Genomic DNA, 229393 nt, shown 5'->3' on the forward strand with positions numbered 1-229393 from the left:
GCGCGCCTTCGCCGAGCACGTGGCCGCCCACCCGGCGCTGGCCGGCCCGGACGAGGCCGGCGGGGATCCCCGGCCGTACGGCCAGTGGCGCGCCGACGTCGACGATATGGCGATGCTGTTGCTGTACCGGGCCCGCCGGACCGGTGCGGTCCGGGCGGATCTCGAAACCGATGATCTGCTCGCCTTCGAGGAGGGCATCGCGCTCGCGGTGCCCTCCGCGGGCCGGCGGGAACGGCTGTTCGCGCTGCTGCGGGACGCGGTCGTGGCCGCACCACGCGAAATCCCGCACGTGCGCACCATCGCCCGGAGCGCAGCGCCGGACTACCGTTGACGGTGATGACCGACGCACCGGATCCAGATGTGGCCGTCCGCCGTATGGCGGCGGAATCGCTGGCCGGGGACGACCCCACCGGCTGGTTCGAGCGGCTCTACGCGGCGGCCGACGCCGGCGCCGCCGTCGTGCCATGGCATCGCGGCTCGTCGCATCCGCTGCTCGTGGAGTGGCTCGCCGACCGCGACATTCCCGCACCCGGCGCGACGGCGCTCGTGGTCGGCAGCGAGCCGGGTTTCGACGCCGAGCTGCTCGCCAGACGCGGGTGGGACACCACCGCCTTCGACGTCTCCCCTAGCGCCGTCACCGCGGCGCAGCGCCGCTTCCCCGGTACCGCCGTGCACTACGTCGCCGCTGACCTGCTCGATCCGCCGGCCGCGTGGCGTCAGGCATTCGACCTCGTCGTGGAGATCATGACGGTCCAGTCGCTGCCGGTACCGTTGCATCCCCCGGCCACCGAAGCCGTCGCCGGGTTCGTCGCGCCCGGCGGCACGTTACTCATCATCGCCACCGCCCGCACCGAAACCACCGAAACCACCAGAGCCACTCAGCCCGCCGACGGGCCGCCGTGGCCGCTCACCCGCGCGGAGGTGGAGGCGTTCGGCGCCGGCGGGCTCGCCGCCGTCGCCGTCGAGGAGCACGCGGGGGTGCCGCCGTACCTGCGCTGGCGAGCGGAGTTCCGGCGGTGACGCGACGATGACGACGACGGCCGCGCAGCCCAGGGAGAACCGGACCGCCGGCGATCTCGGACTGTTCGGGCCCGACAGCGTCAGCTGGCGGGTCCACCGCGAACCGGTGCTCTGGTTGGCCGGCGTCCGGGCGCTCTACCTGCAGGCCCTGCATCCGCGCGCCGTCGCCGGCGTCGTTCAGAATTCCGACATCCGCCGCGACTGCTGGGCCCGGCTCATGCGCACCGCCGAGTACGTCGGCACCGTCGTCTACGGCACCACTGAGCAGGCCGAGCGGGCCGGCCGCCGGGTCCGCGGCATCCATGCCCGGCTGCGCGGCCACGATCCCGTCACGGGCGCTGAGTTCAGGGTGGACGATCCCGACCTGCTGCGGTGGGTGCACGTCGCCGAGGTGGAGTCGTTCGCGTCGACCGCCCGGCGGGCCCGGCTGGGTCTCAACGACGACGACGTCGACCGGTACTACGCCGAGCAGGTGCGGGCCGCGGAACTGGTCGGGCTGGACCCGGCGACGGTGCCGGCCAGCGCCGCCGACGTCGACGCGTTCTTCCGCGACGTGCGGCCACGGCTTGCCCTCACCGACGAGGCCCGCGATGTCGCCCGGTTCCTGACCCTGCCGCCCATGCCGAACCGTCTGGTCGTCCCGATCGGCCGGCCGGCCTGGCTGGGCGTCGCGACGACGGCGTTCGCCCTGCTCCCCCGCTGGGCCCGGCGGATGTACCGGCTCCCCGGGTTGCCCACCACCGACCTGGCGGCATCGCTGGCGGTGGCCGGGTTGCGCGGCATCGTGAGCGCGCTGCCGGTGCGCGACGGCCCGATCTACCGCGACGCTGTGCGCCGCGCCGAGCAGCACCAGGCGTGACGGGTCAGCCGGCGCCCCGGTACACCAGATAGAACGAGTCGAGCGGGTCGTCCGGCACCTCGAGCACGTCCACACCGCTGGAGCCCGCGTCGGCGAGCATGCGGCGCGCGGTCTGCTCGCCCAGGCGGTGCCGAGCCCGGCGCCGTCGTGAGCCAGCGACACCGTCATGCAGTGCAGCGTGCTGACCGCGTACAACAACGGCGCGAGCGGATAGCTGCCCCCATCCCCGCTCGTCAGCCTAGCCCCGGGTGCCGGGCCACCGGAAGACCGCGAGCGGGCGCGCACGAGGCCGACCAGCGGGGGATCAGGCGCGTTCGAGGATCGCCATCGCCGCGGCCCGGCCGGGGATGCCGCTGACTCCCCCGCCACGGCGCGCGCCGGCCCCGCAGATCACGACGCGCTCGTGCGCGGTCTCGACACCCCACCGTCCGACCTCGTCCGCGGTCTCGGCGAACGGCCAGGCCAGGTCGTGGTGGAAGATGTGACCGCCCGGCAGGCCGACGCTGCTCTCGAGGTCGACCGGGGTCCGCGTCTCGAGGCACACGCCGCCGTCGGCGTCCCTGGCCAGGCAGTCCTCGATCGGCTCGGCGAGGACCGAGTTCAAGGACGCGAGGGTGGCCTTGACGGCGGCATCGCGGGCGTCGTCGTTGTGCCCACGGAACAGCCGGGCCGGCATGTGCAACCCGAAGAGTGTGATCGTGTGCGCGCCGGTCTCGCGCAGGTCGGGACCAAGGATGGACGGGTCGGTCAGCGAATGGCAGTAGATCTCGCACGGCGGCAGCTCCGGCAGCGTGCCGGCCGCTGCCTGCGCGTGCGCCGTCTGGAGCTGGCTCAGCGACTCGTTGACGTGGAAGGTCCCGCTGAACGCCGCGGCCGGGTCGACGTCGGTGCGCAGCCGCGGCAGTCGCGTCAGCAGCATGTTGATCTTGAGCTGGGCGCCTTCCGGCTCCGCCGCTTGCGGGCCCGACGGCGACGCCGCCGCGGCGTCCAGCAGCCGGTCGAGCGTCGCCGGCGCACACCCGGCCAGCACATGCCCCGCGCCCACCCGCCGCTCGCGTCCGCCGTCGTCGACGAACGTCACCTCGCCGGCCGGATCGACGGCGGTGACCTCCGCGTTCGTGACCAGTGTCGCGCCGGCGCCCAGGGCGGCGTCACGCAATGCCCCGCTGACCGCGCCCATGCCGCCCACCGGGACGTCCCAGTCACCGGTGCCGTTGCCGATGACGTGGTAGAGCAAGCACCGGTTCTGCCGCAGCGATGCGTCGTCGACGTCGGCGAACGTCCCGATCAGGGCGTCAGTGAGCACCACACCCCGCACGACGTCGTCGGCGAACCACGACCGCACCGCCCGGCCGGCGGGCTCCTCGATCAACTCGCGCCACGCCTGGTCGTCGTCGACGACGGCGCGCATCCGCTCCCGCGACACAAGCGGCGCCGTGAGCGTCGGGAACAGTCGCCGGGCCAGTCGGGCCGTACGGGCGTAAAACCGCTGCCACGCGTCGTGGTCACCCGTGCTGCCGGTGACGCTCGCGAAGGACGAGCGCGTACGGGCGTCGTCACCGGTGTCGACCAGCAGGCCGTCCGCACCGACCGGCGTGTACGACGAGTACCGACGCCGCCGCAGCTCGATCGGGAGCCGCAGCTCCTCGACGATCTGCCGCGGCAGCAGCGACACCAGGTACGAGTACCGCGACAACCGCGCGTCGACTCCGGGGAACGGACGCGCCGACACCGCCGCTCCCCCGACCTGGCCGAGGCGTTCCAGAACCAGCACCGTCCGCCCGGCCCTGCCCAGATAGGCCGCGGCGGTCAGGCCGTTGTGCCCACCACCCACCACGACGGCGTCGTACCGGGCGGCGAGGTCCCCATCGGTGATCAGCATCCCGCCATCGTCACCCGATCCGGCCGCCCCACGCCAGTCGCAGGTCCGAGGAATGCATGGCAACGTGACAACGCGGCGACCACTGTGATCCGTCCAGGTAGTGAGAGCAACCCGCCAGGAGCGAGCAGCGTGAGCGAGAGTCACAGGAGGGCCGACGAGTTCACCGTCTATGTCAGCGCCCGCCGCGCGTACCTGCGGCGGATCGCCTACCTGGTGTGCGGCGACTGGCACACTGCCGAAGACCTCGTCCAGTCGGCACTGATCAAGCTGTATACCGCCTGGCCGCGGATCCACACCGCCGGCGCCGAGGACGCTTACGTCCGGCGCATCATCGTGCGCGGCCATCTTGACGAGCGCCGTCGGCCGTGGCGGAGGGAACAGCCTGGACTCCAGGGCATCGACGAGCCGGAGCAGGGCGGACCCTCCCCTGAAGACACCGATGAGGGCCGCCCTGCGCTACGCCCTGTCCCCCGCGGATGCGACCACGGAGAGGTGATCAAGATGGCCCACGACACTCAACTGCGAGAACTCTTCGACCGGATGGAGTTCGCCGGCGAACCACCGATGACGTCGACCGTCGCTGACGACCTACGGCGAGGTCAGCGCCACCTGCGCCGCCGTCGGGCCGCGGGGCTGCTCGGCGGTGTGGCAACCACCGCGCTTGTCGCCGGCGGTGTGGTGTTCGCCCTGCCCAGCGATCCCGGCAGCGAAATCACTGCAGCCGGAGATGCAGGCACCTCCGCACCTGCGGAGCCGGAGGTGGCCCAGACCTTCGGAGTCTTCCCCAGCACTGAGACGTTGCTCCTCGACACCGCGGCCGAGCATCTGGATCCCTCGCGGGATCACCTTCCGGACGAGCTCGGTCCCGCCCTTTTCGGCGATCACGGTGTCGAATTCGCCGTGATCGGCAGCCAGCTCCCCTGGTCGGAGATCGGCCAGGCAGGAGCAGGCGTCGTCAAGGTCGCGGTGACCACACCCGGCTATGTCGACGCTACGGACCACGCCCTCCCGTCGAGGACATGGGGACCGAGCTGGAAGACGGACTGAATTTCGTGACAGATTCGGGCCTGCAGGTCGACCCGGCCGACGCTGCGAAGGCGGCGACGATGCCCTCCGTTGACGAGGCAACGTGTCCGGTCGCGCTGTCGGCCGAGTCCTTCGAGCCGCTTCCACTGACGTTCGCGCCTCCGGCGTGTGCGTACAGAGACGCCGCGCGGACGTGGGACGGCTCTTAGTCTTCCCACACTCCGCCGTAGGAGCCCACGGCCCAAGCCGGATCACCCATCTGGGTGCCGCCGCCGATCTGGACGATCTGGTTGCCGTCGCGCTCGATCGGCCGGACCAACCAGCTGTGGTTCTGTGCGTTCCAGGTCAACACGTACTCCGTGTCCCGGCGCAGCATCGTCATCCTCCGTGAGTGTTCGTCGCGACGCCCCTGCAACGGACGCCGACATCCCGATCAGCTCGCCCAAAGCCTGTGTCGACGATCATCCACCCATGGTGGTCGGACCGCAACGCGAACGACGCCCCGATGGTGGCGTTTCGCCTGGTCGCGGCCGCTGAGGTGGCTGTTGGGGACAAATTTGGTCCGTTCGGTCAGTGGGCGGCCCTGGCCGAACGGACGAGTCTCGTCACGGAGTTGGACCGAACCGGTCAATCCGTGCGGCGGTCTCGCCCGTATACGGATGGGTGGTCCGACCGGGTTGCCCGTCGCTCGGCTTGAAGGAGACATCATGCGCAGGTGGCTGACCCGCTCGGCGATCCCCGTGGTGATCGCTTCGTCCGCGCTCGTCCTCGGGGCCGTTCCGGCCACGTCGAGCCATGCTCCGGTGACCACCCTGCACACCGTGCTCACCGGCGCTCAGGAGGCGCCCGGGCCGGGTGACCCGAATGGCCGAGGAGCCTTCGCCGCCGTCGTCAAGGGCGACACCCTCTGTTACGCACTCGTCGCCACCCGGATCGACGAGGCGACCGCGGCGCACATCCACGCCGCCCCGGTCGGCGAGCCGGGCGGAATCGTCGTCGGCCTCGAAACTCCGGACCGCACGAGCCATGGCTGCATCACGGCCGTGCCTGACGATCAGAACACCACCGAGACGCTGACGTTCAGCGAGCTCGCGGCCATCGTCGCGAACCCGAGCGACTACTACGTCAACGTGCACAACGCCCCGTTCCCGGGCGGCGCGATCCGCGGTCAGCTCCGCTGACCACTCCCCCGTCGACGGTGACCGTGCCGCGCCGACCGGCGTGGTCGCCGTCGACGCATTAGATGCTCTTGCGGTTATATATCTGTGTGGCTATTCTTTGTCGCATGGCCGAACCGTTCAGCGTGCTCGCGGAGCCGGCCCGGCGGCGCATCCTGGATCTGCTGCTGGAGCGCCCCCGGCTGGTCGGCGAGCTGACCGAGGCTCTGGGCCTCTCCCAGCCCGGCACCTCCAAGCACCTGCGGGTGCTGCGCGAGGCCGGGCTGGTCACCGTGCGCCGCGATGGACAGCGGCGGTGGTACGAGCTGCGCGCCGAACCGCTGGTCGAGCTCGACGAGTGGCTCACCCCGTACCGGTGGATGTGGGCCGACCGTTTCGACGCCCTCGAGCGGCACCTCGACACGATGGACGACGACGCGTGACCGCGCGCCGCAGCGACGGCGCAGACCTGGAAGCCGAGTACCTGGAGCATCGATGACCGAGACCTTGCGCACCGACGGCGACCGCAGCGTGCTGCGTATCGAGCGCCGCTTCCGCCATCCGAGGAGCCGGGTCTGGCGGGCCATCACCGACCCGGAGCAACTGAAGCAGTGGTTCCCGGCCGCGGTACACCTGGACCTCCAGGTGGGCAGCGAGGTCGGCTTCGACTGGGGCGACGGGAAGGGAGCCAGCCCCGACGGCCATGTCACCGAGGTCGACGACGGCCGCGTCCTGGCGTTCACCTGGTCCGGCGAGCTGCTCCGCTTCGACCTGCGCGATGACGGCGACGGCTGCCTGATGATCTTCGAGCACACCTTCTCCGATCGTTACGGCGCGGGCAGCTTCTGCTCCGGGTGGGTCATGTGTCTCGCCGCGCTCGAGCAGCTCGCCGACGGCGTCCCAGTGGCCCACGGTGAACCCTCGGCGGAACTGCATGATCACTACGTCGTTCAGTTCGGCCTGGACGCCGGCGTCGCCGATATCGGTGAGCGGGGGTGGCTGGTGCGGTTCGAGCGTCAGCTGACCCGCCCGGCCGAGGCCGTATGGCCCATGGTTGAAGCAGCGCGCGACGACGCCGGACAGGTGGTCGAGTCCGAATCGCCGTACCTGCTCGAGTACGCCACCGCCGGCGACGGCCGGGTGCGCTGGGAACTGCGGGAAGGCACCGGTCACGGCGCGCGGCTGGTGCTCACCGAGACCGGCCCGGCCTCTCGTGTGAGCGACGCGGACGCCGCACTGGCCGGCTGGCGGGACCGGCTCAACGGGCTCGCCGAAGATCTTCGTGCGCTCCCCCGGCACTGAGTTCGAGCCTCACGCTGGGACCGCCGTCGGCGCGGGGTCGTCGCCGGCGGCGGTGTCCGGCTGGTCGAACTGGGTGCGGTAGAGCTCCTGATAGCGGCCCCCGGCGGCCAGCAGCTCGGCGTGGGTGCCGCGCTCGACCACCCGGCCGTCCTCGATGACGAGGATGAGGTCCGCGGCGCGGATGGTGGACAGCCGGTGCGCGATGACCACCGCCGTGCGCCCCTCCAGCGCCTCGGCCAGCGCCTCCTGCACCGCGGCCTCCGAGGTGGAGTCCAAATGCGCGGTGGCCTCGTCGAGGATGACGACGCGCGGCCTGGCCAGGAGCAGCCGGGCGATGGTGAGCCGCTGACGCTCGCCCCCGGACAGCCGGTAGCCGCGCTCCCCCACCACGGTGTCCAGTCCGTCGGGCAGCTCGCCGATCAGGTCCGCCAGGCGAGCCCGGCGTAGCGCGTCCCAAAGCTCGTCGTCAGTGGCGCCGGGCCGCGCCAGCAGGAGGTTGGCGCGGATGGACTCGTGGAACAGATGACCGTCCTGTGTGACCATGCCCAGCGTGTGTTTCACCGAGGCCATGGAGAGGTCACGCACGTCGACCCCGGACAGCCGGACGGTGCCCGCGTCGACGTCGTACAGCCGGGGCAGGAGCTGGGCGATCGTCGACTTGCCCGCGCCGGACGAGCCGACCAGAGCCACCATCTGACCGGGAGCGACGGCGAACGACACGCCGTGCAGCACTTCCTCGCCGCCGCGGACGTCGAGCATCGCGACCTCCTCCAGCGACGCCAGCGAGACCTTGTCGGCCGCCGGATAGCTGAAGTGGACGTCGTCGAACTCCACCGACACCGGGCCGTCGGGCACCGGCCGGGCGTCCGGCTTCTCCCGGATCAGCGGTTCGAGGTCGAGCACCTCGAACACGCGGGCGAAACTGACCAGCGCACTCATGACCTCGACGCGGGCGCTGGCCAGTGCGGTGAGTGGCGCGTAGAGGCGCGTCAGCAGCAGTGCCATGGAGACGACGGCACCGGCGTCGAGCTCGCCGCGCAGCGCGTAGAAGCCACCCAACCCGTACACCAGGGCCAGCGCCAGCGCACCGACCAGGGTGAGCGCGGTGACGAACACCCACTGCACCATGGCGGTGCGCAGGCCGATGTCGCGAACCCGGCGGGCCCGGACACTGAACTCGGCGGACTCCCGCGCCGGCTGGCTGAACAGCTTGACCAGGGTGGCACCCGGTGCGGAGAACCGCTCGGTCATCTGAGTGCTCATGACGGCGTTGTGGTTGGCCGCCTCCCGCTCGAGCCGAGCCAGCCGCCGTCCCATGTGGCGCGCCGGCAGCACGAACACCGGCAGCAAAGCCAGGGCCAGCAGGGTGATCTGCCACGAGATGTTCAGCATGACAGCCAGCGCCAGGACCAGCATCACGACGTTGCTGACCACTCCGGACAGCAGGTCGCTGAACGCACGCTGCGCCCCGATGACGTCGTTGTTGAGCCGGCTGACCAGGGCGCCGGTACGGGTACGGGTGAAGAACGCCACCGGCATCTTCTGGACATGGTCGAAGACCGATTGGCGCAGGTCGAGGATGAGCCCTTCGCCGATGCTGGCCGACAACCATCGCTGCACCAGCCCCACGCCGGCCTCAGCCAGCGCGATGACCCCGATGACCACGGCCAGGCCGATGACGGTGGACTGGGCCTCGCCTTGGATGATGCCGTCGACGACCTGCCCGGCGAGCACCGGAGTGGCCACCGCGAGGACCGCCGTGACGATGCTGAGGGACACGAACAGCACGAGGAAGGTGCGGTGCGGCTGCGCGAAAGCCAGGACTCGCCGCAGCGTGGCCCGGGAGAACGGCCGTTTGTCCTCCTGCGCGTGCATCGCGTTGTACAGCGCGTTCCACGCGGTGACTTCCATGCTCATCGGTGCTGATCCTCCTAGGTGGCGACGACGTTCGGTGTGACCTGGCCGGCCGCGGTGTCGTCGCTGTTCGGCTCGACATCCTCCCCCGCCCGCACCCGCCGCAGCAGTACCGCGGCGAGCACTGCCCCGGCCAGTGCGATGATGGCGCTGACCGCGGCAGTGGCCTGAAGCCCGTCGGTGAAGGCCGCGCGAGCCAGCTGGATCAGCGTGGCGCCGGCGCCGGCCGGCAGCTCGCCCGCCACGGCCACCGCACCGGCGAGCGTGTCGCGGGCGACGCCGGCGGCCTCGGGTGCGAGCTGGGTGGGCAGGTCGGTGTCCATGGCAGCACGGTAGACGGCGGTACCGACACTCCCGAGGATCGCGAGCCCGAGGGCACCACCGAACTCGTTGCTGGTCTCCGACACCGCCGAGGCCGCGCCGGCGCGCTCCGGCGGGGCCGCGCTGATGACGAGGTCGGTGCCCAGCGCGGCGGCCGGGGTGAAGCCCACGGCCATGATGCAGGTCCCGGTGATCAGCAGGTCGAACCCGCCCGACCCGCCGACCTGGGTGATGACGGCGATCCCGGCGGCGCTCACTGCCATGCCGGCAGCGATGAGGTAGCCCGGACGGATCCGCGTCACCAGGACCGGGACCAGCACCATCCCGACCATCATCGCTCCCGTCATCGGCAGCACCCACAGTCCGGCCCGGAACGGCGACAACCCGTGCACCAGCTGCAGGTACTGCATGACGAACAGGTTGAGGCCCATCATCGCGAACGTGGCCGCCGTCATGATGCCGAGGGTCGCGCCGAACGCCCGGTTCCGGAACAGCTCCATGTCGATCAACGGGTCGTCCAACGATCGCTGCCGCCGTACGAACAGCACCGCGAACACGGCACCGATCACCACCGAGGCGATCAGCAGCCAGCCGAAGCCGTCCGAGGCCAGCTTCTTGATGCCGTAGATGACCGGGAGCACCGCTGCGAGCAGCAGCAGCGCGCTGGCCAGGTCGAGGCGGCCCGAACGCGGGTCGCGGTACTCCGGCAGCAGGAGCGGGCCCACGACGAGCAGGAGCAGCATGACCGGCACTCCGACGAGGAACACCGAACCCCACCAGAAGACTTCCAGCAGGGCGCCCCCGACCAGCGGCCCGACCGAGCCGCCGACCATGAAGCTCATCATCCAGAGCGAGATCGCGGTGGTTCGCTGTCGGTCGTCGTGGAACATGTTGCGGATCAGCGAGAGCGTCGACGGCATCAGCGTCGCGCCGGCGATGCCCATCAGCGCTCGAGCCGCGATGAGCATCTCGGCACTGGTGGCATACGCGGCGAGCACCGACGCCACACCGAAGGCGGCCGCGCCCGCCAGCAGTAGCCGGCGCCGGCCGATGCGGTCGCCGAGCGAGCCCATGGTGATCAGGAAGCCGGCGATCAGGAAGCCGTAGATGTCGGTGATCCACAACAGCTGCGAGCTGGTCGGCGCCAGCTCGGCGCTGAGGTGGGGCACGGCCAGGTGCAGTACCGTCAGGTCCATCATCACGAGCATCGCCGGCAGGCTCAGCACGGCGAGCGCGATCCACTCCTTCGCACCCGCCCGCGGCGGATGGTCGGTGGTTGTCTCCGTTGGCGTCATGAGCCCAGCTTCATACCTCAACCATTGTTGAGGTCAAGTCCGTCGGGCAGACCGCCGCAGGCATGTTCCCACTTCACCGGGCAAGCATTCGTGGTGAAGCGGGAACACCCATGGCGAACGTGATCATTTCCGGGCGGGTGGACGGTAGGCGTGTGCCGTCCGGGCGGCTACTTCAGGACGCCCGCGGTCAGGCCGGCCTGGACCTGCTTCTGGAACAGGATGTAGACGATGAGCACCGGCAGCAGGGCGATCACCAGGCCCGCGAACAGCGCGGTGTAGTCGGCCCGGAACCCGGTGTTCGCCGCCAGGGTTCCCAGGCCCTGCGCCAGCACGCGTTTGTCACCGTCCTGCATGATCACCAGCGGGAGGACGTACTGGTTCCAGTGGCCGAGGAAGTTGAACAACCCGAGGCTGATCATGCCGGGCCGGGCCATCGGCAGCATGACCCGGAAGAACAGTGTGAAGTGGGAGCAGCCGTCCACGATGCCGGCCTCGGCCACGGAGCTCGGCAGCGTCCGGAAGAACGCCGTCAGGAAGAACACCGTGAATGGCAGTGAGAACGCCACGTACACCAGCGCCAGGCTGAAGTAGCTGTTGAGTCCGAGGAACTGCCCGATGACGGGCAGCGAGCCGAGGTTGCGCACCACGAAGAACATCGGCACCAGCGCCAGGAACACCGGCAGCACCAGGCCGCCGAGGAACAGGTAGTAGATGAACCGGTTCCCCGGGAAGTCGTACCTGGCCAGTACGTACGCGCCCATGGCACCGAACAGCATGGTCATGGTCAGCGACATGGACACGACGATGACGCTGTTGAGGAAGTACTGGCCGATGTTCGCCGCGTTCCAGGCGCGAGCGAAGTTGTCCCATTCCAGGCCGCCGGGCAGGCCCATCGGATCGGTGCGGAACTCGCCGTTGGTCTTGAACGACGACACGATCGCCCACAGCAGCGGCAGCGTCGTGATCATGCCCCACAGCAGGAGGAAGCCGCCGTTGAGGAAGGAGACGGCCCGCTCGCCCGCGCCGACACCCGGCTGGTGCCGGTTCTCGTCGACGTGTACGTCCGACGACGGCCCCGCCGGTTCGATCTGTGTCGTCGTCATCACGCCAGCTCCACCCTTTCGCGCTTCAGACCGCGCATGAACAGCATCGCGACCGCCATCGTCAGCACCAGCATCAGGACACCGATCGCGGCGGCGTAGCCGAAGTCGTTGCTGGCGAACGCCTCTCGGTACATCATCACGCCGAGCACGTCACCGGCGCCTTCCACGCCGCCGTTGATGCCGAGCATGATGTGCACGGTGGCGAAGGCGTCCATCGCCTGGATGGCCATGTACACCCAGCCCACCTGGACGGTGTCCCACACCAGGGGCACGGTGACCTTCCGGAACGTGGTGAACCGGTTCGCGCCGTCCAGCAGCGCCGCCTCGTAGATGTCCTTGGGGATCGACTGCATCGCCGCGGAGAAGAGCACCACGTAGAAGCCGACGAACGACCACGTCATCACGACGACGACGATCCAGATGAGCATGCTCTGCTCGGCCAGCCACAACCGTTGCAGTGAGTCCAGTCCGACCGCGCCGAGCATCCGGTTGAGGATGCCGCCGGCGTTCTCCGGCGCGAACACGTAACTGAAGACGATGCCGATGATGGGCGCCGACACCACCAGTGGGAAGAAGTAGACCACCTGGTAGATCGACGACCCGCGCACGCCGGTGACCGCCGCCCCTCGGCGGCGACCACCGACGTTGAGCATCGAGGCGAAGAACAACCCCAGCATGAGGGTGAGGATGGGCACGACGAGCACCAGGATCGCGTTGTTGCGCAACGCGGTTCGTAGTTGGTCGTCGTGCCACATCTCCACGTAGTTGTCGAACCCGATGAACGTCTGGCTGGCCGACAGTCCGCTCCAGTCGGTCATCGAGATGTAGAGGGCCTGGATGTACGGCGACAGCATGTAGATCGCGTAGATCCCGACCGGTGGCAGCAGGAAGGCCAGGATGAAGGGATACTTGCCGTGCCGCATGTGCGCCGGTCCTCAGCTCTCGCGGGTCTGCTTGTCGATGGAGTCGTCCTCGCGGACCTCGGTGGCAACGCCCTCGCAGCGCTCCACCCACTCATCGACGGTGATCTCGGCCCGCAGGAGCGCTCCGGTCGCCTGGTCGATGCCCGGGTTCTCCATCTCGCCGTACCAGCTCGGGTAGAACCAGTTGATGACGTTGTCGCCGGCGGCCTGCAGGGCCGCCTGCGCGGAGGCCAGCCCGGGAGCCTCGATGGTGACTCCCTCGGCCGCGCCGGCCACGGAGGTGAGGCTGGTGACCATCTCGCTGAAGCCCCGGGCACCCTCGAGCGAGAGCATTGCCCGCATGTACTCCATGGCCGCGCGCGGGTTGGCCGCGTCGGCTGGGACGATGTAGGGCTCGCCGGCAGTGGCGCGGATGGTCTCCAGCGGCATGACGGAGTCCGGCGACAGCAGCGGGTCGGGCATCACCGCGAGCTCGAAGGTCGGGTTCTCGGCGATCGCGTCGGCTTCCTCGTTCTCGATCCACGAGCCGGACGGGCAGAACACGGCCGCGCCGCGGGCCCACTGGCCCTGGGCGTCGCGGAACTCCATGCCCTCCACGCCGGGGAGGAAGTAGTTGTTCTCCCGCAGCGACAGGATGGCGGCGGCGGACTCCCTGACGGCCTCGTGGCCCCAGGCGCCCGGCTCGAGGTTGTCGATGGCGACGAGGACCTCGGGACCCGCCAGCTTGGCGGCCATGGACAGCAGCGGCCAGTTCATGTACCGCGGCGCCGTCACACCCTGGTAGACCCACGGGGCGATGCCGGTGGCGGCGATGTCGGCGCAGACGTCCATCATCTCCTGCCAGGTGGTCGGCACCGGCCAGCCGTTCTCGTCCATGAGCGTCTTGTTGTACCAAAGCCCGAAGACGGTGAAGGCGTAGTTGAGGACGTAGGGAGTGCCGTTGCGGGTGCCGGCCTCGATGGCGCCCGGCAGCAGCGTGTCGCGCACCGTGACGTTCGGGTCGTCCCAGCTGGGCGCGTCGAACAGCTCGCTGAGGTCGTAGAGCAGACCGTCGGAGATGAGCTGGCCGGGGTCCATCTGGCCGTCGCCGGAGTTGTTGATGAAGTCCGGCGGGTCACCGGCGACGAAGCGGGCCTGCAGCTCGCCGGCGATGTCGACGGCGGCGTGGTGGTCGATCTGGATGTTCGGCCACCGCTCGCTGAAGATCGGCTGGTGGATCTCGGTGGCGTACTCGTCGCCGAAGCCGCCGTCGAAGATGTAGATCTCCAACGGCTGGTCCTCGGGGACGCCGAGCGGATTGTCCTCACTGACGTCGGCCGACGGGGCTTCCTCGGCCTCGTCATCGTCGTCGTCCCCGCCGCCGGTCGCGCACGAGGCGAGGAAGGCGCCGCCGGGACCGAGCGCCACGCCGGTGAGGGCAACCCGCTGCAGGAAGGTCCGGCGGTTGCTGCCCGCCGGGATGGAGCGTTCGATGCTGCTGGACATGCGGAACCCCTTCGTACTGAGTGTGCCGTCAGGTGCTGGCGGCTGGAAGTCGGGTCGTGCGACCGAGTAGCCCCTCAGCCCCCTCGCCGGATCCGGCCCGCGTACCGATGCAGCAGGCCGTCGTTGTGGGCGTCTCCCCCGGGCACGTTCGCCGAGAGATAGACAGGCGGGGTCTCGCCGGCGTCGATGAGCCGGCGCACCACCTCTGCCGTGAGCAGTTGCGCGAGCAGTGCCGCCGTGATGGACGAGACGGCGCACACCGAGCCGCCGCCGGGCAGCGGCAGGACGGCGTCGCCGAACGGCCCGCCGTTGTCGAGGACCACGTCGGCCAGGTCGGTGAGCTTCTGGCCCGAGGGGTGCCGGGACTCCACCTGAGCGCTGTGCTCCAGCGACGTGATGGCGACGACGGGGTGGCCGTTCTTCTTCGCCACCTGCGCCATGCCGACGATGCTGCCGTTGATGCCGGAGTTCGACGCGATGACGAACACGTCGGACGGCTCGATCGGCGTGTTGTCATAGAGCCGCTGCGCCAGCGATGGGTCGCGCTCCGTCGTCGGGTCGATGAGCGACTCCGGGTCCTCACCGCCGTAGGTGACCAGGTCGAACAGCGCAATCCGGTTGGTCGGGATCAGCCCGCCGGCCCGGCCGGCGATCTCCATGGCGGTGGCCTGGGAGTGCCCGGTCCCGAAGGCCTGCACGACGCCGCCGGCCAGGACTGCCTGGGCGACGATGTCGGCGGCCCGCTGGACGCCGTCGGCTTGGGTGCTGGCCACCCGATCCACGATCTCGGTGATGTGAGCGAGGTACGAGGCCGCACTGACATCGGTCACCGCTGCTCCTTCTTCGATGGGCGGCCGTCCGGGTTGGGTGCCCGGTGCGAGCTGACGGCCTGGGCGGTCAGGTTGAGCGCGATTCCGGTGGTTTCGTACCGGCGCTGCGCCACGGCGACGTAGATGAGGTCGAGGACGATGAGCTGCGGGTGCCGCGCCGCCAGCGCGTCGGGACGGAACGTCGTCTCGTGGATGGCGGTGGTGAGCACGATGTCGGCGACCTCGGCCAGTGCGGAGTTGGGGAAGCTGGTGAGCGCGACAGTGGTGGCGCCCCGGCTACCGGCGGCCGACAGCATCTCGACCGTCTCGTAGGTGGCGCCGGAGTGCGAGACCGCGATGGCGACATCGTTCGGGCCGAGGAGCGCGGCGCTGGTGAGTCCGACGTGCACGTCGCTCCACGACCAGGTGGGGACGCCGATACGGTGCAGGCACAGCTGCATCTCCCCCGCCACCAGGGCGCTTCCGCCGATTCCGTACACCTCGACCCGGCCGGCCCCGGCGATGGCGTCGGCCGCCTTCTCGACCTCGGTGAGGTCGAGCTGGGCGGCGGTCTCCTGGATGGCGCGAAGGTCCGCCGTCGTGATGAGGTCCAGCATCTCCTGCAGGGAGTCCGTCGGCAGGATCTCGCGGCCGATGTCGACCTCCCAGCCGGCGACGGCGGACGATCGGCCGGTCTCCTCCGCCATCGCCAGCCGCAGGTCGGCGTAGCCGGGCAGGTCGAGGGCGCGGCAGAACCGGGTGACGGTGGCAGCGGAGGTTCCGCTGCGCTCGGCCGTCTCGAGGATGGTCGCACGCGCGACGACGGCGGGCGCGGACAGCACCTGCTCACCCACCCGCTGCAGCGCGGCGGGCAGCTCGGGCAGCAGCGCGCGGATGCGCATCAGCACCGAATCACCGGGTGGCCCGGCATCGGCCACCGGGTCACTCGATAGTGTCCCTTCCGCCACGCGACCTCCTGGCTCATCGTGGTAGTGAATTTTCGTCTGGCAACCCTCGGCGTGCGGTGGTGAGAATTCTTTCTACCCTCAGCCGGATGTCAAGGGTTTGCCGGGAGTTTGTCCAAGCGTGATGTTTCCGCAGCCAGCACGAGACCGAACGCCAATCCGGTCATCCCGGACACAGCGCCGGTCAGAGAGAGGACGGGCATGACCAACACCGAGGGACGCCTCGCCCTGGGCCTCGATATCGGGGGGACGTCCACGCGCGCCCTCGTCATCGACGAGTCCGGGCGCCGACTGGGCGCGGGACGGTCGGCGGGCGCCAATCTGACGTCGCACGCGCTGGACCGCGCGCTCGACGCGGTGTCCGCGGCGCTGGACGAGGCGCTGGCGGACGTCGACCCGGCGGCCGTGGGCAACGCCGTCGTCGGAGCCGCCGGCGACCGTAACCTCGCCGTCCCCGCGGTGGCCGAGGCGTTCGCGGAACGGTGGCGGCGCGCCGGCCTGAGCTGCCCGTACACCGTGGTCGCGGACGCACTGGTGGCGTTCGTGGCCGGAACGCCGGCACCGTCCGGGACACTCGTGCTCTCCGGCACCGGTGCGCTGGCGGCCCAGGCGGAGCACCGCCGTCTGGTGCGCCTGCACGACGCGCACGGCTGGCTACTCGGCGACCTGGGGTCCGGGTTCTGGCTCGGCCGGGAGGCGGTGCGCTCGACGCTGCGCACCCTGGACCGGCACCGCGCGCCCGGTCCGCTCGGCGCCGCCGTCATCCGGGAACTGCTCGGCGACAACAAGGTCACGGCGGTCGGACGGGGCGCCGTCGGCGATCTCATCCTGGCCGTGCACGCGCAGCCGCCGGTCGCGCTGTCCGCGCTGGCCCCGCTGGTGACCGGGCACGCCGGTACCGACCCGGAAGCGGACCGGATCCTGCGCGACGCCGCGCATCTCCTGCTCGCCGGCGCCGAGGACGTCCGCGAGCCCGGCGACACCACACCGATCGTGCTGACCGGGTCGCTACTGACGGCTGACACGCCGCTGGCCGCGCTCGTCCGTGACGGCCTGGCCGAGCGCTGGCCGGGAGCTCCGGTGAGCGCGGCGACCGACGGCGCGGCCGGAGCTGCCTGGCTGGCCGCTGTGACGGAGCAGGACGAAGCGTCGGCCACCGACCTGCACGCCGCCCTGTTCGCCGCCCCTTCCCCGTGATCATCAAGACTTGGCCCGGCCATGACCGGGCCAAGTCTTGATGATCTCTCTGTCATGGGGAAGGGAAGAGCCGGTCCAGCAGCGCGAGCCGCCGCCGCACGCCGCGCTCGAACGGCGCCAGCCGACCCGACGCCGCCGCCGTCGCCCGCCGCCGTTCCCACCAGGACAGCTCGCGCAGCACCACCAGCGCCAGCTGATCGGCCACCGACCGCCGCCCGGCCCGCTCCCCCACGTCGTCCAGGCCGGCCTCGGCCGAGATCTGCCGCACGACGGCGTCCTGGTCCGGCGACATGACGGCCACCTTCGCCAGGTCGCCGGCCAGTGGGAGCCGGGCCGCGTGCTCCCAGTCCACGAGCGTCGGCGTGCCGGCGTCGCCGACGATGACGTTCGAGAACCCGAGGTCGCCGTGACACCAGCCGACCGGCACCGTCGCACCGTCGGCCAGGAGCCGCGCCGCCTGGGCGAGCAGCCGCTCCGCCCGCTCGGCCGAGATGTCCCCGGACGCCGCGGCTAGGCCGCGCAGCCGGTCGATCGTGCGCGGTGCGTCTCGAACGGCTCGTCAGTGACGCCGAGCTCACGGGCGGCCCGCAGCAGCCGCGACACGAGGACGTGCGCGAGCTCCTGCTTCTGCGCGGCTCGATGAGCGTGGCCGCCGAACACCACCGCCTCGGCGAGGTAGGCGACACCGGAGCGGACCTGCGCCCGGACGATCGCCGGCGCCGGCAGATGCGCGCACCTCGCGACCGCGCGGCGCGCGGCGAGCTCCTGCTCGATCCGGGCCAGATCGGTGGCACTGCCGACGGCGAACTTCACCGTCAGCGCCGGCTCGCGGTCCAGGTAGAACGCTCGGCCGCGCAGGTGTCCGCGGGTACTCAGCTTCGCCAGCCGGACCAGCGTCGCGGCCGTCTCGACGCTCACCTGCCTGCCCGGGGCCAGCGGTTGCCCGTTCAGCTGCCGCTCGTCCACCGGCAGCCGGGCGGCCAGCGCGCCGGTGCCGTCGTCGTCGGCGGTGGCCTCCCAGCCGCGGACGGTGAGGGTGCGCCGCCGTGCCGCCGGTAGCTGCCCGACGTCCCGCTCGATCGTGGCCAGTGCCGCCAGCGCGACGTCCATCGTCGCACGCCGGCGCACGAGCGTCCGTACCCCTCGCATGGGCCGTCCCCCTGTCATGAGGAGAACAGCCTGGCGGTAACGGCGGACAGAACCCAGGGGCCGTCGGTGAGAATTCCCTCATGATCGCCGAGGATTTTTGTCGACGACGCCGAGCCGGGTGCTACCGGCTCACCAGGCAAGCATCCCCGGCGAAGCGGTAGCAGCCATACCGAACGTGATCATTTTGGGCTCTTCTGACGCATCCGCGGGCGTCACGTCCGGGGAGCCGACTGCCTGCCTCGTCGCACACTCGGCGAGCTTCACATCGTCGTTTCCGGTGGTGGCTCACAGACCAGGTTGCCGCGCCTACTGTGCAGCGTTTCGGGTCACGTCACTCGCCACGGGGCCGGACTCTGGCGTTTTCACCGTCCGGTACGGCGTCCGAGGCGAGTGACGTGACCTGAAGGCCCACTACGTGACCCGGCGACGACACATGTGGGCGGGGTGACCGACTGGCCGCGGACGTCCCGCAGGCGCCGTCCCATGCCCTGGGAAGGAGTCGCTCGAGCTGAACCGCGCAGCGCACCCTGGCACGCGATATCGGCGCCTTGGCACGCGAACCCACCACTCGAGAGTCCAGTTTGTCCCGGCTCGGAAGCGATATCGCATACCAAGGCGCGAGCCGCACGATCGGTCCGCCGCGGCCCGTATCCGTGCCTCGGCGGCACGCGCGCCTCCAAGGGGCAACCCTCCAGCCGGGCAACCCTCGCACGCGGCCAGGCGGCCAACGGCAGGCGAACTCCCGCCGCACCGGGCAAGCATCCATGGTGCGGCGGGAACACCCATGCCGAACGTGATCATTTCGGGTAGGAGGGTCAGTCGAGGCCGGGAGTCGGGAACCGGCCGGTCAGTTCGGTGACCTCGCCGCGGACCCGGTTGATGGCCGCCTCGAGCGCGTCCTCGTCACCGGCGGCGGCCGTGACGACCTCGTCGAGCCAGCGGCCGACCTCACGCATCTCGGTCTCCCCCATGCCCCGGCTGGTGAGCGCGGGCGTGCCGATGCGCAGGCCGGACGGGTCGAACGGCTTGCGGGGGTCGAACGGCACGGTGTTGTAGTTGGCCTCCAGGCCGGCGCGGTCCAGCGCCTTGGCGGCCGGCTTGCCGGCCACCCCCTTCGATGTCAGGTCGATGAGGATCAGGTGGTTGTCGGTGCCGCCGGAGACCAGGTCGAAGCCACGGGCCAGCAGCTCGTCGGCGAGCGTGACGGCGTTGGCCACCACCTGGTGGGCGTAGTCCTTGAACGCCGGCTGGGCGGCCTCGCCCAGCGCCACCGCGATGCCGGCGGTGGTGTGGTTGTGCGGGCCCCCCTGCAGGCCCGGGAACACCGCCTTGTCGATCGGCTTGGCGTACTCCTCGGTGGTGAGGATCATCGCGCCGCGCGGGCCGCGCAGCGTCTTGTGAGTGGTGGTGGTGATGATGTCGGCGTGCCCGGCGGGGCTGGGGTGCGATCCACCGGCGACCAGGCCCGCGATGTGCGCGATGTCGGCCACCAGAACCGCGCCGACCTCCTGCGCGATCGCGGCGAAACCGGGGAAGTCGATGGTGCGCGGAATGGCCGTCCCACCGCAGAAGATCAGCTTGGGCCGCTCGGCCAGCGCAAGCTCGCGCACCTGGTCCAGGTCGATGCGGCCGGTGTCGCGGCGCACCTCGTACTGGACCGGCCGGAACCAGGTGCCGGTGGCCGACACCTTCCAGCCGTGCGTCAGGTGGCCGCCCATCGGCAGCGACATGCCCATGACGGTGTCGCCAGGGCTGACCGTGGCCAGGTAGGCGGCCAGGTTGGCCGGCGAGCCGGAGTACGGCTGGACGTTCGCGTGCTCGACACCGAACAGCGCCTTCGCCCGCTCCACCGCCAGCGTCTCGATCTGGTCGATGACCTGCTGGCCCTCGTAGTAGCGCCGGCCCGGGTAGCCCTCGGAGTACTTGTTGGTGAGAACGGTGCCGGAGGCCTCGAGCACCGCGGCGGACACGTAGTTCTCGGACGGGATCAGCTTGAGCGTCTCACGCTGGCGCCGCTCCTCGGCGTCGACGAGGCCGGCGAGCTCGGGGTCGGCGGCGTGCAGCGCGGCGCGGGGGTTGGTGGTGGTCATGGCGAGAGCCACATCCTCTCGATGTGTCCGTCTGTGCCCGGGCACCCAGGCGCGCGGTGCCTCGGCCGTCCGCTCCCCGGTGGTCGGTTCCACCCCTGGCCCCGATCATGCGGGCCGGTTGCGCCAGTCGCGACGGGCATCACTCTAACGGGTCGGCCGGTGGCTCCGGCGCCCCGGCGGAGGCTCAATCGCCCGTCCAGTGCGCGACCAGCATCTCCGTCTCGACCCGCCAGCCCAGACGTTCGTAGAGCCGGCGGCCGTCGGCCGACGCCACCAGCAGGCCGGTGCGCGCGCCCCTCCCCGCCGCGGCCGCGACCAGCGCTCCCATGACGACGCTGCCGAGGCCCTGCCGCCGGTGCCGCGGGAGCGTGAAGATGCGGTCGGCGACGGCGTCGCCCTCGTCGTCCCCGCTCAGAGCCAGGTGTCCCTTGGCCGCCAGCCCGTCGGCGGCGCCGTCTGCGGTGACCACCTCGGCGACCAGAACCGGCGATCGGCCGCTGAGCAGGACCTCGTACCCGGCCGGCGGAGCGGGCGCCGGGTGGTCGGCGAGCGCACGCGACATCAGCCACTCAGGGGCGTGCACGCTGAACCCGGCGGCCGTGGCGGCCGCCGCGGCGCGTTCCCGGTCGGTCGTCGGGGCGGTGAGCCACCGTGCCGGGCCGGCGACCCGGGCAGCCAGCTCGGCGTACAGCTCCGGCGACGAGGACAGCGCGATCGTCTCGACCACCCGGTCCGGAAGCCCGATCCGGACGGTGACGGTGTCGCCGTCGGGCACCGAGCGGTAGTCCCGGGCCGTCACCCAACCGGCCTGCCAGCGCAGCATCAACTCGCGCAGCTGCCCATCCTGCGTCACCGCACACCTCCCGGCGCCCGTAGCCTGACCTGGTGCCCAGCCTGCACCCGTATTTCGACCATCCCGGCCCTCTCGCGCTCGCCCACCGCGGATTCTCGCTCGACGGCCTGGAGAACAGCATGGCCGCCTTCGCCGCGGCGGTCGAGCTCGGGTACTCCTATGTCGAGACCGACGTGCACGCGACCGCCGACGGTGTCGCCGTCGCCTTGCACGACGACACCCTGGACCGGGTCACCGACCACACCGGCGCGGTGGCGACTCTGCCATGGTCGCGGGTACGGCAGGCGCTGATCGGCGGAGTCGAGCCGGTGCCGGCTCTGGAGGACCTGCTGGGCGCCTGGCCGACGCTGCGGGTGAACATCGACGTCAAGTCCGCCGGCGCGGTCGGGCCGCTGGCCCGGGCCATCGACCGCACCGCCGCGCACCACCGCGTCTGTGTCGCGTCGTTCTCCGACGCCCGCCGCCGGGCGGTGCTGCGCCGGGTCGCGGCGCCGGTGGCCACGTCCGCGGGCATCCAGCTGGTGGCGGCGTTCCGGACCGCCGCCACCACGCCCGGCCTGGGCGGCTTAGCGCGCACGCTGTTGCGCGGTGTCGACTGCCTGCAGGTTCCAGCCGCGTTCCGCGGCGTCCAGGTGGTGACGGCCGCGACGGTACGGGCGGCGCACTCGGCCGGCCGGCAGGTGCACGTGTGGACCGTGAACGAGCCGGCGCAGATGCGCCGGCTGCTCGACCTGGGCGTCGACGGCATCATCACCGACCGCGCCGACCTGCTGCGGACGGTGCTGGAGTCGCGCGGTCAGTGGCACTCCGCCGCATCACCCTGACCGGCGACGGCACCGGCCCCGCGACCGGCCACCGTCAGGACGTGAACCAGGCGCTGCGGCGAATGGCCCGCATGGCCCCACGCCGGGTCGACGGCTCGAGCCGGTGGATGTAGACGATGCCGTCCAGGTGGTCGACCTCGTGTTGCAGGCAGCGGGCAAGTTCACCCTCACCCTCCACCCGTACCGTCTCGCCGTCGGCGTTCTGCCCCTCCACCGCCGCGTAGCCGGCCCGGTGCGTCGGGTACCAGAGGCCGGGGACCGACAGGCAGCCCTCCTCGCCGTCCTGGTCGCCCTCGGTCGCCACCAACACCGGATTGAACACGACGCCCCGCTGGCCCTCCAGGCCGTACGAGAACGCCCGCAGCGGTACGCCGATCTGAGGCGCCGCCACCCCCGCGCGGCCGGGCAGGTCGAGCGTGTCCAGCAGGTCCTCCGCCAAGGCATGGCTGACCTCGCCGAACTCCTCGACACGATCCGCTACCGTGCGCAGCACCGGGTCCCCGTACAACCGGATCTCGCGTACAGCCACCGTCGTCCTCTCGTCGTCTCGCGTTCATCGCCGCGCCCCCTCGGCGGCAGCCGACAGTCTCCCACCTCGTGTCGTCTGGTCACGTGCGCCCCTCACCCGGTAGCGTCCGCCCGTGACCGCCGTCCTCGCCCCGCCCGGGCCGCTGACCGACCCCGTCGCACGGGGCCGGGAACACCGTGCGTGGTATTTCTACGACTGGGCGAACTCCGCCTTCGTCACCACCACCGCGACGGTGTTGTTCGGGCCGTACCTGACGGTGGTCGCCGAGACCGCCGCCTGCGGTGAGGCCGGCACCACCGACGATCCCTGCCGCGGCGTGCTGTCAGTGCTGGGCATCCCCGTGGCGGCCGGGTCGCTGGCCGCCTACACGGTCACGTTCGCGACCATCCTGTCCGCGATCCTGCTGCCCATCGTGGGCGCCATCGCCGACCGCACGTCCCGCAAGCGGCACATGATGGCCGGCTTCGCCTGGACCGGGGCCGCGGCCGCGTCGTCGATGGTGTTCGTCGCCGGGTCGAACTGGGGGCTCGGGGCGTTCCTGCTCGTGGTGGCCGCCGTCTGCCTGGGCTGTTCCATGGTGGTGTACGACGCCATCCTGGTGCAGATCGCGCACGAGGAGGACCGCGATCGGGTCTCCAGCCGCGGCTGGGCGCTGGGTTACCTCGGCGGCGGCCTGCTACTGGCGCTGAACCTGGCGCTGGTGACCCTGGAACCGTTCGGCCTCAGCCGCTCGGACACCGTCCGGATCAGCCTGCTGTCGGCCGGGTTGTGGTGGGCCTTCTGGACCATCGTGCCCTTCCGCGGTCTGCGCGACCGGCCACCGACAGGCGTGGAGCGGGTCGGCGGCAGTCCGGTCCGGCAGGCCGTCGGCCAGCTGCGCGAGACCCTGCGCCACGCCCGGGGCTACCCGCAGACGCTGCTGTTCCTGATCGCGTACATGCTGTACAACGACGGCGTCCAGACGGTCATCTCCGCGTCGTCCATCTACGGCAACCGCGAACTCGGACTCGGCGAGGACGTCCTCATCGTCGCCATCCTGATCGTGCAGTTCGTCGCGTTCGGCGGGGCGCTGGTGCTGGGACGGCTGGCCCAGCGGTTCGGCGCCAAGAACGTCGTCATGGTGAGCCTCGTGATGTGGACCCTCGTGGTCGCGGCCGGCTTCTCGCTGCCGGAGAACGAGTGGCTGCCGTTCCTGCTGCTCGCCGTCGGTATCGGCTTCGTGATGGGTGGCAGCCAGGCGCTGTCGCGGTCGCTGTTCAGCCTGCTCATCCCCCGCGGCAAGGAGGCGGAGTACTTCAGCCTGTACCAGGCGGCCGAGCGCGGCACGAGCTGGTTCGGAACACTCGCGTTCGGTCTGGCGTTCCAGCTGACGGGGTCGTACCGATGGTCGATCCTGGTACTGCTGGTGTTCTTCGTGGCCGGCCTGGCGGTGCTGTCGCGGGTGAACATCCGGGCCGGGATCGTCGCGGCCGGGAACGAGGTGCCGCCGTCGGTGCTCGGGCGCCGGTGAGCAACATCACGTCGCCCAGATTGCATTATCACAAGGAACGCGGAACATTACTCTCCGGCCGTTCGTTGTCATCATGTCGTTGTGTTGCGGCACGAACCCGGCACGACGGCGAGGTAAGCCGACGTCTCGTCCCAGGGGCCACCGCCCCGGAAGGGTTTCACACATGTCCGAGCGTTCTACCCTGCGCGGCTCGCGCCTAGGCGCCACGAGCTACGAGGACGAGCGCGGCGTCGAGTTCGCCGAGCGCCAGACGGTCGCTTACAGCTGCACTTCCGGTCACCGCTTCGACGTGACGTTCTCCACCGAAGCCGAGATCCCGGCGCTGTGGGACTGCCCCCGCTGCGGCGCAGAGTCGCTGCGTGTCGCCACCGACCGGCCCGACGAGGCGCCGGTCAAGCCCGCCCGTACCCACTGGGACATGCTGCTCGAGCGCCGGTCCCTCGAGGACCTCGAGGCGCTGCTCGACGAGCGGCTGGAACTGCTGCGGTCCGGCCTCATCCCGGGTGCCGCGCACCTGGCGGAGCGGTCCCGCGGCCGCAAGAAGACCGCCTGACGCGCAACCCGTCCGCGGAACAACTCGACCGCACCCGGTCCGTCCTGGACCGGGTGCGGTCGTACGTTTGCCCGCCGCCGCCCCAAATGATCACGTCCCGTTGGGGTGCTCCCGCTGCACCACCCATGCTTGCCTGGTGCAGCGGGAGGACGCCTGGTCGACCGGTGCCTCGACCAGAGATGCCCGGAAGCCGGCGGGGCGCCCGGCGGCGGGTGAACTGTCAGCGGGACTCGCGAGGATCCCGACCGGTATCGGGCTCGACGACCTCGCCCTCGATGACGACGCCGTGCTGGACGCCGTCGGAGCGACCCGTCCCCGGCTGGCCCGGCTGGCCGTAGCCGTACGTCCCGGAACCACCGAACGCGGCTGGGCCGCCGCCCGGCCGCCGGCCGGGGAACGTGCGGAAGGCCGCCGCGGACAGCCGCCGGCCCATGCTGTGCCGGATCGGCGGGATGAGCAACACCAGGCCCACCAGGTCGGTGACGAAGCCGGGCACCACCAGCAGCACGCCGGACAGGACCCGGACGCCGGCATCGGCCATGCGGGTCGACTGCTCGGCCGCGGCCTCGTCGCCGTCGAAACGGCCCTCGGCGGCCGCGGCCCGCAGCGAGGTCCAGGCACGGAGGCCTTCGATCCGCAGCAGCGCGAAGCCCAGCACGCTGGTGCCCAGCAGGAGCAGCAGCGCCCAGCCCAGGCCGATCCAGCCGGCCACCATGACCAGCGCGACGATCTCGACGATGCCGAAGGCGAAGGGCAGGAAGCGTCTCATCGCCGGGCCCCGTTTACGAGCTCACGCAGTTGCCGGGCGCGGTGTGCGGCACCCCACTGGGTGATCCGCACGAACGCTTCGCGCACGATCGTGCCGTCCATCTTCGATTCTCCCTGTTCCCGTTCGACGAACGTGATGGGAACCTCGATGACCCGTAGTCCGCGATGCACCGCCCGCCAGGCGAGATCGACCTGGAAGCAGTACCCCTGCGACGCGACGGTGTCGAGGTCGAGCTGGCGCAGCGCGTCGGCGCGGAACGCCCGGTATCCGCCGGTCGCGTCGCGCAGCTGTGTGCCCAGCGCCAGCCGGGTGTAGGTGTTGCCGGCCCGCGACAGCGCCTCGCGGCGGCGCGGCCAGTTGACCACCCGGCCTCCGGGCACGTACCGCGAGCCCAGCACCAGGTCGGCATGTTCGACGGCGTGCAGCAGCCGGGGCAGCTCCTCCGGCTGGTGGGATCCGTCGGCGTCCATCTCGACCAGGACGTCGTAACCGCGCCCCAGACCCCAGCCGAAGCCGGCGACGTACGCCGCTCCGAGACCCTGCTTGCCGGCGCGGTGAAGCACGTGGACGTGCTCGTCGAGCTCGGCGATCTCGTCGGCGATGGCGCCGGTGCCGTCCGGGGAGGCGTCGTCGACCACCAGTACGTGGGCGTCGGGGACGGCGCCGCGGGTGCGCTCGATCGCCTTGCCGATCGTGAGTGCCTCGTTGTAGGTCGGGATGACTACCAGCACCGAGGTCACGAGACGCTCGCCTCCACCGCGGGCTGGGGTTCGTCCGAGCGGTCGCCGTCGTCGCGCCGCCGTGCCCGCCGGGCGCCGATGACGACGAACGCCACGACGCCCAGGCCCATGGCCGTCAGCGCCCACTCCGGCCAGGCGCCGACCGTGGTGGCGAGCGTGGTGCCGTTGGACAGCGGGACCTCGGTCACGAGGACGTCCTGCGTGAACAGCTCGGCCCGGTCGAGCACCTCACCGTCCGGTGCCACGACGGCGCTGACGCCGGCCAGCGCCGAGACGAGGACCGTGCGGCCGTGTTCGAACGCCCGGACCTGCGACTGGGCCAGCTGTTGCTCGGTCATCTCGGTGCGGCCGAAGGTGGCGTTGTTGGTCTGAACGGACAGGAACTGGCCGCCTTCGCGGACGGCGTCGCGCACCACCCCGTCGAAGGCGACCTCGAAGCAGATGACGTTGCCGATGACGGCGTCGCCGACCTGGAAGGTGCCGACGGAGTCGCCCGGCAGGTGGTCGCGGGGCTGCTGGTTGACCGCGTCGGTGATGCGCTCGGCGATGCCGCGGAACGGGATGTACTCGCCGAACGGCATCGGGTGGCGCTTGACGTAGGTGTCGCCAGGGCCGGTCTCGGGGTCCCAGAGGATCGAGGTGTTGCGGACGTTGCGCTCGTCCTCGGTGGGGACGATGGCGCTGATGAGGACGGGCACGCCGACGGCGCGCACGGCGCCGTCGATGGCCCGGTAGGTGGCGGCGTCGTGGTACGGGCTGATGTCGGAGGAGTTCTCCGGCCACAGCACGACGTCGGGACGCTCGACCCGGCCGGCTTCGATGTCGGCGGCCAGCCGCTCGGTCGCCTCGACGTGGTTGCTGGTGATCTGCCGCTTCTCAGCGTTGTAGTCCAGGCCCTCCGCGGGCACGTTGCCCTGCACGATCGCGACGGTCATGGTGTCGCCGTCGGCGGGCGTGGGCTGGATGAGCAGGGGCGCCACCACGATGCCCACCGCCACGGCACCGGCCGCGACCCGCAGCCACACCCGGCGCTCGACGACGACCCACGCCAGCAGGCCACCGGCCAGCGCGACCGCGAACGACAGCCCGGGCGAGCCGGCCAGCGAGGCCAGCCCCAGCATGGGCCCTTCGGCCTGTGAGAACGCCAGCTTGCCCCAGGTGAACCCGCCGTACGGGATGCGGCCGCGGATGGCTTCGTCGGCCACCCAGACCGCAGCGGTCCACACCGGCCAGCCGGGCACCCGCTGCACCAGGTTCACGCCCATCGCCAGCGGGATGAAGAACAGCGCCTCGAACAGCGCCAGGAGGAGCCACGGCACCGGACCGACCTCGAGACCGGTCCAGTCCAGCAGCGGCAGGAAGAACGCGGCACCGAACAGGTAGCCCATCAGCGCCGAGCGCTTCATCGACTGCCCACGCACCAGCAGTGCGAACGCCGCCGCCACCAGGATGGCGACGAACCAGACGTCGTACGGCGGGAACGCGGCGATCAGCGAAGCGCCCAGCAGCGCGGATCCCGCGTAACGCCAAAGGTGACTCACGTGTGGTGCTCCGTCCGCCGTCCCGCTCGCTTCGTGACCGCCCGCTGGTGGTGCGATCCCACCTGACCCAGTGTGGTGCCGATCGCGTGACGGTACAACGTGCGTCCCAGGGACAGAGTGCCCCGGGGTGGTGCGAAGCCCAGCATTGTGACAAAGGACGCAGCCCGGCCCCACCCTTCGGACCGGGCCGCGGGCGCCGCTGGATGCGGCTCGCGGACCGTTGTCTACTGGGCGGGCCGGGCCCGACCTCGTCTCACCCCGTGCCGCAGCGGATGACGCACAGGCGGGTCATGCGAGCGAGGGCCTGGCTCTCGAAGGATGCCCGGTCTCGGATGATGCTCGAGACCGCCCCTCGACCCCTCTCGCAACGCCCGCCCAGGCCGTCGACCCGAGCGGTTTCGTCCGCTGGTGGACTGTCGTGACTTTGCTGCACCGGTCCCCATGGTGTCAAGCTCCTGGTCGACCTGCGCAAACACCATTCAGTCGCAGGTCAGGAGGGTACGGACGGCGAAAAATCGATCAAGAAACGTTGATTCTTCACGGCGTGTCGCACCCTGGACTCGGACAAAACGCGCCCCGCGTGCCGGGGCCGTCACCGCACCACCAGGTAGACGATCAGGGCGATCACGACGACGATCACCAGAACGAGCGGAACGAGCCGCTTGGCGATCGATCCGCCGGCGACGCTCATGAGATCGAGAGCTTCCCCGTCGGGCGTCGTCGGGTCGGCCGGACGCGTCTCCGGCCGTCCGAACGCAGCCGCCGCCGGGGCGGCCGCGGCCGGGGCCGCCGCGGCCGGGGCCGCTGCGGCCGGCGTGGCCGCCTCCGCACTCGGCGGCCCGGGTGAGGCCGGATCGGGGTGTGGCTCCTCCGGCTCCGGTTCGGGCGACGGTCGCCCGGGTGAGGCCGGATCGGGGTGTGGCTCCTCCGGCTCCGGTTCGGGCGACGGTCGCCCGGGTGAGGCCGGATCGGGGTGTGGCTCCTCCGGCTCCGGTTCGGGCGACGGTCGCCCGGGTGAGGCCGGATCGCGCTGCGGCTCCTCGACCGCCACGCCGGAGGCCAGGGTCGCCGCTCCCGCAGCCGCTGCGGCTGCCGATGTCCCGCCGGCCAGCGAGCCCGTGGCGGCCGCCGCCCCGACCGGCGTGTTCAGCTTCGCCTCCAGGCACTCCACGAACTGAGCCAGCAGCTTCGTGGAGACCTCCGAGATCATGCCGCGTCCGAGCTGCGCGATCCGGCCGCTGATGCGCAGGTCGGTATCGACGCTCACCACCGTTCCGGCGCCGCCTTCACGGAGCTGGGCGACGATCTCCGCGGACGCCGCCCCCGCGCCGCGGGCATCGCGCCCGGTGGCCCGGATGATCGCCCGGTGCTGGTCCTCGTCCCGGTGCACGAAACGCGCGGTGCCGGCGTACTCGGCGACGATCGGGCCGACCTTCACCTTGATCCGGCCCGAGTGCACATCGCCGTCCACGCCGGTGAGCTGTGCGCCGGGCAGGCACGGAGCGATGCCCTCGAGGTCGGTCAAGACCGTCCAGGCCTGGCCGACCGGTGCCCCTACCGTGAACTCGTTGTCGATCTTCATTGATCCTCCCCAGTTCCGGGGGTGTCGTCACGATGCTCCCAGCCTACGGAGAATCCAGCCGGTTGACCGGCGCCCACCAGCACTTCTCCATGATCAGCCAGGGTTTACCCCGTTCTGTCCGGGTCAACCCACGATGATCGCGGAGATCCGCTAGACGGAGAACACCGTCCGGCCACGCACGACGGTACGCAGGCAGCGCGGCAGCGGCGCGCCGGGCGACAGGTCGGGAAGCCCGGGGACACCGGCGCGAGGGTCGGTCGACCACGCTGCGATCCGCTCGTCCGGCGCCTGGACCACCAGTTCTCCGGGCACCTCCCAGATCGCGAACGACGCGCGCATGCCCGGCGCCAGCACCCCGGCGTCCTCGACGCGGGCCGCCCGCCAGCCGCCCCGGGTCGCCGCGGAGAACGCCGCTCGCGCGCTCAACCGCTGCGACGGCACACGGTGCTGGGCCGCGGCGCGGACGGTCTCCCAGCCGGCCAGCGGCGTGACCGGCGAGTCGGATCCGAACGCCAGCAGGACCCCGGCCCGGGCGAGACCGGCGAACGGGTTCAGGGACACGCCTCGCTCCGGCCCGAGCCGCTCGACGTACATGCCGTCCTCACCGCCCCACAGCGCGTCGAAGGCGGGCTGCACGCTGGCGACGACGCCGAGCCGGGACAGCTCGCCGATGATCTGCTCGTCCACCATCTCCACGTGCTCCAGCCGGTGTCGGGACCCGACGACGGCGGCCAGCCCGCACTGCGCGGCCGCGGCCGACAGCGCCTGGACCGCCACCCGCACCGCCTCGTCGCCGATGCAGTGGAACCCCGCTTGGATGCCCGCCCGCGTGCACGCGACCACGTGCTCCGTCGCGGTCTCGACGTCCAGGTAGAGTCGGCCGTGCTCGTCCGGAGCGTCGGCGTAGGGAGAGCTCAGCCGGGCGCTGCGGGAGCCGATCGAGCCATCGAGGTTCAGGTCGCCGGCCGCGCCGGTCGCGCCGAGCGCCTGTGCCTCGGCCGCGCCGAGCGCGCCCCAGTACCCCGTCACGTCCGGCAGCGCCGGATCGGCGCCCAGCGACAGCACGGCCGCGAAGTCGGTCGGGTCGCTGATCTGGGGCGACCCCATCTCGTGCACGGCGCCGACGCCGAGCGACGCGGCGTGCCGCAGCGCCTCGGTCCGCAGCGCCGCGAGCCGGCTGCCGGACACGGCGGCGCGGGCGGCCCGGCGGGCGCGATGGTGGGCGTCGCGGCGCACCAGGCCGTCGTCGTACCCGTCGGCGCCCTCGATGGACGGGTCGGCGGCGAGCAGCGCCGGGGACACCGCGGCGGTGTGGACGTCGCGACGGGCCAGGTAGACCACCGCGCCGCCGGTGGCGCGGTCCAGTTCCGCCGGCGACGGAGCACGGCCCTCCGGCCAGCCGTCCTCCTCCCAGCCGAAGCCGAGGACGGCCTCGCCGGGCCGCTCGCCGGCCCGCCTGGCGACCAGGTCCAGCAGCTTCGTCAGGCTGCCGACGCCGGCCAGATCGAGCCCGTCGCGGGCCAGGCCGGTCTCGGTGAGGTGCACGTGGGCGTCGACGAACGCCGGGGCGACCAGCGCGTCCTCCAGGTCGACGACCTGTGAGGCGGAGTCCGCGTGCATCTCGGCCGCGCCGTCGGCCCCCACCCATGCGACGGTGTCGTCGACGACCAGCATCGCGGTGGCGAACGGGTCGGCGGGGCTGTAGATGCGGCCGTGGCGGTAGAGAGTGGTCGTCACCCGCCGATTCTCCATGACGCCCCTCAGGACGCCGGTGGCCCACCCGCTCGCTCCGCGTTGATCTTGGAGTTTGCGCGGAATCCCGGCGGCTTTTGTCCGATTGATTCCGCGGTTACTCCAAGATCAACCGGGATGGGGGCTCGAGCCGGCGACGGCGCGCGCGTACCGGCCGGCCAGCCGCGCGACGTGGTCCACCAGTTCCGGCGGCGAGAGCACCTCGAAGTCGACCCCGGTGGAGCCCAGCCGCACGGCGAGCGTGTCCAGCGAATCGGCTCCGGTCTCCAGGACGCAGGCCCCGGCGCCGTCGGGCACGACGGTGCCGGCGGCCACGGGGATATGCGCTGCCATCCGCTCCGCCGGCGCGTGCAGCCGCACCCGCGCGTGGTAGCGCCACGACGCCGCGGACACCCGGCTGGACACGTACGCCGCGACATCGTCCGCCGGCGGCTCCCGCGGTGGGAACCGGGCTCCCACCGGCAGGCAGTCGGCGATCCGGTCCACCCGGAAGGTCCGCCAGTCGGCGCGGTCGAGGTCCCAGGCGACGAGGTACCAGCGCCGTCCCCAGCGGACCAGCCGCAGCGGCTCCGCCGTCCGCCGGCTGATGTCCTCGGCGTGTGACCGGTAGCCGAACCGGATCCGCTCCCGGTCGCGGCAGGCCATGGACAGCGTTGCCAGCAGCGCGGCGTCCACCGCCGGCGCCGGCACGTCGTACGGGACGGTGACGGTGGCGCCCTCCAGCGCCTGGACCCGCCGGCGCAGCCGCGAGGGCAGGACCTGTTCCAGCTTCGCCAGCGCCCGCACCGACGTCTCCTCGATGCCCTCGACGGCTCCCGCGGCGGCTCCGCGCAGCCCCAGCGCGACGGCGACCGCCTCGTCGTCGTCGAGAAGCAACGGCGGCAGCTCGGCGCCGGCGCCGAGCCGGTAGCCCCCGGTGACGCCGGGTGCCGCGTCGACCGGATAGCCGAGGGAGCGCAGCTTGTCCACGTCGTTGCGGACGGTCCGGGTGCTGACGGCGAGCCGCTCGGCCAGCTCCGGCCCGGTCCACGACCGGCGGACCTGTAACAAGGACAGCAGGCGCAGCAGCCGCGCCGAGGTTTCCAACATTCCTCGGAGTCTGCCATCCAACGCGGAACGAAGTCTTCCGCGTTGGTCCGTACCGTCCTCGCCATGGACACCACACCGCAGATCACCCCGTTCACCATCGACGTTCCGCAGGCCGACCTCGACGACCTGCAGGCCCGGCTGGAGCGCACCCGGTTCGCCACCGAGGCACCAGGCAACGGTTGGGACCACGGCGTCCCGGTCGGTTTCGTGCGGCGCCTGGTCGAGCGCTGGCGCGACGAGTACGACTGGCGGGCCTGGGAGGCCAGGTTCAACCGCTACCCCCAGTTCACGACCGAGATCGACGGCCAGCAGGTGCACTTCCTGCACGTCCGCTCCCCCGAGCCGGACGCCTTCCCGCTGCTGCTCACGCACGGCTGGCCGGGGTCGATCGCCGAGTTCCTGGACGTCATCGAACCGCTGACCGATCCGCGGGCTCACGGCGGTGACCCGTCGACCGCGTTCCATCTGGTCATCCCGTCGCTTCCGGGGTTCGGGTTCTCCGGCCCCACCGGGTCGGCCGGCTGGGACCGGGCCCGGATCGCCCGCGCCTGGGTGGAGCTCATGCGGCGCCTGGGCTACGAGCGCTACGGCCTGCACGGCAACGACGGCGGCTCGCTGATCTCGCCGGAGGTCGGCCGGCTCGACCCCGGGCGGGTCGCCGGCGTGCACGTCACCCAGGTGTTCTCCTTCCCGTCCGGCGACCCGGCCGAACTGGAGGGGCTCAGCGACGACGAGCAGGCCGGGATGCAGCGGCTGCAGTGGTTCTGGGAGAAGCTCGGCGCCTTCAACCAGCTGCAGGCGAGCCAGCCGCAGACGCTGGCGCACGCCCTGGCCGACTCTCCCGCCGGCCAGCTCGCCTGGAGCGCCCAGCTGTTCGGCGCGGACGCCGTCAGCGACGACTTCATCCTCACCAACGTCAGCATCTACTGGTTGACCAACACCGCCGGGTCGTCGGCGCGGTTCTACTACGACGACGCGCGGGGCGTGCCGCCGTCGGAGCCGACGACGGTGCCGCTCGGCCTGGCCGGGTTCAAGGACGACTTCATCTCCATCCGGCGGTTCGCCGAACGTGACCACGCCAACATCGTGCAGTGGAACACGTACGACAGCGGCGGTCACTACTCCGCCCATCAGGTCCCGGACGTGCTCGTGGCGGATGTGCGTGAGTTCTTCCGCGGGTTGCGGTGACACTCGCCGCCGTCGTTGTCGGTGCTCCGCGAGAGGCTTGACCCATGCCCGACGTCCTCACCCGGCGCGAACTGAACCGTGCGACGCTCGCGCGGCAGCTGCTCCTGGACCGCGCCGACCGGCCGGTGCTCGACACCGTCGAGCACCTGGCCGGGCTCCAGGCGCAGCAGCCCTTCTCGCCGTACTACCAGCTCTGGTCCCGGCTGCGCGGGTTCGCCGCGCAGGACCTCGCCGCACTGCTGCTGGAGCGTGCCGTGGTCCGGATCGCCACCCAGCGAGGCACCATCCACCTGCACTCCGCCGCCGACGCGTTGGGCATCCGGCCGTGGATCCAGCCGCTCTACCTCGCCGACCTGCAGGTCAACACCGAGCACGCCAAGGCGCTGGCGGGCGTGGACCTCGACGCGGTCCGCGCGGCCGCGCGCACGATCCTGGACGAGTCGCCGCGCACCGTGGCCGAACTGGGCCGGCTGCTCGCGGCCCGGTGGCCGGACGTCGGGGCGTCGCATCTGGCGTACGCGGCGCGCAACCTGCTGGCGCTGGTGCAGGTCCCGCCCCGTGGCGTCTGGGGCCGCAGCGGGCAGACGCGGCTGGCGACGGTGGAATCCTGGCTGGGCCGGCCGGTCGAAACCGCGCCGGATCCGGCACGGTTCGTCCTGCGCTACCTCGGTGCCTTCGGGCCCGCGTCGGTGCTCGACGTGCAGACCTGGTCCGGGCTGACCAGGCTGCGTGACGTGGTCGACGAGCTGCGACCGGGGTTGCGGGTCTTCCGCGACGAGTCGGGCCGCGAACTGTTCGACCTGCCCGACGCGCCTCGTCCTCCGGCCGACACACCAGCGCCGGTCCGGTTCCTGCCCGACTACGACAACGTGCTGCGCTCCCATGCCGACCGCACCCGCCTCGTCGACGACGTCACCCGCAAGCGGATGAACCGCCGCAACGGCGTGGTGCCGCACGCCCTGCTCGTCGACGGAGAGGTCGCCGGCTGGTGGCGGCTGTCCGACGATGGGCTCACGGTCACCCCGTTCCGGGCGTTCAGCACCGCCGAGCGCGACGCCGTCGTCGCCGAAGGGCGGGAGCTGCTGGCGTTCGCAGCTCCGGACGCGGATCCCGACGGCGTCCGGGTGGCGGCTCCGGAGTGACCGGCGCGCACGAGCCCGAGCCCGGCGGACCGCCGTCAGCCGGGCAGCCGCTCGTCGCCCTGCCATTCCAGGTCGGCACCACCGGCGACCAGACGCGCCTGTAGCCGGGCGACGTGGTCAGCGCTGCCATGGATGCCGTGCGGCGGAACCCCGGACTCCAGCGCGTACGCCGCCAGGGTGCCGGCCGCCTCACCGATGGACCACTCCGCCGGATGCACCCGGTAGCAGCCGTTGGTGATGTGCGTGCTGCCGATCGTCTTCGCGGCGGCCACCAGGTTCCGGACCCGCACCGGCAGCAGGGCGCCCAGCGGAATCGTGAAGGGCAGCGCGGCGATGTCGAGGTACCCGTCGCCGCCGACCGTCGGATGCAGGTCGATCCGGTAGGCGCCGGTGCCGACCGTGTCGGGGTACCGGACAGCCGGCGAACCGGCCCGCACGGTCACCGAGAGATCCTGCTCCACGGGGGTCGTGACGGCCACGATGCGCCGGCTCTCCCGGATGTACGGCGCCTGGGCCAACCCGTCGTCGGTGCCCATCACGTCCGGGCGCAACCGCAGGCCCGGCCAGCCGGTGCCGCCGTCCGGACGCGGTGCCTCGGTCTGCAGCCAATAGAGGAGGCACCGGCTCATTTCCCGGGCGCCGGCCCGGTGCTCCGCGGCGTCGGGCACACCGAGGACCGGCCCGGCGAGGTAGTCGTTCATCGGCCAGTTCACGATGGTCACGTCGCTCGCGGCGACGTCGTCGCGCACCGTCTCGCGGGCGAGGACCCTGCGGTAGCTCCACAGTTCCGGCGCCCGGACGCCCTCTTCCATGCCCACGGCGGCCGCCGGCGCGTTCGGCGCGAACCGCGCCGTCACTGGTTCACCGGTGCGCGGGCTGGGGTACGTCCAGCCGAACATCGGCCCGGGCCAGCCCTCGGGCCGGAGGTCCCGCCACCGGTCGTAACCCGGCGGGCGGTCGATGACGTGGTCGCCGTCGACGTGGTCGACCGCGAAGCAGTGCGTGACGGCCTGCATGTTCAGCGGGCGCGGCGTCGGCCCGGCGTGCGGTTCGCCGGTCTCGTCCCGCGATTCCGAGCCGGTCCGGTGCTCGACGTCGCCGAGCGCCAGGACGTCGCCGGCCTCGGTCGCGTCGAGCACGTATCTCGGCTCGACGTCCACGGTGCGACCGGTGTGGTCGCGCAGGCTCACCCCGGTGATCACGTCGCCGTCGGTGGCCACCGAGACCGGCACCGCGCGACGCAGCACTCGCAGCCGGCCGGCGGCGATCCAGGGCTGCAGGACGGCCTCGATGGCCAGCGCGGCAACCCGTGGTTCCACGCTCAGCTCGCTGACCCACGCCCGTCCGGGGTTGAGCCTGCGGTCGCCGCTCGCGGACTCCGACAGCGGGTACGTGGCGCGGTAGAGGGAGCGGATGAGCCGGCGCAGGGCCCGGTACGACGCCGTCGAACCGTGGGTCTCGATCCAGGGATGTTCGTCCGGTGGCACGCCCTGGGAGGTGAGCTGGCCGCCCAGCCAGGGGTACTCCTCCGTCAGGACGACGTCGGCGCCGGCCGCGCAGGCGGCCTGGACCGCCGCGACCCCGCCCATCCCCCCGCCGACCACCAGGACGTCCGCACGCCAGCCCTCAGCCATGGTCGCCACGCCGGGCGGTGAGGACGAACTCGTAGCGGTCCGCGCGGTAGTGCGAGACCGCGCGCTCGATCGCCCTGCCACGCCCGTCGTAGCCGACTCGCCGGACCTCCAGCAGGGGCGCGCCCGGGTCCACCTCCAGCAGCGACGCCTGGCTCTCGGCGGCCACGGACGCGGAGATCCACTGCTGCGCCATGGTCACCTCGACGCCGTAGGCGGCCTTCAGCAGCTCGTACAGGCCGGCGGAGATGTCGTGCGTCAACAGACCCGGGAACGGGTCGGCCAGCAGGATGACCTCCTCGAGGCACATCGGCTTGCTGTCGGCCAGCCGAAGCCGGTCCAGCCGGTACGCCAGCGTGCCGTCGGGTACCGCCAGGTCGGTCGCGACGGTGCCGTCCACCGCCAGCGGCTCGGCGTCGAGCAGCTGGCTTCCCGGCTCGAGTCCGCGCGCTCGCATGTCCTCGCTGAACCCGGACAGCGTGGTGTCCTTGGCGATGCGGGTGGGTGACACGAACGTCCCGCTGCCGCGCACGCTGTAGATGAGTCCGGAGTCGGCCAGCGCGCGCAGTACCTGCCGCAGGGTGGAGCGGCTGACGCCGAGCTCCTCGGCGAGGTCCACCTCCCTCGGCAACATCTCGTGCGCCGCCATGGACGCGATCCGGGTGGACAGTTCGGTGTGGACCCTGTTCGCTTTCGTACTCACTTCTCTCCCGCGTCGTCGACGAGACTGGCTGCGGTGAACCGCTGGGTGATGCGCACCGGGTCGGAGATCGCGGTGCCCACGACGACCGACCACGCCCCGGCCGCGAAGGCGGCCCGGACGTGCTCGGGCGTGGTGTAGCGCCCCTCGGCGAGCACCGGGACCTCGAGCACGCCGCTGATCCGGCCGACGGCGGCGAGGTCGGGGTCGTCGGACGTGCGCGGCGCGGTGTACCCGGCCAACGTGGTGCTGACGGCGTCGGCGCCGGCGGCGACGGCGTGCCTGGCCGCGGGGACGCCGTCCACGTCGGCCAGGAAGGCCGCCCCGGCCGCGTGAGTGGCTACGACCAGGTCGGCGACGGTGTCAGCGCCGGGCCGGGGCCGGTCGGTGCCGTCGGCGGCGATGATGTCCGCGCCGGCGTCGGCCAGCCGCCGGGCGTCCTCGGCGGCCGGCGTGATGTACACGTCGCTGCCGGGAACCTGCCGCTTGACCAGCCCGATGACGGGCACGCCGAGGTCGCGCACGGCTCGCACGTGCGCGACGTCCTTCACCCGCAGGGCTGCGGCACCGCCCAGAACTGCCGCCTGCGCCATGGCCCTCATCATGCCCGCATCCGCGAACGGACTGTCGTCGCCGGCCTGGCAGGACACGACGAGTCGGCCCCGGATCTGTTCGAACACGTTCACTGGACCAGCTCTCCTTCGATGTGGGTCCGCGCGACCAACTCCTCCAACCCCGGCAGCTCCAGCTCGCCGGCCGCTATCAGCGCTGCGCCGTCGAGCGGTGCGTTCGGCGGCGCGACCACCACGCGGGCCCCGCTTGCGGCGGCGCCGATCCGTTCCCGGAAACTCGGCTCGAGCAGGGCTGCGGCCGCCGCCAGCCCGCCGGTCAGGGCCACCGTCACGGGCCGGGCCGGGTCGTGGGTGCGTTCCAGCGCCATCAACGCCGACTCCGCCAGGAGCCGGCCGGCCCGGGTCCACACCTGGCGTGCGTCCGGGTCGCCGGCGACCGCGACCGTTGCGGCGGCCTCGGCGAACGCCGCGACCTCGGCCGGGCCCGGTGCGGCCGTACGCCAGCGCCGGGCCAGCTCGTCCGCCGGCCCCCATCGCTCCAGCACGGCGTCGGCCAGCGGGCCGCCAATGCCCCGGTCGAGCTGCTCCACCCCGGCGCGGATCGCGGCCCGGCCGATCCAGTACCCCGAGCCGCGGTCACCCAGGGCGTGTCCCCAGCCGTCCACCCGGGCCACCTGGCCGTCGGCGCCGACCGCGGTGACGACGACGCCCGTGCCGGCGATCACCGCGACGCCCGGCCGGTCGCCGACGGCGCCCAGGTAGCCGGTGACCGCGTCGTCGGCGGCCGCCACGGTGCCGGAGAACCCGAGACCGGCGAGGCCGCGTCCCAGGTCGTGGATCGGTGCCGGGCCGCCGTGCAGTCCCGTCATCCCGACGCCGATCCGGACCGGGCCGTCGCCTGGCCGGGCGACGGCACCGACCGCGGCCGCGACGGTGTCGACCGGTGCGCCGGCCCAGAACCCGCCGACGCCGGCGACGCGGTCCGGCACAGCCGCGCCGGTGCGGGTGCCGGCGGTCCGCCACCGCGACCGGGTGGCGCCCTGTCCCAGATCCACCGCGATCAGCGGGGCAGCGGTGATCATGTGCCGCTCCCGGGTACGGCCGCACGAGCGCCGAGGCTCTCCTCGGCGAAGTGGCACGCGACCGTCCGGCCGGCCACCTGCCGCTGCGGCGGCTCGAGCTCCCCGCAGACCGGCCGGGCCAGCGGGCAGCGAGTGCGGAACCGGCAGCCGCTGGGCGGGTTCGCCGGCGACGGCACCTCGCCGCGCAGCACGATCCGCTCCCCGCGCGGATTCCGCCACGGCATCGGATCGGGCGCCGCCGACAGCAGCGCGGCGGTGTACGGGTGGGCCGGCTGCTCGTACACGGTCCGGGCCGGTCCGGACTCCACGATCCGGCCGAGGTACATGACCGCGATGTCGTCGCTGATGTGGCGGACCACGGCGAGGTCGTGTGCGATGAACACGTACGCGAGGTCGAGCCGTTCGCGCAGGTCGGCGAAGACGTTGAGAATCTGTGCCTGCACCGACACGTCCAGCGCGCTGACCGGCTCGTCGCAGACGATCAGCCGCGGGTTCACGGCGATCGCCCGCGCGATGCCCACCCGCTGCCGCTGGCCGCCGGAGAGCTGGTGCGGGAACCGGCCGGCGACGTCGGGCGGGAGTCCCACCAGCGACAGCAGCTCGTCGACCCGGGCGGCCCAGTCCGGCCGCGGCACGATGCCGGGATGGATGCGCCAGGCCTCGCTCACGAGGTATCCCACCCGCTTGCGCGGGTTCAGCGACGAGTACGGGTCCTGGTAGACCATCTGCAGGTCGAGCGCCAGGCGGCGCCGGCGATCGGGCGTCGCCTGGTCGATGCGCTCGCCGGCGAACGTCACGACGCCGTCGCTGACCGGTCCCAGCCCCACCAGCGACCTGGCCAGTGTCGACTTGCCGCAGCCGGACTCGCCGACGACGCCAAGGGTCCGCCCCGCGTCCAGCCGCAGGTCGACTCCGTCGACGGCGTGGATCCGGGTGGACCGGCTCCAGCCGCGCGCACCCCGTGCTGGGAAGCTCACCCGCAGGCCGCGCACGTCCAACAGCGGCGCGGTGGCTGTCTCAGTCCGCATCGAGCACCGCCTCCGCGTAGTGACAGGCCGCCGCGCGTCCGTCGCCGACCGGCCGGAGCGCGGGCACCTCGACCCGGCACCGCTCGGTGGCGAGCGGGCAGCGCGGATGGAATGCACAGCCGGGCGGTAACGCGCCTGGTGAGGCCGGAGCACCACCGATCGTGCGCAGTTTCTCCCCCGGCGTGACCGCGTCAGGCAGACTCGCCATCAGCCCGACGGTATAGGGGTGCGCGGGCCGCTCGTAGACCTCGCGGAGCGGGCCGCTCTCGACGACGCGGCCGGCGTACATGACCAGCACGCGGCGGGCGAGGTCGGCCACGACGCCGAGATCGTGGCTGATCAGGACCACGGCCATGCCGGTCTCGTCGCGCAGCTGAGCGATCAGCTCCATGATCTGCGCCTGGACGGTGACGTCCAGCGCGGTGGTCGGCTCGTCCGCGATGAGCAGCCGGGGGCCCAGCGCCAGCGCCATCGCGATGACGACCCGCTGGCGCATGCCGCCGGAGAACTCGTGCGGATAGGAGCGGTACCGCCGCCCGGCGTCGGGGATGCCGACCCGCTCCAGGACCTCGACGGCAGCGTCGTGGGCGGCCCGCCTGGACATGCCGGCACGCACCCGGAACAGCTCGGCGACCTGCCGCCCGACGGTCATCACCGGGTTGAGGGCGGACAGCGAGTCCTGGAACACCATCGACATCTCCCGGCCGCACAGCTCGCGCGTGCGTGGTCCGGGCCGGGCCGGCAGCTCGTGGCCGCCGAACCGGACCGTTCCCTGGTCGCGCCGGCTGGCCCGGGCCGGCAGGAGCCCCATGACCGCACGCATGGTGACCGACTTGCCCGAGCCCGATTCGCCGAGGATCGCCAGTGTCTCGCCGGGTGACACCGTGAACGACACGCCGTCGACGGCCCGGTACCAGGCGCCGTCGCCGGTGAAGCTGACGGCGAGGTCGGTGACGCTGAGCAGCGGCTCCGTTCTGGTCTCGCCGGTCTGGTCGATCATGTCCACGACCCGCCTCAGTCCAGGGAGACGCCGACGAAGTCGGGCATGTCGTTCGGTGTCGGCTCGAACCCTTGGACCGCGGAGCTGGCGACGCTGTTCCCGTAGAGGTCCAGCGGGAAGATCCCGACCGCGTCGTTCCAGATGATGGCGCCGGCCTGCGCGTAGAGCTCGGCACGGCGGTCCTGGTCCAGCTCCTCGCGGGCCTCGATGAGCAACGTGTCCAGCTCGGGGTTGGCGTACCCGGTGCGCTCGGCGCTGGACAGGTAGAGCCGGGCCAGCGTGAAGTCGGCGTCACCGGTGAGCGTGCTGCCGGTGGACATCGTGCTGTCCCAGTCCAGTGCGAGCAGTCGTTCGAGCCAGGTGGCCCGCTCCAGCGGGGCCGGCTGGACGGTGATGCCGACCTTGGCCCAGTCGCTGATCAGCGCCTGCGCGAACGCCTCGCCGTTCGCGCAGCATCCGGTGCTCCACATCATCTCGGTGCTGAACCCGTCCGGATAGCCGGCCTCGGCCAACAGCTGCCGGGCGCGGTCCGGGTCGTAGGCGTACGGGGTGTTGTCGGCAGCACCGAAGACGTCGTCGGGCATCGGACCGGTCGCGATCTCGCCGACGCCGTCGAACAGCGCGGCGTGGATGGCCTCCAGGTCGACGGCGTGCCAGAGCGCCTGCCGCACGCGCGGGTCGGTGAGCGGCTCGCGCGAGCTGTTGAACCAGATGTAGTAGTTGGCGTAAGTCGGGAACGTCGTGACGCTGAACTCCTCGTTGCCGTCGAACCGGCCGAGCTGGTCCGACGGCAGGCTCCAGGTGAAGTCGATCTCGTCGTTCTCCAGCGCGGTGATCCGGCTGGAGACCTCCGGGATGTACTGGAAGGAGATCTCCTCGACGGCCGGCGCGTCCCCCCAGTACTCGGGGTTTCGCTCCAGCACCACGGCCTCGCCCGGAGTGAACTGCGTCACCGAGTACGGGCCGGACCCGTACGGCGCACGGTAGAACTCCTGGTCGGTGACCTTCTCGCTCGGCACCACCGGCATGATCGCGAGGTTGCTCAGCAGCGTGCCGAGCGGGGTCGACGTCGTGATCACCAAGGTGGTGTCGTCCGGCGTCTCGACCGAGGCCACCGCCGACCACGTGCCGGCCAGCGGCCCGGCCGCCGCGATCAGCGCGTCGAGCGACGCCTTGACGTCCGCGCTGGTCAGCGGCGTACCGTCGGCGAAGACGACGTCGTCGCGCAGCGTGAACTGCCAGGTCAGGTCGTCCGGGTTCGTCCATTCGGTGGCCAGTGACGGCACCAGGTCGGTGCCCTCGCGAACGACGAGGGTGTCGAAGACATGCTGGGTGACGGTGAGCGTCGGCAGGTCCGCGGAGTTCGCACCCAGCGGGTCCAGCGAGGTGACCGGTGTCGGGTTGGCGACCCGCAACACCGCGGCCGCGTCGCCCCCGCTCTGCTCCTCCTCCAGCGACGAGCAGGCGGCCAGCACGACGGCGGCGGCCGCGAGCCCGGCCAGCCCGGCGATTCGACGGTGCATGGGTAGTCCTTTCGCAGACGGTGCGGTACGGGAGGTCAGCGGGTGGTGCGATACGGGTCGAGCCGGTCGCGCAACGCGTCGCCCAGCGTCCCCGCGCAGACCACGAGGACCACCAGCGCGATGCCGGGCATGGCGGAGATCCACCACGCGGTGTCGAGGAACTCGCGGCCGTTCGCGATGGTCGTCCCCCAGCTCGGCGTTCCGACGGGAACCCCGAGGCCGAGGAAGCTCAGCGACGCCTCGGCCACCACGACGAGGCCGAACTGGACGGTGGCGATGACGAGCACCGGGCTGAGGACCGCGGGCGCCACGCAATGGCGCACGACGTAGCGGGCGGTGGCACCGAGGGTGCGGGTGGCGTTGGCGAAGTCGCGGTCGCGGACGGCCATGGCCTGGGCACGTGCGACCCGGGCGAACACCGGCCAGTTGGTGATGGAGAGGCTGAGGACGACGTTCGGCACACTCGGCCCGAGCACGGCGGCGACGAAGACGGCGAGCAGGATGGACGGGAACGCCAGCTGGATGTCGGCCAGCCGCATGACGACGGTGTCCACGATGCCGCCCCGGTAGCCCGCGACCAGCCCGGCCAGCGAGCCGACGACCCCGGCGAGCAACAGGGTGAGCACGCCGACCACCATCGACACCCGGGCGCCCTGCATGATCTGGCCCAGCAGGTCGCGGCCGACCTGGTCGGTGCCCAGGAGCGCGACGTCACCGTTGGACAGGGTCGCGCCGGGCGGCAGCAACCGGTCCGGGACACTCGTGGCGGTCGGGTCGTAGCCGGTGATCACCGGCCCCACGACGGCGGCCAGCAGATAGATGCCCACGACGACGGCCGGCAGGACGATCCGCAGCCGGCCGCGCCGGCGTACCGGCGCCGCGGTGAGTGGCGTGGTCAGCGTGGTCATCGCACCGTCCCTCCGGCTCGGCGAATCCTCGGGTCGAGCACGCCATAGAGCAGGTCGACGAGGAAGTTGATCGTGACGAAGACGAATGCGACGGTGAGCACGCAGGCCTGGACGACGGCGTAGTCGCGCGCGGCGATCGCGTCGGTCATGAGCCGGCCGATGCCCGGCCAGGCGAAGACGGTCTCCACGATGACGGCGCCGCCCAGCAGTCCGCCGAACTCCAGCGCCACCACCGTGCTGACGGGGATGAGCATGTTGCGCACCGCATGGGCGCGCAGCACCTGGCGCTCGGGCAGGCCTTTCGCCCGGGCGGTGACGATGTAGTCCTCGCTGAGCACCTCGAGCAGGCCTGTCCGCACCAGCCGCACGATCACGCTGACCAGCGGCAGCGCCAGCGTCACCGCGGGCATCACGATCGCCTGGGGCGAGCCGGCCCCGAAGCTGGGCAGCAGGTGCAGGATCCGCGAGAAGATCAGCACCAGCATGATGCCGACCCAGAACGTCGGCAGCGACTGCGTCGTCATCGACACGGTCGAGACGACCCGGTCGACGACGCCGTCCGGGCGGCTGGCCGCCCAAGCACCGAGCGGGAAGCCGATCACCAGGGCGATCAGCAGGGCGCACCCGGCGAGCAGCGCCGTCGCCCCGAAATGGCCGAAGACCAGGGCAGCAGCGGAGTCCGCCAGCCGCACCGACTCGCCGAAGTCCAGCGTCAGCGCCCGCTGCAGGAACACGCCGTACTGGACCAGCAGCGGCTGGTCCAGGCCGAGCCGCTCCCGCAGCTGAGCGACGGCGTCGTCACCCGCGTCGGGCCCGAGCAGTACGGTCGCCGGGTCGCCCGGCACCAGCCGCATCGCGAAGAACACGATGGTGGCCGCTCCGAACAGCACGATCGCGGCCTGACCCGCGCGGCGCAGGATGAACGGCGTCATCGAGGTCAGTCCGCCTGGGCCGCGAGGCGGGCCTCGATGTCCTCGATGACGGCGACGGCCGCGCGACCGTCGGAACCCGGCACCGGCGAGGGACCGCCGGACAGGGCGGCGTCGGCGAACGCGGCCAGCTCGGTGCGCAGGTTGAACGCGCCGTCGCCGCTGGCGCTGGGCCAGAAGTAGGTGTCGCGGAAGACCGCGCCGCCGTCGCGTTCCACATGGAGCAGGTCGGCATGGCCCAGGTTCAGCTCGATGATGCCGCGCTGGCCGACCACCCGCAGCCCGGCGTCGGCGCGCGACGGGCGGCCGTGCGGGAGGGTCCAGTTGTTCTCCATGCTCAGCAGGGCGCCGTTGCCCAGCCGCAGCGTCGCGTGGACGACGTCGTGGTTCGGCGAGAGCACGCGACGCCCGTCGGCGCTTACCACCTCGGCCTCCAGGCCGGTGACGAACCGCACCAGGTCGATGTCGTGGACGCCGAGGAACCAGGCGACCGACGTGCGGTCCCAGATGCCCGCGCCCACCAGTTGCGAGGTGCAGCGCCACACCTTGACGTGCCAGATCTCGCCCAACTCGCCGCCCTGCACGATCTCGCGCGCTCGGATCACCCGCGGGTCGAACCTCAGGATGTGCCCGATCATCAGGGCGTCCGGGTCGGTGAGTTCGCCGATGATCCGGTCACAGCTCGCCGTCGACGTCGACATGGGCTTCTCCAGCAGCACCCGCTTGCCGGCGCGGAGTGCCCGGACGGTCACCTCCTCGTGCAGGTGGTCGGGCATGCAGATGCTTACGGCGTCGACCTCGTCGAGGAACTCGTCCATCGAGCTGGTCGTCTCCACGCCCAGCGCCGAGGCGGCCCAGCCGCGGTTCGCCTCGTCGAGGTCCGCGACCGCTCGCAGGTCCACCTGGGCCAGCCGAGCCATGGTCTGCGCGTGGAGCCGACCTTGCACTCCGACACCCACCAGGCCCACGCGAAGTCGATCCATCGCCGGACGCCTCCTGTCCATACCTGTAGTCGATAGGTACATACTTGAAGACGAAAGATACATACATGCCTACACGGCGGCAACCCGGCGTCGCCCCACGACGACGAACACCACGCGAGGGCGCCGCACACTTTCTTGAATCTGTGGCACGATGGCGCAAGAGTTATGACGGGAAGCGCCTTACGAGGGACGTCTTCCCTTTCGCGCATGGTTCGAGGAGGTTCACCGACGTGGCAGAACAGCTGACCATCCCCGCCGATCAGGTCCACGCCGTCCTCGGCCAGCACCTGCTCACCGACGGTTTCAAGCTCGTCCTCGACACCGACGCGAGCCAGGGCAGCTGGCTGGTCGACGCCCGGGACGGGCGCCGCTACCTGGACATGTACACGTTCTTCGCCTCCGCGCCGCTGGGGTGCAACCCGCCCGGAGTGGTCGACGACCCCGCGTTCATGGACCTGCTCGCCCGCGTCGCGGCCAACAAGCCGGCCAACTCCGACGTCTACTCGGTGCACCTGGCCGAGTTCACCGAGACGTTCGCCCGGGTGCTCGGCGACCCGAAGCTGCCGCACCTGTTCTTCGTCGAGGGCGGCGCGCTGGCGGTCGAGAACGCGCTCAAGGCCGCCTTCGACTGGAAGAGCCGCCACAACGAGGCCAACGGCCGCGACCCCCGTCTCGGCACCAGGGTCATGCACCTGACGAAGGCCTTCCACGGCCGCAGCGGCTACACCATGTCGCTCACCAACACCGAGCCGAACAAGACGGCGCGCTACCCGCAGTTCGACTGGCCGCGCATCGACGTGCCGGCCATCCGGTTCCCGCTGGCCGACCACCTCGACGAGGTCATCGCTGCGGAAGAGCGCGCGCTCGACCAGGCCCGCCGGGCGTTCGAGCAGCACCAGCACGACATCGCCGCGTTCATCTGCGAGCCGATCCAGGGCGAGGGCGGCGACAACCACATGCGCCCGGAGTTCCTGCAGGCGATGCAGCAGCTGGCGCACCAGCACGATGCGCTGTTCATCGTCGACGAGGTGCAGACCGGCACCGGCACCACCGGCACCGCGTGGGCCTACCAGCAGCTCGGCCTCTCCCCCGACATCGTCGCCTTCTCGAAGAAGGTTCAGGTCGGCGGCATCATGGCCGGCGGACGCATCGGCGAGGTCGCCGACAACGTGTTCGCAGTGTCCGGCCGCATCAACTCCACCTGGGGCGGCGGGCTCACCGACATGGTCCGTTCCCGCCGGCTGCTGGAGATCATCGAGAAGGACGGGCTGATCGAGGCCGCGGGTGCCAAGGGCGAGCGGTTCGTCGCCGGGCTGCGCACTGTCGCCGCCGACACCGGCATGGTCGGCAACGTACGCGGGCGCGGCCTCATGGTCGCCGCCGACCTGCCCGACGGCGCCACTCGCGACGCCGTCATCGCCGACCTGCGCGAGACCGAAGGGGTCATCGCGCTGCCGAGCGGCGAGCGGGCGATCCGCTTCCGTCCTGCCCTGTCGGTGACCGATGATGAGATCGACCTGGCCGTCACGGCGTTCGGCCGGGCCGTCGCCCGCCAGAGCGCCGCCTGAACGTCCACCGTCGTCAGCCGCACGAGGAGCAGAACCACCGTGACCCGCATCGTCAGCTCGGTCGTCGACGGCGTCGCCGTCTCCGACGAAGCACAGCCGACCATTCAGTCGCTCAACCCGGCCCACCTCGACGAGGTGGTCGGCGAGGTGCGGCTGGCGCCCGCCCGTGTCTTCGTGTCCGCCGCGGTGGTCGCCAAGAACGCCCAGCAGGCGTGGGCCGACGTCCCGGCTCCGGTGCGTGGCCGAGCCATCGCGCACATCGGCCGCGTGGTCGAGCAGAACGCTGAGAGATTGGCGAAACTCGTCGTCAGAGAGATCGGCAAGCCCTATGCCGAGGCGCTCGGCGAGGTCCGCGAAATCGTCGACACCTGCGACTTCTTCCTCGGTGAGGGCCGGCGGCTCTACGGCCAGACCGTCCCCAGCGAGATGCCGGACAAGCAGCTGTTCACGTTCCGCAACCCGGTCGGCACGGTCGCGGTCATCACGGCCGGCAACTTCCCGGTCGCGGTGCCGTCGTGGTACATCGTGCCGGCGCTGCTGGCCGGCAACACCATCGTGTGGAAGCCGGCCGAGTACTCCGCCGTCGTCTCGCAGGCCTTCCACGAGCTGTTCGTGCACGGCGGTGGCCTGCCCGACGGTGTCTTCAACATCGTGCACGCCGACGGTGCCGCCACCTACGAGGGTCTCGAGCAGTCGCTGCAGCTGGGCTACATCGACAAGGTCGGTTTCACCGGCTCGTCGGAGGTCGGCCGCGAGATCGGCGCGCTCACCGGCCGGCACCTGCAGACCGCCTGCCTCGAGCTGGGCGGCAAGAACCCGCTGGTCATCACGCCGAGCGCCGACCTGGACCTGGCGGTGGAGGGTGCGCTGTTCTCCGGCTTCGGCACCGCGGGCCAGCGCTGCACCTCGCTGGGCACGGTCATCGTCCACGAGTCTCTGCACGACGAGTTCCTGCGCCGGTTCACCGCGGCGGTGGACGCCGCCGCCGTCGGCGACCCTGCACAGGACGTGCTGATGGGGCCGCTGCTGGACGCGAAGTTCGCCGAGCGGTACGAGAAGTTCCTCGGCTGGGTGCAGCCGCAGCACACCGTCACCGGCCCGACCGGCCGCATCACCGCCGGCAACCCTCGCCCTGGTTTCGTCGGTGACCCCGCCGACGGTCTGTACTACCACCCGGTGGTGGTCGACGGCGTGCGGCCCGGCGACGAGCTGTTCGACCAGGAGACGTTCGGCCCGATCGTCGGCGTCACCACGTACTCCACGCTCGACGAGGCGATCGAGCTGGCCAACGCCCCCGGCTACGGGCTGTCGAGTTCCATCTACACCACCGACCCGGCCGACGCGTTCGCGTTCCGGCGTGGCATCGGTGCCGGCATGGTCAGCATCAACAACTCCACGTCGGGCGCCGAGGCACACCTGCCGTTCGGTGGCAACGGCAAGTCCGGCAACGGGTCGCGCCAGTCCGGCATCTGGGTGCTCGACCAATTCACCCGCTGGCAGTCGGTCAACTGGGACTACTCAGGCAAGCTGCAGAAGGCACAGATGGACGTGGCCGACCTGGAGCCCGACACCGGGTTCGAGCTCGGCGACTGAGCACGGCCATGCCCGCACAGCCAGGTTCCGCGGCGGCGCTCGAGCATGCCCTGCTCACGGGCATCGAGGCGCTGCCGGCGGCGGGCTCCGGCGTGGCTTCGGCTGGGCTGCTGCGCGGCATCTTCGACGCCCAGGTGACCAGCCGGCACCTGGACGTCGTCGCGCGGGAGCTGCAGGCGGCGGGGCGCGGCTTCTACACGATCGGGTCGGCCGGACACGAGAGCAACGCCGTCGTCGCGGCGGCGCTGCGCCCGACCGACCCAGCGCTGCTGCACTACCGTTCCGGCGGGTTCTACGTCGCCCGGGCGGCCCAGGTGGACGGCTCCACACCGGTACGCGATGTCCTGCAGAGCCTCATGGGCGCCGCGGACGAGCCGATCGCCGGCGGCCGGCACAAGGTGTTCGGCAATGCCCGGCTCTCGATCATCCCGCAGACCTCCACCATCGCTTCCCACCTGCCGCGGGCGGTCGGTCTGGCGGTGGCGCTGCACCGGGCTCACCGGCTCGGCGTGGACCCTGGCTGGCCGGCCGACGCCGTCGTCGTCTGCTCCTTCGGTGACGCCTCGGCCAACCACTCCACCGCGGCCGGGGCGGTCAACACCGCGTTGAACACCGCCTACCGCGGTCTGCCCGTACCGGTCCTGTTCGTCTGCGAGGACAACGGTCTTGGCATCTCGGTGCCCACCCCGGCCGGCTGGGTGGCATCGGCGTACGGCTCACGGCCCGGCCTGACCTATGTGACGGCCGACGGCTCCGACACCGCCGGGGCACTCAACGCGGCCCAGGAGGCCGTCGGCCTCGTCCGCGAGCGGCGACGGCCGGTCTTCCTGCACCTGTCCACGGTCCGCTACCTCGGGCACGCCGGCAGCGATGCGGAGATCAGCTACCGCACACACACCGACATCGCCGCCGACCACGCCCGCGACCCCATACTCGGCACCGCCCGAGCACTGGTCGCCGCCGACGCCGCCACGCCGGCCGAGCTCGTGGGCCGGTACCACCAACTGCGGGCCGAGGTCGACGCCGTCGCCTCCTCCCTGCAGGGCGCCCGGACGCTCCGCTCGGCCGCCGAGATCGTCGCCCCGCTGGCGCCGCGCACGCCGGATGCCGTTACCCGGGCCGCCGGGCAGCTCTACGACGATGGCCGCGCCGCCGTCCAGGCCACGCTCGCCGAGTCCGTCAACGCCACCCTGGGCGCCGCGCTGGAGCGCGACCGCCGCGTCGTCGTGTTCGGCGAGGACGTCGGGCGCAAGGGCGGTGTGTACGGAGTGACCCGGGGGCTGGCGCGGCGGTTCGGGCCGGCACGGGTGTTCGACACTCTGCTGGACGAGCAGTCGATCCTCGGTCTCGGGCTCGGCGCCGGCCTGGCCGGCCTGCTGCCTGTTCCGGAGGTCCAGTACCTGGCCTACCTGCACAACGCCGAGGACCAGCTGCGGGGCGAGGCGGCGTCGCTGTCGTTCTTCTCCACCGGGCAGTACCGCAACCCGCTGGTGGTGCGCATCGCCGGGCTGGCCTATCAGCGCGGCTTCGGCGGACACTTCCACAACGACAACGGCGTGGCGGTGCTGCGCGACATCCCCGGCCTGGTGGTCGCGTGCCCGTCGCGCGGCGACGACGCCGCGGCGATGCTGCGCACGTGCCTGGCCGCCGCTGCCGTCGACGGGACGGTCTCGGCCTTCCTGGAGCCCATCGCGCTCTACCACACCCGCGACCTGCATACCGACGGCGACGGCGGGTGGCTCGCGGCCGATGCCGGCGAGCATGTGCCCATCGGCCGGGCCCGCGTCCATGGAGAGGGCTCGCGCCTTACCGCCGGGTCCGGGTTTGACAATGACAGTGCCGACATCACCATCGTCACCTTCGGCAACGGCGTGCCGATGAGCCTGCGGGTGGCCCGCCGGCTGGCCGAGCGTGCCATCAGCGCCCGGGTGCTCGACCTGCGCTGGCTGGCCCCGTTGCCGGTCGAGGACATCGTCCGCGAGGCCGCGCTCACCGGCCGGGTGCTGGTGGCCGACGAGACCCGCCATTCCGGCGGGGTCGGCGAAGGTGTGGTGACCGCGCTGGTCGAGGCCGGCTACACCGGCCGTATCGCGCGGGTCGCCAGCCATGACAGCTTCGTCCCACTGGGTACCGCGGCAGGCCAGGTCCTGCTCGGTGAGCACGACATCGAGAAGGCGGCCGTGGAGCTGGCCGAGAAGGAGTGACCATGGCATCGCCTCTGGAGCTGCTGAGTGTCGAGCACCTGCTCAGCGAGGAGGAACGCGACCTTCGCGACGCCGTGCGACAGTTCGTCGACGACCGCGTCCGTCCAGGCGTCGCCGACTGGTACGAGGACGGCCTGGACGAGGCGACCGCGCGCTCGCTGGCTTTCGACGCCGGCAAGCTCGGTCTGCTCGGCATGCACCTGACCGGGTACGGCTGCGCCGGCACCAACGCCGTCTCATACGGCCTGGCCTGCATGGAGCTGGAGGCCGGCGACTCCGGCATCCGCTCGCTCGTGTCGGTGCAGGGGTCGCTGGCGATGTTCGCCATCTGGAAATTCGGCTCGGAGGAGCAGAAGCAGCGCTGGCTCCCCGGTATGGCCGCCGGCGAGCTGATCGGGTGCTTCGGCCTGACCGAGCCCGACTTCGGCTCCAACCCGGCCGGCATGCGCACCCGGGCCCGCCGTGACGGCGACGAGTGGGTGCTCGACGGCACCAAGATGTGGATCACCAACGGCACCATCGCCGACGTCGCCGTCGTGTGGGCACGGACCTCCGACGACGGCGCGGTGCGCGGCTTCCTGGTGCCCGCCGGCACGCCCGGGTTCTCCGCACCGAAGATCGGCAAGAAACTGTCGCTGCGGGCGTCGGTCACCAGCGAGCTGGTCCTCGACGGCGTCCGGCTGCCGGCCGACGCCGTCCTGCCGGAGGTGAGCGGCCTTCGCGGCCCGCTGTCGTGCCTGAACGAGGCGCGGTTCGGCATCGTCTTCGGTGCGCTCGGTGCTGCTCGCGACTGTCTGCACGCGGCGCTGGACTACGCCTCGACCCGTGACGTTTTCGACCGGCCGCTCGCCTCGTTCCAGCTCACCCAGGCCAAGCTCGCCGACATGGCGCTGGAGCTGCAGAAGGGGTTCCTGCTGGCGCTGCACCTCGGTCGTCTCAAGGACGCCGGCACGCTCGAACCGGCGCAGATCAGCATCGGCAAGCTCAACAACGTCCGCGAGGCGCTGGCCATCGCCCGCGAGTGCCGCACCATTCTGGGCGCCAACGGCATCACGCTGGAATACCCCGTGCTCCGGCACGCCAACAATCTCGAATCGGTGCTCACCTACGAAGGCACCAGCGAAGTGCACCAACTCGTCATCGGTCAGGCTCTGACCGGCCGCGCCGCATTCAGCTGACCCCGTTTCGGCTGACGCGCCAATGCACGAGGCACCGTTGCGGGATCGCATTGTTGTGCGACCATTCCCGTCACTCACGGTGACGCTTCACTTCAGGTGACGATTTGCGTCGCACTCCGTAGACGCAGCCTTCTGAACAGTGACTTTGGCGCATTACGTGATGCAGATCACGCCGTTTCGCCATGCGTCGCCGCGTGTAGCGAGTTACCTTCAGCATCGAGTCAACGCCATCGTCATGAATGGCGATCACGGGGAATTGAGCCGGCCCGGGTCCCTGCCCGGTCGCGCTCGGGGGGAAATCGGGGAAAACTGTCATGCGCAGCAGCCTGCGCGGATTCGACGTGCCGGACATCCGGGTCACCGTCGTCATTCCGGCACACAACGAGGAACGTCGCATCGCCGCGGCGCTCGATTCGCTCCGGGCTCAGACCCGCCGGCCCGACCATGTCATCGTCGTCGCCGACAACTGCGTCGACGGCACCGTCGCGGTCGCGCGCACCCGGCGCCGGGTCGAGGTCGTCGAAACCGCCGGCAACACGCACAAGAAGGCCGGCGCACTGAACCAGGTGCTGGCCGAGGTGCTACCCCGGCTGCGGCCGCGTGACCTGGTCCTGGTCATGGACGCCGACTCCACGCTCGCCCCGGCGTTCCTGCAGGTCGCCGTCGACACTCTGCGTGGCGACGACGGTATCGGCGCGGTCGGCGGGATCTTCCTCGGCGAGCCCGGCGCGGGTCTGCTCGGCGAACTCCAGCGCAACGAGTACGCCCGGTACCAGCGCCAGATCGCCCGCCGCGCCGGCGAGGCCATGGTGCTGACCGGGACCGCCACCCTGCACCGGGTGGACGTGCTGCGCCGGCTCCAGCTGCGGCGGGGTCAGGTGTACGACACCGGCGCCCTCACCGAGGACAACGAGATCACCCTGGCGATCAAATCGATGGGGCTGCGCTGCGTGTCGCCGCGGGAATGCATCGTCGTCACCGAGGTCATGCCGACCTGGCCCGACCTGTGGCGGCAGCGGATGCGCTGGCAGCGCGGCGCCCTGGAGAACCTGCGTGCCTACGGTCTGAACCGGGTGACGCGCCCGTACGCGCTGCAGCAGGCGGGAATGACGCTCGGCGTCGTCGCGATGTGGCTCTATCTCGTCTTCACCGTGTACCTGGTCGCGACCGGTCAGTTTGGCCTACAGCCGTTCTGGGCCGCGCTGGGCCTGATCTTCGTCGCCGAACGGGTGGTCACCGTCTGGCACCGCGGGCGCGGTGCGCGGCTGCTCTCGGCGACGTTGGTGATCGAATGGTTCTACGACCTGGTTCTCCAGGCCGTGCTCATCCGATCAGTCATCGACGTGGTCCAGCGCCGTCAGGCGACCTGGCACCACGTCACGACCGACCAACCGCCACTGACGCCGGCTCGGTCCTGAACGAAGCACTCCAACGGGGGGAATCACACACCATGTACAACGGCAACTCGTTCACCGGCGGCGGCGCCGTCGGCGGCGGCGGGGTCAGCGGCGGCCTGGCTGCCACCGGCTCGCCCGTCATGCAACTCATCGCTCTGGTGGTTGGCCTGGCCACGGTCGGCTACCTGCTGCTCGCGGTACGCAACCTGCTGCCGGCCCGGCGCCGCCCGGCCGCCTGACCCTCAGCACACGAGCCCGGGCCGGCCTCAGCCGGTCATCGGACGGTTCTCGTACGCCGTCGACAGCACGATGGTGGTGCGGGTGGAGACGTTCGCCGACGAACGGATGCGAGCCAGTAGGTCCTCCAGGTCCAGCGGCCGCGCCACCCGCACCTTGAGGATGTAGTTCTCCTCACCGGCGACGGAGTAGCATGCCTCGATCTCCGGGATGCCGGACAGCCGGTCCGGTGAGTCGTCCGGCTGGCTGGGATCGATCGGCTTGATGGAGATGAACGCCGTCAGCGGGAACCCGACGGCCTCGTGGTCGACGACGGCGGAGTAGCCGCGGATGACGCCGCGCTCCTCGAGCCGCCGGACCCGCTGGTGAACGGCGGACGTGGACAGGCCGGTGGCCTTGCCCAGGTCGGTGTAGCTCATCCGGCCGTCCTGCATCAGCAGCGCGACGATCTTCCGGTCGATGTCCTCCACGGGTGCACTCTAGCGGCGTGCCTGGTCGGACGCCGTTCCGGCGCGCTGGAGCGATCCTGGCACGATGGCGGGGTGGACATCGACACCGCGCGCACTCTCTTCCGTCCCGACCCCGGCTGGCTCAACACCGCCAGCTACGGCCTGCCACCGACCCCGGCGTGGGACGCCCTGCAGGCCGCGCTCGACGAGTGGCGCCACGGTCGCGTCTCGTGGGAAGGCTGGGGCGAGTCCACGGCTCGCGCGCGGGCCGCGTTCGCCCGGCTCGTCGGCGCCGCGGAATCCGACGTGTCCACCGGCGCACAGGTGTCGCAGCTGGTCGGGCAGATCGCGGCCTCGGTTCCGGCCGACGCCACCGTGCTCGCACCGGCGGAGGAGTTCACCTCCAACCTGTTCCCGTGGCTGGCGCAGCAGCACCGCGGCGTCACCGTCCGCACCGTCCCGGCGCGGGAGCTGGCCGCCGCCGTCGACCGGTCCACGGAGGTCGTCGCGTTCAGCCTGGTGCAGTCGGCCACCGGCGACGTCGCCGACGCGTCCTCGGTGGCGGCCGCCGCCAGAGCGGCCGGCGCCATCACGGTCGTCGACGCCACCCAGGCGTGCGGCTGGCTGCCCGTCGACGCCGCGGCGTTCGACGCCGTCGTGGTGGGTGCGTACAAGTGGCTGCTCAGCCCTCGCGGCACGGCGTTCCTCGCGACGACGCCGGAACTGCGGGAGCGCATCGTCCCGTCGCAGTCCGGCTGGTGGGCCGGCGACGACCCGCACACCTCCTACTACGGACCGCCGCTGCGACTGGCCGAGGACGCCCGCCGGCTCGACCTCTCCCCCGCCTGGTTCAGCTGGGTCGGCACCGCGCCGGCACTGGAACTCCTGGCCGACGTCGGTGTGGCGACGGTCAACGCGTGGGACGTCGGCCTGGCCAACCGGTTCCGCGCCGGGCTCGGCCTGCCGCCGGGCGACTCCGCCATCGTCTCCGTCGACGTCCCCGACGCAGCGGCGCGCCTGGCCGCCGCGGGGATCCGGGCCGCCGTGCGGGACGGCCGGCTGCGCGCGTCGTTCCACCTCTACACCACCACCGACGACGTCGACCGGGCGATCGAAGCGCTGGCCGGGTGAGTCGTCGGCTGTCACACCGGGCCGCCGGGATTCGTCTCCATGGTGCAGACCCTCGATCGCCGGACGTTGTCGGTGCCTCTCGGCAGACTGGGCCCGGGCGATCGAACTCAGGACGGGATGGAGACACACCATGAACCACTTCGACGGATTCCGAGCCACCCTGGCCGGCCAGGCCTTCGCGCCCGGCGACGACGGCTACGAGGACGTCCGGAGGCCGTGGAACCTGCTCATCGACCAGCGGCCGGCGCTGGTGGTGCTGGCCGGCTCGGTCGCCGACGTCCAGGCCACGGTGCGGCTCGCGACGGAACGGGGGCTGCCGCTGGCGGTGCAGTCGTCCGGGCACGGCGCGGTGCACCCGTGTGACGACGGCGTCGTGCTCAACGTGTCGCGGCTCACCGGGGTCGCCGTCGACGCCGACGCCCAGGTCGCGAGCATCGACGCCGGCGCGCGCTGGCGGGCGGTCCTCGAGGCTGCCGCGCCGCACGAGCTGGCGGGGCTGTCCGGCACCGCCCCGACGGTCGGCGCGGTCGGCTACACCCTCGGCGGCGGGCTGGGCCTGCTGCTGCGACGGTACGGATTCGCCGCCGACAGCGTGCTGGCCGCCGACGTCGTCACGGCCGACGGCACGCTGGTCCACGCCAGCGAGACGGAGAACCCCGAGCTGCTGTGGGCGCTCAAGGGCGGCAGCGGCAACTTCGGCGTGGTCACCCGGCTGCAGGTGCGGCTGTACCACGTGCCATTGGTGCAGACCGGCATGGCCGTCTACCCCGGCGACCGGGCCGCGGAGGTCCTGGCCACCTGGGCGGACTGGACCGGCTCGGTCTCCGACGACGTCACCTCCGCCGCCATGGTCATGTCCGTGCCGCCGCTGCCGTCGGTCCCGGAGCCGATGCGCGGCCAGCATGTCGTCATGGTGCGCGCCACCATCGCCGGCGGGGACGGCGCCGAGCTCGACGCGCTGCGCTCCGCGCTCGGCACTCCGCTGATGGACGGGTTCCGCACAGCCACCTACCTGGAGGCGGCGCTGTCGGGCATGGAGCCCACCGATCCGATGCCGTCTACCGGGGACAGCGCCCTGCTCGACGAGCTGTCACCGGCCGCCGTCGACACGCTGCTCGAGCTGACAGCGCCCGGCTCCCCCGTTCCCGGGGTGGAGATCCGGCACCTGGGCGGCGCGGCCGCGAAGGATCCCGAGCAGCCCAGCGCGGTGTCCCACCGCGACGCCCGCTACGTCGCCGCCGCCAACGCCCTCGCACCGACGCCGGAGCAGCTGGCCGTGGTCCGGCAGCGGCTCGCCGACGGGTTCGGCGCGCTGGAGCCGCACACCCGGCCGGGCAGGCTCGTGAACTTCATGCCGGCCCGCAGCACGCCCGAGACCGTCCAGGCCGCGTTCTCCCCGGCGGCCTACCAGCGGCTGCGCGAGGTGAAGCGGACCTACGACCCGAGCAACGTCTTCCGCTTCAACCACAACATCCCGCCCGCACCCTGACCCTCGCCGCCGGCCGGCACCCGGTGATCAACAGGGCGCTCGCCCCCTTCCGGGGGTGCGGCTCCCTGTTGATCACAGGACCAGGAGGTCCCGCGGTCGGTTGTTGAGCCGCTCGGCGCCGGTGTCCGTCACCACGACGATGTCCTCGAGCCGGGCGCCGTACCGCCCAGGCAGGTAGAAGCCGGGCTCGACGGAGAATGCCATCCCCGCCTCGAGCAGCATGGCGTTGCCGCCGACGATGTACGGCTCCTCGTGCGTCTCCAGCCCGATACCGTGCCCGGTGCGGTGGATGAAGTGCTCGCCCAGCCCGGCGGCGTGCAGGACGTCGCGCGCGGCCAGGTCCACCGATCCGGCGCTCACGCCGGGCATGACGTGCCGGACGGCGGCCTCCTGCGCCCGCACCAGCGCGTCATGGGCCGCGACGAATTCGGCCGGTGGTTCCCCGGCGGCGTAGGTGCGGGTGGAGTCGGAGCAGTACCCGGCCGGCGTGGTGCCGCCGATGTCGACGACCACCGGCTCCCCCATCTCGATGACCCGGTCGCTGGTCTCGTGGTGCGGGCTCGCGCTGTTCGGCCCGGCAGCGACGATCACGAAATCGACCCGGGCGTGCCCTTCGGCGACGATCGCCTCCGCGATGTCGCGGCCGACCTCGGCCTCGGTGCGGCCCGGCCGCAGCCACTCGCCCATCCGGGCGTGCACCCGGTCGATGGCCGCGCCCGCCTCACGCAGCGCGTCGATCTCGTCCGGCGCCTTGCGCATCCGCAACGTCGCCAGCACGGCACCCGCCGGCCGCTGCTCAGCATCGGGCATGGCCGCCCGCAGCCTCAGCACCTTCTCCGCCCACATCTGGTCGTCCAGTCCGACCCGGCGTGCGTGCGGGACGAGCCCGGCCACCAGCGCGACCGGGTCGTCCGTCTCAGCCCACGGCAGCAGTCTCACCCGCAGGTCGCCGACGCCGCTCGCCACCGCGGCGGGCGCCTCGAGTTCCGGCACCACGAGCGTCGCCGGACCCACGACCGGGAGCACGAGGCAGGTCAGCCGTTCCAGCGGGATGGCGTCGTACCCGATGAGATACCGCAGCGCGGCACCAGGCGTGATGAGCAGAGCATCGAGGCCGGCCGCGCCGGCGGTCGAACGGGCACGGTCGAGGCGGTGATCGAACGCACGGGTCACGCACCGCACTCTAGCGACTTGCGTTCGGTACGTTGCCGATATATCGTCATCATGTCGTCAACGTATCGAGAGAAAGGACACGATGATGACTGCACAAGCACTGCCCTTCGGGGCATTCGACGACTTCGGCGGCCGCCGCGCCGCCTGGCTGGCGGGTATGGGCGACGAGCACGATCGCGGCGAGCGCCGTGGCCCCGGTCGCGGCAGCGGCCGCGGGCGGGGGCGTGGCCACAGCCGCCGCCCTCCGTTCGACCCTGGTGGTTTCGGGCCCGGTGGATTCGGCCCCGGCGGTTCCGGCGGTCCTGGAGGGCCCCCCGGGTTCGACCCGGAGGCCTTCGGGCTCCGCGGTCCGAAGGGCGGCCGAGGGTCACGTCGTGGACCCCGACGCCGCCGCGGCGACGTCCGCTCCGCCGTCCTGGTGCTGCTCGCCGACGGCCCCAAGCACGGCTACCAGCTGATCCAGGACATCAGCGAGCGCAGCGGCGGCCTCTGGAAGCCCAGCGCCGGCTCCATCTACCCCGTCCTGCAACTGCTGGATGACGAGGGCCTGGTCCGGTTCGAGGAGCAGGACGGCCGCCGGGTCGTGCACCTCACCGACGCCGGCGCCGCCTACGTCACCGACCACCGAGCCGAGCTCGACCAGGTGTGGACCCCGTTCGAAGGTGCGCACACCGCGTCCATCCACGACCTGCGCGAGACATTCGCTCAGCTCGGCATGGCCGGTATGCAGGTACTGCGGGCCGGGACAGCCGAGCAGGTCGCGCGGGCGCAGCAGATCCTGCGCGGCGCCACTCGCGATCTGTACGCGTTGCTCGCCGAGAAGCCGGACGACGCCGACGACGACAACGCCTGACCGCCGGCGCGGTGGGCCCGTCGGCCCGGCCGGTCGGTCAGCCGGCGGCGGCAGCGCTGGTGCTGGCCGCGACCACGATCGCCGTCGTCACGGCCGCGTTGACCTCCTGAACCGCCTTCCGCACCGCGGCGCCGGCCCACTCGCCCTCGGCGATCTGCTTGGCGCGCTGCTTCGTCGTGCGCCGGTCGTCCGTGGGCACCACCGTGGCGACCGCGTCCACCGCCAGGAGCAGCGACACCAGCGCCGCGGTCCGCTGGTCGGGTTCCGCACCGGCCGCGAGTACCACGTGGAGGCGGTCCCGCACACCCGCCTCGTGTTCCGCGTCGTCGGCCGGCCAGCGGGTGGTGGGGAACAGCCCCAGGATCTTCCCCTCCTCCTGGCGCACCAGGCCGCGGTCGGCCAGCCGCTGCAACAGCTGCTGGCGCAGACCCTTGCGCAAGCCACCGAGCAGGTTCTTCGGCTTCTTGCCCTCGTCGTCAGCGAGCTCGGCCTGCGCGTGGTCGAGCACGTCGTCGCCGGCAGGTGCCGGGTCGAGCACGACCAGGCGGCCCTCCTTCACCTGCTCCCCCGGTCCGGCGATGCCGACCTTGCCCATCATGGCCAGTTCCAGGAGCACGGCACCCGCCAGGGCGTTGTCGAGCTTCGTGGCGTCGATCGACGGCTTGCCCGACTCGTCGTCGTAGAACAGCAGCAGGAGGTCCTCTGCGATCAGCATGCCGCCGACTCTAAGCGGTCCGGCCGAGCAACCGCCGCGCCAGCTACTCGTGGAGCGTACGAAAACGGCCGCCGCCCCTATTAGGGTCGGGACTATGCCACGACACGCGCAGAGGCGCGGCCGCAGCGCACCCCGTCGTAGTGCGGCCGCCGTCGCGGTCGGGGCGCTCGGCGAGCTCATGCTGACCGCCGGCGCACTCGTCCTGCTGTTCGTCGTCTACATCCTCTGGGGCACCGGCCTGCAGACCGCTCAGGCGCAGGACGACCTCGAGAACGAGCTGGACCAGCAGTGGAGCCAGCTCGCGCCGGAGCAACCCGCACCTGACCCGTCCGAGTTGGCCGACGGCGACGCCTACGGCATCCTGCGCATCCCGCGGTTCGGCGACGACTGGCAGTTCACGGTCGTCCAGGGTGTCCAGGTCGACGACCTCAAACGTGGGCCCGGTCATTACCCGAACACCGCCAACCCCGGCGAGCTGGGCAACGTCGGCATCGCCGCGCACCGCTCCGGTCACCTCGAACCGTTCGCCGACTTCCCGCAGCTGCGCGTCGGCGACACGATCGAGATCGAGATGGCCGACGGCGTCTACGTCTACGAGCTCGACGACGCTCCGGACGGCGACAGCGACGGCAACCGCATCAACATCAGCGACGTCTGGGTGGTCGACCCGGTGCCCGGCGAACCCCGTGACACCGAACCGACCGAGCGACGCATCACGCTGACCACCTGCTGGCCGAGGTTCGGCTCGTCGCACCGCATGTACGCCACCGGAGTCCTGGTCAGCGGCCCCACCGGCTAGCGCCCGGTGCGGGCGTCAGGCCGCGACCTTGATCAGCGGCACGTCCCGGGTCAGCTCGCGAAAGCCGACGCCGTAGTACATGTTCCGGGCAGCCGGATGCGCCGGCGCGCCAAGACAGGCGACCAGCATCCGGTTCGCGCCGGCCGCCCTGGCCAGCTGCATACCGTGCAGCTGCAACGCGGTGCCCAGCCCTCGTCGCCGGAAGTCCCGGTGGGTTCCGACGGGCTCGAATTCAGCGGTTCGCGTCGCGTCGTCCAACCAGACGCTCGCTGTCGCGGCGAGTGTGCCGTCCGCCGCCTCGATCAGCACATGCAGGTCGGCCCGGTACGGCCAGGTGCGCCGGACCCGTTCGAACGCCGCTTCGGTGAGGCCGGACGGATACCAGGCGTTCCGATGCGCTGTGACGACGTCAGCCACCGAGACGTCCGCGGCCGACACAAACCGGAAACCCCTGGGTAGCACCGGAGCCGGCACGTCGGCCTCACGGACCTTCCCATCGCTGGGCTGGACCCGGTGGGGCAGATGCACCCACCCCCAACCGGCCAGCCGGCCGTCGACGAACCAGAACCGGTGCCGCCAGAACTGGTTGAGCGCGTCGTAGTCCTTGGCCCACACCCAGGCCAGCTCACCGACGGTGGCGTCGCCCTTCAGCAGTTCCGGCCGCAGCGCGGTCACCCGCTGGGCCAGGCCCTGCATCAGCCGGAGTTCGGTCGGACCAAGATCTCCCATGCGAGGACCCTGGCAGCGACGAACCCGTCGTGTCGACGGAATTTCGGCGGACGGCACCCGGCCGGCGTCCTCGTCGTGGACCCGCGCGCCGACCAACGCCCGCAGGGACGCTCTTGCGACTCCGCGCCGGGGCTTCCGTGTCGGTGGTCACGGCTAAGCTGCGGGCATGCCTAGCCCTCGTGGGAAGCTGCTTCTGCTCGACACCGCGTCGCTGTACTTCCGTGCATTCTTCGGTGTCCCCGACTCCATCACGGCGCCCGACGGCACGCCGGTCAACGCGGTGCGTGGCCTGCTGGACTTCATCGCCCGGCTCACCACCGACCGCCAGCCCGCCCGGCTGGTGGCGTGCCTCGATGCGGACTGGCGGCCCGCGTTCCGGGTGGCGCTGCTGCCGTCGTACAAGGCGCACCGCCTGGCCAATGCGGCCAGGAACATCGAGGAGGTGCCGGCGGCGCTCGAGGCGCAGATCCCGGTCATCCTCGAGGTGTTGTCGGCGCTCGGCATCGCCCACATCGGCGTGCCGGGGTTCGAGGCCGACGACGTCATCGGCACCCTTGCCGGGCGCGACCCGGGCCCCGTCGACGTCGTCACCGGCGACCGCGACCTGTTCCAGCTGGTCGACGACTCCCGCGACGTGCGCATCCTCTACACCGCGCGCGGCGTCGGCCGGCACGAGGTGGTCGACGAGTCGGTCGTCGCCGCCAAGTACGGCATTCCGGGCCGGTCCTACGCGGACTTCGCGACCCTGCGCGGCGACCCCAGCGACGGCCTGCCCGGCGTGTCCGGGGTCGGTGACAAGACTGCCGGCACGCTCATCACCCGGTTCGGCAGCATCGAGGGCCTGCTGGCCGCCGTCGACGATCCCGGCGCCGACCTCTCCCCCACGCTCCGTCGCAAGATCAACGACGCTCGCGACTATCTGGCGGTCGCGCCGGACGTCGTGCGGGTCCGCGGCGACGTGCCGATTCCGGACTACGACGACACCCTGCCGGCGACGCCCGCCGAGCCGGAGAAGCTGGTCGAGCTCGGCACCCGGTGGGGCCTGGACTCGTCGCTGAACCGGGTTCTCAACGCCTTCAACCCGGCGCCGGCCGACGCCTGACGCCGTCGGGCATCCTCCTGACGGCGACGACCCATGCTCGGCCCGCAGACGTAGCGGCCGGAGCGGCCCATGCCGGGCGCGGTACGCAGGCGGGTCAGCCGGCCGCGTCGAGGATGGCCGCTTCGACCCGCGGGTCCAGGCCGAGCGGTGGCCGGTCGGGTCGCTGGGGCGCTGATCCGCCGATGGCGCGCAGCCAGGCCCACGTGTCGGCGACTGTCTCCTCGACCGGCCGTGCCCGCAGCCCGGCGGCGGCGGCGCGGGACACGTCGCCGGTGTGCAGGCCGAACTCGGTGTACGGGTGGCCCGGCGGGATCCAGACGGGCAGGTCCATCCAGGGCTCGACACCAGCGGCCAGGATCGGTTCGGGGTCGACCCAGCGCAGCGACGCCACCCCGCCGGTGGCATCGACGACGGCGTCGAGCAGCCCGCTCATCGTCGTGTGACCGGGCCGGCTGACGGCGTTGTAGACACCGCCGATCCCCCGCGCCGCACAGTCGAGGATCCAGATCGCCAGGTCCCGCGCATCGATGTACTGCAGCGGCAGGTCCGCCGGGCCAGGCGCCAGCATTGGCCCACCGCGGGCTGCCCGGGTCAGCCACCACGGCAGCCGGCCGACGTTCTCGTGCGGCCCGAGGACAAGGCCCGCCCGAGCGATCAGCGCGCGGTCGCCGAAAGCCGCCTGTGCAGCCAGCTCGCCACCGGCCTTCATCTGCCCGTAGTCGCCGTCTTCGGCGTCCGGCGACGAGGCCAGCGTGGGCGCGGACTCGTCGGCCCCGTGCGGAACCGGCGGCTGGTAGACCGAACGGCTGGACACGTAGGTGTAGTGGCCGGCGCGGTCGGCCAGGGCCGCGGCGCTGTCGCGGACGGCGCGCGGCATGCCGGTCCACGTGTCGACGACGGCGTCCCAGTCGCGTTGCCGCAGCGGCGCGAGACTGTCCGGGTCGAGCCGGTCGCCCAGGACCATCTCGACACCCTCACGCGCGTTGCCGGTGCGGCCGCGGTTGAACGTCGTCACGTCCCAGCCCCGCTCGACCGCCGCGTCCACCACGGCCCGTCCGGCGAACGCCGACCCGCCCAACACCAGAAGTCGCATCGGGTCAGCCTCGCACGATCCAGCCGCGACGGTCACCGCGCATCTGCTGTTGGCGAAATGCCGGCGCGGGCGGCGCGGCGGGTGTGGCGGGGTCAGCCCAGGTGTTCTCCCGCTTCACCGAGCAAGCATTCCTCGTGGAGCGGGAGCACCCATGCCGGACGTGATCATTTCCGGGTCAGGACAGCGTGGCGTAGGCGACGACGCCGCGGCGCAGCGCACCGGCGGCCAGCCGGGCGGTCTCGCGCAGCGGCGACCCAGCGGCGGCGTCGGCGACCTGGTCCAGCAGGTCGAGCAGCTGCCGGATGGCGCGGACGAAGTCGCCGGCGGCGAGGTCGGCCTCGCGCAGCACCACGTCCAGCCGATGCCCGCTGGCCCAGCGCCAGGCGGCGTAGCTGAAGCCGAGATCGGGCTCGCGCAGGAAGTCCAGCCGGTGGGTCGACTCCAGGTGGTCCAACTCGCCCCACAGCCGCACCATGTCCGCGAGCACGTCGCGGACCCGGCCGGGCGGCAACCGAGGCGGCACGGCGTCGTCAGGCTGGCGGGACTCGTAGGTCAGCGCCGCCACGCAGGCGGCCAGTTCAGCCGGGTCGAGACCGTCCCACTGGCCGGTGCGCAGACACTCCGCGGCCAGCAGGTCCAGCTCGCCGTACAGGCGGGCCAGCCGCCGCCCCGAGGGGGTGACGTCGTCGCCGTCGAGGTAGTCCAGGTCGTCCAGGACCCGGCAGACCCGGTCGAACTGCCGGGCCACCGTGTTGGTGCGCGACTCGACTCGTCGCTGCAGCTGGTCGGCCTCGCGCCGCAGCCGGAACCAGCGCTCGGCCCAGCGGGCATGCTCCTCGCGGTCCGGGCACTGGTGGCACGGGTGAGCCCGCAGCTCACGGCGCAGGCGGGCCAGTTCGGCGTCGTCGGCCGCGCCGGAACGACCGCGTCGGCCGTGCGGACGGCCCCGCCGGCCGCCGTCGTCGGGGGCCTTCGCCCGCAGGGTGGCGGCCAGGTCGCGGCGCGCCGCGGGCACCTTCGGGTTGAACGACCGCGGAATCCGCAGCCTCGTCAGCGGCTCCACCGCCGTCTGGAAATCGACCAGTGAGAGCCGGCGCACCTGCCGGCCCTCCGTGAGCACCGTCGGGCGCGGTCCGTCCGAACCGACCGGCCCGGTACGCGGTGTCCCGGGGTCGAGCACGACGGCCAGTCCGGCGAACTTGCCCGACGGGACCCGGATGACGTCGCCCGGCCGCAGCTTCTCCAGCGCCGCGGCCGCTGCCGCCCGCCGCAGCGCGGTACCCTCGCGGGCCAGCGCGTTCTCGCGGTCCCGGATGGCTTGCCGCAGCGCCGCATACTCGGAGAAGTCGCCCTTGTCGCAGGTCATGGCCTCGCTGTAGCCGTCGAGGGCCTCCTCGCTGCGGCGCAGCTGGCGTGCCAGGCCGACCACGGCGCGGTCGGCCTGGAACTGGGCGAACGACGACTCCAGGATCTCGCGAGCCGAGGCCCGGCCGACCCGGTCGACGAGGTTGACGGCCATGTTGTACGACGGCCGGAACGACGAGCGCAGCGGGAACGTCCGGGTGGATGCCAGCCCAGCCACCGACGTGGGGTCGAAGCCCGGCTGCCAGAGCACCACCGCGTGACCCTCGATGTCGATGCCGCGCCGGCCCGCCCGCCCGGTGAGCTGGGTGTACTCGCCCGGCGTGACCTCGGCGTGGGTCTCGCCGTTCCACTTGACCAAGCGCTCCAGGACGACGGAACGCGCCGGCATGTTGATGCCCAGTGCCAGCGTCTCGGTCGCGAAGACCACCCGGACCAGCCCGCGCACGAACAGTTCCTCGACCACTTCCTTGAACGTGGGCAACATGCCGGCATGGTGGGCCGCGATACCGCGCTCCAGCCCGTCGGACCACTCGTGGTAGCCCAGGACGTGCAGGTCCTCCTCCGGGATGCCGGCGCAGCGTTCCTCGACGACCTCCCGGATCTGCTCGCGCTCGGCCGGCTGGGTCAACCGTACGCCGGCGCTCAGGCACTGCTGCACCGCCGCCTCGCAGCCGGCGCGGCTGAACACGAAGACGATGGCCGGCAGCAGGCTCGCCGCGTCCAGCTTCTCGATGACCTCGACCCGGCCGGGTGTGTAGGTGCCCCGTGGCCGACGCGGCGGGCGGCCCCCACGGCCGGGCCGCCGGTCGCCGGTTCGTGGCGCGCGGAAGTCGTCGCGGCCCACCCGCGCGAGCTGCGGATTCACCACCCGATGGGAGTCTCCGCGCCGCGCAGGGTCCGTGGAGCCGTCCGCCTGCGCGAACAGGTCGTAGAGCCTGGAGCCCACCATGGCGTGCTGCCACAGCGGCACCGGCCGCTTCTCCTCGACGACGACGTCGGTGTCGCCACGGACCGTGGTGAGCCAGTCGCCGAACTCCTCGGCGTTGGAGACGGTGGCGGACAGCGAGATCACACTCACCGACTCAGGCAGGTTGATGATCACTTCTTCCCAGACCGCGCCGCGGAACCGGTCGGCCAGGTAGTGCACCTCGTCCATGACCACATAGCTCAGCCCGGTCAGCGTCGACGAGCCGGCATAGAGCATGTTGCGCAGCACCTCGGTGGTCATGACGACCACCGGAGCCTCGCCGTTGACGGTGTTGTCACCGGTCAGCAGGCCGACCCGGGATTCGCCGTGGCGGGCGACGAGGTCGTGGTACTTCTGGTTCGACAGCGCCTTGATGGGTGTCGTGTAGAAGCACTTGCGGCCCTGTTCGAGTGCCAGGTGCACGGCGAACTCGCCGACCAGCGTCTTGCCCGCCCCCGTCGGCGCGGCCACCAGAACACCCCGGCCGGCCTCGACGCTGCGGCAGGCGCGGACCTGGAAGTCGTCGAACTCGAAACCGTAATCACCCTGGAAGTGCCGCAGATGCGGCGACGGGTCGCGCCGCCGGTCGTGTGCTGCCGCGTACCGCTCCGCCGGCGAACTCATGGTCCTTACGCTATCCCGGCCCGCCACCCGGTGCGACAGACCCGCGCGGGCCCGCGGGGCGCACACCGATCCCTGCCCCGCGTAGCGTGCGGCGATCGGCCGCCAAAAGATCCATTGGGAGGTATTGACAACCCCATCACCCGGGAGCACGTTTGGAGGTGACGCGTGGATCTGCACCGCGTTTGGGGGGTTTCAGAGTTTTCGTGTCCCGCCCGCAGTAGCCGCTGGCGGACACGTCCAGACCGTGCGTCCGCCTCCTCCGCAGGAGCTGTACGACCATGACGCGCAGCCGGGCGGTCGTCGCCGTTCTCGGTCGGCTGTCGGTACTGGCACCGACCATCACTGGCCATGGGGGGCATGGTGCACACCAGGGGCACATCATCGGCCGGCATCGACGAGCGAGCCGGCTGGACGCACGCTGATCACGTGATGGACCAGCTGGAGGAGACGATCCTCCGTGACTACCTCAACGCACAGTGCCGAGTGCTGGCCCGTCGGCACCCGTACAAGGACTTCCTGCTCGTTCGAACGCTCGCCGACCAACACCAGCACGCCGCCTGGGAGGCGAAGCAAGGGCGGCAGCAGCGCGCCCGGGTCATCCTGAGCGCGCTCGAGCGGTTCCATCCGATGTCGACGGAGCTCATCCTGGTCTGCCGCGTCACCTCCGACCCCGCGTGGGCGCTCGCCGACTGGACCGAGGGCCTGCACCGCCGGGCCATCGAACGGCTGCACTCGGCGCTGGCGGCGTGCGCCGTCCTGGCCGGAGGGTACGACCACGACTACCTGACGCCCCGGCGCATCTACCTCGCGTCGCACGTCGCGCGGGTCGAACTGTCACGTGGCGCGCCACAGCGGGCGGCCAGCCTGGCCGACGCACTCACCGCGGTGGCGGCTGGTTCGGCGCGGCGTTGGCCGTTCGAGGACGCCGCGACCCTGCGGGTTCCGCTCCACGGCAACGAGCGGATGATGCTCGACGCCCAACTGGCCAAGCTGCGGTCGATCGCCGCTTCGCGATGAACGACCACGACGGCATCCAGGTCGCGGCGGCGCGCGCCGGTGCGACGGGCCTGTTCGCCGGCTGGCAGGTCGGCGGAGGCGGCGACGGCGGAGCGTGGACGGTGTACCGCCCCTCGGGGCTGTACGACGCCGAGGTCGGCCTCAAGATCCACATCTCGGCTGGCCTCGGGGCGGCGGCCGACCTGCTCGACCGAGTGCTCCCGATCCTGGCCCGGGCCCGTTACCCGTTCAAGCACGCTGCCACCATGCAGCACTTGGCCTGGCTTTCCAGCGGACGCGCAGGGGCCGCTCAGATCGGCAAGTTCCTCACCGTCTATCCACCGAGCTCCCCGGACGCGCGCCGGCTCGCCTGGGCGCTGCACGAAGCCACCACCGGCCTGGGCGGCCCCCGGATCGCCGGCGACGTCCCCGTGACGGCGGGCAGCCTCGTCCACGTCCGCTACGGCGCGTTCACCGAGCACTGGCTGCAGCTCCCGACCGGCCGCATCACCACGGCGCGGCGGGCCGGCGACGGCTGGGAGCCCGACGAGCGTGAGGCACCGGCGCCCGGACCTCGGCCGGCGGGTGGCCGGTACATGCTCGCGCAGCGGCTGCACGCCAGCCCGAAGGGGTCCACCTGGCTGGGATTCCGGATCGACGGCGACGGCGACGATCTGCTGGTGGTGAAACAGGCCCACGCGTTCGTCATGGAGGCCGCCGACGGCGCCGACGCCCGGTCCCGCCTGCGGCACGAGGCGGAGCTGCTGCGGACCCTGGCCGGCACGGGCGTCACCCCGGCTCTGGTCGATGCTTGGGACGAGCCCGACCTGTCGTTCCTCGTATACCGGCTGGTCGAAGGGCCGACCTTCGCCTCACTCCTGACCGCGCTGGCCGAACAGCTGACCCGGCCGCCGATCTCCGTCCTGCGCGGCTGGGCGACTCAACTGTGCGACGCCGTCGGCGCGATCCACGCCGCCGGGATGGTCCTCGGTGACGTCAAGCCGGCGAACCTCATCGTGACCGACCGGGGGTTCCGGGTCGTGGACGTCGAGCTGACCGGCCCGCCGACCTCCGAGCCGGTCCCCGGCATCGGCACGCCCGGCTACACGTCTCCGCAGCAGGGCGATCCGGCGCTGGGCCGCGGATTCTCCGACGACGTCTACGCCGTCGGAGCAACCCTGTTGTCCGCAGCGCTGCTGGTCGACGCGTCGGCGCTACCTGACAGCCGCCGCGCGGCGCTCTACGAGCTCGCGCGCGACCCGGGCAACGCGTACTTCACGACGGTCGCGCGCTGCCTGGACCCGGACCCTGCCGGCCGCCCCGGTTCGGTCGAGGAGATCCGCCACGCGGTGCATCGGACTCGTGCCCGCGGCCGGTCGGCCACGCTGCGCCGCCGGCCGTCGTTGTCGTCGTCCTCGGCACCACGCCGGCTCGAACTCGCCCGCGAAGTCGGCGACATCCTCCTGCGCTCGGCTGTGCGCCGCGGCCGCCATGTCTTCTGGACGTCCCAGCATCCCATCCAGAGCGGCCAGGCCGGCAGAGACCTCTATGCGGGATCCGCGGGCCCGGCGCTCTTCCTCGCCGCCATGGCAGCGGCCACCCGCGACGGCGACTACCTGGAGGCCGCGCTCGGCACCGGCCGCTGGCTGTGGGAGGCGCCGCCCGGCTACGCGCGCCAGGTCCCGATGCCGGGTCTGTACTTCGGTGAGTGCGGGCCGGGTCTGCTCTACCTCGCGCTGGCCGGGCTGACCGGCGACGACGGCTGGGCCCGCCGCGCCCGAGCCGTCGCCGACCGCGTGCACGCGATGCCGGCGCATTCCCCCGACCTGATGACCGGCGCGGCCGGCACCGTCCTGTACCTCCTCGCCATGCACCGGGCACTAGGAGACGAGTCCATGCTGGCGCGGGCGGGCGCGCTCGTCGAGGACCTGGCCCGCACCTGCGACGGTCCCGGCTTCCGCTGGCCGATCCCGCCGGGCCACGACGGGCTCAGCGGCCAGGCGTACCTGGGCATGTCCCACGGCACCGCCGGCATCGGTTACGCGATTGCCGAGTACGCCGCCGCGGCCGACGACGCCGCCGCCCACCGCCTGTGCGCTGACGTCGCGGCCTGGCTCGTCGACCAGGCCGTCCCTTGCCTGCCCGACGGCACCGGCCTGACCTGGTCCGCGTCGGGCGACCCGGGGTCCCCCCGGGCGGTCTACTGGTGCCATGGCGCCCCCGGCATCCTCCGCTTCCTCGTCCGGGCCTTCGAGGTGACCGGCGAGGCCGCGCTCGTCGACGCAGCCGAGCGTGCCGGGCGGACCGTCGTCGCCGGCTCCGTCTGGTGCGGCACCTCGCAGTGTCACGGCCTGGCCGGCAACACCGAGGCTCTGGTCGATCTCTGGCAGGGCACCGGCGACGACCGCTGGCTTCGGCAGGCCTGGGAACTCGGCGACAACCTCGCCGCTTGCCGCCGCGGTGACGGCGACTGGCCCACGGAGTATCGGGACGTGGTCGCCCCCGACCTGATGGTCGGGCGGGCCGGCATCGGTGCCGGGTTCCTCCGCCTCGCCATGCCCCACTCGGCGCACCTGCTCTCGCCGGCCGCGTCCCGGCCGGTGACCGAGCCGTTGGGGATCTCCAACGGCCGCCCACGCGAAGGGAGAACGGACCATGCCCAACATGCGGAAGAGAGGACCGGGTGAGGATGATCTCGAGATCGCCGCCCGCGTCATGGACACGGTGGAACGGCAGATCGGCGCCTACCGCATCTCGCTGGAGAAGGTCCGGATGTTGCGCAAGGAGTTCGCTCTCGACCCGGATCTGCAGAAGCGGGCCCTGGCGAACGGCGAGGCCATGTCGCGCCTGCTGATCGAGCGCGGGGTGCCGGAGAACTTCGCCTACGGCATGGCTGCCGAGGACTTCCAGGACGAGGCCCTTGCCGCCCGCGCCGGCATCTGGACGTGGGACTGTTGCTGCACGTCGTGCTGCCTCACCAGCTGCGAGTGCACGCTCATCACGAGCATCGGAGCCTCGCCGGGCCAGGTGAAGCAGGGTTAGCGCGGCCGTAGCGGCGCGAACACGCGCAGGGCGCGCGGGACGAGGTCGAAGGTCCGCGGCAACGGGCCGAGCCGTTCGCCGTCGACGTAGGCCGTGATGCCGGGCGCGTCGAGCTTGACCCGCCGCGCCCGGCGCACCGACACGAACGGGTAGCCGGTGTAGGTGCCCCGCCGGACCCGGCGGAACGCTCGTACCAGCGTCAACCTGCTGACCGGCGCGACGATGACCACGTCGAACAGGCCGTTGTCGAGTTCGGCCCCCGGAGTCATGCGCAGTCCGCCGCCGTAGGACGGCAGGTTCCCGACGGCGACGAGCATCGCCTCGACGTCGGTGACCTCGCCGTCCAGCTCCAGGTGGTACGGAATGGGCCGGAACACGCCCAGCTCGGCGAAAGTGGCGATGTCGTAGCGGCGCGGCCCGCGCGGCCAGCGCATCCGGTTCACGCGGTCGTTGACCTTCGCGTCGAAGCCGGTGGCCACCACGCCGGCGAACCACTGGCCCTCGGAGCGGCCGAGGTCGACGTCGCGGTGCCGACCGCCGGCGACGACGGCCACGGCGGCCCGCGGGTCGTTCAGCGGTATGCCGAGCCCGCGGGCGAAGTCGTTGCCGGTACCGGCCGGGATGACGCCGAGCGGGGTGGTGGTACCGGCGACCGCCTGCAGGCCCAGGTGGACCATGCCGTCGCCGCCGACCACCACCAGCGCCCGGACACCGTCCTGAACGCTCTCGCGGGCGAGGTCGGCGGCCTCACGCACGTCGCGCCCGGCCAGCTCCCGGACCGTCAGCCCGGCATCAGTCAGCCGGCCGGCCGCCCGCCGGCCCGCCCGCGCGCCGCGCCCCCGACCGGCCGCCGGGTTGACCAGGAGCGCGATCTCCTCGCCCATGGGTCACAGGTCGTCGTCGACGCGTCCCAGCCGGCGCAGTTCGTCGTCCGGAGTGGCTTCGTCGTCGGCCAGCACGGCGCCGGTGGTGCGGTCGCGGCGCCGGTCCATGACCCGGCAGATCAGCACCGCCGCCTCGAACAGCAACCACATCGGTGTGGCCAGCACCAGCAGCGACAGCGGGTCGCCGGTGGGCGTGGCGATGGCGCCGAAGGCGAAGATGCCGACGATGACCCAGCGCCGCGCCGTACTCAGCGTCTCGTGCCGCAGCACGCCGACCGCATTGAGCAGCACCACGAAGATGGGCAGCAGGAAGCCGACGCCGAAGACGAGCACGAGCCGGATGGCGAAGCTCAGATAGCTGCCGAAGTCGACGATCATGCTGACGTTGTCCGGGGCGAAGTTCTGCATGAAGACCATCGCCCGCGGCATCAGCCACATGGCCAGCAGCACGCCGAGACCGAACATCGGCACCGCCGCACCCACCACGGCCAGCGCCCAGCGCTTCTCGTTGCGGTACAGGGCCGGCGTGATGAACGCCCACAGCTGGTAGATCCAGACCGGTGCGCCGAAAACCAAGCCGGTCAGCATGGCGATGCGCAGCGGCACCACCAGCGGGTCCATCATCTCGCGGAAGTTCAGATCGGCGTCCATGCCGGTCTGCGCCCGCGCGTCCTCGAACGGCCCGATGAGGAAGTCGAAGATCCAGTCGCGGAAGATGAACCCGACGATGCCGAAAGCCACCACGGCCAGGGCTGACTTGAGCACCCGCGAACGAAGCTCGCGCAGGTGCTCGGTCAGTGTCATACGGCCTTCGGGGTCCGGTTCGGGCTTCGAGCCCTTGCCCCGCCGGCCAATCACCGTCGCCACGTCGTCGGGTGTGTTACCGGGATCAGGCGTCGCGACGCGTCTGGTCGTTCACCGGCTGAGCCGGCTCCTGCGGCGTGGCCGGCGGCTCCACCGCACGCTGGGGCTGCGGCTGGGCCGGCTGCTGCTGCGGGGTCTCGCCGGTGACGTCGTCGGCCTTGTCGTCGTTGTTGATGAGGCCCTGCGTCTCGGTCTTGAAGATCTTCAGCGAGCGCCCCAGCCCACGGGCCGCTTCCGGCAGCCGCTTGGCGCCGAAGAGCAGGAGCACGATGGCCAAGACGATGACCAGCTGCCAGGTGCCGATGCTACCCATGGTCGACCTCTTCCTGACGGGGGACGTCCCGTCGATGGTACCCGTTAGGCACGATGCGCTCCGCATGCCCGAGATGCCCCTCCGGGCGTGCGTTCGGGTCATACTCCACCCTCGATCCTATGGCGGAGTCAAGGTCACCGTGGAGTTCCTGGAACTCGTCGTTCAACCGGCCGAGCTTGCGGACCAGCACCACGACGGCGCGCACGACCCACGCGATGGCGCCCAGCAGGGCCACCCCGAGGAGCACGAACAGCCATGCGGCGAGGGTCGACATGAATGCCGACCCTACTGCACGTCGTAGGCGCTGAGGGCAGCCCGGGCCTCCGCGGTGACCTCGGCGCCCAGGTCAGCGGGTTCTACGACCCGGCCGGTCTCGCCCAGCCGCAGCGCGAGGCGCCGCACCCACTCGCGGTCACGCGCCCGCAGCCGCAACCGCAGACCGTCGCCGGGGAGCTCCTCGGCGCTCTCGTGCGGGTAGTAGTCGGCCACCCAGCGGCCAGCCGGGGTCAGCTCGATCGTCACCAATTCGTCACTCGGCGACGGCTGGAAGAGCCCGGCGTCGAGGTCGCGCGGACGGGCCTGGCTCGGAACCTCGGCCGCCACGTCGAGCATCTTGACGTCCAGCACCCGGTCCAGCCGGAACAGCCGCACCGACTCCGCGCGGTGGCACCAACCCTCGAGGTAGAGCCGCCCGTCGACCACCACCAGCCGCATCGGGTCGACGTCGCGCTCGGTGGCTTCGTCGCGCGCCGGCACCCAGTACGACAGGTGCAGCCGGTTCTTGCCGTCCAGCGCGGTACGCACCGTAGCGGCGACGTCGGCGACGGCGTCGGCGTCCACCTGGACCTGCACGGACGCAGCACGCTGGGCGGCCTCGCCGGCGGCGTCCTCGAGCTTGGCGATGGCCCGCTCGACGGCCCCGCGCTCGAAGGACCCCGGCACCGCCGCGAGCGTGCGCAGTGCCACGATCAGCGCCACCGCCTCGTCGGCGTGCAGCCGCAACGGGCGGGCGAGGTAGTCGGCGTTGGAGACGCTGATGATCCCTTCGCCCTCGACGGCCTCCATGTCGACCTCGATGTAGTCGCCCATCTGCAGGCCGGGCAGGCCGGAGAACCACAGCACCTGCAGGTCGCGGATGACCTGGCGTTCGCTCACACCGAACAACGCCGCCACCTCCGACACCCGGGCGCTGGGGTGCGAACGCAGGTACGGCAGCATCGACAGCAGGCGCGTCACCTGGGCCTGGGCGCTGTCCGCGCGCCGGGCCGGCGCCCGGCCGGTGGACGCCTTCGCCTTGCGCGTCCCGGTGCGGCGGCGGCCGGCAGCGCCGTCTGCGGCTTTGTTCGTGGTGCTCACGCCGGCACCGCCACGATGGCGCGCAACCGCTCGACGACGGCATCGCGCAGCTCGGTCGGCTCCAGCGCCACGACGTCGGCGCCATGACTGACCAGCTCTTCGGCCAGCGCCTGGTTGCTCGTGTAGGGCACGTTCACCTCGTCCCATCCGGTACTCAGGTCCGACGAGACGAACGTAGCGCGCCGCCGCAGCCCGTGCCCGCTGCCGAACCGGACCCGGATCTTCGCGGTCAGCACCGGCGAGCGCTCGGGCGGAGCCAGCGAGGCGGCCGCCTCGCGGACCGTCTCCGGTGCGGGGACGTCGTAGCTGCCGGCCGGACCGTCCGGGCGGACCTCGTCGACGATGCGCGACATCCGGAACATCCGCGCCGCGCCCCGGTCGGTGTCGAAACCGACCACGTACCACCGGCCATGCCACGACAACACGCTCCACGGCTGCACGTGCCGCAGCAGCGGCTGCGCCGTCGAACTCTTGCGGTGCAGGAAGGCCACCGGCCGGCGGTCACGCACCGCCTCCCAGAGCGGCCAGAACGCCGGCTCCTCTCCCCCGACCCGTGGCTCGACGGCGCCCAGCGACCGGGTGTCGGCCTCGACCCCGACCGCCTGCAACTTCAGCACGGCGGTGCTGGATGCCTCGGACAGATACGTGTGCTGCCAGACCCGGGCGGCCAGGCCGACGACGGCGGCCTCGTCCGGCTCGAGCCGGATCTCGGGCAGCTCGAACTCGTGCCGCTGGATGCGGTAGCCGGGCTCCTCGTCGCCGACCGGATCGAACGAACCGGTCTCGATCGGGATGCCGACCTCGCGCAGTTCCTCCTTGTCACGCTCGAACATCCGCTCGAAGGCCTCGTCGGTCTGGTCGCCGTAGCCGCCGACGACCTCTCGAATACGACTTTTCGGCACATACCCCCGCGCAACGAGCAAACAGATGACCAGGTTCATCAGCCGTTCGCTCTTGGCCGCCTGCGACACGCCCTACCCCCAATCCCGATGCCAGCGCGAGAGTATCCGGTGGCTAGTCTCTGCGCGTGATCCGCTGGCGAAACGGTGTAGTCAAAACAGTAGACGGCTCCTGGCCCGGAGCCATGGAGCTGCGGGTGAATGTCGACGGTGAGGTCGTGCGCGCGCTGGCGTACGTGGACCTGGTGGGCCGGCCGCAGCCGGGCGACATCGTCGTGCTGAACACCACGGCACTCGCGATGGGGCTCGGCACCGGCGGCTACGCGCACGTCGTCGCCATCCCCAACCGGTTGCCGCCCGACCCCCCGCCCGGCCCCGGCCACCTGGTGAAGGCCCGCTACACGCCTCTGCAGGCCACCGTCCTGGGCGTGGACGAACAGGACTCGGACTGGCACGAGCTGCTGCGCGACGCCGACGACCTCGAAGGCATGCCCGTCGTCGCCGCCGACCTGCACTCGGCACTGCCGGCGATCCTCGCCGGGCTGACCACGGAAGCGGAGTACCCGGCGTCGGTGCGGGTGGCCTACGTCATGACCGACGGCGGCGCGCTCCCGGCATGGTTCAGCCGCTCGGCCGCGGCGCTGCGCGAGGCCGGGTGGCTCACCGGCACCGTCACCGTCGGGCAGGCCTTCGGCGGCGACCTGGAGGCCGTCACCCTGCACACGGGCCTGCTGGCCGCCCGGCACGTCCTGGGCGCGGACATCGCCGTCGTGGCGCAGGGGCCCGGCAACCTCGGTACCGGGACCCGGTGGGGCTTCTCCGGCGTCGCCTGCGGCGAGGCCGTCAACGCCGCCGTCGTGCTGGGCGGCCGGCCGGTCGCGTCGCTGCGGGTCAGCTCGGCCGACCCGCGGGCCCGTCACCACGGCGTGTCGCACCACAGCCTGACCGCGTACGGCAAGGTCGCGCTGGCGCCGGCCGACGTCGTGGTGCCCGACCTGCCCGGCGAGTTCGGCGAGAAGGTGCGCGACCAGGCCGCCCGCCTCAGGTCGCGGCACAACGTCATCACGGTTCCGGTGGACGGCCTGGCCGACGCGCTCGCCCAGGTGCCGGTGCGGCTGTCGACCATGGGCCGCGGTCTGGACGAGGACGCCGCGTACTTCCTCGCCGCGGCCGCTGCCGGCCGCCATGCCGGAGGCCTGCTCCGCCACGACGGCTGACGCCGCGGCGGGCGGCCCCGCCCCCGGGCCCGCCCCCGACGCAAATGATCACGTTGACCATGGGTCCTCCCGCCTCACCAGGGATGCTTGCCTGGTGAGGCGGGGGTACCCATGGTCAACGTGATCATTTTCCGGCTCGACACGCGGAGCCGGGCAGTGCGTCAGCGGACCGCCAGGAGGTCGATCACGAAGACCAGCGTCTTGCCGGAGAGGCGGTGACCGCCACCGGCCGGGCCGTAGGCCTGCTCCGGCGGGACCACGAGCTGCCGGCGGCCGCCCACGCGCATGCCCGGGATGCCGTCCTGCCAGCCCTGGATGAGACCGCGCAGCGGGAACTCGATCGGCGCGCCGCGGTTCCACGACGCGTCGAACTCCTCGCCCGACTCGAACTCCACGCCGACGTAGTGCACCAGGACGGTGGCACCCGGGGTCGCCTCGGCCCCGTCGCCGACGGTGAGGTCGCTGATCTGGAGCGTGGTCGGGGCGTCGCCGCCGATGAAGTCGATCTCCGGCCGCTCCATCAGAACGATCCGATGATGTCGATGACCAGCACGAGCGGTGTGCCCTCGCCGCCGTCCGGGCTGGGGTTGTCGGTGGCCGAGATGCGGCTGACGACGCGCGTGCCCACGGTCTGCCCGGTCAGCGCCTCGGCGAGACCCGGGATGCCGGCCAGCTGCTCCGGTGCGAGCACGATGGGCGCCTGACCCTCGTCCCAGGTGCTGATGACGTCCGCACCGTCCGGGTAGGACGCCTGCACCATGTTGACGACGAGGTTCGCGCCCAGCTCCGGGCCGTCACCGGTGACGACGACGGTGGTGTCGGACGCCTCGGGCGGCGTGGCTCCCGCGAAGTCGAGGGTGGGCGCGGCGCCCTCTTCGCCGTCCGTGACGGCCGGCATGCCCTCGGGCAGGTCGGCGACAGCCTCACCGGACGCGCTGGCCGTCGGGTCGATCGAGTCGATGATGTCGACGACGAAGACGAGCGTGTCGTTCTGGAGGTCGTGACCCTCCTGCGCGCCGTAACCCTGGTCCGGCGGAATGGACAGCAACACCCGGGAGCCGATGGGCTGGCCGGTCAGGCCGTCCTTCCAACCCGGGATGACCTGGTTGAGCGAGAAGCCCGCGGCCTGGCCGCGGTCGTAGGAGTTGTCGAACACGTACGGCTCGGCGTCGGCCGGTGCCTCGCTCGGGTCCTCGGTGGCGCTCGGGTCCTCGGTGGCGCTCGGGTCGGTCGCCCCGCCGGCCGAACCCTCGGTCGCCGCCGGGTCCTCAGCCGGGTCGGTGGCGGCGGGGTCCTCCGGAGCCGGCGCCTCGGCGGCGCGCGGCTCCCAGGTCTGCCCCAGGTAGTTCGCCACGACGACGTCGTTCTCGCCGACCTCTTCGCCGTCGCCCTCGGAGAGCACCTGAACCTGCAGGTCCGACGGCGGGTCCTCGTCCGGGATGGTCAGCGTGGGCTTCTCGCCAGCCTCGCCGGCGACCTCGATGCCCAGGTCGGAAGTGGTGACGGGACCGTCGGTGGAGTCGCCACCGCCGTCGCCCTCGTCGGAGCCGCAGGCCGTCAGCGCCACGGCGGACGCCACGATCAGCGCGGCCAGTGCCTTTCTAGTGCGCACGGTGAACAAGTCCTTCATCTCTTCGCGGGCTGGAGGTGTTCGGTTGGAAAGGGCAACCCTAAACGCAGCACCTGAGAACTACCTGAACGGGTCGCGGCACGCAGCTTACGCCTACATGCCCTCGATCAGCCTGGCCACCCGCTCGTCGACGGAGCGGAACGGGTCCTTGCAGAGGACAGTCCGCTGGGCCTGGTCGTTCAGCTTCAGGTGCACCCAGTCGACGGTGAAGTCGCGGCGCCGTTCCTGGGCGCGCTTGATGAACTCACCGCGCAGCTTCGCCCGGGTGGTCTGCGGCGGCACCGACTTCGCTTCGAAGATCTCGACATCGCGGGCGACCCGCTGAACCTGCCCGCGCTTCTCGAGCAGGTAGTAGAGGCCGCGGCCGCGGTGGATGTCGTGGTAGGCGAGGTCGAGCTGCGCCACCCGGGGGTGCGTCAGGGTCATGTTGTGCTTGGCCCGGTACCGCTCGATCAGCCGGTACTTCGTGACCCAGTCGATCTCGCCTTCGACCAGCGCGAGGTCGGCGGAGTCGATGGCCTTGATGGTGCGTTCCCACAGCTCCAGGACCCGGCGGATGGCGGGGGTGGCGATCTCGCGCCGTTCGACGAAATCGCGCGCCTTGGTGAAGTACTCCTCCTGGATCTCCAGCGCGGATGCCTCACGCCCGCCGGCCAGGCGGACCTTGCGCCGGCCGGTGAGGTCGTGGCTGATCTCGCGGATGGCCCGGATCGGGTTCTCCAGGGTCATGTCGCGCAGCCCGACGCCGGACTCGATCATGCGCAGGACGAGGTCGGTGGCGCCCACCTTGAGCAGCGTGGTGCACTCGTTCATGTTGGAGTCGCCGACGATGACGTGCAGCCGCCGGTACCGCTCGGCGTCGGCGTGCGGCTCGTCACGGGTGTTGATGATGGGGCGGCTGCGGGTGGTGGCGCTGGACACGCCCTCCCAGATGTGCTCGGCCCGCTGACTGACGGCGAACACCGCGCCCCGCGGGGTCTGCAGCACCTTGCCGGCCCCGCAGATGATCTGCCGCGTGACCAGGAAGGGAATGAGCACGTCGGCCAGCCGGGAGAACTCACCGTGCCGGCCGACCAGGTAGTTCTCGTGGCAACCGTAAGAATTGCCGGCGGAGTCGGTGTTGTTCTTGAACAGGTAGACGTCGCCGGCGATGCCCTCTTCGGCCAGCCGCTTCTCCGCGTCGACGAGCAGGCCCTCGAGCACCCGCTCACCGGCCTTGTCGTGCGTGACCAGGTCGGTGATGGAGTCGCACTCGGGCGTCGCGTACTCGGGGTGGCTGCCCACGTCGAGGTACAGCCGGGCGCCGTTGGAGAGGAACACGTTGCTGCTGCGGCCCCAGGTGACCACCCGCCGGAACAGGTAGCGCGCCACCTCGTCCGGCGACAGGCGCCGCTGTCCGCGGAACGTGCACGTGACGCCGTACTCGTTCTCGAGCCCGAAGATGCGGCGGTCCATGATGTCGACCTTAGTCGCCCGACTGCTCTGAGCCGGGCTCCGGTCCAGGCTCGGAATCACCTCGGTTCAGCAACGAATCGAGCATCGCTCGCGGGATACGCCGGAACGTGCGCCGCGGCCGGTCCCGGTCGAGGACGGCGACCTCGAGGGACGACGTGGCCAACTGCCGCGGCTCGTCGGTGTCTCGGCCGAGCGCGTCGACGGCCAGGCGCAGCGAACCCTCCAGCGATGCGCCCTCGCTGAAGTGTTCGCTGACGTACCGCCCGACCTGCTCCGCCGCCCCGCCCATGACCGAGAAGCCGCTGTCGGCGGCCACCGAGCCGTCGTAGGTGATGCGGTAGATCTGGTCGTCGCCCAAGGTCAGCCCCACCTCGGCCACCACGAGCTCGACCTCGTACGGCTTCGGGTCCTGCGTGAAGATGGTGCCCAGCGTCTGGGCGTAGACGTTGGCCAGCGCCCGGCCGGACACGTCGACCCGGTCGAACGAATACCCCCGCAGGTCGGCCAGCCGAACCCCGGCCTGGCGGAGATTCTCGAACTCGTTGTACTTGCCGACGGCGGCGAACGCGATGCGGTCGTAGATCTCGCTGATCTTGTGCAGCGACGGCGACGGGCTCTCGGCCGCGAACAGGATTCCGCCCGCGTACTGGATGACGATGACGGACCGGCCGCGAGCGATGCCCTTGCGGGCATAGTCGGCCCGGTCCTTCATGATCTGCTCGGGCGAAACGTAACCGAACTGCATCGACACCGATGGTCCTCTCGACGGACGTGTTACTCAGCGGCTCTGGGTGGTCTGACCGGTCATCGCAACGGGGCGACGGGGCCGTCGGGGCGGGTGTTGCGGGCCTCGACGACCGCTTCGACGATCTCCGCGACCGCGGCCTCGTCACGCTTGCGGAAGCCGTCGCCGTCGACGACCGCCACGATCGGGTAGATGCGCCGCTGGAGGTCCGGACCGCCGGTCGCGGAGTCGTCGTCGGCGGCGTCGTACAGCGCCTGGACGGTGACCGTGATGGCCTCGTCGACGGTGAGGTCGTCGCGGTACAGCTTCTTCAGCGCGCCGCGGGCGAAGATGGAGCCGGAGCCCACGGAGTAGAACTGGTGCTCCTCGTACCGCCCGCCGGTGGCGTCGTAGGAGAAAATGCGGCCCTCGCCGCTGCCGTGGTCGTAGCCGGCGAACAGCGGAACCACGACGAAGCCCTGCATGGCCAGGCCGAGGTTGCCACGGATCATGTGCGACAGCCGGTTCGCCTTGCCCTCTAGGGACAGCACCGTGCCCTCGATCTTCTCGTAGTGCTCCAGCTCCAGCTGGAACAGCCGCACGATCTCGGTCGCGATGCCCGCGCTGCCGGCGATGCCCACCGCCGAGAACTCGTCGGCCTGGAACACCTTCTCGATGTCGCGCTGGGCGATGAGGTTGCCGCTGGTGGCCCGCCGGTCACCGGACATCACCACGCCGCCGGAGAACGTCGTGGCCACGATGGTGGTGCCGTGCGGGGCCAGGCCGCCCGCGTCGGCGCCGGCCGGTATCCGGTTCCCAGGGAGCAACTCGGGTGAGTGCTGCCGGAGGAACTCCGTGAACGACGACGTCCCCGGGGTCAGGAACGCCGCCGGCAGGCTGCCGATGCGGGACACGTCCACTTACTCTCCACCCTTCTGCACGAACGACCGGACGAAGTCCTCGGCGTTCTCCTCCAGCACCTCGTCGATCTCGTCGAGGATGGAGTCGACGTCGTCATCGAGCTTGTCCTGCCGCTCCTTGAGCTCTTCGCTCGTTTCGGCCGTCTCGGTATCCTCGACGTCCTCGTTCTTCCGCGGCTGCTTGTGGCCGCCGGTTGTCTCACGCGCCATCGCCAACCTCCACCTCGGTCGCCTAGTCCCGACCCTATCCAGGAGTGGTGACATCATGCCGCCCCCGGGCCGTCTCCGGTCGAGTGAGATCGCGGGTTACGCCGACAGCGAAGCGCCCGCGGCCGGCGGGCCACCAGGCGAACTCACGCCTCACCAGGCATGCATGGGTGGTGAGGCGTGAGCACCCCAACGCCACGTGATCATTTCCAACCCGGCGGGCGTGGAGCCGGGCGCGGGGCCGCCGTCAGCGCTTGGTCAGCGCGCTCACCAGCTCGACAGCGGTGTCACAGGCGTCGAGCAGGTCACCGACGTGTGCGCGCGTGCCGCGGGAGGGGTCCAGGGTGGGCACCCGCTGCAGCGCCTCGCGGCCGGGCAGGTCGAAGATCACGGAGTCCCAGGACGCCGCCGCAATCGAGTCGGCGTACTTGTCCAGGCAGCGGCCGCGGAAGTACGCGCGGGTGTCCTCGGGCGGCTGGTGCACGGCGTCGTCGATGTCCTGGTCGGTGACGAGCCGGCGCATCCGGCCCTTGGCGACCAGCCGCCGGTACAGCCCCCGCTCGGGCCGGATGTCGGCGTACTGCAGGTCGATCAGGTGCAGCTTCGGGTGCGACCAGTCCATGCCGTCGCGGTCGCGGTAGGACTCCAGCAATGCCAGCTTGGCCACCCAGTCGAGCTGGTCCGACAGCGACATCGGGTCGGTGGCCAGAGCGGTGAGCGTGGCCTCCCAGCGCCCGAGGACGTCGGCGGTGACGGGGTCGACGTCGGCGCCGTAGCGGTCCTCGACGAACTTGCGGGCCTGTTCGGCGTACTCGGTCTGCAGCTGGACGGCGGTGATGCGGCGGCCGTCGGCCAGCTCGACCAGGTGCCGCAGGGACGGGTCGTGGGAGACGTCGTGCAGCGCGCCGACGGGCCGGGACACCGTGAGGTCGCCGGCGAGGAAGCCCTCCTCGATCATGGCGAGCACCAGGGCCGTGGTGCCGAGCTTCAGGTACGTGGAGATCTCGGACAGGTTGGCGTCGCCGATGATGACGTGCAGCCGCCGGTACCGCTCGGGGTCGGCGTGCGGTTCGTCGCGCGTGTTGATGATGGGGCGCTTCAGCGTGGTCTCCAGCCCCACCTCGACCTCGAAGTAGTCGGCGCGCTGCGAGATCTGGAAGCCGTCGGTGCTGCCGTCCTGGCCGATGCCGACCCGGCCGGCGCCGCAGACCACCTGACGCGACACGAAGAACGGGATGAGGTGGCGCACGATGTCGGCGAACGGCGTCGCGCGGTTCATCAGGTAGTTCTCGTGGCAGCCGTACGAGGCGCCCTTGTTGTCGATGTTGTTCTTGTACAGCTGGATGGGCTGCGCACCGGGAAGCCGGCCGGCCCAGCTGGCCGCCACCCCCATGATGGACTCGCCGGCCTTGTCCCACACGACGGCGTCGCGCGGCGAGGTGACCTCGGGAGAGGAGTATTCCGGGTGCGCGTGGTCGACGTAGAGCCGTGCACCGTTGGTGAGGATGAGGTTGGCCAGCCCGATCTCCTCGTCGGTGAGCTGGCTGGCGTCGGCGCCACCCCGGGAGAGTTCGAAGCCCCGGGCGTCGCGCAGCGGGTTTTCCTCCTCGAAGTCCCAGCGGGCCCGCCGGGCGTGCGCACGCTGAGCGGCGTAGCCGTTCACCACCTGCGAGGACGCCAACATGGAGTTGGCCGCGGGGTTGCTCGGCACCGAGATGCCGTACTCGGTCTCGATTCCCATGATGCGCCGGGCACTCATGCATCGAGCCTACGGCAGCGACCGCCCCACACCCACGCGGCGACGTCTATACACTTGCCTGGACGATCTCTCTGCGAGGCAGGGCCATGACCGAGCTCGACGACCGTGTCGCCACGACGATCGCGGCGCTACGCGCCCGTGGTGCGAGCTTCGCCCTGGTCCACGGCAGTCGAGCGCGCGGCGACCACCGGCCCGAGTCCGATCTCGACGTCGCCGCCTGGTGGCCTGCGAACCCCCCTCAGCAGTTCGAGATCCTGTTGCCACCGCGGGTCGATCTTCTCGTCCTCAACCACGCCCCACTGGAGCTGGCCGGACGGGCCGCAATGGAGGGCATCGTCCTCTTCGACGACGACCCGCCGGCGCGCGTGCGCTGGACCGCCACCACGCGCAAGATCTATGCCGATGAACTGCCCCGACTGACCCGGGCGCACCGCGAGTTCGCCGAAAGGGTGCGCCGTGGTCGATGAGACGCGGATCCTGCGCCTGCTGCGTTCCGCCGCCGACGACGTCGCCGCGCTGCGGGCGGTCGCCTACCTGGATCGCTGAGCGGCGCCCAGCGCGCCAAGGGGTGCCGGTTCCGGGTACTCCACGCCCAGCAGGCCCAGCGCCTCGTCGAGGATGGCGGCGATCTCGACGGTGTCGGACAACGGCATCTCCGGACACTCGGTGCGGCCCTCGCGGACGGCCTGGGCCACGGCGCGCAGCATCGGGACGTAACCGCGGCCCTCGGCCTCCAGTTCGATCTCCCGGACCTCCTCGACCCCGCGGCCGGGCGTGTTCACGTGCCGCAGGAGCGACGGGTGGTGGAACCGCGGCGGCACCTCCAGCCGGCCGGTCGTGCCCAGGACCAGCGCCGAGCCGGGTACCGGTGACACGAGGGATGCCTCCAGGTGCGCCCGCGCACCGCCGGTCCAGCGCAGCAGCATGCCCGCCTCGGCGTCGATGCCCTGCTCGTTCAGCGAACCGCTCACCGTGACATCCTGCGGCGCGCCCAGCAGCATCTGCGCGAACGCCACCGGGTAGATGCCGACGTCGAGCAGCACGCCGCCGCCCTGTGCCGGGTCCCACAGCCGATGCGACCGGTCGTGCGGCGCGACGAACCCGAGGTCGGCGGAGACGGACCGGACGTCGCCGATGACGCCGTCGGCGACCAGCTGCCGCAGCTGGACGATGAGCGGATTGAACCGCGTCCACATGGCCTCCATGCAGAACACCCCCCGGTCGCGGGCCAACTCCACCAGGCGGGTGGTCTCGGCCAGGGACGTACTGAACGCCTTCTCACACAGCACGGCCTTGCCTGCTTCGAGGGCGAGTTCGACCACCGGTGGGTGCTGGGCGTGTGGCGTGGCGACGTAGACGACGTCGACGGCCGGGTCTTCGACCAGGGCGCGGACGTCGTCGTAGGCGCGCTCGACACCGTACTGGCGGGCGAACTCCTCGGCCCGGAAGTGCAGCCGGGAGCTGACGGCCGCGAGCCGGCTGTTCTCCAGCAGGCGCAGGTCACCGGTGACGGAGTGGGCGATGGATCCGGTGGCGACGATGCCCCACCCGATGGCGCGTTCGGAAGTCACGGAACCCGAACCTATCCTCCCGTCCCGATCGCTCGGCTACGCGGCCACGTGGACGGCAGGTGCTGGGACGCCCTTGCGTGCCAGCCGGTAGGCGGCTCGGTTGAACATCGCGCGCACGATCAACGGGTGGAGGTGGCGGATCAGCGCATAGTAGGCCCGTCCGCGTCGATCGTGCAGCTGCACGGCACCGCTCAGTACGATCCGTGTCGGCTCGCACCGCACCGCGGTGCGGAAGTCCAGATGACCGGCGTCGGCCCCGAGCAGCACCTCGTCCTCGCCCCGCTCGATGACGGCGAAGGTGTCCGGACTCCCCCGGTCGATTCCGACGAGTCCGACGAGGCGCTCGCGTATCCCCATCAGCGCGCCGCCCCACGGCGGCAGGTCGGTGAAGATCGCCTGCGCCCAGAGGTCCGGGTCGGCCGGAGTCTCGCGGCGGCGCTCGATCACGAACACGTCGGAGTCGTCGACTCGCGGCAGTGCGCCGACGATCAGGCCGGCCTGCGGCTGCTCGACTGCGCGGGCTCTCGGCCGCTCGAACCAGCGCAGCAGTCGTGCGTAAGCGGACAAGGCGGTCGGGCGCGCGGGCGGCGCATCCACGGCGGCCTGCAGGCGGTCCAGCACCTGCTCGAGGACGGCGTCGTGGGACGGCTCGATCAGGGTCTTCCAGGCGAGCCACGCCGCCGGCCCGGCGTCCGCATCGACCTCGTGCCGGACAGCCGAGCGCCCCGGACCGAGCGTTGTCACGGTGAAGGTGTGCGTGCCGGTGATGCCGAGCCCGTCAGGGAACGTGAACTCGACCAGCCGACCGGGCTCGTAGGCGCTGATCGTGCCGTGGGTGCCGCTCGCACCGACCGCGAGCGGCCCATCGAGCCGCATCGGCTCCCACAGCGGGGGGTAGAGCACGTCGTCGGGCTGGCCCATCGTGGCCAACAGCGGCGCGATGTCCTCCGCGCCGGCGTCGACGACTCTCTCGTGGACGTTGCGGATTCTCATGCGATCCCCTTCCATACGCCACCGTATGGCGTAACCATACGGTACCGTATGGCTGTGCCGTCGAGACAACGTCTTTCCGCCGCCGACTGGACGGTCGCGGCGTTCGAGGCGCTGGCCGACGGCGGACTCGCCGCCGTCGCCGTCGAGCCGATCGCGGTCCGTCTCGGCGCGACAAAGGGCAGCTTCTACTGGCATTTCACCGGCCGGGACGCGCTGATCACGGCGGCGCTGGAGCTGTGGGAGCGCGTCGACACCGAAGAGGTCATCGCCGAGATCGACGTCCTGCCCGCGGGCCTGCCCCGCCTGCGCGCCCTGATCGTCGGGGCGGTGGAGAGCCGCAACGACCAGGGTGCGCGCGCGGAGTTGGCGCTGCAGCCGACCGCCCGCCATCCGCTCGTCGCCCCGGTGCTGGCCCGGGTCACCCGCCGACGCCTCGGCTACCTCGCCGAACAGTTCGCCGAGCTGGGGTTCTCACCGGACGAGGCGGCGCGCCGGGCCCAGCTCGCCTACACCAGCTATCTCGGGCTTGCACAGCTCGCGCACGCGACACCCGGTGAGGCAGATCTCTCGCCCGCCTTCCTGGACACGATGCTCGAGGTGCTCGCCAATCCCACCCAGCCGGCGTGACCGGCTGACCGATTGTCGGCGGTCGCGTGGCGTGATCTCGTATGATCGCCCGCGATGAGGACGTCGTTGCGCTGGGCCATCGCCGCGGGGACGGTGGTCGCCGCGGGTGCCGGCGCCGTCGCCGTGACCGGGGGTTTCGGTGCCGCCGCTCCCCCGCCGCGCGAGACGGCCGCCGCGGGCGACCCCGTCGACGCCGGCCCGGCCGAGCTCGCGGCCCATGCGTGGACCGTCCGCGACGACATCGCCACCCGGGCGCTGGAGGGCATCGACGGCGCCGAAGCCTGGCTGGTGCTCGCGGCCGAGGTCACCGCCGCAACCGACCTGACCACGAAGTTCCCGGACGACGCGCTCGCGCTGCCCGACGGCCTGGGGGTGGACGATCCGGAACAGGTTGTCCTCCTGCCCGACCTGCGCCGGGGTCCGGACCTGCAGCCCGGCCTGCCGAGTCAGGTCCTGCTGCTGTGGCCGCTGCCCGGGGACGTCCTCGCCGGCGACGCGCTGGCCGACGACGATCTCCCACTCGACTACGTCCGGCTGCGGCTGGACGACAGCACCATCGACTCCAGCCAGGTGTGGCGGGTCGACGGCGTCGCGGCCACTACCGTCGTGCCCCGCGACGATGCCGTCGGCGACGAACTGGCCGAGGAGGACTGATGGCGCGGCACGCCCGGCGGCGCCGGCCCTCCAGGACCGGCCTGGCCGCTATGACGCTGGTCGCCGTGGCGGCGGGCGCCCTGGCTTCCGAGGCCGAGTCCCGCTGGCCGGTGAACGCGCCGTTCGTCCGCACCGGCGCGGTCGGCACGGTGCTCGACATCGAGCCGGTCCGGGTGACGGTGCACGGCGTCCGCTCCGCGACCGTGCTGTCCGACGGCCTCGACGAGCTGGAGTCCGCGGGCACGTGGATCGCCGTCGACGTGTCCGCCGCCGCCCTCACCGAACCGGCCACCATCGCGGAGATGGCGTTGCGCGACACGGCCGGCCGGGAGTTCCGGCAGACCGACCGCTCGTCCAACCCGATGGTGGGCAGCGCGTTCGATCCGCTGATCACCGAGCGCGGCGAGGTGGTCTTCGAAGTGCCCGACGACGTCGCCGGTGAGGTCGTCCCGGTGATCAGCCCGGACGCGCCGCGCCGCGCCGTACCGCGGGCGGCGGCCGAGGTGCCGCTGACCGTCGAAGCGCCTAGTCCGGAGCCCCTGGTCCCACGTGGTCGCGAGCTGGCGACGGAGGACGCATGAGCGGCGGCTGGTGGCGGCGCAACCGGCTGGCGTTGCCGGCCATGGTGCTGGCCCTCGGCGCGCTGACCTGGCCGGCGTCGGAATCCGCGCGCGAGCAGTGGTGGCCCAACGGCGAACACGTCGCCCACTCCCCCGGCGCCGACGGCTGGACCACCGTCGACGGCGTCGGGTTGCGGCTGGCGAGCTTCGGCCCGGCCGAGGCACCCGATCCCGACGACCCGATCCCGGCCGGGCACACCGTCTGGCGGGCCGAGGTCGAGGGCACGCCCGCGGACGAGTCGCTGTCCTGCGACGTGACGCTGCAGGACACCGAGGGTCTCCGATACGGCAGCCGCGGCCACTACCTGCCGTCGTTCGACGACGAGACCTTCGGCCTCGCCTGCGGCGGCGACGAGCCGGGCGGCGTCGTCTACTTCATGCTGCCGGACGACAGTGAGCCGCACGCGGTACGGGTGCGGTCGCTCAGCACCCTGCCGGACTACTGGCTGCTGCCCGCCGGCTGACCGGCGGAGCGGATCTCGGCGGGAGCGCCGCCCGCGGCCGGTTCCGCCGCCACCGTCGAGGTCACCGGGAGCCGCCCCACCAGCGCGTCGGCCGCCGCGGCCAGTAGGGCCGCCGAGAGTATCTGGACGACGATGGTCGTCACCATGTCCAGCGGCCGGGCCACGGCGAGCCAGTCGATGATGGGCGCGGGACCGACGACCAGCCGCGCGGCGCCCCAGATGACGTACCCGACCTGCCCCACCGCGACATAGGCCAGGCAGAACAGCAGCGCCGAGTTCCACCCGGACCGCCAGATCATGGCCACGCCACCGATGAGCGGTCCGAACCGCCGCTCGGAGTCGAGGCTCGCCCGCCAGGCGCGTTCCACCGTGCGCTCGCCCACCCGCGCCGACACCCGTCCGACCAGCCGTGATGCCCGGGACGCGCCGTCACCGGACACGGACACGGCCGCCGCCGGCTGGGTGCCGTACACAACCGCGCCGAAGGCCAGCCACGAGATCGGCACCACGATGCCCACGAACAAGCCCGCCGCCAGCACCTCTCCGGCCGGGCCGGCGATCTCCGACAGAGTGGCCAGTGCCTGAAACCGCTCGGTCAGCCCCTCCCGCCAGGTGTTGATCCGTTCGGTCACCACGCGCGTGCCGAGCCACTCCCGGCCGATGGACGTGGCCAGCGCGATCACGAAGACACTCAGCACGATCCACACCACGTCGCAGTAACCGCCGAGCGCCTGCAGCATGCCCCGGCGCAGCGACGTGTGCTCACGGCGGCGGGCCAGCCGGCCGGCCAGCCAGCGCACCGCCAGCGCGCCGAGCGCGGTGCCGAGGACGACGGCGGACGCCGCCTGCGGGATGCGGGAACCCACCTCGAGACCGCTGCCCATCAGGGCGACGGTGTCGTGGGCGGACTCGTTGTAGTACTGCCGTTGGTCCTGTTCGAGCGTGCCGTAGTGCTCGTAGACGACGAGGAACGGCACGATCATGCTGCCGAGCACGGCGAACACCGTGCGCACGCGCCGCCCGGCCGGCACCGTGGACGGCCGCATGACCAGCAGCATCGCGACGGTCACGAGCATCGCGCTCAGCGGCACGAGGGCCAGGACCAGCAGCCCGAGTACCGCCGAGTGCCGGCCGGCCCAGACCGCCGCGTCGAGGGTGAACTCACGCACCACCAGACCGGCCGCGGCCAGGGCGACCAGGGCGGGCCAGCAACGGCGAAGGCGCCGCCATGCGTCGAGCAGGACGGCGCCTCTCACCGCGGACGGGCCCCTTACAGGTACTGGCCGGTGTTGGCCACGGTGTCGATGGACCGGCCGGCCTCGCTGCCCTGCTTGCCGGAGATGAGCGTGCGGATGTAGACGATCCGCTCGCCCTTCTTGCCGGAGATGCGCGCCCAGTCGTCGGGGTTGGTGGTGTTGGGCAGGTCCTCGTTCTCCTTGAACTCGTCGAAGCACGCGGTGAGCAGGTGCTGCACCCGCAGGCCCTTCGAGCCGGTGTCGAGGAGGTCCTTGATCGCCATCTTCTTCGCCCGGTCGACGATGTTCTGGATCATCGCGCCGGAGTTGAAGTCGCGGAAGTACAGGACCTCTTTGTCACCGTTGGCGTAGGTGACCTCGAGGAACCGGTTCTCCTCGGTCTCGGAGTACATCTTCTCGACCGCCCGCTGGATCATGGCCGCCGTCGTCGCCGCCGAGTCGCCGCCGTGCTCGGCGAGGTCGTCGGGGTGCAGCGGCAGGGTGGTCGTGAGGTACTTGCTGAAGATGTCGCGAGCAGCCTCGGCGTCCGGTCGCTCGATCTTGATCTTCACGTCCAGGCGACCGGGCCGCAGGATGGCCGGGTCGATCATGTCCTCGCGGTTGGACGCGCCGATGACGATGACGTTCTCGAGGCTCTCGACGCCGTCGATCTCGCTCAGCAACTGCGGGACGATGGTGTTCTCGACGTCGGACGACACGCCGGACCCGCGGGTGCGGAACAGCGAGTCCATCTCGTCGAAGAACACGATGACCGGCGTGCCCTCGCTGGCCTTCTCACGAGCCCGCTGGAAGACCAGCCGGATGTGCCGTTCGGTCTCGCCGACGTACTTGTTGAGCAGCTCCGGGCCCTTGATGTTGAGGAAGTACGACTTGTGCTCGGACATCCCCTTGAGCTTCGCGATCTGCTTGGCCAGGGAGTTCGCGACCGCCTTGGCGATCAGCGTCTTGCCGCATCCGGGCGGGCCGTAGAGCAGGACGCCCTTCGGCGGGCGCAGTTCGTGCTCGCGGAACAGCTCCGCGTGCAGGAACGGAAGCTCGACCGCGTCGCGGATCTGGTCGATCTGCCGCGTCAGGCCGCCGATGTCAGTGTAGTCGATGTCCGGGACCTCTTCGAGGATGAGCTCCTCGACCTCGGACTTCGGGATGCGCTCGTAGACGAAACCGGCGCGCGGCTCCAGCAGCAGCGAGTCACCGACGCGCAAGCCGGAGTCCTGAAGCGGGGAGGCGATGCGCACCACCCGCTCCTCGTCGGTGTGCCCGATGACCAGGGCGCGATCGCCGTCGGCCAGCAGCTCCTTGAGCATGACGACCTCGCCGATGCGTTCGTACTCGAGGGCGCGCACGACGTTGAGAGCCTCGTTGAGCATGACCTCCTGACCGGGCCGCAGCTCGTCGAGGTCGACCTCGGGGCTGACGGCCACGCGCAGCTTGCGGCCGCCGGTGAACACGTCGACGGTGCCGTCGTCGTGTCGCACCAGGAAGGTGCCGAACCCGGACGGCGGCTGCGCCAGCCGGTCGATCTCCTCCTTCAGCGCGACGATCTGGTCGCGCGCCTCGCGGAGAGTGGCCGCCAGCCGCTCGTTCTGGGCGTTCACCGATGCCAGGCGGGCCTCGAGGAACGCCACCTCCCCAGCCATGTCGGACGGCTCCCGCCCGGAGCCCCGACGGCCGTGGTCGAAGCCATCGTCGTACGAAGCCATCTCGCACCTCCTCGTAAGGGGGTCGTCTATAGCCAGACCCTACAGTCGCGGCGCCCGAACGCCACGCAGGAGATCAGGTAGTGACCAGATGTTGACGTTCGGTGTCATCCGGCGGTGATTGTCTCTACCCCAACTCGCGACCGGCACCACGGGTTCCACCCCCGTCCGACCTGCGCCGAGGCGCCGGCTCACGCTCAGCCGCGCTACTCGGCGGGTTCCGTGTTGCCCGGCGCGGGGCGCCTGCGACGCGCCGGCGGGGTGACGCCGGGCGCCATCCGGCGCGCCGACACGAGGAAGCCGGTGTGCCCGATCATGCGGTGGTCCGGCCGCACGGCCAGGCCCTCGACGTGCCAGGTGCGAAGCATGGTCTCCCACGAGGCCGGCTCGGTGAACCGCTGGCTCTCCCGGATCGTCTCGACCGTCTTGGACAGCTGAGTGGTGGTGGCGACGTAGCAGCACAGCACCCCGCCGGGCACCAGCACGCGCGCGGCCGCGTCGACACACTCCCACGGGGCCAGCATGTCGAGGATCATCCGGTCGACCTCGGTGTCGTCGAGGCTCTCGACGAGGTCGCCGACGGTGAGCCGCCAGGCCGGGTGCTCACCGCCGAAGAACCGTTCGACGTTCGCGGCGGCGATCTTCGCGAACTCGGCGCGCCGCTCGTAGGAGTGCAGGGTGCCGTCCGGGCCGATGGCCCGCAGCAGCGACATGGTCAACGCGCCGGACCCGACGCCGGCCTCGACCACCCGGGCGCCCGGGAAGACGTCGGCCATGGCCACGATCTGCCCGGCGTCCTTCGGATAGACCACCGCCGCGCCACGCGGCATGGACAGCACGTAGTCCGCCAGCAAGGGCCGCAGCGCCAGGTACGCCGTCCCGCCGGTGGACACCACGACAGAACCCTCCGGCTCACCGATCAGCGCGTCGTGACGGAAAGAGCCCTTGTGGGTGTGGAACTCCTTGCCGTCGGCCAGCGTGATGGTGTGGTGGCGGCCTTTGGGGTCGGTCAGTTGCACCTGGTCGCCGACCCGGAACGGGCCGGTGCGGCGGGACGATTCGGTCGCGGACATGCGGTGCAGGCTATCGGCGCGGCGGGTTCCGCTTCGCGGCGGGAGGTCCCGGCCCCGCCCGCTCCCATTCACCCACCCGTTGATCTTGGAGTTCTCGCGGAATCTACCGGACGAATCGGGCGGCGATTCCGCCATTGCTCCAAGATCAACCGAGTAGGACGGGCCGGCGGGGCCGGGCGGGCAGGCGAGACGGGCGGGTCAGCGGGCGGCCAGCGCCGCGTCGACGTCGGCGGTGGCGAGCACGCCGTACACGCGGCCGTGCTCGTCCACCACCAGGTACTCCGACGCGGGTGTCTCCCGGATGGCGCGCAACAGCGCGTCGCCTGTGACGTCCAGCGCCAGCACCATGCCCTTCTCCAAGGAGCGCGCCGACTGGGCGATGGTGACCCACGGCCGGCGCTGCTCCGGGATGGCGGTCACCGCGGCCTCGCTGACCAGGCCGGTGGGACGGCCCGCGCTGTCGACCACCACGAGGGACGTGACCCCGGCGAGGTCGGCCTGCTTGAGCGCCTCGGACACGGGGAGGTCCGGGGCGACCGGCGCGGCCCGCCGCGCCAGCGTCCGGGTGTCGAGCCGGGGCAGCCGGGCGCGCATCCGCCCTACCGCCAGCGCCTGGGTGGCGCCGGTCCACATCAGCGCGGCCACCAGCCCGGCCCACACCATGCCGAACAGGGTCGGCTGACCGCCGCTGAGCACGAACGGCGTCACCAGCACGAGGGCCGCGAGGACCTGCCCGGCCCGGGCAGCCACGACGGTGCCCCGGTTCTCGTCGCCGCTCAGCCGCCACACCGTGGCCCGCAGCATGTGCCCGCCGTCCAGCGGCAGCGCCGGGAGGAGGTTGAACACGCCGACGACGAGGTTGGCGAGGGCGAGCTCCCAGACCAGGAACCGAAGCACGTCGTCGTCGACGACCTGGGTGCCGAGCAGCCCCAGCCCGCCCAGCACCAGCGACAGCGCGGGACCGGCCGCGGACACGACGATGTCGCGGCCGGGTGTCGGCGACTCGCGCTCGATCTCGGTGTAGCCGCCGAGGAAGTGCAGCGTGATGCCGCGCACCGGAAGGCCGAACGCGCGCGCGGTGAGGGCGTGGCCGAACTCGTGCAGCAGCACCGACACGTACAGCAGGACGGCGAACGCCCCGGCCACGACGTAGGCGCCGTTGCCGAGACCGGGCAGATAGTCGGTGACCAGCGGCTCGCCCCAGTAGGTGATCACCGCAGCCACGATGAACCACGTCGGGCTGACGTGCACGGGTATGCCCGCCATCCGCCCGAGGCTCAGCTTCCGCCCGTCACGAGTCGCCACAGCACAAGGCTACGGCGTGTGCCGGCCACTCTGTCGGTGGTGTGTTCTACGCTCGCGAACATGACCATCCGCATCCGCACCGCCGCCGAGGAGACCCCCGGCGCCGCTGCGCGGGCGGACGGCACCGACGCCGAAGAACGGGCGCTGAGCCTGTCGCCGTCGCGGGCTTCCGACTTCATGACCTGCCCGTTGCTGTACCGCTTCCGCACCATCGACCGGTTGCCCGAACCACCCAGTCCCGACGCCACCCGTGGCACCGTCGTCCACAGCGTCCTGGAGCGGCTGTTCGACCTGCCCGCCGCCGAGCGCACTCCCGAGCGCGCCCGCACCATGGTGCGGCCGGCCTGGGACGAGCTGCTGGAACTCGAGCCCGCGGTGGCCGACCTGTTCACCGACGACGGCGACGGCTCGGCACTGGCCACGTGGCTCACCAGCGCCGAAGAGCTGGTGCAGCGGTATTTCGCCCTGGAGGATCCACGGCATCTCGAACCGGCCGAGCGGGAGTTGTACGTCGAGACGACACTCGAGTCCGGGCTGCGGCTTCGCGGCTACGTCGACCGGCTCGACCGCGCCGTCCAGACCGGTGACCTCCGCGTCGTGGACTACAAGACCGGCAAGGCGCCGCGTGCCGGGTTCGAGCAGCGGGCCATGTTCCAGATGCGCTTCTACGCCCTGGTGCTGTGGCGGCTGCACGGCCGGGTGCCGCGGCTGCTGCAGCTGGTCTATCTGGGCAGTGGCGAGATCCTGCGCTACGAACCGGACGAGGCCGACCTGCGCGCCACCGAACGCAAGCTGGCTGCGCTGTGGCAGGCCATCCAGCGGGCCACCGAGAGCGGCGACTGGCGGCCCAGCCCCAGCCGGCTGTGCGACTGGTGCAGCCACCAGGCGCTCTGCCCGGCCTACGGCGGCACCCCGCCGCCGTTGCCGTCCACCGTCGTGGCCGACGCTGACGACGAGGCGCCGTCGCCGCGCACGTCACCGGTCGACGCCTAGCGGCTTCGCCGGCCTGGTGGGCTCCGAGCCCGGGCGTGTCATCCTGCCGGTGGAGGCCACACCTCGCCGTCACGGACGAGCCGCGGCACCGGCCGGGCGGCCTACCGTTGATCGCGTGACGGCGCGTTCCCGACTGTTCCCGCGGATCCACCCGTGGCTGCTGGATGCCAGCCTGACCGTGGTGCTCGCCGTCTCCGCGGTCATCGCGCTGTTCGTCTACACCGACCCCAACGGCATCGATTTCCAGGACGGCGACGCGCTCGGTGTGGTCGTCGTGCTGGCCATCACGGCGCCGTTGATCGTGCGGCGGCGCTGGCCGGTCCCGGTCGGCCTGGTCGTCGCGGCCGGACTGTTCAGCTTCGTCGCCGTCGACTACGCGATGCCCACCGCGGCGATGGTGATGCTGATCGCGGTCTACAGCGCCGCCAACTACGCTGCCCTGCTGCCGTCACTGGCGGTCCTGGCCGTCAACGTGGCCGCGTCCATGGCATACACGGCGGCCAGCAGCGCCCGCCATCCCGAACAGTCCATGGACAGCGCCGCCAGCATCTTCATCAGCGTGTTGCTGATCGTCGGCGCCTGGGGGGTCGGCCGGGCGGTGCGCAACCGGCGCCTGTACACCGCCGAACTGGAGGACCGCGCCCGGCGGCTGGAACGGGCCAACGACGTGGAGGTGCGGGCCGCCATCGCCGAGGAGCGCTCGCGGATCGCCCGCGAGCTGCACGATGTCGTCGCCCATCACGTGTCGGTGATGACGGTGCAGGCCGCCGGCGCGCGCCGGTCGCTGCACCGCGATGTCGAGCGCAGCGCCGACGCGCTGCGCTCCATCGAGGAGACGGGCCGGGCCGCGCTGGCCGAGATGCGCCGCGTCGTCGGCGTCCTGCGCACCCCGGACGGCGACGGCCGCGACGTCCCGCAGCTGGCCACGTTGACCCCGCAGCCCGGTCTGGCGGACCTGGACGAGCTGGCCGAGCACATGCGTTCGGCCGGTCTGCCGGTGCGGGTCGAGGTCGACGGCGAGCCGGGCGCGGTCCCGGTCGGCGTGGAGCTGACGGCGTTCCGGGTCATCCAGGAGGCGCTCACCAACACCATCAAGCACGCCGGCCCGTCGGCCGCCACCGTCCACGTCCGGTACCTGCCGACCGAGCTGCACCTCCAGGTCTGCGACGACGGCCACGGTGTCGCGGCGGCGCTGGAGGGCGGCCGGCCGGGTCACGGCCTGCTCGGTATGCGCGAACGAGTCGCCCTCTATGGTGGAACCCTCGCGGTCGGCCCGCGCCGCGGCGGGGGTTTCGAGGTGCGGGCGAAGATCCCCTACGACGAGGCCGCCCGCGCGGCGAACGCGTCGCGGAACATGACCGAACAGAACGGAACGGTGTGACGATGACGGCCCAGCCCATCCGGGTGCTCCTGGTCGACGACCAGCCGCTGCTGCGCACCGGGTTCCGCATGATCCTCGAGGCGGAGGCCGACATCGCCGTCGTGGGTGAGTCCGGTGACGGTGAGGCCGCGGTGGCCGACACCCGGGCGCTGCAGCCCGACGTGGTGCTCATGGACATCCGGATGCCGCGCATGGACGGCGTGCAGGCCACCCGGCTGATCACGGGCGCCGAGCGCGCCGCCGCGCCGCGGGTGCTGGTGCTCACCACGTTCGATCTGGACGAATACGTCGTCGAGGCGCTGCGGGCCGGTGCCAGCGGGTTCCTGCTCAAGGACGTGCCGGCCGAGGATCTGGTGACGGCCATCCGGACGGTGTCGCGGGGCGACGCCGTGGTGGCGCCGAGCATCACCCGCCGGCTGCTCGACATGTTCGCGACCCGTTTCCCGGCCGCCGACTCCCCCACCCCGGCCAACCTGAAGCACCTCACCGACCGCGAGCGTGAGGTGCTGACGCTGGTGGCCCGCGGCTACTCCAACGCCGAGATCGCCGCCGAGCTCGTGGTGTCCGAGACCACGGTGAAGACGCACGTGGGCAACGTGCTCACGAAGCTGGGGCTGCGCGACCGGGTTCAGGCGGCCGTGTTCGCCTACGAGAGCGGCCTGGTCCAGCCCGGCGCCATCTGACCCGTCCGCCGCCCGGACGGGCGTGGCGCCGAGTCTCGTCGTACTCCTCGCGGACGACCCCCGCTCCCGGGTCGTCCCCACGACGGAGCGGGCAGACCGTGCCGTTCGCCGATCATCTCGCCGGGTCGGAGTCCTAGCGTGGAACACGATAGAACGACCAGCTGACGAGGAGCGCACCGGTGACGACGGATCCCAGCTCGCCGCGCACGGCGGCCCGCGCCGCGGACCTGACCAAGATCTACGGGACGGGCGACACCGAGGTCGCCGCGCTCGGCGGCGTGTCGGTGGAGTTCGCCGCCGGCCAGTTCACCGCCATCATGGGCCCGTCCGGGTCCGGCAAGTCCACGCTCATGCACTGCATGGCGGCCCTGGACTCGGCGACGTCGGGCGAGGTGTACATCGGCGACACCGAACTGAGCAAGCTCAACGACAAGGAGCTGACGAAGCTGCGCCGTGACAGCGTCGGCTTCATCTTCCAGGCGTTCAACCTGGTGCCGACGCTGACGGCGCGGGAGAACATCACACTGCCGCTCGACATCGCCGGCCGCGACCTCGACAAGGAGTGGTTCGACACCGTCATCGCCACCGTCGGGCTCGGCGACCGGCTCACCCACAAGCCCAATCAGCTCTCCGGTGGGCAGCAACAGCGGGTGGCGTGCGCCCGGGCCCTGGTCAGCAAGCCCGACATCATCTTCGCCGACGAGCCCACCGGCAACCTCGACTCCCGCTCCGGCACCGAGGTGCTGTCGTTCCTGCGCCGCTCGGTGCGCGAGTTCGGGCAGACCATCGTCATGGTGACGCACGACCCGAACGCCGCCGCGTACTCCGACCGGGTGCTGTTCCTCGGCGACGGGCTCATCGTCGACGAGATGGCCGACCCCACCGCCGAGAAGGTTCTCGAGCGGATGAAGGGCTTCGACGCGGTGGGGCAGGCATGATCCGCGCCACCCTGAAGAACCTGGCCGCGCGGAAGCTGCGGCTGGCCATGAGCGCGTTCGCCATCGTGCTCGGCGTGGCGTTCGTCGCGGGTTCCTACGTCTTCACCGACACGATCGACAGGACCTTCGACGACATCTTCGGCGGCCTGTCCTCCGACGTCGTCGTCCGGCCCGACCTGCCCGGCGACGCGGACTTCTTCGCCGGCTTCAACGCCGGCACCACCACGACCATCCCGGCCGAGGTGGTGGACGACGTCGCCGAGCTGCCCGGGGTCGATCGCGCCGACGGCGAGATCGAGAGCCAGAGCATGTTCGTGCTCGACTCCGAGGGCGAGCTCATGACCACCCAGGGCGCCCCCGGCGTCGCCGTGAACTGGCACGACGGTCCCGCGGCCGACGGCAGCCAGGTGCTGGAGCTGGTCGACGGCGAGGTGCCGGACGGCCCCGGCGAGGTGGCGCTCGACGACCGCACGTTCGAGGACTCCGGCTATCAGCTCGGCGACGAGGTGCAGTTCGTCAGCACCGGCGACGAGCCGCGGGTCAGCGCCGAACTCGTCGGCGTCGTGCGGTTCGGCGAGTCCGGCAGCCTGGCCGGCGCCAGCCTGTCGGTGTTCGACACGCGCACCGCCCAGGAGCTGTTCCTCGGCGGCGAGGACGGCTTCTCGCGCATCTCCGTCACCGCGGCCGAGGGCAGCACGCCCGAGGAGGTCCGCGACGAGGTCCGCGCGGCCCTGCCGTCCGGCCTGGAGGCGCTCACCGGTGCCGAGGTCGACGACGAGACCGCGTCCGCGATCGAGGAGGGCCTCGGGTTCTTCAACACGTTCCTCCTGGTGTTCGCCGCGATCGCGCTGTTCGTCGGGATCTTCCTGATCCTGAACACGTTCTCGATCCTGGTGGCGCAACGCTCGCAGGAAATGGCGCTGTACCGGGCGCTCGGCGCCGGGCGGCAACAGGTGACCAGGTCGGTGATGCTGGAAGCGGCCGTCGTCGGCGTGGTGGGTTCCACCCTCGGCCTGCTGCTGGGGCTGGGAGTGGCGCAGCTGCTCAAGACCGTATTCGGGGCGTTCGGGCTGGAGCTCGGCGGCGGCCTGGTGGTGGCGCCACGCACCATCATCGTGTCCTACGTCGTCGGCATCGTGGTCACCATGGTGGCGGCGTACGTGCCGGCCCGGCGCGCGTCCAAGGTGCCGCCGGTGGCCGCGATGCGCGACGACGTCGTCCTGCCGGAGTCGTCGCGGCGCCGGTCCGGCTGGCTGGGCGGTGCGCTCGTGCTGCTCGGCGGCGGCGCCATGGCGGTCGGCCTGCTGACCAGCGTGAACGACGCCGCCCTGCTGGTCGGCGTCGGCATCCTCGGGGTCTTCATCGGGGTGGCGCTGCTTGCGCCGGTGCTGGCGCCGCCGCTGCTCAAGGTCCTGGCCGGCTGGTACCCGTCCGCGTTCGGCACCGTCGGCCGGCTGGCCCGCGAGAACGCGCTGCGCAATCCGCGCCGTACCGCGGCCACCTCGTCCGCGCTGATGATCGGCATGGCGCTGGTGACGGCCATCTCCATCGTGGGTGCGTCGGCCAACGCCACCGTCGACCGTGCCCTCGACGACGGCGTCCGGGCCGAGTTCGTCGTGTCCAACGCGGTGGGCCAGCCGTTCTCGCCGGCGGTGGCGCAGACGGTCAGCCAGGTCGACGGCGTCGACGAGGTCGTCTCCGTCCGGGCCGCACCGGGGCTCGTCGACGGCGACCAGACGTACCTGCAGGCCTTCGACCCGGCGGCGTACAGCCGCGCGGCGGACATCGAGATCGTCGAGGGCTCCGACGACCTCGGCGACGGCGGATTCCTCATCGGCGAGGACCAGGCCGAGTCGGAAGGGCTCTCCGTCGGCGACACCGTCCGGCTGACGCTGCCCGGGTCGGACGAGGAGATCGAGCTGGTCGGTGTCTACGCGCAGTCGCCGCTGCTGTCCGGGGGCGTCATCGTCAGCCAGCAGACGCTCGAGGACGGCGCGGTACCGGCCGTCGACTCGATGCTCTACGTCGTCGCCGACGAGGGCGCGGACCTCACCACCCTGCACGCCGGCCTGGACGAGGCCACAGCGGACCTGCCCACGGTCACCGTGCAGGACCAGGAGGAGTACAAGCAGCAGTCCCGCGACCAGGTCAACCAGCTGCTGTTCCTGGTGTATGCGCTGCTGGGGCTGGCGGTACTCATCGCCGTGCTCGGTATCGTCAACACGCTGGCGCTGTCGGTCATGGAGCGTACCCGCGAGGTCGGGCTGCTGCGCGCCGTGGGCCTGAGCCGGCGGCAGTTGCGCCGCACCATCCGGCTGGAGTCCATCGCGATCGCCGTCCTGGGTGCGGTGCTCGGCGTGGCCCTCGGCCTGCTGTTCGGGGTGTCTCTGCAGCAGGCCATCGCCGACGACGGCCTCGAGGTGCTGTCGATCCCGGGCGGCCAGCTGGTGGTGTTCGTCCTGCTGGCCGCCGTGATCGGGGTGCTGGCCGCGGTCTGGCCGGCGCGCCGGGCGGCGAAGCTCGACGTGCTGCGGGCGATCACGACGGAGTAACCGACCCCTCCCATGATCATCAGGAGTTGGTACGGCTATGACCGGGACAACCCTTGATGATCATGGGAGGGGCGGGTCGGGTCGACGACGGCGGAGGCCGACGGCTGGATCCGCCCGGCCTCGATCTCCTCGGCCCAGTGACACGCCACTCGATGCGCCTGCGGATGCCCGGCCACGTGCCGCAGGGCCGGCCGCTCGTCGTCGCACCGGGTGGGCTGGCGGAACGGGCAGCGGGTGTGGAACCGGCACCCGGCCGGCGGGTCCGCGGGCGACGGCAGGTCGCCGCTGAGCAGGATCCGCTCCCGGGCGTCCTCGACGGCGGGGTCCGGGATCGGCACCGCGGACATCAGCGCCTTGGTGTACGGGTGCAGCGGCCGGGCGTACAGGTCGTCCGACGGCGCCTGCTCGACCAGAGTGCCCAGGTACATGACGGCGACGATGTCGGCGATGTGCCGGACCACCGCGAGGTCGTGGGCGATGACCAGGTAGGTCAGGCCGAGCCGGTCCTGCAGCTCCTCCAGCAGGTTCACCACCTGCGCCTGGATGGACACGTCCAGCGCCGAGACCGGCTCGTCGGCGACGATCAGCTGCGGTTCCAACGCGATGGCCCGGGCGATGCCGATGCGCTGGCGCTGCCCGCCGGAGAACTCGTGCGGATACCGCGACGCGGCCGACGCCGGCAGCCCCACCAGGCCGAGCAGCTCGCGCACCCGGGCCTGGTGATCGCCGCCGATGTCGTGAGCCCGTAGCGGTTCGGTGAGCACCGACTGCACGTTCTGTCGCGGGTCGAGGCTGGCCATCGGGTCCTGGAAGACCATCTGCATCTGCCGGCGCATCCGGCGCAGCTCCTCGCCCTCCAGTGCGGCGAGGTCGGTACCGTCGAAGGTCACCGTGCCGGCCGTGGGCTGCACCAGCCGCAGGATCGCCCGGCCGAGCGTGGACTTCCCGCAGCCGGACTCCCCCACCAGCCCGACGGTGGCGCCGCGAGGGATGTCGAGGTCGACACCGTCGACCGCCTTCACCGCGCCCACCTGCCGTTCGAACAGGACGCCGGATCTGATCGGGAAATGCACCTCGAGCCCGCGCAGCGACAACAGCACGTCGGCCGGCTCCGGTTCGGCCGCGCTCCCGGCGTCGCTGGTCATGCCGGCACCTCCTCGGGCTCGGTCAACGGGTTCAGGCAGCGCAGCGACCGGCCGCCGATCGACTCCAGCGGCGGCGGGCCGTCCGTGCACGCGTCGATACGGTTCGGGCAGCGCGGCGCGAACGCGCACCCGTCCGGCCAGGCCAGCACGTCCGTCGGCGAGCCGGGGATCGGGTGCAGCGGCGCGCCGCGGGGCGCGTCCAGCCGCGGCACCGACGCCAGCAGGCCGCCGGTGTACGGGTGCCGGGGCGCGCCGAACAGGTCCCGCCGGCCGGCCGATTCCACCACCCGGCCGGAGTACATGACGTGGACGGTGTCGCACAGGCCGGCCACGACGCCGAGGTCGTGCGTGATCATCACCAGCGCCGCACCGGTGTCCTGCACCAGCTCCTTGAGCAGCTCGATGATCTGCGCCTGGATGGTGACGTCGAGCGCCGTCGTCGGTTCGTCGGCGATGAGCAGCCGCGGCTGGCAGGCCAGCGCCATCGCGATGAGAGCGCGCTGGCGCATGCCACCGGACAGCTGGTGCGGGTACTCCTTGAGCCGGCGGTTCGGGTCCGGGATGCCGACGCGTTCCAGCAGCCCTTCGGCGGCCTTCCGGGCCGCGTCACCCTTGAGGTCCTGATGCCGTTCCAGCACCTCGGTGACCTGGATCCCGATCGGCACCACCGGGTTGAGCGACGACATCGGGTCCTGGAACACCATCGCGATGTCGCGGCCCCGGATGTCGCGCATCCGGTCACGCGGCAGGGTCAGCAGGTCCTCGGTGTCGAACAGCACCTGCCCGCCGACCCGGACACTGCGGCGCGGCAGCAGGCCCATGACCGCAAGCGAGGTGACGCTCTTGCCGCTGCCGGACTCCCCCACCAGGCCGACGGTCTCGCCGGGGCTGACGGTGAACGTGACACCGTCGACGGCGCGCACGTCCGGGCTGCCCTTGCGGGTGAACGCGACGGACAGGTCACGGACGTCCAGGAGCGGGCCGCGGGCTTCGGAGATGATCACGCTCACCGCCGGTACTTGGGGTCGATGGCCTCGCGCAGCCGCTCGCCGAGCATGGTGAACCCGAGCGCGGCGATGACGATGGCGATGCCGGGGAACAGAGCCAGGTGCGGCGCGGAGGCCAGGTACCGCTGGGTGTCGGCGAGCATCCGGCCCCACTCCGGGACCCGCGGATCGGCGCTGCCCAGGCCCAGGAACGACAGCGCGGCCGCCTCGATGATGGCCGTCGCCAGTGTCAGCGTCGCCTGGACGATCACCGGCGAGATCGAGTTCGGCAGGATGTGCCCGAACACGATGGACCGCCGCCGCACCCCGAGCGACTCCGCGGCCAGCACGTAGTCGCTCTGGCGCTGGGACAACATCTGCCCGCGCAACAGCCGGGCGAACACCGGCACGTTCACGATCGCGATGGCGATCATGACCGAGGTGAGGCTGGCACCCAGCAGCGCGGCGATGGCGATCGCCATCAGCAGCCCCGGGATGGACAGCATGACGTCGACGATCCGCATGACCAGGGAGTCGACCCACCGGCCGAACGCCCCGGCCAGCACGCCCAGGCTCAACCCGCCGATCATGCCCAGCAGCATCGCGACCACGCCCACCAGCAGCGATTGCCGGGCACCGTAGATGACCCGGCTCAGCTCGTCGCGACCGGACGCGTCCAGCCCGAACCAGTGCTCCGCGGACGGGCCCGGGATGTTGGTCGGGGTGATCTGCCCGGAGCCGGGCCGGGCGTCCGGCGCGTAGGGCGCCAACAACGGCGCCAGGATCGCCACCAGCACGAAGAAGGCGATCAGGCAGAACCCGACGATGGCCACCGGGTCACGCCGCAGCCGCCGCCACGCCTCGCGCCGCAGGTTGCCGGCGCTCTGCTCGACCTGTTCGGACTCGGTCGCCGACTCGATCTCGGACAAGCTCATTGGTCGCGCTCGCCTCCTCGTTCGGCTCCGCGGGCGGACCTCGTTCCTCGGCCAACCACTCCGCTCACTCGTCGGCTCGGCTGCTCCGGCCTCATGGGGTCACCTCACCCTCACTCTCGGGTCGATCAGCCCGTAGGAGATGTCGACGAGGAGGTTCACCATGACGTACATGGCGGCGATCACCAGGATGAAGCCCTGCAGCACCGCGTAGTCGCGCGTGCTGATGGCGTCGTAGATGAACCGCCCGACACCGTCGAACGCGAACACCGTCTCGGTCAAGATGGCGCCGGAGAACAGCAAGCCGGCCTGCAGGCCGATGACGGTCACCACCGGCAGCAGGGCGTTGCGCAGCACGTGCCGGCGGGTGATGGTGCGCTCCATCAGGCCCTTGGCCTCGGCCGTGCGCACGTAGTCCTCGTGGGCCACGTCCAGCACGCTGGCCCGGGTGATACGCACGATGATGGCCAGCGGGATCGATCCCAGCGCGATGGCCGGCAGCACCAGGTGCACTATCGCGTCCCAACTGGCCTCGAGATCGCCCGTGAGTATCCCGTCCAGCACGTACAACCCGGTGGGATGCTCCGTGTCCAGGCGCGGGTCCTGCCGCCCCTGGGTCGGGAACCAGCCCAGCCGCACCGAGAACACGTACTTGAGGATGTAGGCGAGGAAGAACACCGGCACCGCGACCCCCAGCAGCGAGCCGGACACCGAGAGGTTGTCCAGCCAGGTGCCGTAGCGCCGCGCCGCGAAGTACCCCAGCGGGATGCCGATGCCGATCGCGAAGATCAGCGCGGCGAGCGACAGCTCCAGGGTCGCCGGGAACGTCCGCACCATCTCCTCGGTGACCGGCCGATTGGTCCGGGCGCTGTTGCCGAAGTCCAACTGCACGGCCTGGGAGATGAACTTCCAGTACTGGACGTACCAGGGTTGGTCAAGGCCGTACAGCCGCTCGATGCGGGCGACGGACTCGGCGGTGGCGCGCTCCCCCAGGAGGGCCTGGGCGGGCCCTCCCGGGAGCGCGCGCAACCACACGAACAGCAGCACCGACAGCCCGAAGAGGATCGGGACGAGCAGCAGCAGCCGCCGTACGACGAACTTGAGCATCTACGCGTCAATCCAGGTGAGCGTTGGTGTCAGTGGCATGACTCGAGATCCTCAGTCGACTGTCACCGTGGCGAAGCTCTCGTTCGACAACGGGTCGGGCACGAACCCGTCGACGCCTTCGCGGAAGGCGATGGCCGGTTCGCTGTGCACGTACGGGATGCCCGGCAGGAAGTCCATGATCAAGCGGTTGGCTTCCTGGTAGAGCTCGGTGCGGCGATCCGGGTCGGTCTCCTGCTCGGCCTCGTCGAGCTTGGCGAAGATCTCCGGGTTGTTGAAGCTGCCGAACTGCGGGTTGACCGTCTGGAAGAAGGTGCCGACGAAGTTGTCCGGGTCACCGAAGTCGCCGTTCCATCCGAGCAGGAACATGGGCGTCCCGCCGGTCTGGGTGGCGTCGAGGTAGTCCGGGTTCCACGGCGCGGTGTGCGGCTCGATGGTGAAGCCGACGGCCTCCAGGTCCGCCGCCATGAGCTCCCAGTTGGCCTGGGCGTTCGGCATGTACGGCCGCGAGACGTCGGTCGGGTACCAGAACGGCAGCGTCAGGTCGGTGACGCCGGACTGGGCGATCAGCTGCCGGGCGAGGTCCGGGTCGTAGTCGTAGGTCGTGACGTCATCGGCCCAGCCGAACAGCTCCGGCGGCATGAACTGCGTCGCCTTGACCGCGCCTTCGGGATAGTTGCTGCGGATCAGGTTGTCGAAGTCGATCGCGTGCGCGATGGCCTGCCGGATCTGGAGGTTGTCGAACGGCGGGTAGTTCTGCTGGAACCCGATGTAGGCCACGTTGAACGCCGGCCGCCGCAGGATCTGGAACCCGCTGGACTCCAGCAGGTCGACGTCGGCCGGGTCGACCAGGTCGTAGCCGTCGATCTCGCCGCTCTCCAGCGCCTGCCGGCGCGCCGGACCGTCCGGGATGACGGTGAAGATGAGCTCGTCGACGTTCGCCGGCTCGTCCCAGTAGTCCTCGTACCGGGACAGGCGCACCTCACTCCCGCGCTGCCAGGACTCGAACTGGAACGGGCCGGTGCCGATGGGGTGCTCGTAGCCGAAGGTCCCTTCGAACGACGGCGACTCGCCGGTGCCGCTGACGGCGTCGGCCTGGAACTCCTGCAGCGCCGCCGGGCTGGCGATGGTGAACGCCGGCATGGCCAGCGCGGACAGGAACGCCGACGAGGGCCGCGACAGGCTGATGACGGCCGTGTGCTCGTCGGTGGCCTCGCACCCGGTGTAGAGGCTCTCGCCCAGGTTGGGGTCCTCGTTGGCGGCGAACCCGCCCATCACGGTGCCCCAGTAATAGGAGACCGCCGGGCTCTGCAGCACGCCGGCGAAGTTGTACCAGCGCTCGAAGTTGAAGCAGACCGCCTCGGCGTCGAACGGCTCGCCGTCGTGGAAGGTCACGTCCTGCCGCAGGGTGAACGTCCATTGCAGGCCGTCCGGGCTGGCCTCCCATGACTCCGCCAGCGCGGGTTCGATCTCGGTGCCGCCCTCCTCGCTGCGCACCAGACCCTCGAAGATCTGGTTGATCACCCGGGTGGACTCGCCGTCGCTGACCAGGGCACCGTCCAGGATCACCGGATCGGCCGATCCGGCGAAGACGAGGGTGCCGCCACCGTCGGAAGCGGAGCCGCCGCCGTCGTCATCGCCGCCACACGCCGTGAGCCCTACAGCCAGTGCACCGGCCAGGGCTCCCGCGGCCAGCCTGCGGTTCAGGCTCATGCCACGCATGTCACACCTCACACAGCTCGACTGCCGGGCGGTCATCCGACCGGCTGGGCTGTGACAGTACTTCCTTACACGCGGACGACAGTCACCGCTGAGTCATGATGACATCGCGATTTCGCAACAGTCTTTTAGAGTGAAACATGCGAAATTGCACCTGTCACATCACACGCGATCCAACCGCGAGTCATCGAACATCGCCAGCAGATCCGCTGCCCGGACTCCGGCGAGCGTGTCGATGACGATCATGCCCGGCTCCGGCTCCGCGGCAACCGCGTTCGGTATGGACACCACCCGGGCGCCGGCCGCCAGCCCGGACGCCGCACCCCGCGGCGAATCCTCGACCACCACGCAGTCGGCGGGGTCGACGCCGAGCCGCCTGGCTGCGGTCTCGTACGGCTCCGGGTGCGGCTTGCCGTTGGTGACCTCGTCACCGACGACGACCACCTGGAACGTGCCGGACGGCAGCAACGCCACCACCGCGTCCGCGAGCACCCGGTACGACATGGTCACCAGTGCCGACGGCACGCCCAGCGTACGTAGCTCGGCCAGCAGCTCCGCGGCGCCGGGCTGCCACGTCACCCCGTCGGCGAGACCACGCAACACCTCGCCGATCATGTGGTCCACGATCTGCGGTGGCGTCATCGGGATGTCGCCCTTGTCACGGATGTAGGCAGCGGCCTCCAAGAGGTCGCTGCCGACGAGCGCCAGGCTGTCGGCCTCGGTCCAGGTGCCGCCGTGCCGGTTCACGAGCGCCTCCTCGGCGCCCATCCACAGTGGTTCGGTGTCGATGATGGTGCCGTCCATGTCCCACAGGACGGCAGCGGGTAGATGCGACGTCACATACGGCATCGTCCCATGCGCGGCCGCCGGAGCCGTGGGCGGTCCATCCCGCGGAAGGACTTGACGGATCCGTCGTCAGCGGGAAGCGTGGATGACGCGAACGGTCGCCAGTCGGCCCATGACCACGGCATCCACGGCGCGATGCCGACATCCATACAACCGATGCGGAGCGCCGACCTGACGGTGCGCTCCGTCGGAGGTCACCATGCTCACCCTCACCGAGAACGCCGCCGCCGTCATCCGCAACATCGCCGGGCAGCAGGACATGCCGGAAGGCACCGGCATGCGCATCGCCGCCGCCGTCGACGGCGGGCTCAATCTCAACCTGTCCCCCGGTCCCGAGGACGGCGACCAGGTCGTCGACCAGGGCGGTGCCCGGCTGTTCCTCGACTCCCAGGCCGCGCAGATGCTCGACGACAAGGCGCTAGACGCCGCGGTCGACCCCGACGGAGCCGTCCAGTTCGCCCTCGCCGAGCAGGAGTAGGCGCCCGCTACGTCGCGTTGAAGTACTTCGCCTCGGGGTGATGCACGACCAGCGCGTCCGTGGACTGCTCGGGGTGCAGCTGCAGCTCCTCGGACAGGTTCACGCCGATCCGCTCCGGGCGCAGCAGCCGCACCAGCTTGACCCGGTCGGCCAGCTCGGGGCAGGCCGGGTAGCCGAAGGAGTACCGCGACCCGCGGTATTCCTGCTTGAGGATGCCGCCGAGCGCGGGGTCGTCCTCGGCGCCGAACCCGAGCTCGTCGCGGACGCGCGCGTGCCAGTACTCCGCCAGTGCCTCGGTGAGCTGCACCGACAGTCCGTGCAGCTCCAGGTAGTCGCGGTAGGAGTTGCTCTCGAACAGCTTCCCCGTCGCCTCGGCCACTCCGGAGCCCATGGTCACCAGCTGGAATGCGACGACGTCGACGTCGCCGGACGCACGGGACCGGAAGAAGTCGGACAGGCACAGCCGGCGGTCGCGGCGCTGCCGCGGGAACGTGAAGCGCTCCAGTTCCTTGCGCTGATCGTCCGGATCCAGGATGACGAGGTCCCGGCCCTCGGACACGGCCGGGAAGTACCCGTACACGACGGCCGCCTCGAGGATGCCCTCGGTGTGCAGGCGGTCCAGCCACATGCGCAGCCGCGGCCGCCCCTCGGTCTCGACCAGGTCCTCGTACGACGGGCCGCCGCGGCTGCCCTTCAGCCCCCACTGGCCGAGGAACGTCGCCCGCTCGTCCAGGTACGCCGCGTAGTCGGCCAGGCGCAGGCCCCGCACCACGCGGGTGCCCCAGAACGGCGGTACCGGCACGGGGTTGTCGGCGGCGACATCGGAGCGCACGTCGGCGGCGTCGTCGTCGGCTGTGCGCTCGCGTGCCGTGCCGCGTGCGACGCGCCGCTTGCGCAGTGCCGGCAGCGCCTCGGCCAGGTCCTTGCCCGGGTCGGTGCGCACACTGGCGACCGCGTCCATGAGCCGCAGCCCTTCGAACGCGTCGCGCGCGTACCGGACCTCGCCCTGGTAGATCTCGGCGAGGTCGTCCTCGACGAAGGCGCGGGTCAGCGCGGCGCCGCCGAGGATGACCGGCCAGCGCGCCGACACCCCGCGCTGGTTCATCTCCTCCAGGTTCTCCCTCATGACCACGGTGCTCTTCACCAGCAGCCCGGACATGCCGATGACGTCGGCACGGTGTTCCTCGGCGGCGTCGAGGATCGCGTTGATCGGTTGCTTGATGCCGAGGTTGACCACGTCGTAGCCGTTGTTCGACAGGATGATGTCGACGAGATTCTTGCCGATGTCGTGGACGTCACCCTTGACCGTGGCGAGCACGATCGTGCCCTTCGACGCGTCGCTGCCGTCGTCCAGCTTCTCCATGTGCGGTTCGAGGTGGGCGACGGCGGCCTTCATGACCTCCGCGCTCTGCAGCACGAACGGCAGCTGCATCTGGCCCGAGCCGAACAGCTCGCCGACGGTGCGCATGCCGCTCAGCAGGGTGTCGTTCACGATCGCCAGAGCGGGCTTCTGCGTCAGAGCTTGATCTAGGTCCGCCTCCAGACCCTTGCGCTCGCCGTCGACGATGCGCCGCTCCAGCCGCTCGAACAGCGGCAGCCCCGCCAGGGCGGCCGCGCGGTCCTCCGTCGTCGCCGTCACGCCCTCGAACAGCTCGAGGAACCGGGTCAGCGGGTCGTAACCGGGCTCGTCGCCGTCGGCCGGGCGGCGCCGGTCGTAGACCAGGTCGAGGGCCACCTCGTAATGCTCCTGCGGGATCCTCGAGATCGGCAGGATCCGGGCGGAGTGCACGATCGCGGAGTCCAGGCCGGCGGCCACGCACTCGTGCAGGAACACCGAGTTCAGCACCGTCCGGGCGGCCGGATTCAGGCCGAACGAGACGTTCGAGACGCCCAGCGTCGTCTGGACGCCGGGGTGGCGGCGCTTGATCTCGCGGATCGCCTCGATGGTCTCGATGCCGTCGCGGCGCGTCTCCTCCTGTCCGGTGGCGATGGGGAACGTCAGGCAGTCGACGATGATGTCCTCGACCCGCATCCCCCACTCACCGGTCAGCTGGCCGATGAGCCGCTCGGCCACCCGGACCTTCCACTCGGCGGTGCGCGCCTGGCCTTCCTCGTCGATGGTGAGCGCGATGACGGCGGCACCGTGCTCCTTGACGACCGGCATGATCTTGCGGATGCGGGAGTTCGGGCCGTCGCCGTCCTCGTAGTTCACGGAGTTGACGACGCTGCGCCCACCCAGGCATTGCAGGCCGGCCTCGATGACCGCCGGCTCCGTGGAGTCGAGCACGAGCGGAAGGGTGCTCGCGGTCGCCAGCCGGGCGGCCAGCTCACGCATGTCGGCCGCGCCGTCGCGGCCCACGTAGTCGACACACAGGTCCAGCAGGTGTGAGCCGTCGCGGGTCTGTGAGCGGGCGATCTCGACACAGTCGTCGAGGCGGCCTTCGAGCATGGCTTCGCGGAACGCCTTCGAGCCGTTGGCGTTGGTGCGCTCGCCGATGGCCAGGTACGAGGTGTCCTGCCGGAACGGGACGTGCTGGTACAGGCTGGCCGCGCCGGCCTCGACCTGCGGGCTGCGCGGCGCGACCTCGCGGCCGCCGACCCGCTCCACCACCTGCCGCAGGTGCTCCGGCGTGGTGCCACAGCACCCGCCGACCAGCGACAACCCGTACTCGGCGGTGAACAGGTCGTGCGCGTCCGCCAGCTGCCGCGGCGTCAGCGGGTAGTGCGCGCCGTCGGAGGTCAGCTCCGGCAGTCCGGCGTTCGGCATGCAGGCCAGGCCGGTAGTCGCGTAGCGCGCCAGGTGCCGCAGGTGCTCGCTCATCTCGGCCGGGCCGGTGGCGCAGTTGAGCCCGATGTGGTCGAGGCCGAGCGGTTCGAGCGCGGTCAGCGCGGCGCCGATCTCGGAACCCAGCAGCATGGTGCCGGTGGTCTCCACCGTCACGTTGACGATCAGCGGGACGTCGACGCCCGCGGCCTTCATGGCTCGGCGGGCGCCGATGACGGCGGCCTTGGCCTGGAGCAGGTCCTGTGCGGTCTCGACGAGCACGGCGTCGGCGCCGCCGGCCAGCAGCCCGTCCACCTGGGCGCGGTAGGCATCGCGCAGGGTCGTGAAGTCGACGTGGCCCAGCGACGGCAGCTTCGTGCCGGGCCCCACGCTGCCCAGCACCCAGCGCGGCCGGTCGGCGGTGGACCACCCGTCGGCGACCTCGCGGGCCAGCCGGGCGCCGGCTTCGGCGAGTTCGTGGATGCGGTCGGCGATGTCGTACTCAGCAAGATTGGCGTGGTTCGCCCCGAACGTGTTCGTCTCCACGCAGTCGACGCCAACCGCGAAGTAGGCGTCGTGGACGGAGCGGACCACGTCCGGGCGTGTCACGTTGAGGATCTCGTTGCAGCCCTCGAGCCCCTCGAAGTCGTCCAGGGTGAGGTCCGCGGCCTGGAGCATGGTGCCCATGGCACCGTCGGCCACCACGACGCGCCGCTTCAGGGCCTCGCGCAAGCTCCCCCGCATCACGCCAGAGTACGGCCATCATCACAGCTCACAAGGAAACGTCCGCGATACGGACGATTCGTCTCTCGATTCGAGACGAGTGGGCGAGCCAAGCAGCGCCGAGAGCCGTAGTGTTGGCCCAAGGACGAGGGAGTCTGAACTGACGATCGCTCAGCAGGGAGACGAAGCGTGATGGAGCTCGACGGTACGCCGCAGCTGCGCGATCCTGTCCTGATCGCGGCGTTCGAGGGCTGGAACGACGCCGGCGAGGCCGCCACCGCCGGTATCGAGCACCTCGAACGCGAATGGGAAGCCACCCCGGTGGCGGCACTCGACCCCGACCAGTACTACGACTTCCAGGTCAACCGGCCGCAGGTCAGCGTCGACGAAACCGGGACCCGCAGCCTCCAGTGGCCCACCACGCGCCTGTCCGTGGTCACGCTCGAGGACGCCGACCGCGACATCATCCTGCTGCGCGGCATCGAGCCCAACATGCGCTGGCGCGGGTTCTGCGCCGAGCTGCTCGCCACCGCGGCCGACCTCGGCGTCGAGCAGGTCATCACGCTCGGCGCGCTGCTCGCCGACGTCCCGCACACCCGTCCGGTCCCGGTCACCGCCTCGGCCAGCGACCCCGAGCAGGCCGAGCGGCTCGGGCTGGAGACCTCCAAGTACGAGGGACCCACCGGCATCGTCGGCGTCTTCCAGGACGCCGCCACCAAAGCCGGGCTCGACTCCATCTCCCTCTGGGCCGCCGTTCCCCACTACGTCGCCCAGTCCCCCTGCCCCAAGGCGACACTCGTGCTCATGCAGCGCGTCGAGGACGTCCTGCGGCTCCCGGTGCCCCTGGGTGATCTGGTCGAGCAGACCGAAGCGTGGCAGCACGGCGTCGACGAACTCGCCGAGGAGGACTCCGACGTCGCCGAGTACGTCCGCCGGCTCGAAGAGGCCCGCGACACCGTCGACCTCCCCGAAGCCTCCGGCGAGCACATCGCCCGCGAGTTCGAGCGCTACCTGCGCCGCCGGGACAACTGACCCTAACCACTCGTCCCGGCCTGGAAATGATCACGTGCACCATGGGTACTCCCGCTCCACCATGAATGCTTGCCCGGTGGAGCGGGAGTTCGCCTGAGGGTGGCCTCGGGCGGCGCTGTCCACAGGGCTCACGGATCCGCCCGGCAGTCCACAGATCGCCGTATCGGGGTTCCGTCCGCGACGGTTTCCAGGGACGTTCGGTGCCCATGGACGAACACCTCCGCGGCCTCGCCGCCAGCCAGGGCAACGTCGTACTGCGACGGCAGCTCCTCCGAGCCGGCTACTCCGACAACGAGCTCTACCGCCTCCGTCAGCGCGGCGAGCTCGTCCCGATCAGGCGCGGCGCCTACGCCGAGACCCGGGTCTGGGAGACGCTCGACGCGTTCGAGCGCCACAAGACGCTCGTGCGGGCCGTCATGATGCAGCTCGACCAGCCGGCGGTGCCGAGTCACGTCTCGGCGGCCGTGATGTGCGGGCTCCGGGTGTGGAATGCTGATCTGTCGCTCGTCCACGTCACCCGTGCCGACCTGCATTCGCCCCGGCGCGAGGCCGGCGTCGTCCACCATGCCGGCCCCCTCACCGACAGTGACCTCGTCACCGTCGTCCACGATGTCGTCGTCACCGCCCCGCACCGCACCGCGCTCGACATCGCTCGCACGGTCGGGTTCGAAGCCGCGATCGTCGTCGCCGACAGTGCCCTGGCCCAGCTGGACCATGATCGCGGCCTCCTGCTCCGTACCCTCGACGGGATGCGTGACTGGGCCGGCGCACGGGCGGCGGGCCGGGTGGTGGAGTTCGCGGACGGGTTGTCCGAGTCGGTCGGCGAGTCGCGGGCCCGGGTCCAGTTCGAGCGGGTGGGCCTGCCGCGGCCGCGGCTCCAGGTCCCCGTGGCCGTTCCCGGGCAACCCCAGGATCGGGTGGACTTCCTGTTCGAGGAGCAGCGCACGGTGGTGGAGTTCGACGGACGCGTGAAGTACGGCAGGCTGCCGGGGCCTGGCGAGGACGCCGCCGACGCCGTGTGGCGGGAGAAGGTGCGCGAGGACCGCATCCGCGATCAGGGGTACCGCTTCGCCCGGGTCGTCTGGGCTGATCTGTATCGCGACGACGTCGTCCGGGCCCGTCTGCGTCGCGCCTTCGGGCGCCTGGGGCGACGCGCCGCGTGAGGGCGCTGGGCACCTCCCCCTAGGCGTGTGTTCGCCTCACCAGGCAAGCATTCATGGTGAGGCGGGAGCACCCATGCCGAACGTGATCATTTCGCCAGGGAGATGCCGAGGAGGGTGTCGATGACGCGGGTGGCGAGACCAGGGGCGTCGGGGTCGGCACCCGGGGTCGCGGCCCACTCGTCGACGGCGGCGAGGGCGCCCGGGCTGTCGAGGTCGTCGGCCAGCCGCTCCCGCACCGCCGCCAGCAGCCTCGACGCGTCGGCGCCGGCCGGTGCGGCCGCGGCGGCACGCCACCGCTCCATCCGCTGCTGCGCCGTGGTCAGCACGTCCTGCGACCATTCCCGGTCGGCTCGGTAGTGCGTCGCCAGCAGGGCCAGCCGGACCGCGGCGGGTTCCACGCCCTCGTGGCGCAGCTTCGACACGAACACCAGGTTGCCCAGCGACTTGGACATCTTCTCGCCGTCGAAACCGACCATGCCGGCGTGGACGTATGCCGTCGCGAAGGAGCCGGCGACGACGTGTGCGTGCGACGCGGACATCTCGTGGTGCGGGAATGCGAGGTCGTTGCCGCCGCCCTGGACGTCGAACGGCACACCGAGGTGCTCCATGGCGATGGCGGTGCACTCGACGTGCCAGCCGGGGCGGCCGGCGCCGAACGGGCTGTCCCACGACGGCTCGCCGGGCCGGGCCCGCTGCCAGACCACCGGGTCGAGGGGGTCCTTCTTGCCCGGCCGGTCCGGGTCGCCCCCGCGCTCGGCGAACAGCTCGTGCATCTGCCGCTCCGACAGCCCCGCCACGGAACCGAACGCTGGGTCGGAGCGCACCGAGAAGTAGAGGTCGCCGTCGACGTCGTAGACCGACGACTCCATGCGCTGGATCAGGGAGACGATGAGCGGGATCGCCTCGACGGCGCCGATGTACCGATCCGGCGGCAGCACGCGCAGCCAGGCCATGTCCTCGGTGAACAGCTCGGTCTCGCGGTCGGCGAGTGCCCGCCAGTTCTCCCCGGTCTCGGTGGCCCGTTCCAGCAGGGGGTCGTCGATGTCGGTGACGTTCTGCACGTAGGCGACGCCGTGGCCGGCGTCGCGCCAGGCCCGGTTGAGCAGGTCGAACGCGAGGTACGTGGCCGCGTGCCCGAGGTGCGTGGCGTCGTACGGGGTGATGCCGCAGACGTACATGGACGCCGTGGGGCCGGGTTCCACGGTCCGCGGGGAGGCCGTCGCCGTGTCGTACAACCGCACGGGCAGCCCGGTCCCGGGCAGGGCCGGCAGGTCGGGGGCAGACCAGACTCGCATGATTGAAGAGCCTAGGTGGTCAGAACACGGGCCAGGGAACCGGCATCCGCCCCTCGGGACTGGGCAGGGCTCCCCGGGCCAGCAGGACGTCGACCCGCTGGGCGGTCGCGGCCACCTCGTCGTCGTCCAGCAGACCGCCCAGGGTGGCACCCAGCGGGCCGTCGAGCAGCGTCCGCACCGATTCCAGCTCGGCCCGTTCGCCGGCGGTGATGGGTTCGCCCGCCCAGCCCCACAGGACGGTGCGCAGCTTGGGCTCGACGTTGAAGCAGACGCCGTGGTCGACGCCCACGATCGCGGCCAGCCCCGAGGCGACGGCGGGGTCGGCGGCCAGGACATGCCCGCCTTTGCGGTCGGCGTTGTTCACGACGGCGTCGAACAGCGCCAGCCGCCGCAGGCCGGGGTCATCGGCATGGACGAGCACCACCGGGTCGCCGTCCCCGTCGACCGCGTGCAGGATGGGCAGCCAGCCCTCCCCCGCGGCACCGGGCGCGACGACGTCCACCCACGACGGGGCCGGCGCGGACGGCTGTTCCATCCACGCCTGGCACATGCCCGGTCCGAATGGGCCGTCGGGCCGGAACACCGTCGGCGGCACGACGTGCCACCCGGCGGCCCGGGACAGCTCGTACGCGGCGACCTCGCGGGCGGCCAGGGTGCCGTCGGGGAAGTCCCAGAGCGGCTGTTCGCCCCGGATCGGCTTGTAGACGCAGCGCACCGTCTGCTCGCCGTGGCTAACCTGCCCGACGAGGGTGAGGTTGGACGCGACGACCAACCGCCCTTCGACCGTCAGCTCACCGTCGCGCAGCAGGCTCAGCAGGTCCACGCGGGGTCAGTCCCGCCGCCGGTAGCCGTTCTGGCGTGGGCAGACGTGACCGGCCGGGTCGAGCGGCAGGCTGCACAGCGGGCACGGCGGCCGCCCGGCCGCGACGACGGCCTGGGCGCGTTTGGCGAACGCCCGCGCCTCCTGCCCGGACAGCCGCACCACCATGACGTCGCGGTCGGATTCGTCGGGGTCGTCCGGCGGCTCGCTCTCGTCGTCGGTGACGGCGTAGGCGGCGACGACGACCCGTTCGGCGTCGGTGTCCCAGGACAGCGTCATGGCGCCGACCCGGAACTCCTCGACGATGGGCTGCTCCAGCGGGTCGAGGTCCTCGGTGTCCGGTGGCGCGACCGCCGGCACGGACGTGAGCCCGCCGGCCCGGCGAAGGATCTCGTCGAGCATGGCGTCGACCCGCTCGGCGAGCACCGACACCTGCTCCTTCTCGAGCAGAACGCTGATCAGCTGGGTGGCGTCGCGTGCCTGGAGGAAGAAGGAACGCTCGCCGGGGCGCCCGACGGTGCCGGCGACGAACCGGTCGGGCGAATCGAATCGGTACACCTGCGCGACCACGGCTGCAGCCTATCTCGGGCCACGCGGCGCGCGTTGATCACCTGTCAGCGCGGCGCGGCCGGGCTGCTCAGCCGCCCGGCTCACGTGCCCGCGCCACCGCCGACGACGGCGTCGCCGGCGGGCACGCTGCGCTGCTCCTGCCGGGCAGGCGGGGCCAGGAAGCCCAGGTCGCCGCTGACGTCGTTGAGGCGCAGCACGAACGGGCGGTGCTCGGTGTAGGAGACGACGGTGACCGAGCAGGGGTCGATCACGATGCGCTGGAAATGGTCCAGGTGCATGCCCAGCGCGTCGGCGACGACGGCTTTGATGACGTCGGCGTGGGACACCGCCAGCCACACCGCCCCGGCGCCGCCGTCCGTGGCGGCCAGCCGGGTGTCGTGGTCGCGTACCGCCGCCACGGCCCGTTCCTGCACGGCGCGCAGCGACTCGCCGCCTGGGAAGACCACGCCGGAGGGGTGGTCCTGCACGACCTTCCAGAGCCGTTCCTCGCGCAGCTCGGCCAGCGGCCGCCCGGTCCAGCTGCCGTAGTCGCACTCGGTGAGGCGGTCGTCGATGACGACGTCGCGGCCGGCGGCGATGCCGCGGGCGGTCTCGGCACAGCGTTCGAGCGGGCTGCTGACGACGGCCGCGGGCCGCGCCGCCCGCAACCGCTCCGCGAGCCGGACGACCGCGGCCCGGCCGTTCTCGTCGAGGGCGACTCCGGGGGTCCGGCCTGCCAGCACGCCGGCCGCGTTCGCGGCGGTCCGGCCGTGCCGTACGAGGACGACTGTTGGCATGTCCGAAGCCTACGAGGCGTCGGCAGCACCCGAACATCTGGGCGATTTGTTCCAGTTGGCGGTTACCTCGGCGTACATTGAGGTGGGCCAAGGGGGTCGCAATGGGCGTCAATCTGGGCTAGGTATGTCTGGGACGAACGTTGTCGCCGGTGGGCCGTACGGCCGAACCGGCGGCGCGGGCCGGGCGGAGGGAGACACGACGCGGTATGCGGTGCCTCGAACGTCAGCGGAGGGTCGCGGTGGCGGCCGCGACGAGCTTCGCCCTGGCCCTGGCCATCACGCCGGCCCGGGCCGAGCCCACTCCGGACCCGGACTCCCCAACCCCGACGGTCACCACGCAGCCGCCGACGGCCACCACCCAGCCGCCGGCTGAGACCGAACAGCCGACGACACCCCCGACGACGCCGCTACCCACCACACCACCCGCGACACCGCCCGCCGGCACGCCGGCCCCGCCCGACCCGCCGCAGCCGCCCAGGCCGCCGAACACCGACGAGGAACCGCCCGCACCACCGGCCGACCCGAACGAGGCCTACGAGCAGGCGCTCCAGGGCGCCCAGACGGTGGCCGTCGCCGAGGCGCAGCGGCTGCTCTCCCAGGTGATGGGCGATCTCGACACCGCCCGCGCGTCGTTCGCCGAAGCGTCCGCGGCCGCCGACGACGCCCGCGCCACCGACGTGCAGGCGCGCCAGCAGCTGGCCATCGCCGCCGAAGCCGTCGCCCGCACCCAGCGGCAGATCGACGAGCTCAGTGCCCGCACCGAGTCCACCCGCAACTCCTTGGGTGCGCTGGCCCGGCAGGCCTACCAGGGCAACAACCTCAGCGCTCTGGGTGTGGTGCTGGCGGCCGAGACGCCGGACGAGCTGGCCTCGCGCTACATGGGCATGCGGGCGATGCTGCGTACCGGCAGTGCCGCGCTCGAGCAGATGGCCGTCGACCAGGCCGAGCTGAGCAACGCCCACGCCCGGCTGGAGGCACAGCGCCGGCAGCGGGAGCGAAGCGCCGACGCCGCCAGTGAGTCGCTGGCCGCCCGCGAGGCCGCCGAGCAGGCAGCGCTGGCCGCACAGCAGGTGCTCGACGACACCACCACGCTGGTCAACGCGGCGTTGCAGGCCGCCGAGCAGGCCAAGCTCGAGGACTACCAGCGGCACATGGAGATGTTGCAGCAGTCCACCGCGGTCGGCGAGATGCTGACGGCCGTCGACTACGGACCCGGCTACGGCACCGGCACGTTCGTCCGCCCGGCCACCGGCCCGACGACGTCGGAGTACGGCCAGCGGCTGCACCCGATCCTGGGTTACGTGAAGATGCACACCGGTCTGGACTTCGGCCGCGGCGACGGGCGCATCTACGCCGCCGACGCCGGCACCGTCGTCGAGGCGCGCTGGAACAACGCCTACGGCAACATGGTGATCGTCGACCACGGCATGGTGAACGGCCAGCGGCTCACCACGATGTACGCGCACCAGACCGACCTCATGGTCCAGCCGGGCCAGCGGGTCGAGAAGGGCCAGTACATCGGGAACATCGGGTCGACGGGCTACTCGACCGGGCCGCACCTGCACTTCGAGGTGCGCCTGGACGGGCAGCACACCGACCCGTGGCCGTGGGTGTCGAACGCGCCGCTGCCGGGCAGCTGACGCCGTCGTTCCAGCGGCCAGGCCGGTCAGTCGCGTAGCAGTTCGGCGAGCTGCTTGGCCACCGCCGCGGTCTCGATCAGGAAGCCGTCGTGGCCGTAAGGTGAATTCACCACCCGCACCTCGCCGCTGCGGGGGATGGCCGTGGCCAGTTCCTGCTGCTGCCACAGCGGGTACAGCCGGTCGGAGTCGATCCCGACGACGACGGTCTCCGCGCTGACCCGGGCCAGCGCCGCCGGGATGCCGCCGCGGCCACGGCCCACATCGTGGGTGTTCATCGCCTCGCTGAGCACGATGTAGGAGTTGGCGTCGAACCGACGCACCAGCTTGGCGGCCTGGTGGTCCAGGTAGGACTCGACGGCGAACCGCCCGCCCGCGGCGGGGTCCTCGCCGTCCTGGGGCAGGCGGCCGAACCTGGCCTGGAGCTCCGGCTCGCTGCGGTAGCTCAGGTGGGCGATGCGGCGGGCGACGCCCAGCCCTGCGGACGGTCCGCCACCGGGGCCGGCGTCGTAGTAGTCGCCGCCGCGAAACCTGGCGTCGGCCCGTACCGCGTGTGCCTGGGCCGAGCACAGGCCGATCTGCTCGGCCGATGCCGCGGCGCAGGTGGCGGCGAGCAGCAGCCCGCTGACGCGGTCCGGGTGGGTCACCGCCCACTCCAGCGCCCGCATCCCGCCCATCGACCCGCCGACGACCGCGGCCCAGGTGTCCACCCTCAGCACATCGGCCAGCAGGGCTTCGGCGGCCACCTGGTCGCGCACGGTGATCCGCGGGAAGCGGCCGGCCCACCGCCGCCCGTCCGGCGCCCGCGACGACGGCCCGGTGGTTCCCTGGCAGCCGCCGAGGACGTTCGGGGCGACGACGAAGTACCGATCGGTGTCGATGGCCCGGCCGGGGCCTACCAGTTCGTCCCACCATCCGGGTGTGGGGTGGCCGGGACCGGCGGGGCCGGCCACATGGCTGTCGCCGGTGAGTGCGTGCAGGACGAGGACGGCGTTCGACGCGTCCGGTGCGAGGGTCCCCCAGGTCTCGTAGGCGACCCGGACACCGGGCAGCGTCGTCCCGGACTCCAGCCGGAGGTCACCCGCGTCGGCGAACCTCCTGTTGCCGAGTGGGTCGCCCTCGTCCCAGGCACCGCTGGCCGCCGGGTCCCCGACTGCTTGCTCAGTCACCTCAGCCCTTGACCGCCCGCAGGCCCGCCTCCAGGTCCGCGAGGATGTCCCCGATCCCCTCCAGTCCGACGGCCAGCCGGACCTGCCCTGCCGTGACGCCGGCACTGAGCTGCTCCTGCGGTGAAAGCTGCGAGTGCGTGGTGCTCGCCGGGTGGATGGCGAGGCTGCGCACGTCGCCGATGTTCGCCACGTGGCTGAACAGCTCCAGCGAGTCGATGAACGTGCGACCGGCTTCGATCCCGCCGGGCAGTTCGAACGTCAACACCGCGCCGGCGCCATTCGGCAGATACTTCTGGGCGGTGGCATACCACGGACTGGACGCCAGGCCGGGGTAGTTGACCGAGGCGACCTCGTCGCGGCCTGTGAGCCACTCGGCCACCGCCTGCGCGTTCTGTACATGGCGCTCGAGCCGCAGGCTCAGCGTCTCCAGCCCCTGGGCGAGCAGGAACGCGTTGAACGGCGAGATGGCCGTACCGAGGTTGCGGAGGAACTGCACGCGGGCTTTGGCGATGTAGGCCGCCGGGCCCAGAGCATCGGCGTACACCAGGCCGTGGTAGCTGGGGTCCGGGGTGGTGAACCCGGGGAACCGGTCGCCGTGCGCGGCGTAGTCGAAGCTGCCGCCGTCGACGACGACGCCGGCGATCGCGGTGCCGTGCCCGCCGATGTACTTGGTCGCCGAGTGCACGACGACGTCCGCGCCGAAGGCCAGCGGCCTGAGCAGATAGGGGGTTGCGATGGTGTTGTCGACGATCAGCGGCACGCCCACCTCGTGCGCGACGGCGGCCACGGACTCGATGTCGAGGACGTCGCCCTTCGGGTTACCGATCGTCTCGCCGAAGAACGCCTTGGTCCGGTCCGTGACGGCGGCACGCCACGTCTGCGGGTCGTCCGGATGCTCGACGAAGCTCACCGAGACACCCATCTTCGGAAAGCTGTGCCGCAACAGGCTGTCCGTGCCGCCGTACAGGCTGGCCGACGCCACGATGTGGTCGCCGGCTTCGGCGACGTTGAGCAGAGCCGCGGTGGTGGCACTCTGGCCGGACGAGACCAGCAGGGCGCCGACACCACCCTCGAGGCTGGCCAGCCGCTGCTCGACGACGTCCTGTGTCGGGTTCATGATCCGTGTGTAGATGTTGCCCGGCTCGGCCAGGCTGAACAGGTCCGCGGCATGTTGCGTGTCGCGGAAGGCGTAGGACGTGGTCTGGTAGATCGGCAACGCCCGGGCACCGGTGGCGCTGTCCGGGGTCTGGCCGGCGTGGATCTGGCGGGTCTCGAAGGACCACTGGTCGCTCATGCTGCTCCTCGGCAGGGTGGGTGTGACGGACGCGCGGCGGCGTGCTCCGGGCTGCGCCGTGCTCAGGACTCGGCCCGCGCGTACGCGGCGACGCGCGGGAGCTGTGGAGAGGCCGGCCAGGTCAGCGACACAGGCGGCTGGGTGCGCACATGGACTCGACGGGACGGCGACGGGTCAACGTGGGCGCGAACATGGCGCCATTCTTCCCGGAGGATCGCCCAGCCGCCCAGGCGACGTTCATGATGTGAGATTCACGTCTCACATATCGGTGATTCTGGTCGGTCACGCGCTCCAGGTTCCGGTCGCCAGCATCGCGAAGGTGAACAGCCCCAGCGCGATGCGGTAGACGATGAACGGCGCGAAGGACCGCTTCTCCAGCCACGACATCAGCCAGGCGATGACACCGAGGCCGACCAGGAAGGCGATCACCGTCGCGAGGATCGTCGGCCCGACACCGATGACGGACCCCTCCGCCATGGCGCCCGGCCATTCGAAGATGCCCGACCCGAGGACGGCGGGAATGGCCAGGAGGAACGCGAACCGGGCCGCCGCCGCGCGGTCGAGGCCGAGGAACAGGCCCATGCTGATGGATGCTCCCGACCGCGAGACGCCGGGGACCAGCGCCATCGCCTGCGCGAACCCGATGAGGACGGCGTCCTTGTACGTGAGCGCGGCGACGGGGCGTTCCTTGCGGCCGACGCGGTCGGCGACGCCGAGGATGATGCCGAGTACCACGAGCGTGGTGGCGATGATCCACAGCGAGCGGAAGTCGTCGCGGATGATGTCCTGCAGGAGGTAGCCGAGCGCGCCGATGGGGATGGTGCCGATGATGACGAACCAGCCCATGCGGGCGTCCTGCGGGTCGTAGTTCTGCTTCCGGCGCCGGCGCCCGCGCACCGGCCCCGATGCGGACCCCGATCCCGACGAGGCCAGCGCACTGGACGCCGACGCACCGGACGCGACCGACGACCGCGTGAAGAGCGACCGGAACCAGGCGCTGACGATCCGGCCGATGTCACGGGCGAAGTACAGGATGACCGCTGCCTCGGTGCCGATCTGTGTGACGGCGGTGAAGGCGGCGCCGGGGTCGTCCCAGCCGAACAGCTCGGGGTAGATGCGCAGATGCGCGCTGGACGAGATCGGCAGGAACTCAGTCAGGCCCTGCAAGATGCCCAGGACGGCAGCCTGAAACCACTCCATCTGACCGTTCGACTCCTCTGTTGCCCGCTCAGGACGCCAGTCCGGCCGCGTCCAACGCCTCGGCGACGGTTCGCAGCGTGGCCATCCGCTGATCGAGATCGCCCGCGTGGGCTGCGACGGACAGCGTCGTCACGCCGGATTCGGCGTAGGCGTGCAGCCGGTCGCGGATCCGCTCCGGCGGCCCGATCAGCGCGGTCCGGTCGACGAACTCCAGCGGAACGGCCGCCGCGGCCTCGCGGTGCTTTCGGTCCAGGAAGAGGTCCTGGACGGCGCGGGCGGCGGCGCCGAACCCCATCCGGACGGCGAGTGCGTTGTAGAAGTTCTGCTGCCGGCTGCCCATGCCGCCGAGGTACAGCGCGGAATAGGCGCGGATGGGCGCGGCACAGGCGTCGAGGTCGTCGCCGACCGCGACCGGCACGGTGGGGACGACGTCGAAGCCGTCCAGCGTGGCGCCGGTCTTCTCGCGGCCGGCGCGGATCAACTCCAGCGAGTCGGCGGCATGCTCGGGTGCGTAGAACACACCCAGCCAGCCGTCGGCCAGCTCACCTGTCAGTTCGAGGTTGCGCGGGCCGATCGAGGCCAGGTACAGCGGGATGGACGGCCGCGCCGGGTGCACGGTCAGCTGCAGCGACTTGCCGGGGCCGTCGGGCAGCGGCAGCTGCCAGTGGTCGCCGTCGTAGGCCAGGCGCTGCCGCGAGAGCGCCAGCCGGACGATGTCGACGTATTCGCGGGTGCGGGCCAGCGGCCGGTCGAACCGGACACCGTGCCAGCCTTCGGAGACCTGCGGGCCGGAGACGCCGAGCCCGAGCCGGAACCGCCCGCCGGACAGGGTGTCCAGGGTGGCGGCGGTCATGGCAGTGGCGGCGGGCGTGCGGGCCGGGATCTGCATGACGGCGCTGCCGACGTCGATGCGCTCGGTCTGCGCGGCCACCCAGGCGAGCACCGTGGGCGCGTCTGATCCGTAGGCTTCCGCCGCCCAGACGACGCTGTAGCCCAGCCGGTCGGCTTCCCTGGCCAATGCCAGGTTGTCGGCGTTGTCGCCGCCGCCCCAGTAGCCGAGGTTGAGCCCCAGCCGCATTCGTCACCTCCCGAACACCGTTCGTCGCTGCCGCGGACTCTACCCGTCCGGCGATCCGCACCCCGCGTCCGTGTCCCCACCGGGTAGCCTCGCGGCGTGGAACAGCGACGACTCGGGGGAAGCGGGCTGTCGGTCTCGCGGCTGGGCCTCGGCACCATGACGTGGGGACGCGACACCGACCAGCACGACGCACGGGAGCAGCTCACGGCGTTCGCCGCTGCCGGTGGCACCTTGCTGGACACCGCGGCGGGGTACGGCGACGGCGAGAGCGAGCGCCTCATCGGCACGCTGCTGGACACGGCGGTGCCGCGCGCGGACCTCGTCATCGCGACCAAGGCGGGCATCTCTCGATCCTCGTCGCAGCAGGTCGTGGACGTCTCGCGCAAGGCGCTGCTCGATCAGCTCGACGACTCCCTCGACCGGCTCGACCTCGACTACGTCGACCTCTGGCAGGTGCACGACTGGAGCAACGCCGTCCCGCTGGAGGAGACCCTCGGGGCGCTGGAGTACGCCGTCACGTCCGGCCGGGCCCGCTACGTCGGAGTCTCCAACTACGCCGGCTGGCAGACCGCCGCGGCGGCGGTGCACCAGCGGGCGGTCGCGGGCGCCCAGGCCCCGCTGGTGTCCACCCAGGTCGAGTACTCGCTGGTGCAACGCGGCATCGAGCGTGAGGTCTTGCCTGCGGCGCAGCGGCTGGGGCTCGGCGTGCTGGCGTGGTCGCCGCTCGGGCGGGGCGTGCTGACCGGCAAGTACCGCAGCGGCACGCCGGCGGACTCGCGCGCGGCCACCGCCCATCTGGCACCGTTCGTCGACCGCTACCTGGACGGCGCCTCGGCGAAGATCGTGGACGCGGTCTGCACCGCAGCCGACGGGCTCGACGCGCTGCCGCTGGAGGTGGCCCTGGCGTGGGTGCGCGACCGGCCCGGGGTGACCTCGGCCATCGTGGGCGCCCGTACCGCCGCCCAGCTGCGCGACGTGCTCGGCACCGACGACCTCGACCTGCCGCCGGAGATCCGCGCGGCCCTGGACGAGGTGTCCGCGGTCCCGATCGGCTACCCGGAGAACCGCTCGGTCACCCCGCCTCGGTGATCACCCGAGGTCGTCGTCGGTGTGGATGACCTCGTCGACGCGGTACACGAGCAGCTCCTCGTCGGCGACGGCGAACGGTTCGGTCGTCAGCGTCTCGTCGTCGCCGGGTGCCAGCGCCTGCACCCACACCGTGCCACCGCGCGGCCGCAGCCCGGAGTCCTCGGCCCGCTCGTCCAGGCCGTCCACCCCGTAGGCGTGCAGCATCTGGTAGAGCGCCCGGCCCGGATGCGACACGTCGGCGACGGCCGACTCCGCCGGGTCGCGCGGGTACAGCTCGCTGTACGCCTCGCGGCCGGCCCCGAGCAGGGAGTCGGTGTCGTCGATCTCGTAGTCGCGGCGGACCAGCACGCCGACCTGGGCCGGGGCGGCGTCGTCGGCCTCGAACTCCGGGTCGGCGGGGTCCTCCGGGAACTCCCAGGGGGTGACCTCGTCGGTCACGTCGTAGAGCAGGTTGTCGTACCGATCGGCGGCGTTGCGCAGCGCGCTGTAGGCGGAGATGACCGCCGGATCGGTCTCGCCGGTGCGGGCCAGACAGGCCTGCAGGTGGGCTTCCAGGGCGTCGGTGAGTTCGTCGAGCGCGGACTGCAGGCGCTCGATGTCGTGCGGCGGCGTGGTCACAGTGCACGACCGTACCCGCTGTGGCCATGGCAAGATACGTGAATGGAATGGTCGGTGGCGACGAGTCGCAGCTCCCGGTTCGCGCAGGCCACCGAGTACGAGTACCGGCACCTGTTCCTACCCCGCACCACCTCGCGCGGTGCTGCCCGCCGGCTGCTCACCGAGCACGCGGAACACGGCCACTGGGAACTCGCACGCCTGCGCCTCAACCCCGACGGCACCCGCAAGGTGGTGCTGCGACGCAAGATCCTGCGGGTGCGGCCGACGCTCTGAGGCTGCCGCGCGCCGGTGCGCGGGTCGGCAGCCGGGTCAGGCGAGGTCGAGCAGGCGGTCCAGGACGCGGGCGCCGAACCGGAGCCCGTCGACCGGTACGCGCTCGTCGACGCCGTGGAACATGCCGGCGAACTCCAGGTCCGGTGGCAGCCGCAGCGGCGCGAATCCGAAGTTGCGGATGCCCAGCAGGCTGAACGACTTCGCGTCGGTGCCACCGGACAGGCAGTACGGGACGGTCTGGGCGCCCGGGTCCTCCGCACGCAGCGCCTCGCCCATGGCCTCGACGAGGGCGCCGTCGAACGACGTCTCGACCGCGATGTCACGGACCACCGACTCGCGCTTGACTCGCGGTCCCAGGATGGAGTCGAGGGTCTCCTGGAACTCCTCTTCGTACCCGGGCAGGAAGCGCCCGTCAACATACGCCTCGGCCTTGCCGGGAATGACGTTGTGCTTGTACCCGGCCCGCAGGATGGTCGGGTTGGTGGTGTTGCGCAGGGTGGCCCGGACGATGCGCCCGGCGTCGCCCAGCGCGCCCAGCAGGGCCTCCGGGTCGTCGGGGTCGAACTCCAGGCCGAACGCCTGGCTGGCCTCCTCCAGGAACGCCCGCACCGTGGGTGTGAGGCGGGTCGGCCACTCGTAGCGGCCCAGCCGGGCGACCGCCTCGGCCAGTTCGGTGACGGCGTTGGCGGTACTGACCATCGATCCGTGTCCGGCCCGGCCCTCGACCGTCAGGCGCATCCAGTCGATGCCCTTCTGCGCGGTCTCGACGAGGTAGAGCCGGTGGTCGTCGCGGACGGTGACGCTGAAGCCGCCGACCTCGCTGATGGCCTCAGTGACGCCGTCGAACAGCTCTGGCCGGTGGTCGACCGCCCAGTGGGCCCCCAGCACCCCGCCGGCTTCCTCGTCGGCCAGGAACGCCAGCACCACGGGGCGAGCCGGCCGCCGCCCGGTGCGCAGCCGGTCGCGCACGACGGACAGGATCATCGCGTCCATGTCCTTCATGTCGACCGCGCCGCGGCCCCAGAGGCAGTCGTCGGCGAGCTCGCCCGAGAACGGGTCATGGCTCCAGTCCGCCGCGTCGGCCGGCACCACGTCGAGGTGACCGTGCAGCAGCAGCGCATCGGTGCGAGCCGGGTCGGCGCCCTCGATGCGGGTGACGACGGTGGTGCGCCCCGGCGCGGCCTCGAAGACGGTGGTCTCCAGGCCGACGTCGGTGAGCTTCTCGGCGACGTACTCCGCCGCCTTCCGCTCCCCCGGGCCACTGTCGTCGCCGAAGTTCGAGGTGTCGATGCGCAGCAGGTCGCGGCAGAGGTCGACGACCTCGGCGTCGGGCGAACCTGCGGCGGGCGTCGAGGCGTCGGTCATCCGCCTATCCTGGCATGCCGCCAGTACTGCCTCTTCTCCTCGTCCCGGACGACGACACCCATCCGGCCCAGCTCGTCCCGCAGCTCGGCGGCGTCCTCCTTCTCGCCCTTCTCCAACGCCCGCTGCCGCGCCTTGAGCACGGCGTCGGCGCCGGCCGGAAGGTCCGGCGTCTCCGGCACCCACCGGCGGTACGCGTCGCGGTGCGGGTCGGTGGCGCTCCACGGATATCCGTGCGTGGTGAACGCCGCCTCCAGCCGGCCCGCGGGCAGGTCTGACGCCTCCCGGGCCAGCTCCTCGCCGCCGCGGCCGAGCAGCACCAGGGACTTGCCGTCCACGAAGACCGTGCGCACGTCGGCCCGGTCGACGGTGCGGGTGGTGCCGTCGCGGGTCAGGGTCACCCGGCCACGGTCGACGCCCACCCGCAGGGCTTCCCCCTCTGCGGTCAGTGCCAGGACGATCCCCAGCACGACGCCGGCCGCCACCGCGATGACGGTGCCCTGGGGTTGCGGCAGTTCCGCCACCACCCGCGCCGGGCCGAAGTCCGGGACCCAGTCGACGTCCAGGATCCATTCCGCCACCGGCCGCAGTGCCAGTCCGAGCAGGCTGCCGGCGACGGGGAACCCCACCCAGACGAGTACCGCTTCCCAGAGCGGGCGGCCGACGACGGTCTCGTCTCCGGCCGGCCCGTTCACCGGAACCACGCTCACTTCACCTCCGACCTCAGCACGCGCATCGTCCCCAGGACCAGCGGCAGGGCCAGCCACAGGGCGAGCGACGTGCCCAGCTGGCCCCACGCCTCGCCGGTCAGCTCACCGTCCAGGAGCACCGTAGTGGTCGTGGACAGGTCCAGCCATTCCGCCGGGGTCTTCAGGGCGGAGATGAGGCTCCCGAGGATCGTCCACGCCGTGGGCAGGACGAAGTAGAGCACGATGGCCAGCGGCGTGCTCAGAAGAGCGAGGCCGAACGCCGAGCCGACCAGGACGTTGACCACCTGGAACAGCAGCACCCGGCCGAGGCCCTCGAACCCGAACTCCCAGCTCGCCGACGCATCGGTGATGACCGGAGCGAGCAGGTTCGCCAACGCCGCCCACACGAGGCTGGCGGCGACGGCGGCCGCGGCCAGCACGGCGCTCGCGGCCAGCTTGGCGGTGACGATCCGCTCGCGCCGCGGCTCCAGCGCGAACGTCGTCAAGGTGGTGCGCTGCGACCACTCGCCGGTGACCGCCAGGATGCCGACGACGGGGAGCAGCAACCCGATGCCCAGCTGGGCGCCGCCGAAGAAGTCGGCGAAGTTCCGGTCGGCGGCGTCGCCGGTGAAGATCTGCACCACCACCATGGCGAGCGCGACCAGCGCGATGACGGCCATCAGCCAGAATCCGGCGCGCGTGTTGATGGCCTTGCGCAGCTCGACGAGGGTGAGCCGGGGCAGCGACGGCCGGGCGGTGCGGACGGGCCGGTGCGTACCGGCGGCGGGAACGGTCGTGAGGGCGGACATCAGGCGGCATCCTTCCGGGTGTCGTTCGACGTGAGGCGCAGGAACATCTCCTCGAGGCCACCGGAGTCGGCGGCGCGCAGTTCGAGCAGGACGATGCCCGCTGACGCGGCCGCCCGGCCCACGGTCTCGGCGTCGGCGGCCACGGCGAAGCCGCCGTCGCGGGTCGGCTGGGCGGACAGCCCGGCGTCGACGAGCACCTTCTCCAGGGCGTCCGGCTCCAGGCCGCGCACGTACAGACCGCCGGCCCGCAGCAGGTCGTCCTTGCCCCCGTCGGCGACGATCTTCCCGTTGCCGATGACGACGAGGTGGTCGGCAACGGCCTCCACCTCGCGCAGCAGATGCGAGGAGAGCATCACGGTGCCGCCCCGGTCGGCGAAGTCGCGCAGCACCCCGCGCATCCAGAAGATGCCCTCGGGGTCCAGGCCGTTCGCCGGTTCGTCGAGCATGAGCACACTCGGGTCGCCGAGCAGGGCGTGGGCGAGGCCGAGCCGCTGCCGCATGCCCAGCGAGTAGTTGCCGACCCGCCGCTTCTCCGGCGCGCCGGCCAGGCCCACCAGCTCCAGCATCGCCGTCACGCGCTTCTGCCCGACACCGAGCAGCTGCGCGGACAGGCTCAGGACCTCGCGGCCGGTACGGCCCGCATGCTGCGCCGAGGCGTCCAGCAGTACGCCGATGTGCCGGCCCGGGTTGGGCAGGTCACGGAACGCGACTCCGTTGACGGTGGTGGCGCCGGAGGTCGGCGGGGTCAGTCCGCAGATCATCCGCATGGTGGTGGACTTCCCGGCCCCGTTCGGCCCCAGGAAGCCGGTGACGGTGCCCGGCTCGCAGCCGAACGACACGTCGTCGACGGCGGTGAAGCCTCCGTAGCGCTTCGTGAGGTGCTCGACAGTGATCATGGCACCCACAGTGCCGCTCCGAGCAGCCGGTCCGCGTCGGCCGGCGGGCTGCCGTCGTGCGACCAAGGTCGAGGCGCCGATCGACCAAGGTCGCTACCCGCCCAGGTCGATCGGCTCGTAGCGTGGTGTTCCATGACGACGCCAGTGCCCGCGGACTCGGCCCGGCCGGCGCCCAGCCGGCCGGAGCTGCCGTCGCTGCTGCCGGGCATGCTGCTCGCCGACCCCGACCCCAGCGACACGCGTCATGGCCGGGCCCGCCGCTCGGTCCGCGACTGGGTGGTCGACTCCGTGTGCTTCGTGCTCGCCGTCGTCATCGGGCTCATGACGTTCGACGCGGCGATGACGACCGACCCGCCCGAGATCGTGCAGCTGGCCGACCTCGTCGTCGGAGCGGCGTTCTGCCTGACCCTGTGGTGGCGCCGGCGCTGGCCGGTGCAGCTGGCCGTCGCCGGCGCGGTGCTGGCCTCTGCGGTCGCGTCCAGCGCCGGCGCGTCGGTGATCCTGCTGTTCACGGTCGCGGTGCATCGCCGGTATGTGGTGGCCATCGCCGTCGCGCTGCTGCAGCTCGCCTCCGCCGCGCTCTTCTACGAGATCTACCCCGACCCGGAGCTCTCGTACCGCGGCACGATCGCCTTCACCGTCCTGCTGGTGGGCGCCGTCACGTTGTGGGGCATGTTCGTGCGGGCCCGCCGGCAGCTGGTGCTGTCGCTGCGGGAGCGGGCGTACCAGGCCGAGTCGGAGGCGGCGCTGCGGGTCGACCGGGCCCGGCATCTGGAGCGCGAACGCATCGCCCGCGAGATGCACGACGTCCTGGCGCACCGCATCTCGCTGTTGAGCGTGCACGCCGGCGCGCTGGAGTACCGCCCGGACGCGCCCGGCACAGACATCGCGAACGCGGCCTCGGTCATCCGGGCCAGCGCGCACCAGGCGCTGCAGGACCTGCGCGAGATCATCGGCGTGCTGCGGGCGCCGTCGTCCGACGACGACCCGGACCGGCCGCAGCCCACCCTGGCGCAGCTGCCGGCCCTGGTCGAGGAGTCCCGGCAGGCCGGAATGCGGGTCAGCGTCGTCGACGAGCTCACCGGCGACGGCGCCGAGCCGCCGCCCGCGGTGGCCCGATGCGCTTACCGCGTCGTGCAGGAGGCCCTGACGAACGTGCGCAAGCACGCCCGCGGCACCGGCGTCTGCGTGACCCTCACCGGAGGGCCCGGCGACGCCCTGGGGGTCGAGATCCGCAACCGGATGCCGGTCGGCTCGTCCGGCCGGTCGGAGATCCCCGGTACCGGCACCGGGCTCATCGGACTGGCCGAGCGGGTGGAGCTGGCCGGCGGCACCCTGGACCACGGGATCACGCCCGACGGCGACTTCCGGGTCCGTGCCTGGCTACCGTGGCCGGCATGACGGAGGTCGTGAACGTACTCATCGTCGACGACGACGCCCTGGTGCGGGCCGGACTGTCCATGATGCTGGCCGGAGTGCCCGAGCTGCGCATCGTGGGCGAGGCCGCCGACGGGGCGGACGTGCCGGCCCTGGTGGAGTCGACGAGGCCGGACGTGGTGCTGATGGACATCCGGATGCCCAAGGTCGACGGGCTGGCCGCCACCGAGGCGCTGCGCCGCCGCGCCGACCCGCCGGAGATCGTCATCCTGACCACGTTCGACACCGACGACCACGTCCTGCGGGCCCTGCGCGCCGGCGCCACCGGGTTCCTGCTCAAGGACACCCCGCCGGCGGACATCGTCGCCGCGGTCCGGCGCGCCGCGGCCGGCGAGCCGATCCTGTCGCCGTCGGTCACCCGTCAGCTCATCGCGCACGTGGCGGACGGCGACGACGGCGCCCGGCTGCGGCGGGCGGCCGAGCAGCTGGCGGAGCTGTCCGAGCGGGAGCGCGAGGTGGCCGTCGCGATCGCGCACGGGAAGTCCAACGCCGAGATCAGCGCCGAGCTGTACATGAGCGTCGCAACCGTGAAGGCGCACGTCTCGCGGGTGCTGACCAAGCTCGGCCTGAACAACCGGGTGCAGATCGCGCTGTTGGTCCACGACGCCGGCCTGGTCTGAGGACCGGCCCGGAAATGATCACGTGGACCATGGGTGTGTTCGCCTCACCAGGAATGCTTGCCCGGTGGAGCGGGAACGCCCATGGTCCACGTGATCATTTCGGGGCGGCGCGGGCGGACCACTCCGAGGCGAGCATCGCGTAGTCGTATTCGCTGGCCCACACGCCCTTGACGAACTCGTTGTCGACCAGGTGCGCCTCGCGCCGCATCCCCAGCCGCTCCATCAGCCCGGCCGACGCTGCGTTGGCGGCGTCGCAGCGGCCGATGATGCGCCGCAGCCCGAACGTCTCGAACCCCAGCCGCAGCATCTCGACCGCGGCCTCGTGCGCGAAGCCGTTGCCGTGGTGGTCAGGGTGGAACGCGAAGCCGATCTCACCGCGCCGGTGCTCCGCACTGGCCCACTCCAGCAGAACCTCGCCGGTGACGGCTCCGGTGTCGCGGCGGACGACGGCCAGGATGAGGCCGTCACCCTCACGGGCCAGGGTGCGGGTCTGCATCCGCTTGCCGAGCCCTTCCAGCGCCCGGCCCCGCGACCACGGCTCCCAGTACATGAAGCGTGCGACGTCGGGGTGGGAGTGCAGCTCGTACAGCGCGTCGAGGTCGTCCTCAGCGAACGGCCGGAGGTCGAGGCGGTCGGTGGCGATCGGGTACGCGGGTTCGGGCATCCGGCCATCGTAGGGGCGGTGCTGCTCGGGCGCCGCGTCCGTTTTCCGCCAGCTCCGCCGGGCCGTCGCGGGCACGCTGGGGGCATGACCACATACCGCTACCGCTGCATCCCGGCCGACGTCGCCGCCGCCCTTCGCATCCGTGACGACGCCGGCGAGACCCGGGCACCGTTCGTCGACGACGACGGCGGCGCACCGTTGCGCTGTTGCCTGCGCCGCAGCACACCGGGTGAGTCGATCGTGCTGGTGTCCTATGCGCCGCTTCGCCGGTGGGCGGCCGCGCACGGTGCCGCGCCTGGCGCGTACGACGAGATCGGTCCGGTCTTCCTGCACGCGTCGCCGTGTGCCGGACCCGACGGCGACGGTTTCCCGTCCGCGGTGGCCTCCGCGCGGCGGGTGTTCCGCGGGTACGACAAGCGCGGGCACATCATCGGCGGCCGCCTGGTCGATCCGGCGCCGGGCGCCGCACCGCTGGTGGCCGAGGCGGCTCTGGACGACCTGTTCGCCGATCCTGCCGTGGAGGTCGTCCACATCCGCGCGGTCGAGTTCGGCTGCTTCCACGCCGAGGTCCGCCGCGACGGATGATCGTGCGACGAGCGCCGGCCGCGTTAACGGCGGCTGGCCACGGGTACGGATCGATCATGTCGGAGACCACGTGGACTGAAGGACCCGGGCCGCTGCGCGACGTGCGCGAAGGCATGACGGTAGTCGACTCCGCCGGTAGCGAGCTCGGCACCGTCGCCGAGGTCAAGATGGGTGACGCCGAATCCGCCACCGGGCAGGGCCAGCAGCTGGAGCCCCCGGACGACCTCGTCACCGGCGTGGCGCGAGCGGTCTGGTCCGGCCCGGAGCTCCCCGATGGCGCAGCGGCGCGGCTGGTCCGGCTCGGCTACCTGCGCGTCGACCGCGCGTTCGCCCGCGACGTCTATGCAGCTGCGGACCAGGTCGAGGGCGTGCGGGAGGGCACCGTCGACCTCGCCGTCACCGAGGACCAGCTGGTCGCGGCCTGAGACCGGCGCTACAGGTACGACGGCCCGGTGACGCGGCGGCCGAACACGCGCCAGGTCACGACCTGGCCGATCAGCAGCAGCGGCAGGAGCGCGCAGACCGCCGGCACCAGCAGCGCGAGCGTGGTGCCGTCGGCCGCGCTCGCGGTCGGCGCCAGCCGGACCCCGGCGGCCAGGACGAGCGCCGTCATGGCGGTGCCTGTCAGCGCGAACGTCGCCCGGTCGCCGGCCGGGCCGGCCATCGGCCGGGCTCGCGACCGCAGCGGTTCGGTGAGCCGCAGGCTCGCGAACGCCAGCCCGTGCAGGGCGAACATCACGACGACGGCCGCGGCGAGCATCGCGGCTGCGGCGCCGGTGGCGACGGCGTCGGTGACACCGGACAGCAGGCCGGCCATGATCCAGCCCCATCCGGCGGCCACCGCCCAGCTGCCCAGCGTGACCGCGCCGTCGCAGATGGCCGGCCAGACCCGGTTGCCGGCACGGCCGCGCGACCACAGCCCCATGTCGCGCACCACCCACCCGGTCACCACGACGACGATCAGCGGGAAGAGGCCGCCGAACAGCTCCGCCTCCAGGCCGGGGAACGCGCCGACCAGCAGGCCCGCCGTCGCCACCAGCCACACCTCGTGGGCGAGGAAGAACGGCGCGACGGTCGCGACGACCAGCCGCCGTTCCCGCCCGTCCCGCCCCAGGTACGGCAGCAGCATGCCGACACCGATGTCGGCGCCGCCGAGCACGAAGTAGCCGACGGCGAAGAACCCCAGCAGCACCGCGGCGAGCGTCTCCATCAGCGTCCCTCCCCCACCAGTACCGGCGCCGCCACAGTCGGGGCGCCGACCCCGGAACCCAGGGCGCCCAACGCCACGGCGTCGGGGCCGCGCCGGGCCTGCCGGGCCAGCAGCCAGGTGTTGACCGCGATGAGCACCGCGAACACGGACACGAACGTGGCGAACGAGAACCGGATCGCCGTCGCGGACAGGTCCGACACCGCGTCCTCCGTCCGCAGCACCCCGTCGATGACCCACGGCTGCCGGCCGACCTCCCGGAACACCCGGCCGGAGATCATCGCGACATACGGCAGCGGGATCGCCACGATCAGCGCGACGTGCCACAGGCGGGCCGTGACGACGACCCGCCGCGACAGCGCCAGCAGCACGTTGAGGCCGGAGAAGAAGAACATCGCGGCGAACGCCATGAGCATGAGCAACGCGCCCACCCGGGCCAGACCGGCGCCGCCGCTGAACTCGTCCCACTTGTGCGGCTGGATCTCCTGGATCAGCTGCAACTGAGTGCCGCCTGTCACGGCGGACGCGAACAGCGCCGGCGTCGCGGTGAACACGCCATCCGCAGCGACCGGCCGAAGAACTCCGCCTCCCGGGTGCGGCGCAGCAGGTGCCAGGCGCTCACTCCGGCCAGGAAGAACCCGGCGGTCACCAGGGCCCCGGCCAGCACGTGCCAGAAGGCCTGGATCGCGCTGGGGTTGGCGAGCACGGCCGCGGCGTCGGTGAGCCGCACGCCGCCGCCGTCGCCGTCGACCTCGGCTCCGACAGGGTTCTGCATGAACCCGTTCGCCACGAGCACCCAGTACGCCGAAACGTACGCCGTCAGCGTCACCACCCAAATGGTGGCCAAGTGCGCCCACCGGTTCAGCCGGTCCCAGCCGAAGATCCACAGCCCGAGGAACGTCGACTCGACGAAGAACGCCACCAGCGTCTCCATCGCCAACGCCGCACCGAACACGCCACCGGCGGCGTGCGTGAGCCCGCTCCAGCTCAGCCCGAGCTGGAACTCCATGACCAGCCCGGTGACGATGCCCATCGCGTAGTTGATGACGTAGAGCTGGCCCCAGAACCGGGTCATCCGGGCGTGGAAGGTGCTGCGGCCCAGCGCGGCACGGGTCTGCAGCACGGCGACGACCGTGGCCAGGCCCAGCGTCAGCGCGACGAAGAGGAAGTGGGCGCCCGCGGTCAACGCGAACTGCAGGCGCGCCAGGTCCAGCACGTCCATGGGTCAGTGTTCCCGGCGGCCGCCGGCCGTCGCGGGCACCTCGGCGACGGCCGCCCGCTCCAGGGCGAACCGCGGCAACACCCGGTCCAGCCAGCGCGGCAGCCACCACGCCCGCTCCCCCAGCAGGCTCATGACCGCCGGCACGATCAGGCAACGGATGACGACGGCGTCGAGGAACACCGCGACCGCGAGGCCGAGCCCGAACTGCTGCAGCATCCGGTCCGGGCTGAGCAGGAACGCCCCGAACACCACGACCATGATCGCCGCGGCGGCGGTGATGACACCGCCGGTGGTGGCCAGCCCTTCGCGGACGGCCCGGACGGCGTCGCCGGTGCGGCGCCATTCCTCGTGCATCCGGGAGACCAGGAAGACCTCGTAGTCCATGGACAACCCGAACACGATCGCGAAGATCAGCACCGGGACGAACGCCTCGACCGGCCCGGCCGGCACGCCGAACATGCCCTCCCCGAACACCAGCGTCACCACACCCAGCGACGCGCCGATGCTGAGCAGGTTGAGCACGGCCGCCTTCACCGGCACCCACACGGACCGGAACACCGCCATCAGCAGGAGCGCGGACAGCCCGACGACCACGGCGACGAACAGCGGCAGCCGGTCGGCGACGGCGTCGGCGAAGTCTTCCGCGGCAGCCGTGGACCCGCCCACCAGGTACGTCGCGTCCGTCGACGCGGCAAGCTCCGGCAGGACGTCGTCGCGCAGCCGGTTCACCAGGTCGCTGGTCGCCTCGTCCTGCGGCGCGGACTCCGGGAACGCGAGCACCAGTGTCAGGTCGGTGCCTTCGATCGGCTGCGGCGGGACGATGCCGGCGACGCCGTCAGTGGTCTCCAGGGCGCCGGCCAGCTCCGCGCCGCCGTCGCCGGCACCCTCGGCCAGCACGATCAGCGGGCCGTTGAAGCCGGGACCGAAGCCCTCCGCCAGTAGGTCGTAGGCCTGCCGGCTGGTTGACTCCTCCGACTCGTTGCCGGCGTCGGCGAAGCCCAACCGCATCCCCAGCGCCGGCGCGGACAGCGTCAGCAGGATCGCGACGGCGCCCACCAGCGCGGGCAGCGGCCGGCGCCGGACACCGTCGGCGAGCCGCCGCCAGCGGGCGCCCGGCTCTCCTGTGGACCGCTCGGCGTGCTTGACGATCCGCTTCTCGATGCGGGCACCGAACACCGTGAGCAGGGACAGCAGCAGTGTCAGCGACGCGACCATGGTCACCAGGACGGTGAGCGCGACGGCCAGTGCCACGCCCTGCAGCGACCCCAGGCCCAGTGCGAAGAGCCCGAGCAGCGCGATGATGACGGTGCACCCGGCGAAGATGACCGACCGGCCGGCGGTGTCCAGCGCGGTGCGCGCCGCGGCCTGCCGGTCCGCGCCGTTCAGGAGCTCCGAGCGGTAGCGGGCGAACACCAGCAGCGCATAGTCGATGCCCACACCGATGCCGACCAGCATCATCAGCGGCGGCGTGTAGGTCGCCACGGTCACCACGTTCGACAGCAGCGCGATGACGCCCAGCGTGCTGCCCACCGCGAAGACCGCGGTGATCAGCGGCAGTGTCGCGGCCAGGAACGAGCCGAACATGAAGACCAGGATCACCAGCGCGGCCAGCATGCCCGCGCCCTCGGCCGCGCCGCCCGCGGGCTCCTCCGCGGCGCGCACGGCGTCGCCGCCCAGCGCGACCTCCAGGCCGTCGCCGGCGGCCGCCTGAGCGGTGTCGATGATCTCGCGGACGTCGTCGGCCGGGACGTCGGTGCTGCTGCCGTCCAGGGCGACGGTGGCGTAGGCGATGGTGCCGTCGGGCGAGACCGCGCCCGGCGCGTCGAACGGCCCGGTGACGGCGGCGACGTGCGGCAGCGTCGCGAGCTCGTCGAGCATCGACGCGACCCGCTCGCGGTGGGCGCCGGTGTCCAGTCCGGCGTTGTCGTGCAACACCACCTGGATGGAGTCGCCGGCACGCGCCGGCGCGCTCTCCTCCAGCGTGTCGGAGAGCCGCTGCGACTCGGTGCCGGGTAGCGCATGCTCGTCGTGGTAGTCGTTGCCGACCACCTGCGACGCCGCCGTGATGGCGACGAGCACGCCCACCCACACCACGATGGCGAGCCAGTGGTGGCGTTGCGACCAGCCGGCCAGCCGCTCCAGCCGGCCGGTGGCCGGGGGCGGGGCGGGCATCTGCGTGGACACGGCGGAGACCTCCAGGAGCACGGTTCGGGCACTGTCCCCCACAGAGTCGCCGTCCGATCCGGCCGTCGTCGTCGGGCCGGAGAGGACACCTGCCGTACTCCGCTGGTTGCGCCCCAGGGGTGATCCCCTACACCGGGAGTTGCGCCACCGGCGGGCTCTAGCCCAGCCAGCCCGGCGTGACCAGTCCCGCCTCGTAGGCCAGCACCACCAGTTGGGCCCGGTCGCGTACGTCGAGCTTGGTCATGATGCGGCTGACGTGGGTCTTCGCGGTGGCCGGGCTGAGTACCAGGCGGTCGGCGATCTCGTCGTTGGACAGCCCGGCGGCGACGAGGACCAGCACCTCGCGTTCCCGCTCGGTCAGGGCGTTCAGTCGCGGGCTCGGTACGGGCTTCGCCACCCGGCCGGCGATCTCGGCGATGAGTCGGCGAGTCACCGACGGCGCGATGAGCGCGTCGCCGCGGGCCACGACCCGCACGGCGTGGATGAGCTCCATCGGCTCGGTGTCCTTGACCAGGAAGCCGCTGGCGCCGGCGCGCAGCGCGCCGTACACGTAGTCGTCGAGGTCGAACGTGGTGAGGATGACCACCCGGACGGCGGCCAGCCGGGGGTCGGCGACGATGCGCCGGGTCGCCTCCAACCCGTCCACGTCCGGCATCCGCACGTCCATGAGCACGACGTCCGGCCGCAACTCGCGCACCAGGGCGAGCGCCTCGGCGCCGTCGGCGGCCTCGCCGACCACCTCGATGTCCGGCTCGCCGTCGAGGATGGATCCGAAGCCGGCACGCACCAGGCGCTGGTCGTCGGCCAGCAGGACACGAATCACCGGACCACCTCGCGGTACGGGAGGTGGGCGGTCACGTGGAAGCCGCCACCGGCTGCCTGCCCCGCCGTGAGCGTGCCGCCCAGCGCCTCCGCTCGGGCGCGCATGCCGTCGATGCCGCTGCCGGTGCCCACCGGCCCGCCGCGCCCGTCGTCGCGCACCTCCACGGTCACATCATCGTGCCCGTAGCCGATCCGGACGACGACCTGCCCGGCCCGGGCGTGGCGGGTGACGTTCGTGAGCGCCTCCTGGACGATTCGGAACGCCGCGGCGTCGACGGCCGCGTCCAGCGGTACCGGGTCGCCGTCGACCCGCAGCTCGACCTCCAGGCCGGTGCCGCGGGTCCGCTCGACCAGCGGGTCCAGACGACTCAGGCTGGGTGCGGGTGCCGTCGGTGCGGTGTCGTCGACCTGCCGCAGCACGCCGAGGGTGGCCCGCAGCTCCCGCAGCGCCTCCCGGCTGGTGTCCTTGATGGACGCGAGTGCTTCGGCCGCCCGGTCCGACGTGGCCGGGCCGGGGTCACGCTCCAAGCCGTGCAAGGCCGCGCCGGCCTGCACGTTGATCATCGAGATGTTGTGCCCCAGGACGTCGTGCAGTTCCCGGGCGATGCGCAGCCGCTCCTCGGTGGCGCGGTTGCGCAGTGCCTCGTCGCGCCCAAGCCGGGAGCTGCGCGCGACCGATCCGAGTGCGACGGCGGCTACGATCCAGCTGACCAGCAGGAACACACCCGCGTCGCCGAGCGGCCCCTCATCCTGCCAGCCTTCGCCCACCACCGAGCCCGCCACCGCCAGCCCGCCGATCGCGATGGCGGCGGCCAGCAACCCCTGCGACGCGAGCGTGTAGAGCGCGATCAGCGTCGTGATCAGGATGGGCCCGTCGGTGTCGATGACCGGGTAGTAAACGGCCGAGGCGACCAGCGTCACGACGCCGACCGTGACCGGGAACCGGCGCCGGAACGTCAGCGCCGCGCAGGCGACGATCATGAGCAGCCAGCCCAGCGGCACCACGTTGTGCAGTGTGAGTGTGCCGGTCCACCCGACGACGGTGGTGAGCACGACGAAGACGCCGACGACGGCTGCGATCACGACGTCCCGGGATGCTCTGATGCGACGTTCCAACCCTGCCCCCGGCCGACTGCGCTGATCAGGGCATCCTACTGTCGCAGTCAGCGCCTGCGGCCGGTGACCGCGGCCAGGCCCCATGCGATCAGGCCGGTGATCGCGCCGACGATCACCCCCGTGAACACGCTGGAGACCACCGCGAAGCCCCTGATGATCACCGCCTCCACCGCCGGATCGAGATCCGCGAGGTTCCCGCCCAGCTGCGGCGGGTCGTCACCGTAGTTGGCGTCCCAGAGCAGCTGGTGGCCGAGCGCGAGCACGATGCCGTAACAGGCGCCCACGGCCAGGATCGTCAGGAACGGGTTCGGCACCCGCTTGACGAGCACCACCGCGATCCACACCAGCGGAGGGAGGAAGACGAAAACAGCGTTGAGCGGCGTCCCCTCCTCGATGATGTCGAGGTCGTGCAGCACCACCCGCGGAGCGGCGAGCAACGCCAGCGCGACAACGGCGACCAGCGGCAGGCCGAGCGAGCGCCGCGACGCCGTCGCCTGCTGGTGCTCTGGCCGACTGTGATCCGTCATGATCCATACGGTAGGCCGGTTCCCGCCGCCGCCGCAGCCGTCATCGCGCGGTCGGTCAGTACCTCTCGCGACGACGTCCCGAGTCGCCTCGAGACGACTCCCCGCCACGCCCGTGGCCCATAGGCTGGGCCTCGTGAGGGTCGATGGGCGACCGTGAGCGCGCCACCCTGATGGGCGGCACGCTGGCAGCCGGGCCCGAGGACCGTGGTTTCGCGGTTCGAGCGGTCCTACCACTCCGGGAGACCGAGTGATCGACATCGTCGTCGCCGACGACCAGGACCTCGTTCGCGCGGGACTACGCGCGCTCCTGATCACGGACCCCGAGCTGGCGGTCGTTGCGGAGGCACGGACCGGGCAGGAGGCCGTCGACCAGACCTGGACCTGACCTGATAACGGTACGGTCGGATGCGCCGGACGGCGCCAGCGCACCACCGCGCCTGGCCGTGACCCCTCGAGGAGCGAACGACATGAGCACCGACAACGGCCGCCGTTTCCCCGACGGCTTCGTGTGGGGGTCGGCGACGGCCTCGTACCAGATCGAGGGTGCGGCCAAGGAGGGCGGCCGCGGGCCGTCCATCTGGGACACGTTCTCGCACACACCGGGCAAGACGCTGAACGGCGACACCGGCGACGTGGCCTGCGACCATTACCACCGCTGGCGGGAGGACCTCGGGCACGTCGCGGAGCTCGGCCTGCAGGCGTACCGGTTCTCCGTGGCGTGGCCGCGGGTGCAGCCCGGCGGCCGCGGCCCGGTCAACCGCGAGGGCCTGGACTTCTACTCGCGGTTGGTCGACGGGCTGCTGGAGCGCGGCATCCAACCGGTGGCCACGCTCTACCACTGGGACCTGCCGCAGGACCTCGAGGACGCCGGCGGTTGGCCGGCCCGAGACACCGCCTACCGGTTCGCCGAGTATGCCGAGCTCGTGGCGGCCGCACTCGGCGACCGGGTGCACACCTGGACCACGCTGAACGAGCCGTGGTGCAGCGCCTACCTGGGCTACGCCTCGGGCGCGCATGCTCCCGGCCGCGTCGAGCCGGCGGCCGCGCTGGCCGCCGTCCACCACCTCAACCTCGGTCACGGCCTGGCCGGACAGGCGATCCGCCGGGCCGCGCCGTCCGGGCAGCTGTCACTGACGCTGAACCTGCACGTCGTGCGGCCGGCCGACCCGGACAGCGAGGCCGACCGCGACGCCGTCCGTCGCATCGACGCGGTTGGCAACCGGGCGTTCCTCGGACCGGTGCTCGACGGCGCCTATCCCGACGACCTGCTGGCCGACACCGCGCACGTCTCCGACTGGTCGTTCGTCCGCGACGGCGACACCGCGGCCGCCCGGGTCCCCCTCGACGTGCTGGGGGTCAACTACTACTCCACCGCTCTGGTGCGCCGCTGGGCCGGTTCCCGGCCGCGTTCGGAGGACGACGGCCACGACGACGCCCACGGCTCCCCCTGGGTGGGCGCGGACGACGTCGAGTTCCTCCGGCCCGAGGGCCCGTACACGGCGATGGGCTGGAACATCGACCCGAGCGGCATGACTGAGCTGCTGCTGCGGCTGCACCGCGAGTACCCCGGCCAGCCACTCATGATCACCGAGAACGGGGCCGCGTTCCCCGACACCGTCGCCGACGACGGCTCCGTCCACGACCCGCTGCGCATCGACTACCTGCGCCGGCACATCGCGGCCGTCGGTTCCGCCATCGACGCCGGGGCCGACGTGCGCGGCTACTTCGCCTGGTCGCTCATGGACAACTTCGAGTGGTCCTTCGGCTACGACCGCCGGTTCGGCCTCATCCGGGTCGACTACGACAGCCTCGAGCGCACCTGGAAGGACTCCGCGCGCTGGTACCGCGACGTCATCGCCCGCCACGGCGTCGCCGACTGACAGGCCGCCGGGTCACTCGCCGAGCATCGCGGCGGCCAGGTCGCTTCGCGCGTAGGCGACGCGGCGGCCGGTGCGTCGCCGCGTCACCAGCCCGGTGCGGTGGAGGATGCCCAGGTGGTAGGACACAGTCGACGGGGTGAGCGCCAGGTCGCGGCTCAGTTCGGCGGTGGTGCGCGGGCGGTCCAGCGCCGCGAGAAGCCCGGCCCGGGTGTGCCCGAGCAGCTCGCCGAGGTCGTCGGGGTGGGCGCCCGGCCGTGCGGCCGCCCACAGCTGATGCAGGCCGCGGGCGGGATAGATGACCGACGGCGTGGTGGGGCGCTCGGCGTTGAGCCAGACCGCGTCGCCGGCTCCGGCACTGGGAATCAGCAGCAAGCCGTCGTGGGCCCAGTCGACCAGCACGTCGAACGGCTTGCGCAGCAGAACGCTGCCCGCTTCCCAGCGTAGGTCGGGGTGGATGTCGTCGAGCAGTGCCAGGGCTCCGTACTGGGCCATCCGGTCGCCGCGGTATGCCACCTCGGCGGTCAGCACGTCCAGGACCCGTGGCCAGTCCGGTGCGATCACCTGGTCGAAGTACACGTGCACGGCCTCGGCGACGCGTTCAGCGAACCGTCGTGGCCCGCCTCGCAGCGCGGTGGCGACGGCGTCGGGCATCGGCCTGCGGGTGGCGTCGAGCCGTTCCGGCCCGCCGGCGCTCGCGGCGACCTCCGGCGGGATGGGCCGGCCACGGAAAGCGATGTCGAGCTGGTAGTCGATCAGATCCGCCGGGGTCGCCGCGATGACCGCCGCCTCGTCCTCGACCGCCATCGCCGCCGCGGTGGGTGGGGGCGTCAGCAGATCGGGCACGTAGGCCGGGATTCCGCTGGGACCCGAGACGAGCCCGCTCAGCAGCTCCAGCGGTCCGTCCGGCACCGACCGCCCCGCCCGCGCCGACCAGCGCGCCAGCTGTGGCGCGTTCGGGCTGGGCCGGCGCAGCGCCCGCAGACTCCCGAGCACTTCCGCGCACGGCGAGATGCCGAACCGCGACCGGCCCAGCGTCTCGGCCGTCATCGGGATGCGCACCGTCATCGGTCACTCCTCGCCCAGCGCCGCGGACTGTTCGAACCTACTCGAATCCATGGCGCCAGCCGGCACTTGGGTCGTCGACTGGCGCCATGACAGAGAACCTCATCGACCGGCGGCGGTTCGCGCTGACCGGCACCGGGATCCTGGCCGGCGGCCTGGCCACCGCAGCGCTGCCGAGCATCGCGACTGCGTCTCCCGCGACGTCGGCGGCCGCCACCGACCCGGCTCTGCGCAGAGTCGTCCTGGTCGGCGAGAACCCCGGCGTCCAACTGTTCGACGGCGACACCGTGGCGGCCTATGCGTCGGTCTGGGTGGTCGACTGGTCCACACACGGCACCGGCAAGGCCATCGTGCTCTGGCACGACGGCCAAGTCCGGCTACTGACCGACCGCCCCGAGCTCGGCCGCTGGCTCGAACGCGACTTCACCCGGTTCTTCCCGGAGGCCGATGGGTTGCCGTGGCCGCAACCGAGGGTCGAGCGGCACTACGTCCGCGTCGAGAACGATCTCGTGCACGGTACGCGGGCCCGTGCCGGCGACGTCGAGGTGCGCATCCGCGACGTGCTCGACCGGCGCGCGTTCGCCACCGACGGGTTCGACCTCGGTGGCCGAGTCCACAGTCTCAGCCTGGTGACAGGCCCGAGCGCGACCGCGACTATCAGCGTGCGGGGCCGGCGGCTGCCCGGTGACATCGTCCGCGGCGGGACCCCCGAGCGGCCGTCGTCGAGCGCCTTCGTCGCCGTCGCGGAGGTCTGGCGAGCCTGACGCGACGCCGGCGATGCACCCGGGGGGTCTTCCCCCATGTCAGATCGCATGAAACCCTGCTCGAAGAGACCGGCGGTGTCCAAGATCGACCCGGTAGCATTTCACGCTGTCACCGAGGTACCTCGGAGGTTCATCGGGCGTGTCGGGCAGGAACGAGGTCGACGACTTCGCTGCTTTGTTGCGGCGGCACCGGCAGGCTGCCGGTCTGTCGCAGGAGGAGCTCGCGGAGAAAGCCGGCCTCAGCGCTGACGCCGTCGCCGCCCTGGAGCGCGGCCGGCGTCGGGCCCCGCGTCCGCTGACGGTGCGAATGCTGGCCACCGCGCTCAATCTCGGCGACACACACCTGGCGGAGTTCATCGAGTCGCTGCGCCGCTCGCCGTCGGTCTATCCGCCGCAGGTCCAGGGTCCGCCGCTGCCGGCGGACCGGCTGATCGGCCGCACCACCGAGCTGACCGAGACGGCCGCACTGCTCCATCACGACGGCGTCCGGCTGGTCACCCTCACCGGGTCCGGTGGGGTCGGTAAGACCCGCCTGGCCGTCGCGGTCGCCGCCGCGGTCCGGCGGCATTTCGAAGGCGGCGTGTGCTGGGTGTCGTTGGAGGCCAGCCCCGACGGTCCCGAGGTCACCGACGCGGTCGCCGCCGCCATCGGGTTACGGCCGGCCTCCGACGCCGCCGAGCTCGACGTGCTCGCCGCGCACATCGGTGGCCGGCAGATGATGCTGGTGCTGGACAACTGTGAACACGCGGTGGAGACCTGCGCCTCACTCTGTACGGTGCTGCTGCAGCGCTGTCCGCGGTTGACCATCGTCGCCACCAGCCGGGAGTTGCTGCGGGTGCCCGGCGAGGTGGTCCGCCAGGTGCAGCCGCTGCAGGTGCCGCCGTCGCAGGCCGCGCTGGACGAGATCCGCGAGGCCGACGCCGTCCGCATGTTCCTGGCCCGGGCCGCCGCCCACGGGGTCCACCCGCGTGACGACCGCCTGGTGCACGTCAGCCGTGTCTGCCGCAGCGTGCAGGGCATCCCGCTGGCCATCGAGCTCGCCGCGGCGCGGGTGAACGTGCTGACCATCGAGCAGATCGCGAACGAGCTGGACACGTCGTCGCGCATTCTCTCCTCCGGCAGCCGGACCGCGCCGCAGCGGCAGCAGACCATCGACGCCGCGCTGGACTGGAGCTACGACCTGCTCAGCCGGGACGAGCAGGCGTTCTTCGAGGACGTCTCCACCTTCTCCGGCGGCTGGACGCTCGCCGCCGCCGTCGCTGTCTGCCACCCCCACAGCGGCGCGACGGCACAGGAGAAGGTGCTCGACCTGACCGGGCGGCTCATCGACAAGTCGCTCATCCTGGTCGAACGCGACGCCGCCGAGGCGCGATACTCGATGTTCTCGGTGATCCGCCAGTACGCCGTGCGGCGGCTCGACGACAGCGGCCGGCGCGCGGTGGTCGAGCAGCGCCACCTCGACCATTTCGTGGCTCTGGCCGAGGACGCCGAGAGGGGCCTGGGCGGGGCGGCGCAACCGGATGTACTGGCCCGCCTCGACGTCGAGCTCGACAACCTCAGGGTCGCGCTGGGCCGGGCCATCGGTCGCGCCCACGCGGACGACTCGATGCGGCTGGCTTCGGCGCTGTGGCGCTATTTCTACCTGCGCGGCCACTACACCGAGGGGCGCGACTGGCTGGAGTCCGCGCTGGCCATCGGCAACGACCATCCGGACGTGGTGTCGCGGGCGGCGCTGGCCGGTGCCCAGCGTGGCGCCGGCTACCTGGCCTTCTTGCAGTGCGAGTACGAGGCCGCGACACACCGCCTCGAGCGGGCGCTGACGCTGTACCAGGAGGCCGGTGACGACTCCGGCGCCGCGCTCACGCTGCGCCACCTGGGCGGTATCGCCCGCGAACAGGCCCGCTACGACCAAGCGTACGACCTGCACTCGCAGAGCCTCCAGCTCTATGAACGGCAGGTGGACGCGGCCGGAGTGGCCTGGGCACGTCACCACCTCGGGTTCGTCTCCTGGCTGCGCATGGACCTCGGCCGGGCCCGCGAGCACGCCGGAGCCGCGCTGACGTACTTCCAGCGGGCCGGCGACGGCGAGGGCATCACCTGGTCGCAGATCAGCCTGGGCGTCGTCGCCCTGTACACCGGCGACCTGGCCACGGCCGAGCAGTTGCTGCACCAGAGCCTGGGGCGCGCGCAGCGTCTGGGCTATCGCGAAGGCGTCGGCTGGTCGTTGCACCTGCTCGGCGTGGTGGCGCGCCGCCAGGGTCGACTCGAACGGGCCATCCACCTGCTCGACGAGAGCCTGGCCGAGCATCAGCAGCTCGGGGACAAGTGGCGGGCGGCCAGCGTGCTGGAAGGCCTGGCGGCCGTGGCGCACCAGCACGACAACGCCGCGTACGCGGCCTTCCTGCTGGGGGCGGCGGCCGCGGTTCGCGAGACCATCGGCGCTCCGGTGCCGCTGTGTGAGCGCGGCGACACGGAGGAGACCCTGAGCGCGGTCGCCGCCGCCCTGGGCGACCGGGCGTTCTCGCAGGCCTGGGGCGCTGGTCAGGCCACGCCTCTGCACGCGGTGGCCGACGGGTACCCACCCGATACCCTCAGCACCCTCGACACCCCGTGGTAATGCTGCCGGGGTTGATGGAGCTTGCCCCGGCCGGCTGCGGTCTTGCCCCCCGCTAGACGCGCAGCCGGCCAAGGTCGTGCGGCGCCGGCATCTCCCAAGTCCACCCAGCTGGTCCGTCCGGCACTCCTCCCCCCGCGAGCACAACTGTGTCGCGCCGGCGAGCTCCGCAACAGCCACAGCACCCTGACAACAGCCTGACAATTCCGCGCCGCCGCAGGTGGGCATAGCTCCGCGGTACCACCCGGGTGCGGCCGGCCGCGCTGGTCCGTCAGCCTCCGGCGGGGACGCGCACGTCCACCCAGACCAGCCGGTGGTCACTGGTGGGGAACGGGAACTCGCCGGTCAGCCGGGACAGCGGGTCCGAGCGCACCGGCCAGAACACCCCAGCATCCACCGGCCGCAGCTGCCGCGACGGCAGGACGTAGTCGGCGCGCAGGTTGCCCGGCGCGGTGTCGGCGAAGTCGGCGGTGTCGTACGCGGGGTCGCCGCCGTGTGCGGCGTTGGCGCCACCCTGCAGCTCGGCCGCCTCGACCGCGCCCTCGGACGCCGGCAGCGGGTCGACGACGCGCGGGTGCTCCAGCAGCTGCTGGATCGCGCCGGGGACGGAGTCTCCGTCGACCGGGTCGCTGTTCTGGTCGCCCAGGATCACGAACGCCGACCCGGGCTTCAGGCCGCCGCGTACGCCGTCGTCGTCGTAGATGTACGACGCCCGGCCGGGCGCCACGTAGTCGGCCCAGAACCGGATCTCGTCGTGGTTGCGCCGGCCGTTGCGGTCCTCCGGACCGTCGAACGTCGGGGGCGTCGGGTGGGAGGCCAGCACGTGCACGACCCGGCGGCCCACCTGCACCGGGACGTCCCAGTGCGACTTGCTGGACAGCCGGACGACCTCCAGCTCCTCCGGCGAGAACCAGCCCGGCGGCAGCAGCGCGCCCGGCATGTCCTTCCAGAGGAAGTGCTGGAACGTGCGGACGTCGTCCTCCAGGATCGGGTATCGCGACAGCACCGCCATGCCGTACTGGCCGGGGAACAGCCCGAAGCCGAAGGCGTCGTCACCGCCGCCCACGGTGCCGTCATTGTTCAGGTCGAAGCCGCTCGGGACGCCGGTGTTGGACGGTGCGACGTAGGCGTACGGGTACTCGACGGGGTCGGCGCCCCCCTGGCCGACCTCGAGGTAGTTGTCCCGGAACAGGTCGGCGGCCACCCCGCCGGGCACGTAGTCGAACTCGTTGAGCAGGACGATGTCCGGCCGGGTCCGCTGGATCACCTCGGCCACGGCACGGGCCTGGGCGTCGTCGCCGGTGGACAGGTCCCTCTCCAACTGGCCTTCGGCGGCGCGGTTGAGGCTCAGGTTGTAGGTGGCGACGCGGACGGTGGCCGCGCCGGCCTTCGCCGCCTGCGGCGTCGCCTGGGCGGGCACCACCGCCGCGGTCGTGGCCAGGGCCGCCGTCACCGCGACGGCGCGGAACGAGATGCGCATGAGGGTCCTCCCGTGGTGACCGATCCGGGCCACGGTAGACCTTCCGGGCGAACGGCGGGAGTCACGACGATGACGTTCCGGCGAGATCCAGCAGCCGGCGCGCCAGCGCGGCGTCGACGACCAGGGTGGTGACGAAACCGCCGCGGACGGCGGCCAGCGCCGCCTCGGCCCGGCGCACCCCGTAGGCGGTGACGATGACCTCCGGCGTGGCCCGCAGCCGGTCCAGCCGGACGCCGACGACCCGGTCGTCGAAGCCGCCGGTGACGTCGCGTCCGGCCGCGTCGAACAGTCTGCCGCTGGACTCGCCGACGGCGCCGCGGGCCAGCGCGTCCTCTCGTTCGGCCGCGGTCACCGCGTCCCACACCGTCGACAGGCCCTCGCCCCAGCCGCCCACCGACACCACGGCGACGTCCAGGGATTCCGAGCGATCCAGCGCCCTGGCGATTTCCGGCTGCCGGCGCAGCGCCGCCGCCGTCGCCGCGTCCTCGACCACCAGCGGCGCGTACACGGGCAGCGCGGTGCCGCCGGCCACCGCCGCGACCGACCGCACCACCTCGACGGTGCCGGACGAGGCGCCGTCGACGGCGATCGAGCCGGCCAGCTGGACCACGGTGCACGGCACCAGCCGCTCCAGCCGGCCGGCCATCGCCTCGATGGTGCGGCTCCAGGTGAGCCCGAGCACCTGCCCCTCGCGGACCCGCTCCCCCAGCAGCCCGGCCACCACCCCGGCGATCTCGTCCCGGCTGGCCGACTCCGGCTGCGCCGGCGCCTCGACGACGACGGCGTCCGTGATGCCGAGCGCGTCGCGCAGCCGCAGGGACAGCTCGCCGTCGATGTGACCGGGCAGCGTGATCTCGACCTTCACCCAGCCGCGGTCGCGCGCCTCGGTGAGGATGCGGGCCACCTGGAACCGGGAGATGCCGAACTCCTCGGCGATCTCGACCTTCGAGTTGCCGTCCAGATAGTGCCGCCGCGCCACCGCACCGGCCAGCACCAGCTCGGACGGCCCGAACCGCGGCGCGTCGCCGGCGGGCCGGCCCCGTCGTGCCATGACAACCCCCTTGACCACGTCTGTGAGCTCGCGATACAAGTAGTGTACACATGTGAGCGCTTATTTCGCTCATATGAGCGGATTCTTGGAGGGTTCATGCGAGCAGCCGTCATCGACCAGCCCGGTGCCATCACCGTCCGCGACGTGCCGACGCCCGAACCCGGGCCGGGCCAGGTGGTCGTCCAGGTCGGCGCCTGCGGCATCTGCGGCACCGACCTGCACATCGCCGCCGGCGAGTTCCCGCCGAGCCCCTACCCGCTCATCCCCGGCCACGAGTTCGCCGGCACGGTCGCCGAGGTGGGGCCGGACGTCACCACCGGGGTCGCCGTGGGTGACCGCGTCGCCGTCGACCCGTCGCTGTTCTGCGGCCACTGCCGTCAGTGCCGCCGCGGCCGCGGCAACCTCTGCGAGAACTGGGGCGCCACCGGCGACACCGTCGACGGCGCCTTCGCCGAGTACGTCGCCGTCCCGGCCAGCACCTGCTACCTGCTGCCGGACCACCTGAGCTTCGCGCAGGGCGCCCTGGTCGAACCGGTGTCGTGCGCCGTGCACGGGGTGCGGCGCCTCGGCGTCGAGGCCGGTGAACGCGTCCTCGTGGTCGGCGCCGGCACGATGGGCCTGATCTTGACGCAACTGCTGGCCGCGGGCGGCGCCCGGGTCAGCGTCGTCGACCTCGCCGAGAGCAAGCTCCCGCTCGCCGAGGACCTGGGCGCGGCCGAGGTCGCCACGTCGGTCGACGAGCTGCCCCGCCGCGCCTTCGACGCCGCCGTCGACGTCACCGGCGCGCCGGCGGCCATCGAAGCCGCGTTCGACGCACTGGACCGCGGCGGCCGGCTACAGATCTTCGGCGTCGCCGGCGAAGACGCTCGAGTCGCGCTGTCACCGTTCCGCATCTACAACGACGAGATCACCGTCGTCGGCTCCATGGCCGTGCTGCACAGCTTCGGCGAGGCGCTCGAGCTGGTCGCGTCCGGTCAGGTCCGCACGGAGCCGCTGGTGTCGCACACCGTGGGCCTGGAGGACTTCGAGCACGCCCTCGACCTGGTGCGCAGCGGCAAGACCGTCAAGGCGCAGGTGGTGCCCGGCGCAGGCGGTGCCCGGTGAGGCGGCGGCTGCTGCTCGCGGCCGTCGCCGGAACCGTCGCCCTGGCCTCCGGTTGCGCCGGCGCCGGAGCGCTGACGTCCGGCTCCGAGGGCGGCACCACCATCATCGTCGCCGTCGTCGCCAACCCGCAGATGATCGACGCGATAGCGCTGGCCGACGACTTCACCGACGCGCATCCCGACGTCAACGTCGACTTCGTCTCCCTGCCGGAGAACGAGTCCCGCGCGAAGATCACCGCGTCCGTCGCCACCGGCGGCGGCGAGTTCGACGTCGTCATGGTCAGCAACTACGAGACCGCGATGTGGGCCGAGAACGGCTGGTTGGTGAACCTGCAGCCCTACGCCGATGCCACCGACGGCTACGACACCGACGATTTCATCGCGCCGGTGCGCGAGTCGCTGTCCTACCAGGGCGACATGCACTCCGTCCCGTTCTACGGCGAGTCGTCGTTCCTCGTGTACCGGCAGGACCTGTTCGACGCGGCCGGACTCACCATGCCGGAGCGGCCGACCTGGCCGGAGGTCCGCGAGCTGGCCGCCGCCGTCGAGGCCGCCAACCCCGGCATGAACGGCATCTGCCTGCGCGGACTGGCCGGCTGGGGCGAGAACCTGGCGCCGCTGAACACCGTCATCAACACGTTCGGCGGTCGCTGGTTCGACGAGGACTGGAACGCCCAGCTCGACTCCCCCGAGGTCCGCGAGGCCGTCCAGTTCTACGTCGACCTGGTTCGCGACCACGGCCAGGCCGGCGCCGCCACCAGCGGGTTCGCCGACTGCGCCACGCGATACGGCCAGGGCCAGGCGGCCATGTGGTACGACGCGACGTCCATGGTCAACGTGGTCGAGAGCGCCGAGGACTCCGTCACCGCCGGCCTGAACGGCTATGCACCGGCACCCGTCGTCGAGACCGACGCCAGCGGCTGGCTCTACACCTGGTCGCTCGGCATTCCGTCGTCGTCCGAGCATCCCGACGAGGCATGGGACTTCATCGCCTGGATGACCGACAAGCAGTACCCGCACCTCGTCGCCGACGAACTCGGCTGGGAGCGCGTACCACCGGGCAGCCGGCACTCCACCTACGAGATCCCCGAATACGCCGAGGTCGCCGCCGCGTTCGCCGAGCCGACCCTGTCGTCCATGGAAGTTGCCGATCAGGACCACACCATGGCCCGGCCTGTCCCCTACGACGGCATCCAGTTCCTCGCCATCCCCGAGTTCCAGGACCTCGGTACTCGCGTCGGCCAGCAGATCTCCGCCGCCATCGCCGGCCAGATCAGCGTCGCCGAGGCGCTCGACCAGGCACAGCGGTACGCGGAGACAGTGGGCGAGTCCTACCAGGAGGAGGCCGGCTCATGAGCACTGACGTCGCCACCACCGCCGCCGTCCCGCCGCGGCCGGCCGATCCGCCGCGCGGGCCCGTCCGCTCCGCCCGGCTGGAAGGCTGGCGGCGGCGGGCGCCCCTGCTGCCCGCGCTGATCTTCGCGATCCTCGTGACCCAGATCCCGTTCCTCGTCACGCTCTGGTACTCGCTGAACTCGTGGAACCTGGTGCGGCCCGGGTCGGAGCGGTTCGTCGGCCTGTCCAACTACGCCGACGTCTTCGCCGACCGGGTGTTCCGGCAGGCGGCCCTGAACACCATCGTCATCACCGCCGGCTGCGTCATCGTCGCGATGCTGCTGGGCATCGGGCTGGCGCTACTGCTGGACCGGCGCTTCATCGGGCGGTCCGTCGTGCGGACCCTCATCATCACACCGTTCCTGATCATGCCGGTGGCCAGCGCGCTGATCTGGGGAACCATGATGTTCGACCCGCTGTTCGGGCTGGTCAACTTCGTGCTCACACCGTTCGGCGGCGGCGACTACGACTGGACCAGCTCCGCGCCGCTGGTCTCGGTGATCACCGCGCTGGTGTGGCAGTGGACGCCGTTCATGACGCTGCTGGTGCTGGCCGGGTTGCAGAGCCAGGGCCGCGACGTACTCGAGGCCGCCCAGGTCGACGGTGCTGGCGCGGCCCGCACGTTCCGCTCCATCACGCTGCCGCACCTGCGCCGCTATATCGAGCTCGGCGTGCTGCTGGGCGCCATCTACGTGGTCAACACGTTCGACCAGATCTACATCATGACCCAGGGCGGGCCGGGCACCGCCAGCGCGAACCTGCCCTTCTACATCTACCAGCGGGCGTTCCTCGGCTTCGACGTCGGCCAAGCCGCCGCCATGGGCGTCGTCGTCGTCATCGGCACCATCATCGTCGCGACGCTCGCCCTGCGACTCCTGTTCCGCTCGTTCGCCCAGGAGGACTGATGGCCACCGCCACCGCCGGCGCCGTCACCGGCCCGCGCCGCCGATCCGCCAGCCTGCTCACCGCCCTGACCTGGGTCATCGGGATGGTCTTCTTCCTCCCGGTGCTCTGGATGGTGATCACCGCCTTCAAACGCGAGGCAGACGCCTACACCGACCCGCCCAGCCTGATCTTCACCCCCACCCTGGAGCAGTTCCGGGCCCTGTTCGACGCCGGCGCCTGGCCGTACTTCCTCAACTCGCTGTTCGCCACCGCGGTGTCCACGCTGCTGGTGCTGTGTCTGGCCGTACCGGCGGCGTACGCGCTGTCCATCCGGCCGGTGAAGAAGACCCAGGACGTGCTGTTCTTCTTCATCTCCACCAAGATGCTGCCGGTCGTCGCGGTCATCGTGCCGATCTACGTCATCGCGGGCCGCGTCGGCGCACTCGACAACGTCTGGACGCTGATCGTCCTCTACACCGCGATGAACCTGCCGATCGCCGTGTGGATGATGCGCTCGTTCCTTCAGGAGATCCCGGCCGAGGTGCTGGAAGCCGCCTCCATGGACGGCGCGACGCTACGTCAGACGATGCTGCGGGTGCTGCTGCCGATGGTGGCCCCCGGCCTCGCCGCGACCGCGTTGATCTGGGTGGTTTCTCAGCGGCGTTTTGCCTGGTGGCGCTGACCTGGGCGAAAGTGTCGCTGACCTGCAAGAACCTTCTCTACAGCTCTCGTTGGATCATGGCCGTTTCCGACGTCCCACGGCCCACAGACGGCCCGATCTTGGTCGTCCAGCGCTCGGCTCGCGGCCCTCCTGTGGCTGGGATCTGCCTCATCTACAGACGCCCCCGCCGGGTGCTGGAACACCCGGGCGGGGACTTGATCCACCACCAGATCGAGCCTGGAGGAAGACCCGATGGTTACCGTACCGACCCCTGAGAAGCGTGAAGAGATCACCCGTGCGCCGTTCGTTCATCCCGAGGTCGGGGAGATGGCGGCGTACCTGGATACCGAAGGTCCGATCATCGACGTGCAGGTGAAGCCCACCGACTCGAACATGTTCTGCAAGTTCACCCTGACGCCGCTGGAGGCGCGTGAGCTGGCCGAGAGCCTGCGGGCGATCGCGGACGAGGCGCAGCGGGCGGGTTGGTCGAGGAAGATCCTGGCTGACGTGCGCAAGAACTACCTGCCCGACGCGACCGACGACGAGATCCGCGACCGGCTGGACGCGTTGACCGAGCGGCTGGGGGAGCGCATCCACGGCTTCCGGGGGCAGCTGTCCAGTCAAGCTGGCCGTCAGCTCCTGGCCGAGGACGCCGCAGCCGCCGCGGGCCAAGCGTCTGGTGCGCTCGGTGAGGTCGTCGACCAGCTGGCGCGGCTCGGGGAGGTGTCCGGGCGGCTGGTCGAGGCGCAGCAGGCGTTCAGCGACCTGGAACGTTTGCACCGGGCGTCCATCGACAAGGCCGGGATCCGCAACACGTAGTCGTTGAGTGTGAATGTGCAGCTAGGAGGCGTGCGAATGAGTGTCCGTTACCGTGGGGGTATGACGGTTCCGGCGTTCAGCGATCCGGCCATTGTGGTCACCGTGACGCCTGCCGACCCTGAGCGGGAACGTGCGGAGTGGCGGGCGTGGTGGTCCACCCTGCCCGCAGTCGAGCGGGACCGGCCGGCGGCTGACGTGCTCGCCGAGATCCGCGACGAAGACTAGTGCCACAGCGCTACGTCCTCGATGCCTCTGCCGGTGTCGAATCCTCAATCGCACGCCTTCTGGCATGACCCATGTCGTGCGTACCAAGGGCCTCACCTGGGCTGATCGCATCGTAGCTCTGCAGGATTCGTGGACTGGCTGCGAGCTTGCCTGGTTCGACCCAGGTTGATCACGTCTGTCGGATGATCCATTCAGCTCCTAGACTGCTGGCACCATCGGACAGGGGGGTCTCCCGGTGCAACTACGTCGATCCGATCCGACTGCTAGCAGGCCCGACAGCGGGCGAGCCACGATCCACATACCCGATTCTGGGCTAGCCCTTGCGTGGAGTTAAGTTATGTCTAAAGATGAGGGGGACAGCGTTGTCGAGCACGTAGAGCTAGCCAGTGGTCCGAGGGGGGTGATCATCGGTGTGCGTGTGGCCTCAGGTGAGTGCCCTGCGGAAGACTTCCTTGCTGGGCTAGACAGCCAGGCGCAGACGCAGTTCAAGGCCAGGTTCGAGCAACTGACATCGGTTGGGTACCTGCGCAACCCAGATCAGTATCGGCGCCTTGAGGTCAAGGGCGAGCCCATGGTCTACGAGATCAAGGCGCACTGTGGCCCGGGCTGGCGGCTGTACGTGGTTCAAGTGGGTAAGACATGGATCGCTACCCATGGATGCCAGAAGCCCAAGGATCGTCGGGTGCCCAATGAGGTTGAGAAGGCCAGGAAGATATTTGAGGAGTGGACCCCATGAGCGATTGGTTCCGTAGCACGCCGGAGTCCGAACGCCTGCTTGCGGAGGAGCGGGTCGTACTTGCTGCCACAGAGCTGATCTGCGAGGCCATGGAGCGGCGTGGAATTAGTCGCGCTGAACTCGCGGCGAAGATTCAAGTTACGCCTTCAGAAGTAAGTCAGCGTCTGAGTGGTCGAAGAAACCTCTCCCTTAGAAATCTTGCGCGCATGCTACACGCGATGGATTTCGGCATCGAAGGCCGGCTCGTTGACCGAGCTGCTGGAGCAAACGCAGTTCATCTCCGTCCACGTAAGCTGGACTGGCCTGGTGGCGAGTCTCACTACACCAACAGTGCTGGGATTCCGATGCGCCTGGTGAAGGGGGCATTGAGTCGTGACGACGAGCGTCTCCGAACTGCGTGAACGTGCCGCACGTGTGCTGGCCGCAGTCGAGACGATCTATGATATTCACGCCACCTCGTTCGAATGTCAGGCCCATCACCCCGTGCTTCCTGGTCCATTCTCAGTGACGACCGACCTCAGTCTGCGTGGCGAACAAGCCGACGAAGAGACGATTAACATCTACTCGCTCTATCGAATTCAGGCGAACACAGTTGAGGACGATCTCTTAGCCTGGACGGTGAGGTTCGAGATGGTCGGCACGTGGAACCAGTCGAATGCCGAGCGCTTCGACGATCGCGACTTGAATAGTTTCGCATTGGGGTACGGTGCAACGACACTCCACCCGTATGCACGCGAGACGGCTCAGTCTGTCGTGGGCCGTCTAGGGTATCCGCCGTTCACTATGGACATGATTCAATCGCCACTCGCCGCCTCGGAAGACGCGGAAATCGATCTTGAGCGGTTCATCACAGCTCCATCGACCCCGCCAGTGAATCAGGACCTGGACAACGAGTCCGAGCATGCTGAGGCGTCGTCCTCATAGCTGCCGGTCGTTGGCCGGAGCGGAGCGGGTCAAGGGTCGCGCAGCGATCACGCAGTGACGCCGAAGGCGCCCTTGATGCGTGGAGTGAAGGCCAAAAGAATGGCCGCTATGAGAACGACGCCGCCCCGCGTGACCGTGTAAGCCGTGACGGGCTGACGTTGGCGCAACAGGCGTAAGCCCGCCGGCCGACGAGGCCCGGAACGGCCGCCAGGCCGCACGCCCGGCCCGGAGGCCGGGCGGGCACGGCGCGCGCAGCGCGCCGCTTGATCCTAAAGAGGTCTAACCGGCAATCTGTTCGGCTTCGGCTTCGCTGTGCTGAACTACTCGACTGTGCTCACCTGGTATCCGTATCGCTCGCCTCGTCTTCGATAGGCGTCGTCGCCGCCCTCAAGGAGATCGCAGACGTGAGGACGGGTTCGCGGGCTATCGACTGCGCCCGAATCCTTCGGGCTACCGTGCTGCCCAGATGCATACATGGGCAGCACTAGCTCAGCCTCCCCTAGCACCGTTAGGTTTGGGCTATGGGTGGCTAGGATCACCTGACGGCGCTCCTTTGCGTGCTCCAGGTGCCTGACAATCGCAGACGCGATGTACCCCGCGTCCAGGTGGTCTTCGGGCTGGTCGAGAATCAGCGGCTCAAGACGATCTGCACAGAGCATGAGGCTTAACAGTATGGAGCGCTGCTGTCCGGCAGAGAGGTGGTCGAACTCCTGCGCATCTGCAGAATTGCGCTGTCGCACTCGGATGCGTGGGCGGTCCTCCAATAGCATGTACTGGAGCTGGAAGATTGTCGCCCAAGTGAATATCGCCTCGACGCGGTCGATGGCATTGCCATCGAAGAAGCGATCCCCATCGGCCTCTATCAAGAGCGGACCAAGCTTTCCCTTTGTAAGGAGCAGCTCAGCGAAGTCTTGAGGGGTGATTGCCTCCGCGAGGCGATTCACGCGAGGCGCGCGGAATCCAAAATTCGTGCTAAGCCATCGGGCCCATTCATCGCGCACGCCATTACGCTCGAAGGTAATTTCGATAGTAAGGCCGACAGCTAGGTTGTTGGCGATTTCGACCACTCGTTTAAGGGTGGCTTGCCGCCGCTGGTGAACGCGGTCGCGCTCGCTAATGAGTTGTTGCAGTAGCTTGCTCCTTTCTCTTCTTCGAGCCTGATGAAGTTTTTGGCGCTCGCGAAGTTTGGCCAGTTCGGTTCGGACAGTCCCCATCCGCGATGCAATCCGGTCAAGCTCGCCCACCTGGATCTTCAAGCCTTGCTGTTCCAGTTCTTGCCGGCGTTGGTCATGAGTTGCTTTCCACTCACTGTGCTGCTTCCGCCACAGCGCAAGTAGGTCGAGAGATGGTTTGGCGGCAGATTGAGCCGCGGCGTTGTAGATCTTGGTCGCTTGCTTTAGGTCGTTAGCGAACTTGTTCAACTCTTGGCGAAGTCTTCCTTCGCCCTCTATAAAGTCGCTTGCGGGTCGCTCAGTTAGATCCACGCCGTACGTGGTTGCGAGCTTGTCTAGGTCGATCCTGCTTATTGCTGCGGTGTTCGAGTAGTGCGCCTTGATCTGCGAATCGAGCGTCTCGATTAGAGGGCTCTCTGTTGCGAGTATGTTGGCATACTTGACTAGCGCCTCGATCTTCCCGCTCCGCGCAGCTTCGAGGCTAGCTTCGAGCTGGCTCAGCTCGACTTCTAACGCGCGGACCTGCTCGACGCTTGTTGAGGTCTCGCTGACGTTGGTCGCATTCTCCTTAAGGAGATCGAGAAGTTCGGCCTCCTTCTCGTGATGTCCTTGAAGCTCGCAGAATTTGTCGAGAAATGTGAGGATCTCTCGCGGATTTTGGTGGTAGTTGCGAACTAGACGACCAGATTCGTCCTGAGCGAGGTCGGCAAGCATAAGGGAGACTGGTGCTCCCGTCGCTTCGTCAAATGGGTCCTCGCCGCGCACGCGAACCGCGGTTCTCTCGTTGCCAATTCGATCAACGAACGTCACGGTGGTGCGTTCGGGCATTCGGCTCGCATCATTTGGGTTTTCGTCCGGTCCTAATTGAGCGCCGAGAGCTGCGCGAATCGCAAGGAGCGCGGTGGACTTGCCTGATCCTCGACCTCCTATGAAGCAATTCAGATTGTTTGAGAGCGCTACGGTTACCCCGTCGAGGAATCCTCCTTCAAATCTTGCGGCCAGTACGCGAGGATAAGTTGGCGGGAGTTCGGCCTCGACCTTGCACCGAGCCTTCGGATTGTGCACAATTGCGTTGACCACGGCAGCGAAGTTTGGTTCGTCCACGCGCAGTCGCGATATCGTCCGCCGACTCTTGTCGACGCCCAGTTGCGCGACCGTATGCGCGTCGGATGACATTATTCTTGCGAGACCACGATCAGCGAGTTTTGTATTAGCTTTCCGAGCATTCCACGCCGCGAGCCTGTCTGCGTCCGTGTCCGCGTCGGTGAACCAGGACAGAGATTCTGTCTTCGAGTACTCCAGTGCCGAGAGTCCGGGATGCGCGAGCAGTTGGGTAAGCTCGGTGCGCGTCATGCGCTCGACGATCCCACCGGCGAGATCGATGTGCGCGGGTATGGCTAGCCCGCCGCGTTCGCTGATCTCGTTGACGAGATGAAGAATGGAGCGGCTCGATCGCACGCTGGCGTCGAGAGGATCGGGTTCGAGACTTAGGTTGCTTGGTCTCGCAAAATCCTCAAGAACACCTAGGCTGCCGGGTCCGAAGAGTGCGAGAAGGTGTCCCTGGTGAGTGGTAATTTCGATACCCGGGAGTACCAGTAATCCCGTTCCGTCGGCTTCACGGATTGCTGCCGCTACATTCTTCGTCGTATTGTGATCTGTGATGGCAAGAATTCCGACGCCCCGTGCTAGAGCGGCCTGGATGTAGTCGCCGATGTCGTCAGGGTCGCCTGGGCCGTCGGGGAAGGTGTGCACGTGCAAATCTGCTCGGACGAATTCTGCACCTGCCATTACGGCCCCCTCGCTCCAGGACTGGTCCCGGCCGTTGCCTGGTGGATCGTGCGTGCGACTGTCGTCGGCCGGGCTGGCTGGTGAGTGTCTCAGGTGGGTAGGACTATTGGCGGCGTGGAGAGACAGGGCCGCGTTGAGATCCGCGTTAGCCCTTCATGCCGAGGCTAGAGTTGGTCACCTAGCTGCTACCTTTGGTGCGACCTGGTACTTCTTGTGCGCCTCGGTGAGGGGAGTCGTTGTGTTCGCTCTGGTGGTTCGGTTCGATCTGCGTGACGAGGAAGCTGCGGCGGCGTTCGATGCGCTGGTTCTCCGCACGGCTCCCGGCATCAGGGAGTCGGAGCCAGGGACGCTGGTGTACGCGACACACGGCATCGAGGGTGAGCCGCTCGCCCGGGTGTTCTACGAGGTGTACGCAGACCGTGCGGCGTTCGAGGCCCACGAGGAGCAGCCGCACGTGAAGACGTTCCTGGCCGAGCGTGGCCAGTACCTGGCATCGACACGGGTCGAGTTCCTGACCGAGGGCCCGGCTAAGGGCCTGCCCGACGGGGCCAGAGGGTGACGGACGAGGCGCAGGCGTTAGGGCGGCGGGTCGCGCAGGCTCGCAAGCGTCGGGGTCTGTCGCAGCGGGAGCTGGCTCGGCTGCTGGACCGCTCGGAGACGTGGCTCTCGCAGGTGGAACGTGGCGTGCGGAAGATCGACCGCATGTCGGTGCTGGAGCGCGTCGCTGAAGTGCTGGAGGTCCCGCTTGCGGAGCTTGCGCCGGACAGGCCGGTCGTCGCAGCTGTGCACGAGCGGCCGGCGCCTGCCGTTGATCTGACCTTGGCGCTGAGTTCGAGCAATGCGCTCGCGGCGGTGCTTGCTGACCGCTCTTCGGCCAATCTGCAGGAGCTGACGGGGTCCGTCGATCAGGCATGGGCGCTGGTTCATGCGGCGGAGTACGAGCGCGTCAGCGACCTCATGATGCGACTGCTGCCCGAGCTGGAGTTCGCGGCTCGTGCGTCGGACGGTGAGGTACAGACGGCGATCTACACCGCATTGGCCAGGACTTATCACGCCTGTGCGGCGGTGTTGTCCAAGCTCGGCGAGCCGTCCGGTGCCTGGGTGTCTGCGGACCGGGCCATCGCCGCAGCGGAACGCTCCGGTGACGCACTGCTGATGGCCGAAGGGGCGTTCCGGCTGGCCCTCGTCTTCCAGAGCGCACGGCTCTATGACCAGGTCATTCAGACTGCGTCGACAGCTGTCGACGCGCTTTCGGTTCGGGTCGACGCTCGGGACCCTGCAGGCATCTCATTGTCGGGCTCGCTGGTCTTGCAGATGGCCATTACGGAGGCTCGGCGCAACAACGCCGACCAGGCCTACGCCCATCTCGCTGAGGCGGAGCGACTCGCACGGAGCCTCGGCGCTGATCGCAACGACTACGGCACCGAGTTCGGTCCTACGAACGTCACGCTTCATCAGGTCACCGTTGCAGTCGAACTCGGCGACGCTGGCCGTGCATTGCGGATCGCGTCTGACTTCGACCCGGCTGACCTGTCTCCGGAGCGGCGCTCGCGCTATCAGGTCGAGCTGGCGCGCGCCCATGCTCAACGCCGCGACGCTGCCGCCGCCGTAGCGGCGATCCGTGAGGCCTATGACATCGCACCGGAGCTGGTCGTCGGTCACCCCACCGTCCACGCCCTGCTGAGCGACCTCCTACGCACGGAAGGCGGACGAGCGACCGAGGTCGGTGATCTGGCAAGGCAGGTAGGCATGACACTCTGAGTGACGATTCCGCACTTTGAGTATTGACCCGTACTAATAGTGCGGGTAGTCTTCTGATCATGACGCGCTGAGGAACGTCCTCGGCGTCACATGAAGGAGGCCAGTCATGGCGTTGATCAAGGGTCACCGGTTTCCGGTGGAGTTCGGTGAGGCGTTCCCGCGTGGTCTGGTGATGGTGGGTGAGATCGAGCCGGATCTGGAGTACCAGTCGCAGGAGGACCGGGCGCGGGGCAAGGAGCAGCGGCAGCGGGTGGACGAGGTGTCCGGGCTGCGGCAGTGGAAGGCCACCGTGACGGACCCGGACGAGGCGAAGGCCAAACGGGCCAGCTTCGAGGTCATCTTCACCGCGGAGGTACAGCCTGCGCCGTTGCCGGACGAGGTGCTGCCCGGGATGCGCCCGATCGAACTGGTGGGCGTGACGGCGTCGCCGAAGGTGATGGGTCAGGGCGAGTTCAAGTACCTGGGCTACGAGTACCGCGCCACCGGGGTGAAGGCCCCGAACGGTGCCCCACGCCCGCCCGCCTCGGCTGGTCGTGGCCAGGGCGAGGCCAAGCAGGGCGAGCAGAAGGCCGGTTGACGATGCCGACCGAGCGTGAGGCCTATCTGAGCGTGAGTGTGCCGGTGGCGGTGTCGGCGTCCTGGTCATCCGCCCACGAGGTCGTGATCATCAACGGTGCCCACGGCGCATACCCGTCGTTGCAGATGCATCTCACCGTCGAGCAGGCCGCGGAGCTGGCGGCATCACTGACCCGCTCCGTCCTGGCCAGCGACCCGGACGGGCTGTCTCGGCGGTTGGTGGATGCGGCGGGGGAGGCGCTGGCGCATCACTGGCGCGACGCTATCCCCACCACCGACCCCGTACCGGTAGGTGCGTCGACATGACGACGACGGTCGAACATGAGGCCTGGTGCGAGGACCAAACGACCGGCCATGAAGGCCCGTGCCGGTTTTACGGCGACAGCCTGTCTGCCCGCGGCGTCGTGGTCACGTCGACCGCCGAGGCGACGGGGAACGGCGCGGTGGTGGTCCTGACGACGACCGGGCGTGACGGGCGACCGGTTCGGCTCGTGGTGGCTCCGGCGGTGGCGTCGTCGTTCGGACGGTCGCTGACCCGGCTCGGTGTGGCGTTCGAGGGGCGTGCCCCGCGCCGCTCACCACTCACGACGACGGCAACGACGGCGACTGCCCGCGGTGGTGTTGTCGTCTCGCGATGAGACCCCACCGGGGACGGGTGCAAGGCCTAGGAAACCGTCCCCGTCCCCGGTGGCCCCAACCACACCCCCACGAGGGAGGGGATTGGTGTGCCCAAGCCTATGTTCTGGCGACTCCCCGTCGCTCTACTGGCCGTGATCGTCGTCCTGGTGCTGTCCGCGGCCCGCGTCGCGACCGCGATCGTCGATATCGACGCTGAGCGTTCCACCGCGGCGGACACCGCGCAGACGGCTCGGTGTGGTGACCGGTCGTGAACGGCGAACCGGTCCTGTTCGGGCTGCTCCCGCATGACACCACCGAAGACGCCTACGCGTTCCACTGCCCCGTCTGCGACCGTGTCCGCTCCACGACACCGGATCGGCCGTGCCGGGCCTGTATGGACGTGGTGAAACCGCCCCGCCGGCGGACGACCAACGGTCGTGGTTCCCGGTGAGCCGCCCGCGCCTGTCCTGCGACGGCTGCGACTCGACGACCGTCGACGTCGACAACGCGGGTGCCTGGTTCGTCTTCGACACGGCAGACGTGCCGGGGAATGCCCGCTGCCCTGACTGCCTGCCCGACCAGGTGAGCGGGGGCGGTGATCTGTCGTGTCTGCGCTGACGGCCTGCTCGTCGTGTGGCTGCCCGGTGGATGCGGTGGAGGTGTGGTTTCACGCTGGCACCGGCGAGGCGACCTGTCCTTCTTGTCATGACGTTGATCGGTCCCGGCATGCCCGGTTGACCGCGCTGAGAGGTGAGTACCTGTGAGAACCCGTCGACGACTGCACACGCGGCATTGCAACCGGTGCGCGTCGCATCTGAACGGTTCCGGGATGGTGCTGCATGGTGCCGGGACTCTGTGCCCGGACTGCTGGGTCACCACCCGGACCGAACGGTTCGAAGCGAAGGCTCGCGCCGCGGTGGCCGCGACCCTGGCTGAACAGGGCGGGTGGTGACGCCCGTGTTCGCGAGCGCTATCCGGTTCATCAAGGCGGTGCTGATGCTGCCCCGCTCCGTCGTGACGGGTGCGGCGTCGGTGCTGACGGGGTGGTGGATGCTGCGTCTGCTGTGGCGGTTCAAAACCCCCATCGCCATCGCCACAATCGGCCTGTTCACCTTCTCTGCCTACGGCCTCCCCGGCCTGATCGCGCTCGTGGTCGTGCCGCCGCTGGTGTCGTTGACCTGGCGGTCGCTGCATCCGGTGTCGCATCGGTGGTTCACGGATCGGCTCGCGGCCCGGTATCGGCTGCGTCACGTCTACGGTCCTCGCTGGCATGACATCAGCCAGGCGTGCGGGCTGCACGAGACGGTTCCCGGCGGGAGTGTCGCGCCACAGCTGCAGCGCGTCATGGTCAGTGCGGTGGGGGATGTGCTGCGGGTGCGGATTTTGACCGGTCAGGTCCCGGCCGACTACGCCCGCCGGGCCGTCGACCTCGCGCACGCGTTCGGTGTCCCCGACGTGCGGGTGTCGTCGCCTGCTCCCGGTCTGGTCGATCTGGTCCTGGTCGTGCGCGACGTGCTGGCTGAGCCGGTGATTCTCGACGACGTCCCGCCGGTGACGGATCTGCGGGCGGTCCCGTTCGCGGTCGGTGAGGACGGCCAGTGGCGGACCCGGAACTACGCGAACATCGCGGCCGAGGTCGGCGGCGGTGTCCCTGGTAGTGGGAAGACCGCGGGCGAAACGTCGTTGGCGTGTGGGCTGGTCCAGAACCCTGCCGTGCAGTACGTCGTCATCGACGGCAAGGGTGGGGAGGACTGGTCCTGGATCGCACCCCGCGCTGCGGCCTACTGCGCGGAGGATGAGGACCTCGAGGCCGTCCTGGCCGTCGTAGAGCAAGTGCACGGCCTCATGCGCACCCGGCTGAAGAACCAGAAGACCACCCGTGGGGATGCGAACTTCTGGAACCTGCCCGCCGACCCGGCACATCCGGTCGTGTTCGTGGTGGTGGATGAGGTGCAGACGTTCACCGACACCAAAGGCATGGACCCCGACACCAAGCTCCTGGCGCAGCGGATCACCGCGCGGTTGTCGGCGTTGGTGAAGAAGGGCCGTTCCGCCGGCATCATCACCCGCCTGTTGACGCAGAAGCCGACCTCGGATGCGATCCCCACCAGCATCCGCGACAACGCCAGTGTTCGGACGGCGTGGCGGGTCATGTCCCGGGAATCGGCGGAGGCGATCCTCGGTCCGGTCATCAAGGACGCGGACGTGTCCCCGGTCGACATCCCCGAAGCGCTGCGTGGTGTCGCCGTGGTCGCCACCGACACCGGTCGTCTGGAACGGGTCCGGTTCCCGCTCGTCGACGAGCGCACCGCCGAGGCCATCGCCACCCGCAGCGCCGGTCTGCGGCGCGAGCTCGCCGCCATCGGCGCACCCACCATCGACGACGGGAACGACAAGACGGCGGCGGGGGCTGAGAGTGCGGGTGCCGCGGGAGTGGCGTCGTGACCGTCACCGCACTGTCCGCCGCCGTTCCGGATGACGCGACCCTGCGGGAGATCGCCGCCAAACAGGGCGTGTGTGTGCGGCCGATCCTGCAACGCGTCACCGACACCCTTATCGGCGCGACGAGGACGGTGGTGATCCGGTGCGGGGCCACCCGTGCCAAGGTGTGCCCCTCCTGCGCCGACACCGCCCGGCGGCTCCGGATTCAGCAGTGCCGCGAGGGCTGGCACCTCACCGAGGACCCACCCAAACCCGAGCCCGACGACCAGGCCGACGAGGACGACGAGGACGGCAGGCAGGGCGACGGTGACGAGCACGACGAGGACAACGGCCGGCGGGTGAGGTCGACCAGGCGGCGCCAGGACGCCCCGGACCTGCCCCGGCTCGCTGTGTCGGACCGCACCACGGGCCGGGTGTTCGAAGCCCCGGACGGCAAGACCTATCGGCCGTCGATGTTCGTCACCCTCACCCTGCCCTCGTATGGCCGGGTGACCGGCGAGGGTGTCCCGGTCGACCCGGCCAGCTATGACTACCGGCGCGCGGCGCTGGATGCGATGCACTTCCCGAAGCTGGTGGACCGGTTCTGGCAGAACCTGCGCCGAGCGACCGGCTACTCGGTGCAGTACTTCGCCACCGTCGAACCCCAACGCCGCCTCGCCCCGCACCTGCACGCCGCCATCCGCGGAGCCATCCCGCGCAAGCTACTGCGCCAGGTGGTGGCCGCGACCTATCACCAGGTGTGGTGGCCGCAGCTCGACGAGCCCGTCTACACCGACCCCGACGAGTACCCGTTGTGGGACGACCTGGCCCAGGCCTACGCCGACCCACACACCGGCGCTGTCCTGCCGTCCTGGGATGACGCACTGGACGCCATCGACGACGACCCGACCGCGATGCCGGCTCACGTGATCCGGGCCGGGAACCAGGTCGACATCCAGGGCGTCATCGCCGGCACGCCGCTCGCCGACCGGGTCATCGGCTACCTCACCAAGTACCTGACCAAGTCGATCACGGACCCGCTCCACGACGACGACGGCGACGGCGACGGCGAGGTGCCCGTCTCGGCCGCGAGGCGCGCGCACATCGACCGCCTGGCCGAGGAGGTCCGGTGGCTGCCTTGCTCGCCCACCTGCGCGAACTGGCTGCGCTACGGCGTCCAGCCCAAGGACGCGAAGGGCGGCATGGAGCCCGGCCGGTGCGGGTCGAAGGCGCACGACCGTGTCCACCTCGGGCTCGGCGGCCGCCGCGTCCTCGTCTCCCGACGCTGGACCGGCAAGACCCTCGACCAGCATCGCGCCGACCGTGCCGCCGTCGTCCGTGCCGTCCTCGCCGAAGCCGGGATCGAGATGGACGACCACGACGAGCTTTCGGCAACCGCCACCCGCCCCGACGGGCAGCCGCGGTTCGTCTGGACCGTCACCCACCCCGGCGACGTCGACGGACCCACCTACGCCCGCCTCATCGCCCACGCCCTAGCCCAGAAACAACGCTGGCGAACCCAATACGAACACGCCAAGACCCGCGCCGGACCTGCGGTGCTGGATCTTTCGGCAACCGCACAACCTGCCGCTGCCCCGGCGGCGTGACACGGAAGGAACAGCCCGCATGAACACCACGGATCGGCTCTGGACGGTGGACGACGTGTCCAACTTCCTGGGCGTACCGGTGAAGACGCTCTACCAATGGCGATGGCGTCGGCAAGGCCCGCCCGCTCGGAAGGTCGGCCGGCATCTGCGGTACGACCCGGCGAAGCTGCGCCTGTGGCTGGACGCCGAGGACTGAGGCGGACTGATGGGCCACATCCAGGACCGCTGGTACCGGCAGAAGGTCGACCCGGAGACGGGTCAGCCGGTGTTCACGCCGTCCGGTCGTCCGGTGCTGGAGAAGACCGAGCGGCACGGCATCGGTATGCGGTACAAGGTGCGCTACCTGTCGCCGGACAACAAGGAGCGGTCGAAGTCGTTCCCGGACCGGCAGAAGCGGCAGGCCGAGGACTTCCTCATCGGCGTGGAGGCGGACAAGCGCGAGGGTCGCTACATCGACCCGGCGGCGTCGGTCGTCACCTTTCGGCAACAGGCCGAGAACTGGCTGAAAGGGCAGTCACCGGACCCCGGTACGCGTGAGGTGTTGCGCAGCCGTCTGACGAGCCGGATCTATCCGTCCTTCGGCGATGTGCGGGTGGGCCGGATCACGCCGTCGATGGTGCGTGACTGGCTGGGGGAGCTGGACGAGCGCAGGTGTGCGTCGAACTATCAGGTGGCGTTGTTCACGCTGGTGTCGGCGGTGCTCGATGCGGCGGTCGACGACCGGCTGATCCGGGACAACCCGTGCAAGGCCAAGACGGTGCGGCGACCGGTGGGGACGAGCCCGCGGGTCGTGGTGTGGACGGAGAAGAGGGTCCATGCCGTGCGCGCCGGCCTGGGGGAGCGGTTCGGCGTCGTGGTGCCGCTCGGGTCCGGGCTCGGCCTGCGGCAGGGCGAGATCCTGGCCATCTCACCGGACGACATCGACCGTGCAGCGCAGGTGGCGGTGATCCAGCGGCAGCTCAAGACGGTCAACGGGGTCCAGATGTTCGCGCTCCCGAAGGGTGGCAAGACCCGGACGGTCCCGGTGTCGGGCGGGCTGCTGGACGTTCTGGACGAGTACGGCGAGCAGTTCCCGCCGGTCGAGGTGAAGTTGCCGTGGCGCGTTCCCGACGGGGAACAGGTGGCGGCCCGGCTGATGGTGACCGGCGAGAACGGTCGGCTGTACTCCGGTGACCTGTTCACGAAGGTGGTGTGGCAGAACGCGTTCAAGGCGGCGGGCCTGACCTACCGTCGGCGGACGGACGGCATGCACGGACTCAGGCACTTCTACGCCTCGACGTTGCTCTCCCGCGGAGTGTCGATCAAGGAGGTGGCCGAGTACCTGGGGCACGCCGATGCCGGCTTCACGTTGCGGACGTACACACATCTCGTGCCGTCGAGCCACGAGCGGGCCCGACAGGCCGTCGACGCCGTGTTCGGATCTGAAAGTGACGGCCCAGAGACGGCCCGATCATGAAAACCGGCCCTATGCGCGCCCTCGGACTAGAAGCTCACCACCCCTTTGAGCAGCTGTCTTGCCATGACCATGCGCTGGATCTGGTTGGTGCCTTCGTAGATCTGGGTGATCTTCGCGTCGCGCATCATGCGCTCGACGGGGTAGTCGCGGGTGTAGCCGTAACCGCCGAAGAGCTGCACCGCGTCCGTCGTCACCTCCATGGCGACGTCGGAGGCGAAGCACTTCGCGGCGGCGCCGAGGAAGCCGAGCGAGGCTTCCTGACGTTCCGATGCCGCCGCCGCGCGGTAGACCATCTGCCGGGCGGCTTCGACCTTCATGGCCATGTCGGCGAGCATGAACTGCACGCCCTGGAAGTCGGCGACGGGGCGGCCGAACTGCTGCCGTTCCTGGACGTAGGCCGTCGCTGCCGCCACCGCGCCGGCGGCGATGCCCACGGCCTGGGCGCCGATGGTCACTCGGGTGTGGTCAAGGGTGCGCAGCGCGATCTTCAGGCCCTGCCCGAGGTCGCCGACCAGCCGATTCTCCGGGATCCAGCACTTGTCGAACAGCAACTCCCGGGTGGGTGACCCCTTGATGCCGAGCTTGCGCTCCAGCGCTCCGTACGAGAAGCCGTCGTCGGAGTCCTCGACGACAAAGGCGCTGATGCCCCGGGATCCCGTGGCGGGGTCGGTGACCGCCATGACGGTGTAGTACTTCGAGACGCCGGCGTTGGTGATCCACGACTTCTGCCCGGACAGCACCCACCCGTCGCCGTCGCGAACCGCGCGGGTCTGCATGGACGCGGTGTCGGAGCCGGCCTCCCGCTCGGACAGGCCGTAGGAGAACATGGCGTCGCCGGCCGCGACCGGCGGCAGGTACCGGGCTTTGACGTCGTCCGACGCCGCCAGCAGCAGCGGCATGGTGCCGAGCTTGTTCACCGCCGGAATGAGGGAGGTGGACGCGCAGGCGCGGGCCACCTCCTCGATCACGATGCAGGTGGCGAGCGCGTCCGCGCCGGCTCCGCCGTACTCGGACGGGATGTGCGGCGCGTGGAAGTCGGCCGAGCGCAGGGCGTCGTACGACGCTTGCGGGAACTGCGCGGTTTCGTCGACCTCGGCAGCGTGCGGCGCCACCTTGTCGGTGCAGATGTCGCGCACCGCGGCACGGATGGCCTCGTGCTCCTCGGAGAGCCGGTACAGGTCGAAGTCGGCATCCATGTCCCGATGCTACTCGCCAGTAGGGTACGGCTGGCAAGTGCTTGTCAGGGGCCGGAGGTACCCTCGTCGCAACTCGGTGAACTGCTTTGGGGGGAACGAGGGGTCGTGGCTATGCGCATTTCCGTCATCGGCACCGGCTACCTGGGCGCGGTCCATGCCGTCGGCATGGCCGAGCTCGGCTACTCGGTGGTCGGCATCGACGTCGACGCGGACAAGGTCGCGGCGCTGTCGCGAGGTGAAGCCCCGTTCTACGAGCCCGGTCTGGACGAGCTGCTGGCCACCCACGTCGCGGCCGGCAACGTCAGCTTCACCACCGATTTCGCGGCCGCGGCCGACGCCGACGTGCACTTCGTCTGCGTCGGCACCCCGCAGCGCCGCGACGGCCTCGCCGCCGACATGTCGTATGTCGAGGGCGCGGTCGACGCGCTGGCGCCGTACCTGACCAAGCCGTGCCTCGTCGTCGGCAAGTCGACCGTCCCGGTGGGCACGGCGGCGGCGCTGGCCGACCGGCTGCTGAAGACCGCGCCCGCCGGTGCCGACGCCGAGCTGGCCTGGAACCCCGAGTTCCTGCGCGAGGGCTTCGCCGTCCAGGACACCCTGCACCCGGACCGGCTGGTCTTCGGCGTCACGTCGGCCGAAGCCGAGGCCACGCTGCGCGAGGTCTACTCCCGCACCATCGCCGCCGGCACGCCGGTCGTGGTCAGCGACCTGCCCACCGCCGAGCTGGTCAAGGTGTCGGCCAACGCGTTCCTGGCCACGAAGATCTCCTTCATTAACGCGATGGCCGAGATCGCCGAGGTCGCCGACGCCGACGTCACGAAGCTCGCCGATGCCCTCGGCCACGACGCCCGCATCGGGCGCAAGTTCCTCAACGCCGGCATCGGCTTCGGCGGCGGCTGCCTGCCCAAGGACATCCGCGCGTTCATGGCCCGCGCCGGCGAACTCGGCGCGTCGCATGCGCTGGCGTTCCTGGCCGAGGTCGACGCCATCAACCTGCGGCGCCGGCAGCGCGTCGTCGACCTCACCCGCGAGCTGGTCGGCGGCAACATCGCCAACAAGCGCGTCGCGGTGCTCGGCGCGGCGTTCAAACCCCACTCCGACGACGTCCGCGACTCGCCCGCACTGAACGTCGCCGGCCAGCTGTACCTGCAGGGCGCCCGGGTCTCCGTCTACGACCCCAAGGCCATCCCGAACGCGCGCAAGATCTTCCCGACGCTCCCGTACGCCGAGTCCGCCCTCGACGCGTGCCGCGGCGCGCATGTCGTGCTGCACCTGACCGAGTGGCCGGAGTTCCGCGCCCTCGACCCGGTCTCGTTGGCCGACGTGGTCGAGACCCCGGTGGTCATCGACGGGCGCAACTGCCTCGACGCCGACGCCTGGCGCGCGGCCGGTTGGACGTATCGCGGGCTCGGCCGCCCCTGACACCCCCTAGCGCAACAGCAAACGCTCAACGGGCCGGCGGCGGGGTCAGCTCCAGCGCCGTCCCCCAGGCCCGGGCAGCCGCAGCGGCGTCGTCGGCGAGCTCGCCGGGCGCCAGCACGACCGAGCCCGCAGCGGGGGCGGTCGAGGTCAGTGGCTCCGAACCCCGCAGGGGCAAGCACCGGTAGCCCAGCCCGGTCAGCTCGCCGCAGGGCTCCGCGCCGATGATCCACGGCCGGTGCTCGGTCACCGTCCGCATCGCGCCGCGCAGCACCTCGCGCACGCCGGCCAGGCCGGCGATTCGGATGATCGCCGGGGTCGATCCGGTGCGGCGCGAGTAGCGGTCCAGCGGCTCCACCAGGACCTCGAACGGCCGCACGGTGCCGCCGAAGGTGGCGGTGCCCGCCGATTCGCCGGCCGCCAGCCGTTCGAGCGCGTACCCGAGGCCATTGAGGTCGGCCAGGTGGTCCGCCCAGGCCGCGACCTCCGGCGCCGGCTCGAAACCGACCACCTCGCGCTCGGTGTAGGCCCGCGCCAGCAGCGCGAACGTGCCGATGCCCGCTCCGACGTCCCACACCGCACCCGGTCCGGCGGTGTCGCACAGTGCCAGGAACCACGCCGTCGTCGTCGACTCGTAGCCGCCGACGCCCGCCCGCTTCAACGTGCGTGCCGCCCGGAAGCCACCCGGCACGTCGACGTGCAACGGCAGCGGCCGTGAGCGGGTACCACCCGGCGGGATCGGCATCGGCGCCCGGAACTCCAGCCGCCGGGTGGGCCGAGCGGGTGCCACCGCTGCGACCCGAGGGCGGCGCCGCGGTGCGGTCACCGCGCGCACGCCCGTAGCCGGTCCCGCCGCCGACGACGACACCACCATCGCTGCCGCCCCCGCCACCGTCGGCGACGGCAGCGGGCGGCTCGTTCCCCACGTCCGCCACGCGCGGCGCAGCCGCCCGCCGAGCCCGCCGACCTCCTGGAGGTCGGGTCCCGGCCCGACGCGAGCATCGCCCCGGTCCGCCGCCGCCCGCAGTTCGGCAGTGGCCTCACGCGCCGCGGCGAGTGCTTCTTCGTAGCCGGTGGCGACCGTCGTGAACGCCGCCCGGGCTCGCGCCCAGTCGGGCTCGGCCCCGTCGGCGGTGACTGCCCGCAGGTTCGTCTCCGCGAGGTCAGCGCGGTCCAGGTGTGGCGGCGTGCGCTGCACCGACAGCCCGGCGACCACCCCGATGCCGGCCGCGTCGTCGATGTACACGGCGTGCAGCAGTTCACACCCGCGCCCGGCCAGTGCGGCCGCCAGCCGCCGGACGGCCGGCTCGACCGGGAGGGCGTCGAGGAGCAGCACCGCGCGCTCGCCCTCGGCCAGGTCGTCCATCCAGGTCAGCGCGCCTGGGCCGTCGTCGACGCATACCTGAACCGTCCGGACGCTCGTGCGAGCGCCGTCCGCGACCCGCAGCCCGGACAGCGCCGGGTGGGCCGGAACCGTCGCCCCGGCCCAGGTGAGGTCGTTCGTCCGCGTCGCCTGAGACGCGAGGAAATCGCCGAACAGCATGCGTGCCCCCCGGGGAAGGAAGGGCCGCAGCCTACCGTTCGTCCGGGTTCACTCCTCGCCGAGCACTTCGCGAGGAACGTCCGTTCCGTCCTGTAGCGCTGCCCACAACTGGCCGGACAGCTCGTCGTCCCAGGTCACCGTGTTGCCGACATTGCCAAGGGGGACGGTGAGGGTGTCGCCGGAGTCGCCGGACACCGCACCGATGCCGCGCACGAAGGCGAACATGTCCAGCGGACCGGTGTCCTCGTCCAGCACCAGGGCGTCGCCGCCGGCCAGCGCCGTGCGGGTCAGTTCGATGGGGTTGAGGATGGTGCCGGCGGAGGTGGCCTTGTCCGCGATGGCGGAGATGAGCTCGCGCTGCCGCTCGACCCGGCCGATGTCCGCGGTGGGGTCGAAGTAGCGGGCGCGGGCGTAGCCGAGGGCGTCGGCGCCGCCCAGCTCCTGGCAGCCGGCCGGCAGGTCGATGTGCGCTTTCTCGTCCTGGATGGCCTCGTCCAGGCACATCTCGACGCCGCCGAGTGCGTCGACGATGCCGGCGAAGCCGCCGAAGCCGATCTGCACGTAGTCGTCGATCGCGACGCCCGTGTTCGCCTCGATGGTCTCGACCAGCAGCGGAGCGCCACCGAACGCGAACGCGGCGTTGATGCGGTTCTCGCCGTGGCCGGGGATGTCGACGACGGAGTCACGCGGGATGCTGACCAGTGCATTACGCGCGCCGCCGCCGGGCACGTGCAGCAGCATGATGGTGTCGGTGCGCTGGCCCTCGACGCTGCCGGTGCCCAGCTCGCTCTGTTCCTCCTCGGTGAGGTCTTCGCGGCTGTCGGAGCCGACCAACAGGAAGACGCGGCCGTCGGAGCGGGCGGAGCCGTGGTCGTCGGGAACGGCGTCGACCTTGTCGATGCGCGACCACACCCACCAGACCAGGACGCCCAGTGCGATGGCGATGACCAGGAGAATGGCCAGTAGCCAGCGGAGGAAGCGGCCGAACCCGGACTTGCGCTTCTTCGGCCGGGCCGGCGGCTCCGGTTCGGGCCGCCGCTGCCGTGCCGGCGGAGTCCGCGGCGGCTCGCCCGGACCGGCGGGCGCGGCTGCGGGCATGACGCTGGTGCCGCCGCGCGGCGGGGGAGCGGGCGCCACCGGTTCGGGGGCAGGCTCCTCATCCCGAGGGGAGTGCGCCACGCCGCCCTGGTACGAGACGCCTGGAACGTTTCCCGCCCGGTAGGTGGTGACCTTGACCTCGGTACCTCTCGCAGCGCCGCCCTGCTCGGGCGGCGTGCCGGATTCGCCGTTGGGTCGCATCACGGCTCGACCATACCTGCGAGGCCGCGCCGGCAGTAACGGTCGTCCTCCCACTTCTGGAGGCTTATCCACCCTAAAACCGCGTCGGTAGCGTGGATAAGCCTCCAGAAGTGGTTCAGATGACGTCGACGTCGGTGCCCTCGGTGAGGCCGAACCGGCGGGCCGCGGAGCCACACCCGACCACCAGCTCGACGAAGCCGGTGCCGGAGCTGCCGATCACCAGGCCCGCCTCGCCCGCGGGAACCTCGGAGAGCCGGCCGTAACAGTGCAGCTTGTGGCTGCCGAGGTCCGCACCGTCGCGGGAGAACGCCACCGCGAGCCGTTCGCCCGGGACGAAGCCGAGGGTGTCCCCGGTGGCGGTCAGTTTGCAGTTGCCGAAGTTGTCGATCAGCCCCACCCGGACCCGCCCCGTCCCGGGTGCGGCCGGCACGTCCGTGGTCGTCGCCGGTACCGGCCGTTCGTCCAGCACCCACTTCGCCAGCAGTGGCAGGTACCACAGGCTGCGGAACTGGGTGGAGGCGACGGCGTCCGCCTCGGGCGGGGCGATACGCGCCCAGGACCCGGCGGCGCCCAGCACCGTCCGGGCGTCGGTCACCTCGACTCGGGTGACGCCGAGGTGAGTGCGCACCATGGACAGCAGTGTCGGGCTGTAGGTGCTGAACACGGTGTGCGGTCCGTGCCGGAACCAGCAGAACGGGGCTCCGTTCTCCCACGTGCCGTCACGTGGCGCGACGTTCACCAGGGTGACCGTCGGGAATCCGTCCTCGCCGAAGTGGCGGGTGGCCAGCAGCATGTCGAGCAAGGTGAGCCCGGCCGACTGTTCCGGCGCCGGGCCGTCCAGCGGGAGCAGTACCGGTGACCGGCCGAAGAGCGCGGCCATGCGCATGCTCAGCCGGGCCTGTGCGTTGGTGTCCGTACAGTCGCTGAGATACGTGATCGGTGGGTACATGCTTCCCCTCGTGCTGATGCCGGGCCCGGACGTCGGGCGGAGAAATCGGGCAACGAAAAAAGGGCCCCCGGATGCGGGAGCCCTCGATGCTGACGTGATGGAACTAGGCCAGCAGCGAACCGCCGCACAGGGGGTGCAGCATTCGCATCATCATCTGGCCGTGCGTCACGCAGTGAACCGTACCCAGGGCGTTCGGGGTGGTCAAGCCACTCGATGGAGCCCGGCCGGCTGGCCTACGCTGGCGGCGTGAACCCTGAAGGCAGGCCAGCGTCGGCGGCTCAGACGAGCCTGTCGCGCATCATGACCGCGCTCGACACCAACCTGCTCGGCACCGTCCACGGCGGCGTGATCATGAAGCTGGTGGACGACGTCGCCGGTGCGGTCGCGCAGCGGCATTCCGGCGGCCCGGCCGTCACGGCCTCCATGGACGAGATGACGTTCCTGGAGCCGGTACACGTCGGCAACCTCGTGCATGCCCACGGCAAGGTCAACTGGACCGGCCGGACGTCGATGGAGGTGGGCGTGCGGGTGGTCGCCGAGCCGTGGGACGAGGTCCGGCCGGCCACGCCGGTCGCCACGGCCTACCTCGTCTTCGTCGCGCTGGATGCGGACGGCAAGCCCCGCGAGGTGCCGCCGGTCATCCCGGAGACCACGGAGGACCGTCGCCGGTTCGCCGAGGCGCAGATCCGCCGGACGCACCGGCTGGCCCGCCGCGAGGCGATCCTGCGCTCGCGCGAGGAGGCCGGCCCGCAGGTGTGACTGCGGACACCGACCCATCGTGAGGCCCCGTGTCACCGATAGTGTGACACCTGAGTGCTTCTGTGACAGATGTGACGGAGGAGACCTCTGGGCTCGGCGCGCCGCCGACGATATCGGTGCCACTCGTGGTGATACTGGCGCAGCGGGGAAGCGACGGGGCCCCGCCGCGAGGTTGCATGTTGGGGGATGTGCATGGGTACTGCGGCACGACCGCCTGATCCTCGGCGGGAGCGAGCCCGCCGGCAGGCCATCGCCGCGCTTCGAGCGCAGCAGGCCGAGGCGACACGGTTCCGCCGCTCCGTGACCCTGATGGCGTTGTCGGTCGTCGCACCGGGCAGCGCACAGCTCATCGCCGGGCACCGCAAGACCGGCAAGATCGTGCTCGGCGTCTTCGCCGGGCTGATGGCCACCACGCTGCTGGTGCTCTGGCTGGTGCCGCTGCAGGACCTCGCCGCCCTGGCGGTTCGCCCGTGGCTGCTCTCCACGTTCAAGGTGTTCGCGTTCGGCATCGCGCTGGTCTGGGTGCTCATCATCATCGACGCCTGGCGGCTCGGTCACCCGCCGGGCCTGAACCAGAAACACCGGCTCATCATGATCGGCGCGACGCTGGCGCTGGCCGCGATGGTGTCGACGCCGTTCGTCGTCGCCGCCCGGTACGCCACCGCCGCGCATGACGCCGTCGTGCAGATGTTCCCCTCCGGCGAGGTAGCCGCGGCCAGCGACGGCCGGCTCAACATCCTGCTGCTCGGTATCGACGCCGGCGACGGCCGCGTAGGCGTGCGGCCGGACAGCATCCACCTGGTCTCCGTCGACGTCCGCACCGGCCAGCCGGCCATGATCAGCCTGCCGCGCAACCTGGAGAACGCCCGCTTCCCCGACGGCACACCGGCCGACGACGAGTTCCCGCGCGGCTTCGCAGGCGACGGCGACGAGTCCGACTACATGCTCAACGCCACCTGGACGTTCGGCGAAGAGAACCCGGAACTGTTCGAAGGGCCCTCCGGCCCTGGGCCGACCGCCGTCAAGCAGGCCGTCGAAGGCACCCTCGGCGTGCCGGTCCACTACTACGCCGCGGTCGACCTGCAGGGCTTCCGCGACCTGGTCGACGCCATCGGCGGCGTCACCATCCGGGTCAACGAGGAGCTGCCGATCGGTGACAAGGGCCGCGTCCTCGAACCCGGGCTGCAGGAGCTCGACGGCTACCACGCGCTCTGGTACGCCCGCTCCCGCGAAGGCTCGTCCGACTACGCCCGGATGGCCCGGCAGCGCTGCGTCATCGGCGCCCTGGTCAACGAAGCCGACCCGCAGACCGTCCTGCGGAACTTCGTCGACCTCACCGAGGCGTCGAAGTCCGTCGTGACCACCGACATCCCCCAACAGGACCTCGCCAACCTCATCGACCTGGCACTGAAGGCCAAGGACCAGGAGATGACGTCGCTGCAGTTCGTGCCGCCGCTGATCGCCCCGGCCGACCCCGACATCGGGCTCATCCAGGAGCAGACCGACGCGATCCTGTCCGGCGACGTCGCCACGGCGTCCAGCGAACCGACCGGGTCGCCGGAGACGTCGGAGTCGTCGGAACCTTCGGAGCCGACCGAAGCGCCGAGCGACGACGAAGAGGCTTCCAGCGACGAGGAGACATCCAGCGACGACGAGGAGGCTTCCCGCGACGGCGAGGCGTCCGAGGAGGAGACGTCCGGTCCCGTCGAGATGTCCTCGGTCTGCTCGTACGAGTGAGATCGGTGGAGCGGGTAAGGTGCTCGCCGACATGAACGCCGCCGATCCCACCCGAACGCCACCCGCGGGCGACCGCGCCTGGCCTGCCGTTTCCGTCATCATGCCCGTGCTCGACGAGGAGCGCCACCTCGCCGAGGCCGTCGCGGGCGTGCTGGCGCAGGAGTATCCGGGCGAGCTCGAGCTGGTGCTCGCGCTCGGCCCGTCGCGCGACGGCACCGATGAGATCGCGCGCGAGCTCGCCGCCGCCGATCCACGGGTGCGGCTGGTCGCCAACCCCGCCGGCCGTACCCCGGCCGGTCTGAACGCTGCCCTCGGTGTGGCCCGGCACGGCATCGTCGTGCGGGTCGACGGGCACGGCGTGCTGTCCGACTCCTACATCCGCACCGCGGTCGAGACGCTGGAGAAGACCGGCGCGGCCAACGTCGGCGGCATCATGCACGCCGAGGGCCAGACCGATTTCGAGCGCGCCGTCGCGTGGGCCTACACGTCGCCGTTCGGGCTGGGCGGCGGCCGGTTCCACGTCGGCGGCGAGGCCGGCCCCGCCGACACCGTCTACCTGGGTGTCTTCCGTCGCGAGGTGCTGGACCAGCTGGGTGGGTTCGACGAGCACTTCCGCCGGGCCCAGGACTGGGAGCTCAACTACCGCATCCGTGCCGCCGGCCACACGGTGTGGTTCACCCCCGAGCTGACCGTCAGCTACCGGCCGCGGCCGCACCTTCGTGCGCTGGCCAAGCAGTTCTTCAAGACCGGGCAGTGGCGGCGCGAGGTCGTCCGCCGCTATACCGACACCGCGAGCGTGCGGTACCTGGCCGCGCCCGCGGTGACGGTCGCGGTCGCCGCCGGGACGGTGGCCGGCGTGGCCGCGCTCGTCGGCGCCCCCGGCTGGCTGCTGCTGGGCTGGCTGGCGCCGGCCGGGTACGCCAGCGGGGTGACGGGGGCGGCGCTGCTGGCCGGGCGCGGCCTCCCTGCCGGGGCCCGGTTGCGACTCCCGGCGGTGCTGGCCACCATGCACCTGACCTGGGGAGCCGGCTTCATCGCGGGGTCGCGTGACGCTGCCCGGTCCCGCCGAGCCCCCGATACCACCGACGACGACGTGCGGCCCCCGGCCCAGGCGGAGGGCCCGGCGACGTGAAGATCCTGATGCTCGTGCAGTCCCCGGTGGCCGGCGACTCGCGCGTGCTTCGTGAGGCGGCCACGCTGGTCGAAGCCGGGCACGAGGTGCACATCGTGGGCCGCGACGTGCCGGCCGGTTTCGACGCCGGCCCGGGTGTCACGGTGGAGTCGGTGAGCCGGTCCCGCGGCATGCGCCCGCCAGGCGCACCCGCCGGCCTGGCCGCGTCGTCGGCGGCGGGACCGCGGGCAGCGGTCCGGCGCACCGGACGCTGGCTGCTGCTACCCGAGCACCGCGACCGCACCGAGCGGCACTGGCGGCAGGCCGCCGCGAAACTGCTGGCCGACCGGCCCGCCTTCGACGTCGTGCACGCCCACGACTACAACACCCTCGAGCTCGGTGTGCAGTTGGCCGACCAGTGGTCCGCCGGGCTCGTCTACGACAGCCACGAGCTGTGGTTCGACCGGGGGCTCCCGGGCCGCCCGACGCCGGTGTCCCGGCTGCGTGGCCGCCGGCACGAGGCGCAGCTGGCGGCCCGCGCCGCCTCGGTGCTGACCGTCAGCGAGGGCATCGCGCAGCGGCTGCGCGGTCGCCGGCTGCCGGACGTGCGCGTGGTTCGCAACACGTTCCCCCTGGGCGACCGGGACGTGCCGCAACTGCCGGACCGGCCCGCCGGCCTCGCCTACGCCGGGCGGATCGGCCCCGGACGTGACCTCGAGGCCGTCGTGGGCGCCGCCGCTCAGCTGAAACCACTGCGCACGGTCCTGGCCGGCCCGGCGGACCCGGGCTACCGCTTCGACCCGAGCGGCGTCGAGGTGCTGCCGCCGATGTCACTGGTCGAGGTCGACCGGCTCTACCAGGAGCTCGGCGTGGCGGTGGTCACCCTCACCGACACCTGCCTGAACCACCGGCTGGCCCTGCCGAACAAGCTCTTTCACGCCGTCCGCGCGGGTGTGCCGGTGGTGGCCGCCAACCTGCCGGAGCTGCATTCGGTCGTGCTCCGCTACGGCATCGGCCGCCTCTACCAGCCCGGAAACGCGTCGTCGCTGGCCACAGCGGTCAGCGCGGTCGCGGCGGATTATGCTGATCACGTAGAAGCCGTGCGCAGTGCGCGGCCCGCGCTGGCCTGGGAGCAGGACGCGCGGGTGCTCGCCGAGACGTACGCCGACCTCGAGGCAGCGTGAGCGTGGTGACACTGTCACGTCGAGCCAGTGGGTGCGGGATTTCGGCACCATGTCGTCTACCCTTGACCCGATCCGGTGCGGATCCCGACGATCCAGCACCTGGCCGCGGTAGAAAGGCAACCCTTCGATGAACGCCACTCGTGTCGACGAGGACTTCACCTCGTCGGTGCATGTGTACGAGCCGCACCGGGCGGGCCTGCCCCGGCTGGGCACGTACATCCGCACCCTGTGGCAGCGCAGGCAGTTCGCCGCGGAGATGTCCCGCGCCAACATCCGGGCCGCGAACACCAACACGTTCTTCGGCCAGATCTGGCTCGTGCTCAACCCGCTGCTGCTGGCCTGTGTGTACTACGTGCTGGTCACCATCCTGCGTGGTGGCAGTGTCGAGGATCCCGCGGCCCGTTTCGTGCACCTGTGCGCCGGGCTGTTCGCGTTCTACTACTTCTCCGGGGCCATGCAGACCGGAGCTTCCAGCGTCGTCGCCGGCGGCAAGCTGCTGCTGAACATGTCGTTCCCCCGGCTGCTGCTGCCGCTGTCGGCGGTGCGCACGGCGTTCTTCCGGTTCCTGCCGACGATGATCGTCTACATCCCGATCCACCTGGCCTTCGGTCAGCCGGTGTCGTGGCAGATGCTGCTGGCCCCGGCGTTCTTGATCCTGCTCACGGTGTTCGGGGCCGGCATGGCCATGATCTTCGCCACCCTGCAGGTGTACTTCCGCGACACCGCCAGCTTCCTGCCGTACTTCGTACGGATGTGGCTGTACCTGTCGCCGGTCCTGTGGTTCCCCGAAGACGCACCCGAGCAGTTCGAATCGCTCATGATCTTCAACCCGCTCTATTCGCTGCTGGGCGGCTGGACCGACCTGCTGGTCCGGGGGGAGATCCCGGAACTGTCCCTCTGGATCGCCGGTGCGGCGTGGTCGTTGGCCGCCGCCGTCATCGGCAGCTTGTTCTTCATGTCGAGGGAGCGCGAGTTTGTCGTCCGTCTCTGAAATGAGCGCCGTGACCACGACCGGGCCTGCCAACGCCGTCCAGGTGGAGAACGTCTCCCTGACCTACCGGACGACGTTCGAACGCGTGCCGACGCTGAAGACTGCGCTGGTGCGCTTCGGCCGCGGCGAGCGCGCGGTCAAGGAGGTCCAGGCCGTCCAGAACGTCTCCTTCGATGTTCCACACGGCAACGCCATCGGCATCATCGGCGCCAACGGCGCCGGCAAGTCGACGCTGATGCGGATGATCGCCGGCATCCTGCCGCCCACCGAGGGCCGCATCCAGGTCAACGGCCGGGTCAGCACGCTGCTGTCGCTCGGCGTCGGCTTCAACGCCGCGCTGTCCGGCCGCGAGAACGTCGTCCTCGGCGGGCTGGCCAGCGGGCTGACCCGCAAGGAGATCCAGGAGCGCTACGAGGAGATCGCCGAGTTCGCCGAGCTCGGTGAGTTCATCGACATGCCGATGCGCACGTACTCCTCCGGCATGTTCCAGCGGCTGGCCTTCTCCGTCGCCGTGCACATGGAACCGGACATCCTGCTGGTCGACGAGGCGCTGTCCGCGGGCGACGCGAAGTTCAAGCAGAAGGCCGCGGGCAAGATGAAGGAGCTGGTGACCAACGCGCGCACCATGTTCCTGGTCAGCCACGCGCTCAGCAGCGTCCGCGACCTCTGCAACGACGCGCTGTGGCTGCACAAGGGTCAGCTCATGATGCGCGGCACCCCCAACGAGGTCGTCGCCGCGTACAACAAGTTCCTGAAGGTCGGCGAGGACGCCTTCAGCCTCGAGGACCTGTGACCTGTGGGGCAGGCGCGAGCTGACGTCGCCATCATCTCGTCGGGACATGATGTCGCCGACGCCCGGCTGCACAAGATCACCGCGGCGCTGCTCCGCCGCGGGCTGAGCGTCGAGATCGCCGGCCTGGGCGACGCCGCGGCCGGACCGCGCGATGCCCGCGTCCGCAGCGTGCCCCGCGGCGGAATGGCCGCCCGGGCCGTCCGCGCCGCCGTCCTGCCGTGGCGGGTGGGCGCGCACGTCCTTGTCACCATCGACCCCGATGTCATCCCGATGGCCCGGGCCGCAGGCGTGGTGCGCCGCCGCAAGGTCGTCGTTGACGTGCACGAGGACTACGCCCGGCTGCTGTCCGACCGGTCCTGGGCCAGCGGTCTGCTCGGGCTCGGCGCCCGCGTGGTGGTGCGCATGAGCACCTCCCTGGCCGCGGGGGCCGACCTGACCGTCGTCGCCGACGGCCACATCCCGCCCCGGACAGCACGCAGGCGGATCGTCGTCGAGAACCTCCCCGACATGGCGCTGCTGTCGCCCGGAGCGCCGGAGTCACAGCCGCGCGCCGTCTACATCGGTGACCTGCGCTCCAGCCGCGGGCTGTTCGACATGGTCGAGACCGTCGCCCTGGCGCCGGACTGGACGCTCGACCTGGTCGGGCCGGTCGCGGCTGCCGACCAGCAGGCGCTGGAGGAGCGCGTCCGGCGGCCCGACGTGGCCGGCCGGGTCCGGATGCACGGCCGGCAGCCACCCGAGCAGGCCTGGCAGATCGCCCGCGGCGCCTGGGCCGGGTTGGTGTTCCTGCACGAGACCCCGGCATTCCGTGAGGCCATGCCGACCAAGCTTTACGAGTACCTCGCCAGCGGCCTGCCGGTGCTGTCGACCCGGCTGCCGCGGCAGACGGCCGTCGTGGAGGAGTCCGGCGGCGGGCTGCTCATCGACGGCCCGGCGCAGGCGGCGGACGTCCTGCGCCGGTGGGCGCATGACCCGGACGAGCTGGAGACGTACCGCAAGGCCGCGCGCCGGTGGTCCGAGCGCAAGCTGTCCGAGCACACGCCGTACGACGAACTGGCCGACGCCGTGGCGGGCCTGATCAAGACCTGACTTCACGCCATGTGCCGTGACGTACAGAAGCGCCGGCGCGCACTGCCCGGACGTCGTCGCCGCGCGTACTTCACCTGATCTTCGATGTGGCACCTCGTCGCCAGCGACCCGACGATCAGGTGACGTCGGAACCACCGGACGCGGCCATCGCGCACCTGATCGCCTCCAGCATGTGGACCGAGAACGATCAGGCGACATACCCAGGCCGTAGCGGCCCTGTAGGTCGGCTGATCGTTACGGGCGTGCCATGCCTCGTTGACCAGGTGGTCAGCGACGGTCGGCGGCGACGGCGCGCTCGCGGATGGCGGCCTGCACTCCCAGCACCACGGTGGGGACCTCGGGACGGCGGGCGAGGTACCAGCCGGCCCGGACCGACCGGGAGTCCAGCGCGATGACGATGTCGGCGGCGCGCACCACGGCCAGGGCGTCCTCGCGGGAACGGAGCCGGGACCAGTACTCGCGGGAGATCTCGTCGGTGCGCAGCTTCTTGACCCTCGCCACCACCGGCGACTTCTTCAGCTTGCGCTTGACGGCGCCGGCCCGGCGCTTCAACCCACCCGCGATCCGCCGCGGCGAGTACGGCGGACGAGCCGGCGGCTTCCGGGCAGGAGCCGCGGGAGCCGCGGGAGCTACCGGGGCAGTCGCCGGTTCGGCCGCCGGGGCGGCCGCGGCCGGGGCGGCCGGGGCGGCCTCGGGGGGCGGTGCGACCGGCATCCGGCCCGGGCCGAGCAGCACGAACTGGCGGACGGTGTCGCCGAGCGGCTCGCGCGGCGGAGCCCACGCGATGACGTCGAGCTCGAGGTCCGGGTCGTCGCCGAGGTCGGCCCGGACGGTGGTGAAGTAGGAGCGCGGCAGCCGGCCGGTGGCGAGCAGGACGACGTTCACGGTGCGGTGACCTCCGGGGCCGGGGTGCCGGCCGGCGTCACGGCCGACCGCAGGGCGGCGATGCGCGGGTCGAGCTGCAGGTCGCGGCGGAACCGGGCGCCGAACTCGCGGGCCTGGCGCCGGGTCTGCTCGTCGGCGGTGCGGGCGGCGTGTGCGGCGTCGGTGAGCGCCCGGGCGACGGACTCCGGCTCCAGGTCGGCGACCGGGAACCACAGCGGGTGCCCGCGCAGCACGTCGGAGGCGGCGTTGATGGGGTCGTGGACCGACACCACCGGCAGCCCGGTGGCGAGGTACTCGAAGACCTTGCCGCTGGTGACGTAGCGCCCGGCGCCGAGGATGAGCAGCTGGACGTCGAGGCCGTCGTAGACCTTGCCGATCTCGGTCTTGCCGACCGGGCCCTGGTAGCTGACGCCGTCGGCGGCGGCGGTGTTGATGGTGGCCAGCATGTCCGCGCGCGGTTGGGCGTAGTAGCCCAGGTAGCCGTGAATGTGCGCCTCGGCGCCGTCGAGCTCGGTGGAGCCGGAGCGGGCGAGCTGCCAGCCGTCGACGAACTCCTTGAGCGGCACCTTCGGCGAGACCGTGCCGATGTAGCCGAAGACCAGCGGGCGATCGCCGACCGGGCCGCGGTCGTGCATGGCCGGTGCCAGCTCGGGGTCGAAACCGTTGGCGACGGTGTGCATCTTGCCCGCGTGCGCGGGGTAGAGGTCGCGATGCCAGTCGCGGATGGGGTCGTTGACGAACCACACCTCGTGGGCGGACTCGACCAGCTTGCGCTCCCACTTCGCGGCGCGGCTGCTCTCGTCGTGCAGGCGCTCGCCGCTGAACACGTCGAGCAGCCAGGCGTCGCGGTAGTCCATGACGTAGGGCACGCGGTGCTTGCGGTGCAGCTTCCACGCGGCCGTGAACGCGACGTGCGGATTGGCGGTGGCGACGACGAGGTCGACCGGGTCGGCGGCGTGGATGCGCTCGGCGGCGGCCTCGATGGTGCCGCGCCACGGGCCGTAGCCGACCTCGGGGAACGGCAGCTGATCGCGACGGGAGCGCAGCTTCGCCCACGCCTTGGGGCGGGTGGCGCGGAAGCGGGACCAGTTGCGCAGGTTGGCTTCGTGGATGGGCCAGTCGAACGGCACCCGGACCACCTGGACCCGCGGGTCGACGCGCTCTTCCAGCGTCGGGTCGGCGCCGGTGAAGCGGATGAAGGTGTCGCGTTCGGCGGTGAGCACGGTGACGCGCCAGCCCTGCTCGGCGAAGCGGTTGGCGGTGGCGAGTGCACGGTAGACTCCCCCACCGCGACACGGCGGGAACCCCCAGGCCACGTAGAGGAGGTGGGGTTGGCCCGCGCGGCCCGTAGCGGGCTGCTGGGAGGTGTCGTGGGTCATCATGTCCCGCACAGGTTACGACAGATCAGCGCGGTGGCGCAGACCGCCGCGGAGGGTTCGGCAGATGCAGGTGAGCTCGGTGGGACAGGTCGCGCGACATCGGCTGCCCGCGCCCGTGGTCGGTGCGCTGGCGGCGGCGAAGCGGCGGCTGCGGTGGCTGCGGCCGGTCGGGCCGGCGCCGGCCTTTCCGCCGGTGCCGCGGACGCCGGTGCGGTTGCTCGTCGGGCCGACCAACTCCGCCGGGCAGGGCTGGGCCTGGGCCCGCAGCGCCGAGCAGGCTGGTGCCGGCGCCACCTGCTTCGCCGTACGCCGCAACAGTTACGGCTTCGCCGACGACTACGGTGCCCCGCTCCCGGTCTACGCGCATCCGCGGTGGCAGCGGGCCCAGCAGCGGTACGTCCTGAATGGGTACACGCATGTCCTGGTGGAGTCGCTGCGGCCGGTGTTCGGGGGTCGCAACGGCCGGGACGCCCGTGGCGACCTGCGGGTGCTGGAGCGTGCCGGAGTGTCGGCCGGGCTGGCCTTCCACGGCTCGGACGTCCGACTGCCCAGCGCGCACGCGGCCCGCGAACGCTGGTCGCCGTTCCACGTCCAGGACGACCTCACCCGGCGGCTGGAGACTCAGGCGCGGCAGGCCGCCGCCGTCGTCGCCGGGTTCGACGGGCCGGTGTACGTCTCCACCCCCGACCTGCTCACGTACCTGCCCGGAGCCACCTGGTTGCCGGTCGTCGTCGACGTCGAGCGCTGGGCCACCTCGGAGCCGGTGCTGGAGCGCTCGCGGCCGCTGGTCATGCACGCGCCGTCCAACCCGAGGCTCAAGGGGACCGAGGCGATCGAGACGGCGCTGCACCGGCTGGCAGGTACCGGGCTGATCGAGTACCGGCGGCTGGAGGGCGTGCCCAACGACCGCATGCCGGCCGCCCTGGCCGAGGCGGACATCGTCGTCGACCAGCTCGTCATGGGCCTGTACGGCGTCGGCGCGTGCGAGGCGATGGCGGCCGGCCGGGTGGTGGTGTCCTACGTCGGCGACGACGTGCGCGCGCGGGTGCGAGCCACGACCGGCCTGGACCTGCCGGTGGCCGAGGCCGGACCCGACACGCTCGCGGACGTCGTGGCCGGAATCGTCACGGACCGCGACGCCGCCCGTGAACTCGCCGCCGCCGGGCCGGGCTTCGTCCGCGAGGTGCACGACGGCTCGCGCGCGGCCGCCGCGCTGGCAGGCTGGCTGTTCCCGGCGGGCTGACTACGCGGCCGAGGGTGGCCGGCGGGCGCAAGGGTGTAACAATCGTGCATCGTCGAAACAACGCAACCGAGGAGAGTTGGTTTGGCCCCCCGTATCGCCGAGTCGGCCGACGTCGACGCCAGCGCCGAGATCGGCGACGGGTCGTCGGTCTGGCATCTGGCCCAGGTCCGTGAGAAGGCCGCGCTCGGTCGCGGTTGCGTCGTCGGACGCGGCGCCTACATCGGCACCGGTGTCCGCGCCGGCGACAACTGCAAGATCCAGAACTACGCCCTCGTGTACGAGCCGGCCGTGCTCGAGGACGGCGTGTTCGTCGGCCCGGCCGCGGTGCTGACCAACGACACCTTCCCGCGCGCGATCAACCCCGACGGCTCGGCCAAGAGCGCCGCCGACTGGGACGCCGTCGGGGTGGTGCTGCGCGAAGGATGCTCCGTCGGAGCGCGCGCTGTGTGTGTGGCGCCGGTCACCGTGGGTCGATGGGCTACCGTAGCCGCCGGAGCGGTCGTCACCCGGGACGTTCCGGACTTCGCGCTGGTCGTGGGGGTTCCGGCCCGGCGGGTCGCCTGGGTGGGACGCGCCGGAGTCCCGCTGGAGGATGCCGGCGAGGGCCGGTGGCGCTGTCCGCGCACCGGTGAGCAGTACGTCGAAGAGGACGGGCACCTGCGGGAGACCGTTCGGAGCACGGAGGACAACTCATGAGCACCAGCCCGATCCCGGCCGCGAAGCCGATCATCGGCGACGAGGAACGCGCGGCGGTCGATCGCGTGCTGCGCAGCGGCATGGTGGCGCAGGGCCCCGAGGTCGCGGCGTTCGAGACCGAGTTCAGTGAGGCCCTGGTCGGCGGCCGCGCCTGTGTGGCGGTCAACTCCGGCACGTCCGGGCTGCACCTGGGCCTGCTGGCGGCCGGCGTCGGCCCGGGCGACGAGGTCATCGTCCCGTCGTTCACGTTCGCCGCCACCGCGAACTCCGTCGCTCTGACCGGTGCGACGCCGGTCTTCGCCGACATCGAGCCCCGGTACTTCTGCGTGGACCCGGCCGCCGTCGAAGCCGCCATCACCGAGCGCACGGTCGGCATCATGCCGGTGCACCTCTACGGTCACCCGGCCGACATGACGGCACTGGGCGAGCTCGCGCAGCGGCGCGGCCTGAAGCTGTTCGAGGACGCCGCTCAGGCGCACGCGGCCACCTGGAAGGGCGCGCCGGTCGGCTCGTTCGGCACGTTCGCCATGTTCAGCCTCTACCCGACCAAGAACATGACGTCCGGCGAGGGCGGCATGGTCAGCACCGGCGATCCCGAGATCGAGCGGCGGCTGCGGCTGCTGCGTAACCAGGGCATGCAGCGTCAGTACGAGAACGAGCTGGTCGGGCTGAACAACCGGATGACGGACATCCACGCCGCCATCGGGCGGGTGCAGCTGACCAAGGTGGGCGGCTGGACGAAGCAGCGGCAGGAGAACGCCGCGTTCCTCGACGCGAACCTCGACGGCGTCGTGGTGCCGCCGGTGTCCGAGCACGCCACGCACGTCTACCACCAGTACACGATCCGGGTGGCCGCCGACCGCGACGGTTTCGTCACGGCGCTGCGCGAGGAGCACGGCGTCGGCTGCGGCGTCTACTACCCGATCCCCAACCACCGGCTGCCGTCGTTCGGTCGCGACGCGGACCTGCCCGAGACGGAGAAGGCGGCCGCCGAGGTCATCTCGCTGCCGGTGCATCCGTCGCTGAGCGCGGCGGACCTCGAGCGGATCGTGACGGCCGTCAACACCCTGGCGAAGGCGGGCGCCTGATGACGAACCTGCGAGCCGGCCTCATTGGCCTCGGCATGATGGGCCGCCACCACGCCCGGGTGCTGCGTTCCCTCGACGGTGTCGACCTCGTGGGCGTGGCCGACCCGGCCGGCGACCCGCACGGTGTCGCCGGCGGACTGGGCGTCCTGCCGGACATCGAGTCGCTGATCGCGCTGGGCATCGACTACTGCGTCGTCGCCACGCCCACGGCCTACCACGAGGAACTGGGCCTGGCGCTGGCCGCGGCCGGCGTCCACGCGCTGATCGAGAAGCCGCTGGCCAAGGACGCCGTCGGATCGGCCAAGCTGACCGAGGCGTTCGAGCAGGCCGGCCTGGTCGGCGCCGTCGGGCACATCGAGCGGTTCAACCCCGCGCTGCAGAGCCTGCGCTCGAGGCTGGCCGCGGGCGAGCTGGGCGAGATCTACCAGATCATCACCCGTCGGCAGGGCCCGTTCCCGGCCCGTATCGCCGATGTCGGCGTGGTGAAGGACCTCGGCACGCACGACATCGACCTGACCGCCTGGGTGGTCGGCTCACCGTACGCGTCGGTGTCCGCCCGCACCGCGTACAAGAGCGGCCGCGAGCACGAGGACCTGGTCGCGGTCACCGGCCAGCTGGCCGACGGCACCGTCACCAGCCACCTGGTGAACTGGCTGTCGCCGATGAAGGAGCGGGTCACCATCGTCACCGGCGACCGGGGCGCGTACATCGCCGACACCCTGCACGCCGACCTCACCTTCCACGCCAATGGCTCGATCCCGACGGCGTGGAGCGACCTGGCCCAGTTCCGTGGTGTCAGCGAGGGTGACGTCGTGCGGTACGCCATCTCCAAGCCGGAGCCGCTGCGCACCGAGCACGAGGTCTTCCGCGACGCCGTACTGGGCAAGGACACCGAGGTGGTCACCATGCGCCAGGGGCTGGCGACGGTGGCCGTGGCCGAGGCCGTGCTGGCGTCGGCCCGTGAGGGTCGCACCATCGCCGTGGACGTCGACGGTCGCTGAATCGTCACCGCGCGCCCGCCCGCCCGCCGCGGCTTCGGCGGTCGGGCGGGTGCGTGATTTGCGGCAATGCAACCGGATCCGGGTCCGCTGCGTCTTTGAGTACAGCGGTCACGCCCGGAGACCTGACACCTGCTGAGCCCTGAGCGCTCTCGCGGCTGCCCGCGCAGCCGTCCCATCGAGCGTCCGGAGTTCACCATGGTCAGAGCCGCTTGGCCGGCGTTCCTGTTCGCCGTGCTCGTCGTCGCGGCCGGTTGCGCTCCCGACGACGAGGAGCTGTCGGCCGTGGCTGCCCGGCCGGGGGTTCCCGTCGCGGCGCCGGCGGCACCCGCGCCACCCCCGGGGAAGGCAGGAAGCGCCGACGGTCCGCCACTCGGCCGGGCGACGGTCACCGACCCCGAGACCGCACCGTACGGGTCCGGCCGGCTCGGGCCGTGGGAGGGGAAGGGCCGCGAGCTCAGCACGCCGGAGCAGTTCCGGACGGTCGCGGCGTCCGACGGCGTGCTCATGGTGGGCGACTCGATCGCCGGTGCGACCGCTCGCGAGTGCGCTGCCCGCTTCGGCGCTCAGCACGGCCTCGCCACCGCCGTCAACACCTGGAACAGCCGGCCCACCGCTCCGGCCGCGGACTGGATCGTCGCCCACCCGGAGCTGATCCCCGGCCGCGGCATCGTCGTGGTCGCAGGTGCGAACGACATCTTCGATCCTGCCGACTGGTGGCGCCAGGTCGAGCGGGTGGTGGCCGCGGCGGCCGGGAAGCCCGTGTACTGGCTGACCGTCCACGTCGACCGCTGGGGTATGCCGGCGGACGTGCGCGACGCCGACCGCCAGAACTCGGACTGGATCAACGACCAGCTTCACTGGCAGGCCGGCCGCCATCCCCAGCTGGTGCTGGTCGACTGGCAGGCGGTGGTGGCGAGCGACGAGACGACTCTGCTCGACGACGGCGTCCACCCCAGCGTCGCCGGCGTCGACGCCTGGTGCGGCCTGGTCGAGTCGGCGTTGGGGTTGGATTCCCGCTGATTCCGGTGTGGTCCCTGCTCGCGCCGCCCGAGCCATGCAACGAGGTCGCCTTGGGCGGCGGCATCGGCGCCTCCGATCGAACGTCTCCCTCACTTGCGGCAGTCCTACATGCCACGCGCCCGAGCCACCGCTCAGTGCGACACCTCCGTCCCGGAGCCCGCACGGTGCTGCGCACTCACGCCGGCGAGCTGGCTTCCGCCCTCGTCTTGAGCGCTTCGTCCAGCAGCCGGAAGCTTTCGAGGGTGCTGTCGATCGTCTTGCCGAGGAAGGGCACCAGCAACCCCGAGAACGTCTCAGCCTGCTGCACCCGTGTCACGCCGTCGTGAAACGCCATGACAAAGCGGTGCTCTCCGTCGAACACCCCTGGCACGAAGAGCCGGCCCACCCATCGCAGTTCCATTCCTTTCGCTGCGACGCGCACCGTCGGGCGGAACGTGATCGGTCTGCCACCGCCTGCGGGGTACATCCGCAGCATGAGACGTTCCCCAGCACGAGCTTGCCCGGCGGCTTCGCGGATGAACGGGTTCCACTGCGCGTAGCCAGCGAAGTCCGTCAGGACATCCCACACGACCTCGGGCGGCGCCTTGATCTCGACCGACGTGGCAATCTCGCGCATCTTTGTGCCTCCCAGGAGAAATGGTCGTTCCCAGAGCGCGCATCACGATTCCGGCGCCGGATGAGAACTCCCTAAGGCCGACTTAGGAATCCGATGACAATGGCGACGGCTCCCGCGTCGATGCCTGGTGCGGCCTGGTCGAGTCGGCGTTGGGGGTTGATTCCCGCTGATTTCGGTGTGGTCCCTGCTCGCGCGGCCCGAGCCATGCAACCAGGTCGCCCTCTCGCGGGTGTTCACCTGTGACATCGAACACAACGGCGTGTTGGAGGGGCGGATGCTCGTCTTCTGTTGGTTTGCGGTGCGCCGCCCGCTGCCGGAGCATTCCGAGCTGTTCCTGACTCGCATCGAGCGGTTCGCCGCCACCCGCACGAACCCGCAGTGGACTCGGGTGCTGCACCACGGCCCGGGCTGGGGGCTGTTCGCTGCTGCCCCGGCCGCGGGCGGCTGGCGGTGGGAGCTGGTCGCGGACGACGACGAGCTGACCGCCGTCTCCACGGCGCCTCCGGTCGGGCTCGGACCGGATGCCGTCGCCGCCGGTCCGGCCGCGCTGGGCCGGGCGGCACTGCGCGGGGACGCCGGCCCTGGCACCGACGTCGTCCCGCCGTTCGGGCTGTTCGCGCTGGACCGGGCGGCGGGCCGGTTCGCCCTACGGCAGGACTGGCTGGGTATGGCCCGGCTGTTCGAGTACACCTCCCAGGGCCTGATGACGTTCTCCAGCAGTCCGGTGATGCCGCCCTACGTGCTCGGTGACCGGCTGGTGCCGGACGAGGACGGCTGGGCCCGCTTCCTGGGCGGCGGCATCTTCAGCGGCTCCAGCACCCCGGTGCGAGGCGTGCAGCGCCTCCCCGCCGGCGCTGTCCGCACCGGTCGGCGGCTCGACGACGGCACCTGGCACACCGACCGGGCGCACGGTGACCGCATCGACGACCTACTCACCGGTGTGCGGCCGCCGATGGCCGAGTCACTGACGTCGACGGCGTCCGGTCTGCGCCGGGCCGGCAGCGGCCTGGCGGCTCTCTGGCACGGCGACGTCCGCCTCGGGCTGTCCGGTGGCAAGGACTCCCGCCTGGTGGCTGCCGTGCTGGTGGCGGGCGGCCTGCGCCCGAGGTTGTTCACCCGCGACGACAACCCCGCCGAGACCGAGACCGCGCGGCAGCTCGTCGCTCTGGCACGTGACGCCCACGGCGTCCAGCTGCACCACGACATCGTCGCTCCCGTCACGAAGGCCCGCGTCGGCGTGGACAGCCTGGCCGAGCGGGCGCGCCAGCTGCTGCGGCGCTACGACTTCGGCTACGGCAGCAGCTACCTGCTCCGCCCGGCCGTCGGTACGGCATGGCCGGCTGCCCTTGGTGCGCCGGTGGTCGGGGGAGCGATGGGCGAGATCGCGACCGCCCGCTGGATCCCGCCGGCCTGGCCGGACGAGGCCGGCCTCGTCGACGGCACGGCGCTGCGTGCTGTCCTGACCCAGGTGCTGGCCGCGGAGGTGCGGCCGGAGTGGCAGACCCACGACACCCGCCGCCGACTGGCCGTCGCGGTCGAAGAGGTGGTCGACCGGGCCGGCCGGCTCGGGCTCGACCCCGTCGGCACCGTCCACCTGGCGTACCTGGCCGAACGGATGCGCGTGTGGAGCACAGCCGGCTTCCACGTCAACCAGGTGACGCCGCTGCTGACGGCCGAGTTCGTCCGGGCGGCGTTCGCGATGTCGCTGACGCAGAAGCGGGTACGGGCGATTCACACCGGGCTGATCGACTCGCTGGTTCCGGAGTGGTCCGGCGTGCCGTTCGTCCCGAACACGGCTGGGCTGGCGCCGGCGGCGATCCCGCGGATCTGGGACGGCGACGGTACCGACGTCCTGGGCGCGATCGTGGCCCGCCCGCCCGGCCCGCTGCTCGACCTGGTCGACCGGGTGAGCATCGAGGACGCGTTCGCCCGGGTGCGCTGCGGCGCCGGCACCGGCCGGGACGACGCCGCGCTGCGTAACGTCGTCGTGCTGGCCACGGCCGAGGACCTGTTCGACGAGTTCAACGCCGAGGTGCGCGCGTTGGTGCAGGTGCCCCGCCCGGCGCCGGTTCTGGTACCGCCGCGGTCGCGATACCGGCGGCGCCGTCGCCGGGTGGCCAAGGCGTTGCCGCGGCCGGTGCTGGAGGTCGCGCTACAGGCTCGCGACCTGGCCCGCGGCCGTAGCGCCGCCGGCCGCTGAGGCCTCAGTGGCCGGCCGACTCGGCCCTGTCGACCTGCTCGGCGATGTACGGCGCGAGGGCACGGGAATACTCGTCGGTGAGGTGGCTCGTGTCGCGATAGACGATCACGTCGCCCACCACGGGATAGCACCAGTCCTGGTCGCAGAACCGGTCGGTCAGGTCGATGAGGTGCACCTTCGGGTCGTCCAGCTCGCGCACGGCGTCGGTCTGCGGGTCCTCCGGCAGCGCCTCGGCCGGCGTCGCGCACGCCGTGGGCTCCGGGTTCGCGGCCAGACAGTTCGGAATGCTGCTGTCCTCCTTCGCCGGCGGCACGTCGCGGATGACGTAGACCTCCTTGTCCGCGCCAGCCCAGGACTCCCAGGCCACCGCGAATCCGTCCCGGGCGGGGTCCTCGAGCGGCTTCTCGCCGTCGCTGAACTCGTAGGCGCTGCTGTATGCGGACACGAACACCGCGGAGATGCGCTCGTCGGCGGCGATCTGCTCCCGGACCTCGCGGCCCCACTCCAGGCAACTCGCGGAGGCGTCGTCGGTCTCTTCGTCGGGCAGCAGCCGACGGGCCTCGGTGACCGGGCACGACGCCTTCGTGTAGGTGACGACCTGCCAGTCGCGTTCCTCGCCGAGTGCGTCGAAGGCGGCGAACCAGTGCGTGGTGTGTGAGTCGCCGACCAGCGCGACCACCTGTTGGGGGGTGTCCGACTCGGAGCCGATGGTGCAGGTCTTGACCTCGGTGTCGTCGATGCCCTGCTGGCAGCCGGGGTAGGTCGCGGCCTGGTTCTGCTCGACCACGACCTCCGGCGGCACCACCAGCTCGCCTTCGCCGACGGGGGAGCCGCATTCGCCGTCCAGAGCGGCCGGCCCGACGCACCCGGTGCCGGCGGCGGCGAAGACGTCGCCCGCGCGCAGGTGGTCGGCGGCCGCGGCCGCGGCTTCGGCACGCCGGTCCAGCTCGGTGGTGATGCCGACGGTGCCGGCGACCACGATCGCCATGCCGGCGGCGGCGAAGGCGAAGCTGCGCCAAGGCATCGCCGACAGCGTGCTCTGGCGTCGCATCGGGTCCTCGACGTAGACCTTGCTCAGCCAGGCCAGCACGAGCGTCGCGGCAAAGATGCCGAGCTTGTCGCCGGTACGCAGGCCGGTGCCGGTGACGTGCGGCAAGCAGACGATGAGCGGCCAGTGCCACAGGTACACCGAGTACGAGATGTCGCCGACGAACGTCATGGGCTGCCGCGACAACAGCCACCCCGGTGTCAGTGGCGTCGCCGAGTTGCCGGCCGCGATGACCGCCGCCGTACCCAGTACCGGCAGCAGCGCCACCCAGCTGGGGAACAGGGTGTCGCCGTCGAACAGCGCACCGGCGGCGACGACCGCGGTCAGCCCGGCGCCGCCGAGCAGCACGTGCACGGACCGCCGGTGCACCGTGCCGACCAGTCCCAGCCCGAGCAGCGCCCCGGCGGCGAACTCCCAGACCCGGGTCGGGGTGATGAAGTACGCGCTGGACGGCTCTCGTGCCGTCGCCACCACGGACCACGCCAGCGACGTCGCGCCCAGCACGCCGATGCCCGTGGCCAGGACTGCCCGGGTACCGAACCGGGACACCAACGCGAACCGCCGGGTCGCCAGCACGAGGGCGAGCACCAGCAGCGGCCACAGGACGTAGAACTGCTCCTCCACCGACAGCGACCAGTAGTGCTGGGCCACCGTGGGCACGTTGTCCTGCGCCATGTAGTCGACGGCGTCGCCGGCCAGCGCCCAGTTCTGGACGTACAGCGCGCTGGCGGCGAGTTGGCGGGCGGTGTCGCTCCACACCGTCGCCGGCAGGAACAGCACCGTCGCCACCGCGCTCACGGCGAGGACCAGCAGCGACGCCGGCAGCAGCCGGCGGATGCGGCGGGCCCAGAAGCGGCGCAGCGAGATGGTGCCGGTGCGCTCGACCTCGCGGACGATGTGCGCGGTGATGAGGTATCCGGAGATGACGAAGAAGACGTCGACGCCGACGAAACCGCCGGTCAACTGGTCCGGCCACAGATGGAACACCACCACCAGCAGCACCGCGACGGCGCGCAGGCCCTGGATCTCCGGCTGGAACCCGCCGTGACCGGTGGCGGCCCCGCGTTCCGGGGTTGTCGGCGACGGCGTCGAGGAGGCGGTGACGGGCGCTGTCACAGGCGCCTCACCGAGAGCGTGCGGCAGCCAGCTCCGACACGACGGCGTGGGCGGCCTTGCCGTCGCCGTAGACGGGGCGCTGAGCGGCCGTCGGCGCGGGGCGCGCGGCCAGGTCTGTCAGCTCGGTGAGGTCGTCGGCCAGCACGTTCCAGCCGTCGTCAAGCGTTTCCACCCACTCGGTCTCGCCGCGCAGGGTGGTGCACGGGCGGCCCAGCAGATAGGCCTCCTTCTGCAGGCCGCCGGAGTCGGTGACGACGCCGGCCGAGTGCAGCACCGCGGCCACCATGCCCGGGTAGGGCAGCGGCTCGGCGGTGTGCAGGGAGCTGCCCGGGCGGGCCAGCTCGATGCCGAACTCGTGGCAGCGGGCGACGAGACGGGGGTGCGCCAGCAGCAACACCTTGGTCGGCAGTGCCGCAAGCCCATTGATGATCGCGCGCAACCGGTCCGGCCGGTCCGTGTTCTCCGCCCGGTGGATGGTGGAGACGACGTAGCCGCCGGGCTCGAGCCCGGCCGGCAACGCCGGCGGGGTGTCGCGGACCGCGTCGCGGACCCGGAAGCACACGTCGGTCATGACGTCGCCGACCAGCACCGACCGGGCCGCGAGGCCCTCGGTGCGCAGGTGGTCCATGGCCACCTGCGTCGGTGCCAGCAGCAGGTCGGCGGCGTGATCGGTGAGAACCCGGTTGTGCTCCTCCGGCATCGCCCGGTTGAACGAGCGCAGCCCCGCCTCCAGGTGCGCCACCGGCAGGTGCATCTTCACCGCGGACAGGGCACCTGCCAGGGTGGAGTTCGTGTCGCCGTAGACGAGCACCCAGTCCGGCCGGTGCTCGTCGAGGACCGCGTCCAGGACGGAGAGCATCGACCCGGTCTGTACCCCGTGGCTGCCGGAACCAACCCCCAGATGGACGTCGGGGTCCGGGATCTTCAGGTCGGCGAAGAAGACGTCGGACATGTTGGTGTCGTAGTGCTGCCCCGTGTGCACGATCACGTGGTCGTACGCGGAACCGGCGAACGCCTCGGCGACGGGAGCGAGCTTCACGAACTGCGGGCGCGCTCCAACGATGCTGAGCACCTTCATGTGGATCGGCCGTCCTCGTTGCTGGTCTGCGGTCGTCAGAGCCGGAGCGTGAGCGGGCACGCGCCGACGCGGGGTAGCCTATACGGCGCCCATCTCATCATCGTCATCACGAGGTCCAGCAGTGAGAATCGCCGTCGTCGCGCTCGGCAAGATCGGGCTCCCGCTCGCCGTCCAGTTCGCCGGCAAGGGTCATGAGGTCGTCGGTGTCGACGTCAATCAGACCATCGTCGACCTCGTCAACCAGGGCCGTGAGCCGTTCCCCGGTGAGGCGGAGCTGGACACCCGGCTGGCCGAGGTGGTCGGTGACGGCCGGCTGCGCGCCACGGCCGACTACGCCGACGCCATCCCCGGTGCCGACGCAGTCGTCGTCGTGGTGCCGCTGTTCGTCGACGACGAGACCTGGCAGCCCGACTTCGGCTGGATGGAGTCCGCGACCCGCACGCTGGCCTCGCACCTGACACCGGGCACGCTCGTGTCCTACGAGACGACGCTGCCGGTGGGCACCACCCGCACCCGGTGGAAGCCGCTGATCGAAGAGATCTCCGGCCTCACCGAGGGCGACGACTTCCACCTCGTGTTCTCGCCGGAGCGGGTGCTCACCGGCCGGGTCTTCGCCGACCTGCGCAAGTACCCCAAGCTCATCGGCGGGCTGTCCGCCGACGGCGCCAAGCAGGCTCGTGCCTTCTACGAGGCGGTGCTCGACTTCGACGACCGGCCCGACCTCGAGCGCGGCAACGGCGTATGGGACCTCGGCAGTGCCGAAGCCGCGGAGATGGCGAAGCTCGCCGAGACCACCTACCGCGACGTGAACATCGGCCTGGCCAACCAGTTCGGCCGGTTCGCCGCCGCCCACGGCATCGACGTCTACCAGGTCATCGAGGCCTCGAACTCGCAGCCGTACAGCCACATTCACCGGCCCGGCATCGCGGTCGGCGGCCACTGCATCCCCGTCTACCCGAGGCTGTACCTGTGGACCGACCCGGACGCCACCGTCGTGCGGGCCGCCCGTGAGGCCAACGCCGGCATGCCGGCCTACACCGTCGGGCTGGTCGAGGCCGCGTACGGCGACCTCACCGGTGCCCGGGTGGTGGTGCTCGGCGCCTCCTACCGGGGGAAGGTGAAGGAGACGGCGTTCTCCGGCGTCTTCCCCGCCGTGCAGGCGCTGCGCGACAAGGGCGCCCAGGTGCTGGTGCACGACCCCATGTACAGCGACGACGAGCTCACCGCGCTGGGCTTCACGCCCTACACGCTGGGTGAGCCGGCCGACGCGGCGGTCGTCCAGGCCGATCACCCCGAGTACGGCGAGCTCGGCTCCGACGACCTGCCCGGCGTCCGGGTGCTCGTCGACGGGCGCGATGTCACCGACGCGGCGCGCTGGAACGGCGTCACCCGCGTCGTGGTCGGACGGGCGGCGACGTCCGAGTGACCCAGCAACTCCCGCAGCCCAACGGCGACGTGCACGTGGTGATGCTCGTCGCCAACGACGTGTCGAACGACAGCCGCGTCAAGAAGGAAGCTCTCGCTGTCGCCGAGACCGGCGCCCGCGTCACCGTCATCGGGGCCGCCTCCGACGGCCGGCGCTCGATCGAGCCGCTCGGCAAGGCGCTGATCCTGCGCATCCCGGTGGCGTTCCGGCTGCGCGACGAGCGCAACCGGGGCCGCCGTCGCCGGCGCACCTGGCGCCCGCCGCTGCTGGGCTATCGCGACCGGGCGGCGCGGCAGGCCCGGAAGCTGGAGATCCGCGGCCGGCTCGACGACATCAAGGCCGACTCCGGGTTCGCCGTCGCGGCTCGCAAGTCCGGCGCGGTCTCGCCGCTGGCCTACCGGGCCGGGACCCTGGGACGCGGGCTGCGCGCCGCGCGGTGGAAGCTCGCCCGCCGCGGGGTCTGGGTCCGCTCCGGTGTCGGCAGCCGCGTCGACTCCGTGTTCCAGTCCGGCTGGCGGGCCTGGGACGGCGCCGCGGCGCGGATGTCGTGGCCGGCTCGCTGGCGGCACGTGCATCCGGAGACCTACGACTACGAGGTCGCCTTCGGCGACCTCATCGACCAGCTCGCGCCGGACATCGTGCACGCGCACGACATGCACGTCGTCGGCGTGGCGGCCCGTGCGGCCGGCCGGGCCAAGCTCCGCGGCCGCGACCTCAAGGTCGTCTACGACGCCCACGAGTACGTCCCCGGCCTGTCCCGTTACGGCCCCCGCACCCCGCGGTTCATCGCCGCCTGGGCCCGGCACGAGCGCGAGTACATCGGCCACGCCGACCACGTCGTCACCGTCAGCCCGGCCATCGCCCGCAAGCTGCAGGACCGCCACGGACTCGACCACGAGCCGTCGGTCATCATCAACACCCCGGTCATGGCCGCCGCCGACACCGAGGTCATCGACCTGCGGTCCCGGCTGCGGCTGGGCCCCGACGTGCCGCTGATGGTCTACAGCGGCGGGGTCACCCGGGCCCGAGGGGTCGAGACCGCCGTGCAGGCGCTGGTGCACCTCCCCGACGTCCACCTCGCGGTGGTGTCGGTGCCGCATGTCGCCATCGCACCGGTGAACGAGCTGAAGGACCTGGCCGCGGAGCTGGGCGTGCAGGCGCGGGTGCACTATGTGAACCCGGTGGAGCCGGACGAGGTCGTGGCGTTCCTGAGCTCCGCCGACGTCGGGCTCATCCCCATCCTGCGCTATCCCAGCCACGAGATGGCGCTGCCGAACAAGGTCTTCGAGTACGTCTTCGCCGGCCTCCCGGTCGTGGTCAGTGACATGCCGAGCCTCACCGAGTTCGTCGGCTCCACCGGCATCGGCGAGGTGTTCCGGGTCGAGGACGCCGCCGACCTCGCCGCCAAGGTGCGCACGGTGCTCGACGACCCCGCTCCCTACCTGGCGCGGGTCACGGATCCGGACTTCCGCCGCGAGGTCTCCTGGGAGGGCCAGGCCGACAAGCTGCGTGAGCTGTACGGCCAGCTGCTGGGTCGGCCGCTGGAGATCCCGGCCGCCGGCGCGGGCACGGAGTGGGTCGCACCCACGGCCGAGCAGCCGCGGCTGCTGATCGGCCCGTCCAACAGCGCCGGCCAGGCCTGGCAGTGGGCCACCGCCGTCGAGCGGTATCTGCCGCAGGTCCGGGCCGAGTCGCTCATGGCCGACACCGGCGAGTTCAACTTCCGGGCGCACCGGGCGGTTCCGTCCGACCAGTTCCGCACCGACGCCGCGTGGATGGTCGACTTCGCCAGCTACGTACTGCGCAACGTCACCCACGTCCTGTTCGAGGCGGCCCGCCCGCTCCTCGGCCAGGCCCGCGGCCAGCTGTTCAACAGCGACCTGCCCACCTTCGAGCCGGCCGGCATCACGACCGGGCTCATCTTCCACGGCTCGGAGATCCGCGACCCGAAGCTGCACCGCGAGTGGTACCGCTACTCGCCGTTCGCCGACCCGTACGACGAGCTCACCGGCAGGCTGCAGCGTGCCTGCCAGACCGTGCACAACGCCATCCGCGACTACGAGGGCCCGCGGTTCGTCACCACACCCGATCTGCTCGACTTCGTCGAGAACGGCATCTGGCTGCCGGTGGTCGTGGCCGTCGACGAGCTGCGCACCGACCGCCCCGTCCTGGAGCGCGAGCGTCCGATCGTGGTACACGCTCCGTCGCGCAGTGCGCTGAAGGGCTCGGCGTTCGTTGACCCGGTGCTGCAGGATCTGCACGATCGTGGGCTGGTCGAGTACCGGCGTCTCGAGGGTCTTCCGCACAGTGAGCTGATGGCCATCATCCAGGACTCCGACATCGTCATCGACCAGCTGCTGCTGGGCTCGTATGGGGTGGCTGCGTGCGAGGCGATGGCAGCCGGGCGGGTGACCGTCGGCCATGTCGCCGACCAGGTCCGCAGTGCTATCCCCGCGGACCTTCCGCTGGTCGAGGCCACGCCGGACGACCTCCGCACCGTCATCGAGCGCATCGTGACGGAGCGGGACGAGGCCATCAAGTCCGCGGCCGCCGGGGTCGACTACGTCCAGCGGTTCCATGACGGACGCGAGTCGGCTCGGGTGCTCCGCGGGTTCCTCGGCATCGAGGACTGATCGGTTTCATCCGCAAGCATTCGGCCCATTGTGGTTGCGGTGTCAATTGTGACCAGTGAGACTGTTGTTACTACTGGGAAAATTGGCATCACCACGGGGGTCGGGGATGACGACGCTTCGCGCGGTGCTGGCCGGCGCGCTCGTCGCGCTGGGCCTCGCGCTGCCCACAGGACCGGACGCCGAGGCAGCGAGTGTCACGCCGTCGCCGGCGGATCATCGGCAGGAACTGCAGACGGTGCGGCTGCCCACGATGGCCAACGTCGGGGGACTGGGCAGCATGCCGCCCACACCGAACGGGCAGGCCGCTGATCCCAGCCTGGGGGGCATCCCCGTGGTCTACACACCCGAGTACGACGTCAGCCCGTTCCAGCTGGCCGCCGTCACCTGGACCGGCGCAGCGCCGGTCACGGCGTGGGTGCGGGTGCGCACCGACGGCGAGTGGTCACAGTGGTACGAGCTGCCTGCCGACTCCGACCACCAGCCCGATCCCGGGTCGCCCGAGGCTGCTGGCGCACGGAACGGCACCGATCCGCTGCTGGTCCCGGAGTCCGACGGCGTCCAGGTGCGGGCGGAGTCCACCGTGCGGCCGGGTGCGCGGCAGCTCGGTGACCTGCGCCTCGAACTCGTCGACCCGGCCGCGGAACCGAGCGGCGCGCCGATGGAGCCACAGGCCGAGGCGGTGCCGCTGGAGCCGGCGCAGGCCCACGGGGTGCGGGTGGCGACACCGCAGCCGTCGATCTACCGGCGCTCGCAATGGGGTGCCGACGAGTCGATGCGCGCGGACCCGCCGACGTTCGGCGACGTCAACGGGGCATTCGTGCACCACACGGTCAGCGCGACCCAGTACGCGGCCGCGGACGTGCCGAACATGATCCGGTCGATCTACGTCTACCACGTGCGGTCCCGCGGCTGGAACGACATCGGCTACAACTTCGTCATCGACCGCTTCGGTCGCATCTGGGAGGGCCGGTACGGCGGCATCAACCGGGCGGTCACCGGGGCGCACACGGCCGGCTACAACGACGACGCCTTCGCGGCCTCCGCCCTGGGCACCTACAGCGACACCCCGCCGACGGCGCCGATGCTGCGCGCCTACGAGAACCTGTTCGCGTGGAAGTTCAGCATCCACGGCGTCGACCCGCGGTACGCCGTGAACTACGACGGCGAACGGTGGCCGGCCATCGCCGGACACCGTGACGCCGCCGCCACGGCCTGCCCCGGCGACGCACTGTACGCACGGCTGGGCACCATCCGGGCCGGGACCATCACGGCCATGAGCCTGTCACCGAGCCGCGACACCAACCGCAACGGCCGCGTGGACCTCATGGCCACGCGGTCCAACGGTTCGCTGATCGCCGCCGACCTGGCCGGCGGCAACGTCACCGGGATGCGAGCCCTCGGAACCGGCTGGGACGCCGTCGTGTCCGTCGCGCTGCCCGGCGACTGGAACGGCGACCGGCGGGACGACATGATCGGGCGCCTTCGCGACGGCAGCCTGAAGCTCTGGCCGGGTGCCGGGAACGGCACCTTCGGCCGCGCCGTGCGCATCGGCTCCGGCTGGAACATCATGAGCCTGGTCACCGCGCCGGGCGACTGGGACCGCGACGGGCATCCCGATCTCATCTCCCGGCGGACGTCCGACGGCACGCTGTGGCTGTCCCGCGGCAACGCCCAGGGCCGCATCGTCGAGCAGCGGCAGATCGGCACCGGCTGGGGCGCCACAACCGCGCTGGTCGGTGTGGGTGACTGGGACGGCGACAACGTCGGCGACCTCGTCGCTCGCCGCACCGACGGCACCCTGTGGCTGTACCCCGGCGCGGGCTCCGGCGCGTTCGGCACGCCGCGGCGCATCGGCACCGGCTGGAACGGCTACCAGATCGCCGGCGTCGGCGACGCCACCGGCGACGGCCGCGCCGACATCGTCGCCCGCAGCACGGTCGGCACGCTGGTGCTCTACCCCGGCGACGGGTCCGGCGGCTTCGGCAGAGCCCGAACCATAGGCTCCGGCTGGGGCGGCTACAACCGAGTGTTCTGAAGTCCGGGCTGCCCCGGACGGCTGCACGGAGTCTGCGGGTGCACGACGGGATCGGATCGTTCTCAGTCCGATCCCCGTCCTGCCAGTCCGGCAACCACCCGCCGGGTCAGCAGGCCCTGGCCGAGACCGATCTCCACGAGGTCGTCGAAGATCTGTTGATCCCGCCGGGCGGCGCGCATGCCGGCGGTGAGCACGGTCGGGATGGCGGCCAGGCGCGCCGTCGCGGCCGTGTGCCGCAGGTGCCGGGCGAGGAGGGCTCGGACGGCGCTTCGGTAGCGCGCACCCGCGGATTCCGGACGGCCGGTCGCGACGGCATCCGCGGCGGCCCGGCCGGCCAGGACGCCGGTCGCGACGGCGTAGTAGATGCCCTCGCCGGTCATCGGGTTGACCAGTCCGGCGGCGTCCCCGGCCAGCAGTACCGGGCCGTCGGGCTGGGCCCACCGCCACGATGACAGCGGTAGGTGGTGTCCGCGCCAGCCGGTTCCAGCGGTCGTGGTGCCGGGCAGCAGTGCTTCCAGCCGTGCCAGCAGCTCGGCCCGCGACGTGCCGCCGGCGGACAACTCGCCGTACCCGACGTTGGCCAGGCCGTCGCCGCGGTCGAAGGCCCACGCGTACGCCTGCGATCGGTCGCCGTCATAGACGATGACCTGCCGGCCGCGGTGTTCGGCGGCGGTGGGCGTGTAGCCGCGCAACGCGATCGCCCGGCGCCGCGACGGCGTCAGGCCCACCGCCGCCCGCGCGAGGGAGTTGGCGCCGTCGGCCCCAATCACCACGGGCGCGAGGACGTCGTCGTCGACGAGCACGCCGTCGCCGGAGGGCCGCACGCGCCGCACCCGGTGCACGCGCAACACGGCGCCGCGGCCGATGGCGGCGGCAACCAGCCGCTGGTCGAAGACGGTGCGCGGCACGACCCAGGTGGGCCGGCGCAATGGCCGCGACACCCGCGACTCGCGATACGAGAGCTCGAGCCGGTGCACGGGCGTCCAGTCGTCGAGCAACCCGGTCAGCCCCACACCCGCCAGTACGTCGAGGACGTGCGGAGCGATGCCGTCGCCGCAGGGCTTGTCGCGCGGGAAGCCGGCGCGGTCGAGCAGCAGCACCCGCAGCCCGGGCCGCGCGGACAGCGCGCCGAGCGCCGCCGCCGTCCCCGCCGGTCCGGCACCGACCACGACCAGGTCCCAGGTCTCGTTCATGTCCGCAGCCTTACCCCGGCAGCACCAGCATCACGACGTCGCCGACGACGATCGCGAGGACGGCGCGGGACGGGATCGCCCCGCATGCTCAGTGGCGTCCGTTCGGGCTTCCGACGGCGAGCGGAACGACTGGTCGACTGCTCTTCATGCGCAGAACACCGTTCCGACGACGGCTCGTGCCCGTGGAGCCCTAGCGTCCCCCTGAACCTCAGTAGCTCCCGCCGAGACGAGGACGCGAGATGACCGAGCAGGAACAGCAGGAGAACGTCGCACCGCACGCCGACTGGGGCCGGCGGGATTTCGTCCGGATGGGCGGGCTGGGGACGGCGGCGCTCGCCCTCGGCGCCACTGGCATCGTCGCAGGTGCGGCGCCCGCCGCGGCCGATGACGACGATCGTCCGTTGCGTTTCCGCGCCGACGGAACGTTCAAGATCGTCCAGTTCAACGACACGCAGGACGACGAGCGGATCGACCGGCGCACGATCGAGCTGATGGAGAAGGTCCTCGACACCGAGCAGCCGGACCTGGTGATCCACAACGGCGACAACATCACCGGGGGTTGTGAGAACGCCGAGGAGATGAAGCAGGCGATGAACAACGTCGTCCAGCCGATGGAGCAGCGCGGGGTCCCGTGGGCCATCACATACGGCAACCACGACGAGGACTCCACCCCGGACAGCGGGATGGACGAGGAGGACATGCTCGCCTTCTACCGCTCCTACCGGTTCAACGTGAACCAGCCGAGCCCGCGCGGCGTCACTGGCAGCGGCAACATGAACCTGCTGATCCGGGGTGCGCGCGGCCAGCGCCCGGTGTTCAACCTGTTCCTCCTCGACAGCGGCCGCTACGCACCGGAGACGATCGCCGGGCAGGACTTCGCCGGCTACCCGACCTGGGACTGGCTGCGCATGAATCAGGTGCACTGGTACACCGAGACGTCCGAGCTGGTGGAGAAGCGGGCCGGCCGGAAGGTACCGGCGCTGATGTTCATCCACATCCCGCTCTGGGAGTACCGCTTCATGTGGTTCGCCAGCGTGGACAGCCGCACCGACGCCGACCACGAGCGGGCCGTCGCCAAGCACGGCATCGTGGGCGAGCGCAACGAGGACGAGTGCCCCGGCCCGTTCAACAGCGGCATGTTCTCGGCGATCCTCGACCGCGGCGACGTCAAGGGTGTCTTCTGCGGGCACGACCACGTCAACACCTATGTGGGCAACTACTACGGGGTGATGCTGGGCTACTCGGGCAACACCGGCTTCGGCACCTACGGGCTGAGCGGCGCCGAGCGGAACCGGCTGCGTGGTGCGCGCGTGTTCAACGTGACCGAGCGGGACGGCGAGGTGGACATCGAGACTCACATGGTGTTCGCGGGCGAGCTCGGCATCGACCTGACCGCGGACGACCAGAGCATCGACCCGCTCCCGTTCCCCAGCCGGACGTGACGCCGCTCAGCGGGCGGCGGCGATGTCGACGAACGGGTCCAGCGCGGCCGGGTTGCGCAGGGCTTCGCGGCTCACCGCCGTCGACGGGTCCGCGCCGGCGAGGATCTTCTTCACCGGCACTTCGCACTTCTTGCCGGTGAGAGTGCGCGGGACGTCGGCGACGAGGACGAAGCGGTCCGGCACGTGCCGCGGTGACAGCTCGCCGCGCAGAGCCCGCCGCAGCTCCGGCTCCACCCCGTCGAGCGTGACACCGTCGGCGAGCACCAGAAAGCACAGGAGCTCGCCACCGGCGCCACCGGCGCCGCTGCCGCCACTGCCGCCGGACGTGTCGATGACCAGGGAATCGAGCACGGCCGGATGGGCCTCGACGACCCGGTAGAACTCCGCGGTGCCCATGCGCACCCCGCCGCGGTTGAGAGTGGAGTCACTGCGCCCGTGGATGACCGCCGATCCGCGGGTGGTGATCGTGATCCAGTCTCCGTGCCGCCACACGCCGGGGAAGTCGTCGAAGTACGCAGAGCGCAGCCGTGAGCCGTCGGGGTCGTTCCAGAACGCGACCGGCATGGACGGCATCGGCCGGGTCAGCACCAGCTCGCCGACCTCGCCGACGACGGGATGGCCCGACTCGTCGTAGGCGGCCACCGCCGCGCCGAGTGCCGGACGGGACAGCTCGCCCAGCCAGACCGGGACGTCCGGCGACGGCCCGACGAACCCGGTGCACAGGTCGGTGCCGCCGGAGAAGCTGGCCACCTGGGTCGACGGGGGAAGGTTGCGGCCCAGCCACCGGAACCCGTCGACCGACAGCGGTGCGCCGGTGGACCCGACCACGCGCAGCGACTCCAGTGCCGACGGGTCGAGCTCCAGCCCGTCCTTGAGGCAGGCCTGCACGAACGGCGCCGACGTGCCGAACACCGTCAGCCGCTCCTCCTCGGCCAGCCGCCACAGCGCGTCCAGTGACGGATGTGCCGGGCTGCCGTCGTACAGGACGACGGTGGAGCCGGTGAGCAGCCCGCCGACGAGGAAGTTCCACATCATCCAGCCGGTGGTGGTGAACCAGAACAACCGATCACCCGGCCGGGCGTCGAAGTGCAGCGCCAGCGCCTTCAGGTGCTCCAGGACGATGCCGCCGTGGCCGTGCACGATGCCCTTGGGCAGGCCGGTGGTGCCGGAGGAGTAGAGCACCCACAGTGGATGGTCGAACGGCACCGGCTCGAACGCGGGCGCGGCACCGTCATGACGGGTGAGCAGGTCGTCCCACTCCAGCGCGTCGGGGATGCCGGCGCCGGCAAACGGGATGGCCACCGTGGCCCGCAGGGTGGGCAGGTGGGCCCGCAGCGCCTCGACCGTGGGGCGGACGTCGTGGGTGCGGCCGTTGTAGACGTACCCGTCGCAGGCCACCAGCACGGTGGGCTCGATCTGCGCGAACCGGTCGGCGGCCGCACGCACGCCGAAGTCGGGAGAGCAGGACGACCAGACCGCGCCGAGGCTGGCCGTGGCGAGGAAGGCCACCAGCGTCTGCGGCGCGTTGGGCACCAGCCCGGCGACCCGGTCGCCGCGGCCCACGCCCACGGCCGCGAGCCCCGAACGGACCGCGGCCACCTGACGGCGCAGCTCGCCGTACGACAGCTCCTCGCGCCGGCCGTCCTCGCGCCGGAACACCACGGCGACGTCGTCCTCGCCGCGGCCTTCGCCCGGCCGCAACGCGTGCTCGGCGTAGTTGAGGGTGGCGCCGGGGAACCAGCGGGCACCGGGCATGACGGCGTCGGGTAGCGCCTCGGTCGGCTCGGCGTGGAAGCTGACCCCGAAGTGGCGGGCTATCGCCGACCAGAACGCACCGGGCCGCTCGACCGACCAGCGCCATAGCTCGTCGTAGTCGGCGGCATCGACGATGCGTTCGGTCCGCAGCCAGGTGCGGAAGGCGGTCATCCGGCTGGCGGCCACTCGATCAGGGTCGGGCCGCCACACGACTTCGGCGTCGTCAGTCATGCCGCACAACCTAACGCGCCGCTCCGCCCGGCAGGGAGGGTCCAGGCGGGCGATGGCCGACGACAGCCCCGCTGAGCACCAGTATGTTAATATGCTTTTATGCGCACAACGGTGGATCTACCCGATGACCTTCTCCGTGCTGCCAAGGCGCGCGCAGCCGAGCGCGGGGAAAGTCTCAAGGACATGTTCACGCGTTTGCTCTCCCGCGAGATCAGAACCCCCGGTGGTCAGCTCGACGGTGGCACCGTTTCGCTCCCTCTCATCGGCAGCGCCGACGGGCCGAGCGTTGCCGTGACGAACGCCGACATCGAAACCGCCCTCGCCGCGGAGGACGCCGAAAGGTACGGACGCTGAATGTACCTATTGGACGTCGGCGTCTGGCTCGCCGCGGTCTGGGCCAGGCATGTCCATCATCCTGCCGTCAAGGCGTGGTTCGATCGACAATCGCAGCCACTCGTCCTCTGCCGCGTCACCCAGATGAGCCTGCTTCGTCTTCTGTCCAATCCAGCGGTCCTCGGCGCCGACGTCGTCAGCCGTAGCGCCGCGTGGGGGGTCATCGACGCCCTTCAGGCCGACAAGCGCGTGACTTGGGCCGACGAGCCTGGGCACATCGAACCCATCTGGCGGACCATGTCAGCCCGCGTCGACAACAGCCACAAGCTGTGGACCGATGACTACCTGGCGGCGTTCGCTCAAGCCGGACACCTCACGCTAGCCACTCTCGATGGTGCCCTCGTCAAGCGTCACCCATCGGTCCGAGTAGAACCGCTGATCTGAGACGGGGTCCGTAGCTCCCGCACGGCACCGGCCAGCGCGTCGTACAACACGTCCTGTGCCGCCGGCGCGAGCAGGCCCGGCAGGCCGAAGTACAGCGGCGCCTCCACGGCCTCGTAGCCGCCCTCGGCCAGTTGCCGCGCGGTGACCAGGTAGCCGGTCATGCCGTTGGTGTAACCGAGGGGGAGCACGGCCCCGCCGGACAGCACCTTCACCCGCCGGCCGTACGCGCCGACCGGCTCGCCGGACAGCCCGGCCAGCCCGAGGTCGTCGGTCAGCCGCAGCGTCGACACCCGCAGCACGGCGGTGTCGGTGATCCGGTGCGGCTCGGCGAGAAGCAGCCGCGCCCACTCGCCGCGGACGCCGTCGTCGGCGGACCAGCGGGTCAGGTCGGATCGTCGCGGCGGGCCGGAGAGCGGCAGGTCCACCTTCCGGGCGCTGGTGGCAAGCCGTGGCGGACCGGCCGGGACCCGTAGACCGTGCAGCGCCCGGCCGACGGCGGCGGCGAGCTCACCGCCGAACCGCTCGGCGGCGGCCTGGTCGGAGTCACCGGGCTTGGGGTCGATGTCCCCGCAGCACCCCTGGGCGAACACGGCGACGGTGCCGGGGTGCTCGCGCTCGAGAAGGTCCATCGCGGCGCCGGGGAAGTCGGGGGAGACCTCGTTGTCGCGGTGCACGACCGGGTGGCAGGTGTAGTGCACGAGCAGCGCGACCGTGTCGTCGGCGTCGTCGGCGCAGACGAACCGGACCACGCTGACCTCGGGGTCCACCGATGAACGCGGCACCGTCGTCGGCGAGCGGCGGGCGCGGCGGTCGTCCGCGAGGTCGGCCCGGTCGGCGCACCGCTCGACCCGGACCGGCCGCACGGCCGCGAGCGCCCGCCCGACACCGTCGACGGCGGTCTCGACGACCTGGTCGGCGAAGACCGGGTCGAACTCGCCGATGGACGGCGCGAAGCCCCTGGACGGCTGGGGCGCGGAATGCGTGTGGGTGGCGTGCAGGAGCACCGACCGCGGCGACAGGCCGTAGCGGCGCTCCAGCTCACGATGCACCCGGTCGGTGAGGTCGAAACCCCACCACAGCACGTCCGCCGCGACGAACACGGCCCGTTCGTCGCCGGCGGCGAAGGCCAGGGTGCGCAGCCGCAGCGGCGCCGCCGTCCGCGTCGCGGCATCCAGACCGGCGCGGAAGGCGAACCCGGCCAGCCGGACCGGCCGGCCGGGGGTGATGTCGGCGCGGTCGACTCCGAGCCGGAGGGCGGACATGGCCGTCAGGTCACATGTGCTCGACGGTGTCGCCCAACGGCGTGATGCCGCGGGTGTCGAACACGCGGGCGGCCGTCTTGGCGATCAGGTTGCCGTCGTACTCGCTGTGCGGCTGCAGCACGACGGTCAGGTCGGCGCTGGCCAGCGCCGACTCCAGGTCCGGCACGCTCTCCAGGGTGCTGCCGTCGACCTTCCAGTTCGGGACCTTGGGGTCGTGGAAGACGACGTTGGCGCCCAGCGACACCAGCCGCTTGGCCAGCGGCACCGCCGGCGACTCACGCTGGTCGGCGATGTCGGGCTTGTAGGTGACGCCGAGCAGCAGGATCGTCGAGCCGTTCACGGCCTTGCCGTCGGTGTTGAGGATGTTCTGGATGCGCTGGGTGACGTACGCCGGCATGGTGGCGTTGATCTCCTGCGCCAGCTCGACGAAGCGGAACGGGTAGCCCAGCCGCACCCGCACGTTGTGGCTCAGGTAGTTCGGGTCGATCGGGATGCAGTGGCCGCCGACACCGGGGCCGGGGTAGAAGGCCTGGAAGCCGAACGGCTTCGTCGAGGCCAACCGGATGACGTCCCACAGGTCGATGCCGAGCTCGTGGCAGAACCGCGCCATCTCGTTGACCAGCGCGATGTTGACGTGCCGGTAGGTGTTCTCCAGCAGCTTCGCGGTCTCGGCCTCACGCGTGCCCTTGGCCTCGACGACGGTGTCGACGAAGCGGCGGTAGAACGCCGCGGCGCGCTCGGTGCACGAGGGCGACTGCCCGCCGACCACCTTGGGGGTGTTGCGCATGCCGAACTTCGGGTTGCCCGGGTCGATGCGCTCGGGGGAGAAGGCGAGGTGGAAGTCGGTGCCGGCGGTGAGGCCGGAGGCCTCCTCCAGCATCGGCCGGACGACCTCGTCGGTGGTGCCCGGGTAGGTGGTGGACTCCAGGATCACCAGCGTGCCGGCGCGCACGTGCCGCGCGACCGTGGCCACCGCGGCCTTCACGGCGGTGAGGTCCGGGCCACCGTCGTCGGACAGCGGCGTGGGGACGCAGATGACGATGGTGTCGGCGCCGTCGAGGTCGTTCTCGTCCGCGGTCGCGCGGAACCCGGCCTCGACCATGGTCGCGACATCGCCGTCGGAGAGATCGTCGACGTGCGACCGGCCGGCGTTCAGGCCGTCCACCACCGGGGCGCTGACGTCGAAGCCCAGCACTCCCAAACCGGACCTGCTGGCCTCTTGTGCCAGCGGCAGCCCTACATAACCCAGCCCAACCACCGCAACATCTGTCGACACTGCTTCGTCCCGTCCATTGGTGTCATGTTGTCGCCCGGGGCGGTCGCTCTGCGCGTCCCGCCGCGTCGGTGCCTCAGGCCGCGCCCACGACCTCGATGTCCACACCTGGCCGCACGATGTTACAGCAGGTGACGCTCAGCCGAAATCCGCGACCCGGCCGGGGCGAACATGAGAACTCTCTAACCGAGATCGGCTCCCAGTAGTGGTGAACACTCAGAAAACACTGGTTAACATGCCTGATGCCCCTTGCCGCGACGCCGATCGCGCCCCCGTCGGACGCCGTCCGGTCGCTCGCGTGGACCGCCGCGATCGAACGGGCCAGCGACAGCCTGCCCCGCGCGCGGGGCGTCGCCCGCTACCGTCGCCGCGACTATCTCCACGACAACCGGGTGGCCGTCGCCGCGACCTTCGACGCCACCGCCGGCCTGCCCGGCAGCGGCGTCTTCGTGAACCCGGCGACGGGTGCGTCGCTGCTGGTGGCGGCCGATTCCCAGCCGCCGGTGCGCACGGCGGCCGCCGTCGACGTCGTCGTCGCCGGAGCCATGCGCACCGCGGAACAGTTGCGCTTCCGCTCCTTCTACCTGGCCGCCGGCGCGGCCCGGTCGCTCGTGGTCCACCAGCGCTCCGCCGCCGCCGTGCCGACACCGCTGGTCGCCGGTACCCGGCTACAGACGACGCTCACCGGCTGCACCCCGTTCGTGGTGCCGCGGATCCTGGAAACCGGCCTCCACCGGCGTGAGAACGCCGACTGGGTCGTCGAAGAGGCTCTCGACGGCGCACCGGTCGTGCGTGCCGACGCCGAGGCCGCCGCGGGCGAGCTCATCGCGCTGCTGCCGCAGATGTGGCAGCGGCTCGGCACTTCGCACGACCGGCTGGACCCCGACCAGCGGGCCCGTGCTCTCGTCGCGTTCGCGGGTCTGGCCGAGGACCCGCCGGACGGCATCTGGCCCGCCGAAGTCGACCGTCAGGCCACCTGGCACCGCGTCCGCGACCTGCTGAACGACGAACGCCCGCTGACCATCGGACTCAGCCACGGCGATCCCGGGCTCGGCAACGTCCTGCGCCTCGCCGACGGCCGGCTCGCCCTGGTCGACTGGGAAGACGCCGGCCACCGCGTCGTCGCGCACGACATCGTCAAGGTGCTGATGTCGTCGCCCGACCCGGTCCGGCTGGCCGCGACGCTGGACGCGCCCGGCTCGTTGCGCCCGGCATTGGCCGCCGCCGGTGCGATGCCGTGGCGGCGGCAGCTGGCGACGGCGCTGCTGCTGTTCCTGAGCGGCTGGCGCAACCGCCACTTCCGGGCGGTCAAGCGGCGCAGCGTGACCGCCAGCCAGCGGCGCATGCACGCGTTGATCCGCGTCCTCACCGTCCTCCTCGACCGCTGACGGAGTCGGCGGAGGGGGAGCAGCGGACGGCGAAACCGGATCCGGTGCTCAGGTGGTGGCGCCACACGACGTCCGCGCCCTCCCCGCAGCGGCCGAGGTAGCTGACGTCGTCGTGGCCGTCGCCGTCCACGTCGGCGACGCGGAGGCCGAAGTGGGCGGTGGTGCCGTCGGGGGCGGGCCAGGCCTGGTCGCCCCAGTTGCTCACGGTCAGCCCGTCCGGGCCGCCCAGGTGGACGCGGAAGCATGGCGTGGCGTCGTTGCCGCAGGCCCCGCGGTACGCGACGTCGTCCGCGCCGTCGCCGTCGTAGTCGCCGACGTGCAGGCCGAACCGGGCGGAGTCCGCGCTCCAGACGGCGTCGTCGCCGAACGACCGCGGCTGGAACGACGCGCCGTCGCTGGCCAGCAGCCGCCAGCAGGTGTCGTCGTCGGCGCAGGAGCCGCGGGCGAGCAGGTCGTCGTGGCCGTCGCCGTCGAAGTCGCCGACCGCGACGCCGTACGCCGACGTCTCCCGCGTCAGCGTGCCGACGGCGCCCCACTCGCGCGGCTCAGCCAGCCCGTCGCCGGTGGCCAGGCTGACCCGCCAGCATCGCGTGCCGTCGTCACAGGCGCCGGCGTAGGCGAGGTCGTCGCGGCCGTCGCCGTCGAAGTCGCCGACCTGCACGCCGAACCGCGCGGTCAGCGATGCGTCCTGCAGCTCGGCCGGCCAGCGCTCGATCCGTACCCCGTTGCCGGCGCTCAGGTGCGCCCGCCAGTACGGGTCCTCGTCCTGTTCGCGGACCAGGTGGACGAAATCCTCCGCGCCGTCGCCGTCGAAGTCGCCGCGGTGAACGCCGGCGAACGGGTCCTCCCAGGCCGGCACGGCACCGCAGTCGGTGGTGCGGACCTCACCGAGGTGGGCCAGGAGCGGGACACGGCTGTTGCCCTGGACGCAGAACGCCGGGCCGTACGCCGTCGAGACACTGATGAAGCCGCCGTCGACGAACGAATTGCCGCCGATGAACACGTCCCGTTCCGGGGTGCCCTGCGCCCCGCCGACGGAAGCCGCGCGCCAGTACGTCACCCCGCAGTAGTGCCGGCAGTCGGTGGAGCCGCCCATGTCGATCGCGTTGTCGCGGATCGAGACGCGCTGGAACACCTCCGGCATGATCTCGCTGGCGTAGACGTAGGTGTAGATGCCGGACGAGCGCAGCCGGTTGCCCACGACCACCGTGTCGTACTGGTTGCGCAGCTTCAGCGAGCCGCCCAGCGGGGTGGCGTCCCACCCGTCCGCATAGTTGCCCACCACCGACAGCCGCCGGCTGCCCCACGCGTACAGGCCGTGGTCCTGGCAGAACAGGCAGCCCTCCGGCGCCCCGATGCCGGGCGTGCGACGCCACACGTTGCCGTCGACGACGACCTCGTCGTTGCCCGTGCCGGTGTCGAGATCGTGGCCCCACACGTTGATCGCGGTGCGGAAGTACCCGTCCGGCACCCCGGATTCGAGATCCGGGGTGGTGCCGAACGTGGAGTCCTTGACGACGGTGAGGCGCGTCATGTCCGCCACGACGCCCCGTCCGGGATGCTCCGGCCCGCGCAGGAACTGGCAGCCGTCGACGGTGACCCCGTGGGTGCGTTCGAGCATGACGTAGGGGATGCTCCAGTCCCGCGAGGGCCGGCCGTTGCGGAACACGCAGTCGCGCAGGGTCACGTCGGCGATGGCCCGGTACTCGTCGTCGCCGGACAACTCGAAGCGGACGTTGTCGAACGTCAGCCCGCCGATGGTGACGTCACGCAGCGGGCGGTCCGCGTCGTGGGCGATGGTGACGCCGTCGGGCGAGGCCGAGCGCAGCACCACCGGCCCGCCCGGCGCCGCGACGTAGTCGACGTGGGAGGCCAGCCGGACCGGGTCGTCCAGCTCGTACACGCCGGGCGGGAAGGAGACCGTGCGGTCGGGCCCGGCGTCGTCGATGGCGGCCTGGATGGCCTCGGTGTCGGACCGGCCGTCGCGGTAGTCGCCGACGTCGACGACCTTCGGCTCCGGCTGCCGGACGTCCTTGCCCTGCGGATTCGACGGCCCCCACGACCAGCCGACGAGGAACGTCGCCGCGAATGCCACCGCCAGGATCATCAGCGCGGCGCGTCTCACCGTCGGCACGTCCTCCCGCCCTCCAGGGTGCAAACCGGGGGCAGTATGCCCAACCGACCCGGTTCTCAATCCTGGTTCAGCCGCCCGCCCGGCGGCACGTCACCGGTTCTTGAGCGGCTCCCACCATCCGCGCTGCTCGCGGTACCACTCGACCGTGGCGGCCAGCCCCTCCTCGAACGACCGCTGTGGCACGTAGCCCAGCTCGGCGCGGATCTTGCCGTGGTCGACGGAGTAGCGGCGGTCGTGCGCCAGCCGGTCCTCGACGTGCTCGACGCGGTCCCAGCCGGCGCCGCAGGCCTCGAGCAGCAGCCCGGTGAGCTCGCGGTTGGTCAGCTCGCGGCCGCCGCCGATGTTGTAGACCTCGCCCGCGCGGCCGCCGGCGCGCACCAGCTCGATGCCCTGGCAGTGGTCGTCGACGTGCAGCCAGTCGCGCACGTTGAGACCGTCGCCGTACAGCGGCACCGTGAGCCCGTCCAGCAGGTTGGTGACGAACAGCGGGATGACCTTCTCCGGGTACTGGTACGGCCCGTAGTTGTTCGAGCACCGGGTGACCGACACCGGGACGCCGTGCGTGCGGTGATAGGCCAGCGCCACCAGGTCGCTGCTGGCCTTGCTGGCGCTGTAGGGCGAGTTGGGCTCCAGGATGTGGTCCTCGGTCCACGAGCCGGACTCGATGGAGCCGTAGACCTCGTCCGTGGAGACGTGCACGAACCGCTCGACGCCGGCCCGCCGGGCCGCGTCCAGCAGTGTCTGCGTGCCCACCACGTTGGTCTGCACGAAGGCCGCCGCTCCCTGGATGGAGCGGTCGACGTGGCTCTCGGCGGCGAAGTGGATGACCTGGTCGCAGGAGGCCATCAGTTCGTCGACGACGGCGGCGTCCAGGATGTCGCCCTTGACGAAGGTGAACCGCGGATGGTCGGCCACCGGGTCGAGGTTGGCCGGGTTGCCCGCGTACGTGAGTTTGTCGAGGACGACGATCTCGGCGCCGGCCAGCTCCGGGTAGGCGCCGGACAGCGCCAGGCGGACGTAGTTCGAGCCGATGAAGCCCGCTCCGCCCGTGATCAACAGCCGCATCTCGTCCCCTCCGGAGAGCGTCACATATGCGGGCTATCGTAAGCGCCCATGCGAGGAATCATCTTGGCGGGCGGCTCCGGCACCAGGCTGCATCCGCTGACCGTCGCCGTCAGCAAGCAGATGCTCCCGGTCTACGACAAGCCGATGGTCTACTACCCGTTGACGACGCTGATGCTGGCCGGCATCCGCGACATCCTCGTCATCACCACCCCGCGTGACGCCGAACAGTTCACCACGCTTCTCGGCGACGGCTCCGAGCTGGGCATCTCCATCTCGTACGCCCAGCAGCCACGCCCCGAAGGACTGGCCCAGGCGTTCGTCATCGGCGCGGACTTCGTCGGATCCGACTCCGTCGCACTGGTGCTGGGCGACAACATCTTCTACGGCGCCGGCCTGGGCACCCAGCTGCGCAAGTACACCGAGATCGACGGGGGGCTCGTCTTCGCCCACCACGTCGCCGACCCCAGTGCGTACGGCGTGGTCGAGTTCGACGACTCCGGCCGGGCCGTCAGCCTGGAGGAGAAGCCGGCCAAGCCGCGCAGCAACTACGCCGTGCCCGGGTTGTACTTCTACGACAGCGACGTCGTCCAGATCGCCCGCGAGCTGCGCCCGTCCGACCGCGGCGAGCTGGAGATCACCGACGTCAACCGCACCTACCTGGACCGGGGCACGCTCAGTGTCGAGGTCCTCCCGCGCGGCACCGCGTGGCTCGACACCGGCACGTTCGACAACCTCATGGCCGCCGGCGAGTACGTCCGCGTCATCGAGGCCCGGCAGGGCCAGAAGATCGGCTGCCCGGAGGAGGTCGCCTGGCGCATGGGCTTCGTCGACGACGACAAGCTGCGGGCCCGCGGCGAGAAGCTGGCCAAGTCCGGCTACGGCACGTACCTGCTCGGCCTCCTCGACGGCGACGACGCCGGGGCCGGCGCGTGAGCGGGCCGGTCATCGAGTCCCTCGGCATCGAGGGCGCCTGGGCCGTCACGCCCCGACAGTTCGGCGACGACCGCGGCGTGTTCCTGGAGTCCTTCCGCGGCGACCTCCTGGAACCGCACGTGGGACACCGGCTGGACGTGGTGCAGACGAACCTGTCGGTGTCCGCCGCCGGGGTGCTGCGCGGGCTGCACTACGCCGACATCCCGCCCAGCCAGGCCAAGTACGTCACCTGCGTGTCCGGCGCGGTGCTCGACGTCCTGGTCGACATCCGGGTCGGCTCGCCGACGTTCGGGCGGTCGGCGTCGGTACTGCTCGACGACGTCGACCGGCGCGCTGTGTACGTGGCCGAAGGCCTGGGACACGCGTTCATGTCGCTGGCCGGTGGTTCGGCCGTCATGTACCTGTGCTCCGCGCCGTACGCGCCGGGCCGGGAGCACGGCGTCAACCCACTGGACCCGGAGCTGGGCATCGACTGGCCGTCCGCGGATCGCGACGGCCGGCCGATCACCCCGATCCTGTCGGACAAGGACCGCGACGCACCCACCCTCAGCGAGGCACGCGACGCCGGCCTGCTGCCCGACTACCAGGCCGCCCAAGGGTTCTACGCGTCCCTGCGCCCCAACCCCGACCCCAAATGATCACGTCCGGCATGGGTGCTCACGCCCCGGCAGGAATGCTTGCCTGCTGAAGCGTGAGAAGCCTGGGGTGGCCGGTGTGCCGACCGCGAACGCCGCCACGGTGAACACCGGCAGCTGCGGCCACTGCCGGGGGCCGGGCTGGCCGGACTTTGATCGCAGCGCCCCGACGTCGATACCGCGGTCCGCGCTGGAGGGACCGAATCCGCCCGCAGACGCGGGTGCGGCTATTGAGGGCCGCTGTCGCGCCCAACTTGGCATCCGGTATCTGCGCCTTGGCTCGCGATATCACCGCTGCGAGGGGGCGATTCGTCCCATCTGTGGAGCGATCTCGCGCACCAAGGCGCGTGAGGCGTACCAAGCGCGCGAGTGGTCGGGCGCGAGCGTCAGGCGGCGCCGCGGCCGAGGACGACCGGAGCGGCCTCTGCCAGCGCGTCCTCCCACGGGCGCAGTGGGCCGAGGCCGGCGCGGGCCCAGCCGTCGTGGCCGAGCACCGAGTACGCCGGGCGCGGCGCAGGGCGCGGGAAGGACTCCGTCGTCGTCGGGCGGACCCGCTCCGGATCAAGCCCCAGGTGCGTGAAGACCGCCCGGGCCAGGCCGAACCACGTCGTCGACCCGCTGTTGGTGGCGTGGTAGATGCCGCCGGGGGCCTCGGCGTCGACCAGCTCGATGATCCGCTGCGCGACGTCGTGCGACCAGGTCGGCTGGCCGTGCTGGTCGTCGACGACGTCGACGTGGTCGCGTGCCGCGGCGAGCCGGGCCATGGTGGCCACGAAGTTGCCCCCGTGCTGGCCGTAGAGCCAGGCCGTGCGGACGACGACGGCGTCGGGGAGACCGGTCAGGACCGCGTGTTCGCCGGCGAGCTTGGTGCGCCCGTAGGCCGAGCGCGGCGCCGTCTCGGCGTCCTCGGCGTACGGCTGCGATGCCTGCCCGTCGAACACATAGTCGGTGGAGACGTGCACCAGCCGGGCGCCATGCCTGGCGCAGGCCGCGGCCAGCAGTCCCGGCCCGGTCCCGTTGACGGCGAGCGCGGCGGCCTCCGCGGATTCGGCACCGTCGACGTCGGTCCACGCGGCCGCGTTGACGACGACATCGTGGCCGGTCACGGCGGCGTCGACGGCCGCGGCGTCGGTGATGTCCAGCCGGTCGCGCCCGGCCGCCGTCACCGCCGCACCGCGCCCATCGAGCAGCGTCACGAGGTCATGTCCGAGCATTCCGGCCGCACCGGCGACCAACCACCGCACAGCGGCACCTCCTACCCACGGAAGCGACTAAGATACCGAGGACGCGTAAGCAGCGGTCGATGCACTTGGGTCCGATGGCCTGGGGCACGTGGGGTCATGATCGTTCCCGAGGAGTTCTTCGCATGAGACTGCCCGTCGGCAGGGTCCGTCGTCTGGTCAAGAAGGTGCTGCCGCAGGCGTACGTCGACGACGTCGCCCGCCGCCGGCGCATCGCCACCGCCATCCGCTCCAGCGGGCTGTTCGATGCCGACTGGTACCGCGAGCAGCTCGGCGAGCCCATCCCGGACGGCGTCGACCCGGTCGATCATTACGTCACCGTCGGCAGCTCCACCGACATCTCGCCGAACCCGTGCTTCGTCACCGAGTGGTACCGCGATCATCCGAAGAGCCCGAAGAAGCTCGACGTCGCGCCGTTCATCCACTACGTGAACCGTGGCATCGGCCGCGGCCTGTCGCCGCACCCGCTGTTCGACCCGGCCTTCTACCTCGACCAGCACCCGGATGCGGCCAACCACCGCGGCGGGCCGCTGGGCCACTACCTCGAGGTCGGCTGGAAGGCCGGCGCCGCGCCGAGCGCCGCATTCGACGTCGACGGCTACCAGCAGGCGTTCGGCCAGGTCGACGGCCCGCCGCTGGCCGACTTCGCCCGTCGCACCCGCCGGCTCATGCTGGACACCCGTGGCTGGGAGCACCTGCCGCGGACCGCCGACACCTTCGACCACGACGCCGCCGAGACGTTCAAGGCCCGGACGCTGGCCGAGTACGCCGAACGCGGCGAAGAGCCGCCGCTGGTCACCGTCGTCATCCCGACGAAGGACCGCCGGCAGGGCGTGCTGACCGCCATCGACTCCGTCGTCGGTCAGACGTACCGGAACTGGCAGCTGATCGTGGTCGACGACGGCAGCACCGACGGCACCGCCGAGGCGATCGAGCCGTTGCTCGCCGACCCGCGCATCGAGCTGGTCCGCCGCGAGCAGGCCGGCGGGGTGTCCGCGGCCCGCAACGCCGGCCTCGCCCACGCCCGCGGCGAGTACGTCGCCTACCTCGACTCCGACAACACGTGGGTGCCGGACTTCCTGGAGGTCATGGTCGCCTTCGTGCGCACTCGGTCGCTGCGGTTCGGCTACGCGGTGTCGGAGCTGCTGGAGGAGAGGAAGAACGGCCGGCGCGGCTACCGGTCACTGCCGTACCACCGCGAAGCCCTGGTCGAGCGCAACTTCATCGACTGCATCGTGGTTTTGCATGAGCGCTCCCTGCTTGACGAGGTCGGCGCCTTCGACGAACAGCTGCGGCGCAACGTCGACTGGGACCTGTTCATCCGGATGTCGAAGGTCACCGACTTCGAGCTGGCGCCGTTCATCGCCACCCGATACGACGCGTGGGAGCAGCGCACCGACCGCATCACCATCAACGAGCTGTTCGGCTATCGGTTCGTCATCCGGGCCAAGCACCTCATCGACTGGGACGCCGTCGACGCCGGCCTGACCGAGCGGCGGCCGGGCACGGTCTCGGTCGTCATCCACGCCGGCGACCAGGCGCAGACGGTCACCGCCACCGTGGAACGGCTGTTCGAGGTCACCGACCAGGAGCTCGACGTCGTCGTGGTCGACGCCAAGACCACCGAGGCCGAGGCGATGCGGCTGCAGTTCCTCCCCATCCGGTTCCCCAACGTCCGGGTGCTGCGGCAGACCCAGCGGCTGTCCACGGAGCTGTCACGGACCATCGGCGCCGCGCACGCCACCGGCGAGACCATCGTCTTCATGACGCCGGACACCTGGGTCGAGCCCGGCTGGCTGGCGCCGCTGACCGAGGCGCTGTCCGACGGTGCCGCGGCCGCCCAGCCGCTGGTGATGCTGCCCGACGGGACGGTGTGGTCGGCGGGCGTCGCGTTCGCCCGTGGCGCGCACCCGCACAGCCTGTTCCGGCGCTTCCCCGGTGACGCGCCCGAGGTGGTGCGACCGTCGTCGCCGGCCGGCCTCTCGCCGGCGGTGCTGGCCGTGCGCGCCGCCGACTTCGCCGCAGTTCGCGGCTTCGACCCGCTGTTCGTCAACGACGTCGACAACCCCGACCTCAGCCTCCGGCTGGCCCGCCAGACCGGCCGAGCGCTGCGCTACCTGCCGGCCAGCATGGTGTCGTTCTCGACCACTCCGCAGCGGCGCACCACCGCCTCGGCCACGACGACGGCCACCGACAACCAGGAGCTGTTCACCGGCCGCTGGAAGGACACCGTCGGCCAGGACGACGTCGCCGTCTGGCGGGCCGGTGGGTACGCCATCGTCGGCTACGACGGCGAGGCGTCCACGCACTGGGGCTTCGACCCCATCGTGGTGCACGACCGCCCGCAGCGGCCGCTTCGCTGGGCCATCAAGATCGGTGCGCCGAACGTCGAACGCCGCACCAACTGGGGCGACTGGCACTTCGCCATCGGCCTCAAGCGGGCCCTGGAGCGGCTCGGCCACGAGGCCGTCATCGACGCCAAGCGGGCCTGGTACCGTCCGACCTCACGGTTCGACGACGTCGCGCTGGTGCTGCGCGGGGTCAGCGTCTACACGGTCAACCCGCAGCAGATCAACCTGTCCTGGGTGATCAGTCACCCCGAGCGGGTCACCCGGCGTGAACTGGCCGCCTACGACGCCGTCTTCGCCGCATCCACGAGCCTGGCCCGGCGGATGTCCACCGACCTCGGCGCGCCCGTGCAGCCGCTGCTGCAGTGCACCGACAAATACCGGTTCCGGCCGGTCCCCGGCGACCCCCGCCGCCACCACGACGTGCTGTTCGTCGGCAACGCCCGCGGCATGCGGGCCTCGGTGGGGGCGGCACTCGAAGCCGGCATCGTCCCGTCGGTCTACGGCGTGCGCTGGCGCGGGCTGCTACCGGAGGGGTCCTGGCAGGGTGAGTACGTCCCCAACGAGGAACTGCCCGCCCTCTACGCCGGCGCCGGTGTGGTGCTCAACGACCACTGGGACGACATGAAGACCGAGGGCCTCATGTCCAACCGGCTGTTCGACCTGGCTGCCTGTGGCGCCCGGGTGGTCAGCGACGAGGTCCCGGGCCTCACCGACGTGTTCGGCGACGTCGTGCTGACGTTCAGCACGCCCGAGGAGCTCGCCGCCGCCGTCGCGACCCAGCTGGCCGAGACGCCGGAGCGGGCCGCCGCGCGGGAGAAGCTGTCGGAACTGGTGCGTCGCGAGCACTCCTTCGACGCGCGCGCCGAGGAACTGGTCGAGACAGTGCGCAAGCTCCAAGCCGATCGGCAGGTCGTCCTGCCCTAGGACTCTTCTAGACCTTGTCCGTGCGGGCGAAGTAGGAGAGGTAGGCAGGGTCCACCCGGTGTGATCGGGCTGGTCCGCTGTCGGCGGGCGCGCGGCGGGACTCGGCGGCCAGCCAGTTGATGCGGCCGGTCTCGCCGGTGAACTGCCGGCCGCCGGTGCGCAGTGCCGCGTCCAGGCCCGGCTCGCCGCGCCGGACCGTCCGGTGCACGTTGCGGTCGTGGACGGCGTAGCCGTCACCGACGCGTACGTCGTCGCCGTCGGGTGTGAACTCCAGGAGCTGCGACGGCGCCGCCAGCAGCGTCCCCGCTGTCAGCCGGTCGGCCGGTCGCTCGGCCGGCTCACCGGGAGCGCACACCGTGAGATCCAAGGCCTCCAGGTAGGTCCGCCGCACCAGCACGCCAGACACGGGTCGCTGGCCGTACCGGTAGCCGAGCACGAGGTCGCGGATGTGCTCCGGGCCGTACGACAGTCGCGGGGTCACGACGGTGGCCAGCTCGGTGCCGCACTCGAGCAGCACCTGCCGGACGGCGTCGGCGCCGGAGGCGGCGCGGACCACGGCGACACCGGCGGGCAGCCTGGCCGGAACGGGGTCGTCGTCGGCAGCGGCCAGGACGACGGTCAGCCGCGGCCAGGTCTGTGCCCGCAGATCGCGCAGCAGTGCGCCGAGCCGCTGCGGTTGTCCGCCACTTGCCCGGACGACGGCCGTGACCGCCGGCGGCGACGACGGCACCCCGGCGGCAGCGGTGGCGGTGAGCAGCGCCAGCCGACGGGCATCGACCGACCAGTGCTCGCGCCGGTCCACGTCGGCGACGGCCGCCGGCGTCAGCGCCGCCACCAGGTCGCCCAGCTCCCGGCCCAGCAGCCGGCGCACCGACAACGGCAGATCCGGAGCGAGCACGGGCACCCCGGCGACCAGCAGCTGACGTAGCAACGCAGCGAGCTCGACCGGCCCGGCGCCGGCGCCGAACGGCACCGCGACCGCGGCGTACTCGCGCAGCGCCGCCAGCTGATCAGGCGTGATGACACCGCCACTGCCCCAGGTGCCGACGCGGGTGCGCCCATGAACGATGCGCAGGCTGTGCTGCGACGTGGTGCGCAGCTCGGCGACCGGCCGACGGACCCGCGCACCGTCCTGGCCGAACGGGTCGAACCCGGCGGGCGAGATCAGTGCGCTGTTCACCACCGGCAGCGCCGTCGTGGCCAGGACTCCTGCGGCGGCCCGCAGGCTGGCCGGGTCCAACACGGCCAACCGGCCCCAGGACAGGCCGGACGGCTCGGTTGTTCGCGCTGGTGGGAGGTCAGTTTTTGTCGGCATCACAAGGCCCGGTAGGTTCTCCGATTGGCATCGTCGGGTGAGAACGGCGGTCCACACAGTACCTGGCACCCCCCGGAGGAACGATGTCGACCACGGTCCGAACGCCTGCAGCGGTGCCTCGGCAGGAATGGACCACCGTCACGCCGCCGGCTCTCGGCACCTGGACGCCGCAGCTGAGCGTCACCGTCGTGCTGCCGGCCAAGGACTGCCAGGCCGAACTCGATCTCACGCTGGCCGCGCTGGCCGAGCAGACCTACCCGGCCGACCTGCTCGACGTCATCGTCGTCGACGACGCATCGGCCGAGCCGCTGCGGCTACCCGCCGTGCACCCGGAGCGGGCCCGCGTGCTGCGGCTCGCCCCCGGGGCCGGGCACGGCTCCGGGCGCGCCCGGCACGCCGGCGCCGAGGCCGCCACCGGCGACATTGTGCTATTCCTCGACGCCGACATCGTCGCCACCCGCACCCACGTCGAGGCGCACGCCCGCTGGCACCACGCCGTCGCCGACGCCGTCGTCCTGGGCAGCAAGATGTTCGTCGAGTTCGACGACATCACCGCGGCGGACGTGCAGGCCGCGGCCCGCTTCGACCACTTCGACCGGCTCCTCGAGGGTCGCAAGCAGAAGCGGCACACCTGGTTCGAGGACTTCATCCGCGACGCCGACAAGCTCACCCAGTACGCGGAGGACACGTTCATCGCCGTCGTCGGCGCCAGCGTGTCCGCGCCGCGCACCCTGTACGCCGAGAGCGGCGGCTTCTCCGCGTTCGGGCTGCGCGGCATCGTCGACACCGAGTTCGGCTACCGCATCTTCACCGCCGGCGCCGTGATCATCCCGGAACCGGAAGCACGCAGCTACCACCAGGGCGCCCGCAACTTCACCGTCCGCGGCGACGAGATCAAGCGCGAACGCTCCGGGCTGGCGGCCAACCACCTGCCCATCCCGCTGTTCCGGCCGTCCGATGTCGGGCGGATGTGGATGGTGCCGCGGGTGCACGCGATCGTCGACGCGGGCGCTGAATCGGCCGCGCCGGAGCAGGTGCAGCTCACCGTCGACAGCATCCTCGCGTCCGGGTTCACCGACCTGGTGGTGACCGTGTCGCCGTCGGCGCTGCTGCCCACGTGGGTGCAGGACTACTTCGCCGCCGACGCGCGGGTGCGGTTCGCCGCCGATCCGGTGCGTACCGGGTTCCCGTCGCCGTTCTCGCTGGTCGTGCCGGCCGGTGTGGCGGTGGGCCGGGACGCCGTCGAGACCCTGCTGCGGGCGTCGGCTGACGAAGGCGTCGGGCTGGTGCGTTCGACGGTCGGGCCGAGCGGCGACGACGCGGGGCCGCCGGTCGAGCTCTGGGCCACCCGGGCGTTGCACCGGTCCCGCCGGCACGTCGCCCCGGGTGGGTCGCTGGACGAGACGGCCCGCCGCCTGTTCGGCGAGCACTGGCTCAGCGGCGAGTCCCTCGGCGTCCGGCGCGCGGTCGTCGGCCTCACCCGCCAGGGCATGCTCATCGACGACTCTGCCGCGCCGCTTCCTGGGCGTGAGTAACGAGGGTCCAGGGCGGGGTTCCACCGCTGTCCGGCTGGGGCTGGGGCTGCCGTGCTGTCCTGCCGCCGCCGACCGCGATAGCCGGCAGCTTCCTCGATAGCCGAGGCCGTGCCTGCAGGCGGATTCCGCCCTTGCGGCGTGGGTTCGCGCTATCGAAGTCGGGCGCTCTCAGCGGCGCCGTTCGCGGGCGGACGCGCCGGGCTACCCCAGGCATTCTCCCGCTTCACCAGGCAGGCATCCCTGGGGAAGCGAGAGCACCCATGCCGGACGTGATCATTTTCGGCGCGGGTTCGGGTCAGGACCGGTGCGCGGTGAAGAAGCGGGTGCGGCCGACCGCGCCCGCATCGGCGAGCGTCACACCGTCGGGCTCCTCCGCCAGCCAGTCGTCGGCGATGTCGGCCTCGGCGTCCCGGTTGACGTCGTCGAGCGCCACAACGGCGCCGTCCGCCAGCGCCCGTGCGAGCAGCGGGAACGCGGGGTAGCGCGACCGCGGCCCGACCGACCCGGGTGGGCCGTCGACGAACAGCAGGTCGACGCCGGAGAGGTCGGCCCAGCTCTTGCCGCTGTACCAGTCGTGGGTCTCGCCGCCGACCGTGACCGGCTCCAGCGGCGCCGAGCGGATCTCCGCCACCGACTCCAGCCCGTGCCGGGCCAGCGCGGCACGGGCCAGCTCGGCGTAGTGCTCGTGGTGTTCCAGGGCGACGACGCGGCCCCGCCCGGCCCGCCGGCACGCCAACGCCAGCCACACCGTCGAGCTGCCGCTGCCGCATTCGACGACGAGACCGTCGCCGGGCAGCCGCCGCACCAGCGACGCCAGCCGCAGCACCGTCTGCGGCCGGGCCGCGTGGCCGCCGAACACCGGGACCTCGTCGTCCGGGTCGAGCATCGTGTACAGGTTGGTCAGGGCGGACAGCTCCGACAGCTGCTCCTCGGTGAGCGTGCTGGTCAGCTCGCTGCTCAGCTCGTCGTAGCGGGCCAGCAGCTCGTCGTGGCGGACGGCGGCGTCCAGGCGCTGGGCACCGATGACGGCCGCGAGTGGTCCGCCGCTGGGGTCGGACTGCCTGGCCTCGAGCGCCTTCATTGCCGCCGCGACCGAGTCGGTGGCCGACACCAGCTTCGTCAGCTTCGAATCGAGCTTGCGGGCGCGTTGCGCGGCGTCGCGGGCGTTGGTGCCGACGACCACCAGGCCGAGCAGCGCCAGGCCCAGCAGTGCCGCCGTCGCCACCTGGGTGACGTCGCCGTCGTCGATCAGCGCCCAGACGGCCACCGCCGCGGCGACCACGGCGCCGAGCATGCCGAGGACCGGCCAGCGCGAGCCGAGAAGCGTACGTACCGCCCGTAGCATCGAATCTCCGTCGTTCGTTGATCGGAAGCAGCACTCTATCCGTCGGCCTCAGGGCGACGTCGCGTGTGCCATCCGCTCCAGCGAGTGAACGAACAGGTCCGCGTCAGCGTCCCAGCTGTAGTGCGCGGCCACCGCCTTCCGGCCGGCGTCGGCCATCCGGCGGTGCTCGGCCGGGTCGTCGCGCAGCCGGCGCACCGCGGCCTCCGCCGCATCGACGTCGCCGAACGGCACCACCGAGCCGCAGCGATGCCGCATGACCAGCTCAGAGGACGCCGGATTCGGGGTGGTGACCACCGGTAGCCCGTGCGCCATGTACTCCACGATCTTGGTGGGCCGCGAATGCGCGTAGTTGGGCTGCTCGTGCAGCAGGCTCAGCCCGGCCAGCGCGCCCGGCAGCATGGCCAGGGCCTCGTCGTTGGGGACGAAGCCGTGCCAGCGCACCGCCCCAGTTGCCTGCGCGGCCTCGATGGCCCGCCGGCAGTCGGCGTCGGCCGTGCCCACCAAGTGCACCTCGACATCCGGGGCCAGCCGGCGACCCAGCTCGAGCAGCTCCAGCGCGCCCCGAGCCGCCGTCAACCGGCCCAGGTAGATGACCCGGTCGGTCACCGGCACGCTGATGTCGTCGGGAATGGCCACACTGTTACGAACGACGGTGTGCGGCTTGCGGAAGCGGGCGGCGTAGGACTCTTCGGCCAGGATCAGCGGCATCCGCCGCTCGGCGCTGCGCTCGATGGCCCGGATCAGCATGGTGCCCGCCGGCCGGCCCACCTTCGGCAACCACGGCTTCATCTGCAGCGCGGCGGCGGTGTCCTCGTGCACGTCCCAGACCAGCCCCGGGATGGTCAGCCCGACCGTCGCCAGCACCAGTTCCGGATCGTGCATGAGCACGACGTCGAAGTGGCGGCCGCGCCGCTTCAGCAACTGCCGGGCCGCCCTGGACGCGGCGAACCGATGCCGCCCCTGCGACCGCGGGATGTCGATGGCGTCGAGGTCGTCCGGGAGCGGCCGGCCGTACGCGGTGAACGGCGCAGCCAGCGTCACGTGGTGGCCGGCGTCGCGCAGCGCGGCGATCTGACGGTGCCTGATGCGGGCATCCTCCGGGTCATGCACCACGGTCAGGACGAGGACACGCATCAGCCCTAGCCGCCCCACCGTCGGGTCATGGCCGGGCTGGAGACGACAGCCGGTCGCGAGGTGTCAGCCGGGCGCGGGGCGTCGGCCGGGCGCGGGGCGTCGGCCGGGCGCGGGGCGTCGGCCGGACGCCGGGTCCTGGCCACCGCGTTCCCCACCGACACTGCCATCTCCGCTTGATCGACTGCACAGCCTTCACCTGGATGACGCCCAGGCACACCCCCACGGTTGCACGTCAATGTGTCATCCTCGCGCCGCCCCCGGCAACGACGAGCCCCAGTGAGGTTGACGACACGCCGGCAGCGGCGCGCGTTCCCGCCGGATACTACCTCAGCACAATGTGCCCCCGGCATCCCCGACCAAGCCGCGAGGCCGCCCTCGCAGCATGCACAGCGGGCGGTCGCCGATGGTTGAGGGTTCCGGGTCGCCATGGCAACTCAGATCCCTCAACCACCGGGACAGGGCGCGAGCGTGTTCGCGCATATCGCCGGTACTGCGCTGCTGCCCGGAACCTCTGCGAGTACAGCGGCTTCACCCTGCAGCGGCAAACAGTCAGGGAAGGAGGGGCGGGCCCGGTGGCGGGGGCAACGGCGTGCCGCCGGCGCCGGACTGGCGCCCGGTTCGCTCTCGGCCGGACGGTGTACTGGACGACGGTCTACGGTCGGAGTCATTGTCGGGCGCGAGGACGAACTGGTAGAGCAGCCACGCGAGCAGCCCACCAAGGATGGGGCCGGCGAGCCACGCGGCCACGCCGTCCCATTCGCCGCCGACGACGGCGGCGCTGAATCCTCGTGCGGGGTTGAGCGCGGCGCCGGTGAGTGGCGCGATGGCGAAGAACCCCGCGGTGACCGTGAGGCCGGCGGCCATCGGATAGACGGACACCGGTGAGCGGCGGTCGCTTACGGTGCAGAACATCACTAGCACCAGCGCGAAGGTGGCGATTGCTTCAGCAGCGACAGCCCCGCCCACGTTCGTGAGTTCGTCGTTGACTCCTGGGGTGCCGACGGCCACGACCTCGCGGTCGATCGCCATCATCACGACCAGGGCACCGACGGCGCCACCGGTGAACTGAGCGATCCAATAGGCGGCAGCCGCCAGGACGTCGATCTGCTTGGCGCAGAGCATCGCCAGCGTCACGGCGGGGTTGAAATGCCCGCCGGAGACGTGTCCGAGCGCGGCGATGAGTCCGGCGGTGGCGAATCCGTAGGCAAGGGCTGCGGGAATCACGCCGGGACCGATGGTGACGACCGTGAGAGTCACGAAGACGAGGACGAATGCCCCGAAGGCTTCCGCGGATACGCCACGTGTCAGGCTCGTCATGGACAGTTCCTCCTCCATCCCCGGTAACGACCTGACCGTAGCGACCTCAACGTGACATCGCAGCGCACCGCATCGTACATACCGGACTAATCAACGCATCGCCTCGGTCAGTGCGTCATCGAGGCGAGGCGTCATGGAGGAGACGTATGTCGCGGTGAGGTGGGATCCACGGCGATACACGAGGACGTTCCCGATGACGGCCGGACAGGTGTCACCGGGGCAGATGAAGTCCCGGACGTCGACGGAGCCGACGCCGTCCGTATTCTCGAGCGCGGCCAACTGCGCCGGAGCCCCGCCCAGGTGTTGGGCGTCGTCGCGGGGGAACGCGCATGCGGATAACTCGTCGGTGTGGCGAGCGACGCACTCCATGACATCCAGTGGCGGGTTCGGATTGTCGACCACCACGATGACGTCCCGCCCGGCGTCCTCGAGTCCTGACCAGGTACGCCGCAGGTCGTCGACCATCGCGTCGACCTGTTCGTCACGGGAGGCGTCGTCACCGAGATAGACCTGCGATGCGACCTGGGAGGTGACGACGTAGTCGATCGAGTCGTCGTCCTGGAGGCGTTCCAGCCTGGCCTCGTTGTACGCCGTGCAGTCATTGTTCGCCGCATTGTCGAACTCGATTTCGCCTCGGATCAGCGGGCAGCCGCTCTTGAGGAACGTGACGAGCTGCCAGCCACGCTCGTCGGCGATTCGCTGGAACGCGGTGAGCCACTGGTGCATCTTCGAGTCTCCGACGACGGCGACCGTGAGGTCGGCATCGTCGGGACCGTACGTGCACGACTCCAGCTCCGTGCCCTCGATGGCGCTGATGCACGTCTCGTCGCCGAGGCCAGCGATGTCCTCGGGCGCCTCGAGCACGTCGGGAACCATGAACGCGACCTCGTCGGCGGGCTGGCCGTCCGGGTCGTTCATCGGGTCGTCACCGAGGATCGCGGCACCTTGTGCGTCCTCGTCGGCGGCGTACGCCGGCGGCTTCGGAACCGCGGACGAGACGACGAGGGCGGCTGCCACGCCCACCGCGGTGCAGGTGATGCCGAGGACGACCGACCACGCGGGCAGCCGCACGAACAGCCGCGCGTGGTGGATGGGCGCCTCGACCAGGCGATACGTCAACCAAGCCGGCACCACGGAGAATCCGACCACAGTGACCGCGATGGGCACCGAGAGCGTCCCGTCGTCGCCACCCCACATGACGGCGGCGACGACGAGCAGCGGCCAGTGCCACAGGTATAGCGAGTAGGAAAGCGTCCCGATGTCACGCATCGGGCCGGTGTCCAGGATGAGGTCGGTGACGCTACGTCGACCGGTCGTCCCAGCCGCGATGACGGCGGCGGCCCCGAGAGTAGGGACCAGGGCCGCGACCCCGGGGAATGCCGTGGACTCGTCGAACGCGACGACGGCGTAGGCGATCGCGGCCAGGCCGGCGACGCCGAGAAGTTGCGCCCACACGGCCGGCAACCGCGGGAGGCGGTAAGCGACGATGGCCAGCGCGCCACCGATGGCCAGTTCCCACAGCCGCGTCGTCGACACGAAGTACGCCGGTCCAGGGCTCGTCTCAGTCAGGTAGGCCGACCACAGGAGCGAGGGCACTCCGATGACGGCGATGCCGCCCAGTAGAACCCGCGTGAGGGGCAGGCTGTACCGCCGCTGCAGCCAGAGCAGGCCGACGATGAGCAGCGGCCAGATGATGTAGAACTGCTCCTCGACGGCCAGCGACCAGAAATGCTGCACCGGGCTCGGCGCGTCGTCCGAAGCCAGGTAGTTCACCGACTCGTCCGCGAGGCGCCAGTTCACGACGTAGAGCGAGCTGGTGGCGACGTCCCACGCCACCGACGACCATCGGGTGACCGGCAGGACCGCGATGGTCAGGGCGGCCACCGCCGCTAGGACGACGGCCGTCGCGGGAAGCAGCCGCCGGATACGGCGAGCCCAGAACTGGGCCAGGCGCAGCCGCCCGGTGCGGCCGATCTCACGGTCGAGCAGGCCGGTGATCAGGAAACCGGAGATCACGAAGAACACGTCGACGCCGACGAAGCCGCCAGTCATGAACGGCACGCCGGCGTGGAATCCCAGGACTGCCAGCACTGCGATGGCTCGCAACCCCTGGATGTCGCCCCGGAACCGCGGCCGCACCTGCGTCGGCCCACCGTCGGCTGATCGCGACGACGTAGCACGCTCGCCTGCGATCCCGCCGTCCGCGGCCGGGGGTGGTGGCGGAGGGACCGGTGGCACGGCAGTGGCGGACGGATTGTGCATCTGGATGATCGGGACCCCGCGTCGGCGACGATAGCGTCTATGTACGTTCAGACGGCGTCAGTGTAGAGGAGCGATGGTTTCGAATCCGTGCGCGTGACTGGCCGCTGCTACCATTCACGACGTTTGCGTCGACGTCCGGATCGCGCGGAGGCAGGCGCAGAGACGTGGACTCGCCCGAGGACGCGCGACACCACTTGCGCGTCGTCCGCTGCCGGGCGTCGACAAGGGGGTCGGACGTTGGCGGTGGACATCGAGCATCACGAGCCGGCCGCGGCCGATTCCGTGCCGGTCGCCGAGGATTATTCGCACCTGCTCTACGCGCGCGGATTCGCGCTCACGCGGGTGGGCCCTCCAGCGCCCGTCGGCCACTGGCGACGGCTACGTCTGGGATCGTGGCAGCTCGCGTACGATCCACGCAGCGCCTTGTCGACAGCGCGCTCCGGCGACCTGTGGGTGGCGGTCCTCGGAGAAGCGCTCGACCTCGACAGACTGCACTCCGATCTGTCGGCATTGGCACGGTCGCTGCTCGTGGCGAGGTGTCACGGGCGTGGCGCGTTGCAGGATGCTGTCGACAACCTCGCCGGCCGCTTCGTCGTGATCGACGGGGACGGTCGTGACACGTTCCTGCAGACCGACGCGACCGGGATGCGCAGCGTCTTCTACACGACGGCGCCGCACGAACCGGTGGTCGCGAGTCATGCCACGCTCGCGGCCGAATCCGTGGGTGCGGAGCGCGGCGCCTTCGCCACCGGCGGCTGGCTTCCGGCGCACGGCGCCTACTGCCTCCCCGGCCGGGCCACTCCGTACTCCGGCGTCGTTCAGCTGACCCCCAACACCGAGCTGCACCTCGAGTCCGGACAGGTCCGTCGCGTCTTCCCACGAGCGGATCCGACGGAGTCCACCGTGCCGGACGCGGTGGAGCAACTCCGCCACCTGCTCCAAGGCCAGCTCCAGGATCTGGCCGGGCGGATGCCGCTGATGACGTCGCTGACGGCGGGTTTGGACAGCCGGACCACCCTGGCGCTGACTCGTCCAGTCCACGAATCGATGCTCTACTTCACCTACAGTCTGCGGTTTGGCGCGCACCTCGACAACGCGGACCACGCCCGCGACCTGAAGACCGCGCGGGAACTGACCTCCGACCTCGGGCTCGCCCATCGGATCGTCGCCGTCGACGGCGCGATCGACAGCCAGCTCAAGAGCGTGCTGATCCGCAACTCGACGCGGGTGCACAATCGGAGCCTTGCCGCGGCATACCTCACTCAGCTACCCACGGACCGGCTGCACGTGCGGTCAAACCTGTTCGAGATCGGGCGGGCGTACTACCGTGCGCAACGCCGCGAACGCCCGCCCCTCACCCCCGAGGTGATGGCGGGCATCCTGTGCAAAAAGAACGCAGACGACCCGGGTGTCGCCGCGGAGTTCGCGGCGTACCGCGACGCGACCGGGCTGGCCGAGTTCGCCGGTTACGACCCCTACGACCTCTTTTACTGGGAACACCGGTCCGGCGTCTGGCTATCAGCGGTCTACCTCGAGAGCGACATAGCGCACGACACCTTCACGGTCCTCAACTCACGCAGGATCTACCAGAAGCTGTTGAGCGTTCCGCTGGACGCGCGGATTCGTGGTGACGTGTATCGCGGCCTGCTCCAATCGGCCTGGCCGGAGCTTCTTCGCTGGCCGATCAACGGGCGCGCAGGCTCCGACGGCGACACCGCCCGGCCCGTGTCTTCACCGGCTCCGGCGACGTCGCTGCCACAGAATCGGTCTGTAGGTTCGAAGCCACCTGGTGCCGCCGGCTACGACGAACGCCATCGCCTGCCGATCCACGGCCACCACGATGTCGAGCAGGTCGCCGTCCCACAGCGTGTCGGTCTCAGCCGGCACCGTATCGACCTGGTGGCGAACGACCCGCGCGGCGCAGGGCCAGGCGTCGAGGAGCGGCCACTCGCGCTTGACGTGATGGTGTCGGCGCGCGAGAGCGAGAACCTCGTCGTGATCTTTCATGGCGCCACCGATCGGAGCAAGTACGAGTACCCGCGCTTCGAGTGGCAGTCGACGCTGGCCGACTTCGATGCTTCCATCCTCTACGTCGCCGACCCGATCCTGCTCTTGGCGCCGGACATCACGCTCGGCTGGTACGTGGGCACTGCCGGCACCGACGTCAGCAGGCACTGCGCACGGCTCGCCCAGCATCTCGCGGCGCAACTGTCGGCAAAGCGGATCGTCATGACGGGGACGTCTGGAGGCGGATTCGCGGCGCTCGCGGCTTCCCGGCTCATCCCAAGTTCAATGGCCGTGCCGTTCGCGCCGCAGACGAGTGTTGCGCGGTACTACGGCGGCCACGTGAAGACCTTCCTGTCGCTGGCGTTTCCCGGGCACGACGTCGAGACCGTGACGACGACGTTCGCGGACCGGCTCGACATGGTTGAGCAGTACTCCAAAGTGACCGGCAACTACGTCTACTACGTGCAGAACCTGCGCGACCCGTTCCACATTCGTGAGCACCTCATCCCGTGGGCGGCCGCTGCCGGCGTGACCGGACGTGGCGGGCGTTCGGTGGCAGGTGACCGGGTGGCCGTCCTCGAGGACCTCCGCGAGGGGCATGGGCCGCCGCCCCGCGACCAGTTCGTCGAGCACCTGCGGAAGGCGATCGAGTTCCTCACTCGGCAAGCGGGTGATCGAACCAACTGAGCGGCAACGTGACTCGAGCCGGCGGGTCCCCGATGATCCCCGGAGGCGGGGCGAATCCGGGCCATTGGTCGATATCGCCACGGAGGAAGTATTCCGCACCCGGGTCCCAGGTGTGGCCCTGCGCTGCGCGGTACACGACGATGCCCAGCCCGTGGGTGCGATAGATCGTGCCGCCGGAGTCGGTGACGGCTTGCGCGAGCGCGGTGTCGACACCCCGGTGGAGGGGTCGCCATCCGCCCACCGCGTCGAGGGCGTGCGTCGTCATGAGCAAGGTGGCGCCGGGGACCCGGTTGGCGTAGCGGTGGCCGCTGGTTCGATGACGGCGGATCGTGAGGTCGAGCGCCTCCAGGTAAAGGAACTCGGCACCGGAGCCGACGAGGTCGGCACGCGAAAACTCGGCGGCGTGGACCAGGTCCGTGATGTGGTGCGCGCTGTACCAGTCGTCGTCGTCCATCTTCGCGATCATGGTGCCCGCGGCCCTGGCGCACAGGTCGTCGAGCATGTCGCCGAGCACGCGATCTGCGGGGATCTCCACCACAGTCAGTGGGCGGTCGAAGCGGGCCTCGAACTCGTGCACTCGGGGATGGCTGCGCGTGAACCCATGTAGGCCGAGGACCAGTTCGAGATTCGGCCAGTCCTGCCGGGCCACTTGGTCGACGATGCGCGGCAGCAGGTCGGGGCGTTTGGTCGGCAGCACGACGGAGACCGTGGGATCGTCGCGAGTCGGCCGGCCGACCGACCGGGCGATGTCGCGCCAGCGCCTGCTCGCACCATGTCGCTGGAGGGCCAGGCGGCTGAGCGTCATGCAGTAGGCCTCGCGGCGCACGGAGTCCCTGAGATCCACCCCCGACGTCAGGGCCACGGCCAGCGGTTCTCCGACCAGGTGTCGAACCGTGCGGCTCAGGTCCGCGACGACAACCGGCAACGCCGCGCCGGCGGCCTGGACGAGGAAGGCGGCCTGCTCGACGGGGCCACTGTGAGCCCGTGCGTCGTCGTGCACGACTCGCAGGTGCCGGGCTTCGTCGACGACGCGCTCACTGAGTCCTGACCAGTCGTCGAAGACCGAACTGGACCAGCCATCCGGGCCTGCAAGGACGAACCGGGTGATCTCGCCCCGGCCGACCCGGCGCAACCGGGCCT

Annotated in this window: 202 protein-coding genes, 2 pseudogenes and 1 riboswitch (2 of these 205 only partly in view); of the genes and pseudogenes, 96 read left to right on the forward strand and 108 right to left on the reverse strand. The window is 71.3% G+C overall.

The annotated features are described in order from the left end of the window. The 3 genes in view from JIAGA_RS29700 to JIAGA_RS0113755 are tightly spaced (at most 7 nt apart) and all read left to right on the forward strand, a layout consistent with a single transcriptional unit that may run on beyond the window. A protein-coding gene (locus JIAGA_RS29700) for a TetR/AcrR family transcriptional regulator (RefSeq protein WP_084469668.1) crosses the window boundary here: on the forward strand, window positions 1-331 show its 3' portion. Its footprint begins 257 nt before the window's first position; only the last 331 of its 588 coding nucleotides appear in the window; the start codon falls outside the window, past its left edge; it ends in the stop codon at window positions 329-331. Between the two features lie 5 nt (window positions 332-336). Further along, a complete protein-coding gene (locus JIAGA_RS0113750; RefSeq protein WP_026876105.1) occupies window positions 337-1020 on the forward strand; it encodes a class I SAM-dependent methyltransferase in 684 nt (227 codons plus the stop codon). A gap of 7 nt (window positions 1021-1027) precedes the next feature. Further along, window positions 1028-1879 carry an oxygenase MpaB family protein gene (locus tag JIAGA_RS0113755; RefSeq protein ID WP_051426070.1) on the forward strand — a complete coding sequence of 284 codons (852 nt, stop codon included), beginning with the start codon at window positions 1028-1030 and terminating at the stop codon, window positions 1877-1879. 304 nt (window positions 1880-2183) lie between these two features. Here JIAGA_RS0113755 and JIAGA_RS0113765 read toward each other — a convergent pair whose 3' ends face one another. Continuing rightward, a complete protein-coding gene (locus JIAGA_RS0113765) occupies window positions 2184-3761 on the reverse strand; it encodes a phytoene desaturase family protein (protein ID WP_026876107.1) in 1578 nt (525 codons plus the stop codon). A 129-nt stretch (window positions 3762-3890) separates the two neighbouring features. Here JIAGA_RS0113765 and JIAGA_RS35280 point away from each other — a divergent pair, with 129 nt between their 5' ends. After that, window positions 3891-4808 (forward strand): sigma factor, encoded by a 918-nt coding sequence (locus JIAGA_RS35280; protein WP_051426071.1) that lies wholly within the window; start codon window positions 3891-3893, stop codon window positions 4806-4808. 184 nt (window positions 4809-4992) lie between these two features. Here JIAGA_RS35280 and JIAGA_RS34565 read toward each other — a convergent pair whose 3' ends face one another. Next, window positions 4993-5163 carry a hypothetical protein gene (locus tag JIAGA_RS34565; RefSeq protein WP_157553137.1) on the reverse strand — a complete coding sequence of 57 codons (171 nt, stop codon included), beginning with the start codon at window positions 5161-5163 and terminating at the stop codon, window positions 4993-4995. 331 nt (window positions 5164-5494) lie between these two features. Between JIAGA_RS34565 and JIAGA_RS33130 the strand changes: the two genes are divergently transcribed. From JIAGA_RS33130 to JIAGA_RS0113795, 3 genes are all read left to right on the forward strand, one after another. Continuing rightward, a complete protein-coding gene (locus tag JIAGA_RS33130) occupies window positions 5495-5968 on the forward strand; it encodes a CHRD domain-containing protein (protein WP_051426072.1) in 474 nt (157 codons plus the stop codon). Window positions 5969-6072: 104 nt separating this feature from the next. After that, window positions 6073-6387, forward strand: a complete 315-nt coding sequence (locus JIAGA_RS0113790) for an ArsR/SmtB family transcription factor (RefSeq protein WP_026876109.1) — start codon at window positions 6073-6075, stop codon at window positions 6385-6387. A gap of 52 nt (window positions 6388-6439) precedes the next feature. Beyond that, window positions 6440-7246, forward strand: coding sequence for an SRPBCC family protein (locus tag JIAGA_RS0113795; protein ID WP_026876110.1), 807 nt, complete (start codon window positions 6440-6442; stop codon window positions 7244-7246). Between the two features lie 9 nt (window positions 7247-7255). Here the strand turns inward: JIAGA_RS0113795 and JIAGA_RS29715 are convergent, their stop codons facing one another. From JIAGA_RS29715 to JIAGA_RS29720, 7 genes are all read right to left on the reverse strand, one after another. Continuing rightward, a complete protein-coding gene (locus JIAGA_RS29715) occupies window positions 7256-9163 on the reverse strand; it encodes an ABC transporter ATP-binding protein (protein WP_051426073.1) in 1908 nt (635 codons plus the stop codon). Between the two features lie 14 nt (window positions 9164-9177). Further along, on the reverse strand, window positions 9178-10776 hold the full coding sequence (locus JIAGA_RS0113805; protein ID WP_026876111.1) for an MFS transporter: 1599 nt from the start codon (window positions 10774-10776) through the stop codon (window positions 9178-9180). Window positions 10777-10943: 167 nt separating this feature from the next. Beyond that, a complete protein-coding gene (locus JIAGA_RS0113810) occupies window positions 10944-11879 on the reverse strand; it encodes a carbohydrate ABC transporter permease (protein ID WP_026876112.1) in 936 nt (311 codons plus the stop codon). Next, complete coding sequence (locus tag JIAGA_RS0113815) at window positions 11879-12802, reverse strand: carbohydrate ABC transporter permease (protein WP_026876113.1); 924 nt, start codon at window positions 12800-12802, stop codon at window positions 11879-11881. The genes JIAGA_RS0113810 and JIAGA_RS0113815 overlap by 1 nt, the downstream gene beginning before the upstream one ends. Before the next feature lie 12 nt (window positions 12803-12814). Then, on the reverse strand, window positions 12815-14287 hold the full coding sequence (ngcE, locus tag JIAGA_RS0113820) for an N-acetylglucosamine/diacetylchitobiose ABC transporter substrate-binding protein (protein WP_051426074.1): 1473 nt from the start codon (window positions 14285-14287) through the stop codon (window positions 12815-12817). Between the two features lie 74 nt (window positions 14288-14361). Further along, window positions 14362-15117: a sugar isomerase domain-containing protein gene (locus tag JIAGA_RS0113825; RefSeq protein ID WP_051426075.1), complete on the reverse strand. Its 756-nt coding sequence runs from the start codon at window positions 15115-15117 to the stop codon at window positions 14362-14364. After that, the gene (locus tag JIAGA_RS29720; RefSeq protein ID WP_084470314.1) at window positions 15114-15998 is read right to left on the reverse strand and encodes an SIS domain-containing protein; all 885 of its coding nucleotides are present in this window, start codon (window positions 15996-15998) and stop codon (window positions 15114-15116) included. The genes JIAGA_RS0113825 and JIAGA_RS29720 overlap by 4 nt, the downstream gene beginning before the upstream one ends. Before the next feature lie 264 nt (window positions 15999-16262). Between JIAGA_RS29720 and JIAGA_RS0113835 the strand changes: the two genes are divergently transcribed. Further along, on the forward strand, window positions 16263-17258 hold the full coding sequence (locus JIAGA_RS0113835) for an N-acetylglucosamine kinase (RefSeq protein WP_026876116.1): 996 nt from the start codon (window positions 16263-16265) through the stop codon (window positions 17256-17258). A 52-nt stretch (window positions 17259-17310) separates the two neighbouring features. Here the strand turns inward: JIAGA_RS0113835 and JIAGA_RS35285 are convergent, their stop codons facing one another. The 4 genes from JIAGA_RS35285 to JIAGA_RS0113855 all read right to left on the reverse strand — a co-directional run bounded on the left by JIAGA_RS35285 (window position 17311) and on the right by JIAGA_RS0113855 (window position 21350). After that, window positions 17311-17790: a phosphotransferase gene (locus tag JIAGA_RS35285; RefSeq protein WP_084469670.1), complete on the reverse strand. Its 480-nt coding sequence runs from the start codon at window positions 17788-17790 to the stop codon at window positions 17311-17313. Then, window positions 17769-18407: a hypothetical protein gene (locus tag JIAGA_RS34570; protein WP_157553139.1), complete on the reverse strand. Its 639-nt coding sequence runs from the start codon at window positions 18405-18407 to the stop codon at window positions 17769-17771. Before JIAGA_RS34570 ends, JIAGA_RS35285 begins: the two co-directional genes overlap by 22 nt. Before the next feature lie 815 nt (window positions 18408-19222). Beyond that, a complete protein-coding gene (locus JIAGA_RS0113850; RefSeq protein WP_026876119.1) occupies window positions 19223-20497 on the reverse strand; it encodes a serine hydroxymethyltransferase in 1275 nt (424 codons plus the stop codon). 36 nt (window positions 20498-20533) lie between these two features. Beyond that, a riboswitch (ZMP/ZTP riboswitch) is annotated at window positions 20534-20637 on the reverse strand. Between the two features lie 44 nt (window positions 20638-20681). Further along, the gene (locus tag JIAGA_RS0113855) at window positions 20682-21350 is read right to left on the reverse strand and encodes a GNAT family N-acetyltransferase (RefSeq protein WP_026876120.1); all 669 of its coding nucleotides are present in this window, start codon (window positions 21348-21350) and stop codon (window positions 20682-20684) included. Window positions 21351-21382: 32 nt separating this feature from the next. Between JIAGA_RS0113855 and JIAGA_RS0113860 the strand changes: the two genes are divergently transcribed. Then, on the forward strand, window positions 21383-22174 hold the full coding sequence (locus tag JIAGA_RS0113860; protein WP_157553141.1) for a glycerophosphodiester phosphodiesterase family protein: 792 nt from the start codon (window positions 21383-21385) through the stop codon (window positions 22172-22174). Between the two features lie 34 nt (window positions 22175-22208). On the opposite strand, the gene JIAGA_RS0113865 is transcribed toward JIAGA_RS0113860, so the two are convergent. Beyond that, window positions 22209-22703, reverse strand: coding sequence for a peptide deformylase (locus tag JIAGA_RS0113865; RefSeq protein WP_026876122.1), 495 nt, complete (start codon window positions 22701-22703; stop codon window positions 22209-22211). A gap of 112 nt (window positions 22704-22815) precedes the next feature. Here JIAGA_RS0113865 and JIAGA_RS0113870 point away from each other — a divergent pair, with 112 nt between their 5' ends. Both JIAGA_RS0113870 and JIAGA_RS0113875 read left to right on the forward strand, forming a co-directional pair. Next, window positions 22816-24213 carry an MFS transporter gene (locus JIAGA_RS0113870; RefSeq protein ID WP_026876123.1) on the forward strand — a complete coding sequence of 466 codons (1398 nt, stop codon included), beginning with the start codon at window positions 22816-22818 and terminating at the stop codon, window positions 24211-24213. 163 nt (window positions 24214-24376) lie between these two features. Then, window positions 24377-24766 (forward strand): RNA polymerase-binding protein RbpA, encoded by a 390-nt coding sequence (locus JIAGA_RS0113875; RefSeq protein WP_026876124.1) that lies wholly within the window; start codon window positions 24377-24379, stop codon window positions 24764-24766. Between the two features lie 220 nt (window positions 24767-24986). On the opposite strand, the gene JIAGA_RS33135 is transcribed toward JIAGA_RS0113875, so the two are convergent. The 6 genes from JIAGA_RS33135 to JIAGA_RS0113905 all read right to left on the reverse strand — a co-directional run bounded on the left by JIAGA_RS33135 (window position 24987) and on the right by JIAGA_RS0113905 (window position 32239). Continuing rightward, a complete protein-coding gene (locus tag JIAGA_RS33135; RefSeq protein ID WP_051426077.1) occupies window positions 24987-25535 on the reverse strand; it encodes an FxsA family protein in 549 nt (182 codons plus the stop codon). Next, window positions 25532-26275: a polyprenol monophosphomannose synthase gene (locus JIAGA_RS0113885; RefSeq protein ID WP_026876125.1), complete on the reverse strand. Its 744-nt coding sequence runs from the start codon at window positions 26273-26275 to the stop codon at window positions 25532-25534. The genes JIAGA_RS33135 and JIAGA_RS0113885 overlap by 4 nt, the downstream gene beginning before the upstream one ends. After that, window positions 26272-27816 (reverse strand): apolipoprotein N-acyltransferase, encoded by a 1545-nt coding sequence (lnt, locus tag JIAGA_RS29730; protein WP_157553143.1) that lies wholly within the window; start codon window positions 27814-27816, stop codon window positions 26272-26274. Before lnt ends, JIAGA_RS0113885 begins: the two co-directional genes overlap by 4 nt. 592 nt (window positions 27817-28408) lie before the next feature. Continuing rightward, complete coding sequence (locus JIAGA_RS0113895; RefSeq protein WP_026876126.1) at window positions 28409-29398, reverse strand: SRPBCC family protein; 990 nt, start codon at window positions 29396-29398, stop codon at window positions 28409-28411. 150 nt (window positions 29399-29548) lie between these two features. Further along, the gene (locus JIAGA_RS0113900) at window positions 29549-31150 is read right to left on the reverse strand and encodes an amidohydrolase (protein WP_026876127.1); all 1602 of its coding nucleotides are present in this window, start codon (window positions 31148-31150) and stop codon (window positions 29549-29551) included. Between the two features lie 108 nt (window positions 31151-31258). Then, complete coding sequence (locus JIAGA_RS0113905) at window positions 31259-32239, reverse strand: helix-turn-helix transcriptional regulator (RefSeq protein ID WP_026876128.1); 981 nt, start codon at window positions 32237-32239, stop codon at window positions 31259-31261. Between the two features lie 63 nt (window positions 32240-32302). Here JIAGA_RS0113905 and JIAGA_RS0113910 point away from each other — a divergent pair, with 63 nt between their 5' ends. Continuing rightward, complete coding sequence (locus JIAGA_RS0113910) at window positions 32303-33427, forward strand: epoxide hydrolase family protein (protein ID WP_026876129.1); 1125 nt, start codon at window positions 32303-32305, stop codon at window positions 33425-33427. A gap of 44 nt (window positions 33428-33471) precedes the next feature. Continuing rightward, on the forward strand, window positions 33472-34569 hold the full coding sequence (locus tag JIAGA_RS0113915; protein WP_026876130.1) for a winged helix DNA-binding domain-containing protein: 1098 nt from the start codon (window positions 33472-33474) through the stop codon (window positions 34567-34569). A gap of 35 nt (window positions 34570-34604) precedes the next feature. Here JIAGA_RS0113915 and JIAGA_RS0113920 read toward each other — a convergent pair whose 3' ends face one another. The 10 genes from JIAGA_RS0113920 to JIAGA_RS0113965 are packed head-to-tail and all read right to left on the reverse strand — an operon-like array spanning window position 34605 to window position 44925. Further along, a complete protein-coding gene (locus JIAGA_RS0113920; RefSeq protein ID WP_026876131.1) occupies window positions 34605-36203 on the reverse strand; it encodes an FAD-dependent oxidoreductase in 1599 nt (532 codons plus the stop codon). Then, entirely contained in the window at window positions 36196-36903 is a 708-nt protein-coding gene (locus tag JIAGA_RS0113925; RefSeq protein ID WP_026876132.1) for a GntR family transcriptional regulator, read from the reverse strand. The genes JIAGA_RS0113920 and JIAGA_RS0113925 overlap by 8 nt, the downstream gene beginning before the upstream one ends. After that, window positions 36900-37586 carry an N-acetylmannosamine-6-phosphate 2-epimerase gene (locus JIAGA_RS0113930; RefSeq protein WP_026876133.1) on the reverse strand — a complete coding sequence of 229 codons (687 nt, stop codon included), beginning with the start codon at window positions 37584-37586 and terminating at the stop codon, window positions 36900-36902. Before JIAGA_RS0113930 ends, JIAGA_RS0113925 begins: the two co-directional genes overlap by 4 nt. Beyond that, window positions 37583-38554 (reverse strand): BadF/BadG/BcrA/BcrD ATPase family protein, encoded by a 972-nt coding sequence (locus tag JIAGA_RS33140; protein WP_051426078.1) that lies wholly within the window; start codon window positions 38552-38554, stop codon window positions 37583-37585. The genes JIAGA_RS0113930 and JIAGA_RS33140 overlap by 4 nt, the downstream gene beginning before the upstream one ends. Continuing rightward, window positions 38551-39582, reverse strand: a complete 1032-nt coding sequence (locus JIAGA_RS0113940; RefSeq protein ID WP_026876134.1) for an ABC transporter ATP-binding protein — start codon at window positions 39580-39582, stop codon at window positions 38551-38553. Before JIAGA_RS0113940 ends, JIAGA_RS33140 begins: the two co-directional genes overlap by 4 nt. Beyond that, window positions 39572-40582, reverse strand: a complete 1011-nt coding sequence (locus tag JIAGA_RS0113945; RefSeq protein ID WP_051426658.1) for an ABC transporter ATP-binding protein — start codon at window positions 40580-40582, stop codon at window positions 39572-39574. The genes JIAGA_RS0113940 and JIAGA_RS0113945 overlap by 11 nt, the downstream gene beginning before the upstream one ends. A 14-nt stretch (window positions 40583-40596) precedes the next feature. Then, complete coding sequence (locus JIAGA_RS0113950; protein ID WP_026876136.1) at window positions 40597-42105, reverse strand: ABC transporter substrate-binding protein; 1509 nt, start codon at window positions 42103-42105, stop codon at window positions 40597-40599. Window positions 42106-42140: 35 nt separating this feature from the next. Further along, complete coding sequence (locus tag JIAGA_RS0113955; protein ID WP_157553145.1) at window positions 42141-43013, reverse strand: ABC transporter permease; 873 nt, start codon at window positions 43011-43013, stop codon at window positions 42141-42143. Beyond that, window positions 43010-43945: an ABC transporter permease gene (locus tag JIAGA_RS0113960; RefSeq protein ID WP_026876138.1), complete on the reverse strand. Its 936-nt coding sequence runs from the start codon at window positions 43943-43945 to the stop codon at window positions 43010-43012. The genes JIAGA_RS0113955 and JIAGA_RS0113960 overlap by 4 nt, the downstream gene beginning before the upstream one ends. A 5-nt stretch (window positions 43946-43950) precedes the next feature. Further along, a complete protein-coding gene (locus JIAGA_RS0113965) occupies window positions 43951-44925 on the reverse strand; it encodes a Gfo/Idh/MocA family protein (protein ID WP_169738867.1) in 975 nt (324 codons plus the stop codon). Between the two features lie 230 nt (window positions 44926-45155). On the opposite strand from JIAGA_RS0113965, the gene lat reads away from it, so the two are divergent. The 6 genes from lat to JIAGA_RS0113995 all read left to right on the forward strand — a co-directional run bounded on the left by lat (window position 45156) and on the right by JIAGA_RS0113995 (window position 53104). Continuing rightward, entirely contained in the window at window positions 45156-46493 is a 1338-nt protein-coding gene (gene lat / locus JIAGA_RS0113970) for an L-lysine 6-transaminase (RefSeq protein ID WP_026876140.1), read from the forward strand. A gap of 39 nt (window positions 46494-46532) precedes the next feature. Continuing rightward, a complete protein-coding gene (locus tag JIAGA_RS0113975; protein ID WP_026876141.1) occupies window positions 46533-48086 on the forward strand; it encodes an aldehyde dehydrogenase family protein in 1554 nt (517 codons plus the stop codon). Between the two features lie 8 nt (window positions 48087-48094). Further along, on the forward strand, window positions 48095-50290 hold the full coding sequence (locus JIAGA_RS0113980) for a thiamine pyrophosphate-dependent enzyme (RefSeq protein ID WP_026876142.1): 2196 nt from the start codon (window positions 48095-48097) through the stop codon (window positions 50288-50290). Window positions 50291-50292: 2 nt separating this feature from the next. After that, window positions 50293-51468 carry an acyl-CoA dehydrogenase family protein gene (locus JIAGA_RS0113985; RefSeq protein WP_026876143.1) on the forward strand — a complete coding sequence of 392 codons (1176 nt, stop codon included), beginning with the start codon at window positions 50293-50295 and terminating at the stop codon, window positions 51466-51468. 314 nt (window positions 51469-51782) lie between these two features. Further along, entirely contained in the window at window positions 51783-52886 is a 1104-nt protein-coding gene (locus JIAGA_RS29740) for a glycosyltransferase family 2 protein (protein WP_051426079.1), read from the forward strand. Window positions 52887-52918: 32 nt separating this feature from the next. Further along, on the forward strand, window positions 52919-53104 hold the full coding sequence (locus JIAGA_RS0113995; protein WP_026876144.1) for a hypothetical protein: 186 nt from the start codon (window positions 52919-52921) through the stop codon (window positions 53102-53104). A gap of 27 nt (window positions 53105-53131) precedes the next feature. Here JIAGA_RS0113995 and JIAGA_RS0114000 read toward each other — a convergent pair whose 3' ends face one another. Next, window positions 53132-53572, reverse strand: a complete 441-nt coding sequence (locus tag JIAGA_RS0114000; RefSeq protein ID WP_026876145.1) for an Lrp/AsnC family transcriptional regulator — start codon at window positions 53570-53572, stop codon at window positions 53132-53134. A 72-nt stretch (window positions 53573-53644) separates the two neighbouring features. Between JIAGA_RS0114000 and JIAGA_RS0114005 the strand changes: the two genes are divergently transcribed. Further along, the gene (locus JIAGA_RS0114005) at window positions 53645-54682 is read left to right on the forward strand and encodes an aminotransferase class V-fold PLP-dependent enzyme (RefSeq protein WP_026876146.1); all 1038 of its coding nucleotides are present in this window, start codon (window positions 53645-53647) and stop codon (window positions 54680-54682) included. 130 nt (window positions 54683-54812) lie between these two features. Further along, complete coding sequence (locus tag JIAGA_RS29745; protein WP_035812516.1) at window positions 54813-56171, forward strand: FAD-binding oxidoreductase; 1359 nt, start codon at window positions 54813-54815, stop codon at window positions 56169-56171. Between the two features lie 72 nt (window positions 56172-56243). Here JIAGA_RS29745 and JIAGA_RS0114015 read toward each other — a convergent pair whose 3' ends face one another. Continuing rightward, complete coding sequence (locus tag JIAGA_RS0114015) at window positions 56244-57344, reverse strand: M24 family metallopeptidase (RefSeq protein WP_245597180.1); 1101 nt, start codon at window positions 57342-57344, stop codon at window positions 56244-56246. Between the two features lie 85 nt (window positions 57345-57429). Here JIAGA_RS0114015 and JIAGA_RS33835 point away from each other — a divergent pair, with 85 nt between their 5' ends. Beyond that, a complete protein-coding gene (locus JIAGA_RS33835; protein ID WP_157553147.1) occupies window positions 57430-58197 on the forward strand; it encodes a PadR family transcriptional regulator in 768 nt (255 codons plus the stop codon). Window positions 58198-58234: 37 nt separating this feature from the next. Here JIAGA_RS33835 and JIAGA_RS0114025 read toward each other — a convergent pair whose 3' ends face one another. Continuing rightward, window positions 58235-58912 (reverse strand): GOLPH3/VPS74 family protein, encoded by a 678-nt coding sequence (locus tag JIAGA_RS0114025; RefSeq protein WP_026876149.1) that lies wholly within the window; start codon window positions 58910-58912, stop codon window positions 58235-58237. 94 nt (window positions 58913-59006) lie between these two features. Between JIAGA_RS0114025 and JIAGA_RS29755 the strand changes: the two genes are divergently transcribed. Beyond that, window positions 59007-59711: a class E sortase gene (locus JIAGA_RS29755; protein WP_169738868.1), complete on the forward strand. Its 705-nt coding sequence runs from the start codon at window positions 59007-59009 to the stop codon at window positions 59709-59711. Window positions 59712-59726: 15 nt separating this feature from the next. Here the strand turns inward: JIAGA_RS29755 and JIAGA_RS0114035 are convergent, their stop codons facing one another. After that, window positions 59727-60440, reverse strand: a complete 714-nt coding sequence (locus tag JIAGA_RS0114035) for a GNAT family N-acetyltransferase (protein ID WP_026876150.1) — start codon at window positions 60438-60440, stop codon at window positions 59727-59729. A 166-nt stretch (window positions 60441-60606) separates the two neighbouring features. Between JIAGA_RS0114035 and JIAGA_RS0114040 the strand changes: the two genes are divergently transcribed. Beyond that, the gene (locus JIAGA_RS0114040) at window positions 60607-61542 is read left to right on the forward strand and encodes a 5'-3' exonuclease (RefSeq protein ID WP_026876151.1); all 936 of its coding nucleotides are present in this window, start codon (window positions 60607-60609) and stop codon (window positions 61540-61542) included. 94 nt (window positions 61543-61636) lie between these two features. Here the strand turns inward: JIAGA_RS0114040 and JIAGA_RS0114045 are convergent, their stop codons facing one another. Further along, window positions 61637-62635, reverse strand: a complete 999-nt coding sequence (locus JIAGA_RS0114045) for an NAD-dependent epimerase/dehydratase family protein (protein WP_026876152.1) — start codon at window positions 62633-62635, stop codon at window positions 61637-61639. Window positions 62636-62810: 175 nt separating this feature from the next. After that, window positions 62811-65591, reverse strand: coding sequence for a DEAD/DEAH box helicase (locus JIAGA_RS0114050; protein WP_026876153.1), 2781 nt, complete (start codon window positions 65589-65591; stop codon window positions 62811-62813). Window positions 65592-66017: 426 nt separating this feature from the next. On the opposite strand from JIAGA_RS0114050, the gene JIAGA_RS0114055 reads away from it, so the two are divergent. Genes JIAGA_RS0114055 through JIAGA_RS0114065 form a run of 3 tightly spaced genes read left to right on the forward strand, consistent with a single transcriptional unit; the run spans window position 66018 to window position 69629 of the window. Beyond that, a complete protein-coding gene (locus tag JIAGA_RS0114055; protein WP_157553149.1) occupies window positions 66018-66608 on the forward strand; it encodes a hypothetical protein in 591 nt (196 codons plus the stop codon). After that, complete coding sequence (locus JIAGA_RS0114060; RefSeq protein ID WP_026876155.1) at window positions 66605-69274, forward strand: class III lanthionine synthetase LanKC N-terminal domain-containing protein; 2670 nt, start codon at window positions 66605-66607, stop codon at window positions 69272-69274. The genes JIAGA_RS0114055 and JIAGA_RS0114060 overlap by 4 nt, the downstream gene beginning before the upstream one ends. Then, window positions 69252-69629, forward strand: coding sequence for a hypothetical protein (locus JIAGA_RS0114065; RefSeq protein ID WP_157553151.1), 378 nt, complete (start codon window positions 69252-69254; stop codon window positions 69627-69629). Before JIAGA_RS0114060 ends, JIAGA_RS0114065 begins: the two co-directional genes overlap by 23 nt. Here the strand turns inward: JIAGA_RS0114065 and JIAGA_RS0114070 are convergent. Genes JIAGA_RS0114070 through JIAGA_RS0114095 form a run of 6 tightly spaced genes read right to left on the reverse strand, consistent with a single transcriptional unit; the run spans window position 69626 to window position 74017 of the window. Continuing rightward, on the reverse strand, window positions 69626-70513 hold the full coding sequence (locus JIAGA_RS0114070) for a diacylglycerol kinase (protein WP_026876157.1): 888 nt from the start codon (window positions 70511-70513) through the stop codon (window positions 69626-69628). The two genes, JIAGA_RS0114065 and JIAGA_RS0114070, sit on opposite strands and share 4 nt — an antisense overlap. Before the next feature lie 3 nt (window positions 70514-70516). Then, window positions 70517-71380 (reverse strand): twin-arginine translocase subunit TatC, encoded by an 864-nt coding sequence (gene tatC / locus JIAGA_RS0114075; RefSeq protein ID WP_157553153.1) that lies wholly within the window; start codon window positions 71378-71380, stop codon window positions 70517-70519. A gap of 22 nt (window positions 71381-71402) precedes the next feature. Further along, on the reverse strand, window positions 71403-71690 hold the full coding sequence (gene tatA, locus JIAGA_RS0114080) for a Sec-independent protein translocase subunit TatA (RefSeq protein ID WP_026876159.1): 288 nt from the start codon (window positions 71688-71690) through the stop codon (window positions 71403-71405). After that, window positions 71683-71964, reverse strand: a complete 282-nt coding sequence (locus JIAGA_RS0114085; protein WP_026876160.1) for a hypothetical protein — start codon at window positions 71962-71964, stop codon at window positions 71683-71685. The genes tatA and JIAGA_RS0114085 overlap by 8 nt, the downstream gene beginning before the upstream one ends. Before the next feature lie 11 nt (window positions 71965-71975). Further along, window positions 71976-73046, reverse strand: a complete 1071-nt coding sequence (locus JIAGA_RS0114090) for a helix-turn-helix transcriptional regulator (RefSeq protein WP_211239654.1) — start codon at window positions 73044-73046, stop codon at window positions 71976-71978. Continuing rightward, window positions 73043-74017, reverse strand: coding sequence for a helix-turn-helix transcriptional regulator (locus JIAGA_RS0114095; RefSeq protein ID WP_026876162.1), 975 nt, complete (start codon window positions 74015-74017; stop codon window positions 73043-73045). The genes JIAGA_RS0114090 and JIAGA_RS0114095 overlap by 4 nt, the downstream gene beginning before the upstream one ends. A gap of 56 nt (window positions 74018-74073) precedes the next feature. Between JIAGA_RS0114095 and JIAGA_RS0114100 the strand changes: the two genes are divergently transcribed. Continuing rightward, entirely contained in the window at window positions 74074-75162 is a 1089-nt protein-coding gene (locus JIAGA_RS0114100; protein ID WP_026876163.1) for a DUF3866 family protein, read from the forward strand. Window positions 75163-75323: 161 nt separating this feature from the next. Here the strand turns inward: JIAGA_RS0114100 and JIAGA_RS0114105 are convergent, their stop codons facing one another. The 7 genes from JIAGA_RS0114105 to dop all read right to left on the reverse strand — a co-directional run bounded on the left by JIAGA_RS0114105 (window position 75324) and on the right by dop (window position 81857). Next, the gene (locus tag JIAGA_RS0114105) at window positions 75324-75686 is read right to left on the reverse strand and encodes an FKBP-type peptidyl-prolyl cis-trans isomerase (protein ID WP_026876164.1); all 363 of its coding nucleotides are present in this window, start codon (window positions 75684-75686) and stop codon (window positions 75324-75326) included. After that, a complete protein-coding gene (locus JIAGA_RS0114110; RefSeq protein WP_245597181.1) occupies window positions 75683-76774 on the reverse strand; it encodes an FKBP-type peptidyl-prolyl cis-trans isomerase in 1092 nt (363 codons plus the stop codon). The genes JIAGA_RS0114105 and JIAGA_RS0114110 overlap by 4 nt, the downstream gene beginning before the upstream one ends. A 111-nt stretch (window positions 76775-76885) precedes the next feature. Then, window positions 76886-78247, reverse strand: coding sequence for a Pup--protein ligase (gene pafA, locus JIAGA_RS0114115; protein WP_026876166.1), 1362 nt, complete (start codon window positions 78245-78247; stop codon window positions 76886-76888). Between the two features lie 10 nt (window positions 78248-78257). Then, window positions 78258-78998, reverse strand: coding sequence for a proteasome subunit alpha (gene prcA, locus JIAGA_RS0114120; protein WP_026876167.1), 741 nt, complete (start codon window positions 78996-78998; stop codon window positions 78258-78260). 53 nt (window positions 78999-79051) lie between these two features. Beyond that, window positions 79052-79891 carry a proteasome subunit beta gene (prcB, locus tag JIAGA_RS0114125; protein WP_026876168.1) on the reverse strand — a complete coding sequence of 280 codons (840 nt, stop codon included), beginning with the start codon at window positions 79889-79891 and terminating at the stop codon, window positions 79052-79054. Next, window positions 79892-80101: a ubiquitin-like protein Pup gene (locus tag JIAGA_RS0114130; protein ID WP_026876169.1), complete on the reverse strand. Its 210-nt coding sequence runs from the start codon at window positions 80099-80101 to the stop codon at window positions 79892-79894. 244 nt (window positions 80102-80345) lie between these two features. Further along, the gene (gene dop / locus JIAGA_RS0114135) at window positions 80346-81857 is read right to left on the reverse strand and encodes a depupylase/deamidase Dop (RefSeq protein ID WP_026876170.1); all 1512 of its coding nucleotides are present in this window, start codon (window positions 81855-81857) and stop codon (window positions 80346-80348) included. An 86-nt stretch (window positions 81858-81943) separates the two neighbouring features. On the opposite strand from dop, the gene JIAGA_RS0114140 reads away from it, so the two are divergent. After that, complete coding sequence (locus JIAGA_RS0114140; protein WP_026876171.1) at window positions 81944-82324, forward strand: nucleotidyltransferase domain-containing protein; 381 nt, start codon at window positions 81944-81946, stop codon at window positions 82322-82324. 63 nt (window positions 82325-82387) lie between these two features. On the opposite strand, the gene JIAGA_RS29760 is transcribed toward JIAGA_RS0114140, so the two are convergent. Together JIAGA_RS29760 and JIAGA_RS0114155 are read right to left on the reverse strand one after the other, a co-directional pair. Continuing rightward, complete coding sequence (locus tag JIAGA_RS29760) at window positions 82388-83428, reverse strand: Gfo/Idh/MocA family protein (protein ID WP_051426082.1); 1041 nt, start codon at window positions 83426-83428, stop codon at window positions 82388-82390. A gap of 36 nt (window positions 83429-83464) precedes the next feature. Next, window positions 83465-84421 (reverse strand): DUF2867 domain-containing protein, encoded by a 957-nt coding sequence (locus JIAGA_RS0114155; protein ID WP_035812528.1) that lies wholly within the window; start codon window positions 84419-84421, stop codon window positions 83465-83467. A 48-nt stretch (window positions 84422-84469) separates the two neighbouring features. Here JIAGA_RS0114155 and JIAGA_RS0114160 point away from each other — a divergent pair, with 48 nt between their 5' ends. The 4 genes from JIAGA_RS0114160 to JIAGA_RS29765 are packed head-to-tail and all read left to right on the forward strand — an operon-like array spanning window position 84470 to window position 86786. Continuing rightward, window positions 84470-85048, forward strand: a complete 579-nt coding sequence (locus JIAGA_RS0114160) for a TetR family transcriptional regulator (RefSeq protein ID WP_026876173.1) — start codon at window positions 84470-84472, stop codon at window positions 85046-85048. Window positions 85049-85102: 54 nt separating this feature from the next. After that, window positions 85103-85702, forward strand: coding sequence for a hypothetical protein (locus JIAGA_RS0114165; RefSeq protein ID WP_026876174.1), 600 nt, complete (start codon window positions 85103-85105; stop codon window positions 85700-85702). Then, window positions 85702-86283 (forward strand): hypothetical protein, encoded by a 582-nt coding sequence (locus JIAGA_RS0114170; protein WP_157553155.1) that lies wholly within the window; start codon window positions 85702-85704, stop codon window positions 86281-86283. The genes JIAGA_RS0114165 and JIAGA_RS0114170 overlap by 1 nt, the downstream gene beginning before the upstream one ends. Continuing rightward, the gene (locus tag JIAGA_RS29765) at window positions 86280-86786 is read left to right on the forward strand and encodes a hypothetical protein (RefSeq protein WP_035812529.1); all 507 of its coding nucleotides are present in this window, start codon (window positions 86280-86282) and stop codon (window positions 86784-86786) included. The genes JIAGA_RS0114170 and JIAGA_RS29765 overlap by 4 nt, the downstream gene beginning before the upstream one ends. On the opposite strand, the gene JIAGA_RS0114180 is transcribed toward JIAGA_RS29765, so the two are convergent. The 4 genes from JIAGA_RS0114180 to JIAGA_RS0114195 all read right to left on the reverse strand — a co-directional run bounded on the left by JIAGA_RS0114180 (window position 86762) and on the right by JIAGA_RS0114195 (window position 92117). Continuing rightward, window positions 86762-88042, reverse strand: coding sequence for a hypothetical protein (locus tag JIAGA_RS0114180; RefSeq protein ID WP_026876176.1), 1281 nt, complete (start codon window positions 88040-88042; stop codon window positions 86762-86764). The two genes, JIAGA_RS29765 and JIAGA_RS0114180, sit on opposite strands and share 25 nt — an antisense overlap. Before the next feature lie 14 nt (window positions 88043-88056). After that, the gene (gene arc, locus JIAGA_RS0114185) at window positions 88057-89742 is read right to left on the reverse strand and encodes a proteasome ATPase (RefSeq protein WP_026876177.1); all 1686 of its coding nucleotides are present in this window, start codon (window positions 89740-89742) and stop codon (window positions 88057-88059) included. A 203-nt stretch (window positions 89743-89945) separates the two neighbouring features. Next, on the reverse strand, window positions 89946-90812 hold the full coding sequence (locus tag JIAGA_RS0114190) for a tRNA (adenine-N1)-methyltransferase (protein WP_035812531.1): 867 nt from the start codon (window positions 90810-90812) through the stop codon (window positions 89946-89948). 198 nt (window positions 90813-91010) lie between these two features. After that, window positions 91011-92117, reverse strand: a complete 1107-nt coding sequence (locus tag JIAGA_RS0114195; protein ID WP_035812533.1) for a site-2 protease family protein — start codon at window positions 92115-92117, stop codon at window positions 91011-91013. 60 nt (window positions 92118-92177) lie between these two features. Between JIAGA_RS0114195 and JIAGA_RS29770 the strand changes: the two genes are divergently transcribed. The 5 genes from JIAGA_RS29770 (at window position 92178) to JIAGA_RS0114220 (ending at window position 98664) form a co-directional block, all read left to right on the forward strand. Continuing rightward, window positions 92178-93110 (forward strand): RecB family exonuclease, encoded by a 933-nt coding sequence (locus JIAGA_RS29770; RefSeq protein ID WP_084470320.1) that lies wholly within the window; start codon window positions 92178-92180, stop codon window positions 93108-93110. Window positions 93111-93225: 115 nt separating this feature from the next. Beyond that, window positions 93226-94491 carry a sensor histidine kinase gene (locus tag JIAGA_RS29775; RefSeq protein WP_035812534.1) on the forward strand — a complete coding sequence of 422 codons (1266 nt, stop codon included), beginning with the start codon at window positions 93226-93228 and terminating at the stop codon, window positions 94489-94491. 2 nt (window positions 94492-94493) lie between these two features. Next, window positions 94494-95174 (forward strand): response regulator, encoded by a 681-nt coding sequence (locus JIAGA_RS0114210; RefSeq protein WP_035812536.1) that lies wholly within the window; start codon window positions 94494-94496, stop codon window positions 95172-95174. Window positions 95175-95353: 179 nt separating this feature from the next. Next, the gene (locus JIAGA_RS0114215) at window positions 95354-96112 is read left to right on the forward strand and encodes an ABC transporter ATP-binding protein (protein WP_026876181.1); all 759 of its coding nucleotides are present in this window, start codon (window positions 95354-95356) and stop codon (window positions 96110-96112) included. Further along, the gene (locus tag JIAGA_RS0114220; protein ID WP_026876182.1) at window positions 96109-98664 is read left to right on the forward strand and encodes an ABC transporter permease; all 2556 of its coding nucleotides are present in this window, start codon (window positions 96109-96111) and stop codon (window positions 98662-98664) included. Before JIAGA_RS0114215 ends, JIAGA_RS0114220 begins: the two co-directional genes overlap by 4 nt. Before the next feature lie 35 nt (window positions 98665-98699). Here JIAGA_RS0114220 and JIAGA_RS0114225 read toward each other — a convergent pair whose 3' ends face one another. The 6 genes from JIAGA_RS0114225 to JIAGA_RS29780 form a co-directional block, all read right to left on the reverse strand. Then, window positions 98700-99809: an ABC transporter ATP-binding protein gene (locus JIAGA_RS0114225; protein WP_026876183.1), complete on the reverse strand. Its 1110-nt coding sequence runs from the start codon at window positions 99807-99809 to the stop codon at window positions 98700-98702. Beyond that, on the reverse strand, window positions 99806-100810 hold the full coding sequence (locus tag JIAGA_RS0114230; RefSeq protein ID WP_026876184.1) for an oligopeptide/dipeptide ABC transporter ATP-binding protein: 1005 nt from the start codon (window positions 100808-100810) through the stop codon (window positions 99806-99808). The genes JIAGA_RS0114225 and JIAGA_RS0114230 overlap by 4 nt, the downstream gene beginning before the upstream one ends. Window positions 100811-100815: 5 nt before the next feature. Next, a complete protein-coding gene (locus JIAGA_RS0114235) occupies window positions 100816-101730 on the reverse strand; it encodes an ABC transporter permease (RefSeq protein ID WP_026876185.1) in 915 nt (304 codons plus the stop codon). A gap of 99 nt (window positions 101731-101829) precedes the next feature. Further along, window positions 101830-102834, reverse strand: a complete 1005-nt coding sequence (locus JIAGA_RS0114240) for an ABC transporter permease (protein WP_026876186.1) — start codon at window positions 102832-102834, stop codon at window positions 101830-101832. A 51-nt stretch (window positions 102835-102885) separates the two neighbouring features. After that, entirely contained in the window at window positions 102886-104544 is a 1659-nt protein-coding gene (locus tag JIAGA_RS0114245; protein WP_026876187.1) for an ABC transporter substrate-binding protein, read from the reverse strand. Window positions 104545-104712: 168 nt separating this feature from the next. Continuing rightward, the gene (locus JIAGA_RS29780; protein ID WP_035812538.1) at window positions 104713-105399 is read right to left on the reverse strand and encodes an HAD family hydrolase; all 687 of its coding nucleotides are present in this window, start codon (window positions 105397-105399) and stop codon (window positions 104713-104715) included. Window positions 105400-105595: 196 nt separating this feature from the next. Between JIAGA_RS29780 and JIAGA_RS0114255 the strand changes: the two genes are divergently transcribed. Continuing rightward, window positions 105596-105874 carry a hypothetical protein gene (locus JIAGA_RS0114255; protein ID WP_026876188.1) on the forward strand — a complete coding sequence of 93 codons (279 nt, stop codon included), beginning with the start codon at window positions 105596-105598 and terminating at the stop codon, window positions 105872-105874. Between the two features lie 7 nt (window positions 105875-105881). Here the strand turns inward: JIAGA_RS0114255 and metH are convergent, their stop codons facing one another. Next, a complete protein-coding gene (gene metH / locus JIAGA_RS0114260) occupies window positions 105882-109382 on the reverse strand; it encodes a methionine synthase (RefSeq protein WP_051426084.1) in 3501 nt (1166 codons plus the stop codon). A 171-nt stretch (window positions 109383-109553) separates the two neighbouring features. On the opposite strand from metH, the gene JIAGA_RS0114265 reads away from it, so the two are divergent. Together JIAGA_RS0114265 and JIAGA_RS0114270 are read left to right on the forward strand one after the other, a co-directional pair. Then, window positions 109554-110393: a PAC2 family protein gene (locus JIAGA_RS0114265; protein WP_281172755.1), complete on the forward strand. Its 840-nt coding sequence runs from the start codon at window positions 109554-109556 to the stop codon at window positions 110391-110393. 206 nt (window positions 110394-110599) lie between these two features. Continuing rightward, window positions 110600-111556, forward strand: a complete 957-nt coding sequence (locus tag JIAGA_RS0114270; RefSeq protein WP_035812539.1) for a type IV toxin-antitoxin system AbiEi family antitoxin domain-containing protein — start codon at window positions 110600-110602, stop codon at window positions 111554-111556. 86 nt (window positions 111557-111642) lie between these two features. Here the strand turns inward: JIAGA_RS0114270 and mshC are convergent, their stop codons facing one another. From mshC to JIAGA_RS0114290, 4 genes are all read right to left on the reverse strand, one after another. Beyond that, window positions 111643-112851 (reverse strand): cysteine--1-D-myo-inosityl 2-amino-2-deoxy-alpha-D-glucopyranoside ligase, encoded by a 1209-nt coding sequence (mshC, locus tag JIAGA_RS0114275; RefSeq protein ID WP_026876192.1) that lies wholly within the window; start codon window positions 112849-112851, stop codon window positions 111643-111645. A 19-nt stretch (window positions 112852-112870) separates the two neighbouring features. Next, complete coding sequence (locus tag JIAGA_RS0114280; RefSeq protein ID WP_026876193.1) at window positions 112871-113674, reverse strand: SCO1664 family protein; 804 nt, start codon at window positions 113672-113674, stop codon at window positions 112871-112873. A 6-nt stretch (window positions 113675-113680) separates the two neighbouring features. Then, window positions 113681-114241: a DUF3090 domain-containing protein gene (locus JIAGA_RS0114285; protein WP_157553157.1), complete on the reverse strand. Its 561-nt coding sequence runs from the start codon at window positions 114239-114241 to the stop codon at window positions 113681-113683. 80 nt (window positions 114242-114321) lie between these two features. Next, entirely contained in the window at window positions 114322-115017 is a 696-nt protein-coding gene (locus JIAGA_RS0114290; protein WP_026876195.1) for an MSMEG_4193 family putative phosphomutase, read from the reverse strand. A 239-nt stretch (window positions 115018-115256) separates the two neighbouring features. Here JIAGA_RS0114290 and JIAGA_RS33145 point away from each other — a divergent pair, with 239 nt between their 5' ends. Then, on the forward strand, window positions 115257-116657 hold the full coding sequence (locus JIAGA_RS33145) for a M23 family metallopeptidase (RefSeq protein ID WP_157553159.1): 1401 nt from the start codon (window positions 115257-115259) through the stop codon (window positions 116655-116657). 26 nt (window positions 116658-116683) lie between these two features. On the opposite strand, the gene metX is transcribed toward JIAGA_RS33145, so the two are convergent. The 4 genes from metX to JIAGA_RS0114315 all read right to left on the reverse strand — a co-directional run bounded on the left by metX (window position 116684) and on the right by JIAGA_RS0114315 (window position 121395). Then, window positions 116684-117823 (reverse strand): homoserine O-acetyltransferase MetX, encoded by a 1140-nt coding sequence (gene metX, locus JIAGA_RS0114300; protein WP_026876196.1) that lies wholly within the window; start codon window positions 117821-117823, stop codon window positions 116684-116686. A gap of 1 nt (window position 117824) precedes the next feature. Then, a complete protein-coding gene (locus JIAGA_RS0114305; RefSeq protein WP_026876197.1) occupies window positions 117825-119117 on the reverse strand; it encodes a bifunctional o-acetylhomoserine/o-acetylserine sulfhydrylase in 1293 nt (430 codons plus the stop codon). A 282-nt stretch (window positions 119118-119399) separates the two neighbouring features. Then, on the reverse strand, window positions 119400-120317 hold the full coding sequence (locus JIAGA_RS0114310; protein ID WP_026876198.1) for an undecaprenyl-diphosphate phosphatase: 918 nt from the start codon (window positions 120315-120317) through the stop codon (window positions 119400-119402). A 28-nt stretch (window positions 120318-120345) separates the two neighbouring features. Continuing rightward, on the reverse strand, window positions 120346-121395 hold the full coding sequence (locus tag JIAGA_RS0114315; RefSeq protein ID WP_026876199.1) for an LLM class F420-dependent oxidoreductase: 1050 nt from the start codon (window positions 121393-121395) through the stop codon (window positions 120346-120348). Between the two features lie 96 nt (window positions 121396-121491). On the opposite strand from JIAGA_RS0114315, the gene JIAGA_RS0114320 reads away from it, so the two are divergent. After that, complete coding sequence (locus tag JIAGA_RS0114320) at window positions 121492-122484, forward strand: aldo/keto reductase (protein ID WP_026876200.1); 993 nt, start codon at window positions 121492-121494, stop codon at window positions 122482-122484. Here JIAGA_RS0114320 and JIAGA_RS33150 read toward each other — a convergent pair whose 3' ends face one another. Beyond that, a complete protein-coding gene (locus tag JIAGA_RS33150) occupies window positions 122485-123102 on the reverse strand; it encodes a hypothetical protein (protein WP_051426086.1) in 618 nt (205 codons plus the stop codon). A 54-nt stretch (window positions 123103-123156) separates the two neighbouring features. On the opposite strand from JIAGA_RS33150, the gene JIAGA_RS29795 reads away from it, so the two are divergent. After that, a complete protein-coding gene (locus JIAGA_RS29795; protein ID WP_245597183.1) occupies window positions 123157-123375 on the forward strand; it encodes a DUF5703 family protein in 219 nt (72 codons plus the stop codon). Between the two features lie 36 nt (window positions 123376-123411). On the opposite strand, the gene JIAGA_RS0114335 is transcribed toward JIAGA_RS29795, so the two are convergent. Genes JIAGA_RS0114335 through JIAGA_RS0114350 form a run of 4 tightly spaced genes read right to left on the reverse strand, consistent with a single transcriptional unit; the run spans window position 123412 to window position 127131 of the window. After that, window positions 123412-124740 (reverse strand): M20/M25/M40 family metallo-hydrolase, encoded by a 1329-nt coding sequence (locus JIAGA_RS0114335; protein ID WP_026876201.1) that lies wholly within the window; start codon window positions 124738-124740, stop codon window positions 123412-123414. After that, complete coding sequence (locus tag JIAGA_RS0114340; protein ID WP_026876202.1) at window positions 124737-125441, reverse strand: YqeB family protein; 705 nt, start codon at window positions 125439-125441, stop codon at window positions 124737-124739. The genes JIAGA_RS0114335 and JIAGA_RS0114340 overlap by 4 nt, the downstream gene beginning before the upstream one ends. A gap of 2 nt (window positions 125442-125443) precedes the next feature. Continuing rightward, window positions 125444-126235 carry an ABC transporter permease gene (locus JIAGA_RS0114345; protein ID WP_026876203.1) on the reverse strand — a complete coding sequence of 264 codons (792 nt, stop codon included), beginning with the start codon at window positions 126233-126235 and terminating at the stop codon, window positions 125444-125446. Further along, a complete protein-coding gene (locus tag JIAGA_RS0114350) occupies window positions 126235-127131 on the reverse strand; it encodes an ABC transporter ATP-binding protein (RefSeq protein WP_026876204.1) in 897 nt (298 codons plus the stop codon). The genes JIAGA_RS0114345 and JIAGA_RS0114350 overlap by 1 nt, the downstream gene beginning before the upstream one ends. Before the next feature lie 132 nt (window positions 127132-127263). Here JIAGA_RS0114350 and JIAGA_RS0114355 point away from each other — a divergent pair, with 132 nt between their 5' ends. Together JIAGA_RS0114355 and JIAGA_RS0114360 are read left to right on the forward strand one after the other, a co-directional pair. Beyond that, the gene (locus tag JIAGA_RS0114355; protein WP_051426088.1) at window positions 127264-128532 is read left to right on the forward strand and encodes a sensor histidine kinase; all 1269 of its coding nucleotides are present in this window, start codon (window positions 127264-127266) and stop codon (window positions 128530-128532) included. Continuing rightward, window positions 128529-129188, forward strand: a complete 660-nt coding sequence (locus tag JIAGA_RS0114360; protein ID WP_211239659.1) for a response regulator — start codon at window positions 128529-128531, stop codon at window positions 129186-129188. Before JIAGA_RS0114355 ends, JIAGA_RS0114360 begins: the two co-directional genes overlap by 4 nt. Before the next feature lie 94 nt (window positions 129189-129282). Here the strand turns inward: JIAGA_RS0114360 and JIAGA_RS0114365 are convergent, their stop codons facing one another. Beyond that, the gene (locus tag JIAGA_RS0114365) at window positions 129283-129852 is read right to left on the reverse strand and encodes a GNAT family N-acetyltransferase (RefSeq protein WP_026876207.1); all 570 of its coding nucleotides are present in this window, start codon (window positions 129850-129852) and stop codon (window positions 129283-129285) included. An 84-nt stretch (window positions 129853-129936) separates the two neighbouring features. Here JIAGA_RS0114365 and JIAGA_RS0114370 point away from each other — a divergent pair, with 84 nt between their 5' ends. Both JIAGA_RS0114370 and JIAGA_RS29800 read left to right on the forward strand, forming a co-directional pair. Continuing rightward, window positions 129937-130437, forward strand: coding sequence for a DUF1203 domain-containing protein (locus JIAGA_RS0114370; protein WP_026876208.1), 501 nt, complete (start codon window positions 129937-129939; stop codon window positions 130435-130437). 56 nt (window positions 130438-130493) lie between these two features. After that, a complete protein-coding gene (locus JIAGA_RS29800; protein ID WP_051426089.1) occupies window positions 130494-130862 on the forward strand; it encodes a hypothetical protein in 369 nt (122 codons plus the stop codon). An 8-nt stretch (window positions 130863-130870) separates the two neighbouring features. Here JIAGA_RS29800 and JIAGA_RS0114380 read toward each other — a convergent pair whose 3' ends face one another. From JIAGA_RS0114380 to JIAGA_RS0114405, 6 genes and pseudogenes are all read right to left on the reverse strand, one after another. Continuing rightward, window positions 130871-131647, reverse strand: a complete 777-nt coding sequence (locus JIAGA_RS0114380; RefSeq protein WP_026876209.1) for a cytochrome d ubiquinol oxidase subunit II — start codon at window positions 131645-131647, stop codon at window positions 130871-130873. Beyond that, window positions 131647-132866: pseudogene (locus JIAGA_RS36350) on the reverse strand (cytochrome ubiquinol oxidase subunit I). The gene JIAGA_RS0114380 and the pseudogene JIAGA_RS36350 overlap by 1 nt, the downstream one beginning before the upstream one ends. Before the next feature lie 3 nt (window positions 132867-132869). Beyond that, on the reverse strand, window positions 132870-135038 hold the full coding sequence (locus tag JIAGA_RS29810; RefSeq protein WP_084470324.1) for an MMPL family transporter: 2169 nt from the start codon (window positions 135036-135038) through the stop codon (window positions 132870-132872). A gap of 169 nt (window positions 135039-135207) precedes the next feature. After that, window positions 135208-135873, reverse strand: a complete 666-nt coding sequence (locus JIAGA_RS0114395; RefSeq protein WP_026876210.1) for a response regulator — start codon at window positions 135871-135873, stop codon at window positions 135208-135210. Further along, the gene (locus JIAGA_RS0114400; protein ID WP_425402767.1) at window positions 135870-136988 is read right to left on the reverse strand and encodes a sensor histidine kinase; all 1119 of its coding nucleotides are present in this window, start codon (window positions 136986-136988) and stop codon (window positions 135870-135872) included. Before JIAGA_RS0114400 ends, JIAGA_RS0114395 begins: the two co-directional genes overlap by 4 nt. A 47-nt stretch (window positions 136989-137035) precedes the next feature. Beyond that, complete coding sequence (locus JIAGA_RS0114405) at window positions 137036-137515, reverse strand: hypothetical protein (RefSeq protein WP_051426090.1); 480 nt, start codon at window positions 137513-137515, stop codon at window positions 137036-137038. Between the two features lie 247 nt (window positions 137516-137762). Between JIAGA_RS0114405 and JIAGA_RS34580 the strand changes: the two genes are divergently transcribed. Continuing rightward, on the forward strand, window positions 137763-137900 hold the full coding sequence (locus tag JIAGA_RS34580; protein ID WP_157553161.1) for a helix-turn-helix domain-containing protein: 138 nt from the start codon (window positions 137763-137765) through the stop codon (window positions 137898-137900). Between the two features lie 82 nt (window positions 137901-137982). Beyond that, the gene (locus tag JIAGA_RS0114415; protein ID WP_026876213.1) at window positions 137983-139395 is read left to right on the forward strand and encodes a GH1 family beta-glucosidase; all 1413 of its coding nucleotides are present in this window, start codon (window positions 137983-137985) and stop codon (window positions 139393-139395) included. Window positions 139396-139407: 12 nt separating this feature from the next. On the opposite strand, the gene JIAGA_RS0114420 is transcribed toward JIAGA_RS0114415, so the two are convergent. Next, entirely contained in the window at window positions 139408-140460 is a 1053-nt protein-coding gene (locus tag JIAGA_RS0114420; protein WP_026876214.1) for a helix-turn-helix domain-containing protein, read from the reverse strand. 86 nt (window positions 140461-140546) lie between these two features. Here JIAGA_RS0114420 and JIAGA_RS0114425 point away from each other — a divergent pair, with 86 nt between their 5' ends. Further along, window positions 140547-141221 carry a hypothetical protein gene (locus tag JIAGA_RS0114425; RefSeq protein ID WP_211239662.1) on the forward strand — a complete coding sequence of 225 codons (675 nt, stop codon included), beginning with the start codon at window positions 140547-140549 and terminating at the stop codon, window positions 141219-141221. Between the two features lie 139 nt (window positions 141222-141360). Further along, the gene (locus tag JIAGA_RS29815; protein WP_051426091.1) at window positions 141361-143838 is read left to right on the forward strand and encodes an ATP-binding protein; all 2478 of its coding nucleotides are present in this window, start codon (window positions 141361-141363) and stop codon (window positions 143836-143838) included. Window positions 143839-144106: 268 nt separating this feature from the next. Here the strand turns inward: JIAGA_RS29815 and JIAGA_RS0114435 are convergent, their stop codons facing one another. Together JIAGA_RS0114435 and JIAGA_RS0114440 are read right to left on the reverse strand one after the other, a co-directional pair. Next, on the reverse strand, window positions 144107-145315 hold the full coding sequence (locus JIAGA_RS0114435) for an endonuclease/exonuclease/phosphatase family protein (protein ID WP_035812544.1): 1209 nt from the start codon (window positions 145313-145315) through the stop codon (window positions 144107-144109). A gap of 61 nt (window positions 145316-145376) precedes the next feature. After that, window positions 145377-146366 carry a sugar-binding transcriptional regulator gene (locus JIAGA_RS0114440; protein WP_026876217.1) on the reverse strand — a complete coding sequence of 330 codons (990 nt, stop codon included), beginning with the start codon at window positions 146364-146366 and terminating at the stop codon, window positions 145377-145379. Between the two features lie 96 nt (window positions 146367-146462). On the opposite strand from JIAGA_RS0114440, the gene JIAGA_RS0114445 reads away from it, so the two are divergent. The 9 genes and pseudogenes from JIAGA_RS0114445 to JIAGA_RS0114485 all read left to right on the forward strand — a co-directional run bounded on the left by JIAGA_RS0114445 (window position 146463) and on the right by JIAGA_RS0114485 (window position 153114). Further along, the gene (locus JIAGA_RS0114445) at window positions 146463-147470 is read left to right on the forward strand and encodes a zinc-dependent alcohol dehydrogenase family protein (RefSeq protein WP_026876218.1); all 1008 of its coding nucleotides are present in this window, start codon (window positions 146463-146465) and stop codon (window positions 147468-147470) included. Further along, entirely contained in the window at window positions 147467-148825 is a 1359-nt protein-coding gene (locus JIAGA_RS0114450; RefSeq protein ID WP_035812545.1) for a sugar ABC transporter substrate-binding protein, read from the forward strand. The genes JIAGA_RS0114445 and JIAGA_RS0114450 overlap by 4 nt, the downstream gene beginning before the upstream one ends. Beyond that, complete coding sequence (locus tag JIAGA_RS0114455; RefSeq protein ID WP_026876220.1) at window positions 148822-149769, forward strand: carbohydrate ABC transporter permease; 948 nt, start codon at window positions 148822-148824, stop codon at window positions 149767-149769. Before JIAGA_RS0114450 ends, JIAGA_RS0114455 begins: the two co-directional genes overlap by 4 nt. Further along, window positions 149769-150422, forward strand: a pseudogene (locus JIAGA_RS29820) (carbohydrate ABC transporter permease); the annotation flags it as partial. The gene JIAGA_RS0114455 and the pseudogene JIAGA_RS29820, both read left to right, overlap by 1 nt. A gap of 240 nt (window positions 150423-150662) precedes the next feature. Further along, window positions 150663-151229: a hypothetical protein gene (locus tag JIAGA_RS0114465; protein WP_026876221.1), complete on the forward strand. Its 567-nt coding sequence runs from the start codon at window positions 150663-150665 to the stop codon at window positions 151227-151229. Window positions 151230-151289: 60 nt separating this feature from the next. Then, window positions 151290-151454: a hypothetical protein gene (locus JIAGA_RS34585; protein WP_157553163.1), complete on the forward strand. Its 165-nt coding sequence runs from the start codon at window positions 151290-151292 to the stop codon at window positions 151452-151454. Between the two features lie 337 nt (window positions 151455-151791). Next, window positions 151792-152190 (forward strand): type II toxin-antitoxin system RelE/ParE family toxin, encoded by a 399-nt coding sequence (locus tag JIAGA_RS0114475; protein ID WP_026876222.1) that lies wholly within the window; start codon window positions 151792-151794, stop codon window positions 152188-152190. Beyond that, window positions 152187-152591: a helix-turn-helix domain-containing protein gene (locus JIAGA_RS33850; RefSeq protein ID WP_157553165.1), complete on the forward strand. Its 405-nt coding sequence runs from the start codon at window positions 152187-152189 to the stop codon at window positions 152589-152591. The genes JIAGA_RS0114475 and JIAGA_RS33850 overlap by 4 nt, the downstream gene beginning before the upstream one ends. Further along, window positions 152563-153114, forward strand: a complete 552-nt coding sequence (locus JIAGA_RS0114485; protein WP_084469684.1) for a protein-export chaperone SecB — start codon at window positions 152563-152565, stop codon at window positions 153112-153114. Before JIAGA_RS33850 ends, JIAGA_RS0114485 begins: the two co-directional genes overlap by 29 nt. Window positions 153115-153434: 320 nt before the next feature. Here the strand turns inward: JIAGA_RS0114485 and JIAGA_RS33855 are convergent, their stop codons facing one another. Continuing rightward, a complete protein-coding gene (locus tag JIAGA_RS33855) occupies window positions 153435-156074 on the reverse strand; it encodes a TrlF family AAA-like ATPase (protein WP_084469685.1) in 2640 nt (879 codons plus the stop codon). Between the two features lie 238 nt (window positions 156075-156312). Between JIAGA_RS33855 and JIAGA_RS0114495 the strand changes: the two genes are divergently transcribed. The 9 genes from JIAGA_RS0114495 to JIAGA_RS0114555 all read left to right on the forward strand — a co-directional run bounded on the left by JIAGA_RS0114495 (window position 156313) and on the right by JIAGA_RS0114555 (window position 164513). Then, a complete protein-coding gene (locus JIAGA_RS0114495) occupies window positions 156313-156633 on the forward strand; it encodes an antibiotic biosynthesis monooxygenase (RefSeq protein ID WP_026876225.1) in 321 nt (106 codons plus the stop codon). After that, a complete protein-coding gene (locus JIAGA_RS0114500) occupies window positions 156630-157835 on the forward strand; it encodes a helix-turn-helix domain-containing protein (protein ID WP_026876226.1) in 1206 nt (401 codons plus the stop codon). The genes JIAGA_RS0114495 and JIAGA_RS0114500 overlap by 4 nt, the downstream gene beginning before the upstream one ends. Before the next feature lie 106 nt (window positions 157836-157941). Beyond that, the gene (locus tag JIAGA_RS0114505) at window positions 157942-158412 is read left to right on the forward strand and encodes a hypothetical protein (protein ID WP_026876227.1); all 471 of its coding nucleotides are present in this window, start codon (window positions 157942-157944) and stop codon (window positions 158410-158412) included. Window positions 158413-158414: 2 nt separating this feature from the next. Beyond that, entirely contained in the window at window positions 158415-158717 is a 303-nt protein-coding gene (locus tag JIAGA_RS0114510; RefSeq protein WP_026876228.1) for a hypothetical protein, read from the forward strand. Between the two features lie 419 nt (window positions 158718-159136). Continuing rightward, the gene (locus JIAGA_RS34590; protein WP_157553167.1) at window positions 159137-159301 is read left to right on the forward strand and encodes a hypothetical protein; all 165 of its coding nucleotides are present in this window, start codon (window positions 159137-159139) and stop codon (window positions 159299-159301) included. A 685-nt stretch (window positions 159302-159986) separates the two neighbouring features. Beyond that, window positions 159987-161474 carry a hypothetical protein gene (locus tag JIAGA_RS33155; RefSeq protein ID WP_157553169.1) on the forward strand — a complete coding sequence of 496 codons (1488 nt, stop codon included), beginning with the start codon at window positions 159987-159989 and terminating at the stop codon, window positions 161472-161474. Beyond that, entirely contained in the window at window positions 161471-163057 is a 1587-nt protein-coding gene (locus tag JIAGA_RS0114545; protein WP_051426093.1) for a replication initiator, read from the forward strand. The genes JIAGA_RS33155 and JIAGA_RS0114545 overlap by 4 nt, the downstream gene beginning before the upstream one ends. Before the next feature lie 19 nt (window positions 163058-163076). Further along, window positions 163077-163253: a helix-turn-helix domain-containing protein gene (locus JIAGA_RS0114550; protein WP_026876232.1), complete on the forward strand. Its 177-nt coding sequence runs from the start codon at window positions 163077-163079 to the stop codon at window positions 163251-163253. 9 nt (window positions 163254-163262) lie between these two features. Then, window positions 163263-164513, forward strand: a complete 1251-nt coding sequence (locus tag JIAGA_RS0114555; protein ID WP_035812548.1) for a tyrosine-type recombinase/integrase — start codon at window positions 163263-163265, stop codon at window positions 164511-164513. Window positions 164514-164539: 26 nt separating this feature from the next. On the opposite strand, the gene JIAGA_RS0114560 is transcribed toward JIAGA_RS0114555, so the two are convergent. Beyond that, on the reverse strand, window positions 164540-165709 hold the full coding sequence (locus JIAGA_RS0114560) for an acyl-CoA dehydrogenase family protein (protein ID WP_026876234.1): 1170 nt from the start codon (window positions 165707-165709) through the stop codon (window positions 164540-164542). A 111-nt stretch (window positions 165710-165820) separates the two neighbouring features. Between JIAGA_RS0114560 and JIAGA_RS0114565 the strand changes: the two genes are divergently transcribed. Further along, a complete protein-coding gene (locus JIAGA_RS0114565; RefSeq protein ID WP_035812550.1) occupies window positions 165821-167131 on the forward strand; it encodes a UDP-glucose dehydrogenase family protein in 1311 nt (436 codons plus the stop codon). A 25-nt stretch (window positions 167132-167156) separates the two neighbouring features. Here JIAGA_RS0114565 and JIAGA_RS33160 read toward each other — a convergent pair whose 3' ends face one another. The 3 genes from JIAGA_RS33160 to JIAGA_RS0114580 form a co-directional block, all read right to left on the reverse strand. Further along, the gene (locus JIAGA_RS33160) at window positions 167157-168671 is read right to left on the reverse strand and encodes a class I SAM-dependent methyltransferase (protein WP_026876236.1); all 1515 of its coding nucleotides are present in this window, start codon (window positions 168669-168671) and stop codon (window positions 167157-167159) included. A gap of 48 nt (window positions 168672-168719) precedes the next feature. Then, window positions 168720-169970 carry an LCP family protein gene (locus tag JIAGA_RS29840; RefSeq protein WP_245597268.1) on the reverse strand — a complete coding sequence of 417 codons (1251 nt, stop codon included), beginning with the start codon at window positions 169968-169970 and terminating at the stop codon, window positions 168720-168722. A 115-nt stretch (window positions 169971-170085) separates the two neighbouring features. Beyond that, entirely contained in the window at window positions 170086-170919 is an 834-nt protein-coding gene (locus JIAGA_RS0114580; protein WP_035812551.1) for an SAM hydroxide adenosyltransferase, read from the reverse strand. Window positions 170920-171132: 213 nt separating this feature from the next. Here JIAGA_RS0114580 and JIAGA_RS0114585 point away from each other — a divergent pair, with 213 nt between their 5' ends. The 7 genes from JIAGA_RS0114585 to JIAGA_RS0114615 all read left to right on the forward strand — a co-directional run bounded on the left by JIAGA_RS0114585 (window position 171133) and on the right by JIAGA_RS0114615 (window position 178583). Then, the gene (locus JIAGA_RS0114585) at window positions 171133-171678 is read left to right on the forward strand and encodes a hotdog domain-containing protein (RefSeq protein WP_051426095.1); all 546 of its coding nucleotides are present in this window, start codon (window positions 171133-171135) and stop codon (window positions 171676-171678) included. Window positions 171679-171870: 192 nt separating this feature from the next. Further along, a complete protein-coding gene (locus JIAGA_RS29845; RefSeq protein WP_169738870.1) occupies window positions 171871-173415 on the forward strand; it encodes an LCP family protein in 1545 nt (514 codons plus the stop codon). A gap of 31 nt (window positions 173416-173446) precedes the next feature. Beyond that, window positions 173447-174547 (forward strand): glycosyltransferase family 2 protein, encoded by a 1101-nt coding sequence (locus JIAGA_RS29850; RefSeq protein ID WP_051426662.1) that lies wholly within the window; start codon window positions 173447-173449, stop codon window positions 174545-174547. Then, window positions 174544-175710 (forward strand): glycosyltransferase, encoded by a 1167-nt coding sequence (locus JIAGA_RS0114600; protein WP_026876239.1) that lies wholly within the window; start codon window positions 174544-174546, stop codon window positions 175708-175710. The genes JIAGA_RS29850 and JIAGA_RS0114600 overlap by 4 nt, the downstream gene beginning before the upstream one ends. Before the next feature lie 127 nt (window positions 175711-175837). Then, window positions 175838-176701, forward strand: coding sequence for an ABC transporter permease (locus JIAGA_RS0114605; protein WP_026876240.1), 864 nt, complete (start codon window positions 175838-175840; stop codon window positions 176699-176701). Between the two features lies 1 nt (window position 176702). Then, window positions 176703-177494 carry an ABC transporter ATP-binding protein gene (locus JIAGA_RS0114610; protein ID WP_035812552.1) on the forward strand — a complete coding sequence of 264 codons (792 nt, stop codon included), beginning with the start codon at window positions 176703-176705 and terminating at the stop codon, window positions 177492-177494. A gap of 3 nt (window positions 177495-177497) precedes the next feature. Next, on the forward strand, window positions 177498-178583 hold the full coding sequence (locus JIAGA_RS0114615; RefSeq protein ID WP_026876242.1) for a glycosyltransferase: 1086 nt from the start codon (window positions 177498-177500) through the stop codon (window positions 178581-178583). 267 nt (window positions 178584-178850) lie between these two features. Here the strand turns inward: JIAGA_RS0114615 and JIAGA_RS29855 are convergent, their stop codons facing one another. Both JIAGA_RS29855 and JIAGA_RS0114625 read right to left on the reverse strand, forming a co-directional pair. Then, window positions 178851-179468, reverse strand: a complete 618-nt coding sequence (locus tag JIAGA_RS29855) for a hypothetical protein (protein WP_035812553.1) — start codon at window positions 179466-179468, stop codon at window positions 178851-178853. Beyond that, complete coding sequence (locus JIAGA_RS0114625; protein WP_211239666.1) at window positions 179465-180850, reverse strand: glycosyltransferase; 1386 nt, start codon at window positions 180848-180850, stop codon at window positions 179465-179467. The genes JIAGA_RS29855 and JIAGA_RS0114625 overlap by 4 nt, the downstream gene beginning before the upstream one ends. Before the next feature lie 61 nt (window positions 180851-180911). Between JIAGA_RS0114625 and JIAGA_RS29860 the strand changes: the two genes are divergently transcribed. From JIAGA_RS29860 to JIAGA_RS0114650, 5 genes are all read left to right on the forward strand, one after another. Further along, window positions 180912-182090: a glycosyltransferase family protein gene (locus tag JIAGA_RS29860; RefSeq protein WP_051426097.1), complete on the forward strand. Its 1179-nt coding sequence runs from the start codon at window positions 180912-180914 to the stop codon at window positions 182088-182090. Between the two features lie 81 nt (window positions 182091-182171). Beyond that, a complete protein-coding gene (locus tag JIAGA_RS0114635) occupies window positions 182172-182786 on the forward strand; it encodes an acyltransferase (protein WP_026876244.1) in 615 nt (204 codons plus the stop codon). Continuing rightward, window positions 182783-183874, forward strand: coding sequence for a DegT/DnrJ/EryC1/StrS family aminotransferase (locus JIAGA_RS0114640; RefSeq protein ID WP_026876245.1), 1092 nt, complete (start codon window positions 182783-182785; stop codon window positions 183872-183874). Before JIAGA_RS0114635 ends, JIAGA_RS0114640 begins: the two co-directional genes overlap by 4 nt. Then, window positions 183874-184875 (forward strand): Gfo/Idh/MocA family protein, encoded by a 1002-nt coding sequence (locus JIAGA_RS0114645; RefSeq protein WP_026876246.1) that lies wholly within the window; start codon window positions 183874-183876, stop codon window positions 184873-184875. The genes JIAGA_RS0114640 and JIAGA_RS0114645 overlap by 1 nt, the downstream gene beginning before the upstream one ends. Before the next feature lie 195 nt (window positions 184876-185070). Next, window positions 185071-185895, forward strand: coding sequence for an SGNH/GDSL hydrolase family protein (locus tag JIAGA_RS0114650; RefSeq protein WP_026876247.1), 825 nt, complete (start codon window positions 185071-185073; stop codon window positions 185893-185895). 175 nt (window positions 185896-186070) lie between these two features. On the opposite strand, the gene JIAGA_RS0114655 is transcribed toward JIAGA_RS0114650, so the two are convergent. Then, window positions 186071-186511: an SRPBCC domain-containing protein gene (locus tag JIAGA_RS0114655; RefSeq protein ID WP_026876248.1), complete on the reverse strand. Its 441-nt coding sequence runs from the start codon at window positions 186509-186511 to the stop codon at window positions 186071-186073. A gap of 274 nt (window positions 186512-186785) precedes the next feature. Between JIAGA_RS0114655 and JIAGA_RS0114660 the strand changes: the two genes are divergently transcribed. Then, on the forward strand, window positions 186786-188711 hold the full coding sequence (locus tag JIAGA_RS0114660) for an asparagine synthetase B family protein (protein WP_157553171.1): 1926 nt from the start codon (window positions 186786-186788) through the stop codon (window positions 188709-188711). 4 nt (window positions 188712-188715) lie between these two features. Here the strand turns inward: JIAGA_RS0114660 and JIAGA_RS29865 are convergent, their stop codons facing one another. Beyond that, a complete protein-coding gene (locus JIAGA_RS29865; RefSeq protein WP_051426099.1) occupies window positions 188716-190875 on the reverse strand; it encodes an acyltransferase family protein in 2160 nt (719 codons plus the stop codon). Between the two features lie 7 nt (window positions 190876-190882). Then, window positions 190883-191953, reverse strand: coding sequence for a non-hydrolyzing UDP-N-acetylglucosamine 2-epimerase (gene wecB / locus JIAGA_RS0114670; protein ID WP_026876250.1), 1071 nt, complete (start codon window positions 191951-191953; stop codon window positions 190883-190885). 121 nt (window positions 191954-192074) lie between these two features. Between wecB and JIAGA_RS0114675 the strand changes: the two genes are divergently transcribed. From JIAGA_RS0114675 to JIAGA_RS33165, 3 genes are all read left to right on the forward strand, one after another. Further along, window positions 192075-193379 (forward strand): nucleotide sugar dehydrogenase, encoded by a 1305-nt coding sequence (locus JIAGA_RS0114675; RefSeq protein WP_026876251.1) that lies wholly within the window; start codon window positions 192075-192077, stop codon window positions 193377-193379. Further along, the gene (locus JIAGA_RS0114680; RefSeq protein ID WP_051426100.1) at window positions 193376-196012 is read left to right on the forward strand and encodes a glycosyltransferase family 4 protein; all 2637 of its coding nucleotides are present in this window, start codon (window positions 193376-193378) and stop codon (window positions 196010-196012) included. Before JIAGA_RS0114675 ends, JIAGA_RS0114680 begins: the two co-directional genes overlap by 4 nt. A 106-nt stretch (window positions 196013-196118) precedes the next feature. Next, complete coding sequence (locus tag JIAGA_RS33165; protein ID WP_084469687.1) at window positions 196119-198047, forward strand: FG-GAP-like repeat-containing protein; 1929 nt, start codon at window positions 196119-196121, stop codon at window positions 198045-198047. Between the two features lie 62 nt (window positions 198048-198109). On the opposite strand, the gene JIAGA_RS0114690 is transcribed toward JIAGA_RS33165, so the two are convergent. Next, on the reverse strand, window positions 198110-199240 hold the full coding sequence (locus JIAGA_RS0114690; protein ID WP_026876253.1) for a geranylgeranyl reductase family protein: 1131 nt from the start codon (window positions 199238-199240) through the stop codon (window positions 198110-198112). A gap of 239 nt (window positions 199241-199479) precedes the next feature. On the opposite strand from JIAGA_RS0114690, the gene JIAGA_RS0114695 reads away from it, so the two are divergent. Then, window positions 199480-200682 carry a metallophosphoesterase family protein gene (locus JIAGA_RS0114695; RefSeq protein ID WP_026876254.1) on the forward strand — a complete coding sequence of 401 codons (1203 nt, stop codon included), beginning with the start codon at window positions 199480-199482 and terminating at the stop codon, window positions 200680-200682. 6 nt (window positions 200683-200688) lie between these two features. Here the strand turns inward: JIAGA_RS0114695 and JIAGA_RS0114700 are convergent, their stop codons facing one another. Further along, the gene (locus JIAGA_RS0114700; RefSeq protein ID WP_026876255.1) at window positions 200689-202668 is read right to left on the reverse strand and encodes an acetoacetate--CoA ligase; all 1980 of its coding nucleotides are present in this window, start codon (window positions 202666-202668) and stop codon (window positions 200689-200691) included. 99 nt (window positions 202669-202767) lie between these two features. Here JIAGA_RS0114700 and JIAGA_RS33860 point away from each other — a divergent pair, with 99 nt between their 5' ends. Continuing rightward, entirely contained in the window at window positions 202768-203022 is a 255-nt protein-coding gene (locus JIAGA_RS33860) for a hypothetical protein (RefSeq protein ID WP_084469688.1), read from the forward strand. Further along, window positions 203023-203445, forward strand: a complete 423-nt coding sequence (locus JIAGA_RS29875) for a TA system VapC family ribonuclease toxin (protein ID WP_051426102.1) — start codon at window positions 203023-203025, stop codon at window positions 203443-203445. Here the strand turns inward: JIAGA_RS29875 and JIAGA_RS0114715 are convergent. After that, entirely contained in the window at window positions 203412-204707 is a 1296-nt protein-coding gene (locus tag JIAGA_RS0114715; RefSeq protein WP_026876257.1) for a neutral/alkaline non-lysosomal ceramidase N-terminal domain-containing protein, read from the reverse strand. The genes JIAGA_RS29875 and JIAGA_RS0114715 overlap by 34 nt on opposite strands. 10 nt (window positions 204708-204717) lie before the next feature. Beyond that, a complete protein-coding gene (locus JIAGA_RS0114720; protein ID WP_026876258.1) occupies window positions 204718-205983 on the reverse strand; it encodes a nucleotide sugar dehydrogenase in 1266 nt (421 codons plus the stop codon). Window positions 205984-206222: 239 nt separating this feature from the next. Here JIAGA_RS0114720 and JIAGA_RS0114725 point away from each other — a divergent pair, with 239 nt between their 5' ends. Continuing rightward, a complete protein-coding gene (locus JIAGA_RS0114725; protein WP_026876259.1) occupies window positions 206223-207368 on the forward strand; it encodes a phosphotransferase in 1146 nt (381 codons plus the stop codon). Here the strand turns inward: JIAGA_RS0114725 and JIAGA_RS0114730 are convergent. Both JIAGA_RS0114730 and rfbB read right to left on the reverse strand, forming a co-directional pair. Then, window positions 207346-209502 (reverse strand): FG-GAP-like repeat-containing protein, encoded by a 2157-nt coding sequence (locus tag JIAGA_RS0114730; RefSeq protein WP_157553173.1) that lies wholly within the window; start codon window positions 209500-209502, stop codon window positions 207346-207348. The genes JIAGA_RS0114725 and JIAGA_RS0114730 overlap by 23 nt on opposite strands. A gap of 90 nt (window positions 209503-209592) precedes the next feature. Beyond that, entirely contained in the window at window positions 209593-210567 is a 975-nt protein-coding gene (gene rfbB / locus JIAGA_RS0114735) for a dTDP-glucose 4,6-dehydratase (protein WP_026876261.1), read from the reverse strand. A gap of 48 nt (window positions 210568-210615) precedes the next feature. Between rfbB and rfbA the strand changes: the two genes are divergently transcribed. Continuing rightward, window positions 210616-211500: a glucose-1-phosphate thymidylyltransferase RfbA gene (gene rfbA / locus JIAGA_RS0114740; RefSeq protein ID WP_026876262.1), complete on the forward strand. Its 885-nt coding sequence runs from the start codon at window positions 210616-210618 to the stop codon at window positions 211498-211500. Then, window positions 211497-212138 (forward strand): dTDP-4-dehydrorhamnose 3,5-epimerase family protein, encoded by a 642-nt coding sequence (locus JIAGA_RS0114745; RefSeq protein WP_026876263.1) that lies wholly within the window; start codon window positions 211497-211499, stop codon window positions 212136-212138. The genes rfbA and JIAGA_RS0114745 overlap by 4 nt, the downstream gene beginning before the upstream one ends. A 383-nt stretch (window positions 212139-212521) precedes the next feature. Here JIAGA_RS0114745 and rfbD read toward each other — a convergent pair whose 3' ends face one another. Next, window positions 212522-213379 (reverse strand): dTDP-4-dehydrorhamnose reductase, encoded by an 858-nt coding sequence (gene rfbD, locus JIAGA_RS0114750; protein ID WP_026876264.1) that lies wholly within the window; start codon window positions 213377-213379, stop codon window positions 212522-212524. Window positions 213380-213501: 122 nt separating this feature from the next. On the opposite strand from rfbD, the gene JIAGA_RS0114755 reads away from it, so the two are divergent. Next, window positions 213502-216651: a glycosyltransferase gene (locus tag JIAGA_RS0114755; protein WP_026876265.1), complete on the forward strand. Its 3150-nt coding sequence runs from the start codon at window positions 213502-213504 to the stop codon at window positions 216649-216651. 7 nt (window positions 216652-216658) lie between these two features. Here the strand turns inward: JIAGA_RS0114755 and JIAGA_RS0114760 are convergent, their stop codons facing one another. Beyond that, on the reverse strand, window positions 216659-217966 hold the full coding sequence (locus JIAGA_RS0114760) for a hypothetical protein (protein WP_157553175.1): 1308 nt from the start codon (window positions 217964-217966) through the stop codon (window positions 216659-216661). An 83-nt stretch (window positions 217967-218049) separates the two neighbouring features. Here JIAGA_RS0114760 and JIAGA_RS29880 point away from each other — a divergent pair, with 83 nt between their 5' ends. Further along, complete coding sequence (locus JIAGA_RS29880; protein WP_084469690.1) at window positions 218050-219501, forward strand: glycosyltransferase family 2 protein; 1452 nt, start codon at window positions 218050-218052, stop codon at window positions 219499-219501. Between the two features lie 295 nt (window positions 219502-219796). On the opposite strand, the gene JIAGA_RS29885 is transcribed toward JIAGA_RS29880, so the two are convergent. The 4 genes from JIAGA_RS29885 to JIAGA_RS0114790 form a co-directional block, all read right to left on the reverse strand. Continuing rightward, window positions 219797-220846 carry a class I SAM-dependent methyltransferase gene (locus JIAGA_RS29885; protein ID WP_051426104.1) on the reverse strand — a complete coding sequence of 350 codons (1050 nt, stop codon included), beginning with the start codon at window positions 220844-220846 and terminating at the stop codon, window positions 219797-219799. A gap of 48 nt (window positions 220847-220894) precedes the next feature. Then, window positions 220895-221980 carry a glycosyltransferase gene (locus JIAGA_RS29890; RefSeq protein ID WP_035812557.1) on the reverse strand — a complete coding sequence of 362 codons (1086 nt, stop codon included), beginning with the start codon at window positions 221978-221980 and terminating at the stop codon, window positions 220895-220897. Window positions 221981-222529: 549 nt separating this feature from the next. Further along, window positions 222530-223297 (reverse strand): MIP/aquaporin family protein, encoded by a 768-nt coding sequence (locus JIAGA_RS29895; RefSeq protein ID WP_169738871.1) that lies wholly within the window; start codon window positions 223295-223297, stop codon window positions 222530-222532. 90 nt (window positions 223298-223387) lie between these two features. Further along, complete coding sequence (locus tag JIAGA_RS0114790) at window positions 223388-225436, reverse strand: acyltransferase family protein (protein WP_051426106.1); 2049 nt, start codon at window positions 225434-225436, stop codon at window positions 223388-223390. Window positions 225437-225796: 360 nt separating this feature from the next. Between JIAGA_RS0114790 and JIAGA_RS0114795 the strand changes: the two genes are divergently transcribed. Then, window positions 225797-228253 carry an asparagine synthetase B family protein gene (locus tag JIAGA_RS0114795; protein WP_157553177.1) on the forward strand — a complete coding sequence of 819 codons (2457 nt, stop codon included), beginning with the start codon at window positions 225797-225799 and terminating at the stop codon, window positions 228251-228253. On the opposite strand, the gene JIAGA_RS33170 is transcribed toward JIAGA_RS0114795, so the two are convergent. Next, window positions 228222-229393, reverse strand: partial view of a glycosyltransferase family 2 protein gene (locus tag JIAGA_RS33170; protein ID WP_157553179.1) — the 3' portion only. The gene runs 643 nt beyond the window's last position; the window shows 1172 of its 1815 coding nt (coding positions 644-1815); its start codon lies off the right edge, out of view; the stop codon is at window positions 228222-228224. The genes JIAGA_RS0114795 and JIAGA_RS33170 overlap by 32 nt on opposite strands.

Origin of the sequence: Jiangella gansuensis DSM 44835, assembly GCF_000515395.1 — a bacterium.
GTDB lineage: Bacteria > Actinomycetota > Actinomycetes > Jiangellales > Jiangellaceae > Jiangella > Jiangella gansuensis.

Bases quoted from the DNA above. Each gene is read 5' to 3' on its own strand.
- JIAGA_RS0114370 (WP_026876208.1), top strand. From the start codon at position 129,937: ATGACCACATACCGCTACCGCTGCATCCCGGCCGACGTCGCCGCCGCC.
- JIAGA_RS33160 (WP_026876236.1), bottom strand. From the start codon at position 168,671: ATGCTGTTCGGCGATTTCCTCGCGTCTCAGGCGACGCGGACGAACGAC.
- JIAGA_RS0113795 (WP_026876110.1), top strand. From the start codon at position 6,440: ATGACCGAGACCTTGCGCACCGACGGCGACCGCAGCGTGCTGCGTATC.
- JIAGA_RS29810 (WP_084470324.1), bottom strand. From the start codon at position 135,038: ATGCCCGCCCCGCCCCCGGCCACCGGCCGGCTGGAGCGGCTGGCCGGC.
- JIAGA_RS0113755 (WP_051426070.1), top strand. From the start codon at position 1,028: ATGACGACGACGGCCGCGCAGCCCAGGGAGAACCGGACCGCCGGCGAT.
- JIAGA_RS29745 (WP_035812516.1), top strand. From the start codon at position 54,813: ATGAACCACTTCGACGGATTCCGAGCCACCCTGGCCGGCCAGGCCTTC.
- JIAGA_RS0114035 (WP_026876150.1), bottom strand. From the start codon at position 60,440: ATGGGAGATCTTGGTCCGACCGAACTCCGGCTGATGCAGGGCCTGGCC.
- JIAGA_RS0114690 (WP_026876253.1), bottom strand. From the start codon at position 199,240: ATGAACGAGACCTGGGACCTGGTCGTGGTCGGTGCCGGACCGGCGGGG.
- mshC (WP_026876192.1), bottom strand. From the start codon at position 112,851: ATGCGAGTCTGGTCTGCCCCCGACCTGCCGGCCCTGCCCGGGACCGGG.
- JIAGA_RS0113875 (WP_026876124.1), top strand. From the start codon at position 24,377: ATGTCCGAGCGTTCTACCCTGCGCGGCTCGCGCCTAGGCGCCACGAGC.
- tatA (WP_026876159.1), bottom strand. From the start codon at position 71,690: ATGGGTAGCATCGGCACCTGGCAGCTGGTCATCGTCTTGGCCATCGTG.
- JIAGA_RS0114060 (WP_026876155.1), top strand. From the start codon at position 66,605: ATGAACGACCACGACGGCATCCAGGTCGCGGCGGCGCGCGCCGGTGCG.
- JIAGA_RS0114070 (WP_026876157.1), bottom strand. From the start codon at position 70,513: ATGGGCGAGGAGATCGCGCTCCTGGTCAACCCGGCGGCCGGTCGGGGG.
- JIAGA_RS0114045 (WP_026876152.1), bottom strand. From the start codon at position 62,635: ATGCGACTTCTGGTGTTGGGCGGGTCGGCGTTCGCCGGACGGGCCGTG.
- JIAGA_RS0114345 (WP_026876203.1), bottom strand. From the start codon at position 126,235: ATGTCCGCCCTCACGACCGTTCCCGCCGCCGGTACGCACCGGCCCGTC.
- JIAGA_RS0113895 (WP_026876126.1), bottom strand. From the start codon at position 29,398: ATGAAGATCGACAACGAGTTCACGGTAGGGGCACCGGTCGGCCAGGCC.
- JIAGA_RS0113955 (WP_157553145.1), bottom strand. From the start codon at position 43,013: ATGACCACGCTGACCACGCCACTCACCGCGGCGCCGGTACGCCGGCGC.
- JIAGA_RS0113985 (WP_026876143.1), top strand. From the start codon at position 50,293: ATGGCATCGCCTCTGGAGCTGCTGAGTGTCGAGCACCTGCTCAGCGAG.
- JIAGA_RS0113960 (WP_026876138.1), bottom strand. From the start codon at position 43,945: ATGACGCCGTTCATCCTGCGCCGCGCGGGTCAGGCCGCGATCGTGCTG.
- JIAGA_RS34570 (WP_157553139.1), bottom strand. From the start codon at position 18,407: ATGCGAGGGGTACGGACGCTCGTGCGCCGGCGTGCGACGATGGACGTC.
- JIAGA_RS0113900 (WP_026876127.1), bottom strand. From the start codon at position 31,150: ATGGAGAATCGGCGGGTGACGACCACTCTCTACCGCCACGGCCGCATC.
- JIAGA_RS33165 (WP_084469687.1), top strand. From the start codon at position 196,119: ATGACGACGCTTCGCGCGGTGCTGGCCGGCGCGCTCGTCGCGCTGGGC.
- JIAGA_RS29890 (WP_035812557.1), bottom strand. From the start codon at position 221,980: ATGCGTGTCCTCGTCCTGACCGTGGTGCATGACCCGGAGGATGCCCGC.
- JIAGA_RS0114440 (WP_026876217.1), bottom strand. From the start codon at position 146,366: ATGGCACGACGGGGCCGGCCCGCCGGCGACGCGCCGCGGTTCGGGCCG.
- JIAGA_RS0114605 (WP_026876240.1), top strand. From the start codon at position 175,838: ATGAACGCCACTCGTGTCGACGAGGACTTCACCTCGTCGGTGCATGTG.
- JIAGA_RS0114270 (WP_035812539.1), top strand. From the start codon at position 110,600: ATGGACGAACACCTCCGCGGCCTCGCCGCCAGCCAGGGCAACGTCGTA.
- JIAGA_RS0114140 (WP_026876171.1), top strand. From the start codon at position 81,944: ATGACCGAGCTCGACGACCGTGTCGCCACGACGATCGCGGCGCTACGC.
- JIAGA_RS29850 (WP_051426662.1), top strand. From the start codon at position 173,447: ATGAACGCCGCCGATCCCACCCGAACGCCACCCGCGGGCGACCGCGCC.
- JIAGA_RS0114235 (WP_026876185.1), bottom strand. From the start codon at position 101,730: ATGAGCTTGTCCGAGATCGAGTCGGCGACCGAGTCCGAACAGGTCGAG.
- JIAGA_RS0114560 (WP_026876234.1), bottom strand. From the start codon at position 165,709: ATGGATGCCGACTTCGACCTGTACCGGCTCTCCGAGGAGCACGAGGCC.
- JIAGA_RS0114290 (WP_026876195.1), bottom strand. From the start codon at position 115,017: ATGCCAACAGTCGTCCTCGTACGGCACGGCCGGACCGCCGCGAACGCG.
- JIAGA_RS0114310 (WP_026876198.1), bottom strand. From the start codon at position 120,317: ATGGAGTGGTTTCAGGCTGCCGTCCTGGGCATCTTGCAGGGCCTGACT.
- JIAGA_RS0114170 (WP_157553155.1), top strand. From the start codon at position 85,702: ATGGCGCGGCACGCCCGGCGGCGCCGGCCCTCCAGGACCGGCCTGGCC.
- JIAGA_RS0114760 (WP_157553175.1), bottom strand. From the start codon at position 217,966: ATGCCGACAAAAACTGACCTCCCACCAGCGCGAACAACCGAGCCGTCC.
- JIAGA_RS0114220 (WP_026876182.1), top strand. From the start codon at position 96,109: ATGATCCGCGCCACCCTGAAGAACCTGGCCGCGCGGAAGCTGCGGCTG.
- JIAGA_RS0114755 (WP_026876265.1), top strand. From the start codon at position 213,502: ATGAGACTGCCCGTCGGCAGGGTCCGTCGTCTGGTCAAGAAGGTGCTG.
- JIAGA_RS0114695 (WP_026876254.1), top strand. From the start codon at position 199,480: ATGACCGAGCAGGAACAGCAGGAGAACGTCGCACCGCACGCCGACTGG.
- JIAGA_RS29755 (WP_169738868.1), top strand. From the start codon at position 59,007: ATGCCACGACACGCGCAGAGGCGCGGCCGCAGCGCACCCCGTCGTAGT.
- rfbB (WP_026876261.1), bottom strand. From the start codon at position 210,567: ATGCGGCTGTTGATCACGGGCGGAGCGGGCTTCATCGGCTCGAACTAC.
- dop (WP_026876170.1), bottom strand. From the start codon at position 81,857: ATGAGTGCCCGGCGCATCATGGGAATCGAGACCGAGTACGGCATCTCG.
- JIAGA_RS29740 (WP_051426079.1), top strand. From the start codon at position 51,783: ATGCGCAGCAGCCTGCGCGGATTCGACGTGCCGGACATCCGGGTCACC.
- JIAGA_RS0114420 (WP_026876214.1), bottom strand. From the start codon at position 140,460: ATGACGGTGCGCATCCCGATGACGGCCGAGACGCTGGGCCGGTCGCGG.
- JIAGA_RS0114510 (WP_026876228.1), top strand. From the start codon at position 158,415: ATGCCGACCGAGCGTGAGGCCTATCTGAGCGTGAGTGTGCCGGTGGCG.
- JIAGA_RS0113915 (WP_026876130.1), top strand. From the start codon at position 33,472: ATGCCCGACGTCCTCACCCGGCGCGAACTGAACCGTGCGACGCTCGCG.
- JIAGA_RS0113950 (WP_026876136.1), bottom strand. From the start codon at position 42,105: ATGCACCGTCGAATCGCCGGGCTGGCCGGGCTCGCGGCCGCCGCCGTC.
- JIAGA_RS29840 (WP_245597268.1), bottom strand. From the start codon at position 169,970: ATGCGACCCAACGGCGAATCCGGCACGCCGCCCGAGCAGGGCGGCGCT.
- JIAGA_RS0113750 (WP_026876105.1), top strand. From the start codon at position 337: ATGACCGACGCACCGGATCCAGATGTGGCCGTCCGCCGTATGGCGGCG.
- JIAGA_RS0114425 (WP_211239662.1), top strand. From the start codon at position 140,547: ATGACAGAGAACCTCATCGACCGGCGGCGGTTCGCGCTGACCGGCACC.
- JIAGA_RS0114435 (WP_035812544.1), bottom strand. From the start codon at position 145,315: ATGCGCATCTCGTTCCGCGCCGTCGCGGTGACGGCGGCCCTGGCCACG.
- JIAGA_RS0114305 (WP_026876197.1), bottom strand. From the start codon at position 119,117: ATGAGCGACCAGTGGTCCTTCGAGACCCGCCAGATCCACGCCGGCCAG.
- JIAGA_RS29860 (WP_051426097.1), top strand. From the start codon at position 180,912: ATGCAGGTGAGCTCGGTGGGACAGGTCGCGCGACATCGGCTGCCCGCG.
- JIAGA_RS33835 (WP_157553147.1), top strand. From the start codon at position 57,430: ATGACTGCACAAGCACTGCCCTTCGGGGCATTCGACGACTTCGGCGGC.
- JIAGA_RS0114550 (WP_026876232.1), top strand. From the start codon at position 163,077: ATGAACACCACGGATCGGCTCTGGACGGTGGACGACGTGTCCAACTTC.
- JIAGA_RS0114265 (WP_281172755.1), top strand. From the start codon at position 109,554: ATGGAGCTCGACGGTACGCCGCAGCTGCGCGATCCTGTCCTGATCGCG.
- JIAGA_RS0114660 (WP_157553171.1), top strand. From the start codon at position 186,786: ATGCTCGTCTTCTGTTGGTTTGCGGTGCGCCGCCCGCTGCCGGAGCAT.
- JIAGA_RS0113805 (WP_026876111.1), bottom strand. From the start codon at position 10,776: ATGACGCCAACGGAGACAACCACCGACCATCCGCCGCGGGCGGGTGCG.
- JIAGA_RS0114160 (WP_026876173.1), top strand. From the start codon at position 84,470: ATGGCTGTGCCGTCGAGACAACGTCTTTCCGCCGCCGACTGGACGGTC.
- JIAGA_RS0114050 (WP_026876153.1), bottom strand. From the start codon at position 65,591: ATGAGTTCGCCGGCGGAGCGGTACGCGGCAGCACACGACCGGCGGCGC.
- JIAGA_RS0114580 (WP_035812551.1), bottom strand. From the start codon at position 170,919: ATGTACCCACCGATCACGTATCTCAGCGACTGTACGGACACCAACGCA.
- JIAGA_RS0114475 (WP_026876222.1), top strand. From the start codon at position 151,792: ATGTCTAAAGATGAGGGGGACAGCGTTGTCGAGCACGTAGAGCTAGCC.
- JIAGA_RS0114240 (WP_026876186.1), bottom strand. From the start codon at position 102,834: ATGCTCAAGTTCGTCGTACGGCGGCTGCTGCTGCTCGTCCCGATCCTC.
- JIAGA_RS29720 (WP_084470314.1), bottom strand. From the start codon at position 15,998: ATGCGCATCCGCGCGCTGCTGCCCGAGCTGCCCGCCGCGCTGCAGCGG.
- JIAGA_RS0113850 (WP_026876119.1), bottom strand. From the start codon at position 20,497: ATGACCACCACCAACCCCCGCGCCGCGCTGCACGCCGCCGACCCCGAG.
- JIAGA_RS0113815 (WP_026876113.1), bottom strand. From the start codon at position 12,802: ATGCGGCACGGCAAGTATCCCTTCATCCTGGCCTTCCTGCTGCCACCG.
- JIAGA_RS0113965 (WP_169738867.1), bottom strand. From the start codon at position 44,925: ATGGATCGACTTCGCGTGGGCCTGGTGGGTGTCGGAGTGCAAGGTCGG.
- JIAGA_RS0114640 (WP_026876245.1), top strand. From the start codon at position 182,783: ATGAGCACCAGCCCGATCCCGGCCGCGAAGCCGATCATCGGCGACGAG.
- JIAGA_RS0113945 (WP_051426658.1), bottom strand. From the start codon at position 40,582: ATGATCGACCAGACCGGCGAGACCAGAACGGAGCCGCTGCTCAGCGTC.
- JIAGA_RS0114355 (WP_051426088.1), top strand. From the start codon at position 127,264: ATGACGACGCCAGTGCCCGCGGACTCGGCCCGGCCGGCGCCCAGCCGG.
- JIAGA_RS33130 (WP_051426072.1), top strand. From the start codon at position 5,495: ATGCGCAGGTGGCTGACCCGCTCGGCGATCCCCGTGGTGATCGCTTCG.
- JIAGA_RS0113940 (WP_026876134.1), bottom strand. From the start codon at position 39,582: ATGCGGACTGAGACAGCCACCGCGCCGCTGTTGGACGTGCGCGGCCTG.
- arc (WP_026876177.1), bottom strand. From the start codon at position 89,742: ATGGCTTCGTACGACGATGGCTTCGACCACGGCCGTCGGGGCTCCGGG.
- JIAGA_RS0114365 (WP_026876207.1), bottom strand. From the start codon at position 129,852: ATGCCCGAACCCGCGTACCCGATCGCCACCGACCGCCTCGACCTCCGG.
- JIAGA_RS0114040 (WP_026876151.1), top strand. From the start codon at position 60,607: ATGCCTAGCCCTCGTGGGAAGCTGCTTCTGCTCGACACCGCGTCGCTG.
- JIAGA_RS0114645 (WP_026876246.1), top strand. From the start codon at position 183,874: ATGACGAACCTGCGAGCCGGCCTCATTGGCCTCGGCATGATGGGCCGC.
- JIAGA_RS0114700 (WP_026876255.1), bottom strand. From the start codon at position 202,668: ATGACTGACGACGCCGAAGTCGTGTGGCGGCCCGACCCTGATCGAGTG.
- JIAGA_RS0114335 (WP_026876201.1), bottom strand. From the start codon at position 124,740: ATGACCGACGCCTCGACGCCCGCCGCAGGTTCGCCCGACGCCGAGGTC.
- JIAGA_RS0114255 (WP_026876188.1), top strand. From the start codon at position 105,596: ATGCTCACCCTCACCGAGAACGCCGCCGCCGTCATCCGCAACATCGCC.
- JIAGA_RS29880 (WP_084469690.1), top strand. From the start codon at position 218,050: ATGTCGACCACGGTCCGAACGCCTGCAGCGGTGCCTCGGCAGGAATGG.
- JIAGA_RS0114350 (WP_026876204.1), bottom strand. From the start codon at position 127,131: ATGATCACTGTCGAGCACCTCACGAAGCGCTACGGAGGCTTCACCGCC.
- JIAGA_RS0114505 (WP_026876227.1), top strand. From the start codon at position 157,942: ATGGCGTTGATCAAGGGTCACCGGTTTCCGGTGGAGTTCGGTGAGGCG.
- wecB (WP_026876250.1), bottom strand. From the start codon at position 191,953: ATGAAGGTGCTCAGCATCGTTGGAGCGCGCCCGCAGTTCGTGAAGCTC.
- JIAGA_RS0113980 (WP_026876142.1), top strand. From the start codon at position 48,095: ATGCCCGCACAGCCAGGTTCCGCGGCGGCGCTCGAGCATGCCCTGCTC.
- JIAGA_RS0113910 (WP_026876129.1), top strand. From the start codon at position 32,303: ATGGACACCACACCGCAGATCACCCCGTTCACCATCGACGTTCCGCAG.
- rfbA (WP_026876262.1), top strand. From the start codon at position 210,616: ATGCGAGGAATCATCTTGGCGGGCGGCTCCGGCACCAGGCTGCATCCG.
- JIAGA_RS29845 (WP_169738870.1), top strand. From the start codon at position 171,871: ATGGGTACTGCGGCACGACCGCCTGATCCTCGGCGGGAGCGAGCCCGC.
- JIAGA_RS0114025 (WP_026876149.1), bottom strand. From the start codon at position 58,912: ATGCTGATCGCAGAGGACCTCCTGCTGCTGTTCTACGACGACGAGTCG.
- JIAGA_RS34585 (WP_157553163.1), top strand. From the start codon at position 151,290: ATGACGGTTCCGGCGTTCAGCGATCCGGCCATTGTGGTCACCGTGACG.
- JIAGA_RS34565 (WP_157553137.1), bottom strand. From the start codon at position 5,163: ATGCTGCGCCGGGACACGGAGTACGTGTTGACCTGGAACGCACAGAAC.
- JIAGA_RS0114555 (WP_035812548.1), top strand. From the start codon at position 163,263: ATGGGCCACATCCAGGACCGCTGGTACCGGCAGAAGGTCGACCCGGAG.
- JIAGA_RS0114085 (WP_026876160.1), bottom strand. From the start codon at position 71,964: ATGTCGACCCTCGCCGCATGGCTGTTCGTGCTCCTCGGGGTGGCCCTG.
- JIAGA_RS0114130 (WP_026876169.1), bottom strand. From the start codon at position 80,101: ATGGCGCGTGAGACAACCGGCGGCCACAAGCAGCCGCGGAAGAACGAG.
- JIAGA_RS0114155 (WP_035812528.1), bottom strand. From the start codon at position 84,421: ATGAGAATCCGCAACGTCCACGAGAGAGTCGTCGACGCCGGCGCGGAG.
- JIAGA_RS29895 (WP_169738871.1), bottom strand. From the start codon at position 223,297: ATGACGAGCCTGACACGTGGCGTATCCGCGGAAGCCTTCGGGGCATTC.
- JIAGA_RS0114210 (WP_035812536.1), top strand. From the start codon at position 94,494: ATGACGGCCCAGCCCATCCGGGTGCTCCTGGTCGACGACCAGCCGCTG.
- JIAGA_RS0113905 (WP_026876128.1), bottom strand. From the start codon at position 32,239: ATGTTGGAAACCTCGGCGCGGCTGCTGCGCCTGCTGTCCTTGTTACAG.
- JIAGA_RS0114655 (WP_026876248.1), bottom strand. From the start codon at position 186,511: ATGCGCGAGATTGCCACGTCGGTCGAGATCAAGGCGCCGCCCGAGGTC.
- JIAGA_RS0114455 (WP_026876220.1), top strand. From the start codon at position 148,822: ATGAGCACTGACGTCGCCACCACCGCCGCCGTCCCGCCGCGGCCGGCC.
- JIAGA_RS0114190 (WP_035812531.1), bottom strand. From the start codon at position 90,812: ATGTCCGCGACCGAATCGTCCCGCCGCACCGGCCCGTTCCGGGTCGGC.
- JIAGA_RS0114065 (WP_157553151.1), top strand. From the start codon at position 69,252: ATGCGGAAGAGAGGACCGGGTGAGGATGATCTCGAGATCGCCGCCCGC.
- JIAGA_RS33140 (WP_051426078.1), bottom strand. From the start codon at position 38,554: ATGATCACCGCTGCCCCGCTGATCGCGGTGGATCTGGGACAGGGCGCC.
- JIAGA_RS0113810 (WP_026876112.1), bottom strand. From the start codon at position 11,879: ATGACGACGACACAGATCGAACCGGCGGGGCCGTCGTCGGACGTACAC.
- JIAGA_RS0114610 (WP_035812552.1), top strand. From the start codon at position 176,703: ATGAGCGCCGTGACCACGACCGGGCCTGCCAACGCCGTCCAGGTGGAG.
- JIAGA_RS29770 (WP_084470320.1), top strand. From the start codon at position 92,178: ATGACCATCCGCATCCGCACCGCCGCCGAGGAGACCCCCGGCGCCGCT.
- JIAGA_RS0114650 (WP_026876247.1), top strand. From the start codon at position 185,071: ATGGTCAGAGCCGCTTGGCCGGCGTTCCTGTTCGCCGTGCTCGTCGTC.
- JIAGA_RS0114445 (WP_026876218.1), top strand. From the start codon at position 146,463: ATGCGAGCAGCCGTCATCGACCAGCCCGGTGCCATCACCGTCCGCGAC.
- JIAGA_RS0114360 (WP_211239659.1), top strand. From the start codon at position 128,529: ATGACGGAGGTCGTGAACGTACTCATCGTCGACGACGACGCCCTGGTG.
- JIAGA_RS29765 (WP_035812529.1), top strand. From the start codon at position 86,280: ATGAGCGGCGGCTGGTGGCGGCGCAACCGGCTGGCGTTGCCGGCCATG.
- metH (WP_051426084.1), bottom strand. From the start codon at position 109,382: ATGCGGGGGAGCTTGCGCGAGGCCCTGAAGCGGCGCGTCGTGGTGGCC.
- JIAGA_RS29800 (WP_051426089.1), top strand. From the start codon at position 130,494: ATGTCGGAGACCACGTGGACTGAAGGACCCGGGCCGCTGCGCGACGTG.
- JIAGA_RS0114315 (WP_026876199.1), bottom strand. From the start codon at position 121,395: ATGCGGCTGGGGCTCAACCTCGGCTACTGGGGCGGCGGCGACAACGCC.
- JIAGA_RS33860 (WP_084469688.1), top strand. From the start codon at position 202,768: ATGCGCACAACGGTGGATCTACCCGATGACCTTCTCCGTGCTGCCAAG.
- JIAGA_RS29715 (WP_051426073.1), bottom strand. From the start codon at position 9,163: ATGAGCATGGAAGTCACCGCGTGGAACGCGCTGTACAACGCGATGCAC.
- JIAGA_RS0114585 (WP_051426095.1), top strand. From the start codon at position 171,133: ATGGAGCCCGGCCGGCTGGCCTACGCTGGCGGCGTGAACCCTGAAGGC.
- JIAGA_RS0114625 (WP_211239666.1), bottom strand. From the start codon at position 180,850: ATGATGACCCACGACACCTCCCAGCAGCCCGCTACGGGCCGCGCGGGC.
- JIAGA_RS0114225 (WP_026876183.1), bottom strand. From the start codon at position 99,809: ATGACCAGCGACGCCGGGAGCGCGGCCGAACCGGAGCCGGCCGACGTG.
- JIAGA_RS0113790 (WP_026876109.1), top strand. From the start codon at position 6,073: ATGGCCGAACCGTTCAGCGTGCTCGCGGAGCCGGCCCGGCGGCGCATC.
- JIAGA_RS0114715 (WP_026876257.1), bottom strand. From the start codon at position 204,707: ATGTCCGCCCTCCGGCTCGGAGTCGACCGCGCCGACATCACCCCCGGC.
- JIAGA_RS0114405 (WP_051426090.1), bottom strand. From the start codon at position 137,515: ATGACGGATCACAGTCGGCCAGAGCACCAGCAGGCGACGGCGTCGCGG.
- JIAGA_RS0114245 (WP_026876187.1), bottom strand. From the start codon at position 104,544: ATGAGCCTGAACCGCAGGCTGGCCGCGGGAGCCCTGGCCGGTGCACTG.
- JIAGA_RS29780 (WP_035812538.1), bottom strand. From the start codon at position 105,399: ATGCCGTATGTGACGTCGCATCTACCCGCTGCCGTCCTGTGGGACATG.
- JIAGA_RS0113765 (WP_026876107.1), bottom strand. From the start codon at position 3,761: ATGCTGATCACCGATGGGGACCTCGCCGCCCGGTACGACGCCGTCGTG.
- JIAGA_RS0114380 (WP_026876209.1), bottom strand. From the start codon at position 131,647: ATGGAGACGCTCGCCGCGGTGCTGCTGGGGTTCTTCGCCGTCGGCTAC.
- JIAGA_RS0113995 (WP_026876144.1), top strand. From the start codon at position 52,919: ATGTACAACGGCAACTCGTTCACCGGCGGCGGCGCCGTCGGCGGCGGC.
- JIAGA_RS0114415 (WP_026876213.1), top strand. From the start codon at position 137,983: ATGAGCACCGACAACGGCCGCCGTTTCCCCGACGGCTTCGTGTGGGGG.
- JIAGA_RS0113835 (WP_026876116.1), top strand. From the start codon at position 16,263: ATGACCAACACCGAGGGACGCCTCGCCCTGGGCCTCGATATCGGGGGG.
- JIAGA_RS29885 (WP_051426104.1), bottom strand. From the start codon at position 220,846: ATGCTACGGGCGGTACGTACGCTTCTCGGCTCGCGCTGGCCGGTCCTC.
- JIAGA_RS0114465 (WP_026876221.1), top strand. From the start codon at position 150,663: ATGGTTACCGTACCGACCCCTGAGAAGCGTGAAGAGATCACCCGTGCG.
- JIAGA_RS0114165 (WP_026876174.1), top strand. From the start codon at position 85,103: ATGAGGACGTCGTTGCGCTGGGCCATCGCCGCGGGGACGGTGGTCGCC.
- JIAGA_RS29875 (WP_051426102.1), top strand. From the start codon at position 203,023: ATGTACCTATTGGACGTCGGCGTCTGGCTCGCCGCGGTCTGGGCCAGG.
- ngcE (WP_051426074.1), bottom strand. From the start codon at position 14,287: ATGTCCAGCAGCATCGAACGCTCCATCCCGGCGGGCAGCAACCGCCGG.
- JIAGA_RS0114725 (WP_026876259.1), top strand. From the start codon at position 206,223: ATGCCCCTTGCCGCGACGCCGATCGCGCCCCCGTCGGACGCCGTCCGG.
- JIAGA_RS0114565 (WP_035812550.1), top strand. From the start codon at position 165,821: ATGCGCATTTCCGTCATCGGCACCGGCTACCTGGGCGCGGTCCATGCC.
- JIAGA_RS33135 (WP_051426077.1), bottom strand. From the start codon at position 25,535: ATGAGACGCTTCCTGCCCTTCGCCTTCGGCATCGTCGAGATCGTCGCG.
- JIAGA_RS0113920 (WP_026876131.1), bottom strand. From the start codon at position 36,203: ATGGCTGAGGGCTGGCGTGCGGACGTCCTGGTGGTCGGCGGGGGGATG.
- JIAGA_RS33855 (WP_084469685.1), bottom strand. From the start codon at position 156,074: ATGGCAGGTGCAGAATTCGTCCGAGCAGATTTGCACGTGCACACCTTC.
- JIAGA_RS33850 (WP_157553165.1), top strand. From the start codon at position 152,187: ATGAGCGATTGGTTCCGTAGCACGCCGGAGTCCGAACGCCTGCTTGCG.
- pafA (WP_026876166.1), bottom strand. From the start codon at position 78,247: ATGGACCGCCGCATCTTCGGGCTCGAGAACGAGTACGGCGTCACGTGC.